Raw genomic sequence first — 227,921 nt, forward strand, 5'->3', positions numbered from 1 at the left:
CCGAAGACGCTGGAAGTGCTGGAAACCCGCGGCGTGCCCGTCGTCACCTATGACAGCACGGAATTCCCGGCCTTCTGGTCGCGCTCCTCCGGCCTGCCGAGCCCGCTGACACTGAACAGCCCCGCCGCAATCGCCAACTTCCAGACCACGCGCGAACAACTCGGCATCGATGGCGGCATGCTGATTGCCAATCCGGTGCCGGAAGCCGACGAGATTCCGCGCGAGGAAATGGAAATCTACATCCAGCGCGCCCTCGACAGCGCCGAACGCGACGAAATTACCGGCAAGGCGGTCACCCCGTACCTGCTCGGCACCATCTTCGACATCACCGACGGCCGCAGCTTGAAGACCAACATCGCGCTTGTCGAAAACAATGCGCGACTTGCCGCCGAAATCGCCGTCGCCCTGGCGGAATAACAAACGGAACCTCGCAGCCGCCCTAGGTCAATGTGAACAGGCCGAGGGCGGCTCGCAATTCAGCGAGGGTCGCCTCCGTCCGCTCTCTTGCCTTCAGCGTGCCCTCCCGCAATATCCCCATCACATAATCGGGTTCGGCAGCATATCGGGCGCGGCGCTTGCGGATCGGCGCAAGCAGCGCCTGCAGAATGTCTTCCAGATATCTCTTTACGGTGACGTCACCCAACCCACCCTGCCGATACCGCGCCTTCAGCTCCTCCACGAATTGCCGATCGTCGCAGAAGGCGTCGAGATAGGTAAAGACGACATTGCCCTCGATCTTTCCGGGATCGCTAACGCGTACATGGTCTGGATCGGTAAACATGCGCCGTACGGCGTCGCGAATATCGTCGGACGAAGCCGAGAGCGGGATGGCATTCCCCTGCGACTTGCTCATCTTTGCCGTTCCATCGACGCCCGGCAGGCGCCCAACGGCTGGCACCATGGCCTCTGCTTCGACAAGGATGTCGCGGCCGACCTGCCGGTTGAGGCGGCGAACGATCTCGTTGGTCTGTTCTATCAGAGGCGCCTGATCCTCGCCGACGGGTACGACCGTCGCCTTGAAGGCCGTGATATCGGCCGCCTGGGCCACGGGATAGCAGAGGAAGCCGGCGGGTATATCGCGCTCGAAGCCGCGAAGCTGGATTTCCGTCTTGATCGTCGGGTTGCGCTCCAAGCGACCGACCGTCACGAAGTTCATATAGAGCAGCGTCAGCTCCGCCAGTGCAGGCAGCGCGGATTGCACGCAGATCGTCGTTTCCGCCGGATCAATGCCGACAGCGAGATAATCGAAGGCAACTTCAAGAACGTTGCGTCGGACTTTTTCCGGATCGTGGGCATTGTCGGTCAGCGCCTGCGTATCCGCCAGCAGCAGGAACTGCCGATGGCCGCGCTGGAGCGCAACGCGGCTCTTCAGCGATCCGACATAATGGCCGAGATGGAGCGGCCCTGTGGTCCGGTCGCCCGTCAGGATGACAGGGCGGGTATCAGTAGAGGAAGACATTTTTTGCTCCGCAAAAGGAGCCGCCGCGATCGGGAAGGAAAACTGAAATGACCATGCTTGCCGGATCACGGCGGCAAAGGTCGATTTCAAGACATGACGACTGCCGCTCCTAGAGGGAGCGCCACCACATACGGAAAATGGGCTTGGCGGGATCGATCATGCGCGGTTGATATCACTCATGCGCCGGCATCGGCAATATCGGCCGAGAAAAATCGCCTTGAACGGAAAATACCCCCGCCTATCGGTCCAACGTTTCCCGCACGACAACCGCGAGCTGCTTCAGCGAGAACGGCTTCGGCAGGAAGCCAAACTGCGCGTCGGCTGGCAGATTGCGGGCGAAGGCATCCTCTGCATAACCCGAGACGAAGATGAACTTCATATCCGGATATTTCTTGCGCAACTCGCGCAGCAGCGTCGGACCGTCCATCTCAGGCATGACGACATCGGACACGACAACATCCACCTGGCCATCGAGCTCGTCCAGGATCTCCATTGCTTCGACGCCGGAGCCCGCCTCGTAGACGGTGTAGCCGCGCGTCTCCAGCATGCGCTTGCCGCCGCGACGCACCGCCTCCTCGTCCTCGACCAGCAACACGACAGCAGACTTGCCGGTGAGATCCGCCGGCTCTTCGCTCTGTCCCGCCGCCGCAACGCTCTGATCCATTGCCGTGACGCCCCGGCTTTCCGACGCCTTTTCTTCCGTCACGACCGACGGGTCGACCATATGACGCGGCAGGAAGATGCGGAAGGTCGTTCCCTTGCCGACTTCCGATTCCGGATGGATGTAGCCGCCGGATTGCTTGATGATACCATAGACCATCGCGAGGCCGAGGCCCGTGCCCTTGCCCACTTCCTTCGTCGTGAAGAAGGGCTCGAAAATCTTGTCCATGATTTCAGGCGCGATACCCGTGCCGGTATCGTTGACCTCGACGAGAACCATTTCCTCATGCGGCAGATAGGCGTAATTGAAGGCGCTCACATCCGCCGCCAAAAGATTGCGGGTGCGCAGCGTCAGCGTGCCGCCGCCCGGCATGGCGTCGCGCGCGTTGACACAGAGGTTGATGAGCACCTGCTCGAACTGCGACAGATCGGTCTTCACCGGCCAGAGGTCGCGGCCGTAATCGACGTCCAGCTTGACATGCGTGCCCGACAAGAGCCTGTCCACCAGCATGCGCAGGTCGCCGATCACATCGGTCAGGTTGAGGATCGTCGGCCGCATGGTCTGCTTGCGGGAGAAGGCAAGCAGCTGCCGGACCAGCACTGCCGCGCGATTGGCGTTGCGCTTGATTTCCATCAAATCCGCAAAGCTGGCGTCGGAGGGCCGCGCCTGCAGCAGCAGATGATCCGAAGACAGCAGGATCGCCGTCAGCACATTGTTGAAATCATGCGCGATGCCACCGGCAAGTGTTCCCACGGCATTGAGCTTCTGCGTCTGCGCCATTTGCGTCTCAAGCGCCTTCTGCTCGGTCACTTCGACGGCATAGACGATGGCGGCCTCTTCCGGCGCTTCGTCGGTCTGGTCGATCACGGCGTTGATATAGAAGCGGAAATGCCGCGTGTCGTCCTTTGGATTGCGGGAGTCGATCGGCGGAATGTCGCCCTGTCGGTCCTTGGCGGCGGCCAGCGCTCGATGCAGCTGAGCCCGATCGTTGTCGTTGACGACCGTCTCCAGTGCCGCGCCGCGCTCGATATCGTCGCGCGACACCAGATCCGAGAAGAGTTTCAGGAACGGCGCGTTGGTGCGCAAAATGCGACCCTCGCCATCGACCGAAGCGATTGCCATCGGGGTATTGTTGAAGAAGCGGCTGAAGCGCATTGCCGCCGCAGAAGCCGATTGCTCGGTGCCGCCGCCGCTCTGTCGCGTCAGCACGATCGTCCGGCTTTCGCCGGGGGCACCGTCGCGCATGGACGTGACGCTGTGGACGATCTGCACCGGCAGACTCTGGCCGTTGGCGCGGCGCAGATCGAGATCGAGCGTGACCGTCTTTTTCAACCCAGGCTCCGCCTGCACGGATTGGATCAGCGCCAATCCCTCGCCAGCCACGAGATCGCCTATCGTCGTCGAGCCCGGCACGAATTTCGTGAGATCGAAACCCAGCCATTCGGCGAGCGTCGCGTTGAGATAGAAGATCTCGCCCTTGCGTCCGGCCGAGAAGAAGCCGGCCGGCGCGTGGTCCAGATAGTCGATCGCGTTCTGCAGCTCTTTGAAGAAACGTTCCTGATCGTCGCGTTCGGAGGTGATGTCGGTGATCTGCCAGATATGCAGGGCCTTGCCGCGCCCCGGTTCCGGCGGCAGCACGCGCGCTTTCAGGCGATACCAATGCGCATCGTTGCCGCTTCCATCCCCTGGGCCGAGAGGCTTCATCAGACGGAACTCTTCCGATCCCTCCTTCGCCTCGCGCAGACCGTTCGCAAGGCGATACAGCGCCTCGTTGGATTCGCGGTTGCGCGACAGCAGCGTCTCGAGCGACTGCACCTCCGTCGCCTTGGCAGCGCCCGTCAGCCGTCCATAGGCGGCATTGGCGTAGATGATGCGGCCTTTTTCGTCGGTGATCAGCGTGCCGTCGGGCTGGCTGTTGAGGAATGAGCGCGCCAGACTATCGGACTGGGGCTGCGGCATGACCTCGACGAAACCGATGATCGACGACACCAGGAAGAAGATTCCGACCATGGCGAGGATGCCGAGCCCGCCGAGCACGGCCTCGTTATCGAGCTGGCTCTTGAAGACGACAAAGGCGGCCGCGGCCGCGACGAGGACGAGCGCAAGCAGGATGATGCGCAGCGCGGTGCCTGAACGAACCCCACGATCCACCAGCGGCACGCTATACTCGTCGGACGGACGCTGCTTCGTCATAGACCCCTCGTCTTCGCCTTCCCCTTGCGACATGTCGTGAACGTTACGGATCGCAGGAGTCGGACCTTTCGAATCCTTCTTTATCAACTTGCGTCACCCGCAAAAAGCTTTGTGGGGCCAGAAAGGCTTGAATTCACAGGCAAGAGCACGGAACATCAGGCAATGCCACCTTGTCTCCGGCACAATCCTGCTCATATGATCGCCTCATATGAAGGCCAAGGTCAAAGCGGCGGCCCTGCCGCAGCTGCGCAAAGGCCGCGCTACCGGGGATAAATACGGAGTATCTCGACATGTTGGACGAAATCGCCGGAGCCTATGGCAGCCGCTTCTTCCTCGCAGCCGGCGGAGTTGGCATCGCTCTTCTCCTGCTGATCGGCATTCTCTGGGTTCTGCGCCACCGAGCGCCCTCGCCTTTCGTGCGCGGTGGCAAGAACCGCCAACCGCGCCTGCAGGTGCTGGATGCCGCCGCTGTTGATGCCCGTCGCCGACTCGTTCTTATCCGTCGCGACGGCATTGAACACCTTATCATGATCGGTGGCCCGACCGATATCGTCATCGAATCCGGGATCTCCGATCCAACACGGACAGGAACGTCGACCCCGACCCCGACACCAACGCCCGTCGAAATCCCCTTCGTATTCGAAAGCCGACCGGAACCGTCACAGAAAGCCGCCGAACTCGAGACTCCCCCCGCCGCACTTTCGCAGCACCCTCGATCGACCGAGGACAAGCTCGAAGCCTATCTGCGCTCTGAACCGGCAGTCGCCGCCGCGCCGGAGCCCGCACCGCGTCAGATCGAACGGCCCCAGCCTATCGTCACACCGTCGCTGCGCACATCCCAGCCCGTGACCGCACTGACCGAAACCGAAGCCGCCGACATCTTGGAAGCCGCTCGCCATATGGTCCTGCCGCAACAACCGCCACGCGCGGCGGCCGTCGAGCCGACCGTCGCCGCACCGTCTCCCGCCGAACCTGCCAATGATTTTCAACGCGTGCTGGAAGCGGAAATGTCAAAGAATTTGACCGCCGAGCGGATCATTCCGAACGTGCAGCAGCCCCGCCAGGTTCAGCAACAGCCGGCCGCCGCATCCGCCCCAGTACAGGCTCCTGGTCCGGCACAGCGTATCGATCCTGAACTCGCCCCGATAACCGGAGCAGACAGCGCCCTCCAAAAAGAGGTAGCACGCATTTTCGGCGAGATGAGCGTCAGCCGCGACAAGTAGGACGCAGTCGCACGAATGCGTCGCGAAATGAAAAAGGCACGACGGAAATATTCGTCGTGCCTTTAGTTTTTCAGTATCGGCCGAAACCGGCTGTTCAATTACTCGTCACGATAGACCTTCTCGCGGCGCTCGTGACGCTCCTGCGCTTCGATCGACAGTGTGGCGATCGGACGGGCATCCAACCGCTTGAGGCCGATCGGTTCGCCGGTCTCTTCACAGTAGCCGTAAGTGCCGTCTTCGATGCGCTGCAATGCAGCGTCGATTTTGGAAATGAGCTTACGCTGGCGATCACGAGCCCGAAGTTCGATGGCTCTATCTGTTTCCGAGGAAGCCCGGTCGGCCAGATCGGGATGGTTTGCGCTTTCTTCTGCCAGATGATCCAGCGTCTCGCGCGCTTCTCTTAGAATATCATTTTTCCAGGCTACCAGCTTCGCTCTAAAATAGGCCCGCTGGTTTACATTCATGAACTCCTCGTCCTCCGAGGGCACATAACTGCTAAGATCGATCTTCTCACTCAACGCGATTCTCCTGAAGAACATCTCATATTGCGGGGTGTATATCCCAACCAATAGTACCGATTCAAGCCAAATAGATGCTGTCAACTGATTTTTAAATTTGTCATAAAATTCAGCTAAGGGTCTATTTTTTCATCATATATTTGCGACGGGCCGAATCCGACCTAAACGTAACCTTCGCGTGAATGAGCGCTAAACGCTGATCTGACGGATATGGGAGCAGTTGACTGCATGTGGGATCAGACGTTACCTCGTTGATGAAATCGAGCTCTGGAATTTCGCCATGACCAACATCTCGCCACCGCCTTCCCGGATCTATCTCTTGCGTCATGCGGCGGCTCAACAAGCCGCGCCGGGTCAGCGGGATTTCGATCGCCCTCTTAACGACGACGGCTATGCCGCGGCCGAGATTGTCGCGGACAAGGCGGCCGACAAGGACTACAAGCCGGACCTGATTATCTCCTCGACCGCCCTGCGGTGTCGACAGACTACTGACGCCATGCGCCGCGTCGTCAGCCCATCCACCGAATTCCGCTTTGTCGATGCTCTCTACAACGGCACGCTGGAAATCTACCTTTCGCTCATAGCATCGCAGAGCGACCAGGAATCCGTGATGCTGGTGGCGCACAATCCGATCATCGAGCAGACGCTGGAATCCCTGATCGGTCATGAGGCCTTGGTTAGCGCGCTTCCTCGCGGCTTTCCGACGGCCGGCCTTGCCGTTGTCGACTCGACATCGACAGGCTGGACACTTACGGACTTTGTCACCGAGTAGCGATATCTACCGGTGCGGGTCAGAGTTCCAGCCTGGCCGGAATGTCCGCCGATATCACGTTGCCTTTTCGGCTTGAGTTTCGCTTCCTATATTCACGGTCACGCTGTCATTCAGGGATCTCGCCTTGCCGCCAAGCCTGACCTCCTTCACCGACGATGCCCTGATCGCCTTCGATAATCTTGCTGATCGCGCGGCCGGCCTCGTCAACCCGACAATTCGCCTCGGCGTCACCGGTCTGTCCCGCTCGGGCAAGACCGTGTTCATCTCCTCCCTCGTGCACAATCTCTTGAATGGCGGCCGCCTACCGCTGTTCGAGGCGGTGCAATCGGGTCGCGTTTCCGCAGTGCGCCTCGAACCGCAGCCTGATGATGCCGTGCCGCGTTTTCAATATGAGGACCACATTCGCGCGCTCGTGAAAGAGCGGATATGGCCGGATTCGACTCGCGCGATCTCGGAGCTGCGCATTACCCTGGACTACCAAAGCGCCAGCGGCTGGAATCGACTGTTCTCTCCCGGGCGCCTTTCCATCGACATCGTCGACTATCCCGGCGAATGGCTGCTCGATCTGCCTTTGCTTGGCAAGGATTTCCGCACCTTCAGCGCGGAAACGCTGGCTTTGGCGGCAACGGGCGTTCGCGCCGAGCTGTCGCGCGCTTGGCTGGCGACGACTGAAAATGCTGATATTGCCGCGCCTGCGGACGAAATGAAGGCGCGCGACCTTGCAACGGCTTTTGCCGATTATCTCAAGGCCTGCAAATCCGACGAGCGTTCGCTGTCGACGCTGCCGCCGGGCCGGTTCCTGCTGCCCGGCGATCTGGACGGCTCGCCAGCGCTCACCTTCGCGCCGCTGAAGCTGCCGGCTGAAGGCAATGCCCCGAAAGGCTCGCTCTGGGCGATGATGGAGCGCCGCTACGAGGCCTACAAATCCGTGGTGGTCAAACCCTTCTTTCGCGAGCATTTTGCCCGTCTCGACCGCCAGATCGTTCTCGTCGATGCATTGCAAGCCATCAATCGCGGTCCGGAAGCGGTGCAGGATCTCGAGCGCGCGCTGACGGATGTACTGGCCTGCTTCCGTCCCGGCGCCAATTCCTTCTTTTCCGCGCTCATCGGCCGCCGCATCGATCGCGTGCTGGTCGCCGCCACCAAGGCCGATCATCTCCATCACGAAAGCCATGACCGATTGGAGGCATTGACCCGCCGCCTCGTGGAACGTGCCGTCGAACGCATCGGCATGGCCGGCGCCGGCATCGAGGTCATGGCCATCGCCTCCGTGCGCGCCACCCGCGAGGCGACCGTGACGCGCGACGGGCAAACGCTTCCCGTCATCGTCGGCACGCCGATGGACAAGGAAACGATCGCCGGCGAAATCTTCGACGGCAATCGCAAGACGGCGGTATTCCCGGGCGATCTGCCGGAAAATCCCCGCTGGCTGTTCGAAGCCCTTGAATCGGATGGCGCAAAGGTCCATTTGCCCGAGGTGAACGTCGTGCGCTTCCGCCCGCCGGAGCTTGATGAAACCGGCGGCGGCATCAAGCTTTCGGTGCCGCATATCCGTCTCGATCGCGCCATGCAGTTCCTGTTCGGAGACCGTCTCGCATGACGAAACCGACCGCAAACGAACCAAGCAGCACCGGCCGCCGTCCGGCCGCCTTTTCGCTGGAGCCGGACATTTCCAGAAGCGATGCGACTGCCGCGCCCGGTTCGGAAACACTGCGCCGCAAGCCGCAAAGCTTCGATACCAAAATCGTCCTGACGCCCGACGAGGAAGACCCTTTCATCAACCCTGCCCTCGACTCAGCCCTGGCCGAGAGCGCCGTTGCCAAGCCGCGCCGCCGTGGGTTTTCCTTCGGCAAGGTGGCGCTGAGCGCGCTCGGCATTCTGGTGTCGCTCGCCTTCGGCCTCTGGACGGATCAGCTCATCCGCGACCTGTTCAGCCGCGCCGACTGGCTCGGCTATACGGCGCTCGCAACGGTCGCCATCGGCATTCTCGCCGTCCTTGCCATCGTTGTCAGGGAAACCGCCGGCATGATGCGGCTGGCGGCCGTGCAGACCATCAAGGCGGAAGCGGAAGCCGCGATCGTCGAAACGCGCCCGGCGCGCGCCAAGGCGCTGGTAAAGCGTCTTTGCACTCTTCTCGAGGCCAATCCGGAAACAGCACGAGGCCGCGCCACGCTGAAAGCCGCCGAGGACGATATCATCGATGCGCCACATCTGATCGACCTTGCGGAGCGCGAGTTGCTCGGACCGCTCGACCGTCGTGCTAGGGCGCTGATTCTCGGCGCCTCGAAGCGGGTCTCGGTCGTGACAGCCGTCAGCCCACGCGCCCTCGTCGACATTCTCTTCGTTCTTTACGAGGCGGCAAAGCTGGTGCGGGCCATGGCCGAACTCTATGGCGGCAGGCCCGGTACGCTCGGCATGCTCAGGCTGATGCGCGATGTGCTTGCCCATCTGGCCGTCACCGGCTCGATCGCGGTCGGCGACAGCATCGTCCAACAGCTGATCGGCCACGGCCTGGCATCGAAGCTCTCGGCGCGGTTAGGCGAAGGTGTCGTCAACGGCATGATGACGGCCCGGATCGGAATTGCAGCCATGGATCTCTGCCGGCCATTGTCCTTCAAATCACTCAAACGGCCTGGCATTGCCGACTTCGCCGGCGATCTCACACCGAGCGTAACGGGCCGCAAGACGACATAAGCGCCCGCAAATCCGGCTTTACAAGGCGCGGGAAACCAAGCATTAACCATTCTCGGGCAAAAGTGGGAACCAGATTTACGGTTCCGCCTCGCTAAGGAATGTCCATGTTTTCGCGTCAATTTCTTCTTGTAAGCGGCCTTGCCGCCGCGACCCTCTCCACAGGTGCTTGGGTTCATTCGGCTGACGCGGCTCCCCGCGACAAGGCCTTTTTCCAGTCAGTCGCCGGCTCCTGGAGCGGTCCGGGCGAAATCGTCGCCGGTAAATACAAGGGAACGAAATTCACCTGCGCCCTCACGGGCAAGGCACTCGACGGCAGCAATGCCGGCGTCAAGCTCGATGGCACCTGCCGCGTCGGCGTCTTCCAGCAGCCGATGTCGGCCGAGATCACCCAGAGCGGCGGCAGCTACACAGGAAAATTCCTGGACGGAGCCGCCGGCAAGGGTCTGGATGTGACGTCCGGTACGGTCAATGACGGCACGGTCGTCCTCGGCCTGAACCGCCAGAAGCTCAATGGCGCCATGATCGCCCGCGTTACGAACGACAAGTTGATGAACGTCACGATTTCGGTGAAGGTTGGCGAGCAGATGGTGCCGGTCATCGGCGTCACGTTGAAGCGCGCCGACATCGACCAGATGGCAGTCGGATCGATCCAGTAATTCCAGGCATCAAGCCATAACGTAGCGGCCGGCATCCTCTGCCGGCCGTTTTGCATTCCCTGTCAGGCCGATTGCCACCAATCGCGGCTGTCGTCCGCAACCTCGATCTCCTCGACATCGACGTCACGCAGCCAATCCTTGATCACGCGCCCTTTGACCGTCAGATCAGCGGCGAAATCCGCAAGCGGCATCAGGACGAAGCCGCGCTCGGTCATGCGGGGATGAGGGATAGTCAGCAGCGGCTCGGCACGCTCCAGCTCGCCATAGGTCAGGATATCGATATCGATCGTCCGCGGCCCCCAGCGTTCGATCCGAACCCGTTTCATGTCGCGCTCTATATCCAGGCAGACCTCAAGCAGCGCTTCCGGCGTAAGCGTCGTATCGACGGCGGCGCAGGAATTGTAGAAGAAGGATTGATCCGTCTTGCCCCAAGGCGGTGTCCGGTAGAGCCGCGAGACCGAAACCACCTGGCAATCTGTTCGCGAATCAAGCGTCCGTAAGGCAAGCGCCATCGCGTGCTTGGGATTATCCAGATTGCCGCCTAAGCCGAGCGTTGCGCGCACGGCTCCGTTTTCAGGCAAAATGCTCAACGCTCACCTGTACATAATCGAGGACGCCCGGAACCGGAGCATTGGGTTTGCGCACCGTGATCTTCGCCCTTCGGATGCTCGGAAAACGCCGGCACAGCTCCTTCGCCACATCGAGCGCCAGCGCCTCGATCAGATAGCGCCGGCGTCCCGTGACGATTTCCTCGATGACGCTGAATGCGATGCCGTAGTTGACGGTATCGTTGATCGAATCGCGTTCCAGCGCGTCGCCGGCTTCCACGTCGAGCTCGGCGTCGACAAAGAAGCGCTGACCGAGGAACTCCTCCTCGTCATGCACGCCGTGGCGGGCAAAGAAAGCACAATTCTGAAGAGTGATGGTGTAGGTGATAACGCTCATGACGTCCCTCCGTTTCGAACAGGCACGACGGCGTCCGAAAACCGCTCCCTATGATCCGGGATCATGCTTTAAGTCTCGCGCGCGTCCTGAGGATAGCATCCGCAACCGCCAGCGCGTCCCTGTTGATTGCGACATTATGTACACGGAATAGGGCCGCTCCCTGCAAGCGCAATATCGCATTCGCCGCAGCCGTGCCGACATCCCGATCCGGCGCGTCGCGTCCGGTAATAGCGCCGACAAATCGCTTGCGCGAAGTGCCCACCAACAGCGGCAGCTCGAATCGAAGCAGCGCATTAAAACGCGCCATCAATTCCAGATTCTCCTCCGTGTGCTCCTTGGCAAAGCCAAAACCGGGATCCAGCACGATATTCTGCCGGCTCACGCCGGCTGCAGCTGCGATGTCGAGCGAGCGACTGAGGAACAACATCTGATCGTCGATCACGTCGGGCAGCTTCTGCCGGTCGCGACCGGTGTGCATGATGCAAAGCCCGGCGCCTGTCTGCGCCGCCAGAGCCGCGATCTCCGGCTCGCGTTGCAGGCCGAAAACATCGTTGACGATATGTGCGCCGGCTCCGACCGCCAGTCGCGCCGTGTCGGCCCGATAGGTGTCGACCGATATCAACGCATCCGTCTTGCCGCGGAGAGCCTCGATGACGGGCAGCACCCGCCCCTGCTCTTCGCTGGCGCTGACGGCATCCCCGCCGGGCTTCGTCGATTCGCCGCCGATATCGATAATCGCGGCGCCATCCTCGACGCAGGCGAGCGCATGCGCAACCGCGGTATCGACGGCCTCATAGTGCCCGCCATCGGAGAAGGAATCCGGTGTCACATTGACGATAGCCATGATGACGCTCTGTTTGCCGACATCGAGGCTGCGCCCGTGCGCGACATGCCAGCTTTGGCTGCGAAGCTCTGTCACCAACCATCCCATCCCATTGAAATGAAAAAACCTTGCGCTTGATATTGCGCTCACAGTGGCTATGCCGCAAGGTTCGCCGAAGTTCAACATGGTAGCAACATGAATGCCGTTTGCGTCCCAGAAGATCCGTGTTTCGCTAGCGCTGTTGCTTGCGTGCTGCGCGCCCGGCATAGCCGACGCGGAGGTGATCGCCCGCAAATCCGTCTCCTATTTTGATATCAAGGGAAAGAGCGCAGACGAACTTGACGCGGCGTTGAACGAGCGCGGACCGCTCGCGATGGGCTCGAGCAGTCATCATCCCGGCGCGACCAGGATTCGCTTCGGTGGCAGCGCGACCTATAGCGAGTCGAACGGCCGCTGTTATATTTCCGGCGTGAAAGTTACCGTCGATACTGAAATCATCCTGCCCCGCTGGCGTGACCGGCGCCATGCAAGCAAGCAGCTTTCCATGATCTGGGATACTCTGTCGGCCGATATTCGCCGTCATGAGGATCGGCATGTCGAGATCGCACGCGAGCACGCGCGCCAGATGGAGAGGGCGATCCTTTCCCTGCCGTCGGCAAGCAGCTGTGACGCGCTTCAGGAAAAGGCAAACGAGGCGACGTCGCGAGAAACCGACCGACACGACGCCGATCAGGCGCGATTCGACCGCATCGAAGCGATCAATTTCCAGAACCGCATACAGAGACTGCTGTATTATCGCGGTCGGCAAAGCGGTCAGTGACCGGACGGAACATGTTCATTTCGGATGAAATAGCGACCGGATCGCAGCCAACTGTGTGAAAACAGCCACTATATCTGTGAATCGTCCGCCCGCGCCGCTCTTTGAACTTTACGAGAATCTGAAATAGGTTTTTCCTATGGAACGTAGAGGTGATCGCACCGGATGATTCGAAAATTCTGGGCGGGGTCTCTGATGGATCGATTGGATTGCCTGCGCTGGCGGGTTCGTTCGCTCTCCTGCGCAGTCTGGGTTTGCCTTTTAAAACATGCGCTACGTGTTCTCCTGGCGCGTCCTCTAGCCGCAGGTGTTTCCTCCCTTGCCTGTCGGTGATGCGCCCGCCTCGCCTCGCTCGCTGAAACTAGCAGAGCGGGGCTTCTTTTTGGAGCGAACCCTTGGATTTTACATCCGACAGTCCAGCATGATCGCGGCAGTCAAAAACATCGGCTGCAGGACGTTCTAGGCCTGGCGTTCGGGAACGTGGACGACAAGCCCGTCAAGGGCGCTCTTCATCTTGATCTGACAGGAGAGGCGCGAATTGGGACGGACGTCGAAAGCAAAATCCAGCATGTCTTCTTCCATCGCCTCGGGACTGCCGACCCTTTCGGTCCATTCCTCGTCGACATAGACATGACAGGTGGCACAGGCACACGCACCGCCGCATTCCGCCTCGATGCCGGGCACCGAGTTGCGAACGGCATTTTCCATCACGGTGGAGCCCTCGTCGACATTGAGGTCAAAGCGCGTGCCGTCGAAGGCGACGATGGTCAATTTGGTCATTTAGGTGAATTCCGAAATCGTGAGTGAAGGATCGTTCGGAATTTTACTTCCAACAAATCGCTGGGGCAGTCAACATTTGCGCCGCCGAAACGGTTTTACCCGTTTGGCGGCGCAATGCCTGAATTTACCGATTTCAGGCGCGTCAGTTCAACGCGACAGCTTCAGAATGAAATTCTCAGCGTCGACGACACAGGTGGTAACCGCCGCCATGCGGGCGGCATCGCCTGCATCGCTCTCGAGCGCCGCTGCCGCATCCGCCACGCGGAAGGCACCGACGGCACTGGCCGCACCCTTCAACTTGTGCGATGCCGCCTGAACACGCTTGGCGTCGCCGCTGCCGATCTCCTGCAGACACGAGCGCGCCTGCCTGGCGAACATCTGCAGCACCTCGACCTCGAGGGCCTTGTCGCCCATCGTCTGCTTTGCCAGGTGAACCAGATCGATCGATCGCTCCCGCGACGGAGCCGGGCCCCGCGAATTGTCCGGAGATTCAAACGCGATATTCAGTGCTGCCATGTGCCAATGCTCCCGTCTTATAACTGTGACTGTTTATGGGACCTGCCGCATGCTTGCGGCCTGGGGATGGCCATCGAGTTAAATTTTGGCACATTCAGGGCGCAAATCTCCAGACATGGTTAACGTGCGTTAAACATGCTCAAAATATTGGCTTTTCATGATGTTGCACCGGCGAAGAAGGTTAATGGTCTCTTAATGATCCACTGCCTTTACGGTGGAGTTAATTGTCATGACTGGGGGAATGTGTCACTACGATACTGATAAATTGGGTCTTTGGCGCGTGCCTTTGCCCAAGGGGTGGATAGTGGTAATGTTTTCATAACATTCGTTTGAAAAAGCAGTTATCCACTCTGAATGTAATAGGAAATCCATCATCGATAGAGATCGACGACGGAGGACCCCACGGGAGGCAGGGTTCGTCTTTTCTGGACACGGCGGAATTTCCGGAAACGACACGGCAAGCCCGATTTGAGTTGTAACGAGGCGTAACCGCATGGCGAACAAAAAGTACATCGAGTCGGTCGAGGACAAAGCCTTCCAGGCATTGGACGAAGCTTTGCAGATCGATTTCAGTGACGAGGACTTGGAGTCTCGCAGCAGCCCTACACCCGATGCCCCGGAGCGAAAATTGTCTGAGCCGACCAAGCAGACTAGGGACGACGCAGCCCCTAAGACGACAGGCGCCGCACGCAACTCGACCACAACGGCCGCCACGCCACGCCCGGCTGAAGCGCCGAAGAGCCCGAACCTCGCAGCAGCCAACGATGCCAACCGGGCAAGCCCGGCCAGCATATTGAAGGCTCTGGACGGCGGCTCCCAGAGCCACGCGGTGCGCAACGCCACGATCTTTTCGTTGTTCTGGATCATCGGCGGCGTCGGCCTCGCCATGCTTCTCTATGGCACTCAGATCCGGAACATCCAGTCCGTCGCCGATCTCGCCGCCCTTCCCGGCGTCATTGCCTGCATCGTCGGCATCATCGTTCCCGTTCTCCTGTTCTATGCCTTCGGCATGATGATCTCCCGTGCGCATGACATGCGCAATGCGGCCCGCTCCATGGCGGAAGTGGCCTTGCGCCTCGTCGAGCCGGAGACCGTCGCCTCCGATCGCATCATGACGGTCGGCCAGGCCGTGCGTCGCGAAGTCTCCGCTATGAACGAAGGCATCGAGCGCACCATCGCGCGCGCCACCGAACTGGAGACCCTCGTTCACACCGAGGTCAATGCGCTGGAGCGCAGCTACGCCGACAATGAACTGCGCGTACGCGGCCTCGTCCACGAACTCGGCGCCGAGCGCGACGCGATCGTCAACCACGCCGAGCGGATTCGCTCGTCGATCGTCGGCGTGCATGATCAAATCAAGGAAGATCTGTCGCTGGCGACGGAAGAGATCGCCGTGCGTCTTTCGACCTCGGGCGAAGCCTTCGCCTCGATGATTGACACGCGTGCCGCAGCGCTGATGGAAAAGTCGGATTCCGCGGTCAACGCGATCGGCACCCTGCTCGCCGCCAAGACCGACAGCCTGCTGCAGAACCTCAACGCCTCCGGCTTCGCGCTCAGCCAGGAATTCGACACACGCCTGGAATCTCTGTCGTCGACGCTTTCCGAACGCGGCAAGGAATTGCTCGGCCAGTTCGAAACCCGCGCCTCGACGCTCGACGCAAACACCGAAAAGCTCAACACCGCACTCAACGAGCGCGCGCGCCAGCTGAATGAGACATTGGTGGCGCGAACCAAGGAGATCAGCGAGAGCCTCACCGGCGGCGAGCGTTCGATCACGGGCACGCTCGACGATGTGCTGACCAAGCTCAATACCGCGCTTGATGAAAAGGGCTCAAGCTTCCGCCAGAGCCTGCAGTCGACGGCTGACGATGCCATCATGGACATCGATCTTCGCTCAGGTTTCTTCGATGAGCGCTTCCAGTCGACGATCGCGCAGCTTTCGACGGCCTTCGACGAACGCGTATCCCAATTCCACTCCGCCTTCGACAAGCGCGCCGGCACGCTCGACAGCAAGCTTTCGGAAAGCCTTGCTCGCATCAATGAGACCTTGGGCGGCAACTCCGATGCTCTGGAAGGCATTCTGACCTCCAGCATCGAACGTCTGGGTTCCACTCTTACGGACCAGTCCTTTGCGCTGGCCACGACGCTGGCAACGGGCCAGGAAGTGCTGGAAAGCGCGATCGGCTCCAAGGCAGGCGAGATTACGTCCGCGCTCCAGAATGCCACCAGCGGCATTTCGTCGGCACTCACCTCGGGCACGGGCGAATTGAACACCACCCTCGCCTCGCACGCCGGTGCCTTTACGTCGGCGGTCCAGGGTGTCACACGCGATGTCACGACCGCCCTGCAAAGCGGCACGGAAGAACTGACGACAGCCTTTGCCGGCGGCGCCAACAACATCAACAACACGCTCTCCGCGCGTACCAGTGAGATCACGCAGGCGCTCGGCTCAGCCCACGAGCGCATCGACACCGTCATGGCCGCCCGCAGCAGCGCTCTGTTCGGCGCGCTCGCTGACAATCAGTCGCGCTTCGAGCAAACGCTCTCCGAACGTTCGGAAGGCATCGTCAATGCCGTCACCGGCTCTCACGAGCACCTGACCGCGGCTCTCGATGAGCGCACGTCGATGCTGGCGATTTCGCTGGCCGAGAACCAGCTTCGTCTCGAAAACACGCTGGCGAGCCGCACCGATGCCATCACCGGCATCATTGCCGACACGCACGGCAAAATCGCCGACACGCTCGACGACAAGACGATGGCCCTCGCCATTGCTCTTTCCGAGAGCCAGGCACGTCTCGAAGACACCGTCTCCGGACATGCCGAACATGTCGCAGGCACTTTGGACGAGAAGACAAAGGCGCTTGCGCGCGCACTTGCCGAGAGCCATGCTCGTCTGGAAAGCACCGTCTCCGGCCACGCGGAAAGCGTCACCAACGCGCTTGACGACAGGACGATGGCTCTCGCCATTGCGCTCTCCGAAAGCCAGGCACGGCTGGAAGATACCGTTTCCGGGCACGCCGAGCGGGTCGCCGACACCCTGGACGGCAAGACCAGTGCGCTCGCATCCGCGCTGACGAGCGGACAAGCGCATCTCGAGGAGACACTCGCCAATCGCGCCGAAGCGATCATCAAGGCATTTGCCGGCAATCATGCCGCATTGGCTGAAGCGCTGGATGACAGGACGATGGCGCTCGCCATCGCGCTTTCCGAAAGCCAGGTCCGTCTGGAGAGCACCGTCTCCGGCCATGCGGAAAGTGTTGCCAACACATTGGACGACAAGACGATGGCACTTGCCATCGCCCTTTCCGAAAGCCACGCGCGACTGGAAGACACCGTTTCCGGTCACGCCGAGCGCGTCGCCGATACGCTTGATGGTAGAACAAGGGCACTTTCCGACGTTCTGACGGGCGGTCAATCCCGCCTCGAGGCAACGCTGGCCAATCGCGCCGAAGCGATCACCAACGCATTCACCGGCAATCACGCTGCGCTGGCCGATGCCCTGGACGAGAAGGCTATGGCCCTGGCCATTTCGCTTTCCGACACCCAGTCTCGCCTCGAGGACACCCTTTCCGGCCGTCTGGACGCACTTTCCGACACGGTAGCCGGCACCCACGACAAGATCGTCAACAGCCTCGACGATCGGACGATGGCACTGGCGATCGCCCTTTCGGAGAATCAGGCAAAGCTTGAGGAAACTCTGACGAACAGTGCCCAGGCTATTGCCCACACCGTCTCCAGCGGCCACGAAGCGCTGACCAATACGCTCGACGACAAGAGCATGGCCTTTGCGATTTCTCTTGCCGAGAACCAGAGCCGCTTCGAAAACACCCTGGAATCGCGCGCCAATGCACTGCTCGACAGCGTCTCTGGCGCAGAGTCTCGCGTGACCGATGCCTTCGGCGACAAGGCGGATGCCATTCGCGCCGCCTATACCGAAAATCAGGCTCGCCTCGACCGTTCGCTTGCCGCCCATACCGAATCCCTGTCGGGACTGCTCGGCAGCAGCAGCGACCGGGTCGAGAATGTTCTCGGCACCACGACGCGCCAGCTCGAAAATACCCTCGGCGCCGGCCTGTCCCAGATGGACCAGAGCCTGGCCTCGGCCTATGAGCGCATGCGCTCGACGCTGGAGGATCGCAGCCACGAGATCAGCCTGACGCTCCGCGACGCACATGAGCAACTCGACAACACGCTGCTCGAACAGACGACCGCGATCGGCACGTCCATCGCCACCAGCGCCAGTATGCTGGAAATGTCGCTCGAGGATCGCGAGGCCTCGCTGCGCCAAAGCATTGATGCCAGCGCGAGGGCTTTGGAAGAACGCCTGAACAGCGGCGCCGGCGATATCGCGGGCCGCATACAGCTGGCCGCTGGCGACATTGCGCGCTCGGCCGAGACCTTCTCGTCCAACCTCAATCAGTCGATTGACGGCATGACCAACCGCTTCGCCGAAACCGGTTCCCGCGTCGAGGCCAGCCTGTCGACTCTCGAGAACCGCATCCACGAAGGCGTCGGCGGCGTTGCTGCCCAGGTCGACGCAGCCGGCAACCGTCTTTCCGAGACGCTGGCGAGCGGTGCAACTCAGATAGATCAGAGCGGCAGCACGGCTGCCGCACGCATCGAAGAGCGTCTGTCGACCATGGATCGCGCGCTCAATGTCGGCCTGGAAGCCGTCAACCGCACGATCGAAGGCAAGGCCGCAAATCTCGCCACGACACTGCGTACCGCCGTTGCCGACGCCGCTCAGGGCATGGACAGCGAGGCTACGCGCACAGCCGATCTGCTTGCTAGCACCGGTCAGCAGTTTGCCGACAATCTCGGCAGCCACAGCGATGCTTTCACCCGCGCCATGAGCGAGCGCTCCGATGATCTAGTCAACCGCGTCTCGGAAACGCAGAACCGGCTGGCGAGCCAGGCCGCAGCCGTTGCCCAGACCTTCTCGGAGGCCGGCAACGCGATCGTCGCCAAGGTTGCCGAAGCCGAAGGTCTCGTCAGCAATCAGGTCGACACGATTTCTCAGGCTCTGTCATCAGCCGAAGAGTCGCTGGAAGCCCGTGGCGCCTCCATCCGCAATACGCTGACCGGCGGCAGCGAGCAGATCGCTTCGACCATGGCGCAGGTCGAACGTGCCCTTGATGAGCGCGGAAACGCCATCCGCACCTCACTCGAAGACCGCGCCCGCCAGATCGACGCCACGCTCACCGATGTCGACAAGGCACTGGAAGCGCGCGGCGCATCGATCCGCACTTCGCTCGACGAGCGCACCCGCGAGCTGAACTCCATGCTGGCAGGCCGTTCCACAGAACTGTCGCGCCTCATCGACGAAAAGGCCCGCCCGATCGTCGACCGTTATGCGGCAACGGGCCAGGAAGCAGCGGCCCTCATCTCGGCGGCGGCTCAGGAAAGCAGTGATCGCCTGCGCGCCGAAAACACCGCCCTGATCAACGCCATCGCATCGCGCACCGAACACGCAGTCAACACCGTCAGCTCGCTCGAAAACAATCTGTTGGCAAGCGTCAACGGCATCATCGCCCGCCTGGCGGAAAACAACTCGACGATCGCCGGTCTGCTGACCAATGCCGCTACCGAGTTCGCGACCGTGGACGATCGCCTTAGCGCGACCTCGGTACGCTTCGCCGAATCCGCCGCGAAGGCCGGCGAGATGGTTTCGGCCTCCTCGCGCCTCCTCGAAGGCAAGGTCGACAAGCTCTCGGAAATCACCGGCCAGACCCTGTCGCAGGTCGGCAACATCGTCGGTCGCTTCGACGAGCATTCCAAAGTGCTGTCGCAGGCATCCCAGCTTCTGGGTGCTGCGCAATCCAACCTCGTGTCGACGCTTGAGGAACGCGAAACGGCATTGCAGAACCTGGCCGTCGGGCTCGTTCAGCGCTCGGAAGAGATCGAGAACACCATGCGCGCCCTCGGCTCGATGGTGGAAACTGCCTTCGACCGCGCCGAACAGCGCTCCAACCAGGTCACCGGCAATCTGCGCCAGAGCGTGCAGTCTTCCTTTGCAGATATCGGCCGCGTACTCTCCGAAACGGAAAAGCGGGCCGAGGACGCAGCGGAGAGCATGCGCGGCGTACTTCACAAGGCCAGCGAAGACGCGAGCCAGGCAGTGGAAAGCACCTTCGCGAGTGCCGAGCGTCGCTCCAACGACCTGAGCAACCGTCTTCGCGGCGGCCTCACGGCTTCCTTGTCCGAAGTCGAGCAGATGTTTGCCGAAGCCGGCAAGACGTCTGATGGCGCGGCTCAGCAGCTGCGCGAGACCCTGCGTGTTGCTGTCGATGACGCTGTCGGCCGCTTCGCCGGGGCAACCGACGAGATCCGCCGTTCGGCCGGCGATATCCGCAGGGAACTCGACCTGACCCGCAGCGAATTGAAGCGCGGCGCCTTCGATCTTCCCGAAGAGGCCAAGGAAAGCGCTGCCGCCATGCGTCGCGCCGTGGCCGAACAGATCAAGGCCCTGCAGGACATCTCGCAGATCGTCGGCCGCTCGACGCAGCAGCTGGAGATCTCCGAGCCCTCAGCTCGCGCGCTGGCAGACGCACAGCCGGCCCAGCGCCCGCGGCCGGCGGCACCTGCCCCGACCGCAGCCGCCGCTCCCAGGCCACAACAGCCTGCTCCGCAACAACCTGCTCCACAGCAGCCCGCTCCCCAGCAGAGCGTACAGCAACCGCCGCAGCCTTCGATCGAATCCTTGGGCCTGCGCGGCTCCATCCCGGCTGCTCAGCCGCAGCGACCGGCAGAGACGCCCGCTCCGGCCCGCCAGGAAACGGCAGGCGGCGGCTGGATCAGCGATCTGCTGCGCGGCGCATCTCGCGACGAGAACGCCGAGCTGCCGCCGGCCCGCCAGACCGCGCCGCGTCAGCAGACAGAAACGGCAGCGGCTCCCGTGGCCCGCAATCCGCGTCACGTCGTGGAATCGCTGAATTCACTGTCGGTCGATATCGCCCGCGCCATCGATCATGATGCGTCGGTCGATCTGTGGCGCCGCTACCAGCGCGGCGAACGGGATGTCTTCACTCGCCGTCTCTATACGCTGAAGGGCCAGCAGACCTTCGACGAAATCAAGCGCAAGTATGATCGCGAGCCGGAATTCCGCACCGCGGTCGATCGCTACATCGCCGATTTCGAAAAGCTGCTTACCGACGTTGCCCGCACCGACCGCGACCGCACCGTCACGCAATCCTACCTCACCTCGGATACCGGCAAGGTCTACACCATGCTGGCGCATGCCGCGGGCCGCCTGAGCTGAGATTGAGGTAAGACGAAATACGAGAAAATCCCCGGCTAAATGCCGGGGATTTTGATTCGCGCCGATATCGGAGGATGAACGGCAATAGATACAAAAAGGCGGCCTTGAAGGCCGCCTTTACGCTATAGCCGACAGCCGATCGGACTACCGGGCGTCATGCACCTTCGAAATGAGGCCGCTGGTAATGCCGACAAGCAGGAAACTTCCGTTGATGCGAACCCAATGATAGCCGCGCGGAGGCGCCGTCAGTCGGTAAGTACGATAGTCGATCTCGGCCGCGCGATGCCGGTCGGAGGCGGACAAGCGCCGGCCCTTAACCCAGCCGCCCTTGCGAACGACCACCTTCTTCTTCACCACTTCTTTCTCAACGACGACCTGTTTGCCGGTCGGCGCTGGCTTGACTTGCGCTGTCGCAGCCAGCGGCATCGCCAGGACCGACGCCGCAAGAAGGACGGTGAAGATTTTTCTCATTGGTTGTTTCCTCGTTTCAGAATCTGCGCGCGAACCTATCCCGCCGGACATGAAGCGAATCTGACGGTTGGATTACAATTTCGTAATGAAAATGATCAGCTTGTGTGAATTTCCTCAAATACCGTCACAAGCCGCTGACGACTTCAAAGCTCATCATAATTGAACCAGTCGAAATCCGCTATCTTCGCGCGTCCCGATGTATCGAAGGCAAACATGCCGGCAAAGGCGCCGGTGAACGAACCATGCTCGCCGCGACCGCCCTCATCCGAAATGAGCCCGGCATCAAGCACGGGACCGATGGCCTGCCACGCCCCCATGCCTTCCGCCTGCCAGAAGAACTGAAGGTCGTTGTCGCGCACTTCCATGGCAAGCTGGATCCGCCCGTCGGGCACGGCGACACCGGCATCGATCGGAAAGCTCAAACGGCCGTTCGGATAGTCGCCGGGGCAGGTCATGATGGTGACGCAGCGCCCGAGCTTCTCATGCAGGGTCACGGCAATCGCATGCAGCTTGAAGCGATTGTAGTAATGCGTCAGGCCCGCGACCTGCTGATAGGTGTCCGGCTCGAATTCGATGACTGTTTCGGCGCGAAAGCTGTGATGTTCCTGCCGCCGGGCGACGAGAGCCTGCTCGAACCAGGAGCCGATACTCTCGCGAGCGAAAAGCCTCAGATGGCCTGATCGCTCCGTCAGGCTGAAGATCCGCTCCGGCTGCGGGGTGCGCAGCCACTGGAAATCCATCGGCAATGTGCGCTCGTCAAAATTATAGCCGCTGCGGCGGGGCTTCTCGATGCGCTCGGCGCCATTCAGGCCCGGCACCTCGACATCTGGCACGCTGGTGCCGTTTTCCAGGTAAAGCCAGCCGTCGTCCTTCCAAACGCACTTCTGCAAGCCGGTCTCGCGGCCGAGTGTACAACGGCGATGCGGCGGCAGCGGCCGGCCGCACAGATGCGTGTGGTAGAACTGGCCGTCATGTGTCTCGACATACTGGCCATGCCCGGCTCTTTGCAGCGCTGCCTCCGGATGATCCTTGGACGTGATCAGATATTTGTTCGGATGCAGCTCATAGGGGCCGTCGATTTCGCGCGAGCGTGCCATGGTCACGGCATGATCGTAGCCGGTGCCGCCTTCTGCCGTGGTCAGATAATACCAGCCATCGCGCTTGAAGAGATGCGGTCCTTCGACCAGGCCGAGATCGGTGCCTGAGAAGATATTCCTGATCGGCCCTTTCAGGGATTTCGTCGCCGCATCCCATTCCTGCAGGAGAATGCCGTCGAAGGCGGGCGTCTTCGGTGAACCGCCATAGCTCTCCGTTCGGTGGTTCCACTGCATGTTGACGAACCACTTGCGCCCGTCATCATCATGAAACAGCGATGGGTCGAAGCCGGAGGAATTGACGTAGGACGGCTCGGACCATTCGCCTTCGATGGTCGGCGAGGTCACGATATAATTATGCGCGTCCTTGAAGTTGCCGTCATAGCGCTTGACGTCGGTATAGACGAGCCAGAACAGACCATCCGCATGGGAAAGGCACGGCGCCCAGATGCCGCAGCTGTCGGGTTCGCCGCGCATGTTGAGCTGCGACGCCCGCTCCAGCGGCCGGCGCACCAGCGTCCAGTTCACCAGATCGCGCGAATGATGGATCTGCACGCCCGGATACCATTCGAATGTCGATGTGGCGATATAGTAGTCCTCGCCGACGCGGCAGATGGACGGATCGGGATTGAAGCCCGGCAGGATCGGGTTGCGGATCATCGGACATCTCCTCCAGAGAACACATCAATATGCGCCGTTCGGACGGCAATAGAAACAATGACCGGCGACCCGCAGTCCGTTCCACCGGACAAAGCAAGACGCCCGGAACCAGGTTCCGGGCGTCTTGGGGTTATCAGTCCCGCTCGGCCGACTTGGCCCAGAGATTGACGTCAGCCTCACGGGCGTAGACATCGATTTCCTTCAGCTCTTCTGCCGTGAATTCGAGATTGTCGAGCGCCTTGACGCAATCGACGATCTGCGAGGAACGGCTCGCGCCGATCAGCGCCGAGGTGATGCGGTCGCCGCGCAGAACCCAGGCAATCGCCATCTGCGCCAAAGTCTGGCCGCGCTTCTCGGCGATCTCGTTGAGCTTGCGGATATTGTCGATGATCGACGGGCGAATGAAATCCCGCTTCAGGAAGTGGTTCTGTGCGGCACGGCTGTCTTCTGGAATGCCGCCCAGATATTTCGTCGTCAGCATGCCCTGGGCAAGCGGCGAGAAGACGATGGAACCGATGCCGAGCTCATCAAGCGTATCCACAAGGCCGTCATCCTCGACCCAGCGATTGAGCATGGAATAGCTCGGCTGGTGGATCAGGCATGGCGTGCCGAGTTCCTTAAGGATTGCGGCAGCCTCGCGCGTGCGCTGCGAACTATAGGAGGAGATACCGACATAGAGCGCCCTGCCCGAGCGAACGATATGGTCGAGCGCAGCACAGGTTTCTTCGAGCGGCGTATCCGGGTCGAAACGGTGGGAGTAGAAGATATCGACATAGTCGAGCCCCATGCGCTTCAGGCTCTGGTCGCAGGACGCGATCAAATACTTGCGGCTGCCCCATTCTCCGTAAGGACCCGGCCACATGTCGTAGCCTGCCTTGGACGATATGATCAGCTCGTCGCGCAGGCCGGCGAATTCGGTGCGCATGATCTCGCCGAAGGCGGTCTCGGCACTGCCGGGAGGCGGCCCGTAATTGTTGGCGAGATCGAAATGGGTGATGCCGAGATCGAAAGCCGTGCGGCACATGTCGATCTTGCGGTCATGTGGCGTGTCACCGCCGAAATTGTGCCAAAGCCCCAGCGAAACCGCCGGCAGCTTCAGACCGGAGCGACCGGTCCTGTTGTATTTCATTTTCGCATAACGGTCGGATGCCGGTTGCCAAGCCATGATTATAATTCCTTCGAGATGAAAAAACGCGCGGGTTGCCCACCCGCGCGCAAACTAGCTTTTCCTGTGCTCACTTCAAGAGCGCCTGCGCCTCTTCGATGCCGAGTGCGGCCGGCTGCGTGCAGGTGGTGGTCAGATCGACGAAGCGGTTTTCCGCACCCGATTTGAGGATCGACGTCATGACGTCGACACCGTGCAGCGTGCGGTCGAGCGAGCAACGCGCATCGCGCCCGTCGATCAGCGATGCCGCCATGTCGGCCAGACCGGCCGTGCGGTAGTTGGCGCGCGGGCCGCTCGGGCTTTCCTGGTTGGCGATGCCGAAGGGATGCGCCCAGTTCTCGAGCGGCTTGATGTCCTTGTCGCGGCCACTGGCCTCCACCGTACCGCCGAAGAAGTTCGGGTCGGGCACGTAGAGCGAACCCTCGGTACCGTAGAGTTCCATATTGGCGTGGCGATGCGACCAGACATCCCAGCTCGCTGTCAGCGTGATCGTCGCACCGCTGACGAATTCCAGCAGCGCCTGGATCGTCGTCGGCGTCTTCACCGGAATGGTCTCGCCGTTGCGCGGCTCGCTGGTGATGGTGCGGGTCGGCGATGCCATGGACGTCATGGCACCGACACGCTTCACCGGTCCGATCAGGTTGATCAGATTGGCGATATAATAGGGACCAAGGTCGAGGATCGGACCGCCGCCCGGCAGGAAGAAGAAATCCGGGTTCGGATGCCACATTTCCATGCCCGGGCTCATGACATGGCAGGAGCCCGAGGTGATGCGGCCGACGCCGCCGTCATCGATGAATTTGCGCGCCAGCTGATGCGCACCGCCGAGGAAGGTGTCGGGAGCGCAGCCGACGGCCAGCCCCTTCTCCTTGGCGATGCGGCGCAGCTCTTCGCCCTGCTCCAGCGTCAGCACCAGCGGCTTTTCGGAGTAGGCGTGCTTTCCCGCTTCGAGAATGCGCTTCGAAACCGGAAAATGCGCATCCGGGATGGTCAGGTTGACGATGACGTCAAGCTCGTCATTGGCGAGCAGTTCGTCGATGGTCTGGGCCTTGACCTTGTATTCCTCGGCGCGCAAGCGCGCCGCGTCCATGTTGATATCGGCGCAAGCCAGCACATTGAGCCCCTTGAAGAGCGGTGCGAGCTTGAAGTAAGTCGTTGAGATATTGCCGCATCCGATGATGCCGACGCCAAGTTCCTTAGCCATGTGGAAATGCCTCAAAAGCTCTTGAAGGATGCGATGGAGCGCGTGATCAGGCGATCGACATCGCTCGGATTGTCATGTTCGATAACGTAATGCTTGGTCTTGGTGCCGGCCAGCGCCTTGATCAGCTTGGCCCACGGAACCGTACCATATCCAAGGTCGGCCCAGCCGTCTTCATTCTTGTTTTCGCCGGCCGGCGCGATGTCCTTGACGTGGACGGCCGTGATGCGCGAGCCGAGCTTTTCGATCCAGGCGAAGGGATCGCCACCGCCGCGGATGACCCAGGCGATATCGGCTTCCCAGGAAATGTCCGGAGCGCCTTCGAAGATCTGTTCGATCGGCAGCGAGCCGTCAGCCTGCTTGACGAACTCGAAGTCATGATTGTGCCAGCCGAATTCGAAGCCTGCATCCTTGTAGGGCTTGCTCATCTCCTGCAGGCGCTTGCCGAAAGCAAGCCAGCCGGCTGCGTCCGTTGGGCGTTGATCGGCGGCCAGATGCGGCGCGTAGATCGAGTCCATGCCGAGGGTCTTGCCGATCGTCAGCGACTTCTGCACCTCACCGTCGAGGAAATCCGGGCTGAAATGGCCGCTTGCCATCGTCAGGCCGTTCTTGTCGAGTTCGGCGCGCAGGCTCTTCAGGCCCGCGTCGTCGAGGTCGGCATAAATGCCGCCGAAGCCCTCGACTTCCGCATAGCCGGCCTTGCCGAGCTTTACGAATATCTCGGAATAGGGCTGGGAATTGCGGGCACTATAAAGCTGAAATCCAAGTTTCGTCATCGATAGTCCTCCATGGCCTCATGGCCGTCTGTCATGGGCTTGTAGCCCGAAATCGCCGCCGTGGCGGCGGAATAGCTCAATCCACCGATTGGCTGGATTGCAGGTCGTAAATGCGGAATTCAGGGACGCCGCCTGCCAATGGCTTGGCCGGCGTAAAGACGATGCGGCGGCTTTCGCCGGCGGCAAGATCGAAGGCGTTGTCTGAATAGCGCCCCTCAACTTCACTCTCGATCATCACGAACAACGCAAGTCCCTTTGCGGAGACGGTAAGTTCCACCGCACCGTTCTCCTGCTTGTCCTCCCTCAGCACCGTCAGGCCTGCAGGCCGAAGCTCCAGAGCCTTGTAGGTGCCGTGAACATAATGCCCCTCGCCGCCCATGCCGTTCGATGCGGTGAAACGCCACGCCAGCAGGCAATCGGCAGGAACCTGTTCCGCATCGATCGATAGCGCGACCACTGCCGCGTCCGGCGTGCAGACCGCGTGGGCTGTCGTTAACGGCACACGTTCGCCGTCAAGCTTGAGCAGCGAAACCGAAATATCAGCGGTGATATCCGCATTGGTATCGTTGACCAGCGAGAAGCGGATGGTCTTGTTGTCTTCCGATGGGATCGCCGCGACCGATACCGGCTGGAAGAAGCGCCGCACCAGATAATGCATCGCCTTCCATCGGCCGCCGTAGTCCAGGCTCGACCAGGACGCCACCGGCCAGGTGTCGTTGAGCTGCCAGTAGATCGTGCCCATGCAATGTGGCTTCAGCGACCGCCAATATTCCACCGCCGTCTTGATGGCGAGACCCTGCTGCACCTGGCTCAGATAGACGAAATTCGGGAAATCCTTCGGGAAGCGGAAATAGCGGAACATCGTGCCGGCAATGCGCTCGTTGCCGCCGGCATTCTTCTGATGCAGCTCCATGACCGGAGAGGCGATGTTCATATCCTTCGCTTCGGCATAGGTCTTGATGACAGGCAGCGACGTGTAGGACTGGAAGCCGAATTCCGAGCAGAAGCGCGGACGGACGGTGCGATAATTGTCGAACGACTTGTTCTCGTGCCAAACCGACCAGTAATGCATGTCGCCGGAGCCATCGGCATGCCAGGCATCACCGAAGTTCAGATAACCCGACGCCGGGCTCGACGGCCACCAGATTGCGTCCGGCGCGGCCTTCTTCATCGCCTGCTCGATCGTCCTGTTCAGACGATCGTAGGAAACGAGGTAGCGGTCTCGATCCCTACGGGATTCCTCGAACCAGGTGAGCGCCCCGACGAGTTCGTTGTCGCCACACCACAGCACGATCGACGGATGCGTCGCCAGCCGGCGAACCTGATAATCCACTTCGGCCTCGACGTTCTCCAGGAAATCGCCGGTGGAGGGATAGAGATTGCAGGCGAACATGAAGTCCTGCCACACCATCAGGCCGAGGCGGTCGCAGATATCGTAGAACCAGTCGTGCTCGTAGAACCCGCCGCCCCACACACGGATGATGTTCATGTTGGCCGCCGCCGCCGATTGCAGCAGATCTTCGGTCAGCTCCGGCTTGGAGCGCGAGAACAGCGCGTCGGCGGGAATCCAGTTGGCGCCGCGAGCAAAGATCTCGCGGCCATTGACCTTCAGCGCAAAGCGGCTGCCGGCCTCGTCTTCGTCAGTGATCAATTCGACCGTGCGCAAGCCGATCTGCCGCGTAACGGTCTCGAAATTCGTCTCCACGGATAGGGCATAAAGCGCCTGCTCGCCGTTGCCGGCCGGCCACCAGAGCTGCGGCTTGTCGACATGGAAGAGATGGGTGATCGAGGTCTCGCCGGCATTGACGCCGACATCGAGGCGCACCCGCTCGTCATCCAGCGAGAAATAAAGCTGTGCAACGCCTGTTCCCTTGGCAAACAGCGCCACCGTCACCATGAGATCGACCGAACCGTCGTCATTGTGGATCTGACGGGTGACGACATTCTCGATGCGGGCAATCTCAAGCTTCTTCAGCGCAATCGTGCCGTAGAGGCCGAGAGGTGCGATCGCTATGTTCCAGTCCCAGCCGAAATGGCATTGCGGCTTGCGCAACATGTTGCCGTTCGGGATCGGCGAATTGCCCGTGCTGTACGGGATATAGAAAGGCTGCTTCGCCTGCAGCGCAGCACCTGTGGTAATGCTCGAATGCAGGACGATGCGAATGCTGTTCTCGCCCGCCTTCAACGCCTTCGAGACATCGGGGCGATAGCGCTGGAAGCAATTGTTGGCTTCCAGCACCAGCGCGTCATTGACATAGACGCTTGCGACCGTGTCGAGATAGTCGATATCGAGATACCAGTCGCCACCGGCGTCATCGAGGGTAAAGCTGCGCGTCAGCTCCCAATCCTGCTTGGCGACCCACTGCACGGCCTCTTCGTTCCGGCCGAAATAGGGATCGGGGATGAGGCCTTCCGCATTGAGCGCGGCGTGGACATCACCGGGCAGAGACATGGAAAGAGAATGATCGCTGTCGGGAGACGTGAGCTTCCACGAGCCAGCCAGATCGATGGCAAAATTATCGTTGATCGAAGACAACATCGGACCTCCCCGGACCGCTGTAAGGCGGAGGCGGCAGGGCCGCCCCCATGCATATGATCATATTCTGAGTTCTGTCTGCGCATCAAAGAGCGATGCGAGAGACATGTCAAAGCCAAGCTTCACACCCGTACCGGGGCTAAAACGCCTGGCGCCGTTAACGCGCACCGACATGGTATGGCCGGCATGCTTCAGCCAGAGCAGATTGTCGGCGCCCATCGGCTCTTCGATATCGACGGTCGCATTATGCGCCTCCGCACCCGGCGCCAATTCCTCGTTGACCTTGATGTGCTCGGGACGCACCCCAAGCACGACTTTGCGGCCGGCTTGCAATGCCTCGCCGGCCTTATAGCCATTGAGCGAGAACAGCACATCGTTGGTCGCAAACACGACCTTGCCTTCACGGCTCACCAATTCGCCCTTCAGGAAGTTCATCGAAGGCGATCCGATGAAGCCGGCGACGAAGAGATTGCGCGGCTCGTTGTAGATCGTCGTGGGGTCATCGAGCTGCATGATGACGCCGTTCTTCATGATGGCGATGCGGTCGGCGAGTGTCAGCGCCTCGATCTGGTCGTGGGTGACGTAGATCATCGTGTTCTTCAGCGACTGGTGCAGCCGCTTGATTTCGACACGCAGCTCCGAACGCAGCTTGGCGTCGAGGTTCGACAGCGGCTCGTCGAACAGGAACACGTCGACATCACGCACGAGCGCACGGCCGATCGCAACACGCTGACGCTGGCCGCCCGAAAGCTCGGCCGGCCTGCGCTTCAGCAGCGGTTCGATCTGCAGGATCTCCGCCGCACGCGCGATGCGCTTCTTGATCTCGTCGTTCGGCACCTTGGCGACGCGGAGACCAAAGGACAGATTCTTTTCGACCGACATCTGCGGATAGAGCGCGTAGGACTGGAACACCATGCCGATGCCGCGGTCCTTGGGCTCTTCCCAGGTGACGTTCTTGCCCTTGATGAAGATCTGGCCCTCGCTGATGTCGAGCAGGCCGGCTATGCAGTTGAGCAGGGTCGACTTGCCGCAGCCGGACGAGCCGAGAAGCACCAGGAATTCGCCGTCATTGATCTCGAGGTTGAGAGTTTTGAGGACGTTGACGGCGCCGAAATTCAGCGAAAGGTCTTTGATGGAAACGCTACTGGTCATGGATCACCCCTTCACTGCGCCGGCGGCGATGCCCCGGACGAAAAGCCGCCCGGACACGAAATAGACGATAAGCGGCACCGCGCCGGTCAGTAGCGTTGCGGCCATGTTGACGTTGTATTCCTTGACGCCCTGGACGGCGTTGACAACGTTGTTGAGCTGCACGGTCATCGGATAGTTCTGCGTGCCGGCGAAGATGACGCCGAACAGGAAGTCGTTCCAAATGCCTGTGATCTGGATGATCATGCCGACGACGAAGATTGGCAGCGACATGGGCAGCATGATGCGCAGGAAGATCTGCCAGAATCCCGCGCCGTCGACGCGCGCCGCCTTGAACAGCTCGGGCGGAAGCGAGGCGAAATAGTTGCGGAACAGCAGCGTGTTGATCGGCATGCCGAAGATCGTATGCACGAGCACGATACCGCCGAGCGTCGAAAACAGGTGGAGTTCGCGAAGCACCATGACAAGCGGATAGAGCATGACCTGATACGGAATGAAGGCGCCGAACAGCAGGATCGTGAAGAAGACCTCCGATCCCTTGAACCGCCAGTTGGCGAGCGCATAGCCGTTGACCGAGGCGATGGCGATAGAAACGATGACGCTCGGAACCAGGATCTTCACCGAATTCCAGAAGCCGACCTGGATGCCGTGGCAATAGAGGCCCGTGCAGGCCTGCGACCAGGCTTTCACCCAGGGCTCGAAGGTGATTTCCATCGGCGGCGCGAAAATGTTGCCCAGGCGGATTTCCGGCATGCCCTTGAGCGAGGTAACGATCATCACATAGAGCGGCAGCACGTAGTAGAGCGCGGCAAGGCTCAAGATGCCGTAGAGCATGATGGTGCGCGGCGCGAAGCGGCGCTTGGGTTTTGCGCCCGAAGGCTCGATGGTGGCGGCAAGTGCCATTTGGTGCCTCCCTTATCTGCGCTTCTGGCGGAACTCGTAGAGAGCCCACGGCACGACGAAGATGAACACGGTGACCAGCATGACCGTGGAGGCGGCAAGCGCCTGCCCAAGGTTGGAACGCTGGAACATGAAGTCATAGACATATTTTGCCGGCATCTCGGATGCGAAGCCCGGACCGCCGCTGGTCATGGCGACGACCAGATCGTAGACGCGCACGATGCCCGAAGCGACGATGACGAGCGTGGTGACGAAGACGCCGCGCATCATCGGAATGACGACGAAAATATAGGTCCGCCAGGCCGGGATACCGTCGACCCGCGAGGCCTTCCAGATCTCGCCGTCAATTCCGCGCAGACCCGCCAGCATCAGCACCATCACCAGACCGGTGCCTTGCCAGAGCCCGGCGATGACGAGCGCGTAGAGCACCGTCTTCTGATTGCCGAGCAGCGCGAAATTGAACCAAGTGAACCCCATGTCCTGCATCAGCTTTGGTAGCCCCAGCGCTGGATCGAGGATCCATTGCCAGACCAGGCCTGTAACGATGAAGGACAGCGCAAAGGGATAAAGGAAAATGGTCCGGAAGGTATTCTCGAAGCGGATCTTCTGATCCATCAACACGGCGAGAATGAAGCCGACGACGAAAGCAAAAACGAGACTGAGAACGCCGTAGGTGGCGAGATTGCCGATCGAGATGTTCCAGCGATCCGTGCCCCATAGGCGCTGATACTGCGCCAACCCGACAAAGTTGGAGCTGGGCAGCAATTTGGAGTCGGTGAACGAATAGATGACGGTCCAGAGCGTGCAACCCACGAAAACGACGATCACCGTCAACACCATCGGAATGGCGGCGATCTTCGCATTGAGGTTGCGGAACAGACCAAATGGCCGGACAGCGTTAGCCATCGATACCTCCGTTGGCGGTGCGCGGCAGGACAGGCGAGAGATCTCGCCCGCCCTGCTCGCTGGCAACCGCAATTGATAGGATGGTCGCCTGTCTTACTGCGCCTGCTTGAAGATGGCGGCCTGCTTTTCGATGGCCTCATCCACCGTCATCTTCGACGAGAAGAATTGCAGTCCGAGATCGGTCATCTGACCGCGGGTGTCGGGGTCGAGCAGCTGCGTTACGCCCGGCAGCACGTTTTCCGGGTTCTTCAGAATTTCCAGACCCTTCTTCATGCAGGCGTTGGCAGCGGTCAGATCGACATCACCACGAATCGGCAGGGATCCCTTGGCTAGGTTGAACTTGACCTGGGTTTCCTTGGATACCAGCATGCTGGCAAGCTCGAGCTGCGCCTTGGTGATATCAGCGTTGGTATTCTTCGGGAAATAGAAGCTATCGCCGCCGGTATCGAGCAATGCGTGGAAGCCGAGGCCCGGCAGGCAGTCGTAATCCTTGCCGGCGACCTGCTTGGCAACGCCGAACTCGCCCTGTGCCCAGTCGCCCATGATCTGGCCGGCAGCCTTGCCTGTTATCACCATGTTGGTGGCGACGTTCCAGTCACGGCCGGAATAGCTTTCGTCGACCATGCCGCGTGCCTGTGCGAAAGCTTCCCAGACCTTGCGGTTCTCGGGAGTGCGCACCGCGTCTGCGTTCTTCTTGTCGTAGATCGCCAGGTAGGTGTCCTTGCCGCCGATGCCGACCTGCATGACGTTGCGGATGCCATCGACCTGCCAGGGAGCGCCGGTCGCGAGCGGAACGATGCCCTTCTCTCTGAGCTTCGGGGCATCAGCCGCGAATTCATCCCAGTTGGCCGGAACCTTCATGCCGTTGTCTTCGAAGACGTGGCGGTTGACCCACATCCACTGCCAGGAGTGGATATTGACCGGCACGCAATAGATGCGTCCTTCATAGGTGCAGGAGGCCAGCAAGCTGGCCGGACGAATGATGTCCTTCCAGTGTTCCTTTTCAGCGAGATCGGTCAGATCGGTCATAAGGCCGGCCTTGACGAGCTCTTCGGCGTCGCGGCCGGTATTGAGCTGCGTGGCACCCATCGGATTGCCGCCCAGGATGCGGCTGACGATCAGCGGCGTCGCGGTCGATCCGGATCCGGCGATCGCGCCGTCGACCCAGCGATTGTCGCCAAGAGCATTGTACTGATCGGCCAGAACCTTCACCGCGGCCGCTTCGCCGCCCGATGTCCACCAATGCGTTACCTCGAGATCGGTCGCATTTGCTGAAAAGGCTGGAATCGCGACAGATGCGAGCAAAGCGGCAGCCATCAAACGAATATTCATGAGTTCTCCTCCCTCACTGAAACGTTGCCGGAAAAACCTAGTCGAATCATTTTCGCCGCGCAACCGCCAACTCGTGATTTTTTTGAAGATAGTTGAATATACAACCTATGAGTAAGTATTGTCGGTGGAATACGCGGTCTATACAGAGCTCATTTAACTGAAATCCCTTGAAGGATTTTTCACTAACTAACTGCTTTTATTTCATATTTTTAACGACTATCTCTGCAATTTTCCCAGATGCCGTCTTGCGGCTGCAAAGCTTTCGATGGGCAAACAGCGATGCAACCGTTAGGGATTTAGACAAAAGATGCATCTAAAATAATGCTCGACATTCGTACTGTATCGTTACAGTTTTGATCATTGGTGGAGGAGTAGTCGCATTGCGTCTATGCTTGCGATACGGGCATGAGCAATATAAGCGGATTGGCCGCGGGAGGCGGCCGGGAGGCGAGCTTGTACGAAATGGACAATAAGAAAACGTCAGGGGGCGGCATACAGCCCGCACCGGAGCGGCCGACACTGAAGACGATCGCCTTCATGACGGGGCTTGGAATTACCACCGTTTCGCGCGCATTGAAGGATGCCCCCGATATCGGCGCCGAGACCAAGGAACGGGTGCGGATGGTTGCCCGTCAATTGGGCTATCAGCCGAACCGCGCCGGCGTGCGCCTTAGGACCGGCAAGACCAACGTCATCGCCTTGGTGCTGAGCATCGACGAGGAAATCATGGGCTTCACCAGCCAGATGGTCTTCGGGATTTCAGAGGTTCTGGCCGGCACGCAATACCATCTGGTCATCACGCCGCACTCCCACAGCAAGGACCCCTTGGTTCCCGTACGCTATATCCTCGACACCGGCTCTGCGGATGGCGTCATCATATCGCGTACCGAGCCGGATGATCCGCGTGTTCGCTTGATGCACGAACGCGGCCTGCCCTTCGCCACGCACGGGCGGACGGATATGGGCATCGTTCACCCCTTCCACGACTTCGACAACGAGGCCTTCGCCCACGAGGCCGTTCGTGCACTGGTCGCCAAGGGGCGGCGTCGCCTGGCGCTGCTGCAGCCCGCCAGCAAGCTGACCTACTACTCGCATATCCGCATCGGCTTCCAGATCGGCTTGCACGAATATGGCGCCGAGGAAATCCCCCTAAGGGTAACGACCGATGCGCCGCTGGCCGATATCAGGGATAGCGTCGAGGCGCTGATGCGCTCATCGCATCCGCCTGATGGAATCGTCTGTTCAAGTGGCGGCGGCGCCATTGCCGTCAATGCCGGCATCGAGGCGGCTGGTTTCCGCCTCGGCCGTGATATCGATATGGTCGCCAAGCAATCGACCGACGTGCTGAACTGGATCCGCCCAGAGATCATCACGATCTATGAGGATGTCCGCCATGGCGGCCGGGAGCTGGCCAAATCAGTCATCGCCCGCATCGACGGGATAGAACCGGAGCTGCTGCAAAGCATCAGCTCGCCCGTCTGGCCAAAGAGCTGACAATAAAAAGGCCCGCCGGATTTCGCCGGCGGGCCTTTTCAGATTGGATTCTGCAGCTCACTCAGCCGTTTGCGCCACTGCCCCATGGGCCGTGATGGATATCCTTGCCATCGACGCGGTCGAAGCCGTGGGCGCCGAAGAAGTCGCGCTGGGCCTGGATCAGGTTGGCAGTGCCGCGAGCCTGGCGATAGGCGTCGAAATAGGTGAGCGCCGAAGCGAGCGCCGGAACCGGCAGGCCGGATGCCGTGGCGGCAGAAACGATGCGCCGAAGCGACGGGATCGATTCCTTGACCATATCAGCGAAGGCAGGGGTCACGATCAGGTTCGCCGCATCCGGGTTTTTGGTGAAGGCGCTGGTGATCTCGTCGAGGAACTGCGAACGGATGATGCAGCCGGCACGCCAGATCTTGGCGATGACGGGCATCGGCAGAGACCAGTTGAACTCCTTCGATGCTTCGGCCATGACGGCAAATCCCTGCGCATAGGCGCCGATCTTGGCGGCAAACAGCGCAAGCTCGAGATCCTTCAGCAGGTCGGGGCCGAAGGCGATCGGGAACTTGTAGTCCGGCGTGCCGAAGATCTTTTCAGCAGCTTCGCGCTGGGTCTTGATCGCCGACAGGCTGCGGGCAGCGACGGCGGCTTCGATGGCGGTCGCCGGAATGCCCATGTTCTGCGCTTCGATCGCAGACCACTTGCCGGTGCCCTTCTGGCCGGCCTTGTCGAGGATGACGTCGGGCATGGCGCTACCGGTCGCCGGGTCCTTGGCAGCCAGAACCTTTTCGGTGATCTCGATCAAATAGGAGTTGAGGCGACCCTTGTTCCAGTCGCCGAAGATACCGCTGATCTCGGCGGCGCTCTTGCCGAGGCCATCGCGCAGGATACCGTAGATTTCGGCGATCATCTGCATGTCGGCGTATTCGATGCCGTTGTGGATGGTCTTGACGAAATGACCGGCGCCGTCATTGCCGAGCCAGGCAACGCAGGGATCTTCGTTGTATTTGGCAGCGATCGAGGTCAGGACTTTCTCGACGCGCTTGTAGGAATCCTCGGTGCCGCCGACCATGATGGACGGGCCGTGGCGCGCGCCTTCCTCACCGCCGGACACGCCCATGCCGATGAATGTCAGGCCGGTGTCCTTCAGGCGGTCGAAGCGGGCGATGGTATCGCGGAAATTGGCGTTGCCGGCATCGATCATGATGTCGCCCTTGTCGAGATAGGGCTGAAGCGCCGCCATCTGCTGATCCACCGGCTCGCCGGCCTTGATCATGATGATGATCGGCCGCGGCGGACGGATCGCCTCGACGAACTCCTCGATCGTCTTGCAAGGAATGATCTTGTCCTTAAGCGCGCCCGCATTCGCATAGAATTCGTCCGTCACTTGCGGCGTCCGGTTGAACACCGCGATCTTGTTGCCTTTTTCGGCAATGTTGAGCGCCAGATTCGATCCCATCACAGCAAGACCGATCAGCCCGATTTCTGCCTTTTCCACGACAATCCTCCAATGAGTCGTTGACCACATCCGGCGCCGCGCTGGTGGCGCAGAGGACGCGGCAACATCCGATAGGACGCAATGCCTCCGTCAATCGATGCGAGTTGCGACGGCCCTGCGTTGGGCGTTGTTGTTGCATTCCGAGCGTGAAACGGCAAGCCTTCGACAGCCCCGAATCGCCCGCTTTGCAGGACTGTGCAAAAATGTTGCGGGAATCGCGGCCCATCCATTTCCCAGGCGCGCGAGCCCGCAGCCGATCGCCAGTCCGCCGAGAGAAAATATAGAGGAGGAGACCACTATGTCGACCATGATCGCGAAGATCGTGCATATCTCCATCCATCGTCACTGGAAGGAGGTCTACGGTTTTGCCAGCCGTCCGGAAAACATGCCGCTATGGGCTTCTGGCCTGGCATCGGGACTGAAGCAGGATGGAGAGGACTGGATCGCCGAGGGCATTCTTGGCACTGCCCGCATACGCTTCGCCGCCCGCAACGACTTCGGCGTCATCGACCACAGGGTGACCTTGGAATCCGGCCTGCAAGTTCACAACGCGCTGCGGATCGTGCCGAATGGCGACGGCTGCGAGGTCATGTTCACCTTGCTTCAGCTCCCCGGTATGACCGAAGAGCAGTTCGCAGCTGATGCCGCGCATGTGCTGAGAGATCTCGGGACCCTCAAAGAACTGATGGAGCGATAATGGCACTTAAAGCGAGCGCAACGTCCAATCGACAAGCTCGCTGGTCACGCCGGCAAACGCGGCGTCCAGCGCCCGCACGAAATCAGGATTGCTGCCGCCGCTGACAGGCACGACCTTCCGGAAGATATTCTGTGCCTTTACCGTACCCGTGCGGTCGTTCAGAATCTTTTCCGAGATTTCGACCGTCGCGGTTTTCTGGCCGCCTACGGTATTGATCTCGAAGGAACGGATGTCGGTGACGACTTGATAATCGATCGCCAGGCCCTGCCCCGGCACGCCAACGCCACCGAGCTTGCCGGTATTCTCGAAAGCCTCGACCAGCTTCGACTGTACCATCCTGCTCAGCTTGTCGCTCCATTGCGACTTGCCGAGATACTGGATTTCCGAAGATGAAACGCGGATGACGATCTGGTTGCTGTCCAGCGCCTGTAGCGCGGTCGGCGGCGGGATGAGGATCTGTCGGTTCTTGACCGAAGGTCCGTTCGCCTTCACCGACGCGGAAAGATCGTAGGTGTCGTTGTTGGAGGAGCTTCCGCAGCCCGCCAGCAAGGCTCCTAGCAATGGCAATGCGATCACAGCTTTCCACACCTGATGACGCTCACTCGACACGCAACCGACCATATTCCGCTTATCCCCTGGAGCCCAGATATCGCTATTCATCAATGCCGCGCGCGGCCGTCATATGTCTTGACCGTATCGCCACCGAAGATCAATCGCTGCGGATTGCGGTCGAAATTTGTGATTGTCGTGTTCAGATTGTCAACCGTGCCCCGCATGTCATTGATCAGAGTTTGGGCATCGCGCAGGCCGCCACTCGAAAACTTCTGCAGATTATCGGCGATCGGGCCGATGCGGGAATTGAGATTGTCAGCCATCTTCTTGAAGGATTCGAGCGTATCCTTGGCTTCGGCGAACAGCGATTGCGTGCTGTCGTTGCCGAGCAGGGAATCGACCTTCGTGAGAATACCGTCGACCTTGCCGGACGCCGAGTTCAGCTTGGTGGAAATGTCCCGCGCATTGGCGATCGTCTGGTCGATATCCTGCTGATGCGCCGCAACAGTATTGGCCACATCGCGAATAGAGGCGACAGCGGTCCGAGCCTGCTTCGTCACGTCGGCAATGTCATCCACCGATCCCTTGATCTTCGCCGGATCGATCTGTGCGACGATCGCGTCGACACGATCCAGCGTCTGCTGCGCCTTCTGTCCGAAGGTAGTATAGGTGTCGGCCGTCTGCTTGAAGCTTGCGATGGTCGCCTTCAGATCGGTCGTGGCATCAGCCACATTGGCGGTGATCCTGTCGGCATTGGCGATGACGTCGTTGACCTTCTGTGCATCAACGGCACGCACCAGCTTCTCGACTGCGTCGAGCGTCGAGTCAATTTTCGTCGAAACTGTCTTGAACGTATCGCCAAGCTGTCCGACGCTCGCCAGGAACTTGTCGATATTGTCAGAATTGTCGGCGATCGCCTTGGAGAATTTCTGCGCGTTGCGCACCGTATCGGTCAGCGGCCCGCGCGAATCCGAGACAAAGCCCTGGATGTCGCCGATCGTATCATTGGCGCGGTTGAGGATCTTGTCCGCCGTGGTCAACAGGTTCGTGACGCTCGACTGATCGGCAAGCAGCACGGCGCGTTTGCCGGTATCGATCGAACGTTTCAGGATATTCTCGTCGCCGTTGCGGCCGCCGGAGAGCTCGATATAGGCAGCGCCCGTCAGGCCCTGGATTTCAAGAATGGCCTTGGTGGAGGTATAGACCGGCGCATCGGCGCGCACCTGCGTGAATGCCAGCGAATAGTTCGGGTCGTCGGCATCGATCGAAAGGCCCTGCACCGAGCCGACCTGAATGCCGTTGAAGCGAACCGGTGAACCGACGCTCAAACCGTTCGCGGAACCGGGGATGCGCACCACGAGTTCGACCATCGGACCGCCGCGGCCATATTCCGCCATCCAGTAGACGAAGCCGAAAGCGGCCGCGATAACGAGCAGCGTGAAGAACCCGACGATCGTATAATTGGCTTTGGTTTCCATTGTCTCCAGTCACTTCTCGCGGCTGTGGGCGCCTGCGCCGTTGTCGTCATTGTGCTCCCTGATGTCTTCCCGCGGCACGATCGAACGTGCGCGCTTGCCCCTGAAATAGGCTTGCACCCAAGGGTCATCGCAGGCGAGCATGTCCTTAACTGTGCCTTCCACCAATACCCGCTTCTGTCCAAGAACAGCAATACGGTCGCAGACGGAAAACAGGCTGTCGAGGTCGTGAGTCACCATATAGACGGTCAGGCCGAGCGTGTCGCGTAGCCTGGCGATCAGCTCGTCGAACTCCGCCGCACCGATCGGATCGAGGCCGGACGTCGGTTCATCGAGGAAGACCAGGTCAGGATCGAGCGCCAGGGCTCTGGCAAGTGCTGCGCGCTTGATCATGCCGCCGGAAAGCTCGGAAGGATATTTGTCGGCGGCATCGGCAGCGAGACCCACCATGCGGATTTTCATCAGCGCGAGCTCGTCCATCATCTGTTGCGGCAGGTCCAGATATTCCCGCATCGGCACCTGAATATTTTCCTTGACCGTCAGCGAGGAGAACAGCGCGCCTTGCTGGAAGAGGACGCCGAGGCGCATGTCGAGCTGATTGCGCTCTGGCTCGGTGAGCGTGTCATAGTCTTCGCCGAGGATCTCGATCTTGCCCGAGCGGCGCGGCAGCAGCCGCAGTACCGTGCGCAGCAGCACAGACTTGCCCGCGCCGGAAGCGCCGACGAAACCAAGGATTTCGCCGCGATAGATATTGAGGTTCAATTTATCGAGCACAACTTTCGATCCGAAAGCGACGGTGACATCCCGCGCCGACAGCACGATATCCCTGCCGTGCTCATCTCTTTCCAACGGGATTTCCGAGTGAAGCGCGCTCATCGTCGTCATCCCTCAGAAGTCGATCGCTGCATAGAACATGGCAAAAAGCCCGTCCATCAGGATCACGACGAAAATCGACTTCACGACCGACGAAGTCACATGCTGACCCAGCGACTCGGCACTGCCGCCGACCTTCAATCCCTCGACCGCGGCAACGATGCCGATAACCAACGCCATGAACGGTGCCTTGATCATGCCCGAAATGACCGTGGAAAGGCTGATCGCCTCATGCAGACGAGAAATGAAGGTGGCGAAGGTAATGCCGGAATAGGCCCAGGTCACCGTCGCCGCGCCAAACAGCGACGCGAAGTTGGCAAGGATCGTCAGCAAAGGCAGAGCAACGGTCAGCGCCACCAGCCGCGGGAAGATCAACACGCCGATCGGGTTCAGGCCCATGACCTTCAGCGCGTCGACTTCCTCGCGCATCTTCATGGAGCCGATCTCGGCGGTGATCGCGCTGCCGGAGCGGCCGGCGATCATGATTGCCGTCAGAAGCACGCCGATTTCGCGCAATTGAAGGATGCCGACGAGATCGACGACAAAGACTTCGGCGCCGAAATAACGCAGCTGGAATGCGCCCTGCTGCGCGATGATCGCGCCGATCAGGTAGGACATCAGCAGAATGATTGGAACGGCCCTAACGCCCATGTGGTCGATCTGATTGATGATCGAAGCGGGCGAGACGCCGCTACCGCGTCCGAACTTGAGCTGCGCGCCGCGCACCGCCGAGCCCAATATGTACATGGCAGCAATGACATTGCCCCATACCTCGTACGCATTTTTGCCGATCGGCGCGAAGAGCCGCTCAGGCCAGGATATCTTCGGCTTCGCCCCCCCGCTTTCCGCGGCCGGATCCTCGTCGAAAGCGGTCAGCAATTCGTCGATATGAGGATTGGAGCCGTCGATTGTCACGGTGGCGCCGTGCGCCTCCTGGCTCACCTTCAATCGCCGGATCAGCAGCGCGCCGGCGGTATCCACATCGGAGAGATCGGAAAGATCGATGACGACTTCGCCGCCGGCGCTCCGTTTCGAAAGCTGCTCGATCTGCCGCAGCACGCCGTGCACATGGGCGCTACGCCAATTGCCTTCGAGCCGATAGCGATGCCCGTTGCCATCGGGCTCGTCATCAATCCTCGGTGCATCGGATTTCTGTTCGGCTGCTTTCAAACTCATGCATCTTTCAGATCTGGCATCACCAACGTCGACTCGCGGGGCCCGCACGACGCGATGTTTAATACACCGACTGCACGGGAAATTGCTATGCTGCGCCGCGGCCAACATATGTCACGGCATTTTGATATCCAAATGAATTTGTTGCATCCGCGTTATGAGACGCCGTGTGCGCCCCCGCCGATTGCCGAGCCTCTGGGCTGGAGGTTGCGCGCGAAGATGACCATACCGAGGCCGAACGCAGCCACCCCTGCCATCACATAGTAGCTGGAAAGGTCGAGCCAGGCATAGAGATAGCCGGATGCGAGGGTCATCAGGCCGAGGAACATGCCGTTGTAGAAATAATACGCGCCCTGGGCGGAGGCCTCCTGCGTTTCTTGAACGGATCCGACGATGCGGCGCTGGACGCCGGTGTGCACGCAGGCATAGGTGCAGGAATGGAAGCACTGCAGCAGAAAGTAGCCGAGGAAACCGAGATTGATGGGGAACAGGATCCAGCGCAGCACGCACATGGTCGAGCCGAAGAAAATTAGCGTCCATGCACTGAAACGGCGATTTAGCAGTCTCGAGAGGAAGAATACCATCACCTCCGCCGCCACGCCGATGCTCCAGAGAACGGCGATCTCGGTTCCGGAAAAGCCGAGCTTGCGCCAATAGATCGACGCGAATGTGTAAAGCATCGCGTGGCTCGACTGCTGCACCGATACCCCGATCATCGTGATCAGCAATTGCGGAGAGCGCAGCGAACTTCCGGTCGGCGACTGCAGGTTGATCGGCTGGTTACGACGGCGCGTCGGCCCGATGCGCGGCGTGATCAGCGCCGTGAGCATGGTCAGCACGAAACCAGCGACCATGACGGGCAGTACCATGGTGCCTCCCCACATCCCGATCATCTGGCCGCCGAGAAGGGTCGAAACGATGAAGATGATCGACCCCCAGACACGCATGGAGCCATAGTCGAACCCCCAGCGGCGCACCCCCGACATAGCGATCGATTCGACCACCGGCACATAGGGCGCGTAGGTCGCGCCCTGGACACCGTAAACGAGCAGCACCGGCCAGAATTCGCTCGTCCAACAAAGCGCGATCGCCGTCAGCAATGACAGTCCACCGGACCACAACAGCACATCGGCGCGTTCTTTCATGTGATCGGCAAACACCGCGATGACGGGCGTGACCAGAACGCGCACGACCATCGGCACGGCGATCACGAGACCGATCTCGTGGTCGCTGAAATTCAATCCCGCCAGCCAGACGGGGAAAAACGGCAAAGCGATCCCGTTGACGAACAACGGAGCGCAGTAGGACAAGGCGGTGCGCAGACGGAAATACGAAGGCGCGCCCTCGCCCTGCAAGGATTTTATCGCGGGAATCATGACAGACCTGAAGGGAACTGAATTTGTCCCTATCACGCTATCGAGAGTACGACTATGGCGAGAAATAGCCAAATCGTAACGTTTCGGAAAAAACCCGAATTACAAGCGCGTCATAACGATCAATAATTATGACAGCCTCTTATTGCATCCGTGAAGCGGCGCTAAAATTAGGCTGCCTGGGCGCCGACGCCGAGTGCCTTCGGCAACTCTTCGACAGATATGCCAGCCGGCTCCGTCTCGAGGATCGACCGCCAGGTGAGCAGCTCGAAAGTGCCGTCATCGTGCTCGGCGATCGCCGTGCAGCTTTCCACCCAGTCACCGGTATTGATATAGCGGATGCCGTCGAGATCCTCGATGACGGCATGATGGATATGGCCGCAGATCACGCCATCGGCATCGTTGCGCTTGGCTTCCTCGGCGACGACACGCTGGAACTCGCCGATGAAGTTGACGGCATGCTTCACCTGCAGCTTTGCCCAGGCCGAGAACGACCAATAGGGCATATTCAGGCGACGACGCACAGCGGCAAGGCCGATATTGATCAGAATGGCCATGTCGTAGGCCCAATCGCCGAGATAGGCGAGCAGGCGGGCGTTGCGAACGACGACATCGAATTCATCGCCATGAAGAACGAGATATTTCTTCCCGTCGGCGGTTTCATGCATGGCGCGTTGCGCCACCTCGATGCCACCAAAATGCGTGCCGGGGAAATCGCGCAGGAATTCATCGTGATTGCCGGGGATATAGACGATGCGCGTGCCTTTGCGCGCCTTGCGCAGAAGCTTCTGCACCACATCATTGCAATCCTGCGGCCAGTACCAGTTTCGCTTGAGACGCCACCCATCGATGATGTCGCCGACAAGGAAGATGGTGTCGGCATCGTGATGGCGCAGAAAATCGAGAAGGAAGTCCGCCTTGGCGGCCTTCGAACCGAGGTGCACGTCAGAAATGAACAGTGTACGGAATCGCCGGGTGTCCATGTTTTCATTCACGAACCAAATGTCCGTGCCCTATCCTACTTTGGCTATTCCAAAAACAGACTCGTGTTTCAGGAAGATGACAAACCCTGTGCCTCGCGGCTTATCAGGCCGCATCAGCCGCGTTTGGCCGCAATGGCGAGATCGGGGCGATCGGTTGTAAAACTGGCGACACCAAGGCGAAACATCGCTCTTGCCGCTTCGCTCGTATGCGCCGCCCAGCCGTGTACCGTCACACCGCTCCTCCGAAAGAGATCCATGACCCCCGCATCCAGGGCGTCGGCACGCACCGCTATCTCGCGCACGCCGCTGGTACGGAGCGCAGCGATGATCCCGTTCCAGCCAAGCTGCGCAGTCATTTGCGGCGAGCAAAGAAAGATGAAGCCGAGCAGATCGCCGACATTCAAACCACGCACGCCAAGCGCTGTACCAAAAGCTTCGAGACGCGGCAGGGCGAAACTGGTGATCATCGTCCGTGACAGCATGCCGGTCGCCGTCAACTCATCGACGATGCGGGCCTCCATCCCCTCATATGGTTTCCCGTCTGCTTTGGTCTTGATCTCCAGTCGGAGATCGACCGGGGACGGGCCGAAGATATCGATGGTCTCGGCAAGGGTCGGAATGGTCTCGCCGTCGCTGCCGATCACGACATGACGCATCAGCTCTTCATGGCTGAAATCGACGATAGCCCCTTTGCCGTCGGTCATCCGGTCGATCAGGGCATCGTGATGCACAACCAGCTTGCCGTCCCGCGTCTGGTGAACGTCGAATTCAACGAGATCGACATCAAGCTTGGCCGTCCTTGAAAAGGCAAGCCTGGTATTCTCTGGCCATAGATGTGCGCCGCCGCGATGAGAAGCGATCAATGTCATGGAGGATCCTCCGTCTGCCGTCCTCTTAGGCCCACGCGATGAACCCCTTATGACTGTTCGAGCGGCCGAGCGGGGAAGCATGGTCCTCACCAGCGCAAAGACGAACACCGGCGAATCCGCGACGACAAAAAAGCGGTCGGCGACGTCAATTGCATACTGTGAACGCGAAGCGATTGATGTATTCAGGGGACTCAAAGCATAGGCAGGAATGGAGAAGTGTGGTGGATACGCACGATACATCGAAGGCAGCCAAGAACATGGCGAGTGGCGATCTCGACGAACAGGCTCTCTACTTTCATCGTTATCCCCGCCCCGGCAAGCTTGAAATCCAGGCCACCAAGCCGCTCGGCAACCAGCGCGATCTGGCGCTGGCCTATTCTCCGGGTGTTGCCGCACCCTGCCTCGCCATCCGCGACAATCCCGAGACGGCAGCGTACTACACGTCCCGCGCCAATCTCGTTGCCGTGATTTCCAACGGTTCGGCCGTCCTCGGCCTCGGCAATATCGGCCCGCTCGCTTCCAAGCCCGTGATGGAAGGCAAGGCGGTTCTGTTCAAGAAATTCGCCGGCATCGACGTGTTCGACATCGAAGTGGCAGCGCCGACCGTCGACGAGATGGTCAACACGATTTCCGCACTGGAGCCGACCTTCGGTGGCATCAATCTGGAAGACATCAAGGCGCCGGAATGCTTCGACGTCGAACGGCGCCTGCGCGAAAAGATGGAAATCCCGGTTTTCCATGACGATCAGCACGGCACCGCCATCATCGTCGCCGCCGCCATCCTCAACGGACTGGAACTGGCCGGCAAGAAGATCGAGGACGTCAAGATCGTCGCCTCCGGCGCCGGTGCCGCGGCGCTTGCCTGCCTCAACCTGCTCGTCATCCTCGGCGCCAAGCGCGAAAACATCTGGGTCCACGACATCGAGGGCCTTGTCTACAAAGACCGCAACGTGCTGATGGACGAATGGAAGTCCGTCTACGCCCAGGATAGCGACAAGCGCGAGCTTGCCGAGTCGATCCCCGGCGCCGACGTCTTCCTCGGCCTTTCTGCCGCGGGCGTGCTGAAGCCCGAGCTGCTGGAAAAAATGGCGGAGAAGCCGCTGATCATGGCGCTGGCCAACCCGACGCCGGAAATCATGCCTGACCTCGCCCGCGCCGCCCGTCCCGATGCGATGATCTGCACCGGCCGTTCGGATTTCCCGAACCAGGTGAACAACGTTCTCTGCTTCCCCTATATCTTCCGTGGCGCGCTCGACTGCGGCGCCAAGACGATCAACGAGGAAATGAAGATGGCCGCCGTGCGCGCCATCGCCTCGCTCGCCCGCGAAGAGCCGTCCGACGTTGCCGCCCGCGCCTATACCGGCGAGACCCCGGTCTTCGGCCCGAATTATCTGATCCCCTCGCCCTTCGATCCGCGCCTGATCCTGCGCATCGCTCCGGCCGTGGCGAAAGCCGCCGCCGAAAGCGGTGTGGCGCTGCGCCCCATCGCCGATTTCGATGCCTACATGGACGAGCTCAACCGCTTCGTCTTCCGCTCCGGCTTCATCATGAAGCCGATCTTCGCCGCTGCGAAGATTGCCGAGCGCAAGCGCGTCGTCTTCTCCGAAGGCGAGGACGAGCGCGTGCTGCGCGCCGCTCAGGTCCTGCTCGAAGAAGGCACCGCAGTGCCGATCCTCATCGGCCGTCCCTCCGTCATCGAGACCCGCCTGAAGCGCTACGGCCTCAAGATCCGGCCGCATACCGATTTCGCCGTCATCAATCCGGACGACGATCCGCGCTTCCGCGAGTACGTCGAGCTCTATTTTTCGCTCGTCGGCCGCAGCGGCGTCATTCCCGAAGCTGCCCGGACGATCGTGCGCACCAACACGACGGTTATCGGCGCGCTTGCCCTGAAGCGTGGTGAAGCCGATGCGCTGATCTGCGGCCTCGAAGGCCGCTATGAGCGCCACCTGCGCATCGTCCGCCAGATCATCGGCAAGCGCCCAGATGTTCGGGACTTTTCGGCGCTGAGCCTGCTCATCTCGCAGCGCGGCGCTACCTTCTACACCGATACCTACGTGGCGTTTAATCCAGGCGCCCAGGAAATCGCGGAGTCGACGGTGCTGGCGGCGGAGGAAATCAAGCGCTTCGGCATCACGCCGCGTGCCGCCCTCGTCTCGCATTCCAACTTCGGCTCGCGGGAATCGGAAAGCGCCACCAAGATGCGCAATGCCTTGGCTCTCGTTCGCGAAGCCGCGCCGGAGCTGGAAGTCGATGGCGAGATGCACGGCGATAGCGCCATTTCCGAAAGCCTGCGCCGTCACGTCATGCCGGACAGCACGCTTTCCGGCGAAGCGAACCTGCTCGTCTTCCCCAATCTTGATGCCGCCAACATCACGCTTGGCGTGGTCAAGACCATGACCGACGGGTTGCATGTCGGGCCGATCCTGCTAGGCACGGCCCTTCCCGCTCATATTCTCTCGCCTTCGGTTACCTCACGCGGCGTCGTCAACATGGCGGCTCTGGCCGTGGTCGAAGCATCGCAACTGGCCTGACGAAGCATTTTTTTTGCGGCCGCCCGAGCACGGTGGCCGCAAATCACAATTCGCTAAAATCCTCTCGAAATCCGTGTGTTTTGATGGATACGTTGTTAAGCTCCAACGTGTAGCTTCCAACGAAATCAAACCGCTTTCGAGAACAGAATCGTGAACCGCGGCACAAACCTTGTTTCCATCACCCTGCTGTCCCTGTTGACGGCCACACCGAGCTTCGCCCAGGCCAACCTGTGCGACGAATTGCGCGGCCGTTATGCCGATACCACTGAAGTGGTCGGCGCGAGCCAGGAAACGCGCCAGCTTTCGCGCGCCATAGTCCAGCAGAACATGATGATCCGCCGCTTGATGAGCGATCTGCGCAATCAGGGCTGCGTCGAAGACAGCAGCATGGTGATCATCGGCGCGAACAACGAAGGCGTCTGCGACGACATGCGAACGTCGCTGGATGAAATGCGGCACGATCTCGGCCTCTTGACGGATCAGCGCGAAGAGAGCGTCGGCCGCATCGACGCGGCTGGCCTTCAGCGCCGGCAGTTGCTGGATACCATGCAGCGGAACGGCTGCAGCGCGCCGGCCTCGGCCACGCCGGATATCGTCATCGATACCCGCACCAAGCTTGACGCCTATGCGCCGCAGCAGCAGTCCCTCGCGCAGCCGGAAAGCTCGATTACCATAATCGAAACGCCTAAACCCCAGAAGAATTCCGGTCTGCCGCAAAAGCAGGCTCCGGCGGTGACGCAGGTCGAGCCGCAGCAATTCCCGCCGGACCGACCCTACGATCCATCAGCCAACAATGTCCGCCAAGTCGGGCCGCAATTCCTTGCGACCGACCAAGGCGGCATCGACCTCAAGCATCCGAAAGAGGCCGGGCCGCAGCCGACGCAATAGGCTGCCGCAACAGGGCAATGATGATTTCATCGCCCGCTTCCTGCGCGATGTCGCGATAGGATCGTCCTGAGGCATCCCTGACCGAGCGATCCGCGCCGCGCTCCAGCAGCAAGCGTACCGTCTCCGCACGCTGATTGCCGATGGCAAAGCCGAGAGGTGTCATCCAGTCATGATCGGAGCCCGGCCCTCCACGCGGGCGGAAATCGCCAAAGCGGATATTCGCCTGCTCCGGGTGCCTATCAAGAAGGTTTGCTAGCTGCTCGTTTTGTCCAAAGGCCGCCGCGGCAAAGACATCGAGCGGATAGGCTTTCAGAAACTCGACCATCTCCGGTTTGCCGTTGTACTCGGCCCAGCCGATCGCCGACGAATAGAAATAGGGGTCACGAATGGTGGTATCTGAACCATGCTCGATCAGCAGCTTCGCCATGTCGATATGGCCGTGGAGCGCCGCTTCATGCAGCGGGGTACGGCTGGTCATCGCGTTGACGTCGAGGCCGAGCGCCAACATGCGGCGGACCGGTACGAGCGCGTTTTCACCGGCCGCCTCATGCAGCATGGCCGGATGAGCGCGCCGCATCGCCTCGGGAATGTCGATATCACCTGCAACTCTTTTTATGTGCTCGACAAATACCGCTTGATCGGCAGATACATCGCCGGTTGTTAGCTGAATATAGACCCAATCTTCTCGCGTCAGACGGACGGCTATAGCTCCCTGCTGAACGAGATACAGCGCTAGATCCTTGTCATTACCCAGCCGCGCCCATTCGTAAGGCGTTCGCCCATTGACCGCCTTGTTGACGTCTGCCCCATGCTCCACCAGCAGCCTGACGCGCGCGCCCATGCGCTTCTCGCAAGCCCAGGCCAGCTGATAATCGAACACGGTCTTCGAGTTCGCCACCAGCTCGCCGTCCTCGCGCACCAGCCAGTTGTTCCTGTCTTTAGCGGAAAGCCCGTATTCCAACAGAAGCTCCAGGCAGGAATTATCGGGCTCGAACATCCGGTTATAAAGCGCCTGGCTGTCATTCGCTTCAGCACCTGCATCGAGCAGCAAACGCGCGAAAGCCTCGCATTCTGGATGCGGCGGCTGCCGGATCTTGCCGGCTTCGCCCTCGCCGAAAACGCCGGTCAGCGCCGTGAAGCGATACTGGCCACTGTCGAGAAAGAAGGCATTGGGATCGGCGCCACGCTCGATCAGGGCCTTTGCCACCGCCAGGCTGGACCGGCCGGGCACGCGGGCATAGGCGGCATAGAGCAAGGGCGGCCAGTCATGGGGGCCGCCCTTGCGCTCGAGAAGCTGAGGCTGGCGATCGAGCCAGCGCCTCACGCCGTCAGCGTCACCGAGAGCGGCAGCAATATGGATGCTATCCGCGGCAATGTCGGGATTGGCTCCCAGCAATTTTAATGCCTCGTCGAAGCGCGCCTGATCGGCAGCAATATGTGAAAAATAGGAAACCGTTGCCAGCGACAAGAATTGATTGTCAAGCTGATCTCGTGGAGGCTGTCCGCGATCGGCATTTTCCAGATGCGCCTTGAGTTTCGCCCAACTCGAGAAGCCATGTTCGCGTGCGAGGACAAGCTGGATGTCCTGAAGCCCGATATCGGTGACATCGGCAAAGTAAGGCGCGACGCGGCTTCGCGCGGATGCGTCGCCGGAATGAACGGCTTTCAGAAAAGCCTTGGCCTGCTTTTTCAGGGAATCGAGAGTGGCATTAACAGCCAGAGAGCGCGTGGTCACAAAGACCTCCTTTCATTCACGTCCGGTATCCGCGCCCACAGACTGAAAAGAGGTGTGGCAGTCTTTACGTTCTATGCATCAGGTGGGCCTTGCCCTTCCCGCGGATCGGATGCGCCCTGAGAACGACCAAAGATTTATAACGGAGCGCGCAGCCTGTCCAGAGCGCTCATGCTGGCTCGTAGCGGACATAGGCGAATTCATCGCCATTGGGCGACCAGTTCGGCACGTTGATCGAACCCTGTCCGCCGAAGAGTTCGAACAATGTCGTGAGATTGCCGCCATCCATGTCCATCAACCGCATCCGCACATTCAGATCGCGCGGATGGTCGAAGACATCGGGATCGTAGGAGATCAACACGACCTTGTCGTTCCTGGGCGACGGATGGGCAAACCAGTTGCCATAATTATCATCGGTCAACTGCTGCAGCCCCGTGCCATCGGGGTGAATGCGCCAGATCTGCATGAGACCGGTGCGGCTGGAGTTGAAATAGATCCACTCTCCATCGGCCGAAAAGTCCGGGCCATCGTTGCGGCCCTCGCCATGCGTCAATCGCGTCTCTTCACCGCCGTCGATCGAGATCGTGTAGATATCGAAGATGTTGTCGCGGATGCCGCAATAAGAGAAGCGCTGACCATCGGGTGACCAGCCGTGCCAATAGGACGGCAGGTTGGTCGTGACTTGCCTGGGCGTGCCGCCTTCGGCCGGCAGCACATAGATGCAGGATTTGCCATGCTCCGTCTTGTCGGAAATCGCGATCAGCGATCCGTCCGGAGAAATCCCGTGATCGTTATTGCACCGCGCGGCGAAGCCGGTATCGACGCGAACGATCTTGCCACCGCCATCCAACGGCAGCCGGTAAAGCAGCCCGTCGCCGTTCAGCAGCAGATATTGGCCGTCAGGCGAATAATTCGGCGCCTCGATCAGCTGGTCCGTCTGGAAGACCACCCGGTTCGCACCCGTGCGGATATTGTAGATCTCGACCGAGCTGCGCATACGTTCCCCTTTACCGCCGGCGTTGCGATCAGCGATCGCGGAACCGGTTGGTGATTGGATAGCGGCGATCGCGGCCGAAATTCTTCTTGGTGATCTTCACGCCCGGAGCGGACTGCCGACGCTTGTATTCGGCTAGGTAGAGCAGATGCTCGATGCGATGCACCGTCGCGACATCATGTCCACGCGCCACGATCTCCTCGACCGACATTTCCTTTTCCACCAGGCATTCGAGGATATCGTCGAGCGCCGGATAGGGCGGAAGCGAATCCTGGTCCGTCTGGTTTGGTCTCAGTTCAGCCGAAGGCGCCTTATCGATGATGTTATGGGGGATCACCTCGCCCGACGGACCGAGCGCGCCTGGCGGCACATGCAAATTGCGCCAGCGCGACAGCGCATAGACCTGCATCTTGTAGAGGTCCTTGATCGGGTTGAAGCCGCCATTCATGTCGCCATAGAGCGTGGCGTATCCAACGGACATTTCCGACTTGTTACCCGTCGTCACCACCATCGAGCCGAACTTGTTGGAGATCGCCATCAGGATGGTGCCACGGGCACGGCTCTGCAGGTTTTCCTCGGTGATACCGCTTTCGGTGCCTTCAAAAAGGTCCGACAAAGCCGAATTGAAGCCAGTCACCGGCTCCTCGATCGGCACGATATCGTAGCGGCAGCCGAGCGCCTTGGCGCAATCCGCCGCATCCTTCAAAGAATCCTCTGAGGTATAGCGATAGGGCAGCATCACGGTGCGCACCCGCTCCTCGCCAAGCGCATCCACCGCAATCGCCGCGCAGATCGCCGAGTCGATACCGCCGGACAGGCCGAGCACGACCGATTTGAAGCCGTTCTTGTTCACATAGTCGCGGAAGCCCAGCAGGCAGGCGCGGTAATCTGCCTCCTCGCCTTCCGGAATATGCGCCATCGGTCCTTCGGCGCAATGCCAGACGTCGCCGTTCTTCTTCCAGGTAGTGACTGCCAGCGCGGTCTCGAACTGGCTCATCTGAAATGCCAGCGTCTTGTCGGCATTGAAGCCGAAGCTCGCGCCATCAAAAACCAATTCGTCCTGCCCCCCGACCTGGGCGGCAAAAATAAGCGGCAAACCCGACTCGATCACCTGCCGCAAAGCGACCTGGTGACGGACATCGACCTTGCCGCGGTAATAGGGTGAACCGTTCGGAACCAGCAGGATTTCCGCACCGCTCTCGGCCAGCGTTTCACAGATGCCGAGATCGTTCCAGATCTCCTCGCAAATCGGTATGCCAAGGCGGACGCCGCGGAAATTGACCGGCCCCGCGATGGTCCCTTCGTCGAAAACCCGCTTCTCGTCGAACTCGCCGTAGTTCGGCAAATCGACCTTGTCCCTGATGAAGATCACCTTGCCGCCATCGAGCACGGCCACGGAATTGTAGCGGCCGGTGTCGTCCTGCCGTGGGACACCGACGACGACGCCCGGCCCGCCATCGGCGGTATCGGCAGCAAGACTTTCCACGGCTTTCCAGCAGGCGCGGATGAAGGCCGGCTTCAGCACCAGATCCTCCGGCGGATAGCCGGAAATGAACAATTCCGTCAGCATCAGGAGCTGCGCGCCTTCGCGCGCCGCCTCGGCCCGCGCCTCGCGCGCCTTGGCCAGGTTGCCGGAAACGTCGCCGACCGTCGGATTGAGCTGCGCGACGGCGATGCGGATGGTGTGAGTGATCGGGCTTTGCTCTGTCATGCCATACATTTAGCGATGGCATTCTTCTTCCGCAACCGCCTTCCTCCGCCTGCAGCCATCAAAGATCGCGCTACGCGCATAGGCGGTATTTTTACCCGGAAAAATACTAAGCCTACCTTGCGGTTCATCCGGCATTCATGACAGAAGCATGACAATTATATGAATATATTATAGCATTCGGAGAAATCCTTTGGTCGCTCTGGTCATTGGTTCCGCTTTGGCGGGCAGGCTCGTTCTTTTCCGGAAGATCGGCGCCGCAAGACAGAAATCAGCTGTCCTGCGCCAGATTCTGAGCCTTACCCTGACCTTGCTGCTCGCCCTGTCGCTCGTCGTTGGCGTCGAGTGGATTGCGCGCGGCGAATTCTCGACCGTGTTGCCCTACCTGTTTTCTCCATCTCGGCCCGGCTTCACCACCATCGGCATCGTCATGCTGGTCATGTTGATATTGGATGCGATTTTCGGCCGTGCGCATCTATCGGTATTGGTCGCCGCCCCGCTGCTGCTGGTTCCGGCGTTCATTTCCAGCGAGAAGCAGAACTATCTTTCCGATCCGCTTTATCCCTCCGATTTGCTGTTTACGCGACAGATCATGGAATTGATGCCCGTGATGGTGCGTGATCGGCCGTTGACCGCGGTGGCGCTCGCCATCGGCATCATTGCGTCCCTCGCCGCCCTAGCCTTTCTGTGGCGCTACGCCTGGCAACACGCCGCCGCGCTATCGCAAAAGGCGCGCATGATCAGGCTATCGGTATGCCTGCCGCTTGCGGCGCTGTTCGTTTCGCAGATGGACCCGACGCAATATTCCTTCATCCGCGAGAAACTGCGCATCATCCCGATCGTCTGGGATCAGAAGGAAAACTACGGCTATAACGGCTTCGTCATCGCCTTCTCGCTCAACCTGCCGATGGCCGACGTCAAATCCCCGGCGGGCTATGGACCGGACGCGATCGACGCCGTTCCGGCCAGAAACTACGGCTATCTCTCCGGTCCTCGCGAGAAGCCTGACGTCATCATGCTGATGAGCGAATCCCTCTGGGATCCGACCCGGCTTTCCAATATCGCCTTTACGCCCGATCCGATGCCGACGATCCGTGCCAGGCAATCCGGTTACGTCTTTTCGCCGGAATTCGGTGGCATGACCGCTAACGTGGAATTCGAGGCGCTGACGGGCTTTTCCAATGCCTTCCTGCCCTATGGCAGTATTCCCTATCAGCAATATGTGCGCCGGCCGATGCCGTCGCTTGCCACCTTCTTCCGAAGCGAAGGCTATGTGGCACGCGCGCTCCACCCCTTCAGCGGCTGGTTCTGGAATCGCAACGAAGTCTACAAGGCTTTCGGCTTCGAAGAATTCCACACCGAGGAAACCCTGCCGCCGATGGAGAAGCGCGGCATGTTCGCCTCCGACGATTCCCTGATGAAGGAGATCATGCGCGAGGGAGGCGGAGCCGATCAGCCATTCTTCTTCTTCGCTGTCACTCTTCAGGGACATGGCCCCTATGAACCCAATCGCTATGTCCAGAACACGGTAAATATTGCCGGCAATCTCGATGAAAGCGACCGCGAAACGCTTGCCACCTACGCACAGGGCGTCAGGGAAGCCGATGACAGCCTGAAGATGCTAATGGACTGGGCTGAAAAGCGTGACCGTGAAACCATCATCGTCCTCTGGGGCGATCACCTGCCGCCGCTCGGCAGCGTCTATCCGGACACCGGCTACATGCCTCAGCAGGTAGCGACGCGTAAGGCACCGCTCGACGTCATGAAACAGCAGCACGAAACGCCGCTGGTCATCTGGTCGAGCAAGAAAGGCGTGCGCAAGGATGTCGGTACGATCAGCCCGTCACAACTGCCCTATCACGTGCTGAAAACAGCCGGATATGAGCATCCCTTCTACACCGGCTTCCTCGGCCGCGTGCAGAAGAAATACACGATCATCGACCGCTACCAGCTCGCGACGCGCGACAACGAGGCTTTCCCGGACTGGGCGCGCAAGGAACAGGACCTCGACCCGATGGTGCGCGACTATCGCTACCTGCAGCACGACATCATGTTCGGACGGGAATATGGATTGGACCGCTTCTTCCCGTCGCATGGCTGGCTGGTCAGCCAGGGGAGCTAGCGGATCGAACGCAACGGTCGGGCCGAACACGCAATGTTGGATTCGATCCACCATGTCGCGACCCATTTCGCGTTGCATTTTCATTGAGCAGTCGAATACTTGGCGCTCAAAGGTGATCAAGCCCCCGGAGTGTCTCATGTACAATCTGCCCAATTTCGTCCACCAGCATTTCGACAAGACGGCCGAAGAGCTAGGCGAGACAGAAAAGCGCGTGCTCAAGAAAGCGCATGAGCGCAAGATCGTCTCGACCGATATCAATGCGGCCTTCTCCGCCAATGCGTCCTATGGCGAACGCCTCGCCGACGGCATCGCCCGTGTCGGCGGCTCGTGGTCCTTCATCGTCTGCTTCCTGCTGTTCCTGGTCTTCTGGTGCATCGTCAACACCATCGTTCTCCTCACCCGCGCCTTCGATCCCTACCCTTTCATCTTCCTCAACCTCGTCCTCTCCATGGTCGCCGCCATCCAGGCGCCGATCATCATGATGTCCCAGAACCGCCAAACCGAACGCGATCGCTTCGAAGCCGCCAAGGACTACGAGGTCAATCTCAAGGCTGAACTCGAAGTCCTCTCGCTGCACCAGAAGATCGACATGCAGGTGCTGACGGAGCTTTCGGTGGTCAAGGAGGAAATCGCCAAATTGAGCAAGCTGGTGGCAGAAAAGGGCGGCATCTGAGGATCAGTCTGACGGCCCTGCCGTGAGCAGCCCCGGCCGCCCCTGCCTGTATTGCGGCAGCCCGTCGGTGATCTCGTAATAATCGCCCTTGTCGGCGCAGTAGATATGACAGGCGACCTCAAGACCGCTTGGCTGGTCGAAAAGCCCGGCCATGATTGAGATTTCCTCGGCACCATCCGCCGCCCAGAATAGGGCCGAGCCGCAGGACTTGCAGAAGCCGCGGCGCGCAAATGAGCTGGCGCGATACCAGGTTATCGCCTCTTCCCCCTCGATGAAGAGGTTGCCGATCTGAACATTGGTGGCCGCATAATAGAGCCCGGTCTGCTTGCGGCATTGCGAACAATGGCAGGCGACCACCTCGCGCAACTCTCCGCGTGTTCTGAAACGCACGCTGCCGCAAAGGCAGGCCCCGGTATGTTCGTCGCTCATAGTCGTTCCCCTTTTTCAGGGAACCTTCCCGAGAACGACATGCCGGTCAATCTCAAAGAAATGAAGCGCATCTTCAGCCGGATTGATCTATCCGGCACAAATGCAAACGGGCCGGCTTTTCGCCGGCCCGTTTGATAAATCAGAGATCCGTTTTCACTCAGCCGTGGGCGCGCAGGCGCTTCTCGTCGCGGCCGCCCTTCATCCGCTCGGCGAGCAGGAAGGCAAGCTCGAGTGCCTGGTCGGCATTGAGGCGCGGGTCGCAATGGGTGTGGTAGCGATCCTGCAGATCCTCTGCGCCGACAGCGCGGGCGCCGCCTGTGCATTCGGTCACGTCCTTACCGGTCATCTCGATGTGGATGCCGCCCGGATGCGTGCCTTCGGCGCGATGGATCTGGAAGAAGCTTTCGACTTCCGACAGGATGCGCTCGAACGGACGCGTCTTGTAGTTGTTGAGCGTGATCGTATTGCCATGCATCGGATCGCAGGACCACACGACCTTGCGGCCTTCCTTCTCGACGGCGCGGATGAGCCGCGGCAGGTTGTCGGCAACCTTGTCGTGGCCGAAGCGGCAGATCAGCGTCAGACGGCCGGCCTCGTTCTGAGGGTTGAGGATATCGATCAGATTGAGCAGATCGTCTGCCTGCAGCGAAGGACCACACTTCAGACCGATCGGGTTCTTGATGCCGCGGAAATATTCGACATGTGCATGGTCGGCCTGGCGCGTACGATCGCCAATCCAGAGCATGTGACCCGAGGTTGCGTACCAATCGCCGGAGGTGGAATCGACGCGGGTGAACGCCTCTTCATAGCCGAGCAGCAGCGCCTCGTGGCTGGTGAAGAAATCGGTCTCGCGCAGGTTCGGATTGGTCTCGGCGGTGATGCCGATCGCTCTCATGAAATCCATGGTCTCGCCGATACGATCGGCAAGCTTGCGATAGCGTTCGCCCTGCGGGCTGTCCTTGACGAAGCCGAGCATCCACTTCTGCACGTTTTCGAGGTTGGCATAGCCACCCATGGCGAAAGCACGCAGCAGGTTGAGCGTTGCGGCAGACTGGCGATAAGCCATCATCTGACGCTCCGGATTGGGAATGCGTGACTCTTCGTTGAAGTCGATGCCGTTGACGATGTCACCGCGGTAGCTCGGCAGAGATATGCCGGCCTGTGTTTCGATACCCGAAGAACGCGGCTTGGCGAACTGGCCGGCAATACGGCCGACCTTGACGACCGGCAGCTGCGCACCAAAAGTCAGCACGACTGCCATCTGCAGGAATGCGCGGAAGAAGTCACGGATGTTGTCCGCGCCATGTTCCGCGAAGCTTTCGGCGCAATCGCCGCCCTGCAACAGGAAACCATTGCCTTCGGCGACATTGGCAAGATGCGCTTTCAGACGGCGGGCCTCACCGGCAAAAACAAGCGGTGGATAGCTTGCAAGCTGCGCTTCCGTTGCCGCCAGTGCCGCCGGATCCGGATATTCCGGCACCTGCTGGATCGGTTTCTGCCGCCAACTGCTGGGTGTCCAATTCTGTGCCATCTCACTCACCTGCTTGTGCGCCCGGTCTTTGCCGGGTGTCCCGTCGTAAATAACGCGCGCTTATAAACCTTTGCCGGTCGCTTGCAAAGGCAGGCGAACTACTGTGCGAATCTTTTATGGCGTTGGCGACGACTGCGCCGATCCAATCCGTTACACGCGCTCGCCATTGCGGATGCGATAGCTCGGCGAATACATCGTCACCAGTTCTTCCGACGCGGTCGGATGAACGGCCATGGTGTGGTCGAAATCATCCTTGGTGCAGCCTGCCTTGATCGGTATGCCGAGCAGTTGCGCCATCTCGCCGGCATCATGGCCGAGAATATGCGCGCCGATCACCTTGCGGTCGGCGGCATTGACGATCAGCTTCATGATCATCTTCTCGCTGCGGCCCGAAAGCGTCGCCTTCATCGGCCGGAATTGTGCTCGATAGACTTCGAGCTCCGGATAACGCTTGGCCGCGTCCTCTTCGGTCAGGCCGACCGTGCCGATCTCCGGCTGCGAGAAGACAGCCGTCGGGATCAGTTCATGATCCGGCCGCGTCGGATTGTTCTTGTAGACGGTTTCGATGAAGCACATGGCCTCGTGGATGGCCACGGGCGTCAGCTGTACCCGATCGGTGACGTCTCCAAGCGCATAGATGTTCGGCACGGAGGTGCGCGAATATGCGTCGACAACGATGGCGCCTTGCTCGTTGATTGCAACGCCGGCAGCTTCCAATCCGAGATTGGCGGTATTCGGGGTGCGACCGAGCGCAAGCATGACCGTATCGACCGTCAAGGCCTTGTCATTTTTCGTCCGGACGCTGAGCCCATTCTCCGTCTTCTCCACGCTCGTGATGATATCGTGGCAAAGAATGCGGATGCCCTTCTCCTCCATCGCCTCATGCAGGCCCTTGCGCAGGTCCTGGTCGAAGCGCGACAGGATCTCGGCGCCGCGATAGATCAGCGTCGTCTCGACGCCGAGCCCATGGAAGATATTGGCGAATTCGACGGCGATATAGCCGCCGCCGGCAATCAGGATCGACTTTGGCAGCTCTGCCAGATGGAAGGCTTCGTTCGAAGAGATGCAGAATTCATGACCGGGCAAGGCCGTATGCAGGTTGGGCCTGCCGCCGGTCGCGATGACGATGGTTTCCGCAGTCACCGTCTGGCCGGTCTTCAACAGGCGAACCGTATGAGCGTCCACGAGTTCGGCGCGCGTGTCGAATATGTCAGCCTTGGCATTGTCGAGCCCCTTGCGATAGAGCCCTTCCAGCCGGGCGATTTCCTTGTCCTTCGCCTCGATCAGCTTCTTCCAGTCGAAGCTGCTTTCGCCGACCGTCCAGCCGAAACCGGCCGCATCCTCGAAATGCTCACTGTACTGCGAAGCATAGACAAAAAGCTTCTTCGGCACGCAGCCGCGAATGACGCAGGTGCCGCCGTAGCGATACTCCTCGGCGATGCCGACCTTCTTGCCAAGCGACGCCGCCACGCGCGCGCCGCGCACGCCGCCGGAGCCGCCGCCAATCACGAAAAGGTCGAAATCAAACGAAGGCATCGATGGCTCCTGTAGACATGAAAAGGCGCGCAAAGCGCTGATGGGGATCGGCATTCATATAGGAAGCCGGGGCATAAAAAGAAAAGCCCGGAATGATCCGGGCTTTGAATTTGCAACTGCCAGCCGATTCCCGAAAACGTGAAACTCCCTCTCGAGAACGATCGCAGCAGAAATTACGGCTTACTGCTTCGGTGCCGGCTGTACGGCAGCGCCTGCGTCAGGCGCAGTGACCGGCTGCTTGACGACCTTCTGCAGAGCGTCATTGCTCTGGTTGGCGAGGTCACGCGAAATGCCCTGGCTCCAGATATCGGCCGCCTTGTAAAGTTCGCGGGTTGCCAGCGGACCGTCCTTCAGAAGCTTCTTGCCAGCTGCCGAACTGTAGAAATCAGCGATTGCCTTGAGCTCGTCGGACGAGAAGGCCTTGGCGTAGGTCACGGCAGCTTCGCGCTCCAGATCGGCGCGGCGCGGCGCGAGCGCCAGAGCGGTGGCGTCAACCGTCGAGTTGATCGCGTCGCCGAAATTCGGGTTGGCCTGAATCATCGTGCTCTTCAGCTGCTCGGCGAGATTCGGCAGAATATTGTCGAACTGATTGGTGATGCCGAGTGCATTGATCGCGGCGCGCGCCGCCTTGATCTGATCCTCGGAAACTTCCTGAGCGCTGACAGAGCCGAACGCGATGCCCGAAAGAAGAATGGTTGCAGCGGCAAAACGGCCAAGGCCCGCTAGTTTGATCATGAGATGAGTGCTCCTATGTATTGTTCGCCCGCAACGTACGCGCACCGGCAGGGCCGGCGATGATCGCTAATGTCGCCATATTGATAAAGAGCCCGTGTTCGACAACTCCGGGAATCGAGTTAAGCTCATTCGACAGCGCCTCTGCATCAGGAATGCGGCCGAAAGATGCATCAAGGATAAAATGTCCGCCGTCGGTAACAAAGCTATTGTCACCCGCGCGACGCAGGTTGAACGCGCCCGACAAGCCCAAGCGCGATGCAGCCTTTTCGATAAGGATACGGGTAGAAGCAAGGCCGAAGGGATTGACCTCGATCGGCAGCGGAAATGCGCCGAGCGTCTGAACGATCTTGCTTTCGTCAGCAATGACGATCATGCGGGCCGTTGAGGCCGCGACGATCTTTTCGCGCAACAGCGCGCCGCCGCCGCCCTTGATCAGCGTCAGCGCTCCATCCACTTCATCGGCACCATCAATGGCAAGATCAAGTTCGGGAAGCTCATCCAGCGACTTCAGCGGCACGCCAAGCTCGTTGCAGAGTTTTGCCGTCCGTTCCGAGGTCGGAACACCCTCAATCGAGAGACCGGATGCGACTTTTTCGGCGAGCAGCCGAACGAACTCCTCCGCCGTGCTGCCTGTGCCGATCCCCAGGCGCATGCCGCTCTCGACATAGGTCAGGGCCACCCTCGCAGCCTCAATCTTCATCTGGCGGGCGTCCATGCGCCACCTGCTCCCATTGTTACGTTGGTCTGCTGTTTACACGGCTCTCCAGCCAAACGAAAGCCAAAATAACGGCATAACCTAGAAATCCCGTGCCGCTTCGCCAAGGCTTCCCGGGGCCTTCGGTTGCAATTGCCCGCGCGATCTTCTAACTCGGGAAAGCGCTCTTTTTCTTCTTATGCAAAGGCCGATTCCTCGTGAAATCCCCCCTTGTCGTATTCGATCTCGATGGCACGCTGCTGGACACGCATGCAGATCTCATCGTCAGCCTGAACCACACGATCGCGGCACTCAAGCTGCCGCCGGTCAGCTATGACGACGTGACGCACCTCGTCGGCTATGGCGCGCAGGTGATGATCGAACGGGCTTGCAAGCTGCATGGCTATACGCTGACCTCCGCGGAACTACCAGCCCTGATGCAGCGCTTCATTACCCATTATTCAGAAACGATGCCGGGCGTCACGCAACCCTATCCCGGGCTCGTGGCTGCACTCAGCACGCTGAAGGGCAAGGGCTACAAGCTGGCCGTCTGCACGAACAAGATGGAATCCCTCGCACGCACGCTTCTCGATAGGCTCGATCTCACGCATTATTTCGAAGCTATCACCGGCGGCGATACGTTCGCCGTGCGCAAACCGAATGCCGAGCACCTGATCGGCACCGTCGAACGCGCCGGGGGCGATATCGCCCGCACCATCATGATCGGCGACAGCGTCAACGACATTCTCGTCGCCCGCAACGCCGGCGTCCCTTCGATCGCCGTCCCCTTCGGCTATTCCGATGTCGGCATCGAAACGCTCGGCCCGAACCGCATCATCTACCACTACGACGAACTCACGCCCGAACTCGTCGAGGGGTTGCTCGTCGCCTGAGATATTCACATTCCTAAATTGCAAAAGGGCGGCCGATCGGCCGCCCTTTATTGTCTCTCGACGTTACGCTGAAACTCAAATCTGAGCCGTGCGCGACTTGGTGGTCGTATCGAGCGCCTTCAGCGTCGCCGCGTCGCGGTCGTAGACGTCGTTGAAATATTGGATAACGCCGTCCTTGTTCGGCCAGGCGGTGAAGTAGGCGATATAGATCGGGAACTTCTGCGGCACGGCAACGGCCTTGTTCTGGCCGTCTGCGATCTGCTTGGCGACATCATCGACCGTGGTGTTCAGGACGGCCGCAGCCATTGCGCGCGGATCGGCAAGGCGGACGCAGCCGTGGCTGAGCGCGCGCATGTCCTTCTTGAAGAAGCTCTTCTGCGGCGTGTCATGCATGTAGATCGCATGCGAATTCGGGAAGAGGATCTTCAGTTCACCGAGAGCGTTGTCGCTGCTCGGCGGCTGGCGCACGGAGATGCTTTTGGTCGAGCCGTACCAGTCGACGCTGGACGATGCGACGGCGTGACCACCGACTTCGACCTGGTAGCCCATACGATCGAGATAGTTCGGATCGGCGCGCAGCTTCGGCAGCATCTCGTTGATGATGATCGACTGCGGAACACCCCAGAACGGATTGAACTCGACGGTCTGAACCTGATTTTCGAAGAAGAAGGTCTGATGCTGCTTGCCGCCGACAACGACGCGCATCGACAGCTGTTCCTGGTTATTGTTGTAATAATAGACCATGAACGCCGGCTGATTGATCAGGACGTAGCGCGGCCCGAGCTCGGGCGGCAACCACCGCAGCTGCTCCATGGCAATGATCAGCTTCTGGATCTTCGTATCGTTGTTCTCGCCGACCATGGCGCGAACGGAAGACGGGCCGATCACGCCGTCCGACGTCAGGCCCTTTTCCTTCTGGAAGTCTTCGACCAGTGACACGAGCTCGGGCGTATAATCCGGCGTGTCTTGATAGGACGCGAAGACATCCGCATGCGCCGTCTTCAGCGCATCAGATCCGCGATGCTGGATCGCCTTGACGATATTGGCCATTTCCGGCGAGCTGCCGCCCGGCTTCAGAGTGCCCGTCAAAGAGATCGAAATATGGCTCCCATCCGCGGAACTGGCCTCTGCTCGAAGCTTGGCAAGTTCGGCCTTGAGCAGCGCGAATTGCTGGTTGGAAGGGTTGCGGCTGTTGAGATAGGCGGCAACGTCCGGGCTTGCGCGCAGCACGTCGAGCGTAGCCGGCAGATTGACGTCCTTGCGCTTGAAATCGTGATAGCCGGAGATCCTGTTCGGGTCGAGACGGCCACGGATCGTATCCTGGACGAACATCAGCACCTTGCTGGAGAGCGTCAGCTCGAATTGCGTGAGGGCGCGGTCGCGCATCACCGGGTCGGCGGCGGGGTCGAAGCTCGGCGGCGTCACCGTATAATCCGAGGGATCGAGGCCGACGGAACCGGCGTCGGCGAGAACGGCCATCGCAGCCTTCGCCTTATCGCTGACGGCATGATCGGCGATCCAAAGCAGCGGCTTGTTCTGATCTGCGTAATAGGACTCGATTGCCTTGGCCACATCGTTGGTGGCCATGACGCGCGCGTCCGCAAGGTAGCGGCGCTGCGACGACTCAGTATCGACGGCAACCGGTGCGGGCGACGCATCGGCAACGGCTCCGGTCACTACCGGATCGGCAAAATGCGCCGTCGACACCAGACGCATCGCGTCTGCCTTGTAGGTATAATATTTCGGCGCGCTGACCGTGGGAAGCGGCAGCTTGGCCTGTCCGGGCTCATTGGGGTCCATCATCGTCTGCGCCGGATTGCCGGGAACCGGAGCCGAGACTTGCGTGCTCTGCTGGCGTCCCTGGCCACCGCGGATGAAATCCATGAGGGTCATGGCGTTCGCGGACGTCGCGCCGATGGCGGAAAGGCAACAGGAGAGAGCCAGGACGGATGCTGTGGCTTTGGTGACGAGTTTCATTCTGTAATCAGTCCCTTGTCGAGCGGTAACTTCGAGCTAGCGGTGCTGTTTTCAACCCGGCCGCGATGTCGGAAACATCGTATACCGACTATAATGAAAACGGCGAGACCCCGCATTTCGTTCAATGCCTCAACTTCGCGTTACAAAGCGAAGGCGCTTTCCACGATTTAATTCACACAAAATTATGAAATTATTGGTTAATCTTTTATTGAAATTTCCTGAGATTTTTGCGCGACGGAAAAAACGCCTTCAAGAATATCTGCGGAGCGTGTTAAAAAGAGCACGCCTGACGGGCGCGCAAAACATGATTACGACAATCATGAAATCGCGCCTTTGGTGTTTTCATAAGCGCCGTTCAGGCCTATATGGCTGCTATCTATTTCAATGGAAAGCAGGATCAGGAACATGACTTCCACCCGCACCGAAACCGATACCTTTGGCCCGATCGAAGTCGCCAGCGACCGCTATTGGGGCGCGCAGGCTCAGCGCTCGCTCGGCAACTTCAAGATCGGCTGGGAAAAGCAACCTTTGTCGGTCATACGGGCCCTCGGCATCGTCAAGCAGGCGGCCGCGCGGACCAACATGGAGCTTGGCCAGCTGGACCCTGCTCTCGGTAAAGTGATCGTCGCAGCCGCACAGGAAGTCATCGACGGCAAGCTCAACGACCATTTTCCGCTGGTTGTCTGGCAAACCGGTTCGGGCACGCAGTCGAACATGAACGCCAATGAGGTGATCTCTAACCGCGCGATCGAAATGCTCGGTGGCATCATGGGCTCGAAGAAGCCGGTGCATCCGAACGACCACGTCAACATGAGCCAGTCGTCGAACGACACCTATCCGACCGCCATGCACATCGCCTGCGCCGAAGAGATCGTCCACCATCTGCTGCCGGCCCTGCGACATCTGCACGCAGCGCTCGAAAAGAAGGTCGCCGAGTTCGCCCATATCATCAAGATCGGCCGTACCCATACTCAGGATGCGACGCCGCTGACGCTCGGCCAGGAGTTTTCCGGCTATGCCGCCCAGGTCGCCTCGGCCATCAAGCGCATAGAGCTGACATTGCCGGGCCTCTGCGAACTCGCCCAGGGCGGCACGGCCGTCGGTACCGGTCTCAACGCGCCGATCGGCTTTGCCCAGAAGGTGGCAAACGAAATCGCTGGAATCACCGGCCTGCCCTTCGTCACGGCCCCGAACAAGTTCGAGGCGCTTGCAGCGCATGATTCGATGGTGTTCAGCCACGGCGCCATCAATGCGGCAGCGGCCGCACTCTTCAAGATCGCCAATGACATCCGCCTGCTCGGATCAGGCCCGCGCTCCGGTCTCGGCGAACTGGCGCTGCCGGAAAACGAGCCGGGCTCGTCGATCATGCCGGGCAAGGTCAATCCGACTCAGTGTGAAGCGATGACGCAGGTCTGCATCCATATCTTCGGCAACAATGGCGCCCTGACATTTGCCGACAGCCAGGGTCACTTCGAACTCAACGTCTACAATCCGATGATGGCCTACAATTTCCTGCAGTCGGTGCAGCTGCTCGGCGACGCCGCCGTCTCCTTCACCGACAATTGCGTCGTCGGCATCGAGGCCCGCGAGGATAACATCAGGGCTGGCCTAGAACGATCGCTGATGCTGGTGACGGCGCTCGCACCGAAGATCGGCTACGACAATGCCGCCAAGATCGCCAAGACGGCGCACAAGAACGGCACGACGCTGAAGGAAGAAGCCTTGGCGAGCGGATTGGTGTCCTCGGAAGAGTATGATGCGATCGTGCGGCCGGAAACGATGATCGGGCCGAAGTAGGTTCGTCATTTGGTGAGGTCAGGCACACCCGCCGGTGACGCAATTGCCTGCCTGGCCCCTCACCCCAACCCTCTCCCCGCTCATACGGGGGAGAGGGAGTTTACCGCGTTAAATCACAGACCTTCATCCGTGTGGAGCGACCGTTGTCTTGCTTGGCCGTCCCTTCGCCCCGCTTTGCGGGGAGAGGGCTAGGGTGAGGAGCCAGGCAAAGGGTCTCGGCATGGGAGGACCTACCCGACCTGCGCATATTCCATCGACGATCTGCTGCTTTGAAATTCCATAGCGGCAGCCAAGCAATTGCTTTTGCCTCAAGCCGGATTTAGATCGTTTCCAAACATCTTCTTCCGCCATCCGGCTTGAAAGGTTTCCCAAATGGCTGACGATCTATTTCCACTCGGTGACGACGCCACCCCCTATCGCAAGATTTCCAGCGATTATGTCTCCGTCGAGACGTTCAAGGGCCAGGACATCCTGACTGTCGATCCGGAAGGCATTCGCCTGCTCGCCGAAACGGCCTTTGCCGATATCAACCACCTGCTGCGCCCCGGCCATCTGAAGCAACTGGCCTCCATTCTCGAAGACCCGGAAGCGACCGACAACGACCGCTTTGTGGCCTATGATTTGCTGAAGAATGCCAATATCGCCGCCGGCGGCGTGTTGCCCATGTGCCAGGATACAGGCACGGCCATCATCATGGGCAAGAAGGGCCGCCGCGTCTGGACAGAAGGCGGCGACAGCGGCGCCCTGGCCAAGGGCGTGCTGGACGCCTACGAGAAAAAGAACCTGCGCTATTCGCAGCTCGCCCCCATCAAGATGTTCGAGGAAAAGAACACCAAGAACAACCTTCCGGCCCAGATCGACATCTATGAGGAAGGCACCGACGCCTACGAATTCCTTTTCGTTGCCAAGGGCGGCGGTTCGGCCAACAAGACCTTCCTCTACCAGGGCACGCCATCGCTGCTGACGCACGACCGCATGCTCGACTTCCTCAAGGAAAAGATCCTGACGCTCGGCACGGCGGCCTGTCCTCCCTATCATCTCGCCATCGTCATCGGCGGCACATCGGCCGAGATGACTGTCAAGACGGTCAAGCTTGCCTCGACACGATATCTGGACTGTCTTCCCACGGAGGGCTCCGAAAGCGGGCATGCCTTCCGGGATATCGAAATGGAAAAGGAAATCCACAAGCTTACGCAGAGCCTCGGCGTCGGCGCGCAGTTCGGCGGCAAGTATTTCTGTCACGATGTCCGCGTCATCCGCCTGCCCCGCCACGGCGCCTCGCTGCCGATCGGCCTCGGCGTCTCCTGCTCCGCCGACCGCCAGGCCAAGGGCAAGATCACCCGCGACGGCATCTTCATCGAGCAGCTCGAAACCGATCCGTCGAAATACATGCCTGAGATCGACGAGGCGAAGCTTTCCGAATCGATGGTTCGCATCGATCTCAACAGGCCGATGGCCGATGTCCTTTCCGAGCTGTCGCAGCATCCGGTCAAGACGCGCCTGTCGTTGAGCGGCACCATCATCGTGGCGCGCGACCTGGCGCATGCGAAAATCCGCGAGCGCCTGGAAAAGGGTGAAGGCATGCCCGAATACCTGAAGAACCATCCGGTCTATTATGCCGGCCCGGCCAAGACGCCCGCCGGCTATGCATCCGGCTCCTTCGGTCCGACGACAGCGGGTCGCATGGACAGCTATGTCGATCAGTTCCAGTCGTTCGGCGGTTCGATGATCATGCTCGCCAAGGGCAATCGTTCGCGCGCCGTTCGCGAGGCTTGCAAGACATATCACGGCTTCTATCTCGGCTCGATCGGCGGTCCGGCAGCACGCCTGGCTCAGGATTGCATCAAGAAGGTCGAAGTACTCGAATATCCCGAACTCGGTATGGAAGCCGTGTGGAAAATCGAAGTGGAGAACTTCCCTGCCTTCATAGTCATCGACGACAAGGGCAATGACTTTTTCCAGGAACTCAACCTAGGGTGATGAAATCCAGGCAATCCGGGTCTAAAGAAGGCGCCGATGGCGCCTTCTTCTGTAAAACATGCTTTAACTGTAAAACTTTCGAATAAATCTATATTTGCCAATGAATTTCCACAGTCATCCTCTTAATATTTTTCAAAGAATCTTCGTATAAGTAAAAGTAGTGATTTAGTTGATACATAACGGAGCTCACCGATGAGTACGGCGATTGCGCCCAGGGCGCAAACTCCCGACGTGGCAGGGCAGATTACCTACGCCATGCGATCCATGGGGGTCGCACCTATTCCGCGCAATTACGAGCTGTTCTACGAAGCCTATATCGGATCCAATCCAACTCTGACCCGCGAACTGGCCGCTCTCGGGAGCAGCGCCACGCAGGAGGAATTGGACGCGATCGGGGCCAAGTACTTCTCTGTCCATGCGGGCCGCGTCTTCGATGACGCACATGCCCGCCTGACCACGGAGCTCGACGCCATCCTTCGCGCGTTGCGGCAGGAGCAGGCCACGCTCGAAAGCTACAACCGACTGCTCGGCGAAACCTCCGAATGCATAACGTCCAGGAGCAACAACAGCGCCGATCTGCTGCGCAGCGCCATCGATATGCTCACGGTCGCGACCGGTGACACCATGGCACAGGGCGAAAAAACCGTTGAGAACGTCGCCCAGCACAGCCAGGAAATGGATCAGGTTCGAAAGGAACTGGACGAATACAAGCGCATCGCCAATACCGACGCGCTGACGCGGCTTTCCAACCGCCGCGCCTTCGAGAATCGCCTGGCCTCCATCTTCGACAACCGGCTGACCCGTCCGACGACGGCGCTCGTGCTGGCCGATATCGATCATTTCAAGAAGGTCAACGATACCCACGGCCACCCGGTCGGCGACAAGATCCTTGCCACCGTCGCCTCCATTCTCCGCGCCAATGTCCAGCGTGATGTCTTCGTGGCTCGCGTCGGCGGCGAGGAGTTCGCGCTGATTCTGGAAGGCACCACGGTGGAAGAGGTCACGGCGATTTCCGAGCGGATCCGCCGCACCCTGGAAACGACGCCGTTCAAGAATTCACGGACCAAGATCGACTACGGTCCGATCACCATATCGCTCGGCATCTGCATGGGCTCCGATGCTTCGGATCCCGGCGAGCTCTACAACAAGGCGGATCTTGCGCTCTATTGCGCCAAGAATGCCGGCCGCAACTGCAGCAATGTCTACCAGGAAAGCATGCAGAAGGATTTCACCAAAAGTTGGCTCATCTACAAGAACTAGAAATGAAGCCAGCCAGCCGCCGGCGCTGCCTTCCCGGGCACGCCGGCGGTTTTGTTTGCCAGTGTGTCTTGACGGCGTGCACCGGCCATTCCCGATAGGTCCGGCGCGGCGCATCCTTTTGCTATGATAAGCGCCGTACCGGCGTTCGGTAAAACGACAGCACCGTTCCGTCGCCGTCCTCGTGCGAATTTTCCGTTTTGACAGTCTCCGAAAGAAAGTCACTTATCGCTTCGAGTACCGGAGCGGCGCTGACGATGCGCCGGTGCCCGAAACCATTGGCCCAGAAGAGGCGAACATTCCCTCCCCCGGCGGCATAGGCACGGGCATGGTCGGCACTCACTTCCTTGTCGTCCTCGGCATGGACGACGAGAACCGGCAGGCCTGGATCGAGAACGCCGCGCCGTTCGTCATAGGCGGCAAGCGCACGCCCCGTGACACGCCCGGCCTCCGCCTCCAACGCCATCTGCGTCGCAGGGCCAAGGCCCATCAACTCACCGAAATCCTTGAACAGCCATCCCATGGCGCTCGGCGCTCCGATCAGCACCAATCTCTCCGTCTGGAGCGGTTTGATCCCAGGCAGAAAGCCTGCGGAGGCAAGCGCCAGAGACGCGCCACCGAAGGAGTGCCCGATAGCAGCATCCAAGACACCGAAGCGGGTGGAGGCAGCCGCGATGGCGGAAACCGCGAGGCGCACATTGAGGAACCGTCCGGCCGACCGGCCGTGGCCTGGAAGGTCGAGCGAGATCACCTCCGCTCCCGTATTCGCCAGAAAAATTGTTAGCTCCGACATATACTCGCTACTGGAACCCCAGCCGTGCACAACGAGATAGCGCTTGCGCGGCCCCTTGGCTCCTCCGTTGAAGCGATACGCCGTCGCCCTGCCGCCCGGAAAGGACAGCATGACCTGTTCGGCCGTAACGAGACGTTGTCTGCCCTCCATATGTGCCGCCCTGGCCTTGGAGCCGCGAGGCCGCCGCGACGGCGTCAGGCAGAAAAGCCGGAAAGCTGCCTTGCCGGCGAGCCGCGGAGAAAGCCTGCCGAGGCCGAACAGGCCCGACCGGGTGACCTTGAGCGCAAAGGATGGCATAGTGAGAATCCAAAAAATGTTCAACTATGAACAATAAAGTACAACGATGAACAAAAATCAATCCCTTCCCTGGGACCATCCGCGTTTTCGAAGCTGGATCGCTGTGGCGCGCGCCTGCCAGCTGATGCAGCAATCGCTCGGCCGCGCGCTCGCGCATCTCGACATCAAGCCGCCGCACCTCGACATTCTCGTCAACCTGTTTCGCTTCGAGGGTATCTCCCAGCAGGAACTCGCCCGCAAGCTGCTGGTCGGCCGCTCCAACATGAGCATGCTACTGCCGCAGATGGAAAACCGCGGCCTGATCGAACGTCGTGGAGACAAACACGACAAGCGCGTTCTGCGCCTCTATCTGACCGAAGCGGGCCGGCGCGTCACGGAAGAGGCCATGACCATTCAAACCGCTCTCATCGACCGCATGCTGTCGCATGCACCCGTCGAAGAATGCGAAAGAATGACTGTGCATATGGAGCGTATCGTCAGCCTGCTGATGCAGGACGAGAGCGAACCTCTGGAGACAGTCGGCGATCAGTGATCGCCGGTCGAGCGCGCCGACGGGACAACCCGTGTCAAGGATGCAAACTCCCAGATCGCCACGACGACGAGCACGGCTGTTGCGAGAATGCCGAGTTGGTAGACCACGACCTCCGGCAAGGTGAAAAGCAGCAATCCCAATCCGACGAGGCCCACCAGATGCGACAGTGGCGGCCGGCCGGTCGTCACCCCCTTGAACCAGAGATTTCCGATCAGGAACACGGCCGGGCCACCGAGAATGGCCGCGGCGGCGTGCATATCGGCCTGATCGTGCGGATGCGCGAACAGGAATTCATCGCCAACGACGCTCAGGATGATGCCGGCGAGAATGGGAATATGCGCATAGGTGAAGGCCTGCCTTGCCAGGCTGCCGGGCATGTCGTCATGCTCTATGCGGTGGGCCGCACGCTCATGCCCGAACTGGAAATAGATCCACCACAAGGCAACGGTGCCGACGAAAGCCGTGACGAACACCATGACGATCAAAGGCGAGACCGGCTGTTCGGCAAAGGTCTGGCCGGCCTGAAGGACAGCTTCGCCGAGGCAGATGATGATGAACAACGCACAGCGTTCGGCGAGATGTGCGCCGGATACGTCCCAATCCGCAGCCGTCGACTTGCCGAGACCCGGAACCCGGAAGCCGAGCGCAGGCGCTGAATATTCGATTACGAGCGCCGCCAGCCAGAGACCTAACCTCATCTCGCCTTCCATCAGCGCACCGACGATCCATAAGACGCCGGACAGGACCAGCCAGGAGGTGATGCGAAGGAAATTGCGGTGGTTGGCGGGGCTGACATCCTTGAGGGCATAGACCGTAAACAGGGAACGGCCGACCTGCATGAAGACATAGGCGCCCGCAAAGAAAATCGCCTTCTCGCCAAAGGCGTCCGGAATAGCGGAAGACAGTATAAGCCCGGCAAACATCAGAACGAACAGCATGATGCGCACAGGCATACGGTCGGGATCAAGCCAGTTCGTCACCCAGGCCGTGAAGACCCATACCCACCATACCGCAAAGATCAGCATGACGGCTTCCAGGGCTCCCAGCGGCGTGAAGTGCTCCGCCAGGAAATGCGCAAGCTGGGAAATCGAGAAAACGAACACCAGATCGAAAAACAGCTCGACGAAAGAGACCTTGCTCTCGTTCTTGCCGCCCTTGGCGCGAAGCCAGCTTACCCTACCCCCAAGGACCATGCCTACCTACGTCCTTTTCCCATTGATGACGCCAATGCTAATGCGGCCTTGCAGCCGTGTCGCGACTGAGGCCTTTTTCCTTCAATTCGGCTTCGTAGGCCGCAAAGAGCTCTGCGCCCTTCTCGCCGAGTTCGCGCAGATAGGGCCAGGTGAAAATGCCGGTATCGTGCATATCGTCGAAGCCGATGCGCACGGCGTAATTGCCTGTTGGCGTCATCGACATGATGCCGACATTGCGCTTGCCCGGTACGGTGATCTTCTGCCCCGGTCCATGTCCCTGCACTTCGGCGGAAGGCGATAACACTCGCAGCATCTCGGCAGGCAAATCGAAGCTCGTCCCGTCGTTAAAGCTCACGACAAGGTGATGGCGGTCCTTCGATACCCTCAATTCGGTCGGCCAGACGTCGCTCATCGATTTTTCCATGCGTTTCAATAGGTGTTTCGAGAATTATGCCGCCACTCGTTCACGCGCAAGTGCAATCAAAATGCATTTTCCTTGACGCAACAATCGCCTATGCACACATTAGCAGTGTAACGGAGGTTTGTGTGAATAGCATTGTTGGTACGATAGGCAATGGATCGCCGCTTGTGGCGGATGCGTCCCCGATGGTTGACCCTTTCGGACGGGCGGTCACCTATCTGCGCGTCTCGGTCACCGACCGCTGCGACTTCCGCTGCACTTACTGCATGGCCGAGCACATGACCTTCCTGCCGAAGAAGGATCTGTTGACGCTCGAAGAGCTCAATCGCCTCTGTTCCGCCTTCATCGCCAAGGGCGTGCGCAAGATCAGGCTCACCGGCGGCGAGCCGCTGGTGCGCAAGAACATCATGTTTTTGGTCCGCGAGCTCGGAAGGCAAGTCGGGGATGGTGCGCTCGACGAATTGACCTTGACGACAAATGGCTCGCAGCTCGCCCGCCATGCCGATGAGCTCTACGACTGCGGTGTGCGGCGCATCAACGTCTCGCTCGACACGCTCGACCCCGACAAATTCCGAAGCATCACCCGCTGGGGCGATTTCGCCAAGGTGATGGAGGGTATCGACGCAGCACAAAGGGCCGGCCTGAAGATCAAGCTCAATACCGTCGCTCTCAAGGGCTTCAACGAGGCCGAAATTCCCGAGCTGCTGCGCTTCGCCCACGGCCGGGGCATGGACCTGACCGTTATCGAGACGATGCCGATGGGCGAGATCGATGAGGATCGCACCGATCAGTACCTGCCGCTGTCGAAGCTGCGCGCCGACCTTGAGCGTCAGTTCACGCTGGCCGATATTCCCTACAAGACAGGCGGCCCGGCCCGTTATGTCAAGGTGGCGGAAACTGATGGAAGGCTCGGCTTCATCACGCCGATGACGCATAATTTCTGCGAGAGCTGCAACCGCGTGCGGCTCACCTGCACGGGCACGCTCTACATGTGTCTCGGACAGAACGACGCGGCCGACCTGCGCACGGCGCTGCGTGCGACGGAAGATGATGCGCTCCTTTGTGCCGCGATCGACGAAGCGATCACCCGCAAGCCGAAAGGTCATGACTTCATCATCGACCGTACCCATAACCGGCCGGCTGTCGCGCGCCACATGAGCGTCACCGGCGGCTAGCCAACATCGAGAAAATCAAAATGCAGCTTGAGCTCATTCGCAACGCGACGCTGAAGATCAGCTATGGCGGCCATGTGCTGTTGATCGACCCCTATTTCGCGCCACGCCACAGCCTGCCGTCCTTTACCGGCCGCTCTCCCAACCCGATGACGGTACTGCCCCGCGCGATCGACGACATTCTCCAAGGTGTGGAGCTGGTGATCGTGTCGCATCTGCATACCGATCACTTCGATTCCGTGGCAAAGGAACGCGTCCCGAAGACCCTGCCGCTCCTCTGCCAGCCCGGCGACGAAGGCTCTATCAGGGAAACTGGATTCGCTGATGTCACACCCCTGTCCGAGACTACGGTCTGGCAAGGGATAACGATCACGCCGCGGCAAGGCAGCCACGGTCTCGGCCCGGTCGTGGAGAAAATGGGACATGTCATCGGCTTCACGCTGGAGGCTGCCGGCGAACCCACCGTCTATTGGGCAGGCGATACCGTGCTTTATCCGCCGGTTGCCGAGACGATCCGGCAGGTCTCGCCCGATATCGTCGTCACGCATTCCTGCGGCGCGCGCTGGGACGGCGATCTCATCGTCATGGATGCCGAGCAGACGGTCGCGCTCAGCCGCCTCGCCTCGCAAGCAATCGTCGTTGCAACCCATATGGAAGCGCTCGACCATGCGACGATCACGCGACAAGACCTTCGCCAGGCAGCGGATATAGCAGGTATCGATCCATCGCGCCTGCTGATCCCTGCCGATGGCGAAACACTCCACTTGGGCCGATGATCTGATCGCGCTTCGCCAAGCACGACTAGCGCGACGCGAAGCGCTTCTTCGCCGCATCGGTCGCCGGCATGTACAGCGAAACTGCAGTTCCCTCGGGGTCGCGGAATTGGAAGGTCTTGTTGCCCCAGGGCATCATCTTCAGCTCGTGCACAAGAGGAACCTTGTCCTTCAGGCGTTCGTATTCGGCGTCGATGTCTTCGACCTGGAATTCGATGCAGGCGGTGCGATTGGCGCCAGGCTCGGCGCTGCCCTCTCTCCAAAGGGCGACGGTTTCGACGGCGCCGATGGCCAACGTGCCCGCCGACGTCTCGATCTCAGCAAAAACGGGGGCAAGCCATTCGGCCTGGAGCCCGGTTACCATTTCATAGAAGGCAACCATGGCCTTTATGTCGGCCGCGATGAGACGGGTGGAAGCGAACTTCATAACTAGTCCTTTTGATTGGATGCAAAGCCCTTGCAGCTCCGCAGAACCTCTTGTCGCATAGCCCTGCTGCCACCATACTGTCAGCAGGAGTAAGTATGCGATGCGCCGCGGCGACCGACTGTTTCAGATCATTCAGATTCTGCGCCGATCGACCCGGCCGGTGACGGCGACCGCGCTGGCAGTGGAACTTGAGGTATCGAAACGCACGGTTTATCGCGACATGGCCGACCTGATAGGCCAGCGGGTTCCGATCGAAGGCGAGGCAGGGCTGGGCTACGTGCTCGCCGCTGGCTACGACATGCCGCCGCTGATGCTGGCGCCTGACGAGCTGGAAGCGGTGGTGCTGGGCGCGCAGTGGGTCTCGGGCCATTCCGACAAGGTGCTTGCCAATGCGGCGCGCGATGTGATTGCAAAGATCGCCGCTGTCGTCCCCGAGCACCTGCGCCCCTTCATCGTCGAGCCGAGCGTGGGCGCAAGACCGACTGGCGGGAGGCCTGAGGAGCGTGTCGATGCGTCGCTGCTCAGATCGGCAATCCGCAATGGTGTGAAACTGCGGCTGCGGTACAGCTCGGAAGCGAGCGACGAGACGGAGCGAACAGTGTGGCCGGTGATCCTCGGCTATGCCGAGACCAGCAGCCTGCTGGTCGCCTGGTGCGAGCTGCGACAGGGTTTCCGCCATTTCCGCACTGACCGGATTGTCGCGGCCGAGATACTCGAAGAACCTATCGGCTTGCGATCGGGCGAATTGCGCCGCCGCTGGCAGCGCTGGCGCGAAGAGCAAGTCCGGCTGTCCCCGGGCTTGCTGCAACCGCAGCCTTGATTAGGTTTTGGCCAAATTGAAAAGCACCGGCTCATTTGGCCGGCGCTTTTCAATTAATTATAATAATCTGCTAATGTGATACTTTAGGCTGCACGATAGCGCGCCACCTCTGCAGCGCTATGATGTTCGTAGCCCACATCGCCATCACCGGTGCGGAAGCGATCGATCTTCTCGGACAGCGTATCGACACGCTGGCGCAGACCGTGGATCTCGGCATTGTTCTCCTCGACCATGGCCGCATTCCGCTGCGTAATCAGCTCCACTTCGGCGACCGCCCGGGTTACTTCTTCGATGCCGGTCGATTGCTCGGTCGTTGCCGAAGAAATATCGGCCACGAGCCTCTGCACGCCGGTGACATGGCTGATGATCTCCGTCAGTGCCGCACCGGTCTGTTCGACCAGGCGAACGCCGTTCTGCACCTGGGTGGAACTTGCCGAGATCAAGCCTTTGATCTCCTTTGCCGCATTGGCGCAGCGCTGCGCCAGCTCGCGCACTTCCTGCGCCACGACAGCAAAACCGCGACCCGCCTCACCGGCACGCGCCGCCTCGACGCCGGCGTTCAGCGCCAGAAGATTGGTCTGGAAAGCGATTTCATCGATGACGCCGATGATGGTGGCGATTTTTTCAGACGAACGGTTGATCTCGCTCATCGCGCCGACAGCCTTGGCGACCACTTCACCGGACCGGCTGGCATAGGCCTGCGTCTCGTTGACCGATGTCGCCGTCTGCCGCGCGCGGTCCGCCGTTGAGCGCACGACGTCGCTCAGGCGGTGCAGCGCGCGCGAGCTTTCCTCGAGGGCTGCTGCCTGCTGTTCGGTGCGGCGCGCCAGATCATCGGCCGACATAGCAAGGTTGCCGGTGCCGCCCTTGATCTCTTCCGCCGTGTAGCGAACATCCGTCAAGGTTTCGCGCAGGGCTTCGATGGCATGATTGTAGGTGAAGGCCATTTCGACGAAGTCCGCTGAAAGGTCTTCGCGCATGCTCTCTTCCAGATTGCCGTCGGCAAGCTTGGCAAGAACATCCGCCAGCGCATTCAGGGCCTGCTTCTGCTCGGCTTCGATGCGGGCACGCTCGGCAGCACGACGGGTGGCGTCCTCCTCCGAAAGCGCCCGGGCGCTCTCCGCTTCCCGCTCCAATCGGACGTTCTCCAATGCGGCGTCCCGGAAGACGCTGACGGAACGCACCATGTCGCCGATCTCGTCGCCGCGATTGCGTCCGTCGATCGCCACCTCCAGATCGCCGCTCGCAAGCCGCGTCATGATCTCGGTCACGCGCTTCAGCGGTCCGCGCAGGGTTTCCACCAGCATCAGGCCGCCGACGATGGCAAGCAGAGTGCCGAGGATCATCGCAATCACGGAAACATTGGCGGAGCGCTCGCTGTCTTCCTTGCCGAGTTCCTGCGCCTGGGCCACGAAACTGCGAAGCGATGTCATCGCATCGGCCAGCAGTTGGTTGGACTGGATGCGTGTCGTCTTCCAGTCGGCTGCCGTCTGCAGCAAGTCGGCCGATCCGTTCGTCAGGCCGTCGATCAAGGGCTGCATGTGGGCCGCAAAATCGCGCATGGTGGCATTGGTCTGGCCGAGCGCGGAAATCTTCGCAGCCGCAACCTGCAGATCCTTGAGATCGGCCATCACGGGTTCGCGCGACGCGGCGTCGCGGACATTTTCCATGCGCGATGCGTGCAAGGTCAGGCGGTCGGTGATCCCAAGCGCTTCGTCGACATGATCCAGAAGCTCCTTCTGACCGTCGATGATCTTGTCGAGGCTGACGAAGCGACCAGCGGCAGTGTCGCTGTTCTTGGCTGACTGCAGCGTCATGTCGCCTTCGATCTTGACGAAGCTCTGCAGGATCGGTCCCATCGCCTCGACCTTCTGATCGGGCGTGTCGGAATTCTTCAATACGGCATCGAGCTTGTCGGCGGCATCGGAGGCGTTGTTGACAAGGCCGGCGCCGCGCTTGGAGACCAACGCCTTGGATACCGCCACCTGCTTCAAAATGGCGTCGGCATAGGTGCGCGCATCGGAAATCTCTTCCGTGGAGTCGGCCGCCATCTGCACCTGGATGCGCAGATTGCTCATCTTCTCCGACAAACCCTTATAGGCCGCGGCATCGTAAAGCAGCTCCTTGGCAAAGGTTTCCTTGTCACTGAAATCCTTGCGGATGATATCGATCTGCTTGGCAGCGGCCTTGCCGGTGGCTTCCACACCCTGCACTGCCTTGCGGATCGCCTCGACATCGCTGTCCTGCTTCTGCCTGATCGCCCAGAGCGTTGCTTCCTGGGTGCGCATCTTGTCGGCCAACTCGCTGACAGGAACGATCTTGGCGCGCTGATCGTCGCTGAGCAGGCCGCTCAGCCGGTGCACGCCCTGCTCCTGCGCATCGATCTTGTCGGCAAGCGCCTGACGCGTGTCGTCAGACGGCGCTGCCGTGAACTCCTGCAGCGCAGCCTGCAAATTCTCGAAATCGCTGATGTTTTCGATCGTCGCGCGCGTCACGGTCATGTGGCCATTCAGAATATTGGCCGTGTGATAGCCGACCAGACCGACGCCGGCGATGAGGACCACCAGCGGCACCACGAAGATGAGGACCTTGGTCACAATCCGGCGGCTCTGCAGAAGACGATCAATGAAAAACATGCGGCGCCCTAACTGGGTTATTTAAGTCTCCGGCGAAGGCGGGATCGTCATTCCTGCTGCGCTGCGGTAGGTGCTTCTGCCTCATGCAAAACCGCTGTGAGCCTCGGGAAATAAGATTGAATAAGAATTAATCGGACACCTAAAACCTTGCGGTATATGCAAAAAATATACAACCGGCGTATCATTTTACGACTGAGGCGCGAAAATACTCATCACTTCGGAGCTAACTGCGCTGCAGCGCACAATCGAATTCCGCCGCCATGAAAAGACAAGCGATTACAATTTGCTGAAAACGGCGCTAATCCAGACTGACAATCCGGAGACTCGTTTTTTCATGCGACTGACCAAGAATATGCAGGGCGCGCTCTTCATGGCCGCATCCATGGCCGGCTTCTGCTGCAGCGACGCTCTGTCCAAGACGGTCATCGCCTCGATGAACGCCGGCGAAATCATCTTCATCCGCGGCTTGTTTACGGCCTTCCTCGTCTATCTCCTCGCCCGCAGAATGGGCGCGCTGCGTTCCTGGAAAGTCGTTCTGCAGCCGATGATCGCTCTGCGCATCGCCTGCGAAGCCATAGCCGCGGCAACCTACATCACCGCGCTCGGGATGATGCCGATCGCCAATGCCTCGGCCATTCAGCAGGCCGTGCCTCTGGCGGTGACGCTCGGTGCAGTGGTGTTTCTGAAAGAACCTGTGGGATGGCGGCGATGGGCGGCGATTACGGTCGGCTTCATCGGCGTCCTGATCATCATCCGGCCTGGCCCTGAGGGTTTTACCACGGCTGCGTTGCTCGCTATCGCCTGCATGTTCGCGACCGCCGCCCGCGACCTGTCCACACGCTGCATCAGCAAGGACGTGCCGTCGCTGATGGTCACGGTATGTACCGCAATCTTTATTTCCATCTTCGGTGCCCTCTGCATCGTTCCGCTCGGCGGCTGGCAGCCCGTGAATATCACGTCTCTCCTCCAGATCCTGCTCGCGTCCGTTCTCGTGCTGATTGGCTATCAGGCTGTCATCCTGGCAATGCGCACGGGCGAAATCTCCTTCGTCGCGCCGTTTCGCTATCTGAGCCTCATCTGGTCAGCCTTGCTCGGCCTGATCGTCTTCGGCGAGAGGCCTGACAGTTGGGCCATCATCGGCGCCGCGATTGTCATCGCCTCCGGCATCTATACATTCTATCGGGAAAACAAACGGCGGGCCGCCGAGCGCGTCGCGCAGGAATCAGAGCCCCGCGTTCCCGCCTGAGGTCGCAATCATGTCCGGCTTCATCGCCAATGCCGACGATATCCCAGTCGTCCTGCTCGCAGGGGGGCGGTCGAGCCGCATGGGCGCGAACAAGGCATTTGTCATACTGGGCGGCGAAAGCCTTCTCGCCCGTATCTCAACACGAATCACGCAGCGACAAAGACAACCCGTCGCGCTCAACGCCGATCCCGATTGGCCCGACTCGCTGGGGTTGACGCTTGTCCCGGACGGGATTCCCGGCAAGCTCGGGCCGCTGGCAGGTGTGCTCACCGCCATGCGGGATACGGCGCTGCGCTATCCGCAGGTTTCGCATGTTGCCACTGTCCCCATAGACAGCCCCTTCTTCCCGCTCGATCTGATCGCGCGGCTGGCGGATGCCGTTCAAGGCCGTGATGAAATTGCAATCGCCGCGTCGTTCGACCGCGACCACCCGGTTTTCGGTCTCTGGCCCGTCTCCGCCGCCAGTGATCTCGAGACATGGATCGTCTCGGACCCGAAACGACGCGTCAGCGATTTTCTCGCACGCCACAACGTCCGAAGGGTGGAGTTTCCCGCGATCGGAACACCGATCGGTCCCCTCGACCCCTTCTTCAACGTCAACACTCCAGCCGATCTGATCGAGGCGGAGAAATGGCTCACCGAACTGGAGGGCATGTCATGACGACACCCCGACCGAAGATCTTCGGCATTGCAGGCTGGAAGAATTCCGGCAAGACCGGGCTCGCTGTGCGCCTCGTCACCGAATTCACCCGACGCGGCTACCGGATTTCAACGATCAAGCATGCGCATCATGACTTCGATATCGACAAGGTGGGCGCCGACAGCTTTCGCCATCGCGAGGCCGGAGCGCATGAAGTTACCATCGTCTCGGGCACGCGTTATGCCATCATGCACGAATTGCGCGGCGCGCCTGAACCCAGCTTCGAGGAAATACTGGCGCGCCTCGCTCCCTGCGACCTCGTCCTGATCGAAGGCTACAAGCGCGAGCCCATCCCGAAGATCGAGGCACGCCGCCTGGAGGCCGTCAACCGGGAGCCGCTTGCCGCACACGACCCGCATATCGTCGCCATCGCCGCCGACCATCCTGTCGAGGACGCCGGTTCGCTTAAAGTCTTCGACCTCGATAACACGCTGGCAATCGCCGATTTTATCGCCGCAACCGTCGGCCTTGATGAGCCGGCAAAATAAAAGGCCGCCGGTCTCCCGGCGGCCTCGCGACATGGCTCGAACCTGCCTTACTGGTTGGAAGCGACCGGTCGCACCAGCGGCGTGATGCGGCGGATGGTGACGCGGCGGTTCTCCTGCGAAGGCCCGAGCGTATTCACCTTGAGATACTGTTCGCCATAGCCCTGGGTCACCAGGTTTTCAGCCGGAATGCCATAGACATCGCTAAGCACATTGGCGACCGATTCCGCACGGCGGTCGGACAGGATCAGGTTGCTTTCCGCCGAGCCGACAGCATCCGTATGGCCTTCGATAAGGAAGGTTTCGGTCGGATCACGCTTGACGATCTGCGATATCCCGTCGGCAACACCCCGCAGCGAGCTGGCCTGCGACATCGGAATATCGGCGCTGCCCGTTGCGAAGGTGATCGTGTCGAGATCGATACGGCGGATCTTGTCGCGGATACGGGCGGAATACCGCACTTCGTTGACGGAATAGATCCGCTCGACCGGCTCGACCGGCGGTTCGCGCAGGAAGTCGTAGTAATCCGCGTTGCGGTTGGATGCCGTGTCGATGATGTACTGGCTCAGCGGAATGAGCAGGCGCATCGGCGGCAGATCGTCGCCCGGGTCGCGGAAATAATCGTCGTGATCAGGCTGCCGCTCGAGCTCGGGCGAGTAGAACAGAACATATTCCCGGCCGCTGCCATCGATGCGGGACCGCTGGATGATGTCGCCATAGCGGTTGCGGATGGTGATGACGCGATCGCCATCCGGCCGGTCGATCGTCTCGCGATAACGATCCCTCGGCAGCTGCTCGTAGGTGGGCCGCTCACCGCCGCGGACGAAGCGATCGGTATCGTCATGGCGAACGACGTAGTTGTTGTCGACATTCACGATGGTGCGATTGTCCTGATTGATGATGGTCTGGACCGCCGTTCCTTGCGGCGAGGCAAAGTCCGGCCGGCGATCGATCCGGCGGCCCTGCTCGCTGGTCACGGCTTCCATCTTGACGGGCGGTTGCGGCTGGCCGCCAGGTGCCGCGCGCTGCGCCTCGGCGTCAGAGGTCGGCGGTTTCGTATAGGCCGGCGACGGCTGCTGTGCCGGGGCATTTTGCGCCTGCCCGTTCTGGCCCTGCCCTTTCCGACCCTGACCGCCCTGGGCACCCGGAGTGCCGGGATTCTGCCCACCGTTCAGATGTTCGCCGCGGCGAACCGCATCCTTCTGGCTGTCCAGAACAGCGCTGCCGTTTTGAACAGGCAGGATGACAGGCCCCTTCGCGGAGGCTGGATCTTCCGCAATCTTCTTGCGGCGCTCCAGGTCCTGCGGCGAGATCTGTTCTGCCGGAGGCAGCTGGATCTCGGCACCCTGCTGTGCGTTGCCATTGGCCGGCGCGGGCGCAGCATTGCCAGTGGCAGGAGCAGGCGTTCCATTGCCGTTGGCCGGAGCAGGTGTTGCATTGCCCTGAGCCGGCGTCTCAGCGCCCTTACTCGGTTGCTGCTTGCCGGGCTGAGGTGCGGCCTGGTTTTGCTCCTGCCCCTGCGGCTCGGTCTTCTGAGCCGGCTGCTGCGGATTAGCCGCCGGCTGTTCGCCCTGCTGCTGATTCTGCGGCTGCTTGCCGTGCGTCTTGTCTCCGGCCGGCTTTTGCCCCTGCGCTGCGCCGGGCGCTACCTGCGTGCCAGGTTGGGTTTCAGGCTGCGCCTGTGTCTCCGGTTGAGCCTTATGACCCTTCGGAGGCTGGCCAGCAGGTGTTTGTGGCTGCTCGGCCGGCTGCTGCGCCGGAGCCTCCTTCTGGGCCGGGGCTGGCTGCTGCGCCTTCGGCGCGGGCTGGCCCTGCGGCTCTTCGGCGGCCGGCTGCTTATGCTCTGCCTTTGGCTGCGGCGCCGTCTCAGGCTGCTTTGCCTCGGGCTGCTTTGCTTCAGGCTGCTTTGCCGGTTGCTGGGTATTCTGCTTGTGCTGCTGTGTCTCGGGCGCCGGCTCCGGCGCTGCAGCCTTGGGCTGCGGCTTGGCTTCGGGCTGCGCCTGCGGCGCTTCGGCCGGCTGCTTGTGTTCCGCCTTGGGTTGTTCTTGCTGTGCGGGCTGCTGATGTTCCGCCTTCGGCGGCTGCGCTTCCGGCTGCTGCTTCGGCGGCTTCTGCTGCTGCTCCGCACCGCCTTCATGCTTCTGGCCTTGCGGCTCACCCTTGCCGGCCTCGCCAGGTTTCTTGTGCTTCAGCTGTTCTTCGTCCGTTTGACCTGCGGGCGCCTCTTGCTGCGCGACCTCGATGTTCGCATCGGCACCGCCCGCGACGCCGCCGGCAATGTCATTGGTCAATGGTGCGATGGGCTGCTCGCGCAGCGCCGCAGCTGCTGCCGGCTCGAATGCGAGCGATAGTGAAAGCAGCGGAAACGCGGCGCTGGCAAATAGTCTGGATCGCTTTCCCATATGGGGTCTCCTCTTATGATCTTTTCTTTGTCCGCCGAATTGCGAATCTCAGCGGGCAAGGCGATGCCTCACGAAGCCGGCCGATTTTCGGTTCTCGTGAGGCTGAATCGCGGCAGGCCGCTATATGTTCCGGAACTATTAGGATGCCGCAATTAACCCTGGCTGAATGCGCCGGACGGCTTCCATTCAGATTTCCCGCCCGCGCATTCGCATTGCCGCGGGATCGCGCGGCAAAAAATCGTCCTCGTAATTCCAGTTGCAATTTTCAAAAAAAAAGTACGAATATCGCCGCAAGGCGGATCACCCACCCGCTCCACTCGAGCCGGACGCCAATCAACAATAATGAGCTGCCGGCCGCCAACTGAGAGGATCAATATGCGCATCTCCACTCGTCTTCTTGCCGCTGCGTCCTTCGCCGCGATGTCGCTTCTGGCCGGCGCCGCGCTTGCTGACGGCGACGCGATCGTCATCGGCACGGACGCGACTTACCCGCCGTTCGAATCGCTCGATGCCGGTGGCAAGTTCGTCGGCTTCGACATCGATATAGCCAATGCGCTTTGCGATCAGATGAAGGTCAAGTGCACCTTCGTGAACCAGGATTTCGACGGCATCATTCCGGCCCTCCAGGCCAAGAAGTTCGACGCCATCGTCTCCTCCATGTCGATCACGCCGGAGCGCGAGAAGATCGTCGACTTCACCAACAAGTACTACAACACGCCGCCGGCGATCGCCGTGCCGAAGGATTCGACCATCAAGGAACCGACGGACGAAGCTCTGAAGGGCAAGTCCATTGGTGCCCAGTCCTCGACGACGCATGCCAACTACGCCTCCGCCCACCTCAAGGATGCCGAACTGAAGCTCTATCCGTCGGCTGACGAATACAAGCTCGACCTCGGCAACGGCCGTATCGACGCCGCCATCGACGATGTCGTCGTGCTGTCGGAATGGGTGAAGTCGGATGCGGGCGCCTGCTGCAAGATGCTCGGCACGCTGAAGATCGATCCGGTCATCAACGGCGCCGGTGCGGGTATCGCTGTTCGCAAGGGCGATACGGCTCTCAAGGACAAGTTCAACGCCGCCATCGTCGCGATCCGCGCTGACGGCACCTATAAGAAGATTCAGGACAAATACTTCGATTTCGACGTTTACGGCGACTGATCGCCCGTCGATTCCCTTGGAAAAGACGACGGCGGAAGCTTGCTCTTCCGCCGTTTTTGTTTGACAACGAGAACAATATAAGCAGAAACGCGGCAAAAGCCGCTAGGGGAAATACAGCATGAGCGGATTGTTTTCCGCGCTCGGTTCCTTGTGGACCTGGCTGAGTACGATTTTCGACCCTTTGTGTGGTCCGGCCGGTTTGTTCACTGTGTTCGGCCAGAATACGATGCTCGCCTGTGGCGATACGGGCTGGGGCGATGAACTCGCCGGCGGCCTGAAGGTCACCATTGCCGTTGCGGTCCTGACACTGCCGCTCGGCCTGGTCATCGGCTTCTTCGTCGCGCTGGCGCAGCAATCGGAGGAGAGGTCGCTACGGCTCGCGGCGGGTGTCTTCACGACGATTTTCCGCGGCCTGCCGGAGCTGCTGACGCTCTTCATCATTTATTACGGCATGCAGATCCTGCTGCAATCCGTCCTTGCCAGATTTGGCTATGACGGACCCATTGAGATCAATGCCTTCGCCGCCGGCATGTTCGCATTGGCGATCGTCTTCTCGGCCTATTGCTCGGAAGTGCTGGTATCTGCTTTCAAGGCGATCCCGAAGGGCCAATACGAGGCGGGCGACGCACTCGGCTTCCATCGCGTCCGTACGATGCGGCTGATCATTTTGCCGCAGCTTGTTCGCATCTCGCTGCCGAACCTCGGAAACCTCTGGATGAACCTGCTGAAGGACACGTCCTACGTCTCGATCATCGGTCTCGCCGACATCATCCGGCAGACGGGGATTGCCGTGCGCTCCACAAAGGCGCCCTTCACCTTCTATTCAATCGCCTGCTTGTTCTATCTGACGCTGGCCGTCACTTCCTCTGTCGGCCTCTTCTATCTCGATCGATGGGCCAAACGTGCGGAGGTTCGTCGATGAGCCATGCCGAAATTCTGATTGCGGCGCAACCAGCGCCGCCCAAGACAATCAGAAAGCTATCCAAGTCCCGCATTGCCGGCTATTTCTTCCTGACGCTCTGGAGCCTTCTCGGCATTTCGCTGCTGGCGATGATCGTGACCAACTGGGACGTCGAGAAGCTTCAGACCTATGGACCGCGGCTTCTCCACGGCCTCTGGATCACCGTCAAGCTGGTCGGCATGTCCTTCATACTCGGCGCGATCCTGTCGATACCGCTCGCCTTTGCACGCATGTCGAAAAACAAGATCCTGAGCACCCTCACCTACTGCTATGTCTATCTTTTCCGCGGCACGCCGCTGCTGGCGCAGATATTCATGGTCTATTACGGCTTCCCGAGCTTTCGCTGGCTCTTCGAGGATATCGGCCTCTGGTGGTTCTTCAAGGATCCGTTCTATTGCGGCGTCTTCGCCATGACGCTGAATACCGCAGCCTATCAGACGGAAATCGTCCGGGGCGCCATCCAGAGCGTGCCGAGCGGCCAGAGGGAGGCTGCAGACTCCCTGGGCATCCATACGTGGATCGCCCTGCGCAAGATCATCATCCCCCAGGCGCTTATCGTCGCTCTACGTCCCTACGGCAACGAGATCATCCTGCTGATCAAGAGTTCGGCCACGGTGTCGATCATCACCGTCTACGATCTGATGGGCGAGACGCGCTACGCTTTCTCGCGCACCTATGATTACCAGACCTATCTCTGGGCGGCGATCTTCTACCTGGCGATCGTTGAACTCATGCGTAACGGTTGGGCTCGGATGGAGGGGCAGCTGACCCGGCATCTTAAGCGCTAAGGCGGCGGCACTCATTTGCTTGGCAGCACTCGCCAACGCACGCTGCTAACACATTGATTTTTGTTAGGAAAATTTCTTTTACGACACTTTTGTAAAGCTTGGGTTTACTATGAGCTGCTTCCATATCCTTGTGACCCTGAGTCACGAACAAGAATGGGAACGGAAAGAGAGACCTCATGCACGAAGACATGCAAAAGCAGTTGCAAGGCTATGGGTTGACGACGGCGCAGATCCTGTACCGCCTGCCCGATCATCCTCAATTTCTCCAGACCTATATCTGGCAGGACTATGACCTCGCCCCGAACTTCCCGGAAATGCGCGGCTTCCTGAAATTCTGGCAGGAGAAGTTGGACGGCCCGCTGCATTCGGTGCGCTATGTTCATCGCAAGCTCATATCGGCAACCGAGTGGCGAGCATTGAAAGGCGAATTCATTCTGCACTAGACCGGCTGCGCCGATCGTTCAGACATGCGCTTCGCCATGGATGAAATCACTGTCATCCGGCCCGCGACTTAGCACGCCATAGAGAATGGCGGCATAAAAGACGACGACTATCGCAATCACCGGCCAGCCGGGGATTGGTCCGAGCGCTGCGTTGTCGGCAAGATAGCTCCACGAATGCGCAAGCTCCTGCGGCGCGCCCTCACTTTGCAGCTTCGGCGTCGAGATCTTCAAGATCCATGCAAGCAGAAGAATCGCATACAGCCAGCAATAATTCCGCCGCAACCGACGCTCCATCGCCTCGAAATAGCCGAGCAGAAACCGCGGTGCTCGCAGGCTCTTGGCAATGGACAGCGCCCAATCGGGATTGAGCTCCGCTTCCGGTGCGAGAATCTGCGCAAAATAGCTGCGCTCCAACTGCCGCACGCGTGCGCGATAGATATCGAAGAAACGATAGCGCCGTGCCTCGATCATCAGCAGCAGCGTGATCAGCATCATGCCGAACAGCAAAACGCCGTGATGCGATGTCGGCGAAGACAGCGATACCGACAGCAACGCGGCAACGACGGTGATCGCCCAGTTCGACGTCCGATCAATGCGGTCCCGCCAGCTGGTCATCCGGCCAAGCTCGCCGCGATAATAGTGGCTCAAGGTGCTGGTGATCTCCCCCGGCGTCGAAGGCATCGGCGGCCGTTTCTGATCCGCAGCGCCGTCGATGAGATGGGATGTAGTGAATTCCGTAGCCATCGTCTTATCCTCCCTTTTCTTTTTTTGAGCGACAGCCGCCTGGCTCGCCATTGCCGCAGGCCGCATTTTGCTCCTCCAAGGCAAGCATTGCAAAAGCCGATCAAGCGCCTTAATGCCTGCGGGACAAACGAAAGGCAGCTGATCCATGGCAAAGAAGAAGATCGACGAAGACGCGCTGGCCGAAGCCTATAATCGCGCCCTGGCGCTGGAAAAGGCCGGCGATATCGACGCCGCTGTGCGGGCCTATGAGCAAGTGCTGGCCATCGACCCCGAGGACCATGGCGGCGCGGCCGTCCGCATCGCCTCGATGGGGCGCGGCGAAACGCCCGTGAAGGCGCCGGATGCCTATGTCGAAACGCTGTTCGACCAGCATGCCGAGGTTTTCGAGGACGTGCTCGTCGAGCAGCTCGGCTATCATGTCCCCGCCCTCGTCCGCCAACGCCTGCAGGCGCTCGGCCTCGGCCCCTTCAAGCGCATGCTCGATCTCGGCTGCGGCACGGGCCTGACGGGGAGCACCTTGCGCGACATCGTCGAGGACATCACCGGCATCGACATCTCCGAAAACATGGTCGAGGTCGCCCATGAGAAGGACGTCTACGAAACCCTCTTCGTTGCCGAGGTCGAGGACTTTCTTGACGACAATGACGAAGAGCCTTTCGACCTGATCACCGCCACCGACGTCCTGCCCTATCTCGGCGCACTGGAGCCCCTGTTCTTCGGCGCCGCTGACAATATGACGCCTGGCGGCCTCTTCATCTTCTCTTCCGAAACCCTGCCGGATGCGATCATGGCCGGGCGCCCCTACATGGTCGGCGCGCACCAGCGTTTCGCCCACGCAGAGGCCTATGTGCGCGAGCGGCTGAAGGAGACCGGCTTCGAGCTGATCGAGATCACCGACATTAATGTCCGGATGCAGGAAGGCCAGCCGACGCCGGGCCATCTGGTCATCGCACGCCGCCTTGCAGACTGACATCGCCGAAACTGGGCAGTAGGAATAGTTATCCGAATGGATAACTATTCCTTGCAAGATGACATCTGAGCCGTTACTTAGCCATTTAGATAAGTTTCAGCTCGAACCTTGATGCAGGAAAGGTCGTCGCATGTCCCTTGTTCTCTACCAGCATCCCCTTGCCTCCTTTTGCCACAAGGTGCTGATGGCGCTTTACGAGAACGGCACGCCGTTCGAAAGCCGGATCATCGACCTCGGCAATGAGGAATCGCGGGCGTCTCTGGTGCGCCTCTGGCCCATCGGCAAGTTTCCCGTGATGCGCGACGAAGCCCTCGACAGCACCATTCCCGAAACCAGCATCATCATCGAATATCTCGACCGGCATTATCCGAGTGCGACACCGCTATTGCCGCTCGATCCGACGGATGCCTTGTGCGTCCGGCTCTGGGATCGCTTCTTCGATCTCTATGTGCAGGAGCCGATGCAGAAGATCGTTGCGGACAAACGCCGACCGGATGATGCACGCGACCCTCAGAGCGTCGCCGAAGCACAAGCGCTGCTGCGCACCGCCTATGGCATGATCGAACAGCAGCTCGGCGAGAAGACCTGGATCACCGGCGATACCTTGACCATGGCCGATTGCGCCGCAGCACCTGCTCTCTTCTACGCCGAAACGCTCGTGCCCTTCGATGAAACACAACCTCGGCTGAATGGATACTATCAACGCCTTCTCGACCGCCCGTCCTTCGCGCGCGTCCTCAAGGAAGCGATGCCCTATTTCCACTTTTATCCCTATCACGATAAACTGCCGGCACAGTTCCGCCCGGAACAACCGCATGCTTGAGGAACCGCAGGCACTGGACCGGATGTTTCAGGCGCTTTCCGATCAGAGCCGGCGCGGCATGATCGACCGGCTCGGCCAGGGGCCTGCTTCCGTAACGGAATTGGCGCAGCCCTTCGCCATGGCGCTGCCAACCGTGATGAAGCATCTGCATGTGCTGGAGGCGAGCGGCCTGGTATTGTCGGAAAAAGCCGGCCGGGTGCGGACCTATCATCTTCGCAAGGAGGCGCTGGCATCGGTCGAGCGCTGGGTTGCCGAACGCAAGGCATCATGGAACAAGACTTTCGACCGTCTCGATCTTTTTCTGGCGGATGCGTCCACGGAGACAACGACCGAATGAGCCTCAAATTGACGGAACATACGACGCTCACCATAGAGCGTCACTTCGCGGCACCGCTGTCACGGGTCTTCAATGCCTGGGCGATCGCCGAGCAGAAACGGCAATGGTTTGCCTGCCACGAGGATTGGGTCCCGTTGGAATTCCGGCTCGACTTTCGCGCCGGCGGCAGTGAAAGCAGCCGCGTCGCCTCAACGGACGGCGTCGTGCACGCCTATCAGGCCCGTTACATCGATGTCGTCGAGAACGAACGCATTATCTATGCCTTCGACATGATGCTCGACGACAAGCGCATTTCCGTATCGCTGGCAACCGTCACCTTCACACCGGAGCCTGCGAGCACGAAAATGTCCTTCGTCGAACAGGTGGTTTTCCTCGACGGCTACGGCGACAACGGATCGCGGCTGATGGGCACCGAAATCGGCTTCGATCGCCTTCGGCTCTACATCGAGGGCGACGAGACCAGGCCGAACTAGAGCGATTAAGCATTGCCTAATTGCTCCATTCCGTTGCTTTTACGCAATTCCGGACGGAAAACCGCTCTACACTTTTCCTGGAATTGCGCTAGCTGGCGCGCGCCTCGCCGAGGATCGCGGCCAGCAGCTGCCCTTCGAGTTCGGCCAGCGCCGGATTGCCGTGACGTCGCGGATGCGGATAGGGAACGGCAAGATCGAGTACGATCCGCCCTTCGTCCAGCACCACGACGCGATCCGCCAGGTGCACGGCTTCGCTGACATCATGCGTCACGAGCACTGCGGTAAAGCCAAGCTCACGCCAGACGCGGTTCAGCAGCTCCTGCATGCTGATGCGGGTCAGCGCATCCAGTGCGCCCAAGGGCTCATCAAGTGCAAGCACACCGGGCTTGCTGACGAGTGCCCGGGCGAGCGCCACGCGTTGCTTCTGGCCGCCGGAAAGCCTGGACGGCCATTCGCCGGTCTTCTCCGCAAGCTGCACTTCGGAGAGAACCGAAGCCGTTGCACCGCGCACTACATCGCGGGGTATACCCTCGCCCAGTCCGACAGCCACATTGTCCGCGACCGAAAGCCAGGGCAGCAAGCGCGGCTCCTGAAAGACGATGCGGGTATTGGGTTCCGTTTCACTCCCGCCTGCGGCCTCGAAGCGCAGATGACCTGCGCTCGGCTCGTCGAGCCCCATCAGGATGCGCAGCAGCGTGCTCTTGCCGCACCCGCTTTTCCCGATCACGGCAAGGAACTGGCCGGCCGGGACATCAAGGTCGATGCCGCGCAGGACCCGATTGTTCCCGAAGCTCTTTTCCAGCCCCCTGATATGTATGGCGGCAGCGCCTGTGGCTTGCGGAGCGGCACTTGCGGCTTGCGGTCGAAAACGATCCGGTGCGATCACGCTCATGGCACGCTCCTCAATTCTGATAGGCCGGGTTCCAGCGGAGCGTCCTGCGCTCGATTGTCCGTGCGACGACATCAGCAAGCTTGCCGAGGATGGCGTAGATGACCAGCGTCAGGACCACAACATCGGTCATGCCGAACTCACGGGCATTGTTGGCCATGTAGCCGATGCCCGACGATGCGGCGATCGACTCTGCGACGATCAGCGTCAGCCACATGATGCCGAGTGCAAAGCGCAGTCCGACCAGAATGGATGGCAGGGCGCCGGGAAAGATCACCTTCCTGAACAGGGTCCAGTTGCTCATGCCGTAGACCCTTCCCATCTCGACCAGACCACGATCGACATTGCGCACGCCGTGATAGGTGTTGAGATAGATCGGGAAAAGCACGCCGAGCGCCGTCAGAAACAGCTTCGATTCCTCACCAATCCCGAACCAGAGGATGACAAGCGGCACCATGGCAAGGTGCGGAATGGTGCGCAGCATCTGCAGCGTTGTGTCGGTCAACTGTTCCGACAGACGCGATACGCCGTTGGCGATGCCGAGCAGGAAGCCGATCGAGCCGCCGACCAGCAGGCCGGCAAAGGCGCGACCGGCGCTGACGAGAATATTGTTCGGCAGCTGACCGGAAATCGTCGTCTGCCAGAAGGCGGTCACGACAGCCGCTGGTGACGGCATGATCCGTGTGGAGATCCATCCGACCGACGAGCCGAGCTGCCATGCCGCTATGACGACGATGGGCAGCAGGAAGGGCAGAAACCGCTCGAGCGAGATGGTCTGCCTTGCAGCCTTGACCGGACGAGCCCGGCTTTCGGCGCCGACGCGTATGAAGGAAATATCGAATGCCGACATGGGGATCTCCTTGGAAGGATGGCTCACGAGCCGGAAACGACTTTCAGATTGCCGCCATGGCTGCCGCCGGCAAAAATCTGCTTCGCGCCGAATTCGTTGCGGAATCCGGCTCGCTGCTCCTCGCGGTTCAATCCGAGTTCGGGGAACAAGAGCTCCGCGACGCGATAGGCTTCCTCCAGATGCGGATAACCGGAGCCGATCACCGTTTCGATGCCGAGCTCCTGATATTCACGCAGCCTTGCCGCCACCGTCTTCGGCGATCCAACCAGGGCCGTGCCGGCGCCAGCGCGCACCAGGCCAACGCCGGCCCAGAGGTTCGGCGAAACTTCGAGCTTGTCGCGACGGCCGCCATGAAGAGCCGCCATGCGCTTCTGGCCGACGGAGTCGGATTGCTTGACGAATTGCTCCTGCGCTTCGCGGATCGTCTCGTCGTCGAGCTTGGAGATCAGCCGGTCAGCCGCCGCCCATGCCTCCTCATCCGTCTCGCGGACGATGAAGTGCAGGCGAATACCGAAGCTGACCTCGCGGCCCCGCTTGGCGGCAGCGGCCCGCACCTTCTCGATCTTCTCCGCCACCAGCGCCGGCGGCTCGCCCCAGGTCAGGTATTTGTCGACGCGGCCGACAGAGAATTCGATGCCGGCATCCGAAGAGCCGCCGAAATAGAGCGGCGGGCGCGGCGACTGCACCGGCGGCAGGCCAAGTCTTGCATTGGTGGCCTTGATATACTTGCCCTCGAACGTCGAGGATCCCTTCTCCAGCAATTCCTCCCACACATGGAAGAACTCATCGGCATGGGCATAGCGCTCGTCATGCTCCAGATGAATGCCGTCGCCCGCCAGTTCCGCCGGGCTCCCGCCCACGACGATGTTGAGCAGCACGCGACCGTTCGAAACGCGGTCGAGCGTCGAGGCGAGACGCGCGTAATAGGCTGGCGAAGCCGTACCGGGACGGATCGCGACCAGGAATTTCAGCTTCTGGGTATGCGCCGAAAGGGCGGCCGCCGTAACGAAGGACTCCTCGCAGGAGACGCCCGTCGGCAGCAGCACGCCGGAATAACCCAGCCGGTCGACCGCCTGCGCGATCTGCTGGAGATAGCCGATGTCCGGCCCACGATTAAGATCGGTCGAACCGAGATAGGTACCGTCGCCGGAGGTCGGAATGAACCACAGGAAGTCGATGGGTTTTGCGGTCGCGGTCATGAAGTGTTCCTGCCTTCTGGATGCGCGTGGTCGGGAGCCACTTCCCGATGCTTCGGACCGGATAGTGACATAGACTATGGATTATATCGACAATGCAGATTTTCTATTGCCGGGCGTTCGGCGGAATATTTTTTCTCATGCGGCCCCGTCCGCGATGTTTGAGACGCGGGCCGCATGGGGATCTGCAAGCAGGTCGTCAGTGCTCAGCTCGCCTTCGGCCGCCAGACGATATCAGTAACGGTCAGCTTTTTCGGAACAATCCCGAGATTGTAGAATTCGTCGGCCAGCCCCTGCTGATAGGCGACCGCCGCATCGGTGATGGTCGAAACACTGCCAAGATCCGAGCCGGGGCGCGTCAACGTTACCCGCGTCACGTCGGCCGGAACGCCGGTGATCTCAGACAAGGCCGTAACTGTGTCGTCGAGATTGGACTGTGCCGCCGCCCCAACCTTCGCGAGTTCGGCGATGACGTCGGTAACGACCTGCGGATTGTCCTTGGTAAAATCGCCGTTCGCCAGGAAATAGCTGAAGGAGTCGACGATGCCGCGCGCCGTCGCAAGGATGCGGGTATCCGGATCCGCTTCGGCAATGGCAAGATAGGGATCCCAGATCGACCAGGCATCGATGGCGCCTGTCTTGAAAGCAGCGGAGGCATCCGGCGGCGCGAGATCGAGCGCCTGGACGTCGTTGACCGTCAGTCCGCCCTTGCGCAACGCCTTGACGGTGACGTTGTGGGCGCTGGAGCCGCGCTTGAAGGCAACCTTCTTCCCCTTGAGATCGGCAAGCGTCTGGATCGGCGAATCCTTGCGCACGAGAATGGCGGAGCTTTCGGGGCTGCCCGTATAAAGACCGACATAGAGCAGGTTACCATTGGCGGCCTGGGCAAAGAGCGGCGGTACATCGCCGGTGGCGCCGAAATCAAGGGCGCCCGCACCGAGCGCTTCGAGCAGCGGCGGGCCGGAGGTGAATTCCGACCATTCGACGGAGATGCCGCGACCGGAGAGCAGTTTTTCCAATGCTCCCTTACGCTTTGCGAGTGCCAGGACACCGTTCTTCTGCCAGCCGATGCGAAGGCTCGTCGCCGCAGCGGCACGCGCCGGTCGGAGAGAGGGCAACGCGAAGGCAGCTGCCGTGGCGCCGAGGAGGCCGAGTGTCTGTCTGCGCGAAATCATCGAAGATCCTTTTCATGGCGCCTTGGCGCTTTCCGCAGCCGCCGGCTTGTTTGTCGATGCTTGAGCATCGCAAATCCATAGAATATATCGACAAAGGATATATTGAAGTTTCTTACCCGAGACGAAATTTGGTTTCGAGAAACATCGGAACTGAGAAATGAAATTCCAACTCCTATGGCACCGTGACAAGTTGGCCGATAAATCGGTCTTCCGTCCCTCTAGCCTTTCCGCTAAGCCTTCGAGTCAAAATCGGTCAGGGAGTAATGAAAATGGCAAAGGTCGCATTCATCGGCATGGGAGTCATGGGATATCCCATGGCGGGGCATCTGAAGGTCAAGGGCGGGCATGACGTCACCGTCTATAACCGGACCATTGCCAAGGCCGAGGCATGGGCCAAGCAGTTCGAGGGCAAATTCGCCCTTACCCCGGCTGAGGTCGCCGAAGGCGCCGACTTCGTTTTCACCTGCGTCGGCAATGACGATGACCTGCGCTCGGTCACAACAGGCGAGAACGGTGTCTTTTCAGGCATAAAAGCTGGCGCGGTACTCATCGACAATACGACCGCCAGCGCCGAAGTGGCGCGTGAACTCTATGCTGCCGCCAAGGAGAAAGGCGCCGACTTCATCGATGCCCCCGTCTCCGGCGGACAGGCCGGCGCGGAAAACGGTGTGTTGACCGTCATGTGCGGCGGCGATGAAGCCGTGTTCGAGAAAGCACGACCTGTTATCGACGCCTATGCCCGCATGGTCGGCCTGATGGGCTCGGTCGGCGCTGGCCAATTGACCAAGATGATCAACCAGATCTGCATCGCCGGCATCGTTCAGGGTCTTGCCGAAGGCATCCACTTCGGCAAACAGGCCGGCCTCGACATCGAAAAGGTGGTGGACGTCATATCCAAGGGCGCCGCCGGCTCCTGGCAGATGGAAAACCGCCACAAGACCATGAATGCCGGCAAATATGATTTCGGCTTTGCCGTCGACTGGATGCGCAAGGATCTCGGCATCGTGCTCGCCGAAGCCCGCCAGAACCAAGCCAAGCTGCCGCTGACGGCGCTCGTCGACCAATTCTACGGCGATGTTCAGGCGATGGGCGGCAACCGCTGGGATACGTCGTCCCTGCTCGCACGGCTGGACAGGAAATAACGAAAAGCGTCGCCGGCGTGACGGTATCGGCTGAGCGCCCTCGCGAAAGCGGCGCTCAGTCCTCGTTCGACTTCGCATTCTCCAGCAGCATGTAGTCCAGCGGCAGCTCCGTCGAATACTTGATCTTCTCCATCGCAAAAACCGACGATACGTCGCGGATTTCGATCTTGGCAATCATGCGCTTGTAGAAAGCATCATAGGCGGCGATATCGGGAACGACGACCCGCAGCAAATAGTCGACATCGCCGCTCATGCGATAGAATTCCACCACTTCCGGGAAATCGGCGATCACTTCGGAGAAGCGCTTCAGCCATTCGATGGAGTGGCTGTTGGTGCGGATGGAAACGAAAACGGTGACCTTGGTGTTGACCTTTTCAGGATCGAGGAGCGCCACGCGGCGGCGAATGACGCCGTCCTCTTCCATCTTCTGGATGCGGCGCCAGCACGGTGTCGTCGACAGCCCGACCTTCTTGGCAAGGTCGGCCACAGCCAGAGTGGAATCCTCCTGCAGAAGACGCAGGATTTTGCGGTCAAGACGGTCCATTTAAGCATCCCTTCGAATTATATTCTCTCTATAGCCTACTTTAAGCAGGAGAAAAGAAACTTTTTTCAAGAAATCAGGATTTTCACATGTTCTTGCAATGCCGGGAGCAGCTCCGCCTCAAACCAGGGATGACGCTTCAGCCAGCCGCTGTTGCGCCAGCTCGGATGCGGCAACGGCAGAACAGCCGGCGATCGGTGCGAGAGTAAATAGTGCCGCCATTCCGCGACCGTTTCCGTCATCGACGCCATGCGCTCAGCGCCGAGATGCCATGCCTGGGCATACTGACCGATCGTCAGGATCAGCTCGATCTGCGGCATGGCATCCATGGCCTTCTGTCGCCACAAAGGCGCGCATTCCTTGCGCGGCGGCAGGTCGCTACCGGCGGCATCATAGCCGGGGAAACAGAAGCCCATGGGCAACATGGCGAAATGATCGCGGTTATAGAAGCTCTCGCGATCCACACTCAACCATTGTCGCAGCCGATCGCCGGAGGCATCGTTGAACGGCAAGCCGCTCTCATGAACGCGCAAGCCAGGCGCCTGCCCCGCAATCAGGATACGCGCCGTCGATGAGAGCGTGGCAACCGGCCGTGGCTCATGCGGCAACCGACCCGCCTCGCCTTTCGCCGGCGCGTCCCGACAGAGGCGACAGGCGGCAATCGCCGAATGCAGGGCCTGCAATTCGTTCTCCCGCGTCATTGTGTCCTCCATCCGACGAGTTGCTGCAGATAGTCGATCAGGCCCGTGACCGGATTGCCTCGATCGGATTGCGCCACATGCTCCTCGCGCCGATAGTCCTTGGGCCGCTCGAAATCACTGCCCCAAACTCCGGCCTTCGCCTGCCGCGCCGCTTGCTCGTCGGCCGCATAGCCGCCGTAGGACAGCGCCATGCCGCTGCGAACCATTGCACCATTGATATCGAGCTTACCCGCCATGCAAGTTACGAGCAGCCGGCCATAGCGATCGCGGTCGCGTCCACGGCATTCCGGCGCGCCGGCGTTAATGAGTGTGTTCAGGGTTCGGCGCGCCTCTTCGCCGCAGGCCCAGTCTACGCCGTTGCGTCGACATTGTTGATGATACTCCGGCGCATCGATGCCAAGCAGTCGGAAGCGCTCGCCATTGGATGAGAGCGTATCACCATCGACAACGAAAAACCTGCCGGTTTGAATGAGTTCCGGGCGATTGTTCATCTTCAACGCCAGCAAACCGAGCACCGCGAGCAGAGCAAATGTGGTCACGCCGTCGCGAAACAGGCGGCTGGACCGCGTCACGCTGCTGCCTCCTTTAAGAATAAATCCTTGGCAAAGATGGCAAACAAATCATTTCATCGCAGCATCTTCTTAAGGTTTGACCGCTAGTCTGTAATCTCACGCAGGCCAAGTTTCAACGTGTCCATGAGAACCGGCGTCAGCACATCGACAGATAAAAACATCGTCGACCGATCGCGCAGTCACCGCAACCGGGCTGTGTCGAAGGCCGTGCGGCAGACCCGCGAGCGCCTGCAGACCGGCCACAGCCGCAACTTCGATCGCGAACTTATGGTCATGCATATCGACACCTTGCTGCAAGGTGCGGCGATCGTGCCGATCTTCGCCATCGTCGTCGCGGCGCTCGGTGTCTATCTGACGCGTGACGTAGAAATACTCTTCTGGACCATTCCGATCCTGACTGCGCATGCGATCAACATGCTGCTCGGCAGACGTGCAAAGAAGCAGGAAATAACCGCCGAGAGCGCCAGGAAATGGCGTCAGATCCTGTTGCTGGGGCAACTGCTCGTCGGCGTCTGCTGGGCAATCTTCGCGATGCAGAGCTGCACGACCTGCGGCGGCGACAGCTTCGCCCTCTACAAGGGCTCGACGCTGCTGGTGGCGATCTGCATCGCCGCGATGGCCAACTTCATGCTGCCGCGCGCCGTTCCCTTCTCCTTTGCACCAGTTGCGGTAGCGCTCGCCGTAACCGCGATCCTGACACGAAAGCCCTCCGACATCGCGCTGACTGCGGCGATCTCCGTCGCCGTGGTTTTCTTCACCCTCATCACCAACCGTATGTTTCAATCCAATCTGAAGATCCTCTCCTTCCAATCGGAAAAGGATGATCTGATCGCGGAGCTGGAAGTCGCAAAGTCGATGTCCGATGAGGCGCGCCGGCGCGCCGAGGAGGCAAACCTCGCCAAATCGCGCTTCCTCGCCTCCATGTCGCATGAGCTCAGAACGCCGCTGAACGCCATCCTCGGCTTTTCCGAGGTCATGTCGGCTGAGGTCATGGGACCGCTGAACAACGCGACCTATCGCGAGTACACCACCGATATCCATCGCTCCGGACAGCACCTGCTCAACCTGATCAACGAAATCCTCGATCTGTCGCGCATCGAAGCCGGCAAATACGAGCTGAATGAGGAAGCAATCTCGCTGCTCGATGTGGCGGAGGATTGCATCGGCATGGTGCAGCTGCGCGCCCGCGGCAAGAACATATCCATCTCGTCTCAGTTCGAGCCGCAGCTTCCCTCGGTCTGGGCCGACGAAAAGTCACTGCGCCAGGTGATCCTCAACCTTCTGTCGAACGCCGTGAAATTCACGCCGCAGGGCGGCGAGATCAGCGTCAAGGTGGGCTGGACGGCCGGAGGCGGACAGTATGTGGCAATCAAGGACAATGGGCCTGGTATTCCCGAGGAGGAAATCCCAGTGGTCCTCTCTGCCTTCGGGCAGGGCTCGATCGCCATCAAGAGCGCGGAGCAAGGGACCGGCCTGGGGCTGCCGATCGTGCAGGCCATCCTCGCCAAGCATGACGGTCAGTTCATGCTGAAATCCAAGCTGCGTGAAGGCACCGAGGTCATCGCCATCCTGCCGGCCAGGCGCGTGCTGCAAAGCCTGCCGGCCGTCGAAGACGCGCCGCTCGTCGAACGGCGCAAGAAGAGCTTCGCCTGAGGTTCGGTTTCCGGCGCCTAGCGGAAAAGCAAATGGCTGCCGATGACGTAAAGCACATAGAGACCGGAAGCGGCCAGCACGCAGAAGACGGCGAAGGAGCCGAGATCCTTGGCATGCTTGCCGACATTGGAAATCTCCGGCGAAATCCGGTCGATGACCTCCTCGACAGCCGTATTCATTGCTTCGACCGCGAAAACACCAAGGAAGAGGATGATGCCGATCATGATCTCGCCAACGCTCGCGCCGACGGCGATCAGCAGGATCAGCGACACCGCCGCAAACAGAAGTTCCTGCCGGAAGGCCGCTTCCTGCAGCAGCCGCTGAAAGCCGCCCCAGGAGTAGCCGGCGGCGGCAAAGAAATGCCTGATACCCGTTTCCTTGGTGACTGCTGATTTCGAAAACTCGGCCATTCCCGCTCCGCCCGCAATGTTCCGATTGCAAATTAGACGCTTTGCGAATACCGCCTCAGCTTCGATGAAGCAAGACGACACTTTCGAACGCCCTCGAAATTCATTACAGATTTATGACGCGAAACGATCGCTCCACAGGAAATTCAGCGGCGAAATGCTTTTCCGGCATCTCGCCACTATAGTCGATCAATGCTTGTTGGCGACACCGGCGCTTTCGAACGTCGCCATGCCGGAATGGCAGGCCGCGGCGGCCTTGACGATCCCCGCTGCAAGCGCGGCACCCGTGCCCTCGCCGAGCCGCATGCCGAGCGCCAGGAGCGGCGTCTTGCCGAGCTTCTCGATGGACCTCAAATGCCCCGGCTCCGCCGAAACGTGACCGATCAGGCAATGATCGAGCGCCGACGGATTGGCCGCCTTGAGGATGGAAGCGGCGGCTGTTGCGACATAGCCGTCGATGATAACCGGGATGCGCTCCATCCGTGCCGCAAGAATGGCGCCAGCCATGGCGGCGATCTCGCGCCCGCCGAGACGACGCAGGACCTCCAGCGGATCGGAAAGATGATCGCGGTGCAGCGCGACCGCCTTCTCGACGGCAGCGATCTTGCGCCTCAGCATCTCGCCCTCGGAGCCCGTTCCCGGACCCACCCAGTCCTCCGCCTTGCCGCCGTAAAGAGCATAGTGGATGGCGGCGGCGATGGTGGTGTTGCCGATGCCCATTTCGCCGATGCAGAGCAAGTCCGTGCCGCCGGCGATCGCCTCCATGCCGAAGGCCATGGTTGCGGCACAGTCGCGCTCGCTCAGCGCCGGCTCCTCGGTAATGTCGGCAGTCGGAAAATCGAGCGCCAGATCGAAGACCTTGAGGCCGAGATCATAGGTGACGCAGATCTGGTTGATCGCCGCGCCGCCGGCGGCGAAGTTCTCCACCATCTGCTGCGTGACGGAAGGCGGGAACGGCGTAATTCCCTGCTTGGTGACACCGTGATTGCCGGCGAAGATCGCGACCAGCGGCCGGGTCACTGCCGGCTGCCGGCCGGTCCAGGCCGCCAGCCAGAAGGCGATCTCCTCGAGCCGACCGAGCGCGCCGGGCGGCTTGGTGAGCTGCGCGTCGCGCTCGCGCGCCGCCACAAGAGCCCGTGCATCCGGCCCAGGAAGGTCGCGCAGCAGGGTGCGGAAATCGTCGAATGGCAAGCCGGTTACGCTCATGAATGCCGTTCCTTGTCTTTTGGTCTCAAATCAGGTTCTTTGCGTGCGACTCTATTAGTCTTCGGAATCGGCGCGAACAACTCCAAAAGCGCCCGATGCTGTCGCGCCAGTAGCGGGGAGAGGAAGAAATGCGGGAATACATGCGCGACATCGCGCGCGCTGTCGCCTTTTTAAGTCGCTTTCCCGTGCCGACCTCGTTTTTCACAGGCCATGACGGCAAGCTCGCGCGGGTTTCCCGCGCCTTTCCCTTTGCCGGATTGCTGATCGCCCTGCCCGCCGCTTTTGTCTTCGGTGTGCTGCTTGCCCTTCACACCGATCCGCTGATGGCAGCGCTGCTGGCTCTCACGGCGCAAACGGTCATGACAGGCGCGCTGCACGAAGACGGTCTCAGCGACACCGCTGACGGATTGGGCGGTGGCAAGGACCGAGAGCGCGCGCTTGCCATCATGAAGGACAGCCGCATCGGCACCTATGGCGCTTGCGCGCTGATCCTCTCCTTCGGACTGCGCACCGCGGCATTGGCGGCCATAGGCCGTGGCACCCTGCCCTACGATGCAGCGCTCGCTCTTCTGGCAACCGCCGCCCTCAGCCGCGGCGCGATGGTGTGGCACTGGTATGCGCTCCCTCCCGCCAAACCGGACGGAATCGCAGCTTCCGCCGGCAGACCGGATGGCGATGCCATGCAACTGGCGCTGATCGTGGCACTCGGCCTTGCGACGCTCCTGATCTGGCCGAGCCTGGGTCTTCTAGCGCTTGTTCCTTGCCTTCTCGTAACCGCCGCCGCGACATTTCTCGTCACCCGACGCGTGCGCCAGAGACTGTCCGGTCACACCGGCGACACCATCGGTGCGACGCAGCAGATTTGCGAGATCGCATCCCTCTGTACCCTTGCCATGTGCATTTGAAGCATCGATATATGATCTCATGCTGACACCCTGCATCCTTGTCTGTTCCATCGATATGAATACCGGCTATTGCTTCGGCTGCGGACGCACGCCCGAGGAAATCGGTGCCTGGATGACCTATAGCGACGACGAACGCCGCCAGATCATGCAGATCCTGCCCGAGCGCCTGACGAAGGTCGAACGCAAGCCTCGCAGGGAAACCCGCCGCCAACGGCTGGCGCGGGAGCGCAGCCCCGCATGAACCGCCTGAACATCGTTCTCGCCATTCTCGGGATCGGCCTTGCACTGCTCATCTTCAACAACAGCGGCGGCACGACCTTCGGCATGCATAATGACGACTTCGCCCGCGTCATCTATCTTTTGCCGATCGCCCTGATGATGAGCGCCGCCGTCTGGGCGAGCCGTCAGACCGTCAGCCAGTCGCTGCGCAATCTCCTGATCTGGCTGGTCATCATCATGGCGCTGGCGACGGTCTATATCTATCGCCGCGACGCCGAGCAGGTCGGAAACCGCGTCTTCGCCGGATTGATGCCCGGACATGCCGTCGTGGTTACGACGAGCGAAGGCGGACAGGAGGTCATCCTCCATAAGCGCTCGAACGGGCATTTCGAAGCGGAAGTGCTGATCAACGGACAGCCGATCGATATGCTCATCGATACCGGCGCGAGCACCATCGCGCTTTCGCAGGAAGACGCCGAGCGTGTCGGCATCATCCCGGAAAACCTCACCTATTCCATGACCGTGCTGACCGCCAATGGCCGCGCCAGGGCCGCTCCCGTCGAACTCGGCTCCGTCGCTATCGGCCCGATCAAGCGCCGCGACGTCGAGGCAACCGTCGCCGAGGCAGGCAGGCTCGACCAGAGCCTGCTTGGCATGAGCTTCCTTGAGACTTTGGGTTCATTGCAAATGCAGACCGACGAGCTTCGGCTCAGGGATTGAGCGAGACGAACGGCGGCAATCGATAGTTCGGCCGGGATCGAAGCATTCCTCAGTCCCGTCACTCTAAAAGGCGGCAGATCTGAACCGTACAAAGAGTGAAATACGCATGGCGCCCGCAAAGACCAACGTGACGACAGAGTTGCTGCTTCTCTTGATCCTGGCGACCTGCTGGGGCGCGTCCTACAGCTTTATCCGCGTCGGCGTGGCAACCATTCCGCCCATCACACTGATCGCCGCCCGCACCTTGATCGCCGGCCTCATTCTCCTTGCGATCATTCGCTGGCGCGGCCTCCGCCTGCCGAGGGATGCGGCGACCTGGAGGCGCTTTCTCGTCCAATCCTGCCTCAACAGCGCTGTTCCCTTCACGCTGATCGCCTGGGCCGAACAGACGCTCGACGCCGGCCTGGCGACGATACTGAATTCCACGACGCCGATCTTTGCATTCCTGCTCTCGGCAATCCTTCTTCGCAGCGAGCGACTGACGGGACGCAAGCTGTTCGGCGTGGTTGCAGGCATGGCGGGAATTTGCCTGATCATCGGCCTCGATGCATTGAATGGAGTAGGCCGGCAACTGCCCGCGCAGCTCGCCGTCATCGCCGCATCGGTCTGCTATGCCAGCGCCGCACTGTTCGGGCGCAATTTCAAAGGACTGGATCCGATGATGCCCGCCGCCGGTTCGTTGCTATGCGGCGCCGCTCTTCTTATCCCCGCCAGCTTATTCTTCGAACATCCTTGGCAGCTCGCTCCGTCAACGGCCTCGATCCTGTCCCTGCTCGGCTTGTCGATCGTTTCGACCGCCCTCGCCTTCAGCATCTATTTCCGGCTCATTCAAACCCTGGGTTCCGTCGCTACCACCGCGCAAGCCTACCTGCGTGTTCCCATCGGCGTCGGAATCGGCGTGATCTTCCTGGGCGAACCCGTATCGTCGACGGCAGCCGCGGGTCTTGTTTGCGTCGTAGCGGGTGTCATGGCCATGACCATTGCTCCGCGCAAAAAGATGGCAACCGGCTGAACGCGGCTTGGGGGCTGTCGAGAAATCAAGTCACAGCGCTTCGCAGCGCGCCAACCAAATAGAGAGAACCGGTCACAAGGATCCAGTCGCCGCCTTGCGATACCTTCTTCGCGGCTCGGTCCAACGCCTTTTTCGGGTCAGGCTCGGACTCGCAAGCCATCCCCATCGATATTGCCAGTGCTTCCAATTCACTCGCCGCATGAGCGCGACCGGACCCGGATGCTTCAGTAAAGACCGCATGGACAACGTATCGGGACAGGACGGTCAGGAAACCGTGCGCGTCCTTGTCGGACGCCAGCGCAACGATGGCCACACACCCACCGGAGACGTCAGGAGAGCGGGAGATATCCCGCAGCACAGCCTCGATATTGAACGGAACATGCGCGCCATCCATCACCATTGGCACCGTACGCTCCGTGCCATCCGACGCGGCTGGAAGCCGGAAGGCAAACCGCTCCATCCGCCCCGGCAGACGCGCACTGTCCACGACAGCCTGATCGAGCAGCCAGGCGCCGATCGGCGTGCCTGTTTCGGTTCCTTCGCGCACGCGTTCGCCCTGCTCCCCCAAACGATCCAGCACCAGGCCGACCAGCGCAGCGTTCCTGTCCGCGATTGTCGCATCTTCGGAAACGTCAGTTCTCAATACGCGGCAGCCGAGCTCATCGGCGCGTTGCTGCAAAACACGTCCGGCGGCGTCGGTGACGGCAAGTGTGGTGGCAAGCGTTGCGCCAGGCTTCAATATGCCGACCTTTTCGCCAGCGATCGCTTCACGCGTGTCCCCGAGAATTTCCGTATGTTCAAGCTCGATATTGGTGACGACGGCGATTTCACCGAAGACCACATTGGTCGAGTCCAGCCGACCGCCGAGCCCGACCTCGACGACGGCCCAGTCCAAACCGGCATCTCGGAAGACGATGAAGGCGGCGGCTGTTATCACATCGAACCAGGTGGCATCCTCACCCGGCGTTGCCTCCTGCTTTGCGATTTCGTAGCAGTCCAGCACCTGCCTTACGGCTTTCGCCAGCTTGTCGTCCTCGACCTCCTCACCCAAGACGCTGATGCGTTCATTCACGCGGTCTACATGCGGCGAGGCGTAACGGCCGACGCGCCATCCCGCCCGCAGCAAACCGGCTTCGACAAGTGCGCAGACGGACCCTTTGCCCTTGGTACCGGCGACATGGATGGCGCGAAAACTCTGGTGAGGATTACCCAGCCGCTGCATGAGATCGAGCATGGGCTCAAGACCGACACGCATCTCTCCGCGGGGTTTGCGCTCCCAATTGGTCAGCCGGTCGAGGCGGGAAAGGGCGTCGGACAGTGCTTGGCTAGGATAGGATGGAGGCATGGGACACCTTCAGCAAGATTCGAGTTTAGTGCCCGGGCGCACCGCATGCTTGTCATCTCGCGCCGCCCCCCGATGATTTCTTACCTTGCGTCGCCTGCTACGCGGGCGTCGCGTTTATGGGCCGCGGGTACAGCGATTTCAACCGTCAAGTTTGCGGAAAAATGCTCCGCCATCAGTTCCTCAACCGATATCCCGTCCTGAAAATCCATCCGAGAACACCCAGGCAGATGACCAGGAAAAGCGTGATCATGGCAAGGCTCAGCACCGGATTGACGTCGGCGATACCGTAGAAGCTCCAGCGAAAGCCGCTTACGAGATAGAGAACCGGATTGAGGTGGCTGACGGCCTGCCAGAAGGGCGGCAGCATGCTGATGGAATAGAAGCTGCCGCCAAGGAAGGTCAACGGGGGCACGACCAGCATGGGGATAAGGTTCAATTGCTCGAAATTCCCGGCCCATATGCCGATCATGAAGCCGAACAGACTGAAGGTCACCGCCGTCAGCACGAAGAAAAGGATCATCATGAACGGATGCTGGATGGTGATATCCACGAAGAAGTTCGCCGTCAGCAGGATGATCAGGCCGATCATCATGCCCTTGGTCGCCGCCGCGCCGACATAGCCGAGAACGATCTCGGTCATGGCGACCGGCGCGGACAGGACTTCATAAATCGTGCCCGTGAATTTCGGGAAGTAGATGCCGAAGGAGCCGTTGCTGATGCATTGGCCGAGCAACGTCAGCATGATCAGGCCCGGTGTGATGAAGGCGCCGTAGGAAATGCCTTCGACCATATGGATGCGCGAGCCGATGGCGGCACCGAAGACGATGAAGTAGAGCGAGGTGGAAATAACCGGCGAGACGACGCTCTGCAGCAGCGTGCGCCGCGTGCGGGCCATTTCGAAGGAATAGATTGACTTGATCGCCTCGAAGTTCATTTGTCTTCTCCCACCAGCGATACGAAGATGTCCTCGAGCGAGCTCTGGCGCGTCGAGAGGTCCTTGAAGTGGATCCCTTCGGCTGCCAACCGCGACAGGAGAGCCGCGATGCTCGACTGTTCGTGCTGGGCATCGAAATCGTAGATCAGCGTCAGGCCGTTCGGCCCGAGCGAAAGCCCATTCCCCTCCAGACAGTGCGGTATGGCATCCAGCGGCTCGCTGAGATCAAGGATCAGCTGCTTGCGGCCGAGCTTGGCCATGAGCGCCTTCTTCTCTTCCACGAGCAGCAATTGGCCGCCATTGATGACGCCGACGCGATCGGCGATTTCTTCGGCTTCCTCGATATAATGCGTCGTCAGGATGATCGTGACGCCGGAGCCCCGCAGGCGCTCGACCACGTGCCACATGTCCTTGCGCAGCGTGACGTCGACGCCCGCGGTCGGCTCGTCGAGGAACAGGATCTGCGGTTCGTGCGACAGCGCCTTGGCGATCAGGACGCGCCGCTTCATGCCGCCGGACAGCTCGCGAAGCGTGTTGTCCTTCTTATCCCACAGTGAGAGATCGCGCAGCACCTTCTCTATGTGTGCGGGGTTCCGTTTCTTGCCGTGCAGTCCGCGCGAAAAGCTCACCGTGTTCCACACGGTTTCGAACTGGTCGGTGGTCAACTCCTGCGGCACGAGGCCGATCATGCTGCGCGTGGCGCGAAAATCGCGCACGACGTCATGGCCGCCGACCATCACCGAGCCACCGCTCGGATTGGCAATCCCGCAGACGATGGAGATCAGTGTCGTCTTGCCAGCACCATTCGGCCCGAGCAAGGCAAGGATTTCTCCCTGCTCGATATCGAGATCGACACCTTTCAGCGCCTGGAATCCGTTAGCATATGTTTTCGTAAGACTGCGGATGGAAATGATCGGAGCCATGATGCAAGTAAAGTCCGGCCTATATGATTAATTTCGCGGCGTTTGCCCGCTATATAGCCCGTCTTACGCTTTTACCATCCCGCCGGGTTGAAACACAGCGTTCGCTTAAGTCAAATAAGCTGTCATCAAATCGTGACCTTCATCGGGCATATACATCCTTAGGTGAGCAACGTTTGTCGCAACTCCGCCCAACGCCTCTTGGCGACACCGTCAGCGCCGACAATACTCAATGATTTATTGCCGCCATATCCGTATTGCATCGCATCATTACAACATAAAGTTGTTTTTTGGAGCAGGCAAGGATCCCCGTCATTGCCATGCACCGCTCAAGCCGGCCCTCGCCGGCTTTTCTTTTTTCGTCAGCTTACGATCGATAACGTGACGATTACCAGCTGCCGTTTATGCCGCAACCGGCCGGCGGCAGTGTCTTGTGTTCAAAACGAGCCTTCAACATCTCGCAGCCCTTGTCGCGTATGGGTCCGGGCATCATCGTGTTGAGACCGATGCCGACTTCGTCGAAGGGATCGTCCGCGTAGGCGACATAGGCGTACCAGCGGCCGCCAATGACGACAACGATGGCAATCAGAGCAGCGACGAGCGCTCTTCCCAGACTTTTCTTTCTTCTCGGTGCTTCTTCCATGGAACCTCACTCGCCCTTGGTCGCCGCAATTAACCGTGATTCCCCTCTTAGGTAAATCAGCTTTCGTCGTCGGCAAGGGTGGATGCGTCTCCGGCGAACCACCAATCAAAGGCTGCAATAACGCCGGCCGCCGTTGCGTTCCCTGAGGTCGAAATGGAAATGATTCCAATGTTCGGGATTGCTGCCCGGCCCGAGCACGGTATCGAAATAACGGCAGCTGTCGATGCGAACAGCCTTGAGCAGCCGACCCTCTCGGAAGGAAAACAGGCCCTTCTTACGCACGTCGATCACATGGCCGTTCTTCAGGACGAAGGTGCCGACATCGATGGCGTTGCCATGGGCGTGCTCCGACATCGGATTATAACGTTGCCGGCTATTGTTCATGCGGCGGCAGGAATAGCCGCCGAGCGGCACGATGGTGCCGATGCCGGTCCAGTAGCGGGTGCGTGCCGCCGGCGCCAGTTCGTTCTTCACCCATTTGGCGAAGGCCAGCGTGACCTGACAATTCAGCGTGACGGCCGGCCTGACGGCGATATTGCCGGAAAGTCCGCTCAGCGAAACCGGATAAGGAACCTGGCAGGCAGGGCCGTTCGAAATCGCCGGCTTATCGACATAGACGACGCCCATGCGCCTTAGTTCCTGCCGACAAGCGATTTCGGAAGGCGGCATCATACCCGGAGGCGATTGCGGCGCCTCGAACTGATCGATGCGCGGCATCGGATTGTCAACGCGTGGCAGCATGGCCACCTGCGTGCCCGGCTGCTGCCGCGGTATGGGTGATTGATTGAGCTCGGCCTGGGCTGCCGGCCGCTGAAGGGTCGAACGATTGGTCTGCACCGGCGCGTCCGAGCCGATACCGTCGACGACCGGTTGGTCGGTTTCGCCCTCGGCGATGTTCTGCTCTTCCTCCTGCGCCAGTCCGACGACCGATGCGGATCGAGCCTCTTCGCTCGGTCCGACGCCAAGTTCCGCATCCATATTGACGCCCTGAGACGGAACATCCGATTGCTGAGCCAGGTCCGCCTCAACATCCGTCGTGGTCACGGCCTCTCCGGTTCCGGCGGCACGGCCATTACCATTATTATAATTGCTGGAGGCTGAAACGACGGGGTCCTGCGCCCCTGGATAGGCAAATTGCCGCTGCGCCACGCTGCGGTGCGGCTTGATCGAGCCGACGCGCGCGGTGCTGTCGACATTCGACGGCGGCACGAGGCTGTCTGCCGTACAGGCGACCAGCGCCGACGACAACAGCAATGGCAGCAGAGCCCGCCGTAGAATGGGTAAATAGGCCATATTCCTGATCCGTTGCCCCAGCCACGGTCGGTAACGATGACAAATCCTAAACGGGAACGGTGAACGAATACTTACCGCGGCAAATCGCAGTGTATCGGGACAACATCAGGAGCGGGCGGAGGGTCCGAAGAAGGTCGCGCACCCTGCGAGACCTTGGCAGGAAATGCCGACAAAGTCTTTCCCATCGCGGTCGGATTGCATAGGTTGGTCACGGGAATCGGTGTCCTGGCAATAGGAGCGAATGGATGAATGACAACGTCAAACCGAAAGGCGAGCTGACATTGCGCACGCTGGCCATGCCTGCAGACGCCAATCCTGCCGGCGACATTTTCGGCGGCTGGGTCATGGCGCAGATGGATTTGGCAAGCGGCATCCGCGCGGCTGAGCGGGCTCGTGGCCGCGTGGTCACCGCCGCCGTGAAGGAGATGGCTTTCGAGCTGCCGGTTAAGATCGGCGATACGCTGAGCGTCTTCACGGACATCGAACGCGTTGGCCGCACGTCGATCACGCTAAGCGTCGAAGCCTGGGCACACCGTTCGCGCTACAATGCAATGGAGAAGGTGACGGCTGGAACGTTCATCATGGTCGCTCTCGACGAAGACGGCGCGCCGAAGGTGGTGCCAGCGGAGAACTGATGTGATGGGAGCTACGCACGCACCGGAGATTTACGTCTATATCAGGACGGTCATGAGCATGGTCATCGGCCTTGCTCTTGCGCAGCTTCTGACGCGCCTTGCCGGCTTCGTCCAATCGCCCGGCAAGAACCGCGTCTATTTCGTCCACATCGGCTGGGTGCTTTCGATGTTCCTCTACATCATCCATTTCTGGTGGTGGGAATATCGGCTGCAGTCGCTGCAGGTGATCACTTTTGCGGTCTATCTCTTCCTGATCTGCTTCTGTTGCCTCTTCTACTTCCTCTGCGTCCTCCTCAATCCGCCGTCGATCGACGAGTATGGCGGCTTCGAAGAGTATTTCATTTCCCGCCGCGTTTGGTTCTTCGGGCTGCTTGCCGTCACCTACGCCGTCGATCTCATCGACACGCGGCTGAAGGGGGAAGCCTATTTCCATTCTCTCGGTTGGGAGTATCCGACGCGCAACGTCGTCTATATCATCCTTTGCATCGTCGCTGCCATGACAGCCAATCGGCGCTTCCAGGCGGCATTTGTGACGGTCGGGCTGATCTACCAGATCACATGGATCTTCCGTCTCTATGACGTGATGCCGGGATAGGGATTGAGACCTAAGTCGCCTTAAAACCACTGCCATCTCCATGCTCTACAATTCTTGACCAAGACATCGCCATATTGTTCAGATCGATTGCCCTCTGGAATATGGGTGGGAGACTCAAGCCTTGAAAACAAAGAGCTATGCATTGGGATTGGCGCTCGCTCTTTCGTTGCCCTGGCTTGCCCATGCCGAAGATCCCGCACCGGGGCCGGCAAATACCACCATCGACCTGAAATACTGGGTGGAGTTCGCAAAGCAAGGAAACGCCGCGGCACAATATGGCCTCGGCTATCGCTACGCCAACGGCCAAGGCGTGGAGCATGACGATGCACAGGCGGTCGAGTGGTACGAGAAGGCCGCCGCCCAGGGGAATGCCCAGGCCCAATACGCCCTCGCCTACATGTATTCGAACGGCCGCGGCACGGAAGCCGACCAGAAGCAGGCGAATGACTGGTATCTCAGGGCCGCGCAGCGCGGCAGCGCCGATGCCCAATATGCCATAGGCTATTCCCTTGCGAACGGTCGCGGCATGGATGTCGATAACGACCAGGCCGTCAATTGGTACCAGAAATCCGCCGCCCAGAACCAACCGCAGGCGCAATACGCCTTGGGTTACATGTATGCCAATGGTCTCGGCGTGCGCCAGGACGAGGCTATCGCGCTCGGCTGGTATCGCAAGTCGGCCGATCAAAGCCGTGCAGATGCTCAATACGCGCTTGGCTACATGTACGAGAACGGCCAGGGTACGGCAGCGGATCAGGCCCAGGCTATCGACTGGTACATGAAGGCGGCAGATCAGGGCGATACGCGGGCCCAATATGCTCTCGGCTACGCATATGCCAATGGCAGAGGCGTCGAGCAGAGCGACGCCAAGGCCTATCCCTGGTACAGGAAATCCGCGGACAAAGGCCGTGCCGACGCACAATACGCGGTTGGCTACAGCCTCGCGAACGGACTGGGTGTCTCGCGGGATTATAGACAAGCGCTCCAATGGTATCGAAAGTCAGCCGATCAAGGGCGTTCCGACGCGCAATATGCTCTCGGCTACCTCTATGCCAACGGTCAAGGGGTCAAGGTCGACGATGGCGCGGCGGTGAAATGGTACCGCAAGTCAGCCGATCAGGGCGACGCACAGGGCGAATACGCCCTCGCCTTCATGTATTCAGGCGGTCGCGGTGTTGCGAAGGACTACGGCAAGGCGCTCGAATGGTATGGAAAATCCGCCGCTCAAGACCACGCGGACGCGCAATATGCCCTTGGCTACATCTATCAGAACGGCCAGGGAACGGCACCGGACAAAACGGCCGCGGCAAGCTGGTATCGCAAGGCAGCCGACCAGAACAATTCCCAGGGCCAGTATGCGCTCGCCTATCTCTACTACCAAGGTGAAGGCGTTGCGAAAGACTATGGACAGGCCGCCGATCTGTTTCGCAAGGCCGCCGAACAAGGCGATGCCCGCGCCGAATATGGTCTGGGATATATGTATTATAACGGCTATGGGGTGCCGAAGGATTCCGGAATCGCTGCCGACTGGTTCAACAAGGCGGCCGCCAAGGGGTTGCCCGAAGCGCAGCACGGTCTCGGCTATATGGAAGCCAACGGGGAAGGCCCGATCAGGGACCTCGGACCGCTGGGTCAAGGGCGCGCCGCCGACGGCGGCACCGGCGATTCGACTGGCTGGATCGTCCTTCGCCTGCTGATGGCGCTTGTGCCGTAGCGTTCGCAAAAAGTTCGGCATTGATAATTTAACGGATCGTCGACTGAGGGGTAGATCGTGAATTGGAAGAAGGGGGCCATCGGATTGCTCTTCGCGCTGGCATCCATGGGCGTGGCACATGCCGATATCGGCCAGAACGCCTATGACCGCGGAGATTTCAAATCGGCATTGGACTATTGGCGCCCACTGGCAAACAAGGGAGATGTCGCGGCCCAGATCAAACTCGGCCAGATGTACGCGGAAGGTGACGGCGTCCCGAAAAATCTCACGCAAGCCCTCAGCTGGTACAAGAAAGCTGCCGAACAGGGCAGCGCCGAGGCACAATTCAATGTCGGCACCATGTATGACCAGGGCGAAGGCATCGCCACCGACAAGAGCCAGGCGGTCCTGTGGTACCGAAAGGCTGCCACACAGGGAAATGCCAATGCGCAATACAATCTCGGTGTGATGTACGACACGGGCGAAGGGCTACCGCAGGACAAGGCGCAAGCTTTCGCCTGGTACAGCAAAGCCGCCGAACAGGGTGACGCGGATGCAGAGTACAATGTTGGGGTCATGTACGATCAGGGGGACGGCACGGGCAAGGATAAGGGCCAAGCCGTCGCATGGTATCGAAAGGCCGCCGATCAGGGCAAGGTCGAGGCAGAATACAACCTGGGCATCATGTATCGCGATGGCGAAGGTGTCGCCAAGGATGGTGCCGAAGCCCTGTCCTGGTTCCGCAAGGCGGCCGATCAGGGAGATGCCGACGCCCAGTACAATATTGGCGCCATGTATGCCGATGGTGACGGGATCTCGCAGGACGATAATCAGGCGATCGCATGGTTCCTGAAAGCCGCGGCCCAAAATGACGTCGAAGCGGAATACAATCTCGGCGTCATGTTCCGCGACGGAGAAGGCGTTGCCAAGAACGCGGTTCAGGCCGTCTTCTGGTTTGAACGAGCTGCCTCGCATCGCTATGCCGACGCGGCGTATAACCTCGGCATCATGTACCGCGATGGCGATGGCGTTCCGGTCGATCCAGCCAAGGCCCTCGAATGGCTCCGCAAGGCCAAGAGCCTGGGTTATGATGGCGGCTCGGACGACGAGCAGGACGAGCCGTCGGACGGGAAAACCATCCCGATATGAGATGGAGATAACCGCGAAGGCCAGCGGTCAACCGTTCCATTTTGTCGGCCACGTGTCGTCCACCCCCAAAGCGAATCGCCACAAACCATGCTACCTCCTGCAACTCGAAGTACGTCATGCTGCGCCTGACAGCTGCAATACGCACTGAAAAGCGGGGGAACATATGAGTTTTGCAGCCTCGGATCGCCAGATGGCTTCTTTGCCGCCGCGCCATTTCTGGCGCCGGCTTGGTGCCTATCTGATCGACATCATCATTTTCCAGATCGTTTTCACGCTGCTGTTCCTCGCCCTGTCGAGCGTGACGCCCTGGGATCTGACACTGCCGTTTCTCCAGAAGCAGCAATGCAACGAAACGACGTCGGGACCGCTCATTCCGAAGATAGAGGCCGAATGGCCGCTGCAAACGGGTGACGTGAGAAGCAACCAGCTGTGCCGCATCTCCTGGCTCGGCAGCAAGGGATACACCGTCTTCGTTTCGAAAGTCGCTTCGCAGCAGGGAACGGCAACGTCCATACGTACCTTCTCCGTGCCGGTCGACGACAAAGGAGATCCGGTGAATCCGAGCGTGACGGCGAGGCCGAAGTCCAGTGTCGTCCTCCTCATCCTGCCGCTTGCTTTCGCCTATTGCTCAGCCCGTGCAAGACGAACGCCAGGCAAGCGATTGCTGTCACTGCGCGTGACGACGATTGAAGACGGCCCGCTGACCCTGGGGTTGGCGGTAAAGCGCGAAATATTCAAGTTTCTGCCCTTTGTGCTGATCGCGCTCTTCAATCTCGTCAGCCTGTTTATCTTGCGGCCGTTCCTGCCTCCGATCGACCAACTGATCCAGCAAGCCCGCGACACCAGCCTTCTCACCGCGGATGGCTTCCTCGCTCTGACAGGCGCATTGGCACCGATGCTGTTCGTCTTCACTCTGATCTGGTGGCTCTACCCGCTGATCGTGTGGCGCGGCCAGACCTTCTACGACCGCTTCTGTGACACCAAGGTCGTCAAGGGCTGAGCCGCTACCAGCAGTGCCGTGACGATGTGGGGGATTGCCTTGGCAGCGGAAGACATGAAAGACTGCCGCAAGCCGGGACATGTTTTGCTGCTTCTTCTCTTCAGAGGATAGATCGCCGTGAATCTGAAATATGCCGTACTTCCCTCATCATTTTTGCCATCTGTTCGCATGGCATTGCTCGCCTCAGCCATCATCCTGCCCCTGTCGCCGCTACCGATCGCAGCGACGCCCGCCGAGGCCGCTCCTGGATCGTGCTGGTCGCTGCTGCAGAGCAAGTTCGGCCCGCAGATCGAGAAGTCGGTGAACGAAGCCGACCCCTGCAAGAAGCTGCCGGGTGTCGATCACAAGGAAAAGTTCGAGGTCAAGTCGCTTGATGTCTGCAGCGCTCCCGGCGGCGTGCAGATCAACGCCCATGCCGACATGGCTTGCAAGTCGCACGGCGTGTTGCAAACGACGATCAAAGGTCAGCTGGAAGCCTCGATAACGGTCGATGTCGGCGCGTGCCGCATCACCGACTTGCATGTCGGCATCAATGGCCCGATCGGCGAGCTGATATCCTCCGTCGGCGGGCTGCAGGAACTTGCCCGCGGTTTCGCGCAGGCGAAGATTTCGGAAATCTGCGGCAAGTAGAGCTGAGGCCGGCACAATCGCCGGCCCCGCTTAGGTAGAACGGCGAGCCGACCTAGACCGGCATCGTACCACGAGGCTCGTCTGGGACCTTTTCGCCAAAGCGGACGCCCTTCTTTTCGAAGCCGAAGCCGGCAAACAAGGCCACCACGACGGCGACGATGCAGGCGACGATCAGCAGCGCAGTGGCATAGTCGCCATTCCATTGCTTTGCCAGCCCCGCCTGGATAGACGCATTGCCCGATGCCAGCAGATTGCCGAGCTGATAGGCGAATCCGGGGAATGTGCCGCGCACTTCATCCGGCGACAATTCGTTGAGATGCACGGGCACGATGCCCCAGGCGCCTTGCACGAAGAGCTGCATCAGGAAAGCGCCGATCGCAAGCATCACCGGCCCTTGGCCATAGACCCAAAGCGGCGCGACGGGGATCGCCACAAGCGCGGCGATGACAATGGCGCGGCGGCGCCCGATGCGCTGCGACAGCACACCGAAAGCCAGACCGCCGACGATCGCGCCGATATTATAGACGATCGCGATGGCGCCGACCGTGTAGGAATCATATTGGCGCTGAGTCTCCAGGAAGGTCGGGTAGAGATCCTGCGTGCCGTGACTGAAGAAGTTGAACGCGGTCATGAGAAGCACCGCCCAGATGAACAGTGGAATATTCTCGCGCAACACGGTGAGGAATGGCCGCTGCGGCTTGGATTGCCGCTGCAGGAAGGCCGGCGATTCCTGCACGTTGCGGCGGATATAGAGCACCAACAGCGCCGGCAGTGCTCCCACGATGAACATGCCGCGCCAGCCGATCACAGGAAACAGCAGGAAGAAGACGATCGAGGCAATCAGATAGCCTGAGGGGTAACCCGCCTGCAGGATACCCGACACGAGACCGCGTGAATCCTCCGGTATGGTCTCCATGACAAGCGATGCGCCTACCCCCCATTCGCCGCCCATGGCGACGCCGAAGAGGGCGCGAAGGACGAGGAACATCGTCAATCCCGTCGAAAACCCGGTCAGGAATTCGAAGACCGAGTAAAGCAGCACATCCACCATGAGCGTGACGCGCCGGCCGTAACGGTCGGCTGCGAGGCCGAAGATGAGCGCACCGATCGGTCGCATCGCCAGGGTGAGGAAGATGGCGACGGCAACCGCCGGAACATCCGTGTGAAACTCCTCGGCTATGTGCTTGAGAACGAAAACCAATATGAAGAAATCGAAAGCATCCAGCGTCCAGCCCAGATAGGCTGCGATGACGGTGTTTCGTTGCTGGGGGGACAAGGAACGTAAGCTATCCAATGCGGTCATCATGATCCTCCGACCGGATGGCGGCGGCGAGGCGGGCAATTCCGGATGCCGTCGAAGCTGGGGGAACCCGGCGCTGGCCGGGCATGTCGACGTTGCGGTGGTTCCTCCTCCGGCGCCAGTGAGGATTGCGCTGCGGACTTTCGGGTCAGCGATAACGCACCAGCCGCCTCTGGGTAGTAACACATTTGACATCATCGGCGAATGGAAAAATCCGCCGTTCTGTTTCCCTTTTGTACTCTTTACCCCTTCACATTGGCGCGTTCTGCCGCCATATTCGGCGCATGGCCAGATCACCGAAAAAATCCCCCGCCCCGTCCGGTTTCGAAGAGGCGCCACAGGCGCCATTTGAAGGTGCGCCGCTCAGCGGCGGCGTCGCCGATTGGGTAAAGCAGCTCGAAGCCGACGCCGAAATGTCCGGCATCGAGACGCAGCGGCAGATCGCCTCGAAGGCTGGCAAGCACCGCAAGAAGGTGGAAATCGCCGCCTCCAAATCGGCGCGCGGCACCTCCATGGGCGGCTCGACCGATCCGAAGACGCGCGCCGCCGCGGGTCTGAACCCGGTGTCCGGCATGGATACGTCGCTGGAAAACGCCGCCAATGCCGGAACTGCTGTCACGGCAACGGTCGAGGCGTTGTCGGCGCTGATCGAGAGCGGCAATCCGCTTTTCAAGGACGGCAAGCTCTGGACACCGCACCGCCCTGCCCGCCCGAACAAATCCGAAGGCGGCATCGCGATCCGCATGGTCTCCGACTACGAGCCCGCCGGCGACCAGCCGACCGCCATTCGCGATCTGGTCGAGGGTCTGGACAATGGCGACCGCAGCCAGGTGCTGCTCGGCGTCACCGGCTCGGGCAAGACCTTCACCATGGCAAAGGTGATCGAGGCGACGCAGCGCCCGGCCGTGATCCTCGCGCCGAACAAGACGCTGGCAGCCCAGCTCTATTCCGAGTTCAAGAATTTCTTCCCGGACAACGCGGTCGAGTATTTCGTCTCCTACTACGATTACTATCAGCCGGAAGCCTATGTGCCGCGCTCGGATACCTTCATCGAAAAGGAATCCTCGATCAACGAACAGATCGACCGCATGCGCCACTCGGCGACGCGCTCGCTGCTGGAGCGCGACGACTGCATCATCGTCGCCTCGGTCTCCTGCATCTACGGTATCGGCTCGGTCGAGACCTATACGGCGATGACCTTCCAGATGAATGTCGGCGACCGGCTGGACCAGCGCCAGCTTCTCGCCGACCTCGTGGCGCAGCAGTACAAGCGCCGCGACATGGATTTCATCCGCGGCTCCTTCCGCGTGCGCGGTGACACCATCGAGATCTTCCCGGCCCACTTGGAGGATGCCGCCTGGCGCATCTCCATGTTCGGCGACGAGATCGACGCCATCACCGAGTTCGACCCGCTGACCGGCCAGAAGACCGGCGACCTGAAATCGGTGAAGATCTACGCCAATTCGCACTATGTCACCCCGCGCCCGACGCTGAACGGCGCCATCAAGGCGATCAAGGAAGAGCTGAAAATCCGGCTCGCCGAGCTGGAAAAGGCCGGACGCCTGCTTGAGGCGCAGCGCCTGGAGCAGCGCACCCGCTATGACGTCGAAATGCTCGAGGCCACCGGCTCCTGCGCCGGCATCGAGAACTATTCGCGCTATTTGACCGGCCGCAATCCCGGCGAGCCGCCGCCGACGCTGTTCGAATATATCCCCGACAACGCGCTGCTGTTCATCGACGAAAGCCACGTCTCGGTCAGCCAGATCGGCGGCATGTATCGCGGCGACTTCCGGCGCAAGGCGACGCTGGCCGAATACGGCTTTCGCCTGCCCTCCTGCATGGACAACCGGCCGCTGCGCTTCGAGGAGTGGGACGCCATGCGCCCTGACACGATCGCGGTTTCGGCGACGCCGGGCGGCTGGGAGATGGAACAGTCCGGCGGCGTCTTTGCCGAACAGGTCATCCGCCCGACCGGCCTGATCGACCCGCCGGTCGAGGTCCGCTCGGCCCGCAGTCAGGTCGACGACGTGCTCGGCGAGATCCGAGAGACCGCCGCCAAGGGTTACCGCACCCTCTGCACCGTGCTGACCAAGCGCATGGCCGAGGACCTGACGGAATATCTGCACGAACAGGGCGTGCGCGTGCGCTACATGCACTCCGACATCGATACGCTGGAGCGCATCGAGATCATCCGCGACCTTCGTCTGGGTGCCTTCGACGTCCTCGTCGGCATCAACTTGCTGCGCGAAGGTCTCGACATCCCCGAATGCGCTCTCGTCGCCATTCTCGACGCCGACAAGGAAGGCTTCCTGCGCTCGGAAACATCGCTGGTCCAGACCATCGGCCGCGCCGCGCGTAACGTCGACGGCAAGGTCATCCTTTATGCCGACACCATCACCGGCTCGATGCAGCGGGCGATGGACGAGACCAGTCGCCGCCGCGAGAAGCAGATGGCCTACAACCTCGAAAACGGCATCACGCCGGAATCGGTGAAGGCGAAGATTTCCGACATTCTCGACAGCGTCTACGAGAGGGACCATGTCCGCGCCGATATCGGCGGCGCCTCCGGCAAGGGCTTTGCCGATGGCGGCCACCTCGTCGGCAACAACCTGCAGACCCATCTGAACGCGCTGGAAAAGGCCATGCGCGATGCCGCCGCCGACCTGGACTTCGAAAAGGCCGCGCGCCTGCGCGACGAGATCAAGCGCCTCAAGGCGGCGGAACTGGCCGTCATGGACGATCCGATGGCGAGAGAAGAGGCGAAGAGTCTCGAAAGCGGCAAGGGTGGCCGACCTAATCCTTCAAGGCTCCGGTCTCCTTCGACAAGCTCAGGACCCTCCGCACCTCAGGATGAGGGTGGAGCGAAAGGCTCAGCAGCTAGTCCTCATGGTGAGGTGGGAGCACAGCGACCCTCGAACCATCATGGTGAGGAAGCCCGCAGGGCTGTCTCGAACCACGAGGGCGGAACGCAGGGTTCATATTTCGCCAAACCCACCCTCGATGAAATGGGACCGGGCAGCGATGCCGGCACGCCACTTTTCCGAAAGAATACGCTCGACGAGATGACCGTCGGCCGCACTGAAAAGCCGGTAATTGGCAAGGTGCCGGACAAGCCGATCACCCGCGCGAAGCCGGGCGTGGGCTCCTATGAAGATCCGGTGGATGAGAAGCAGCGTAAGGGACGAACGAAGGGCAAGACGGGACGACCCGGACGATAGAGGCATTGGCCTCAACGGAAACCCGTTGCCTGAGACTGCCGTTTTATGAGGAGAGGCGCCATGTGAGCGTCGAGCCATGCCTTGCTGGCAAGGCGCCTGCTCCTACATGACATCATGTGAGGAGGACCCGCTGAAGGATGTGAGGCGCTCGACCGCAGCGCGTTCTGGCGGGGAAACGACAGAAATCATGGGAGAGACCGATGTCAGAGCCTCTAGTCGTCCGCCGCGAGACTCATGTCTCGGCGCCACCCGCCGCATTATTTGCACTGCTGACCGACCCCGAAAAGATCCTGCGCTGGATGGGCACGGAAGCGCAGATCGAGCCGCAGCCCGGCGGCCTCTATCTGGTCAACGTCACCGGCGCCCGCTTCGCGCGCGGCTCGTTCCGCGAGGTCGTGCCGGTCCATCGCCTGGCCTACAGCTTCGGCTGGGACGGCAGCGAGGAGGTTCCGCCAGGGTCTAGCCTGGTCGAAATCGACCTGATCGAGGAACCACCGAACGGAACACTGCTTCGCCTCACCCATACCGGCCTGCCGACAGCGGAGCAATGTGAAGGCCATGCGAAGGGCTGGGCCCATTATCTCGATCGTCTCGCCGAAGTCGCAGCCGGACGCGACCCCGGCCCGGATTGGTGGCACGGGCAAGACGGCCAGCGCTGACGGCGCTCGAGACGCAGTGCCGGCGCGCCCAGCGGGCTGATATACTGGAGTTGTAACCTCGAAAGCGCTCACCAGTGCATCGAGCCATTGCGCCTGTGCCAAGCAATCGCGGTTGCAGCGAGGCGGATGACAGCCCGCAACCGCCGTGGCATGATCGCGGCATGGATTTGTCCGCCCCTCTTGCCTGGCTGGTCGACGAAGCCGGCACCTCGCCCAGCCCCGAACGCTTCCTGGCCGATCTGGGCGGTCAACTGCTGTCGGCCGGCCTGCCGCTTGCCGGCGGCGCCCTGACGCTCGCCGTCCCGCATCCGATCGTCACGCAACGCACCTGGCTGTGGCAGGCCGAGACCGGCGCGGTCATCGAGGCCCTGGGCTTTGCCGGCACGTCCCTTGGCCAGGCCGGACACGACTGGCTTGGCGGGCTCGGCCCGACATACGAGGAGACGATCGGCACGGCGCCGGACAGCCCCGTGCTAGGCTGGGCCGGTACACGACCGTTCGATCCCACCGAGGTCGACCGCCTGCGCCAGGTCGCGCGCTTTGCCGCGGCCCCTCTCGCGGGCCTTGCCGCGCGCGCGGCGCTATCGGCCCTGCTCGAAGCCTATCTCGGACGAAGAAGTGCCGCCCGGGTGCAGGACGGCGCGCTGCGCCGCAGCACCGGCGAGACCATCCGCGCAGCCCTCCTCTGCGCCGACCTCAGGGATTTCACCGCCCTTTCCGAAGCGACCGAGCCGACGGTGGTGATTGCCGCCCTCGACGCCTGGTTCGACCGCGTCGCCGGCGCCGTGCACGCCTTCGGCGGCGAGGTGCTGAAATTCATCGGCGATGGCGTCCTGGCGATCTTCCCGGTCACCGGAACGCCGGCTGAGGCCTGCGAAGCCGCGCTGCGCGCCGTCGCCGCCATCCGCGCCGGCATGGCCCATCTCGACGCGACCCGCCTGACACAAGGGCTGCCGCCGCTCCCCTTCGGCGCGGCCCTGCATTTCGGCGACATGCTCTGGGGCAATATCGGCGCCGCCGACCGCCTGGATTTCACCGCCATCGGCCCCGCCGTCAATCTCGTCAGCCGGCTCGAGGGCCTGTGCAAGCCGCTTGGGCGCAATGTGCTGATCTCGGGCGCGGTTGCGGCGGAGACGAGCGTGGTGCTGCTTCCATTGGGAGAGCATGAATTGCGTGGGATTGTTGAGCCTTGCGCGGTGTTTACTTTGGTAGAGGGGTGAGAGACTGACGAGTATTCTTGAACCGAGAGATGCTAAGTCTCGTCGCGACTTTTCCTTACCAGCTCTTCCAAAGTCTCGTCGCCCGACACCGCATACGATTTAACTTGATCATAGAATTCTCTTAGCCGCTCTTTTGGCGTCGAATTCTTTCGGCGAGGCTCAGGTCGGTTCAATAGCGTTTCAACTAGCCTTGCGGAGAGAGTTTGAAGCAGCATTCTTTCACCTGCTTTACCGACACCCAACACCCTCGAATTTACCGATGTTGGTAGGCCAGCAAATACACCAAATAAATCACCCTGCCCGTCGATGAACGCGCGCGACTGCTTTGAATCCAAGTCATTCAAAAGCCGCTTAAGCGCGATGTCCTGAAGCTTGATACTATTATCGTCAATAAGCTTTGGATATTGCCGCCTAATTTCGGCTATTACACTATCGTGACTGTATGGACCCTTTAGACCAAGCTCTTGGGATATCTTTCTTAAAGCGTCATGCAGCCTCATATATTTTCTCCAGCGCATAACGGGATAAATGATCAGGATTGTTACAAAAACTGAATCGAATATGCATCGATTGAATTCGAAAGCTTCAATTCAACCAGAGCGAAAGTCAACATTACATTATCAAGATTTATATCAAGGCTGCAGCTAATCCACGGCAGATAGCAGGCCATCATTTCCAACCCTTTGAAATCCCCACCCTATCTCACCCCTTCCTCATCACGCCGTAATATTCCCCCTTGCCTTTTTCCCCAAACCCTGTCACCCATATGCATGCTCGGGCATTTGCATGCCGGTGACTGGACTGATTTGGTGATCCGCTTGCGGCAGGCAACGGTTGGGTCTTGCGACCCGCGCAGACGTTCTTTCCCCGTACGTGACTTCTCGACTGGCCTTCGCATGTCGCGGAGGCAAAGCCGTCCGGTTTCGTCCGGATAAACTAAGACTGATGGGTAAAGGACTATCCCCCATGGCCACCAAGGGCACCGTAAAATTCTTCAACCAGGACAAGGGTTTTGGTTTCATCACTCCTGACGGCGGCGCAAAGGACGTTTTCGTCCATATCTCCGCTCTCCAGGCTTCTGGCATCCAGTCGCTGCGCGAAGGCCAGCAGGTCACGTTCGACACCGAGCCGGATCGCATGGGCAAGGGCCCGAAGGCCGTCAACATCCAGGCTTCCTAAGCCTCTGGTGACAGCCTGATTGAGGTTTCTGACGGCGCGGTGCAAACCGTGCCGTTTTTCGTTCCCCCCTTCGACAAACTCAGCAGGCGGATGAGGGAGCACAGAGCGTGCGCGATCGGGCCCTGAGCGACCAGCTGGATGCGGGGTCTATCTCGCCCCTGGCGGGCGAGATAGCAATTTCATTGGTTTAGGAATTGCGATACCGGAACATCCGTTTGCGCGGGGGTCAGCGCAATTTCTAAGCCATTGAAATTGCAAGAGCGGGGGTCACGTTCTCAAGCAAGGTCACTCAGCGCTTCGTGCATCCCTGCCTACCCCCTCTCTTGCAAAATCTAGCACTTAGCTGAAGCTAAATGCTGATTTTGCTTTCTCGCCCGCCAGGGGCGAGAGAAGGCCACCACCCCCTCAAGCGCTCGCCCGCTCTCCCTCGCCGGCAAAATCCACCGCGGCAAAAGCCGCCGCGATCACCTCCGGCCCGGCGCCCGGCTTGTTGGCGTCGGTGGAAAGGATCTGGCGGTAGCGGCGCGCGCCCGGCAAGCCGGTGAAGAGGCCGACCATGTGGCGGGCGACATGATGCAGGCGGCCGCCACTTTCGATGTGGCGCTCTGCATAAGCCATCATCCGGTCGCGCAAATCGTTCCAATCGACCTCGACCGTCAGCTCGCCAAAGAAACGGTGGTCGACGTCTGCCAGGATGGCGGCATTCTGATAGGCGGCGCGGCCGAGCATGACACCGTCGACATGGGCGAGATGCGCCTCGGCCTGGTCCAGCGTCTGGATGCCGCCGTTGATGCCGACGAAGACATCCGGCCAACGCTGTTTCATGCGGTAGACGATGTCATAATCCAGCGGCGGGATCTCGCGGTTTTCCTTCGGCGACAGGCCCTTCAGCCAGGCCTTGCGCGCATGGACCCAGATCGCGTCCGCGCCGGCATCGAGAACGCGAGTCATCAGCTCCGGCAGCGCCTCTTCCGGCTCCTGCTCGTCGACGCCGATACGGCATTTCACTGTCACTGGCGCCTTCGATACCGCCTTCATTGCGGCGACGCAGGCTGCCACCGTCTCCGGCGTCAGCATCAGGCAGGCGCCGAAGGTGCCGGACTGCACGCGGTCCGACGGGCAGCCGACATTGAGGTTGATCTCGTCATAGCCGTAGGCCTCGGCGATCCGCAGCGCCTCTGTAAGCTTGGCCGGATCGGAGCCGCCGAGCTGCAAAGCGACGGGATGCTCGGTGACATCATGGCCGAGCAGCCGGTCGCGCGGGCCGTGAATGATCGCGTCGGCCACCACCATTTCAGTATAGAGCAGGGCATGGCGGCTGATCTGCCGGTGCAGATATCTGCAATGCCGGTCAGTCCAGTCGATCATCGGGGCCACAGCAAAGATCTTGCGGCCGTTTTTCAGCGCGTCGCTATACATGGGATACCTTTCTGCCCCGCGCTCTACACCAAAACCTTTCCGAAGGCCAGTTTTCCCGGCGGCAACAATGATGCTAGGTTGCCGCACGGAGTCGGAAGGCAGCGCGCCTTTCCGAGATCAATGAGAGTTTCGAAAAGCCCCTATGAACGCCTCGCTCACGACAGTCATTCCACTACCAGCCCCGGTCCTGCTGCCGATCGAGGGCGAAACCCAGCTCTTCCCGGTGCGCCGCGTCTATTGCGTCGGCCGCAACTATGCCGACCACGCCATCGAAATGGGGCATGATCCCAGCCGCGAACCACCCTTCTTCTTCCAGAAGAACCCGGACAATCTGCTTGTTTCCAGTGATTTCCCCTACCCGTCGCTGTCATCGGACGTGCATCACGAGGTGGAACTTGTCGTCGCTCTGCGCGGCGGCGGCGCCGACATCCCGGTCGAGCAGGCGCTCGACTGCGTTTATGGCTATGGCGTCGGCATCGACTTCACCCGCCGTGACCTGCAGGGCGAGGCCAAGAAGCTTGGCCGCCCCTGGGAAATCGGCAAGGCCTTCGAGCATTCCGCGCCCGTTTCCGCGCTCGTCCCGGCGACCCGCGTCGGCCACCCAGACAAGGGCGGCATCTGGCTGATGCGCAACGGCGAAGGGGCGCAAAGAGGCGACCTCTCGCAGATGATCTGGAAGATGCCTGAGATCATCGCGGAATTGTCCAAACTCTTCACGCTCGCGCCGGGAGACATCATCATGACCGGCACACCCGCCGGCGTCGGCCCCGTTGCGCGTGGCGACAGGATCAGCTGCGCCGTCGACGGCGTCGCGACGCTGATGCTGAACGTCGTTTGATCGAGGAGGACGAACCATGCCGCTCTACTCCCTTGCCGGCCATGCGCCGAAAACACCCGGTCCCGACCTCTATTGGATCGCACCGGATGCGAGCGTGATCGGCAAGGTCGAGATCGGCGAGGATGTCGGCATCTGGTTCGGCGCGGTGCTGCGTGGCGACAACGAGCCGATCGTCGTCGGCAAGTCCACGAATATACAGGAAGGCGCGATGGTCCACACGGATCCGGCCTTCCCGGTCACGATCGGCGAAGGCTGCACCATCGGCCACCACGCCATCATCCACGGCTGCACCATCGGCAACAACTCGCTGATCGGCATGGGCGCGACGGTGCTGAACGGCGCAAAGATCGGCAACAATTGCCTGGTCGGCGCCAATGCGCTGGTCACCGAAGGCAAGGAATTTCCGGACGGATCATTGATCGTCGGCGCGCCGGCAAGAGCGATCCGCACGCTGGACGAGGCCGCCATCGAAGGCCTACGCCGCTCGGCCCGCAACTATGTCGCCAACTGGCAGCGCTTCGCCCGCGATCTCAAGCGACTGGATTAGGCCGCGCATTTCGCGCAATGACCGCGGATTTCGATGGTCGACTTCTCGGCTTTGAATTTCTGCGACTTCAGCCAATCCATCAGCCGGTGGTCGACCTCATGATCGTGAAATTCGATCACCTGGCCGCAGCTTTCGCAGATAGCAAAGGCGACGAGGCCGTGGCTGTGGCAATTCTCATCCGGATGGGCGCAGGCGACGAAGGAGTTGATGCTTTCGAGCCGGTGTACGACGCCATATTCGAGCAGCTTGTCCAGCGCGCGGTAGACCTGCAGCGGCGCGCGAAAGCCCTGATCGCGCAGCTTGTCGAGAATGGTATAGGCGCTGAGCGGCGCTTCCGCCCTGGTCAGGACATCGAAAACCAGGGTCTGGTTCTTGGTGAGCATCGGAGTGGTCATGATGACTGTCCTCTCTGTTCCGCCGCCGGCGCGGCGCCCCTGCGAACCAGGGGCAGCAGACTGATGATAAACAGAATGAGCGCCGCGACCACGATGGACGGGCCGGAAGGCGTGTCGTAGCGCAGCGATCCGAACAGCCCGCCGACGACAGCGACGGCGCCGAGAAGCGAGGCGAAAACCGCCATCATCTCCGGCGTCGAAGCGAAGCGGCGCGCGGTGGCCGCAGGGATGATCAGCAGCGCGGTAATCAGCAGTATGCCGACGATCTTCATGGCGATGGCTATCACGACGGCCATCAGCAGCATGAAGAACAACTTCGCACGCTCCGGCCGCAGCCCTTCGGCCTCGGCCAGCTCGGGATTGACGGTCGAAGCCAGCAGCGGCCGCCACAGCCAGACAATCGCCGCCAGCACAAGGATGCCGCCGCCCCAGATCACCAGGATGTCGGACTGGCTGACGGCAAGGATGTCGCCGAAAAGGAAGGCGATGAGATCGATCCTGACCCAGCTCATGAAGGCGACGATGACCAGGCCGATCGCCAGGGTCGCATGCGAGAGAATCCCGAGCAGCGCATCCGCCGACAGCGCCTGCCGCCGCTGCAGGAAGAGAAGCAGGATCGAGACGAGTGCGGCGACCGCGAAGACGGAAAGCGTCAGGTTGAGCTGGAAGAGCAGCGACAACGCCACGCCGAGCAGCGCCGAATGCGAGATCGTATCGCCAAAATAGGCCATGCGCCGCCAGATGATGAAGCAGCCGAGCGGCCCGGTGGTCAGCGCCAGCCCGACACCGGCGAGAATGGCGCGCAGGAAGAAATCGTCAAACATGGCGTTCTCCCGCAGCGTGGTCATGACCGTGATGATGATCACTGTGATCGTGGTCATGATCGCCATGATCATCATGGTGATGGCCGTCGTCAGCATGGCAATGATCGGTGATCGAGCCGTCGGCATGCTGCACGCGGCCGTCAGGCAGATGCGTGTGATCATGATGATGGCTGTAGATTGCCAGGGATTGCGCCGCGCGCGTGCCGAAGAGTTTCACATATTCGGGGCTCTGGCTGACCGTCTGCGGCGTACCGCGGCAGCAGACATGACCGTTCAGGCAGACAACGGTATCCGTCGCGGCCATGACGACATGCAGGTCGTGCGAAATCAGCAGGATGCCGCAGCCTTCGGAATTGCGGATAGACTTGATGAGGTCGTAAAGTGCGATCTCGCCGTTGAAATCGACCCCCTGCACGGGCTCGTCAAGCACCAGAAGATCAGGTTTACGCGCAATCGCGCGCGCCAGCAGCGCCCGCTGGAATTCGCCGCCGGACAGATGCTGCACCTCGGCCTTGGCGAGATGGGCAATGCCCACCGCCTCCAGTGCCGCCCGCAGCTCGCCCTCCGCCAAAGGCCCCGTCAAGGTCATCAGTCGCTGCACACTGAGCGGCAGGGTCCAGTCGATCGCAAGCTTTTGCGGGACATAGCCGACCTTCAGGCCGGCGATGCGATCGACACGGCCCTCGTCCGGCTTCAGCACCCCGATCGCCGCTTTGGCGCTGGTCGACTTGCCGGAACCATTCGGGCCGATGAGGGTGACGATCTCACCTCGGCTCACGGAAAAATCAACGCCGCGCACCAGGCAGCGACCGTCGCGGCGGACGCCGACATCATGGAGCGACACCAGGGGCCGGCTCTTGCTGTCGATGGAAGAGAGCATGAAATTTCCAATTGCGCTATTGCGCCATGCTATCGCACACGTTATAGCATAACGCAATTGATGTAATAACATAACAGACCCATTCAAGGGCACTTATCGCATGAACGCAGCAAAAGCTTTCTTTCCCCTCGCCGCTTCTCTCCTGCTTTCAGGCCTGCTTGTCGGCACCGCTGCCACGGCAGCCGATGCCCCAAAGGTCGTCGTCTCCATCAAGCCGGTTCATTCGCTTGTCGCTGCCGTCATGCAAGGGGTCGGCACACCGGATCTCATCGTCGATGGCGCCGTGTCGCCGCATACCTATGCGCTCAAGCCCTCGAATGCCCGCAGCCTCCAGCAGGCGCAGGTGGTTTTCTGGGTCGGTCCGGGCATGGAAGCCTTCTTGCAGAAGCCGCTCGCCTCTCTCGGCTCCAATGCCACTGTCGTCGAACTCGATCAGGCGCCTGGCATCACCAAGTTCAAGTTCCGCGAGGGCGGCGCCTTCGAGCCGCATGACGACGGCGACGAACCGGCCGCCGGCGAAGATCACGCAGATGATCACGACCACGATCACGGAGAATTCGACACGCATCTTTGGCTCGATCCGCACAATGCCAAGGCGATGGTGGCCGAGATCACCACGTCGCTGGTCGCCGCCGATCCCGCCAATGCGCTGATCTATGAAGCGAACCAGAAGGCATTGAACGACAAGCTCGATGCCCTCGACACCGAAATTGCCTCGACACTCGCGCCGGTGAAGGACAAGCCTTTCATCGTTTTCCACGATGCCTATCAGTACTTCGAGCATCGCTACGGCGTGCACGTTTCAGGCTCCATCACAGTAAGCCCGGAAACCATTCCCGGTGCGCAGCGCGTATCGGAAATCCACAGCAAGGTCGCCGATCTCGGCGCAACCTGCGTTTTCGCCGAGCCGCAATTCGAACCGAAGCTGGTCAATGTCGTGCTGGAAGGCACATCCGCGAAGTCTGGCGTCCTCGATCCCGAAGCCGCGACGCTGCCGCAGGGGCCGGATCTCTATTTCGATCTGATGCGCGGCATCGCAAGTTCCCTGAAAGCCTGCCTCTCCTGAGCCAGGCTGAATATCGCCGAAGGAAGCGAGCCCATTGCTCGCTTTTTTCACGCCAACAAATGTAATGATATTACATTACGAAGAGGTTGCCATGAACAAGAAGCTCCCGGTCACCGTCCTCTCCGGTTTCCTCGGCGCCGGCAAGACGACGCTGCTCAACCACATTCTCAACAATCGTCAGGGCCTGCGCGTCGCTGTCATCGTCAACGACATGAGCGAGGTGAATATCGATGCCGCACTGGTGCGTGACGGCGGCGCCAATCTCTCACGCACGGAAGAACAGCTTGTCGAGATGACCAATGGCTGCATCTGTTGCACGCTGCGCGACGATCTGCTGAAGGAGGTGCGCCAGCTCGCCGAGCAGGATCGCTTCGACTATCTGCTGATCGAATCGACCGGCATCGCCGAGCCCCTGCCCGTCGCGACCACTTTCGAGTTTCGCGACGAGAATGGCAGCAGCCTCGCAGACGTCGCCCGGCTCGACACCATGGTAACTGTCGTCGACGCAGCCAATCTTCTGGCCGACTACGGCTCGACGGATTTCCTTGCCGATCGCGGCGAAACTGCCGGCGACGGCGACAACAGGACCATCGTCGATCTCCTGGTCGAGCAGATCGAATTTGCCGATGTCGTCATCCTCAACAAGATCGGTTCGGCGACTGCCGAGCAGCGCGACGCAGCCCGCAAGATCATTGTCGGTCTCAATCCCGATGCAAGTCTGATCGAAGCCAATTTCGGTACCGTGGCGCCCACGGAAGTTCTCGGCACCGGCCGGTTCGATATCGATCGCGCCGAAACCCACCCGCTGTGGTACAAGGAATTGCACGGCTTCAAGGGCCATGTTCCCGAAACGGAGGAATATGGCATACGCTCCTTCGTCTATCGCGCGAAGAAACCATTCGATCCCACGAAATTCCAAGCCTTTCTCAATCGTTCCTGGCCGGGTGTCGTTCGCGCCAAGGGCTTTTTCTGGCTTGCGACTCGGCCTTATCATGTCGGCGAAATGAGTCAGGCCGGCGCGCTGGTCCGTACGAGCAAAATGGGCCTGTGGTGGGCCGCCGTGCCACAGGACCAATGGCCTCTTGATCCCTCTTTTCAGCGGGCCTTAGCCCCCTATCTTGATCCGGTGTGGGGCGACCGCCGTCAGGAACTGGTCTTCATCGGCGCCGATCCCATGGACCAGCAGAAGATCACCGCGGAGCTGGATGCCTGCCTGGTCAAGGCGGACCGATTTACGCCGGAGCGCTGGCGAGACCTGCCGGATCCTTTCGCCAGTTGGAACGGGCCGACCGCATGAAGAAGCCGAAGGCGATCAAGTTTCGCTGCTACTGCATGGAATGCAGCAACGAGGATAAGCCCGAGGCCAACGCTCCGAAAACCAATCGAACAGCGCCGGATCAGGAATATAATAGGGAAAACGGATCAGATCTCCGCCTCGCGGCGGATTCGATCGAAAGATTGCTGTTCGGAGCCTGAACGCGAGTTCAGGCTACCATCATGTTGGCGGGAACCGCACTCACTTCATGCATGACGAGCAATGCACCGATCACCTCGCCCTTGGTGCGAAGCGGTGTCATGCTGCAGTGGAGGACCTTGCCGGGCTCTACCGGATGATAGCCCGGATAGAGGCACTCGACCGCCTCACCCGCGAAGCAGGAATCGAGCTTCGTCCTGACGCTGCTTTCGAAATATTCGCAACCGATGAATTCGGACATATGCCGTCCGACCAGTTCGATCGGCTTCGATTTCAGAAACTCCGAATTGGCAGCGTTGCTGTAGAGATAGCGGTAATCCCGCGTAATGACGGCAACGCGATCCGGCAGGCTGTTGAGAATGACATCGTTCAAGACGCTGCCTTCGTCATAGCCAAACAGATCGTCGCGTTCCTTTTTCTTGGTCGAAAACGCTATCAAGACCTCAGCCGCAGCATCGCTCGCGCCGCCGAAATAGCGGTCGATCAGCACAGACAGCGACGCTGAATTGCGTATAACCCGCGACCGATCGTCCGATTCTTCCCGGATGAGATTGTTCATGAACTGGAGCTGCATGTACATTTCAAGCAGGCTCGTGGCCCTACAGGCCAAAATAGCCGCTATAAGCGGCTCCAATTCGCGATCAAGTGACGCTACAAGCTCATCGTCGCCAAGTTTTATCGCACGCTGAATCTGGTTACATTTCGTGGAGAAGGCATGAAAGAGTGCCAGCAAAATTGCCCTCCTGTCCCTGACCATAGTCAAACACCGAGGCCTCGTTTCCCGACGCTGACATGCCCAAGGATAATCAGTCTGGTGTCCGCATTCTCACCAGACTTTCTATTATGTGAATTAACATGACTTACCCTCACTTTCAATCCAGATGAGTGGAAGTTCTCGGAAAAGGCGAACTTTCTGAAATGACAGGCTTACTGGGTCGAATGACTGTATAAAGACTGGATCTGGAGAGACACGTGGCCCGCTCTGGCACGAGCTTGGCAGAAGCCTAGAAGACAGTTTTCTTGATGTTCCAGCGATCATGATACCAGAGCCATTGCTCGGGATTCTCCCTCACCCAGCTCTCGACTTTGTCGTTCAACATCTGCGCCGTCGCCGGCAAATCGAGGTTGCCCAGCTCGTTGCGCGGCATCTCCAGCTTCGGCTCGATTTCCAACCTATAACGGTTGCCTGGCAGGCGGATGCAACGAGCCGGATAGACCTCGCAGTTGAACTGGCGCACGAGCTTCGGCAGAAGCGGATTGGTTTTCACGTCCCGGCCGAAGAACAAGGTCTTCAAACCCTTGCGGAATTTCTGATCGACCAGCACGCCGACACCGCCGCCCGCCTCCAACTCCCTGGCAAGGGCGAATGATGACCCCGCATGCGATGGTACGAGATTCCCCATGCGTTTTGCGCGGAAGTCGAAAACTTTCTTGGCGACATAGGGATTGTTCGGCGGGCGAAACAGCACTGTCACCTTGAGGCCGAAGGCAGCACCGGCGACGGGCAGCAACTCGAAATTGCCCGTATGGCCGGTAAAGACGATGAATGGCCGCGGGTTATCCCTGAGATCGAGAAAGATCGGAATACCCGAAACCTCGACGCGACCCGGTTTGTCGCTATGGGGATCGAAATCGAAAAGCCGGTCGAGAAAGACATACTCCGCCGCCAGCCGCCCCATATTGCCCCAGCTCGCGAGCGCGATCTCCTCGATCTCCGCCTCGCTCTTTTCCGGAAAGGCGTTGTGCAGGTTGGCCAGCATCAACGTGTGCCGGCGCATGCGCGGACCGATCTTGCGGGTCAACCAGTCGGCAAACCTGATGCCGCCATCCGCCGGAAACAGCTTCAGGAAATTGAGGAAACCGAAGATGACCTGCGCCACCAGCCATTGCCGGAAATCTCTGAGCGAAAGGACGATCCGGGTGATGACGAGCTTCACGCGGCTCAATCCATCTTCAGGATGATTTTGCCGAAGATCTGGCGCGATTCCATCCGTTCCAGCGCCCGGTCGATATCGCTGAAGCCCACTTCGGTATCGATCACCGGATGCACCAGGCCCCGTGCCATCTTCTGCATGGCGTTCGCCATGTTCTCCATGCGGCAGCCGAAGGAACCGAAAAGCTTCAGCTGCTGCTGGAACAGCATCATCAGGTTCATTTCGGCTGATACACCCGATGTCGAGCCGCAGGTCACGAGACGACCGCCGCGCTTCATGCAAAGCATGGAGCCGGCCCAGGTATCCTTGCCGACATGTTCGAAGACGACGTCAACGCCCTTCTTTTTGGTCAGCTTGCGTACCACGCCTTCAAAGCGGTCGGTGCGATAGTTGATGACGTGGTCGGCACCCAGCGCCTTGGCCTTCTCGATCTTGTCGTCGGAGCCGACTGTGGTGATGACAGTGCATCCGATCTTCTTGGCAAGCTGGATAGCCGCCGTGCCGATGCCCGAGCCGCCGGCATGGACGAGGATAGTCTCGCCAGGCTCCAGCTTGGCATTGTCGAACAGCATGTGCTCCACGGTGCCGAAGGTGACGGGGGCGAGTGCGGCGCCGATCGCATCGACGCCGGGAGGCGCCGGAACCAGCAGACGTGCCGGAAGATTGACCTTCTCCTGCGCAAAACCGTCGAGATGAAAGCCATGCACGCCGCTGACATTCTCACAGAGATTGTCGCGACCTTCGCGGCAATGACGGCAAAGGCCGCAGGTGCGCGCGCCATAGATCGACACGAGCTGCCCCGGCAGCACGTTGGCCACACCCGGCCCGATCGCCTCGATCACGCCGGCGGCCTCCGCGCCGATGACAAGCGGCATCTTGCGCTTTGCAAAGGCCATGCCACGCCAGCCCCAGACGTCGATGTGATTAAGGGCAACAGCCTTGACGCGCAGTGTCACCTCGCCCGCGCCTGGAGCTTCTGGCTCTGGCAGATCGGTGATCTCAAGTTTGCGGTCGTCGACCAGTTGCAAAGCACGCATGGCATAATCCCTCGCCTCTTGGGCGTCTTAAGGCATGATCCCGAAAAGTGTGAAGCGGTTTTCGGACAAGATCATGCCACATCCAATAGTCCTGGAGCGAGGCGACGATTCGAAGATACGTCGTCTCGCTCCAGTGTCTTGTTCTTCAAAGGTCCGATTAAGCTGGTTCAAGCGCCATGACAAGGCTGGCATTCTGGCCGCCGAACCCAAAGGAGTTCGAAAGGATCGCCTTCACCTGCTTTTCACGCTTCTTGTTCGGCACGACGTCAAGGATGATCGACGGATCCGGATTGTTGTAGTTGATGGTCGGCGGAAGTGTGCCGGTCAGCATGGTCTGCAGCGAGAACACTGCCTCGACCGCGCCCGCCGCCGTCAGGGTGTGCCCGATCATCGACTTGTTCGACGAAACTGGAATGGCCGAAAGCCGCTCGCCGAAGACAGCGGACATGGCACCATATTCCATCTTGTCGTTTTCCGGCGTCGAAGTGCCGTGCGCGTTGATATAGCCGATATCGCTCTCATCCATGCCGGCATCGGCCAGCGCCGCGCGGATCGTCGCGATCGCGGGGCCGCCGTCGGGCGAGGAACGCGTGCGATGGAAGGAGTCCGCCTTGTCGCCCGCACCCTTCATGATGCCGAGGATCTTGGCGCCGCGCGCAATCGCCGCCTCCAGCGATTCCAGCACCAGCGTCGCAGCACCTTCCGCGATGACGAAGCCGTCACGGTCCTTGCTGAACGGCTTGGACGCCTTGGTCGGCGGATCGTTCTGGGTCGAAAGTGCCGACAGCAGCGAGAAGCGGATCAGCGCCTCGGCGCTGAGCGACCCGTCGGTCGCAACCGTCAGAGCTCGCGTCGTGCGGCCCTGGCGAATCGCCTCGATGCCGAGCTGGATGGCGGTCACGCCCGAGGCACAGGCCGTCGACAGCGTTATCGGCAGGCCGCGCGTGCCGAAACGGTCGGCAAGCCGCTCGGAAATGGCGCCGAAGAGAGCCGCTTCGTGGAAGACAGGATCCGGGCGCTGGCGCATGGCGGCCAGGAAACGCTCATAGGCGTCGCCCTGATGATCCGCCGGCGGCGAACGATCGGCAAGCTCGAAGCGGGCGCTCCATTCCGGCTCGATCGGCGGCGCGGCAAGGAACAGCGGCGCATCGAAATCACCGGAAATGCCGGCCTGGGCCAAAGCCTCTATGGTTGTCTCGCGCGCAAAGGCAAAGGAGCGCTCGACGGCATTCGGCGCCGGAATATCGATGAAATCCACCGTGCCGGCGATACGCGTCGAAAGCCCGTCCGTCGGGAAGCGCGTGATATTGTGGATGCCGGACGTGCCGGACGAAAGCGCGTTCCAATTGTCCTGCAGGCCCTGACCGAGCGAAGTGATGATTCCCATGCCGGTGACGGCAACGATGGGGCGCCCCAGATGATCCTTGTAAGCGGATGCGGTCATGATCTTGTTCCTCACGCTTCGGCGGAAAGTACGGCGATGCCTTCGCCGCGCGCATGGCCGACGGTCGTTACCACAGCCTTGCGCGCACCGGCCGTCATCGGCTTTTCATTAGTGGCATCAAATGGCGGCACCTTGGCCTGATTGGCGAGGGCGAGCGCCGCGAAAGCAATTCCGAGTGGAAACTGGCTTTCGAGCCCATGGCCGGAAACTCCGCCGTAGCCGCGAATGGCCGAGGCTGGAAGTTGTGCCTCGAGCACGGCTTTCTCGCGCTGGGCAAGATCGGTAATTGCCGTCGTCCCGGAGAAGATGACGGTCGTATCGCCCTGGCTCTCTTTGGCTGGTGTGAGCATACGCTCCAATCGCGCCTCGAACTTGCCTCCGTCACGGCTACCGCGATCCCCCTCGATCGTTTCGATGCTCGCATAAATATGCGCGCCGCGGCCTTCGGCATGAGCGCGGGATTCGAGCACAAGGAACGCGCTGAGCGACCCCATGATCATGCCGCCGCCATTGTCCGGCGTGCGCGACCACAGCGGATGCCATTCGCCGAGGGCGTGTGCATTGATGGATTCGATCAACAGGATCATGTCGAGCCGCTCGGCCGAAAAGGCGCCGCCGACCAGCGCATGGCTCGATTCACCCGACTTGATGCGATGGAAGGCGGTCTCAACGGCGGAAATGCCGGCAGCTTCCTCGCCCATGAAGGTGCGCGACGAGCCGGTGACCTTGTGGACGATCGAGATATTGCCGGCGAGCAGGTTGGAAAGCTGTGCAAGGAACAGGGTCGGCCGCAGTTCGGTCGTCAGCTTCTCGTTCAAGAGCAATTCGCGATCGTTGCGGTTCAAGGCCTCATTGACGATCAGCGTATCGACATTGAGGTCGCGCTCGCCGCCGCCGGCCGCCACGATCATGTCCATGCTGCCGCAGGCTTCCAGATCTTCCTTGAAGCCGGCATCGTCCAGAGCCAGTCCGGCAGTGAAGACGCCGATACGCTGCCAGTTTTCCATCTGCCGCTGATCGCCGCGCTTCGGGATCTGCTGCGACCAGTCGATCTCAGGCAGCGGATGCACCGGGTAGGGCTTGAATTTCTCGGTTTCCACGATGGTCGGTGGCGTCTTGTCCGATGTCAGCAGGGCGACATGGGCATCCTTGCCGACACCCTGACAGGTGACGATGCCGATACCTGTGATCACCACATCATTCTGAGCCTTGCTCATTCATCAATCCTCTTAGAATGCGGCGCAATGCGAGCCGGCAGCATCAACCGTTGGCCGCGATGGCGTCGAGGAGACCGACCTCGCCTGCCCGCCTACGCACGATATCGGCAAGCGGAACCTCATTAAACGGCACGGTGCGAAGCTTCAACTGCGCATCGCAGATCTTCTTCCCCGCAATGGTGATACGCGCCTTGGTCACGGCGAAGCCGGAACCATCGTGCTCCAGCTCGGCCTCGATATCGAGCTCGGCCTCCGGCTCGACAAAAGTGCGCATCTTGGCGCCATCGACCGACATCAGGAACGGCATATAGGCGAACTTGGTTACCGCCAGCACCAGCATGCCCGAAGCCTGCGCCATGGTTTCGATCAGGAGAACGCCGGGAACGAGCGGCATGCCGGGAAAATGGCCTTCGAAAACTGGGCTTTTCGCCGGAACGACAGAATGAGCCTTCAACAGGCCCTTGGATAGATCGACGGACTCGACCCTGTCGATCATCTGGAAATATTCCAGCAGCATCAACGCCTCCGCTCCAACCCGACAACGCACGATGCTACGGGCGGGATACGCTATTTAAGAATGAAACCGCCCGGCCGCCATATTCAGGGGCGGCTGGGCGTCAAAAAATACAAGGATGTTGCTCAGCCCTTGGCGGCGCGCAACTCGTCAATCTTGGCGCAGAGGTTTTTCAGCACGAAATATTCCTCGGTCGAAACCTTGCCTTCATTGACTTCCTGCGTCCACTGTTCCAGCGGGATCTTGATGCCGAACTCCTTGTCGATGGCAAAGACGATGTCCAGGAAGTCCAGGCTGTCGATGCCGAGGTCGTCGATCGTGTGGCTTTCCGGAGTGATCGTCTCACGGTCGATTTCGCTGGTCTCAGCGATGATGTCGGCAACTTTGTCAAATGTAGCAGTCACTGCCCATACCTCTTGAAATAATAATTCAATCCCCCTCATAGGGAAATCCAGTCCAAAAGCCAATGGTTTCCAATAGAAACCCCGGCAATTTGGCGGATGACTGTTGCGCAAACAGCAAAGGCGGTCCTCACGCCACCATCGGCCGGATCGCGGCCGACATGCGTGCAAGATGCGGCAGCATTACGGCTATACCAGCCCTTGCGAACAAATTCGCACGGCAGGAGACGCTCACTCGCTGATGACAATCCGGGTATTGCTGAGGCCTACATCCGATGTCATGGAAAAGAAGGTGGCGGCATTGCGTGGCTCCAGCCGCACGCAGCCGTGCGACGCGGGCTGGCCGAGATGCCTCACCTCATAGGTGCCGTGGACCGCATAGCCGCCATTAAAGAACACAGCATAGGGCATCGGCGCATCGTCATATTTCTTTGAACGATGATCTTTCGAAAGCCATTTCGCCGTATAGGAGCCTGTCGGCGTGACATAACCCCTGCGCGCCGTCGAAACTTTCCAGCGATACTTGAAGACACCATCTTCCGAAACGGTCATTGTTTGCGACCGAAGATCGACTTTGGCCAGAACAGTTCCCGCCTGCACTGATCCGGCATGTAATTGCGTACATAGACATACGGCTGCGGCCACAACGCTATATTTCATATTATCCCCTCCGACCGTTTGCTTCCTTCCGAAGCAATTCAGACGATGGGAAAGCCTATCAGGGCGTCAATTATACCATATTAATACATATAGTGAGCAATTCATTAATATAGATAGTCGCTCACAGCAGCAGCAGGAAGCCCAAAAAGGCAAGAAACGTCAGCATCGAGCATGCCGAATAGAAGATCGAGATGCCGGCTTCGATGTCACTGACGGTGGCCGTGTCACGACCCGCGCCATTGATCATCGGTTCGCGCACGAGCTCGCCGCCATAGATTCGCGGTCCTGCAAGCTGGATGTCCAGGGCGCCGGCCATCGCCGCTTCCGGCCTGCCGGAATTCGGCGACCGATGCAGCCCGCCATCTCGGACCGCGACGCGGATCGCATTTCCGAGCGCCGAGATCCCGCGCTTGACGAGGGCGCCGACGGCGATCAGCAGGATCGACAGACGCGCAGCCGGCCAGTTGGCGATATCGTCCAGCCGGGCGGCCGCGCGCCCGAAATCGACATAGGTCTCCGATTTATGGCCGATCATCGAATCAGCCGTGTTGAGCATCTTGTAGAAAAACAGGCCCGGCAGGCCGAAAATGCCGTACCAGAGCGCCGGCGCCACGACGCCATCGGAGAAATTTTCGGCAAGGCTTTCGATCGCCGCCCGGCAGATGCCAGGCTCGTCCAGGGTCTCGGGGTCGCGGCCGACGATGCGCGACACCGCAAGGCGGCCGCCCTCCAGGCCGTTGGTCCGCAACGCCTGCGAGACCTCGCCGACATGATCGGCCAGGCTCTTCTGCGCCAGGAACACCGCCACGAGCGCCGCTTCGACCAATATTCCGAGCCAACCGAAGAAGGCGAGCAATCCGTGGACTGCCCAGCCGGCGATCACGGCTCCCATGAGCAACGCCACGATCGACATCACACCGTTGCGGCGACGAAGCACGCCGGGCAGATGTTTTGCATTGAACCGGTGGTCGAAGGACGAAATTGCCTTGCCGAACAGCACGACCGGATGCGGCAGGCGCTGCCAGAGCCAGTCGGGATCACCGACGATGCGGTCCAGCAGCAATGCAAGGACGAGAATGAGCAAATGTTCGTCGGCGGTCATGTCGAATAATCCTCTAGTGCCCCGGCGAGTCTGTCATCCGCTTCCTCATCCGGAGCAAGACCGAAGCGCAGCCAATTGCGCGCATAATCGAACTTGCGGACCAGAATATGGTGGCGGCAGAGATGCGTATATATGCCTTCTGCACGGTCGTCCGCAACCAGCGCGAACAACGCCGTGCCCCCCGCGATATGCAGATCGAACCGACGAAGAACCGTCTCCAGCGCAAGGCGCCGCTGAAGGACAAGGTCGCGGATGGCGCTCGTGTCGCGTTCCATCAGTGATGCCGCAATCGACAGCGCCGGACCGGACACTGCCCAGGGGCCGAGCCAATCCTCGAAACGAGCTATGATCGGAGCCTCGGCAATCACGAAACCGAGCCGCAAGCCGGCCAGGCCGAAGAATTTCCCGAATGAGCGGAAGATGATGAGGCTGGGCATGGAGGCAGCATGTGGCGCAAGGCTCGCCTCCGGCTCGATATCGCCGAAGGCCTCGTCGACCAGCAGGATACCATCCTGCCGGCGTTGCCTGTCGTGCAAATCGCGCAGCTGATCGACCGACAGCCTCCGCCCATCCGGATTGTTGGGATTGACGACGACGACGAGCCTGTCTTCGGCGGTAAGGTCAGCAATCGTCGAAACCTGGCGTACCTGCAGGCCCGCGAGCGTGAACGCCCGGGCATATTCGCCGTAGGTGGGTGACAGGATCGCAACGCTGCCATTGGGCACGAGCCTGGGAAGCAGCTGGATGACGGATTGCGTGCCGGGAACCGGCAATGGCAGGATATTGCCGCTGCGGTAATACCCCCTCGCCGCCTCCCGCGCCCGCTCCTGCAAATGCTGGTCCGGCAGCCGGTGCCAGGCCGAAACAGGCACCTCCGGCAGGGCAACCGGGTTGGGATTGATGCCCGTGGAGAGATCGAGCCAGTCTTCCGGCCGTCCGCCATATTGGCGAGCCGCCGCAGTGATGCCGCCGCCATGTACGATCCTGGCTGTCATGCCATATCACCGGCAAGATCGATCAGATGCATGTAGGAGCCCGCGACATTGGCGCGCTGCAGACCGGCCATACCCAGATCGGTGCCGAGCGCATCCCTGACCGCGAACAAACGATCCGCCTCGCCTTCCGAAACGATGGTCGAATAGTGAAACTCATGCGCGGTCATCGGCTTTTCGAAGAAGGAGCCGGCAAGCGGCGTCACGCGCCGGTAACCAAGATGGCGCTGTCGCTTCTCATAGCTGGTCACGACTGGCAGGAGACCGAGCATCTCGTGGCGAGCCCCCGCCGCATCCACCAGACCGTCGCCAAGCACCATATAGCCGCCGCACTCGCCGTAGATTCGCGCCCCGCGCGCCGCTGCATCCCTCATACCGGACTGGAAATGATGGGCGCTCGCAAGCTTTTCCGCATGCAGTTCGGGATAGCCGCCGGGCAGATAGACGGCGTCCGCGTCCGCCGCCGGCCCCTCGTCCGCCAGGGGAGAGAAGAAGGAAATCTCCGCGCCGCGTCGCCTCCAGCCGAGCAGCATATGCTCGTAGCAGAAGGCGAACGCTATATCGCGTGCCACCGCGATGCGCTGCCCGAACGGCATCAGGCGCGCAATGTTGGCTGTCGATGGACGCACGACATTCTGTTGCGCGGCCCGCAGCAACAGCTCGAAATCGCATGCCCTCGATACGATGCCAGCCGCAGCCTCGATAAAATGCTCCAATGCGGCATGCTCCCCGGCCTGCACCAGCCCGAGATGCCTTTCCGGGAGGGTCAGGCTCGCCTCGTTGCCGATGACGGCGAGAACCGGCATCCGCACCGCGTCCAGCGCCCGGCGCAGCATCGCCTCATGCCTTTCGCTGGCAACACGATTGAGCACGACGCCGGCGATGCGGATATCGGCACGGAAATTGGCAAAGCCGCTGACAAGAGCCGCGACCGATTGCGACATGCGCGAGGCGTCGACAACAAGCACGACGGAAAGACCCAGGAAGGCCGCAAGATCGGCTGGCGTGCCGGAGCCATCAGCGGCACCATCGAACAGACCCATCATGCCCTCGATTACGAGCATCCGCGCACCGGCCCGGTGAAGTGCCGAGTTGGCGGAAATGAGTTCGGCTCGCATGGCCCAGGGGTCAAAATTGAGACAAGGCGAACCCGCTGCCGCAGCATGAAAGGCGGGATCGATGTAGTCAGGACCGGCCTTGCCCGATGCGACTGCGATACCCCTCTGCCGCAACGCTCTCAATAGACCAAGCGTGAATGTGGTCTTGCCGGAGCCGGATGCCGGTGCGGCAATCAGCAGGCCGCTCATGCCGACACCTTATGTCCGTTTCCAGCCCGCACCTCCGTGACAGGCACGAGCTTGCGTCCGGAAAGAGCGCCGAGCCAATCGAGCGAGGGTCGCAATCTCACCACGTCGCCGACGACGACGATCGCAGGAGGTTCCAGACCGGAGGCTTCGATATCGGCAGGCGCGCGTCCGAGCGTCGTTTCCAGCACCTGCTGGGAGGAGGTGGCGGCATTGCAGACGAAAGCAACCGGCTCATCCACCGAACGGCCGGCCGCGATGAGATTGGCGCTGATCTGGGCAATATGTTTCATCGCCATATACATGACGATAACAGGCGATCCCTTGCCGATCGCCTCCCAGTTGATGGCGTCAGGCACGACTCCGGAAGAATCATGGCCCGTCAGGAAGGTAACGGCGTGGTTGACGTCGCGATGGGTGACGGGAATTCCCGCATAGGCAAGCCCACCGATGCCGGCCGTGATGCCGGGCACGATACGGAAGGGAATACCATGTTCCACCAGCATCAGCGCTTCCTCGCCGCCACGCCCGAAAACGAATGGATCGCCGCCCTTCAGGCGCAAAACGCGTTTGCCAGCGCGCGCCAGCTCGACGAGGCGCAGCGAAATGTCCCGCTGCTTGGCCGACGGTTTGCCGCCGCGCTTGCCTGCATATTCCAGCACCGCTCCCGGGCGGGCGAGCTTCAGGCAGTCTTCATTCACGAGCGCGTCATGCACGATGATGTCCGCCTCGGCCAGCCCCTTGGCCGCCAGCAGGGTCAACAGCCCTGCGTCTCCCGGCCCAGCGCCGACAAGCCAGACGGAGCCAGGCTCAAGCGCCGGCAGATTCGAAAATGCAGTATCGTTCATCCCATTTGTCCTATGCCCGGATAGCCGAAATTGCAATGTTGAGAACGGGATAAGACGGCGGCCGCCTGACGTCGTTTCCACCGCTGATACTAGGTGACGGAAACCCTCCGCAGGGGTGACGGCGCGCTATGGGCTTTTCCAACGGCGACAGGAACCGGAAAAACATGTCGATCGAACGCATGGTTTCCGGACTCAATCTGTCCGGAAACTCAAATAACCATATGATAAGCCGATGGAACGGCTGTTCCGCGGAAAGAGGGATAGCGAAGAGGCACGCAATCGCCCCTTCGCGTGAGGCTCAGTGCTTTACTTTGTCCAGGATCACGTCACGGATCAGATCGACAACCTGCTGCGACCGAATGCCCGTGCAGACGATCTGGCTCGGCAGGTTGTCCCAATCGCCCGGCGGGAAGTGACGACCGTTCGGCTTGATAATCGTTTGGCCATCGGCGATGCCGCCGCAGACGACGCGCACCGAACCCTCGATCGTGTCGAACAATTCGGGAGCCACGACATAGACGCAGGCGCAGCTGTCGTGAACCATCATGCCGTCTTCGACCGCATGGCTGTAGAAATCGATATAGGATTGCGACAGGTCGGACAGCAGCTGCACGGACGGCCCGCCCACCTTTGCCATGTCGGCCAGATAGTTGCGGCCCATCGTCGTCACCGCCGTTACATCGAGTCCTACAACGACGACCTTCCAGGATGCCGTCATGACCAGATCGGCGGCTTCCGGATCGCCATGGATATTGGCCTCCGCCACGGGCGACACATTGCCCGGCACATAGAAATTGCCGCCCATGATCACGACGCTCTTCACGAGCGAGGCGATCTCCGGATCATGTTTCAGGGCCAAGGCAAGATTGGTCATGCGGCCGACGGCGACCAGCGTCACCTCGCCCGGATTGGCGCGAACGGTATCGATGATGAACTGATAGGCCGGCCGCGGATCGGCCGGCAGATCGATCGTCTCCGGCACGGCAATGTCGCCGAGACCGTTGTGGCCATGAACCATCGTCGGCCAAGCCCGCTCCTGCCGCGAGGGATCGAAGGTGATGCTGGCGCCGCGGGCGACCGGGCATGGAATATTCCACTCGCGCTTGAGGAACAGCGCGTTGCGGGTCGTCGTATCAACCGAGGCGTTGCCGAAAACCGTCGTGACGCCGAGAAGGTCGATATCCGGGTGGCGGTGCAGGAAGAGAAGCGCCATGGCGTCGTCAACGCCTGGATCCGTATCGTAGATAACCTTATGCATGATTTTTCCTTACTAACATACTGATTAAGATGACCTAATAGAAATTGCATCGCACATCCATGGATCACGCTTGTGCTACCGGAATACACGAGAAGCGCGGCCGGCGAAATGCCGCCAAGATGTCGCACGGACCATTTGTGCGCTGTCAGCGGCAATTTGAGCCCTCAGCCGATCCTGGCGATCGCAGCCGTGGCAAAATCGGACTTTATCTTGGGGAGTACGAGCTCCGCATCGGCACCGGCAGCCGCCAACGCAGCTGCCTCGGCAACGCCATGACAACCGACATGAGCAAAAACAAGCTCGGACGGGTTCTTCAGGCGGGGCGTCTCCCGCTCCAGCGCGGCCACATTGAAAAAACGCACCGGCAGGCGAAAATGCGTGGCGACCTCGAGGATGGCGGGCTCATCCATGCGGGTATCAATCGAAACCACGGCTAGGACCTGACCGATCTCTATTCCGGCCTGCTGCAAGGCCCTTTCGGCAAGCATGCGCACGTCATTCCAGTCCGTGCCGCGCTCGCAGCCCAGACCAAGAACGTAGCGGCGGGTGGGTTCGGCATATGTCGTCATATTCACTCCCCGGCGGCGGCAACCAGGATCACACATGTACCCACCCATTCCCGACCCGTCAATTTCGTCTGGTGTGTCCCGCAGGCAATTGCCTTGGCGCGACCGGAGTGCAAGAAGGCGCCTTGGTTTCACGCCCTAGAGTCCCTGCCTTGCAAGACATGACATTTCAACTGCTGCTCCTGCTCTTTGCCGCCGCCTTCTTCGCCGGTTTTGTCGATTCCATCGCCGGCGGCGGCGGGCTGGTCACCGTGCCTGCCATGTTGCTGACCGGCATTCCACCACTGCAGACGCTCGGCACTAACAAGGTGCAGTCGATCTGCGGCTCCGCCTCGGCAACCATCGCCTACGCCCGCCAAGGACATGTGCAGCTTCGCGAACAGCTGCCGATGGCGCTGATGGCCGTGATCGGCGGCATGCTCGGCGCGATGCTGGCGACGATCATGCCGAGCGATGTCCTGCGCATCGTCCTGCCTTTCCTGCTGATCGCCATCGCGCTCTACTTCGCCGTCAAGCCCAACCTCGGCGATGTCGAGAAGCATCGCCGCATGAGCGCAGGACTTTTCGGCGTCACCCTCGTGCCGCTGATCGGCTTCTATGACGGTGCATTCGGCCCCGGCACCGGCTCGTTCCTGATGCTGGCCTTCGTGACCCTCGCCGGCTTCGGTCTTTTAAAGGCAACGGCGCATACGAAGCTGCTGAATTTCGGCTCCAATCTCGGCGGCCTGATCGTTTTCATCTTTTCCGGCGTCATTCTCTGGAAGGTGGGCCTCATCATGGGGCTTGGCCAATTCCTCGGCGCACAAGCGGGCTCGCGGCTGGCCATGCGCATCGGTGCCAAGCTGATCAAGCCATTGCTCGTCGTCGTCTGCATCGCCTTCGCGGTCAAGCTTCTTGCGGACCCGACCCATCCCGCGCGGGTCTGGCTCGGGCTGTAGCATTCGGCATCTTTGATTACCTCCGACGTAATTGATAGTGGTTTGGGGCTCGCCCATGATCGCCCTGCCTGAACGGTTCAGGCGATCCAAAGGAGTTGACCGATGACCGATGCCACCACCATTGCCGAACGTTATATTGCCATCTGGAACGAGGCCGATGCCGAGCGCCGGCGTGCGCTCATCGCTGAAGCATGGACTGAAACCTGCAGCTATATCGACCCGCTGATGCGTGCCGACGATCGCGAGCAGATCCACGCGCTGGTCACGGCAGCGCACGAGCGGTTCCCCGGCTTCTGTTTCACGCTGACGACAGACGGTGACCGCCATGGCGACAATCTCCGCTTCTCCTGGGGCTTTGGCCCGGTCGATGCCGAACCGCTGATCAAGGGCACGGATTTCGCCATTCTCGAGGGCGACCGGCTGAAGTCCGTTCACGGCTTCATCGATCAGCTGCCGGTGGCCGCATGATGACGACGGCCCGCTCTCTCGGCGACCATCTGCGCGAATGGCGGCAACGCCGCCGTTTGAGCCAGCTGGAATTCGCCCTCGAAGCCGATATATCGCAACGACATCTCAGCTTCATCGAGAGCGGGCGCTCGCTTCCCAGCCGTGAGATGCTGATGCATCTCGCCGAGCGGCTGGGCGTGCCATTGCGCGAACGCAACCCGATGCTTCTCTCGGCGGGATTTGCGCCCGTGTTTCCCGAACGCAAGCTGGACGATCCCGCCCTTGCGCCGGCGCGCCGCGCCATCGACCTGCTGTTGAAAGGGCACGAGCCCTTTCCGGCATTGGCGATTGACCGTCACTGGACGCTGGTCGCCGCCAACGCCGCGGTCGCACCGCTGCTGGCCGGCATCGCCGATATCTCGCTCGCCAACCCGCCCGTAAATGTCCTGAGGCTCAGTCTGCATCCGGATGGCCTCGCGCCCAGGATCGTCAATCTGCCCGAATGGCGCGGCCATCTGCTGGAGCATCTTCGCCAGCAGATCTCCGCAACGGGCGACCCCGTGCTTGTAAAATTGCTGCACGAGCTTTCTGCCTACCCCGCACCGCAAGGACAGAAAACGGGGCCCTCAGACGGTGATTTCGCCGGCATCGCGGTGCCGCTCGAACTCCTCACCGAGGCGGGCCGCCTCTCCCTCATCTCGACAACCACCATCTTCGGAACGCCGGTCGATGTGACATTGTCGGAGCTGGCGATCGAATCCTTCTTTCCCGCAGACCCGCATACCGCCGAACTGCTGAAGACGATGATTCCGATCGGCTGAGTGGCCTCGCCGCCGATCAGAATTCGACGCCCGGCTGCCCTTTGATGCCGGAGCGGAACGGATGCTTGATCAGCTCCATCTCGGTGACGAGATCGGCGATCTCGATCAGCTCTTCCTTGGCGTTACGGCCCGTCAGGACCACATGCGTCATATAAGGCTTTTCGGCCTTCAGGAATTCCAGCACTTCGTTGAGGTCGAGATAATCGTAGCGCAGGGCGATGTTGATTTCATCAAGCAACACCATTGAGTTACGCTCGTCGCGGATCAGATCCTTGGCCTTTTCCCAGGCCACCCCCGCCGCCGCCACGTCGCGGGCGCGATCCTGGGTCTCCCAGGTGAACCCCTCACCCATGGTATGAAACTGGCAGACATCGGAAAAATGCTTTTCGATCAGGTCACGCTCGCCCGTCCACATCGCCCCCTTGATGAACTGCACCACGGCACAAGGCTTTCCATGTGCGATATGGCGGAAGATCATGCCGAAAGCGGCTGACGATTTTCCCTTGCCCTTGCCGGTATGGACGATGATCAGGCCCTTCTCGTCCGTCTTGGTCGCCATGATCTTGTCGCGCGCCGCCTTCTTCTTGGCCATCTTGTCGGCATGGCGAGCATCATCGTTCTTCGGTGCGTCAGCGCCCGTTTCGGCCAATTCGTCGCTCATTGCGTTCTCCCTGATATGATCGATTTCTGTGCCAGCGGCCCGCTTCGCCAGAGGTAGAGCGCCACCAGCGGCATAGTTTCGGTCTGCATGGCGTGGCGGATGTTCGACGGGTGGTGGATCACCTCGCCCGACCAGCGCGGCAGGAAAGGCTGGGCATCCTTGCTCCACTGCGAACCGTCGGTCAGCGGAATATAGATTTCCTCGGCCTGATGATGGTGATCTGGATAGTGCACTCCCGGACCTAGCAGCAGGAAGCCGCCGGCCATGTCATCGCTCGAGAAATGGCCACGCGTGCCGAAGAGTTCGACCCAGCCGTATCTTTCCAAGAAATCCGCCCCGAAATCGGTGATGCTGTAGGTCTGGGCCCAATGCAGTATACCGGCGGCATCGCGAAGGCTATTAAACAGGCTCGCCTCGGCCTCACCGCCCGGCCTGCGCAGCTCACGAAGATAGGCAACCACAGGCAGATCGCACGGCGCAAGCGACCGCTCCTCCATCGGCCACTGGAAGCCCTCGATGAAATGCCTCAGCATCGGATCGCTGCGCGACAAGAGATAGTCGCGGAAGGCAGCCAGAAGGTCCTCGACCGCACTCACGCCGCAGCCTCCTTGCCCGGTTTCAGGCTTTCCAGATCGAAGCGCGCCGAGTTGCTTCTCGGCGTCCAGAGATTGCGATCGATCGCCTCAAGCAGACGCTCGTTCAAGTCGCGCAGGGCCGCCGGATTTTTCTCCGCCATGAAATCGCGCACTCGCTGATCGACCACGAAGGCCTGGTAGACCGCCTCGAAATGATGGTTGCGGACGGCCCCGGTCGTTGCCGCAAACGCGAAGAGATAATCGACGGTCGCCGCGATCTCGAAGGCGCCCTTGTAGCCATGGCGCATGACGCCATCGATCCATTTCGGATTGACGACACGCCCGCGCACCACCCGGCCGATCTCCTCTTCCAGCGAGCGGATGACAGGCTTTTCCGGCCGCGAATGATCATTGTGATAGATCGATGGGCGGGCGCCGGCGAGCTGTTCGGCAGCGGCGGCCATGCCGCCCTCGAATTGATAATAGTCATCGCTATCGAGCAGGTCATGCTCGCGATTGTCCTGGTTCTGCACGACCGCCTGGATCGAGCGCAATCGCTCCTCGAAGACACCGCGCTCCGCCCTTCCTTCCTCGCCGGCGCCATAGGCGTAGCTTCCCCAGACGAGATAGGCTTCGGCAAGATCCGCGCGCCGCTCCCATCCCTTCTCGTCGATGAGCGCCTGGAGGCCAGCTCCGTAAGCGCCGGGTTTCGAACCGAAGATGCGATAGCCGGCTCGGCGGCTTGCCGAGGCCGTGTCCAAACCGGCCGCTTCGAGCCGCGCGATCTCACCGCGCATGCGGGCTGCGATCGGATTATCCGTCGCATCCTCCTCGAGCGCCCCGACAGCCCGGATCGCCTTGTCGAACAAAGCGATCTGCTCGGGAAATGCATCGCGGAAGAAACCGGAGATGCGCAGCGTGACGTCGACGCGTGGCCGCCTGAGCATTGCGGGCGGGATGATCTCGTAGCCGGTGACGCGCCGCGAGGTCATGTCCCAGACCGGCTTGACGCCGATCAGCGCCAGCGCCTGCGCGATATCATCGCCGCCGGTGCGCATGTTCGACGTGCCCCAGGCGGTCAGACCAAAGGAAACGGGCCATTCGCCATGGTCCTGAACATAACGGCGGATCAGCAGCTCGGCGGATTTTTTGCCAAGTTCATAGGCCGCCGGCGTCGGCACGGCACGACTATCCACCGAATAGAAATTCCGCCCGGTCGGCAGCACATCCGGCCTGCCCCGCGTCGGCGCGCCGGACGGGCCCGGCGGCACGAAACGCCCGTCGAGACCCTTTAGCAAGGCAGCGATTTCCGCATCGCCGCAAGCGAGGATAGACGGCTTCAGTCGGGTTTCGATTTCGGCGAGAACCGCGCTTGTATGGGACCAGCTCTCGGGACATGCAATCTCGCCAGCAACGAATTTCGCCGCCAGAAGTTCGATGCGTTCGACAGTATCGCCTTGCGTGCGCCAGGGGTCCTCAGAAATGCTGGCAAGAATGCTGGAGTGCTTGCCGGTCCAATCAGCCGCCATATCGCAATCCAAGGGATCGAATGGCTTTTGCGGAGAGATACCCCCCTCTGTCAGCTCTGCTGACATCTCTCCCACGAGGGGGGAGATTATTGGGAGTATGCCGCTCCCCTCTCCCAAATTGTCGCCCACAATATCAACGGAAACGATGTCTACTTGAGGCGATGAAGCGCCGCGGGCAGACAATCTCCCCCCCTGTGAGGGAGATGTCGCGAGAGGTCCGAAGGACGAGGGGGGTATCGCACTCTCAGCGAATTCCACACCCTCCAACGCATCCCGCGCAATCGCCCGCTGCAGGCTCTGATCACCGCCCTCACCCAAACCTCTGGGAACCCGCGCCAGCGCCACCGTCAGATCCGTCAACAGCCGTCCGGACGGCGAAACACCGAAGATATGCAGGCCGTCGCGGATCTGCATCTCCTTGAGATCGCAGAGATAGGCGTCGAGTTTCTTCAACGCCTCATCCTCGCCCTCACCCTTGGCGATGCCGGCATCCTGATCGAGGCCGATATCAGCGACGAGGTGTAGGATTTGCTTGCGCAGCAGCCGGATACGGCGCGGGTCGCCGCCAGACGCCTCGTAATATTCATCGACAAGCGCTTCCAGATCCTTCAACGGACCGTAGCTTTCAGCGCGCGTCAGCGGCGGCGTCAGATGGTCGATGATCACAGCGCTCGTGCGGCGCTTGGCCTGCGTGCCTTCGCCGGGATCGTTGACGATGAACGGATAGAGATTGGGCGTCGGCCCGAGGATCGCCTCGGGATAGCAGTTTTCGGAGAGTGCCAGCGCCTTGCCCGGCAGCCATTCGAGATTGCCGTGCTTGCCCATATGGATGACGGCATGCGCATCGAAAGATCGGCGCAGGAAGGCATAGAAGGCAAGATAGCCATGCGGCGGTACCAGATCCGGAGAATGATAGCTCTCCTTCGGATCGATATTGTAGCCGCGCGCCGGTTGAATGCCGACGAGCACATTACCGAAACGGGCAAACGGCAGGGCAAAAGCGCCCTCCCGCGCATAAGGGTCCGTCTCCGGATCGCCCCAGCGCGTGGTGATCTCATCCTGAATCCGCTCGGGAAGAGATGAGAAGAAATCCTTGTATTCACTGAAGGAAAGCGTCTCGCGAACCAGCCTGCCGTCATGACCGGAATTTGTGGGACCATCCGTCAGGTGCCGGATCAGCGCGTCGCCATCAGCGGGTAGATCGGCAACGGGATAGCCTGCCGCCTGCATCGCTCTCAAGACCTCGATCGTGCCGGCGGGGGTATCCGACCCGACGCCATTGCCCAAGCGTCCGTCCCGATTCGGATAATTCGCCATGACAAGTGCCACGCGACGATCCCGCGGCCGCGCATTGCGCAATCGCGCCCAGCTCGCGGCCAGTCGCGCCGTATAGCGCATGCGATCATCAGACGGTTCGCTGGCAACGATGTTCGCCTCGACCCGCTCGTCGTACCGCGCCGCCGCCTTGAACGATACGGCGCGGGCGAGCACACGTCCGTCGACCTCCGGGAGCGCAACATTCATGCCGAGATCGCGCGCCGAAAGTCCCTGCGACGACGCCTCCCAGGCTTCCTTGGACGAAGCAGAGAAGATTGCCTGCAGGACGATTGCCTCGCCTGACTCGAGAACAGTCGCCTGTCGGTCCGCGCCCGGTGCAGAAACCGCAAAGCCCGTCGTGTTGACGACGACATCCGGCTTCAGCTCGGCAAAAACACTCTCCAGAATGCCGACGGATACCGCATCCTTCAAACTGTAAGCGAACACCGGCAACGGCCGCATGCCCTCTGCGATGAGCGCACGCATCATCGCTTCGACAGGCTTGGTTTCACCGCTCTGGACAAGCGCGCGATAGAAGGAAACGGCGACGGTCGGGGGTTCGATATCCGCTACCCGCTCCACTCCCTGTAACGCCCCCTCACCCGGCGCTCCTTCGATAAACTCAGGAGCGCCACCCTCTCCCCGCTGGGGCGAGGGTAAGTTCACCGCACTCTCAACACTCCCCTTCCCCCCCAGGGGAGAAGGTGCCCGAAGGGCGAATGAGGGGGTGCTTCCACACGACGCAGAAACACTCCTCCATTCCTCAATCCCGATCGCGCCCCTGCCCGGCCACCAGATCCCGGCCTTCATCAAGGGCGCGGCGGGCATCGGCTTTTCCGCCCCCGACAGCATCGCCTCGGCATAGGCGAGAAACGCCCTGGAGTTCGCCTCCCCGCCCTCGATCAGATAGGACCAGAGCGCATTGAGATCATCGAGCGCGACGTTGGAGAAAGGTGTCAGCCCGGGATCGGGTTTCGAATCTCCGGGCAGCACCGCAATCGATGCACCATGGCGCGCGGCGCAGGCATGCAACGCCTCCAACGCATAATGGAAATAGCTCGCACCTCCGAGCGCCCGCACGATGATCAGCTTCGCATGCCGTGCGGTGCGCTCGATATAGGTATCGACCGACATCGGATGCTTCAGCCTCATCAGGCTCGCAAGCCGCAGGGAACAGGCGGCCTCGCCTTGCCTGTGTGCAGCGGCAATCGCCGCAAGCTCGGTATCGGCCGCCGACAGGAAGAGGATATCGCCCGGCGACTGGCCGAGATCGATCGCCTCCTCGCCGTCGCTGATCGTTCCCTTCTGGGCTAGGAGGAGATGCATGGCTTTACCTTAGACCAGCGCTTCGATCGCCTTGCGCACGATCCCTTCGTCCATCTCGTGCAGGCCGATCACGACCAGACGCGTCGCGCGCTCCTCGCCGGGCACCCAGGCACGGTCGAAATAATTGTCGATGCGGCTGCCGACGGCCTGTACCTGCAGGCGCATCGGCTTGCCGGGCACATCCACGAAGCCCTTGAGACGCAGGACATCATGTTGCGAAATCACGCTCTTTAGGGCTTCGATGAAGGCGGCCGGGTCGGCAATAGGCCCAAGCTCGACGACGAAGCTGTCGAATTCGTCGTGATCGTGCGGCGTGCCGTCTTCGTGTTCCAGCTCATGATGCGATTTGCGGTTGGCGATATCGCCCTCGGTACCAATGCCGAGGCCGAGCAGGATGGCGGCCGGCACATCGCCGTTCTTCGCCTCGATGATCGTCGGCTTGCGGACGGTGCGTGACGCAACTTCGGCACGCACGCGGCCAAGGCCGGCGACGTCGATCAGGTCAGTCTTGTTAAGGACGATCAGATCGGCGCAGGTGAGCTGATCTTCGAACAGTTCCTCGATCGGGCTTTCATGATCGAGCGAATCGTCCTCGACACGGCGGGCTTCGACAGCATCATGATCGTCGGCGAAGCGGCCGGCGGCAACGGCGGCGCTATCGACCACGGTAATGACGCCGTCGACGGTAACGTGGGTGCGGATGTCAGGCCAGTTGAAGGCAGCGACCAGCGGCTGCGGCAGCGCCAGGCCCGAGGTCTCGATGACGATATGATCCGGGCGTACGTCACGCTCCAAAAGCTTCGTCATGGTCGGGATGAAATCATCAGCGACGGTGCAGCAGATGCAGCCGTTGGTCAGCTCGATGATATCGTCCTCTGTGCAGTTCTCCGCGCCGCAGCCCTTGAGCACGTCGCCGTCGACACCGAGATCGCCGAACTCGTTGATGATGAGGGCGATCTTCTTGCCGCCGGCATTCTGCAACAGGTTGCGGATCATCGTCGTTTTGCCGGCTCCCAGAAAGCCGGTGATGACGGTGGCGGGAATCTTTGCCTGGTTCATATGCATCAACCCTTCATTTTCAGCGGCAAACCCGCTGCGATAAAATAGACTTCGGCGCTTGCCGCCGCGATCATCTGGTGCAGCCGGCCGGCGTGATCGCGAAATTCGCGCGCCATGCGATTTTCCGGCACGATGCCGAGCCCGACCTCGTTGGAGACGAGCACGAGCCGCGATTGGGCTCTTGGCAGAAACTTTGTGAGAGCGGCAAACTCCGTACCGATGTTTCGTTCGGCCATCATCAGATTGGTGACCCAAAGCGTCAGGCAATCGACAAGAACAGCACGGCCATCACCGTCGATCGCCGCCAGCCGGGCGGTCAAATCGAGCGGCTCCTCGTGCGTCGTCCAGAGATCGCCGCGGTCGTTTCGATGCTGCGCAATACGTTCGCGCATCTCGTCGTCCCAGGCTCGTCCGGTCGCCACATAGTGGCGGTCAAGGCCCGTATCCGAGATCAGCGATTCGGCGAATCGGGATTTGCCGGAGCGCGCGCCGCCGAGAACGAAAACAGCGCGGGATTGTGAGGATGGCATGGGCTATCGTCGCCCCCATGCGAGGGCGCGGACCCGCGCAACGCGGCGAAGACCGAGAGGGGCACGCTTACGCGCGAGAAATTCGTTTGGCGCCATGACAACCTCCGTGCTGGCAGCGAGACAAGCGTCCCAAGATGGGCTTGTGCCCGGCACGTATGGCAGGTCTCCTGGCTCGCGGATAAAGCGCATGACGGGGGCAGACCGAAACCGGTCGCCCCCGATCGTACGCCAGCGGATCTTTCTCGCCTTCCCGGCAATGCATCATGAAAAGGCGGACGATTCGTAGATATTAGAGGCGTCCAGCCCTGGTAGATCATGATGCCACACCAGTGGCTTCTCCGGCTTGAAGTTGCTCCGCCTGTTCGCCCCATGCGAACTATCGGCGGGATACCTGTCAAACCGGACGAAAGACCCTGACCGCTCTACAGTCGCGGGGTCGGCTGTGATGAGAACGCCCGGATTGGGTCCGCCCTTTCACATTCCCTTTTCATCCCATGCGGCACATCGCCGCTCGGAAACCATTCGTTATTCCTGCAATGATTAGGCTTTCACTTAGTTCAAGTCAATCAAGGACATGGATGCGACATCGGCTGTCCCGGCCGCGAAATCGCTGCATATTCCCGAGAAGGCGTCGCACATTCACCGGAAGGCGCCAGTCTTTTTGCCGTATTTCTTTGATGTTAGGAGTTTATAGAGGCTAAGCCCCCACATTCGAGTAGAAACGTATCGTCCGCCCCCAATGTTGCAGAAATTCCAACCCCGTCGCCTTGGCGTCTTCTCAGCCCTATTCGATCTTGGTCGATTTAGAGCGTTACTGCGTCGCGGTGAACTAGGACTCGTCTTCGCCGGCGCCCTCGTGGGCGTCGCATCCGGCTGCGCCGTTACCGCCATGAGTTTCGTGTCGCGCAAGCTCCACAGCCTCATCTACGGGATTACGGACTACGAGCGCCTGAGCTCGGCGGCAGTGGCGATCCCGGACAAATCGGTGGTGCTGATAGCCCCGATAGCCGGCGGCATCATACTTGGCATCCTGCTCTATATTCTGTCACGCACCCGCAAGAAGCCGATGGTCGACCCGATCGAAGCGAATGCGCTGCATGGCGGACGCATGTCCTTGACCGACAGCATCATCGTCGCCGTGCAGAATCTGATCTCGAATGGGTTCGGCGCCTCCGTCGGGCTTGAAGCGGGCTACACGCAGCTTGCCGCCGGCATCGCTTCGAAATTCGGCTACAAGATGCAGATGCGGCGCGCGGATCTGCGCATGCTCGTGGGCTGCGGCGCAGCCGGCGCCATTGCCGCAGCGTTCAACGCGCCGCTAACCGGCGCCTTTTATGCCTTCGAGCTGATCATCGGCACCTATTCCATCCTGACCCTGACGCCCGTCGTCGTCTCGGCCCTGATATCGACGATGATAGCAAGGCTGCTCGCCGGCGACGACTTCGCCATCGATATCGGCCATTTCGGCGCAATCGTGCCGGCGGATTACCTTCCGGCTGTTTTGCTCGGCGCTTTTTGCGCCGGCATCGGCATCCTGATCATGCAGGGCGTCGCCTGGGTCGAGGAACTGGCGCGCAAAAGCTCGATTGCGCCACCTTTCCGCCCGGCGCTCGGCGGCCTGTTCGTCGGCCTGCTGGCCTTGATATCGCCCCAGGTTCTATCGGCCGGCCATGGCGCACTGCATCTCAATCTCTCCACCGACGTGACCTTGTGGGCGCTGGTCAGCCTTTTCGTTCTGAAATCCCTCGCCTCGGCTGTGTCGATCGGTTCCGGCTTCAGGGGTGGCCTGTTCTTCGCATCGCTGTTCATGGGCGCGCTGCTCGGCAAGATTTTCGCCTATTGCGCCCCCTATTTCGATCACGCCACATTGACGCCGGCCGTCTATGCCGTGGTCGGCATGAGCGCGCTTGCCGTTTCAATCATCGGCGGCCCGCTGACGATGACGTTCCTGGCGCTGGAAATCACCGGCGACTTTCCGATCACCGCGCTGGTGCTGGCTGCCGTCATCACCTCGTCGCTCGTCGTGCGCACAACCTTCGGCTATTCCTTCGCCACATGGCGCTTCCATCTGCGTGGCGAAAGCATCCGCAGCGCGCACGATGTCGGCTGGATCCGCAATCTCACTGTGGCACGCATGATGCGCCCCGACGTACACACGGCAAGCGTCGGCATGAGCATCGAGGAATTCCGCAAAGCCTTTCCGATCGGCTCGGCGCAGCGCGTCATTCTGATCGACAACAACGAGAAATATTCCGGCATGGTGCTGGTGCCGGATATCTATGCGAGCCCGGTCGAGAAGGATGACGAGGAACATGGTCTTGCCGATTTCATCCGCCATCGCAACGAATTCCTGCAGCCGCAGATGAACGCCAAGCAGGCCGCAGCCATGTTCGACCAGACCAAGAGCGAAGCGCTGGTGGTCATAAACGACCTCATCGAACGCAAGGTCGTGGGGCTGCTGACCGAAAGCTACACGCTGCGTCGCTACAGCGAAGAGCTCGACCGCCGCCGTCGCGAGGTGTCCGGCGAACTCTAGAGCCGTCAGGCATTTCGTGGAATCGCCTAACGGCTCTAGGTTATTGTTTTTACGCAATTCCGGACGGAAAACCGCTGCGTACTTTTCCTGGAATTGCCCTAGCTGACAAGGCTGTCGAGCCAGGCAGGATCGAGCACGCCTTCCAGCTCGGTCGCGATCTCATCCAGCGCCGCGTCGACGCCCGCGCGATAGCCCATTCGTTCGCCGGTCAGGCCGAAGCTTTCGAGCAGTCTTGCCCGGTAGGCATCGCTGCCGAAAAGCCCGTGCAGATACGTCCCCATGACGCGGCCGTCGGGCGACAGCGCTCCGTCCGGCCGGCCATCAATGACAGTCGAGGGGCGATCACAGTCCGGACCGCGCGTCACGCCGAGATGGATTTCATAGCCGGACAACGCCACGTCATATTCCTTCGAGACGGCGAGACTGTTGCGGACAGTCTTTTCAGGCGCCATTTCCGTGTCGACATCCAGCAGGCCAAGTCCGGGTGTCTCCGTCACCGATCCTTCGATGCTAAGCGGATCGAAGACCATGCGGCCGAGCATCTGATAGCCGCCGCAAATGCCGATGACGCGGCCGCCGCGGCGCACATGGGCGGCAATATCAAGATCCCATCCCTGCTCGCGTAGATCGAGGAGGTCACCGATTGTCGACTTCGACCCCGGCAAAACCACAAGCCCCGCATCATCAGGCAGCCGTTCACCGGCCCGGACGAAGACGAGATCGACATCGGGTTCGGCCCGCAGCGGATCGAAGTCGTCGAAATTCGCAATGCGCGACAGCATGGGCACGGCAATTTTCAATGCGCCGGAGGAGCCCCGTGTGAGCCGTTCCAGCACAACGGAATCCTCAGCAGGAAGCCGGCCGGCGGCTTTGAGCCACGGCACGATGCCATGGCACGGCCAGCCGGTGAAAGTGCCGATCGCGTCTATGCCCTCTCCAAACAGCGAGACATCGCCGCGAAACTTGTTGATGAGGTAGCCGCGGATCATGCGCCGGTCCTCCTCCAGCAGGATATGATAGGTGCCCACCAGCGACGCGATGACGCCGCCGCGGTCGATATCGCCGACCAGCACCACAGGCACGTTGGCGCGGGTGGCAAAGCCCATATTGGCGATATCACCCTGCCTGAGATTGATCTCGGCAGGCGAACCGGCACCCTCGACGATGACAAGGTCGGTTCCCGCGCGCATGGCCGCGAAGCTTTCCAGGACGGCGCCGAGCAGCTGCGGCTTGAGCGCCTGATAGTCCCTGCCCTTGGCATGCCCCCAGACCTTGCCTTGCACGATGATCTGGCTCCCCGTCTCCGATTGCGGCTTCAGGAGCACCGGGTTCATGTGCACGGATGACGGGACGCGCGCCGCCAGCGATTGCAGCCACTGGGCGCGGCCGATCTCACCGCCATCCTCGGCAACGGCGGCATTGTTGGACATGTTCTGCGGCTTGAAGGGACGGACCCTGACACCCCTGTTGGCGAACAGACGGCACAGCCCGGCGACCAATACCGTTTTTCCGACATCGGAGCCGGTTCCCTGCAGCATGATCGCCTTCGTCATTCTTCATCGCTCCGAGATGCTACAGCCCCTGAAAACACGGAATTTTGCCTTGATTCCGCCGCGATCCCTAACGGCCTGAAGCCGTCGGCACGATACAAAAATACATCACTTCGCACCATGCTCTATTTGCGACATCGGATGACGATTCCATCCATTGTTAGTTATACTGAAGAGGATTATCTCCACCGCGAAAACAAACAACGAAAACCGGCCGTTTCGGCCTGGAGGATACCCCGATGCTTTTCATCTTCAACAGACAGAATTCCATCCAGATCGCCTGGAATGGCAAACTGCCGGCAAGCCGCCCTGATACCCGCCTGCAGCAGCTCGATACGCGTTTCGGCACGGTCGGCTTCATCCGGACCTATAACGTCGGTTGATACCCCGTCAAGCCGCAGGTCCTGCGCACGACAAGCCGCCATGCGACCGCATCGGCGGCTTTATTTTTTTATTCCACATAAGGAACGAAAGTCCGGCATTGGCCAGACGCCGGCTATCTACCCCACATCCGCCTACCTGGAACGCGGCAGCCATAAAACGCGAAAACCGCGCGATCCGAGGATCAACGCGGTTTGCCAAAAACGCCGGCTCCCCTGCATAAACGCTGCAAGGTTCGCTTTCTCCGGTACGCTTTACCTAAGCCGGAGAAGCAGCGGTGTCCCCCGCCACACATCGATTGATAAACCGACATCGTTACCGGAGCGTTATTAAGTGCTTAAATAAGAATGAATCCGAAAATTTTTTGAAAATTTTCTCATTCACGTTGCGAAATCGCAAACGACGCAAATGGAATAGAAAACGTCTTTCAAGGACGCGATATTTTAGCGGCATTTAACTTCGCCTGTGCTTTAAGGCTTCGTTGGAGCCTTGCAATGCCCATTTTGCAGCCGCGAATAGTAGAAAATAGGCTAATTCAGGCGCTTATATAAGCTTCTCCAACAGGCGCGATAAGTTCAATCAGCCGACAGACTGTTGATTTCTTCATTCAAATCCTTACGCTACTCGCCGTCGATGTAGAAAATGCTCGGCCGCGACAGGGTTCCGCGGTCGCAAAAAGACCAGATGCACGACAGCAGCAAAGGGGACCGTGCGGGCGTCGTCAGCGGCGTATGAACGGTTGTGGTTGAACCGCGCTGACAGGGATCGACAGACATCATATCCGCTTGGAGTCGATTTCCGTAACGTAACGAAAAATTGGGAGACATTATCAATGAAGAAGCTTCTCGCTTCCGCCATCTTCGCATTCGGCGCCTATGCTTTGGCTGGCTCGGCGCACGCTGCGGAATGCGGCGACGTATCGATCGCCGAAATGAATTGGGCCTCTGCCGGCGTTGCCGCCCAGGTCGACAAGATCATCCTTCAGAATGGCTACGGCTGTAACGTCACACTGGTAACCGGCGACACGCAGCCGACCTTCACCTCCATGGACGAAAAGGGCCAGCCCGACGTCGCGCCCGAGCTTTGGGTCAACGCAGTGCGCACCGCGCTCGACAAGGCCGTGTCCGAAGGTCGTCTGATCGAGGCAGCGCCACTCCTGAGCGATGGCGGCGTCGAGGGCTGGTGGATTCCGAAATTCCTCGCCGACGCGCATCCCGACATCAAGACCGTTCAGGACGCGCTGAAGCATCCGGAACTCTTCCCCGCCCCCGAAGATCCCTCCAAGGGCGCGGTATACAATTGCCCGGCAGGCTGGAACTGCCAGATCTCGACCGCCAATCTCTACAAGGCGCTCGGTGCCGAGAAGCTCGGCTTTTCGTTGGTCGATACCGGCTCTGCCGCGGGTCTTGACGGTTCGATCGCCAACGCCTTCGAAAAGAAGACCGGCTGGTTCGGCTACTATTGGGCACCGACCGCCATCCTCGGCAAGTACGAAATGGTGCGTCTGAGCTTCGGCGTGCCGCACGACAAGAAGGAATGGGACGCCTGCACGGCGATCCAGGATTGCGCCAATCCGAAGGTGAATTCCTATCCGGTTTCGGACGTCTACACGGTCGTAACGAAGGCTTTCGCATCCAAGGCTGGCGTTGCCATGGATTACGTTAAGACCCGCAAATGGGACAACGGCACGGTTGGCAAGGTTCTGGCCTGGATGACGGACAATCAGGGCACGAACGAAGACGGTGCGAAGTACTTCCTGAAGACCTACCCCGATATGTGGACCAAGTGGGTTTCTCCGGACGTCGCCACCAAGGTCAAGGCTTCGCTCTAATCCGCACGAATGAATCGGCGGCAGGCCCGCGTCTGTCGCCGATTTTATATTCGCCGGATGCGACTGACACTCATACCGACAGACCGAAGCGGCCGCAGGTCGCAACGAGTGCAGATTGGCGGCGGCAAATGTAGTAAGAATTAAAAAGCAGCCTGAAGAACCGGTCGCAGCGCTGCAACACCGTCCGTACATGAAGGCCACATGCACTGACAGGGACAGAACCGGACAAAGAAGGGGAAATACATGGCTATTCAGTGTACGATCCTGCCGGATGTGCTTTGCAATTTTCCGGCAATAGACGAATCGCTCATACGCCTTGCACGCAAGAATATCGACGATGGGTTCAGGGCATCCGTGCGCGCCTACGGCAATCTCATCGACGCCATCGTTCAGCCGCTGCAATGGTTCCTGAACTATCTGGAATGGCTCTTCACCAACACGCCGTGGTTCATCGTGCTTCTCGTCATGATGCTCGTCGTCTACGCCGCCAGCCGCAACCTCAAGATCGTCATAGGCACTGCGATATCAATGACGCTCATCGGCGTCTGCGGCCTCTGGGGCGACACCATGATAACGCTTGCGATGGTGACGGTCTGTACGCTCATCGCCATCGTCATCGGCCTGCCGATCGGCATATTGATGGCCCGCTCTGACCGGCTGCAGTCGATCGTCAACCCGATCCTCGACGTGATGCAGACGATGCCGAGCTTCGTCTATCTTATTCCCGTCGTGGTGATTTTCGGCATTGGAAAGGTCCCTGGCCTCATCGCTGTCGTCATCTATGCCGTCCCACCGATGATCCGGTTGACCAATCTCGGCATCCGCCTGGTGGACAAGGAAGTGCTGGAAGCCGCCGATGCATTCGGCTCGTCGCATCGCCAGAAGCTTTTCAACGTGCAGATCCCGCTCGCGTTGCCCACCATCATGGCCGGCATCAATCAGACCATCATGATGTCACTTGCCATGGTCGTGGTCGCATCGATGGTCGGTGTCGGCGGTCTCGGCAAGAACACGCTCCAGGCGATCAACAACCAGTTCTTCACGGTCGGCTTCCTCAACGGATTCGCACTGGTCGCAATCGCCATCATTTTCGACCGCACGAGCCAGGCCTACGGCAGACGGCTCCAGAAGCACTCGGAGGTCATTCATGGCTAGTCACGCGATCCAGATCAAAAGCCTCTACAAAATCTTCGGTCCGCGCGGGCGTGACTTCGTGGACATGGTCAAGAACGGCACCGGCAAGACCGAACTCAACGAGACGCACGGTCACGTGCTCGGCTTGCAGGATATCAACATAGACATGCCGGCCGGCGCCATCACCGTCGTCATGGGCCTCTCCGGCTCCGGCAAGTCAACGCTGATCCGCCATATCAACAGGCTGATCGAGCCGACCGCCGGCGAAGTGCTCTATGACGGCATCGACGTCTGCAAAATGAATGAAAACGCCCTGCGTGAATTCCGCCGTCACAAGACGGCGATGGTGTTCCAGAAATTCGCTTTGCTGCCGCATCGCACAGTCATCGAGAACACCATTTACGGCCTGGACATTCAGGGTGTGCCCCGTGCTGAGGGCGAGAAGAAGGGACAATACTGGATCGAGCGTGTCGGCCTCAAAGGTTTCGAAAGGCACTATCCGAACCAGCTCTCCGGCGGCATGCAGCAGCGCGTGGGGCTTGCCCGCGCTCTGACCAATGACGCCGATATCCTGCTGATGGACGAAGCCTATTCGGCGCTCGATCCGCTGATCCGCGTGGACATGCAGAGCGTGCTGCTCGACCTGCAAAAGGAGCTGAAGAAGACCGTCGTCTTCATCACCCACGATCTCGACGAGGCACTCCGCCTGGGCGACAAGATCGCGATCCTGCGTGACGGCAAGGTCGTGCAGCAGGGAACCGGCCAAGAGATCGTGCTGAAACCCGCGGACGACTACATCACCGCCTTCGTTAAGGAAGTGAACCGCGGCCGCATCATCCAGGCTCAGACCATCATGAAGCCGCTTTCCGGTGAACCCGGCGGCAGCCGCGTACCCGGTGACATGACGCTGGAAATCGCCGCCAAACAGATGACCGACGCCGGACATACCGGAGCCGTCGTCACCGACGCCAGTGGCAAGCCCATCGGTGCGATAGACCTGCAAAGCATCATCTCCGCCATGGTGACGCCGACAACCCATGAAACGGCACAGATGGCGGCGGCTTAAAGACTTCCTTATCTGATAAAGGAGAGCGCCCAGCACAGGGCGCTCTCTTCCTCTTCATGCAAGATGAACATGCTTATCGCTGTTCGCTCGTTGCACTCATATAAAGAAATGTTTATATCTGCATTTCATAACCGAACATCCGCATATCCGGAGAAGACGCCATGACCGTCGCAGCCAATCCCTTGACCGATCTTCTTGCTGAAAAAGGCGTGCTCCTCGCTGACGGCGCGACGGGCACAAACCTCTTTGCCATGGGTCTGGAAGCCGGTGAAGCGCCGGAACTGTGGAACGAACAGCACCCCGAGCGGATTGCAAAACTGCATCAGGATTTCGTTGATGCCGGCGCCGACATCATCCTGACCAATACCTTCGGCGGAACGCGTCATCGCTTGAAGCTGCACCATGCGCAGGATCGCGTACACAGCCTGAACAAGGTTGCCGCCGAAATTGCCCGTGCCGTCGCCGACAAGACTGACCGCAAGATCATCGTCGCCGGCTCCGTCGGGCCGACAGGCGAGCTGCTGGTGCCGCTTGGCGCATTGACCTATGAAGATGCCGTTTCCGCCTTCATCGAACAGATCGAGGGCCTGCAGGCCGGTGGTGCCGACGTCGCCTGGATCGAGACCATGTCCTCGCCCGAGGAAATCCGCGCAGCTGCCGAAGCTGCCGTCAAGGTCGGCCTGCCCTATACCTATACGGGCTCGTTCGACACGGCCGGCAAGACCATGATGGGCCTGCATCCGAAGGATATTCATGGCATTGCCAAGGACGTCGGCGAAGGTCCGCTCGCCGTCGGCGCCAATTGCGGCGTCGGCGCATCGGATATCCTGTCGAGCCTGCTCGACATGACCGATTCCGATCCGGCGGCAACCGTGATCGTCAAGGGTAACTGCGGCATCCCCGAATATCGCGGCGCCGAGATCCATTATTCCGGCACGCCACCGCTGATGGCCGACTACGCGCGCCTTGCGCGCGACGCCGGCGCCAAGATCATCGGCGGCTGCTGCGGCACTTCCTGCGGCCACCTCGCCGCCATGCGCCAAGCACTCGACAACTATACGCCCGGCCCGCGTCCGACACTGGAAGTGATCGTCGAACGGATCGGCCCGATGCGCAACAAGACGGCCAATGAAGGCGGAACGGCGCCGGTGCGTGAGCGCAGACGCCGCAGCTAAACGGCGACTTGCTGCGTCAGGCCTCAAAACCTGACGCAAGCGACCATCATGACAATTGAATAATCAAGAAGGCGGTGGCGTTTCACTACTTCTCGCCACCGAGAGGGCGCCCCTCGGTAAAATGCGGCACGACGCGGCTGTCGAATGCCTTCAGGGCCGCGCCGATCGCCTGATGCATATCGAGGTAGCGATAGGTCCCAAGCCGTCCACCGAAATGGACGTTGGCCTCCGCCTCGGCACGCTCGCGGTACCGCAGGAAGACCGCCTTGTCCTGCCGTGTGTCGATCGGATAATAGGGCTCGTCCGCGCGTTTGGCCGAACGTGAATACTCCCGCACCACAACAGTCTTTTCAGTCTGATAGCTGCGCTCGGGATTGAAGTGGCGGAACTCCAGGATGCGGGTGTACGGAATAGTCTCGTCGGCATAGTTCATGACAGCCGTACCCTGGAAATCGCCGGTGTTCAGGGTCTCTTTCTCGAAATCGATCGTGCGCCAGCCCAATTCTCCCTCGGAATAATCGAAATAGCGATCGATGGGGCCGGTATAGACGATGGGGAGACCGGGCGGCAAAGCAGACTTCAGCGAAAAGAAATCGACACCGAGAGCAATGTCGATCCTCGGATGCTTCAGCATCCTCTCGAAGATGGCCGTATAGCCGTCGACCGGCAGGCCTTCATATTTGTCGTTGAAATACCGATTGTCGAACGTGTAGCGGACCGGCAGCCGCGTGATGATATGTTCCGGCAGGTCACGCGGGTCCGTCTGCCATTGCTTGGCGGTATAGCCGCGGATGAAGGCTTCGTATAGCGGCCGGCCGATCAGGGAAATCGCCTTCTCTTCGAGGTTCGCCGGGTGGCGCCCTGCCATTTCGGCCGCCTGCTCCGCGATCAAGGCTCGCGCTTCATCCGGCGAAAGGCGCCGACTGAAAAACTGCGAGATGGTACCGAGGTTGATCGGCATCGAGTAGACCTGGTTGCGGTAGCTCGAATAGACGCGATGCTTGTAGTCGGTAAATTCGGTGAACCTGTTGAGATAGGTCCAAACCATCTCGTTCGGCGTGTGGAAGAGATGGGCGCCGTAACGATGAACCTCGATGCCGGTCTCGCCGTCGAACTCGCTGTAGGCATTGCCGCCAATATGGCTGCGGCGATCGATCAGAAGCACGTTCTTCTGAAGCTCGTTTGCCACCCGCTCCGCAAGCGTCGCGCCATAGAAGCCGGCACCGACGATCAATAGGTCTACCTTCGAAAAATCGATCATGCTTTCAAACTTTCGGCGCCCTCAATGTCGGCGATGGTTTTAGTGGAGTGCGAAAATGATCATTGGGGAAGCTGACAAGGCATCGGCGCACGGGATTGCGCCGATGACATGAGGAAACTGCGGCCACATCGCCCGGACGAGGCGGCGCCAGCCACGACCTCACCACACGCCGGCATATTTCAGAGGCGTGTACTGGTATGTCTTGAACAGCGCCGCCTGCTCGTCGACCGCCGCCTTGACATTGTATGTTGCGCCGAGCGGGCGCGTATGGGCAACGGCGACGGCATCGATGATCGCCATTCGGGCCGTGGGACGCCCGAGGAACGATGGCCAGAGGTGATCGAGGCCATAGCCTGATTCGACATCCCTCATGGAGCCGATGCAGATCTGCAGCGCACGCTGCGAGAAGAGCGGGCACATGATTTCGACGAAACCTTCATAGCGCACCAGGCCATTGGGTATCTGAACCGTCAAGGGATGGTTAGGGTAGCAGCCCGGGCCTTTCTTGAGCGATGGCTGTGCGAGATCGAGGCCGTGTTTGTGTGACAGGTGGAACATTCTGTTGACGTCTTCACCGTTGCACAGCAGGTCGTCGTCCGGCAACCATATGCGCTCATAGTTCCAAAGCGGGCTGCCCTCGTAAAAGAGGTCGTAGAGAAGCTTGAACTTCTTGCGCTTTGGCAAATGCGCCAGATATTCGTAAGGACTACCGGAAACTTCCGGTTCCTCGGCGCCGTAATAACCGATGCAAAGATCCCAGTTGCGGGTCGCTTCGTCTATCTTTTCGAACCAGCGCGGGTGCAGAGACTTCGAATTGGCGGGCACGACGACAAGATTGGGACGCCGTATCCCCTGCTGGGGCTGCGCGCGGAACGTCGCGCGGCGTTCGACATCCGCAGGCGTCGGAAATAGCGGATGGGGAGGATGATCGGCTGGCACCAGCAGGTAGGTGGCGTCGACACCTCCGATCACGCCCCGCCCCGCAAGCGCCATGAGATTGTCGTCTTCGATATGTGCGGAATCGAAAATGACCGACGGCAATCCATCTCGGTCGATCAGGCAAAGCCGGCCGCCCATGACATGCCAGAAATCCACGTCAGGTTCAAAATAGTTGCCGATCAGCCCATCCGGCGCCAGCACCATGAAGGATGAGAACATCCCGCGGTTCACGTCGCCGAAGCCCCAGAATGTGCCGCTCAGCATCTCCTGGGTCAGAGGCGGCGCGTCGGACCACCGCATCTGGTTTGCCGGGCGCGCGGCATATTCGGACGTGTGCAGGCTGTTCGCTGCCAATGACATGTTGGACTGTCCCCTATTCCTGGACCCAAGCAACGGCGCGATCTGAGGAAGGCGGCTGCATAAACAGCTCCGGAATGTCCGCCCCCAATCGAACTCGTTTGGTCGACACCTTGGCGTTCATTCCTTTTGCGAAGCTTACGGCAGGAATCGACCGCGCCTCATCGCAAGGCGCAATCAATCCAGCCTCGCGAAAGTTGGTCGGCATAGTGTCTGAAGCGGAATTTCTACGCGGGGCAGTCACGCGTTCAGAATATTGCCAAGAATGTCGGCGCTCGGCGGACACGAAGGTCGGTCGTGTCGTCCGTCAAGTCGGGACAAACAACCACTCGTCTCTTTTTACGGTAGAAGAAGATGCATCAGAAGAAGAAGCTGGCCATACTCATCGAAGTCGATAGTTTCATCGGCGACATCTATCATCATCTTTCAAAAACTTACGAAGTCCTGGCGATACAGCCGAAGACTTACAAAGAGATCGAAACGGCAGTGGAATGGGCCGACATCGTCTGGTTCGAATTCTGCAACGAACTCTTCGCGCATGCGATCAATCAGAACATCCGCCGACTCGGCAAACGCGTCATTGCGCGCTGGCATCGTTTCGAAATCGTGGAATCGAATTTTCCGACGCGCATCAACTTTGGCTTCATCGACGACCTGATCCTCGTATCTCACGACATGCTTCGCGTCCTGAAGCTCAGGGTGCCGCAGCTCTCGCAAAAGACACGCACACACGTCGTCTGGAACGGCCTCAATCTCGAAAAGTTCAAGCCGATCCCGTCGCTTGACAAGAAGAAGATCGTTTGGGCAGCCAAGCCGTTCATGCGCAAGAACCAGCCAATGTTCCTGCAGATCATGCACGCCCTGGTGAAGAGGGACCCGTCCTACACCCTGCATGTCGCCGGCGAGCAGGAAGAGTTCGTCATGGCGCCTTACCTGCAGCGCACTACGGAGAAGCTCGGCCTCGCTCGCCACGTCTTCTTCCACGGCTGGCAGCGGGACATGCCTGCTTTTCTCGCCGACAAGGGCGTTATTCTGTCGACCTCCATCCACGAGAGTTTTGGATACAACATCGCCGAGGCGATGGCCGTCGGCGCCCTGCCCGTGGTTCACGACTATCCCGGCGCGGAGGAATTCTGGCCCGACGAAATCCGTTTCTCATCGGTGGACGAGGCTGTCGAGAAGATCATCTCCGGACAGATGCATCAGTGGTCGCAATATGTGCGCGAAAAGTTTCCTCTCGCCAAACAATTGCATGAAGTGGACATGGTCATGAACGGCCGGGTGGCCGAAGTCGCGCCGCCGCCTGTGGCTCCGATCGAGCAACATGCCGGTTCGCACCTCAAGCGGCCTGTTCCGCTTTGGCTGGTACAACAGCCGGCTCCCCCGCTGCAGGCGCAGCAGCCCGTGACCGTGCCGCAGGCCATATCGGTGCAGCAGGTTCAAGAGGCTGCTCTTCCGATCGGCGAGGTTTTTGCGCCGCAGATGCGGCAGCCCCTTCCGGTGCAGCCGCAGCCTATCTCCATGCCGCCGGCGCAGCGGCTCGCTCCCGTGCCGCCTCCGCAGCAACAGCCAAAGACGCCTGACGCGCCGCTTGCCTTTGATTCCAGCGGCTATTGGGAGACCCGCTACCGCACCGGCGGCAATTCGGGAGCCGGATCCTACGATGTCCTCGCCAACTACAAGGGCCTGTTTCTCAACTCCTTCGCCCGAAAGAAAGAGCTTTCCTCCTTTGCGGAAATGGGGTCCGGCGATGGCAATCAGCTGAAATATTTCGCATTCGATCGCTATACCGGCTTCGACGTCTCGAAGACCGTGATCGAGCGCACGCAGGCGATGTATCGGGATAAGCCGAACTACCAGTTCATCTGGCTGGGCGACCAGTCCCTGGATTGGGAAACCCAAGAGGACGCCTATGACTGCGCCTTGTCTCTCGATGTGCTTTACCACCTCATCGATGACGCGATCTACGTCAACTATCTCGACCAGCTGTTCTCCCTCTCAAGGCGCTACGTCGTCATATATGCCTCCAACTTCGACGGTCCCGACATCCGCGGCGCCGCCCATGTCCGGCATCGCAAGTTCACGAACGACATCGCCCGCAGGTTCCCCCAATGGACATTGCTGAAGCTCGTCGAGAATCCCTACAAGTTCAGGGAATCGACCGAGGCGGATTTTGCGATCTACAGCCGCGACGAGTTCGAAGATCCGTCGGGGCTCAACGAACTCAATAGCATCCGATAGAATTGAGCATACAAAAAGAGAGGCGCAACGGCTCTGCCAGTTGCGCCTCTCTTTTTTTGCACCGGTTGTTGCCGGCAACGAGTAGAATCGCCGGGCTAGTTCGACAAGCTGCCAAGCACCAGATACGGCGTCCGCTTCAGCTTCAGCGATACTTCGGCCATTTCGGGCGACTGCGCTCGGACGCAGTTGTATTCAGGCTGATCATATCCCGCATAGGACTGTGTGATCAGCATGAGAAACCGCTCCCTGAGATTGACTGGCAGACGCGGATATATCCATTCCAGCAGATCCAGCTTGCTGCGAAGGAACCACTGATAATAGGCCTGTTTCATGAGAGGCAGACGCGCGAACAACGCCTCCACCTCCTCGAATGCCGTGAAGATTTCGAAACGCTTTTCAGTGAACACGTTGGTAAGCTGCGCCCGCTCCTCATAGACGCGGTGACCGATGAGATAACGATTCATCATGCCGATCCTCTGTGCATGCATATAGATATGCCAGTGGGCGTAGATATCGTTATGGACGCGCGTCTCGGAGAAACGCAGGCCCGTTTCCCGGCAAAGCTTGGCGCTGACGATCTTGTTCCAGGGGAAATTGACGGTGAAGAGCAGCCTTCCGCACTGTTGAAGCGTGAAGACGCGGATGTCCGCATCACCAACCAGCTGGCGCCAGGCCTCGTCATCGATCGGCAGCATCGGATCCAGACGGTCGTTCTTTTCGGTGACATAGCGGTACCGAAACACCATCACGTCGCAGCCATGGGCTTCCATGTGATAGATGACCTCGTCGATCGAGCGATGGGCGATCATGTCATCAGCGTCGAGAAAATAGTAATAATCGCCGCGTGCCGCCGCCATGCCGGCATTGCGGCTGTATCCGGCACCGCGATTTTCCGGATTGCGCAGCAACCGTACGCGCTTGTCGCGTCGGGCATATTGTTCGACGATCATCGCGGTGGCATCGCGCGACGTGTCGTCAACGATGATCACTTCCAAAACCTCGCGATTTTCAAGAACAGCCGTAATGATGTCGCCGAGGGAGTCCTGCGCGTTGTAGGCTGGGATGATGACACTGACTTTGCTCACAAGGTCTCCTGATACTAAATGGGTGCCGGACCTGGGGGTATCGGCCATGCTATTCGCCTCAAGCTGCGTAGCCATCCTTCCGGCGGAACGACCTCGGCAAATTGCGATCGCGACCTATCAAAACTCACGGGACCGCTCCCTAAAAGCATAGGGGTCGGAACTTGCACTGAACTGGTGCGTGGATGCCCTACCCGATCGGAGGAAGGCCGAACTATCCAGCCCCGCGAAAGCAAACCGGCTTATGCAAAAGACAAAGTCCGCGCCCAGAATCGCGCCGATGCCGTGGAGAAATCGATGTCTTCTGCTGAAATCCCCGTCCTTTCGATTTGCGTTCCAACCTTCAATCGTCAGTTCTTGCTTGAGCGGAACATAAATTTCCACCTGGACGCTTTTCGTAAGCTCGATATCCCCTTTGAAATCGTCATTGTCGACGATTGCTCGACCGACGACACCGCCGCCTATATCCAGTCGATCTCTCATCATCCGGAAATCAGCGCCTATCGCCGGGCACGCAATTCCGGCTTCATCAGCAACTACGCCTTTGCCATGCAGCGGGCTCGCGGCCACTATGCGGTCTTCCTCGGCGACGACGATCTGCTGATTCCGGAAAAGGTCGTCGAATATCTCCACATTATGGTGGACGACAGGCGGATCGGCATGATCCAGGCGCCATGGCTTCTGGTCGACGGGCGGCCGGGCGGCGGAGACATGCAGCCTTTCTATCACCTCTCCTACCCCTCGCGGCATGCCAAGGGCGATTTCCATTCGATGCTGGAATTCATCCTGGAACGGCATGTCTTCCCAGAATTCATGATCATCCGGCGCGACATCCTGGCGAGATCCATATCCAGCCCGACGCCCTTTATTTTCTGGGCCTTTCTCTACACCACCCGCGCGCTGGATAAGGCCGATGTGCTGTTCATGCCGGAACCCTTCGCCCGCGTGACTGCGATTTCCGACGACCCCCGTCTGCAACAGGGCAACAAGGAATGCATGTTCCAGTGGGACAGCTACCGAGGCGGCCTCGAATATCTTGCATCGCAGGCGCTTCGCGACAACCGGCTGCCGCCGGAGTATCGCGGCTCGTTGATGCCGCGCATCACGGACTTCATGCTGCAGCGCCAGGCCGTGGCGATGCGCTTGCACGTCAATGCGCAGAACTGGGTCGAAGCCTACATCATGTACCACCGCATGGCGGCCTATCATCCCACGCCGCTGCCGGCCGAATCCTACGACCAGATCCGCAAGCTGGCGGGCATCGCAACAGCTGCGACGGAGGCAATCGCCTTCAACGGCGAGCCCGTCATCCTTGAACCGATCATCGACGACGCCACGATCAATCTTCTCTCGCCCTCGATCCGGGAGCATCTCATCCGGGAAGAACCGCAGGCCGGCGGCTATGACAGGAAGCCAAGAGCATATCTGCGCTTTACGGAAAATTTTCCTGCCAATCCGGGACCCAAGGACGGCATGTTCGACATTCTGACCTACATCGAACAGTTTGCCTGACGATCACTGCCGGGGACCGATACTGGATCCGCTGTCGGCGTCGCATTGCGAACGCCCGGTCCGAATCCCAGCTCGGTCGCCAGGCGTGCATTCAGCCGGGCAATAACTCGGTCACCGCGATGATCGGGCCGAGTGGAAACAGGCCGTCCCGCCTTTGCCATTCAGGAATGTCGAGGCTGGAAATGCTGCCGTCCAGAAACAGCGCATTCGCGCAGCTTAGCTCGTCGCGGAAAAGCGTCGCAAAGTCATGAAAGCGGACAGGGCCATCCGAAATCGCGAAAACGACCTTGCCGTCGTTGGTGACACCAACGCCGTTTCGCGTCTTGAAGCTGGTGCTGTCGGCAAGAAATGACGGATGGAGCTTGCCGTCGATGACGAGCATCGGGCCGGACTGGGTCGCGTAGAACGGCTTGATGTTGGACGCGGCGAAGGACTTGCTTTCCATCACACCGGCACGGCCCGGCAGGAGATAAAAGACGCCGTTCGGCAACAGGTGGAAATTGCCCCACCCCTTGTTGGTGTTGATCCTCTTCAGCTCGCGACCATTTTCGACGAAGAGGCCGACGGGGGACTGATCGTCGAGATACATGCCGCCGTTCATGGCGAAGCGAACATAGATGCGGTCCTGGCGTAGATCGTTTTCCAAAGCCCGGAACGAACCATAGGGCTTGCCGCTGCGATCATTCTGGAAAAGCTGGATATCGTCGGTCGCCGGATCGAAGGTGCAAACCGTATAGCCATCACCGAGATGCTCGACCTTGCGGCAGGCCTCGCCGGCCGATGCAGTGGCAGCGCACGCAAGAACCGCGAGGATGATCATCAATCGAATCAAGCTGACAACTCCGGATGGATGCCCGCTCTTACAATTGAAGGGCCGCCATGTGAAAGGCAAGCTGTGCGGCAGGATAACGATAGCTGGCCCCAACCGGACAGGCATTGCGCGCGAGACAACCTGCCGCCATGCAGCCCAATTGCCCTTCATCAGTCCGCAGATGCGTTCGACAGCGTTGAACGTCGAACCCGGCGGGCGCCACTGCATCGACGGGACAGGCATCGAGACAAGGCTTATCCAGGCAATGATCGCAAGGATGCGCGCCGCGCGCCGGCGCTCCGTCATCCACTAGAATATCCACAAAACCCAGGGCACCGCGATAGCCGTGCCAGAGGCCGTATTCCGGATGGATCAGGATGCCGAGCGGCGAGGCCTTCAGGCTCTCCGCCCGCATGGCCCACTGCTGGAAAGGCTGCCATGGAGGATCCGAGGGAAAATAGGCCGTCGCTCCGAGCTCGTCAGCAATCGGCCGGATGATCGCCTTCGACCAGTCGTCGAGCGGATCGCGGCGCAGGATATTCTCCGGCAACTGCCGCCAGCGTAGGAAGGGCTGCCAGATCGAGCCGCCGACATTGCCGAGCAGGACGACGCTGCGCGCAGCCGCCCCGTCGGCCAGCAGCGGCCCCTCGCCTGCGTCGAAAGACAGGCTACCGCGAACGAAAACTCCGTGGGCGTCGAGCGCCGCACGGAGCTGTTTCAATATGGCGGGATCGCGGTTCACCGTGGCCCCTTATATTGATAGTGCGGCCGCCAGACCTCCTTCTGGATCAGATCGGCAACGCGTATCGCTCCGCCTTGCTCCCTGGCGGCCTCGGGCTCCCTTCAAGTGAAGGCGTCCGGCATCGAATCCTTGCGCTTCTGGATATAGGCCAGCAGTGCCTCGTCGATATCAGGATCGAGCGGCGGCGCTTCGTAATGGTCGAGCCAGGAGCGGCAAAGCGCATTGGCGCGCTGCTCGACACGCTTCTGTCCCTCGATTTCCCACTGCTCGAAGGAATTGTTGTCGGCCAGCGCCGAGCGATAGAAGGCGCTCTGGAAATTCGCCTGCGTATGGGCGCAGCCGAGATAGTGGCTGCCGGGACCGACTTCGCGGATGGCATCCAGCGCCTGGCCGTTCTCCGAGAGATCGACGCCCTCGGCCATCTTCTGCATCATGCCGAGCTGGTCCTGGTCGATCATGAACTTCTCGTAGGAAGAAACGAGACCACCTTCCAGCCAGCCGGCCGCATGCAGCACGAAATTCGTGCCCGCCAGCAGCGTCATGTTCAAGGTATTGGCCGATTCATGCGCTGCCTGCGCATCCGGCACCTTCGAGGCGCAGAGCGAGCCGCCGGTACGGAACGGCAGGCCGAGACGGCGCGCGAGCTGGGCGGAGCCATAGGACACCAGCGACGGCTCCGGCGAGCCGAAAGTCGGGGCACCTGACTGCATGGAGATAGACGCCGCGAAGGTGCCGTAGAGCACGGGCGAACCCTTGCGGATCAACTGCGTGAACGAAGCGCCGGCAAGCACTTCGGCCAGGATCTGCGTCAGCGTACCCGCGACCGTCACAGGGCTCATGGCGCCCGAAAGGATGAAGGGGGAAACAACCGAAGCCTGGTTGTGCCGCGCATAGACCTTCAGCGCGCCGAGCATGGTCTCGTCGAAGACCATCGGCGAATTGGCGTTGATGAGGTTCAGCGTGACGCAGTTGTTCTCGACGAAATCGTCGCCGAAAACGATCTTCGCCATGGCGACCGTATCCTCGGCGCGCTCCGGCGCCGTCACCGAGCCCATGAACGGCTTGTCGGAATATTTGATATGGCTGTAGACCATATCGAGATGGCGCTTGTTAACCGGAATGTCGACCGGCTCGCAAACCGTGCCGCCGGACGAATGCATCGAGGGCGCCATATAGGCGAGCTTCACGAAATTACGGAAATCCTCGATCGTCGCATAACGGCGGTTGCCTTCGAGATCACGGACGAAAGGCGGCCCATAGACCGGCGCGAAGATCGTCGCCTTACCGCCGACATGGGCGTTGCGGGCGCTGTTGCGCGCATGCCAGGTGAATTCCTTCGGTGCCGTTTTCAGGAGTTCGCGGCAAAGCCCTTTCGGAAAGTGCACGCGCTGCCCGCGCACGTCGGCGCCGGCCTCCTTCCAGAGCGCCAGAGCTTCCGCGTCGTCGCGAAATTCGATGCCGATTTCCTCCAGAACCGTATCGGCATTGCGCTCGATGAGCTGCAGGCCCTCTTCATCAAGCACCTCGTAAACGCCGATCTTCCGGACGATGTAGGGAAGCGAAGGGCCAGGCCCACCGCCGCTGCGCGACGCGCGCCTTGCCGCGGCACCTCTGCCCTCCCCGCGCGAACGTCGTCCGCCGCCATCGCCGCCCGCAGCCGGTTGCTCGTTCATATCGTCCATGATGTTTCCTCGCTCCTGCGCATGAATGCGTCTATCCTCACACTATGCTAGCCGATTCCGTCGGCCGGACGTTCCTTAATGCGCCAGCAATTAGCATAGGACAGACATGGCCGCGACGATATCGCCTGATTTCCGTCCGTCGCGATTAATCCGCGCGACGTCGCTTTCGAAAAGAGTTTTGTCATCGTTGAGGTTTATCGGTTATTGAGGCAGTATTTTATACAAGCCTCTGATGCATTTGCACGAAAACGGGATGGAGCGCATGTCTGACGACGAAATCATTCTCTCGGAACTTTCGGACGAGGAACTCGTGCAGCAGATGCATGACGACCTGTATGACGGGTTGAAGGAGGAAATCGAGGAAGCGACTAATATCCTCCTCGCACGCGGCTGGACGCCCTATGATGTCCTGACGCAAGCGCTCGTGGAGGGCATGCGCATCGTCGGCATCGATTTCCGCGATGGCATTCTCTTCGTGCCTGAGGTGCTGCTATCAGCCAATGCGATGAAGGCCGGCATGTTTATCCTGCGGCCGCTGCTGGTGGAGACCGGTGCTCCGAAGCTCGGCAAGATGGTGATCGGCACCGTCAAGGGCGACATTCACGACATCGGCAAGAACCTCGTCGGCATGATGATGGAGGGCGCGGGCTTCGACGTCATCGACCTCGGGATCAACAATCCCGTCGAGAACTATCTCGACGCCATCGAGCGCGAACAGCCTGATATTCTCGGCATGTCGGCGCTGCTAACGACCACCATGCCCTACATGAAGGTCGTCATCGATACGCTTAAGGAAAAGGGCATGCGCGACGACTACGTCGTTCTCGTCGGCGGCGCGCCGCTGAACGAGGAGTTCGGCAAGGCTGTCGGCGCCGATGCCTATTGCCGCGATGCGGCCGTGGCGGTTGAGACCGCCAAGGACTTCATGAAGCGCAAGCACAATAGCCTGGCTGCACGAGCCTGATTGCAGCGGATTCCAAACTGGCGACAACCGAAAGGTTGTCGCCGACCCATTGGCATCCCAAATTGGTTATTGGGCAGCCTTCTTAACGGTATGACCGGCGTCTTCCGTCGCGTTGACGGCATTGGCCGTATCCCTGCCCACGCCGCGAATTGTATTGGCGCATGAAGCGAGTACCATAAGGACAGCGAGTGCGGCGGCGATTTTGCTGAATGTCGGTGCAGTCATGATTGGGAACCCCCTCTGAGTGGATATCGATCAACAAAAAGCGGAGACAAATCCTCCGCGGAATAAACGCATGACAACGCGAAAAGTTCATGTGATCGCGTGCGGCGCAATCGCGCGCGAGATACTGGCGGTCACCAGAATAAATCAGCTCGACCACATCGATCTGCACTGTCTTCCCGCGATCTATCACTCCTACCCTCAGAAGATCGCGCCCGCTTTGGAGGAGGCCATTGCGAATGCGCGCTCGCGGGGCTTCGAGAGGATCTTCATCGGCTATGCCGATTGCGGAACCGGCGGCATGATCGACAAGATCTGTGAGCGTGAGGGCATCGAGCGCCTTTCCGGCCCGCACTGCTACTCCTTCTTCAGCGGCAACGAAGCCTTTGCAGCCCGCGAGGATGACATCACATCGTTTTTCCTCACTGACTTTCTCGCCCGGCAGTTCGAGGCCTTCGTCGTCGTGCCGCTCGGCCTCGACCGGCATCCGGAACTGCGGGACATGTATTTCGGCAATTACCGCAAGGTCGTCTATCTCTCGCAGGAAGAAGATCCGACGCTGCAGGAAAAGGCAAAGGCGGCGGCCGCCTATCTCGGCTTGGACTACGAATACCGCTTCACCGCTTATGGCGATCTTGCCCGTGAATTGCTGACCGTCTGATTACGACATTCCACCCCGTATCCTTGCTTGCGGCCCACGTTGGACTCCGCCATGTTGCAACGCGTCGAAAGCGTTGAATCGCGGCGGAAAACCCGACTGTTCCGCAGGACGGTGACGTTTGCCGCTGGTTGCGGGATGTGCTTTCCGCGCCGCGTCGTTTTTTGGCATGGGCGGCGTCGTGGCGAGCGCAGTCTCCGGGTCGATGGACGTGCATTCTTGATTAAAGAGGAGAATTTTGCATGGCGGATCGCATTGTCGTCTATTGGCGGGACATTCCGGCTCAAGTGATCATCAAGAAGGGGCGGCAAACGGCAAAGCGCGAGCTCTCGCTGCGCTTCACCGAGGCGATCGACATGTGCGCGATGCGCACCGGCGCGGCCGAGACCGACGACTACTTGGCCGAATGGCGCAAGGCCGATCCCGTGCCTGTCTCCGACGATCTGGAAGCCGAGGCGGACAAGGCCGCAAGCGAACTCGAAGCGGCCTTTGACCGGGAGCGTCTGATTGCGCTGGTGAAGGCCGGAGGCCGCGACAATGGCTGACGCCATCCAGAAGCCGGGCAACGCGGCGCCCGGAGCGAAGGCCGCCAGCGGCGCCTATACGCCCGCCGGCGTCTCGCCCAACCGCCGCGCCCGCCGCAAATACACCGTCCGTCTCTGGGCCGTGCGCCATTCGCGCTTCCTCGAATGGTTCTACCATCGCTTCGCCGATGCTTTCCTCCTCCTTCATCCGCTCTGGAAGAAAATCGGCTATGAGCGCGTCGAACGGCCGATCACCTTCGTCGAGCGCAATGTGAAGGGCTTTCTGTTCGACTGTCGCATGTGCGGCCAGTGCGCGCTCTCGTCGACGGGCATGTCCTGCCCAATGAACTGTCCGAAGCAGCTGCGCAACGGCCCTTGCGGCGGGGTGCGCGCCAATGGCAATTGCGAGGTTGAGCCGGACATGCCCTGTGTCTGGGTGCAGGCCTGGAACGGTTCGCGAAACATGATCCAAGGCGATGCGATCCTGAAGGTGCAGAAACCGGTGAACCAGTCGCTGCGTGAAACCTCCTCCTGGCTGCGCGTCACGGCGGAAGCCGCCGCTGCCCGTGAAGCGGCCAAAAGGGAAGCCTGATCGATGGCGCATATCGATGAAAATCCGCTCGGCGTCCACCTGCCGCTCGATCCTCTGCCCGGCCATTCCTCGCTCGGGCGGCTGGAGCGGGTGCTCCGCCGCGGCGAATTCGCCGTCACCGCCGAATTGAACCCGCCCGACAGCTCCAACCCCGAAGACGTTTACGAACGTGCCGCGATCTTCTCCGGCTGGGTGGATGGCATCAACGCCGTCGATGCCTCCGGCGCCAATTGCCACATGTCGTCCGTCGGCATCTGCGCGCTGCTGACGCGCATGGGCTATGCGCCCATCATGCAGATCGCCTGCCGCGACAAGAACCGCATCGCCATCCAGGGCGATGTGCTGGGCGCTGCTGCCATGGGTGTCTGCAACATCATGTGCCTGACCGGCGACGGTGTGCAGGCGGGTGATCAACCGGGCGCCAAGCCGGTTTTCGATCTCGACTGCATGTCGCTGCTCGAAACCGTGCGCATCATGCGCGACAACGCGAAATTCCTCTCAGGGCGCAAGCTGACATCGCCGCCGAAGGTCTTTCTCGGCGCGGCCATCAATCCCTTCGCGCCGCCCCACGACTTCCGGCCCTATCGGCTGGCGAAGAAGATCGAGGCCGGCGCGCAATTCGTCCAGAGCCAATATTGCTACGACGTGCCGATGTTCCGGGAATACATGAAGAAGGTGCGCGACCTCGGCCTGAATGAGAAGTGCTTCATTCTCGTCGGCGTCGGGCCCCTCGCCTCCGCGAAAACCGCCCGCTGGATGCGCTCCAACGTGCCGGGCGTGCACATTCCCGATGCCGTCATCAAACGCATCGAAGGCGCGCAGGATCAGAAGAAGGAAGGCAAGCAGCTCTGCATCGACATCATCAACGAGGTGAAGGAGATCGAGGGCGTTTCCGGTGTCCATGTCATGGCCTACCGCCAGGAAGAATATGTCGCCGAGATGGTGCATGAATCCGGCGTCTTGAAGGGCCGTCAGCCATGGAAGCATGAGGCCAACCGCACCGACGCGCTCATCGCCGAGCGTCTGGAGCACATCCGTGGGGGCAAGGAAGAGAACCAGCAGGAAATGGCCGAAGCCGCCGCTCACCATCCGCCACCCAAGACGCATTGAAATCGAGCAGCGGGCGGAGGAGCCCGGCCGGCTTGTAACCCCCATCCCGGCACGATAGACCAGCTCTATCGGGCAACTGACCAGAGGATCAGACATGACGCGCACCATCGTTGCATCCGCCACTCGCGAAATCATCATCGGTTTCGACCAGCCCTTTTGCGTGATTGGCGAACGCATCAACCCGACGGGGCGCAAGAAGCTGGCCGCCGAGATGATCGAGGGCAATTTCGATACCGTTATCAAGGACGCGCTGGAACAGGTGGCCGCGGGCGCGACCATGCTCGACGTCAATGCCGGCGTCACCTCGGTCAACCCGAACGAGACAGAGCCGGGCCTCCTGGTGAAGACGCTTGAAATCGTCCAGGGCCTGGTCGACGTGCCGCTCTCGATCGACAGCTCGGTGACGGCCGCTATCGAAGCTGCGCTGAAGGTTGCCAAGGGCCGGCCGCTGGTCAATTCCGTGACCGGCGAAGAGGAAAAGCTCGAAGCCATTCTGCCGCTCATCAAGAAATACGACGTGCCGGTTGTTGCCATCTCCAACGACGAAACCGGCATTTCCATGGACCCGGATGTCCGCTTCGCCGTTGCCAAGAAGATCGTCCAACGCGCCATGGACTACGGCATCAAGCCCCATGACATCGTCGTCGATCCGCTCGTCATGCCGATCGGCGCTCTGGGCGATGCCGGCCGCCAGGTCTTCGCGCTGCTGCACCGCCTGCGCAACGAGCTGAAGGTCAACACCACCTGCGGCCTTTCCAATATCTCGTTCGGTCTTCCGCATCGCCATGGCATCAACGCCGGCTTTATCCCGATGGTGATCGGCGCCGGCATGACCTCGGCCATCATGAACCCCTGCCGCCCGCAGGAAATGGAGGCCGTGCGGGCCGCCAACGTGCTGAACGGCACCGACGCCAATTGCACCAACTGGATCATGACCTACCGCGACTACAAGCCGGCCGAAGGCGGAGCGAGCGCTCCGGCTTCTGCGGCCCCCTCGGCTGGCGGCGGCGGTCGACGTGGCGGGCGCGCGGCACGAGCCGGTGCCGGCGCGGCGAGGGAATAGCGATGACCTATCCGAGCCGAAAGCTTTCCGACGATCTCGCCACATTGTGGATCCAGGCGCCTATGGTGATTGGAATGCGCCTGTCGCAAATGTGGATGACAGCAATGACCGGCGGCGGCGTCAACATGACGGAATTCAACGAGATGGTCTCGGAAAAGATGATGGCGGCGGCCGAAAGCGCCGTTGCCACCAATATCGCCATGACCCAGCAGAATATTGCGGCAATGACAATGGGTAGCAGCACCCTATCGCATCGCGCCGTCGATGCGATCGCCCAGGCAGCGATCAAGCCCTACAGCAAGCGCATTCGTTCGAACATGCGCCGCCTTAGCAAACAGAAAGACTGATCCGTGGCCCAAGCCAGCGACAGCGCGAATCCTCTCGTGCTCTTCATGCCCTCCGGTAAGCGCGGCCACTTTCCGGTCGGGACTCCCGTGCTGGAAGCCGCACGGCAGCTCGGCGTCTATGTCGAGAGCGTCTGCGGCGGTCGCGCCACGTGCGGACGTTGCCAGGTGTCCGTGCAGGAAGGCAATTTCGCCAAGCACAAGATCGTCTCGGCCAACGACCATCTTTCGCCTATCGGCCCGAAGGAAAAGCGCTACGCGGAGGTCCGCGATCTGCCGGATGGACGCCGCCTCTCTTGCTCCGCACTGATCCAGGGCGATCTCGTCATCGATGTGCCGCAGGACACGGTGATCAATGCGCAGGTGGTACGCAAAGCCGTCGACGAGCGCGTCATCGCCCGCGATACCGCCGTGCATATGTGCTACGTCGAGGTCGAAGAACCAGACATGCACAAACCAACAGGCGATCTCGACCGGCTGAAGGCGGCATTGGCTGCTGATTGGAAATACGTCAATCTCGACGTGGATTTTCACATCATCCCGCAGGTGCAGTCGATCCTGCGCAAGGGGGAATGGAAAGTCACTGCCGCGATCCATCAGGATCATGCGGACGACCACCCTCGCCTGATCGCGCTTTACCCTGGCCTTAAGAACGAAGCCTATGGCATCGCCTGCGATATCGGCTCGACCACCATCGCCATGCATCTCTCCTCGCTGCTGTCGGGCCGGACGGTGGCATCTGCCGGCACCTCCAACCCGCAGATCCGCTTCGGCGAGGATCTGATGAGCCGCGTCTCCTATGTGATGATGAACCCGGATGGCCGGGGCGCCATGACCAATGCCGTGCGCGAGGCACTGAACGGGCTGATCGACAAGGTCTGCGCCGATGGCGGCGTGTCGCGCCAGGATATCCTCGATGCGGTCTTCGTCGGCAACCCCATCATGCATCACCTCTTCCTCGGCATCGACCCCACCGAGCTTGGCGGCGCACCCTTCGCGCTCGCCGTCTCAGGCGCGGTACACCTGAGGTCGGCCGAGATCGGCCTGCCGATGAATGCCGGCACGCGCGTCTACATGCTGCCGTGCATTGCCGGCCATGTCGGAGCCGACGCCGCTGCCGCCACCCTCGCTGAAGGGCCGCACCGTCAGGATGAGATGATGCTGCTGGTCGACATCGGCACCAATGCCGAAATCGTGCTCGGCAATCGTCAGCGCGTCGTCGCCGCCTCCTCGCCGACCGGCCCTGCCTTCGAAGGCGCCGAGATTTCCAGCGGCCAGCGCGCAGCACCAGGCGCCATCGAACGCGTTCGCATCGACCCCGTCACACTGGAACCGCGCTACCGCGTCATTGGCATCGAGCCTTGGTCGGACGAACCCGGTTTTGACGAAGGGGCCGCGACTATCGGCGTCACAGGCATCTGCGGCTCGGCGATCATCGAGGTGGTCGCCGAGATGTTCCTGACCGGTATCATTTCCGAGGACGGCGTGGTCGACGGCGGCATGACGGCGCGTTCTCCGCGTATCCTGCAGAACGGCCGCACCTATTCCTACCTGCTGCGCGATGGCGAACAGCGCATTACGGTGACGCAGAACGACGTCCGCGCCATCCAGCTTGCCAAGGCCGCCCTTTATGCCGGTGTCAAGCTGCTGATGGACAAGCAAGGTGTCGAGCATGTCGATCGCATCGGCCTTGCAGGCGCCTTCGGCACCTTCATCGATCCCAAATATGCCATGGTGCTCGGCCTCATCCCGGATTGCACCCTCGACAAGGTGAAGGCGGTCGGCAACGCGGCCGGCACCGGCGCGCGCATGGCACTGCTCAACCGCGGCCACCGCCGTGAAATCGAGGAAACTGTCAGCAAGATCGAGAAGATAGAGACGGCGCTTGAATCAAAATTTCAGGAGCATTTCGTCTATGCCATGGCACTGCCGAACAAGGTCGATGCCTTCCCGGAACTGTCCAAGGTCGTGACATTGCCGGAGCGCAAGCAGCTTTCCGACGGTGCCGGCGGTGAAGGCGGCGGCCGCAGACGGCGGCGCAGCCGCGAGTAACGCTCAACCGGTCGCGGCTCACGCGGCCATTTTTCGCCCGATCTCTATGAATGCCTGCCGGATGCTATCGGCCACGGCCTTCATCGGCCCCGTCATCTGCGATGCCGTCAGCAGACGAATGTCGAAGGAGGTGAGTTCCGGCAGCCCCTCATTTGGCCCGAGGATCTCCATATCCTCACCAATGTAGGACCGTGGGAACGGCGCGACCGCAAGATCGGAGACAATAGCGGCGCGCTGCGCCATCGTGTGGGCGCTGAGATAGGAGACGCGGTAAGGCCGCTTCTGCCGTTCCAGCTGCGCCAACGCTTCCGATCGCCAGATGCAACCGTCTTCCCAGATGGAGATTGGCAGCGGGTCGCGCCGATAGGCCGTGCCACACTTGGCGCCCGCCCAGACGAGACGCTCCGTATAGATCACCTCGCCTTCCGTCGGGAAAGGCCGCGTCGCGCAATTGATCAGCGCCAGATCCAGTCGCTGCTCCTCGATGCGCTTCTTCAGCTGGAGGCTCATATCCACGACGACATCCACCATGATGCCGGGATAGCTCTCCGAAAAGCTCTTCAGAATGGTCGGCAGCAGGCGCTCGCCGATATCATCAGGTGCGCCGAGCCGAACCACGCCGCTGAGCTCGGGCATGATGAAACGCGATACAGCTTCGTTCGACAAGGCCAGAATATTGCGCGCATAGGAGAGCAGCATCTCGCCATGCTGCGTCAGGCTGACCGAGCGCGCGTCGCGCAGGAACAGCGTCACGCCGAGCTGCTCTTCCAGCTTCTTGATTTGCATCGAAACAGCGGACGGCGTGCGGAAGACCGCATCGGCGGCGGTGGAGAAATTGCCGGTCTCGGCAATAGCCACAAAGGTGCGCAGAACCTCATTGTCAAGCAACGGTATGGGCCGGCGGAACGGTACGGTCATATCGGCAACCTTCAATTTTTCTGATCCTAAGCACCATATCATTTCATTTGTCTGATTGTCAACGAAGCACCATATTGGATGCAATGAGATTGATACAGACAGCCGCAAAGGAGCAAACACCATGGCTGGCACGGCACTCAACGAAGCCTCTCGCATCTTTACCCTTTTGCATATCCGAAAAATTCAACGGATGGCGCAGCATACGCTCGACGAGATTGCAGCGCGCTTTCCCGCTCACCTGATCGATGACGTCAATGCCCGCGGCCTACCCCCGGATCGGACGCTGTCTGCCCTCGAACGAAAGCCCGGCAAGGCACAATCGTTCAAGAATACTAATGGCAGCTATAAGATCTATTCGTTTGATTGATGAATAGGTCGGATCCATATTGTTGCTCAAGGATCGTGACTTTTTGAGCATCTGAAGCCGAAAGGAACCTGGAAATGACAACGATTAGCTATAGACATGTCGACAGAATGCAGAGCCCGTTCCCATCGGGTGGCAGCCACGTGCCCTTCTTCTCCCGGATCACAGATCGCTGGCAGCAGTGGCGTTCGCTACGCGAGCTTGAGTCCCTGTCCGATGACCTACGCAAGGACATGGGTTGGCCCGCCGCGAACGAAACCAACACTCCCAAGGCTATGCGATGATTGCAGATGATCGTAAAATCTGAAGGCGACACTCAACCCCAACGAGTGTCGCCTTTCGAACATTTGTGCATCTGAACGCGCATTCCAACTTAATCTTGATAATCAGCCCCATATATATTTGGTTGTTTCAGTAGATTGCTTGCCCTTCCTCATCTGCTTTCTTCACCGCGGCATTTTTTGTAGCAAACGCAAATATCCCTTTGCGGCCGCGATTATTCATGCCAATGTCGCTAATAGACCATCGAGCCGACGTATTTGACGCAAGGAATACGCAATGGTCCTGGAGCATGGATTTTCACGATATGAGCAAGACTCCGATTAAGACGCGTTCCCTGGTTTTCTTCCTCGTTCCGCATTTTACCATGCTGCCGTTTTCCGCCGCGGTAGAGACATTGCGTATCGCCAACCGCATGTTGGGCTACCCCGCCTATACATGGCGGCTCGCCTCCACCGACGGCCAGAAGGTCTATTCCTCCAGCGGCATCGGCCTCGAGGTCAACTCAGCGCTCGCCGACGAACGCCGCTATCTCGGCGGCGAAAACCGCCCGAACATGGTGCTGGTCTGTTCCGGCATCTATGTCGAGGAGTTCAACAACAAGTCGGTCAACGCCTGGCTGCGCGAGACCTACAATCGCGGCGTGGCTGTCGGCAGTCTCTGTACGGGGGCACATGTGCTTGCCCAGGCAGGCCTGCTGAATGGCAAGCGCTGCGCCATCCACTGGGAAAACCTCCCCGGCTTCTCCGAGACCTTCCCGCAGGCCGAAGTCTATGCCGATCTCTACGAGGTCGACAGCAATCTCTATACCTGTGCCGGCGGCACGGCTTCGCTCGACATGATGCTGAACCTGATCGGCCAGGATTTCGGCGAGAACCTCGTCAATCGCGTCTGCGAGCAGCAATTGACCGATCGCGTCCGCAGCCCGCATGACCGCCAGCGCCTGCCGCTGCGCGCGCGCCTCGGCGTACAGAACGCCAAGGTGCTGTCGATCATCGAACTGATGGAAAGCAACCTCGCCGAACCACTGTCATTGCTGGAAATCGCCGACGATGCCGGCCTGTCGCGCCGCCAGATCGAGCGTCTGTTCCGGCAGGAAATGGGCCGCTCGCCGGCCCGCTACTATCTCGAAATTCGGCTGGATCGCGCCCGGCACCTGCTCGTGCAATCGTCCATGCCTGTTGTCGAAGTGGCCGTCGCCTGCGGCTTCGTATCCGCCTCGCATTTCTCCAAGTGTTATCGGGAGCTCTACAACCGCTCTCCACAACAGGAGCGCGCGGAGCGCAAGCTGACCATGTCGACGAACCGCACCGGCATCGTCGTCTGAATATACGACATCAATCAGAAGCGATTATCGATGCAAGCGGCCTATTCGGCCGCTTCTTCCGTCATCTTGAAGTCGGAATAGACCTGATTGCGGCCGTTATGCTTGGCCATGTAGAGAAACTGGTCGGCGGCATTGAGATAGTTGTCGAAGGATTCGTAGCCGGCGATCTCAGCGACGCCGATCGATACGGTAACGGATAGTTCCTCATCATCCGCGTTGACCTTCAAGCCGGCGAGATCGATACGCACCTCGTCGCAAAGCATGGTCGCCGCGCGTGAATCCATTTCATTGAACAGAATGGCGAATTCCTCGCCGCCAAGGCGGGACAAAAGGCTAGTGGTGCCTTCGAACAGCGCGTGGAGCCGACGAGCGACAGCCTTCAGCACGAGATCGCCGATTTCGTGACCGTAAGTGTCGTTTAGCTTCTTGAAGTGGTCGATATCGAGAATGGCAACGGAACTCGGGCACTGCCGGCGCAGGCATTCATTCACCAGCCGCGGGGCGTGATCGTAAAAGTACCGCCTATTGTAAAGGCCTGTCAGATAGTCGCTCGCAGCCGCCGCCCGCAATTGCTTGAGCTGCGTCAGCGTCTCGACATTCAAAGCAATGCGACATTGCAGCTCTTCCGGAACGAAAGGGCGATAGATGAAGTCGCTGGCGCCGGCCTTGAGGAAGCTTGCCGACAACAAGCGGTCGTTTGAGGAAGAGATGCCGATGATCCGCATCCTATCGGATCCATAGCGATGGCGGATGCGGCGCGTCAGTTCATGGCCGTTCATGTCGGGCATGTTGTAATCGGTGATGACAACTTCGATATCGTCAAACTCTTCGAGCGCCGCTAGAGCCTCGACGCCTGTGCTGGCTTCGGTAACCCTGAATTGTTGTGCCTGCAGAAGGTCTATGAGCATCTGCCTGGCCGATGGCAGATCATCGACAACCAGTACGCGTGTCGTCCGATTGGTGATGGCGCGCCGAACGGCCGCGACGAGATTGTCGAGAGCGAACTCGCTGTCCTTCAAGACATAGTCGACGACACTGCGCTCCATGATGCGATTGCGCGTCGCCGTATCGAAAGATGCCGTAAAAACAATGCTCGGTATCTGATGTTTGACAGCGACGTCCAGCGCCTCGCCATAGGCAGCGTCGGGCAGGTTGAGATCAATCACCGCCATGGTGAAGCCCCGGTCGCCGTCCGCCAGCGCCTCGTTCAGCATTTTCAGCGAGGAACAATGCGTGACGGCAAGACCGAGCTCGGTTTCAAATCGATGCGACAGCACGGCGGAAAACATGCGCGAATCCTCGACCAGAAGTATCTTCTGGCTGCCATTGCGATAGCTGTTGCCATCGCTGAGGACTCCCACATGCAGTACCATTTCCCTTCAATTCCTCCCATGCCATTCGGCACATGAAATATTCAGTCAATCGCGCATCTACCAAAACCGCCTTTACACTCATCCTGAACAGGATTCGTGAAAAATTGGAACCTCAGATTGCAGACATTTGCATAAAAATGAATTTTCCTCACATTACGTCGACGCCGCCACGCCGGCCTTGTGGTATTTCATGCTGTTTCGCTGACACGCCGTGCCGATTGGATCTGAAGTAGCGTGTCGAGATTCTGGTTTACGCGGCAGTAAAACTCCTCGTCGATGAACGGCCGCAGAATGAAATCATTGCCGCCAGCCTTGAGGAAGCGTGCCGAAAGAAGCCGATTGGTTGATGATGAGACGCCGATGATGCGCAACTGGTGCGAACCGGTCGCCGCGCGAATACGCCGCGTCAGCTCGAAGCCATCCATGTCGGGCATGTTGTAATCCGTGACCATCAGGCCGATGTCACGATTGGCCTTCAGGATCTCCAACGCCTTCACGCCGCCTTCCGCGATACTGACGCGAAAATTGTAGCGTTTCAGCCGGCTGGACAACAGGGCTCGCGCCGTTGGACTATCATCGACGATCAGAACATGATGGCGCTGGTTGGTGAGAAAGCGGCAGATCGATTCGGCGAGCAAATCGACGGCAAAGACATTGTCCTTGAGGATATAGTCGACGACATTCTTGGCGATCAGCTCGTCGCGCATACCTTCGAGAAAGGTGCCGGTGAAAGCGATCGTCGGAATGGAGAGATCGAGCAGATAAGCCAGGGCCTCGCCCTTCTCGGCTCCCGGTAGGTTCATGTTTGAAATCGCCAACTGGATCGGCTCCGACGACTTGTCGTAAGCAAGCTGCAATTCCTCGAAATTGCGGCAGATTTCGACGTCGATGTCCAGAAGCTCTCTCAGCCTGGCGCGGATCATCGAAGTAAAGAGATTGGAATCCTCAACAAGAAGAATACGTGATCCAGCAAGCGACGCGCCGGAATATTGCATCCCCGAAACACCCAGAAATGACATAATAAAAACCTGCTTTTGAAATTGGCCCCTCTGTGATTGTTTCTAGAACAAAGCTTTTGAATATTTGTTAAGTCGACTGGTTTCCCAGAAATGAAGGAAACGGACGGATATCGACGAGCATTTAGCCGGACCGATAGGCGATATCCCAGTTTTCAAAAACTGGAATTGCAGCGTCATAAGCTTTGAAGTCTTTGACCGAGGCGGGTCTCTACTGCACTGAACGAGGGGCAAGCGAGTTGGGCCGCTTCGCATGGCGGCCGGCAAAGCGAACCCGCCGGCCCCAACCCATCCCCTTACTCAGCCGCCGTCTGGCCGCGGCGGCGGGCGGCGCTCTTTGCCTCCGGTACCTGCTCCTCGCGCTGAGAAACGACAGGTTCTGCAACATCCTCGCGTTCCACTTCAGGCCCATCCGCGGAATCGGTCAACTTGCTGCCGGCGGCATCCATCTGCCGGCTTCGCTTGCCATCGCGAACGATGTGCAATTCCTGGTGCGGATAGGGAATGGAGATTCCCTCCTCGCGAAAACGCCTCAGGATCTCGATGCGCAAAGCGTTGCGGATATCCATGCCGTCGGAAAGATCCGAAAGATAGAACCGCATCTCGAAATCAAGCGAGGACGGGCCGAAGCGCAGGAACTCCACATGCGGCTCCGGATTTCTCAACACCTTCGGGACACCGCGCACCAAGTCCAGCAGGATTTCCATCACCTTCTGCGGATCAGACTCGAAGCTGACGGATACCGGAATTTCCGAGCGCGCCAACCGGTTGCGGTGCGTCCAGTTGCCGACCGAGGCATTGATGAGCTCCGAATTCGGCACGATGATCGACTGCTTACGGAAGGTCTCGATCTCGGTAGCGCGCACCGAGATGCGCTTGACGATGCCTTCGGATGTGCCCGACACGATCCAGTCGCCGACCTTGAAAGGCCGCTCGACCAGGAGGATCAGGCCGGAGACGAAATTCGACACGATGTTCTGCAGGCCGAAACCGATGCCGACCGAAAGCGCGCTGGCAACGAGCGCCAGGCTGGACAGATCGATGCCCGCGGCCGAAATGGCGATGATCGCAGCCACGGCGACGCCAAGATAGCCAATACCGGTCCTCACGGAGTTGCGGACACCCAGATCCACCTGACCGCGCGCCATGACGTTGCTGTCGAGCCACCGCTGGAACCAGCGCGTGACCAGATAGCCGCCGGCAAACAAGAGGATGCCGGCGCAAATGCCGAGCAGCGATATCGAGATGTTGCCGATGCGGATCTCGGTGAACAGCCGATAGGCGATCAGTTCAAGATCCTGAATATGGAACCCCCAGGAGAGCAGGATCAGGGGAATGCCGGTCAAAAGTGCCACGGCATAGGTCGCAAGTCCGGCGATGAGGCCGCCTTGATCGAGCGCGACATCGCCAAGATTGAGCCGGTTTTCCAGAAGGCGCCCGACGATCGTCTCGGCGAAGACACCCTGCTTTGATACCGCCTTGCCGAGCTGGAAGCCGAGATACATGGTCGCGATGACGGCGCTTGTCACGATCATCTGCGTTGCCATGAAGCGGGCGAGACCGACATAGCCGATGAACGATATGAAGATCACCAATGCGCCGAGAGCGCGAAGGATGATCGCCATGCCGTGCGGCCAGCGCCGGCCGGGCGCATCGGGATCGCCGTTCTTGGCCAGCATCGGCGAGCCGAACGAGGCTGCAATCAGGATGAGGCCGATCAGCAGGGCGGCAAAGAAGCTTTTCACCACGGTTACGACGACGGGCGATCCCATGGACTCGCTGATGCGATCGAAGACATAATCCAGACCGTTGACCACGGCCATGGCCTGAAGGCACCAGGTCAGCGAGCGCGCGCCCTTGTTCGACAATTTGACGAGACGCCAATGCGGCCTGAACGGCGCAAAGACGGCATTGGTCAGCCGCCCGACGAAATAGACGAGGCCGATAAAACCGAAGAATGCCCCCAGTATGGGCGCGATATCCGGCCGCAGCACATTGAAGTTCGAGAGGAAGAAGAAGGATGTGACCAGAAACGCAACCAATGACAGCGTGCGGATCAAAGTCGACCAGAAGGCAACCGACAGGCGGCTGATATAGGGCGGGTTCTCGATAGCCTCGTCCTGCACATAGTAGCGGCGGAACAGCCGATAGCCGCCGACGAGGAAGATCAAGGCCGCGCCGATCGACAGGCAGACGGCGGCCAGGAATGAGGCAAACTTGGCCTTCAGGACGAAACCGATCCAGCTCGTCACCGCGTCACGGAATTCGACGCCCTCGTCGACGAGCGCCGATGCGGCATCCTGGAATGTCCCCGCGGAAACCTCCGTGCGCTTCAGCAATGTCTCGGTAAACAGCTTGCGCCGCATCTCCATGAGCTGCATCGAAAGCCGATTGGTCTCCGCGGTCAGATTGTCGGCGTCGAGACTTACGGCGCTGATCTGCTTGCGCTCGGCATTGAGGCGGTCTCGCTCCTGCGTGACGATCGCTGCCTCTGGCGGCTGCCCTTCCTTAGGCGCGGCGCCGAGCTGGGTCAGGCGCGCATCGATCTCGGCGGAACGGGGTTTCAACCTTCCCGAAATTGCCGCAACAGAGCGGCTGAGAACATCTACCTGGCCGGAAAGTGCCACCAGTGTTTCGTCGTCCGCCCCGGCCTGCTTGGCACTGTCTTGGATGGAGCCGTAGTCCTTCTTCGCCTTGTTAAGATCGGCAACGGCGGCATCCAGCAAACCATTGGCAAGCTGGGGCGACTGGTCGGCTTGCTGGGGCGACTGCTCGGCTGGCTGGGGCGCTTGCGACGGCTGCTGATCCTGCGCAAAGGCATCCCTACCCACCAGCGGAACGGCGGCCATGGCAAGGCTCAATCCCAGCAGCAAAAGAGGCAGAAGAAGCAGACGGAATTTCAGCGGGCGCAAGCAAAGCTCCTCGTCGCAAATAAAGTCATGGGCGACTCGACCAGAATCGCCATGGAGAATGAAGGACGGATTCGTCCTCTACTGTGATTGCAAATTTCATAGTCTCCACGCGTACGCCTTGTAAGACAAAGAAAGGCGACACAAAGGCATTCCACGCCTTATCCGGCCCGGACAGACCCAAGACCGAAGATCGCCGTCCTGACTTTCTCAAGGCTACACCCAAAGACAGGCCCGGAGATAGGCCGAAGAATGGTATGCGGTGTTTCGATCCCACCTTCCGGATCGCAGGTTGATCGGTGATGTTTCACGCCCACCGAGGGCTTCGACATATGACGATTATAGGGTTTGCGCATAGCACCGGTGCTCGATCCGGGGCGCGGCAAGACCAAGACGGGTCAGCTCTGGGCGTATGCTCGCGATGACAGGCCATGGCAGGGCATCGATCCGCCCGGTGTCGCATATGTCTATGCGCCGGATCACAAAGCCGAACGCCCGATGGCGCATCTCGAAGGCTTTATCGGTGTTCTCCAGGTGGACGGCTACAGCGGCTATCGCCCGTTGGCTGCCAAGAATACCGTGTCACTGGCTTTCTACTGGTCACATGTCCGTCAGCGCTTTTACGAACTGGCGGCCGCTGGTCCGGCACCCATTGCCACCGAGGCGCTCAGACGTATCGCCGAACTCTACAAGATCGAAGACGAGATACGTGGCCTTACGCAGGAAGAGCGCTGCGCCGCTCGTCAGGAAAAGAGCCGTCCGATCACCGATAGCCTCGCTCCTTGGCTACGTGAACAGCTTGGCCTCATCAGCCAGAAGACAAACCTTGCCGAGGCGATCCGGTACGCCCTGTCACGCTGGGATGGGTTGATCCGGTTCATCGACGACGGCCGGATCGAGATCGACTCAAACACCGTCGAGCGGTCAATCCGCCCAATTGCTCTCAATCGCGAAAATGCACTCTTTGCAGGTTCCGACGCCGGGGCGGGACATTGGGCGACGATCGCCTCGCTGATCGAAACCGCAAAACTCGATGGCGTCGAACCGCTTGCTTATCTCGCCGACGTCCCCACCAAAATCGTCAATGGACATTCAAACAGCCAGATAGAGGACCTTCTGCCATGGGCCTATGTCGTACCGCGCCAGACCAAGGCAGTCGCCTGGGAACGCCGCTTACGATGCTCCCCACGGGATAGGAGAAACGCGCTCTCAGATGCCAACCGGTCCGGCCCACGCGCATTCGAACGCAGGTATCGGCATAGAGAACCCCTTCAGTTGCAGTCGTGCGGTTTCCGTAAAGGTAGCGCTGCTGTAATGATTCCGGAACACACTCTCCGATACGAGAATCTGATCACTCGAGGCCGCCGAGCATAAGCGGGCAGCTAGCTGAACTGTCGTGCCAAAAAGATCGTTACTGTCCTCGACGGGTTCTCCGCAATCAATGCCGATCCGAATGTGTATAGGCTCGGCGTTGCCTCGGTTGTACCGGTGGAACCCCCGATGAATGGCGGTGGCGCAATCAACGGCCTGCGTAGTGGACACGAAGGACGCCATTATGCCGTCGCCAGTGTGTTTCACCTCGCTCCCGCTGTACTCCTTCAAGCACCTTCGGACTACGGAATCGTGTGCCCTGACCAGTTCCGTGCCCATGCGGTCGCCGAGGCGGGCGGTCATTTCCGTCGAGCCCACTATATCCGTGAACATGATCGCTCGGTGGGCGCAGTCTTCATTTTGTGATTTCCCCGCAAGAGGTTCGGGATCCTGGATCCGGCCAAGAAAAGCCTCCACGGCGGAAAGAGCTACCTCGACAACCTCGCCCGCTACATGGCCGTGCGCTACGCGATGGACGCACTGGGCGGTTTCTTTGTCTGGTGCTTCTATCAGGCAAAACGCAGTGCCGCGCTGATGGTCGAACCAGTAGGTCAGGAACTTCACTCCATACTCATCCTGGACTTCGAGATCCTTCCGATGTGCCTCGGCAACGTCTGCGGCGCTATATCCTTTGAGATCATGACGATCCATGAATATGCCCATCGTCTTCCCCTTCCCCGGTCTCCAAGAAGTGTATGCCCGATCGGAATTTTGGGCAATCGATCGATTCCCTTTCGGTTTGAGTGAATTGTGCTCGCCTTCTCTTCGTTGCTCCGGTCGCGATGACGTCCCGTTCCTGTGAAGACCTCGAACCGCAGCACGGGCTCCTCTTCCTTTGTTTCAAGCGTAAGCTCCGAAATCGTCATATGTCCAAGCCCCCGGTAGGCCTGGAACATCAACGATCAGAACGTGATCCGGTAGGTGGGGTCAGAACACCGCATAGGAAGAATGCAGCCGGCAATGGGGATGGCCCTGCTCCTACCTTTCCGGAGAATGAGGATGAAGGCTGCGACGCCGACCACAGTTGCGATCATGCCGATCAGCGTGTCCTAAGACAGCGACATTTATTCCGGGAGGACGAAGCGGCCGATCTGTTGGCGAAAAGTCTGAAAAGTCGGCTAGACCGCCTTGCATTGCGGATGGAAGCGCTCCGCCATAGTCTCCGCGGCCGCATAAGCCTGCGTGACGATTTCAGGCACGAGATCGATGTCCGGAAGGCTACCGAGCCCTAGCGGCCCAATCGCAAAAAGTCCGTCCGTCGTCCGTCCATCGACGGCAAGCGCGCCCGTTGCTTCAACGGCAAGGCCGAGGCCAAGTTCGTCCGGCACGGCAAGGCCGGCATCGACCAGTTTCCGCAGCAGCGGCGCATCGAGATCGGGCGCCTGGCACCGACAGTCGATCACCTCATCCGCATAGAGCTGTTCGACCTCCTGCTGTCCGGCGGGCCGCAGTGTCAATCCGGTCGGCGTCCGGCGGATAAAGTGACCTCGTCGCAGCAAGGTGTTGCCTTCTGCCAGTTCCTGTTTCAGGCGAACATGCAATGCCTCGGGCAATCGATTGCGGTGGCTGTCATAGAGCGCCCGCAGATGGCGATTGAACCGCTGCTTCTGACCGGCAGGCAACGCTCGCCAGAGCGACCGCGCATGCTTGCGCAGGCCGTTCATGACGGATTGCCAGCTCTGGCCGTTCGCCTCCGCATCTTCGCAAGCCTTGCGGATGAAACGAATGATTTCGCTCAGCTGATTGGGCATCCTGTCGGCGGGGAAGACGGGCTCGGCATTGTTGCGCGTATGGCTCTGGGGCAGGAAACCCCGCCTGGAAACGATGGTGATCTGACCCGCATAGCCGCTGTCGCGCATCTGCAGCAACCTGTCGACGACGCGCAAGCCGCTGCCGAGCAGCACCGTATGCGGCCGCGACACCAGGCGGCGAGCACGGACTGCCGTTGGGATATTCACGGGTTCACCGCTTTGCGATTCCTGGTCGGCAATGCCATAGCCAGTCGCCAGCACGACCATATCGAACGGTGCGTTGGCGGCGCCCTCGCTTTCCACCAGAAAGCAGCTGCCGCGCAGGCGGCGAAGGCCTGTGACCGCCTCGCCGCTGACCTGAACCGTCACGTCTCGCCGCGACGCAAAGGCTTCGGAAAAGCGCTGATAGACATAATCGCTGAAAATGCTCTTCGGAACGAAGATCTGCTGAAAACCCGGTATGGCGGCCGAGACGGCGCTGCGGAAGGGCGCATTGCCGCACAGCCATTCATTGAAGTCGTCAGGATCTCCGGCAGAAACGGAAAGGTCGCGAACGCGGCTGTTGAGGATTTCGCTGCTGTGCCCGGACGCCAGAGCCTGCCCGCCGCTGACGCTGGAATTCGGATCGAAAAGCTGCAGGTGGAAAGGGGTGCGCACCGTCTTCATCAGGGCGATCGCGATCATCATGCCCGAGAAGCCGCGGCCGATAACGGCGATACGGGGCATCGCGTAAGCCTGGGCCGCCGCATTTGCCTTGGCGGAAAAAAATCCCTGAACCGTCATATCAACTCCTGGGGCGAGAGGTGGTCGATCATGCCTTTCTCGGGCTTGCTCACTTTACGGCCTGCGAAACACAAAACTCTGATTTATGATGTTTGGCGGCCAGAGCGCTGCGGCTCATGGAACGCATGAAAGCCGCATTGGTTCTCAAAATTCAGCACATCGTCTTCAATCAGGAATACCATTCCCTCACGAAGCAAGATGCGACAGGCAGGCTCGAACCCGGATTCAAGAACCGGACACCTGCAACTGGCTACGCACACGGCTGCCCGTCAAAATAGTCAGGCAACGGAATTGTTCCCATTGTCTACTCATTTAGTCGTATATGAAAGCGTGAAAATGCGCCGTTAGCAAGCGCTTTCTTGCCGACCGAGCCCGCAAACGGATCAGAGCGATGATACCATGACGCAAGAGGCGGCCTGCGATCGCAGGCCCATTTGCGATCTACCTTCTGCGGTTTCGGCAAAGGAAGAGAATAGCCGATAGCCTTCCCGCCAACGGCCGAAGCCGCCTTCGATATTGATATGACCGGCCTGTCCGAGATCGTGAAGCTCGCTTCCCCAGCAGGCAGCATACCGGCGGAGCGCTGCGAAATCCATGTAACGATCGTCACGGCTGCCGACGACGAAACTTCTGACCGGCAAGGGCCTGGTCGGCATCGCACCGAATTCGATAGCGCCGGGATGAAGCCTCTCCGTCCTCTCAAGATCACAGGGCGCGACAAGAAAGGCGCCCTTCACACGCCTGGCAGCCGGCCGATCAGCCAGATGGGCGGCAAGCAGGCACCCGAGACTGTGCGTGACGAGCCATGCCTCCCCCACCCGCTCCAGCTCGTTTTCGAGTGCCTGCAGCCACTGGGACAATACCGGCCTGGACCACAAAACCTGTCACACAATGGTCGCGGAGGCATGATCACGTGTCCAATGGCGTTGCCAATGGCCCTCGGCGGAACCGTTCAAGCCGGGAAGGATCAAGATGGCGCCCATGGGGATCTCCTGGATGCAGGCGGCCACGCCTTCCGGCCGCGTGCTTACAATTTCTCCATTTGCCGCCTATTATGCCGAAAGGCAGGATCCGAATAAGCAAAGAAAATCCATTGTATACTAGATCCATAGAAATTAAGATCTTACGGATTTGCCTTGCCTGAAGAACCGATCTGGCGCTGGCTGATGGAGTGATGGATGGGGACTGTTTCGCAGTTGCACGAACGCGTCAGGCCACCCGCGCATCGTATTCAAAGCGAAGAGGAAGCGCTCGAAATCGCGCGGTCGCTGGCCGCCGGCTTCGCGCTGCAGGCCAGTGATCGTGATATCAACCGTGTCCTGCCCTATGATGAAATCGAAACCCTCTCCCAGTCAGGCCTGTTCGGGATCTCCGTGCCGTCGGAACATGGTGGCATCGATATTTCCAACTCCGTCCTTGCCGAAATCATCGCCATCCTGGCAGGAGCCGATCCCTCCATCGCACAGATTTTGCAGACCCATTTCCACGTGCTGGAAGCGGTGCGTACCGGCGGCAGTGAGGAGCAGAAGTCGTCCCTTTTTGCCAGGGTCATGGCCGGTGACCGTTTCGGCAGTGTTTCTTCGGATGCCGGCACCGGCGGAGCCGGCCAAAGTGATCTGCAACTGACACATGATGGACTAGGCTACCGCCTGAACGGCCGGAGCTTCCATTCAGCCAGCGTACTCTTCTCCGACTGGATCGTCATGTTCATTGCCGATGCCGTGGCCGTCGTGCCGAGGAATACCGAAGGCATCCAGATCATCGACGACTGGGATGGTTTCGGCCAGCGCACCTCCGGAAACGGAACAACCATCCTGCACAACATCTATCTCAACGTCGACGCGGTGCTTTCGCATCACGAAAAACTTGAGCAGCCTTCCGTCATCGATTCCGTCGGCCAGCTCACCCATGCCGGCATCAATCTCGGCATAGCCCGGTCGGCGCTGGCGACGACCATCGAGCTCATGCGCGCCCATCCCTCGACGGACAATAGCCTGAAGCATGCTGCGGATGATCCGCTTATTATCACCAGAGTGGGAGAGATTGCCGTTCGCATTGAAGCAGCAACGGCGATGGTGGAGCGCGCCGGCAGCAAGATCGATGCCGCCCAGATCAATCTCACCGAGGATCATGTGATTGATGCTGCACTCTCCGTGGCGGCAGCACAGACAGTGACGGCGGAGATCGCCATGGAGGCGTCCAATACGTTGTTTGATCTCGCGGGCGCATCCTCGGCACGCATCGGCCTCAATCTTGACCGCCACTGGCGCAACGCCCGCATTCATACGCTCCATGATCCGGCACGACGGACATACAACGCCGTCGGCAACTATCATCTGAACGGCATAAAGCCGCCAAAGAGCTCATCGCCCTGAACGTCGGCTGCGCTGGGTCCAGTAAAAAGGAAAACGGCCGAAGAGCTCAGCCGATATTCGAAGCGCGGTAGTCTTCCCGCTCCTGGATCTCGATCGGCGCACCGCCGGCGACGAACTGTTCCAATGTCATGTTATCGAGAATCTCGGCAATCGCGTCGCGGACCTCCGTCATCGAGCGACGCACCTGACAGCGCTCGGGATCCGAACAGTCGTCGCAAGCCTCATAAGCCGTGCGGCTGGCACAGCGGATCGGGGCAAGCGGACCGTCCAATGTGCGAATGACATGGCCGATGCGGATTTCCGCGGCCGAGCGCGACAGCGAATAACCGCCGCCTGGCCCCTTCTTCGAGCGAAGCACACCGGCATTGCGCAGTTCGAGCAGGATGGTATCGAGAAACTTCTTCGGAATGTTGTTGCGTAACGCGATATCGTTGATGAACGCTGTTTCGCCCGGCCCAAGACGAGCCAGATCCACCAGCGCCTTCAATCCATATTTTCCTTTTTTCGTAAGCATCGCTATCCGCTTTACTGCAAAGTCGATTGTTGGGAGCCCGGCTCGGTTCGATGGAGACTCAACCGGCCGATCTTGTCATCAGAGATTGCGGAAGTAACCCCGCCACCCCGGACAAACAAGACAATAACTCACAAATTGTATAGTTTATATGAGTAAATTTAGGCAAATGTATCGCCGAAGCAACGATTTTGCGGCTTTTCTTGGATTTAGGCGGCGCTACTATCCAAATGTGCTCCGCCATGCCCATGTTCGTGCTCAGCAATTGCCGAAGCCACCTGCTCCGCAACGAGGACAGCATGCTCCACCACTTCAGGCAAACCCATGAGCTCACCGAAGGTTCCGCGCGCCAATGGACCCGAGATGAACAACGCGGGCACGATCGCCCCGTTAGCACCGAGCGCCCGCGATTGCGTGTCGCAAGCAAGTCCGAGCCCTGTGGGGTCCATCGCTAGATATCCGGCCGTCGCAAGACCGTCGATCCAGCCTTGCGACTGCAGGATCCCGCGATGGCCGGGACCGGTGGTAACGACGACTGCATCGAATTGCCTTTCGACATCTAGGTCGGAGCGGCTGAGGCGGAGCCTGCAATCGATGCCGCCGTCTGCGACCTCGATGGAAGCAACCGAAGCCGCGAGCACCTCGAGCCGGCCGGCATCAATCGCCTGTTCGCTGACAGCCTCCACCTGCGGCGCGACGCGAAAACGGTGCACGTCCCAGAAGGGCCGCAAATGCCTGACGACACGCCTTCGCTCCTCGACGGATAGCGCCCGCCATAAATGCCGCCCCTGCGCCCGCACCTGATCGATGACCGCATGCCAGCTGCGCCCCTCGCCTTCCGCTTCCCGGATGGCCGCGCGCACATGCCGTAGGAGATCCAGCGCCGTCCGTGACGGGTGACTGACGAAATCGCCGAACAGGTCCTGTTTCACCTGCGCATGACCGCGTGAACGCAATCCGCGACGGGATATGGCGGTAATGGGTCCTTTGTGACCGCGCAGCTGGAGAGAGGCGATGACATCGGCCGAGGTCAGACCATTGCCAACCACCAGCACGCGATCATCAGCCCGGACGGCCGCAAGCGCATCCGGCCGCGTCGGATCCGGAACGAAGCGCGGATGATCGGCAAGCGCATCCTGTAGCAATTGCGGCGGCAGGGGCGACGGATGACTGGTAGCGATGACGAGAATATCCGCATCCACGCGCCGTCCTGCCTCGCCTGTGATCACCCACCGGCGACCCGACCGTGATATCCGTTCGACCCCTTGAGCGATATGGGTGAGGCGCCCCTCCTCGACGAAGGGACCTATCATGCTGGAGATATAGTTTCCGAAAACGGCACGACGAGGAAACAGGCTGCCATTCGCCGCAACCGCCGCCTCATCACCTGCCAGCGCGCCCTGCTCCTGCAGCCAGCGTTGAAAATGCTCGAGGTCGTCAGGCAGGAGGCTCATCTTGGCCGCCGGCACATTGATGCGGTGGGCGGGATCGCGCGTATCATAGGCAAGCCCCGCCCCCAGACGGTCACGTGGCTCGAAAATGAAAAGCTGGCTGGGCCGCAATAACCGGCGTTGCAGCAGATGGAAGGCAACCGCCGTTCCGGAAACCCCGCCGCCGATGATGGCGATGACTGGCAGATCACGCGCCTGATGATCAGAGCTAATGGTTATAGCCAACTCCTTCCGGATCAATCGGCCGCGCGAACTCGCCGCCTGCCGATCAATCGCAATTACCGTTGCAAGCGAAAATATACTCTATAAATTTTATTGACAATAGGATCCCGAGACGAGCGCGTGCTCCCCCTGCAACCCGGATAGTGAAATTGGCGCCGATAAGCCTTTGCAAACAAGCGCTTATTTGTGCCTTGCACAACATTGTTTTTGCACCGCAAGATGTAAAAAACTTGGCATGCACCAAATAAAAGAACATACTAATAGTTGTTCTGGTTCGTATTCTCTGTGGGAGGAGAAATATCATGGAACTACTTCGTCTGCTCACCCCCTTCGACTATACGTTGATGCTGCTGCTGGCAGTCATCTTTGTATTCAGCTTGATGGAAGGCGGACATAAAAAGCATTGAGCGCACGCCATTAAGGCGACCAGATTTGCCCCGAGGCAAGCGCATCCGGGTGATCGTGTTCGATATGGCTGAATGATGAATCTCATCGAGCGGAAGAGCTCCAGTCCCGCTGTCATATTCCATGCTGCACGACACCGGCGTCCCATTAGACGCAATCACTCCCCGATTTCCCGCCGTTGAAACCGGCCAAGCGCCCGGTTTCATTTCAACACTCCTCCCCAATACAGCCATGAGTAGCAGCGCACTGCTCTACTTTGGCTTGAAATTATTGTGTTGTAAAAAATAGGATTTCCCCTAGCAACGATCGGTTTTTGCGCCAGCCGACATGATGTTTTCGGCAAGCTTCACGCAAACGACTCTTGCGATACTCCACCTGCATCGGAATTTTTTTGAATCAGCGGGGGATATACTTATGGGATACGATTGGGACGGCGTAAAAACACGCAGGATGCGGAAGCTGAAATACGGGATTTCCTTTTTCCTCCTTACGATGTCTCTGACCGCGCCAACCATATTCCTGCTGCATTTCCGCTGACGCCGCCGCCTTCCCGCAAGCCGCCGAAACACCACAGAAATGCAGGCGGAGCTCAATCCCGCAGCGTTGCTCTTGAGCTTTCAATTACCCAATAAGATTCGCGTAAGCTGCTTGTTTTAAGAGTTTCGTTAACGCTTCCCACATTAGAGCATGCCAAATTAGTGAAGCATGGTACACGGGAGCCAATGCTATGACTACAGTCTCGCCTGACTCGCCTGAAGGCAGAGCATCAACGCGAAAACGGACGCTTTTTGGTGCCAAGATCATATTCAATGACGGACATTCGGTCTTCGATTGTACCGTAAGAAACCTGTCCGATACCGGTGCGATGATCCAGATCGAGAACCCGCTCTCCGCACCGAACGCCTTCCATTTGCAGCTCTCGGACAACAGGCTGTGGGCGTGCCAGGTGCGGTGGCGAAAAATCAACAGCATGGGCATTCAGTTCGTTTGAGGATATGCACTATTTTGTGCCATAACCGCCGCTCGGTTCCGCAGTCAAAGTCTCAACTTCGATCATATGTTGTGAGAGCATAGTCGGGTTCGACTTCAGCTCGACCATGGGCATGAGGACCGGTATTGGCGGACCCTCGCCGTTCTCACGCTTCATCGACTTGCAGCTCATCGGGCCGTGAAGAGGCGCATCGAACCGATTCACCCACCCGATCATCGCCGCAAGGACGAAATTCGTTCAACTGCGCACCACAATCGCCGCGACACTTGTCATTCTTTATTGCGGGCCTGTGGTCACAGGATTCTAAAATGCCCATCGCATAACTCCGGACGATGACGATGAGTGACAAACCGTGGCTTTTCCCTGTGTGTGTAATTTGCACACGTACCAATCAAACTCTGAAGGTCGGCACGACCCGGGAGGCGTGGAAGATGCTCCTCGATATGTGGCCCGTTGCGGATGGCCATAGGTTTCTTTCTGCCCTCAGGATCTGCATGGATGTCGAACACGGCATAGGAGAGCCGGCCGACGCACGCGATGCCTTCATCGCAGCAGCAGAAGAGGCCGGCGTGACCATCGAGGCATGAAGCGATGCGTCGTCCGTCGCAAGCCGGGCACGAAGCTGTTGGGAGAACGCTAGGAGATCGAGGCCGCCGCTTTTATGAACAGGAACCGAATCTGAATTGGAAACGAAGAAGCCGATGCCGGCTTCTTTCCAAGAATAAATCAGCGTTTCCAAGGAGATAATGGTGGGTGATGTAGGGCTCGAACCTACGACCCGCTGATTAAGAGTCAGCTGCTCTACCAACTGAGCTAATCACCCGTACCGCTTGTCGGCGGCGTGACCGGGCATATAAATAGGATCGGTTTGATTGTCCAGCGGCCAGACGAATTTTCTTTGATTATTTGTCAAAAAAATTTCAGAGACCGCCGAAAATCCAGCAAAATCAAAGCTCAAGAATTCCGGACGCGACGCACACGGCCTGGCCGCCGATGCGGGCGTTGGCGATCAGGCCGTCGTCGACATCGAGGTGGAGATGAATCAGCGAGGGCCGCCCCATCTCGATACCCTGCTCTATGATGATCGGATGATGGCCATCCGGCAGCCCGTCGAACTGATTGATCGCGCCGGATAGCGCCGCCACCGCCGAACCCGTCGCCGGATCCTCGACGATGCCCATTCCCACAGGAAACATGCGCGCATGGAACTTGGCGGCATGATTGACGCCGCCGCGACAATAGACGAAGGCCGAAGCGAGCGCGCCATCGACGAAGGGAACCGTCTTTTCCCAGAGCTGCAGATCAAATTCCAAACGCTCGGCCGCACCAACATCGTGCACCGGCACCAGCAGGAACGGCACGCCGGCGCTCCAGATGGACGGCACGTGATTCTCGAAGCCGATCTCGGTGATCTTCAGGCTGAGCGCGTTGGCAATGTCAGCCCTGTCGAGCGGCAGCAGGATCTGCTGCGATTTCCTCGGCAAGTCGAACTCGGCAAAGCTCGCCTTGTTCTGGCGCAGCCTGATCGCGCAGCGCACCGGCCCGACCCGTTCGTCCAGCACGGAAACGAGATCGATGTCGCCGCCATGCGTCGCATGGGCCTTCTCCGCGAGCGCAATGGCCGTACCCACGGTGGGGTGCCCGGCAAAGGGCAGTTCGCGACCCGGCGTGAATATTCGCAGATTGGCCGTATGCGCCGGGTTCTGCGGCGGCAGCACGAACACCGTCTCGGAAAGGTTCATCTCCCTGGCGATGGCCTGCATCGCCTCGTCACTCAAGCCCTCGGCATCGAAGATGATCGCAAGAGGATTGCCCGCCAGCTTCCTGTCGGTGAACACATCATAGACACTGTAGCTGCGCGCCAATCCGGCCTCCATCCAAGCTTCCAGACTTAACCATTCATACCGGCAAGCGACTCCAGCGCAAGCCCAAGCTATTTCGCTTCGCCGAAGAACCAGGCGAGAATAGGCAGCATCGCAACATTGTAACGCTGCGCCGTCGGATCGGCCGAGCGGATTGCGACCGCGCCGTCGATCTCATCCTCCTCGGCGACCAGCATGTGCGCCTCAATCCGCCGCAGCATCTCCTCGGCTGTCCAGGGGAAGCGGAAAACACGAAAAAGGGTTACGGAGCGGTTCGCATGCGTGGCGTAGTAGCCGGGCTCTGCGTCTGCCTCGTTCAGATCCAGGCCAGTTTCCTCCAGAACCTCGCGGCGCATATTGCCCTCAACATCGCAATGCCCGTCCACGATGTCGTTTTCATCCATTGATCCGGCGGCGCAATAGACCTGGCCCGGATTGGCCGTATGCGGCGCCATGCGGATCGCAATGACCGCGTCGTCGGACGAAACCGCCACCGCAAATGCAAAGACATGAAAGCCGCCCCGCTTCCTTTGCTTGCGCCACCAGAGGAATGTGGAAAACGGCGTCACGTAGCCTTCGCCCTTCACAACGCCGTCGGCAATCGACAGCCGATGCTGGAAGATCATGTTGCCATCATAAAGCGCCGGGTTGGCGGCAATCTCCTTTGCCCAGTTCCCCTGCGCCGCTTCCCATTCCTTCTGATGGAACGGATGGTTGCCGGAAAGCACGGCAAGATCGATCCTGGAGACCGGAAACACGGTATTTTCCGGCGGCCAGCCGGCCATATCGTCCTGCAATTCTGAAACTGTCATACGAGATCCAATGCGATAACGACGGGGCAATGGTCGGATGCCTTCGGCCGGTCCCAGCCGACGCGCGGATAGCGCTCCACCTCCTGCCCCGGAGGAAATATGGTCCGGAAAGGCTGGCCCGAGCGAACAATGTCGGGGACGCGCGTCGCGTTGGCGCCTGCCAGGGCCGGAGACAGCCAGATGTAATCAAGCTGGCAGAGCCGCTGCTCCTGCGGCCCGCGCGCATGATAAAGCGTCCAGCGGTCGAGCTCCTCCCGACGATGCATGACATTTTCGACGAAGCCGTCACGGCTGAAGACATCGAGCGCACTTTCTTTTTCTTCGGTGCGGTGCTCGAAGCTATAGCCGGTGCGGCGCGTGCCGATGACGTCGATCCACTCCTGATAGTCGTTCATATCGCCGCAGATGGCGAAGTTCTTCGTTGCCGTGTGACCAGCGCCGAACCGGTCTTCGATGATGCGGCGAACGGCCATCGTCTCGGCACGGCGTACCGGCATGGTCGCCTGGCGGCCATCGACGCCCTCCCGCGCCGGCCCCATCGATTTCAGATGCACGACATAGAGCGAGAACGGCACCCCGCCGATATGGAGATGGAGTTCCAGGCAATCACGCTTGAAGATCTTGTCTTCCGAATGAAGGCCGAGTGCTGCCAGCTCATCGTTGAAAAGGCCGAAATCGCCGTAAGTCACCATGGCGTGACTCTTGATGTCATTAAGCACGATCGGCTGCCCATCACGCGTTTCCTCGCGCATCATAACGGCCACATCGATGCCACGGCTGTCATTGCCTTCGATCAGGAATTTTTGACGATAGCCGTTGCCGACCATGCGGTAGAGATAGCCATATTCGAATGCCTGCAGCGCCGCCATGTTGTCGACCTCCTGCAGGCAGATGATGTCGGCATCCGCATCGGCGATCGCGAGCGCCGTCATCTGCCGGGTGTCGTCAGCCGCAGCGACCACGCGGGCAGCTTCCAGCTGCTGATAGACACTCTCGTTGCGAACATCGAAGAGCTGCAACACGCGATCCTGCCGCAACTGATTGCGAAAACCGGTGTAATCAAAACGGGTCAGCAGGTTCTCGACATTGAAGGTTGCAAGGCGCAGGGACATGAAGCATTCCAATTTCTGAAGAAGAATGTGAGCCGGCTTATCCTGCTCGCATTACCCGGTCTTGGCGGTGACCGTCGATTTGAACTTACCCATGAGATAGGGGCCGGAAAGAACAGGCGCATATTTCGGCTCCTCTCCCGGCTTGAGGCACGAAGGCAAGCAGGCGATTTCGGCAAACCAGTTCGGCTGATGAAAGAATGCCAGCGACTGCCGCCGCTGCATACCGCCCTCTTCCGGCGGCGGATTGACGACGCGATGCACGGTCGAAACCCAGCGATCATTGGTCCAAAGCGCCATCAGGTCGCCGATATTGATGACGAAAGCGCCCTCCACCGGCGGCACCGGCGTCCAGCGACCGTCAGGCGCAATGATCTCCAGCCCCTTGGAGCCCGGCTGCGGCAGCAGGATCGTCAGGCTGCCGTAATCAGTATGAGCGCCGGCACGCAGTTGGCCCGGCTGCGGCGGCACATGCTGCTCAGGATAGTTGAGAGCCCTCAGCGCGCTGATCGGCGCGTCCACGTAAGCATCGAAGAAATGCTCGTCGAGACCGAGCGCCGTCGCAAACACCCGCATGATCCGCGCGGCCAGATCCTCCATGGAGCGATAATAGGCCTTCCATGCCTCCATGAAACCCTCTGGCCCCTCGGGCCAGATCGTCGCCGCATAGCAGAAACCAAGTGCCTCCGGATCGCTCATGCCTGATGGCACGGCAAGCGGACCGCCATTGAAGCTTTCCTTGAGGTCGGGCGGCGTGTCGACATTGCGCGATTTCGCCAGCGCTTCGGTGCCGGGACCGAGATAGCCGTAGGGATAGCCCGGATAGAGCGTCTTGGCCCGCTGCTTCACCTCGGCGGGCAAATCGAAGAACGTGTGCGTCTTGTCCCAGACATTCGCAATCACGCCATCAACGACACCATGATTGGCAATCGCCAGGAAACCGGTCGAGCGGCATATCCGGTCCACCTCCGCTCCAAGCCGTCTCTTTTCCTCGAGATCTGCCGCCTCGAAGGCGCCGAGATCGAAAATCGGGAAGCTCTGATCGGACATGTGCGACTCCCATTCGTGACATCGGTCAAATCAAGCATAGGAGGCGGCGGCGAACAACCATCTTGTCTCCCGCCGCACAATCAGAGCCTCCAGGCCGAGCGGATGGCGACGGGATAGATGTCACCCGCCTTTACCGCCTCGCGGCTATAGGCCCTGAGCATCTGCCCGTCCGGCAACGAGAGCCGTATCGCGTAACGCTCGCCCTCATAAAGAACGGAAACGACCCGGCAGGAAATGCCCTGCGCGTCGGCGATCACATCCTCCGGCCGCACAAGAATATCGGCATGCTCGGAGGCGCCCTCCTGCTCGTTCCAGATCTTCTTCAAGGAGGGCCAGTCGATAAGACGCGGCCGGCCATCGGGAAGGGTAAGCGACAGGATGGCGCCCTGCCCCACCAGGCTGCCGACCATCCGCCCTTCGGGCCGGGCATAGATCTCCGCCGGAGGTGCCACCTGCAACAGCCGTCCCTCGGACATGACAGCGACATCGGTCGCCAGCGCCATGGCTTCGCTCTGATCATGCGTAACGTAGATCATGGTGGCGCCTGAGCGCTGGTGGAACTCTCGGAACGTCTCCTCCATCTCTTTCTTGAGATGACGATCGAGATTGGCAAGCGGCTCGTCGAGCAGCACGACATCAGGCGATGTCACCAGGCAGCGTGCCAGCGCCACGCGCTGGCGCTGGCCGCCGGAGAGATCAGCCGGCCGGCGCTCGGCATAATCGGCAAGCCGCACCGTCGCCAAGGCCTCGCGCACCTTCTCGCGGTAGCGTTCGCCGGAGATGCCGCGCACCTTCAGCGGATAGCCGACGTTGTCTGCGACGTTCATATGCGGCCAGAGCGCGTAGGACTGAAACACCATCGCCATGTTGCGCCGCTCCGGTGGCAACATGTTCGCTGCGTCCGCCAGCAATCGTTCGCCGAGATGGATGGAGCCATCTGTCGGCTGTTCGAAGCCGGCTATCATTCTGAGTACGGTCGTCTTGCCGCAGCCGGATGGCCCGAGCAGCGCCAGAAAGCCACCCTCGCGCACGTCGAGCGACAGTGCATTGACGGCGGCGCGGCCGCCCGTGCCGAAATCCTTGCAGAGGTGATTGAGGATCAGCTTCGCCACGGCACCACTCCTTTCGGCAGGCGCTTGGCCATGATTTCGAGCAGCACCATCATGATCACAACCATGGCGATGACGATGACAGACATGGCGGAGGCAAGATCGGCGCTGCCGCCATCGTCGAGATTATAGATCACCACTCCGAGCGTCTGCGTGCCCGCCGACCAGAGCAGCGCCGAAACCGTCAGCTCGTTGCAGGCGATGAGGAAAACCAGGATCACCGACGCGCCCGCCGCCGGCGCGATCAATGGGACGATGATGTCTGCAAGACGGCGAAAGAAGCCGGCGCCCGAAAGACGGGCCGCTTCTTCCAGGGCAGGATCGAGCTGCAGGAAGGCGCTCATGACCGGCTTGAGGCTGACGGCGAAGTAGGCGGAGAAATAGGCCAGCAGAATGATCCAGATCGTGCCGTAGAGCGTGACGTTGAGGATCGGCAATGGTGCTGCAAACACCAGGATGAAGCAGACGGCGATGATGATGCCGGGGAGCGCATAGGGTATCTCGATCAGGCCGCCGACGATGCGGCTCAGCATGTCCCTGCGCCGGGCTAGCGCATAGGCGGCAAGAATTGTCACCACTAGGAGACCCAAGGCCGTCGCCGTGGCGAGGAACAAGGAATTGGAAAAGGCCGTGCGCGTCACCGTCTGCCGAAACAGGATTTCCACGAAGGCGTTCAGCGACGCCGTCTTGAACGTCAGCGGCACGCCATAGGCCGGCACCAGCGCGCCGGCGACCAGCGCCAGGAAGGGTGCCACGAGCATAACGAATAGGATCGCCCAGAGCACCGGCACGGCAGCATAACGCCAGCGGCCGAGCGAAAGGGCAGCGGACGCGCCGGAAAGGCCGATGACGCGATAGTCCCGCCCTTTCAATGCCCTGCCCTGCACCGCAAGTCCCGCAACGGCGATGACGGCGATCATCGTCGAAAGCACGGCGATATCACCGAAAGTCCGTGGGCCGAAATTGGAGAATTTCGTGAAGATCAGGGTCGACAGCGTATAGATCGAGGCGGGAATACCAAGGATTGCCGGAATGCCGAAATTGCCGATCGAGGAGACGAAGGCAATTGCGGCGCCGGCGATGACACCGGGCAGCGACAGCGGCAGAATGATGTCTCGGAAGACGCGCAGGCCCGAGGCGCCCGAAAGCCTTGCCGTCTCGACGCCATCGCGCGGCAATGCCATCAACCCGGCCCTGAGCGCCAGATAGACCAGCGGCGCATGCTGCACGCCGTAAAGAAGAGCGATGCCGCCGATAGAATAGAGCGGCTGCGGCGATCCGAGCGGCGGCGCGATATGCAGCGCCTTCAACAGCGGGCTCGACGGACCGGACATCTGCACCCAGGCAAGCGCCGTCACCTGCGGCGGTATCATCATCGGCAGTACGAAGAGGAAGCCGAGAGGCCCCCTGCCCGGCATATCGGTCAATGTCAGCAGGAACGCGAAAAGGCAGCCGAGAGCCACGGAGATGATCGTGCCCAGCACGGCCGTTTCGATAGTGTACCAGGTGGAGCGCCACAGCGCTGGATCGGTGATGAGGTCATAGGTGCCGCCTCTGAGCAGCGCCTCGATACCGACCATCACCAGCCGCGCCAACGGCAAAACGCTGAGCAGCAGCACGACGGCAACAATAAAAGGAAACAGCCAGGCCGGCTGGCTGTTTCCCTTACGCACATATCCGTACATTTAAAATCCGGGCTGGATCACTTCCACTTGAAGTAGGTGGAGAAGGTCTTCAGGTCTTGATCCGTGTTCTTCAGGGCATCGGCGGCATTCAACGGCAAAAGCTTGATGCTGTCACGTGCCGGAAAACCTTCCGGCAGCGGCGTGCCGTTGCGGGCGGGAATATAGCCGAGCTTCAGGAAGCCTTCCTGACCTTTTTCGGACAGGACGTAATCGACGAACTTCTTGGCAGCCTCGGCATGCTGCGTGCTGGCGAGGATGCCGACCGGCTCGGTCACGGCCGAAACGCCTTCGGTCGGGAAAACAAATTCCAGGGGGGCGCCCTTGGCCTTTTCGCGGATCGGCATGTAATCGACGATCATGCCATAAGCCTTCTCGCCGGACGCGACGGCCTTGAGCACGGCGCCGTTGCCGCCCGAGGCGATCGCGCCGTTGTCGGCAAGATTCTTGTAGTAGTCCCAACCCAGGCTGCCGACGCCGGCGAGCGTCTGCGCATGAATGAGAGCGGCACCCGAAGCAAGCGGGCTCGGCATGGCAACGAGACCCTTGGCTTCCGGCTTGGCCAGATCCTGCCAGCTGGCCGGCTTCATCGAAGCGGCGGTGTTGTAGACGATGCCAGTCGTGATCAGCTTGGTGGAATAATAGTAGCCATCGGCATCGTAGAGCGACGAGTCGTAGTTCGCGGCTTCCGGCGACTTATAGGCCAGCAGCTTGCCCGCTTCCTTCAAGCGCTCCAGCGTCACGGTGTCGGCAATCAGCAGAACGTCAGCCGCGGGCGCGCCGGCCTGCATTTCCGCCTGCAACTTGGCGATGATCTGCGGCGTGCCGTCGCGAACCCAATCGACCTTGATGCCCGGATTGGCGGCCATGAAACCATCAACGGTGGCCTGCGCGTCGGCATTCGGCTGGCTCGTATAGAGAACGAGATCGGCGGCAACAGCAGTGCCGGAGAAAAGAGCGACGGCCAGCAGGCCGGCGAAGGCGGAAACAAAGGTCTTCATAAGACGTCCTCGGCTAGGTTGTAGGAAGGTTCCTTAGACGTGCGGCTTAACATGATTGTGACAGTTGAATTTGAAGAAGATGCGTTTCATATGATGATTAAACCTTGACCATCGGCGCTCCACGCTATTTCTTGGCGATCGAATTTCAGATGGGATCTAGGAGGACATATCCATGGAATATCGCCTGCTTGGCCGCTCCGGCCTCAAAGTTTCCACCATCACTATGGGCACCATGACCTTCGGCGGGGTCGGCTGGGCAAAAACCGTCGGCGATCTCGGCGTCAAGGATGCAAAGAAGCTGGTCGACATGTGCGTCGATGCCGGCGTCAACTTGCTCGATACGGCCGATGTCTACTCGCAGGGCGCCTCGGAGGAAATCCTTGGCGAGATCATCGGCGGCCCGCGCAAGGACGGCGTGCTCATCGCCACGAAGGCCCGTTTCCCCATGGGGCCTGGTGTCAACGATGTCGGCTCTTCCCGCCAGCATCTGATCCAGGCTTGCGAGGCAAGCTTGAAGCGCATGAAGACCGATGTCATCGACCTTTACCAGCTGCATGAATGGGACGGCCAGACGCCGCTGGAAGAGACGATGGAAGCGCTCGATACCTTGGTTCGCCAGGGCAAGGTCCGCTACATCGGCTGCTCGAACTTTTCCGGCTGGCACATCATGAAGGCGCTTGGCGTCAGCGAGCGTGACAAGCGCGAACGCTTCGTCAGCCAGCAGATCCACTATACGCTGGAAGCCCGCGACGCCGAAAACGAACTGGTGCCTGTTAGTATCGACCAAGGCCTTGGCATCCTCGTCTGGAGCCCGATTGCCGGCGGGCTGCTATCGGGCAAGCATCGCCGCAATCAGGCGACGCCTGAGGGCACGCGCCAGTTTGCCGGCTGGACGGAGCCGCCGATCCGCGACGAAAACCGACTGTGGAATATCGTCGATACGCTGGTGGAGGTTGCCGATGGCCGTGGCGTCTCGGCCGCGCAAGTGGCGCTCGCCTGGCTGATCGGCCGCAAGGGCGTGACCTCCGTCATCATCGGCGGCCGCACCAAAGCCCAGTTCAAGGACAACCTCGCCAGCGCCGAGCTGAAACTGACCGATGAAGAGCGCAAGCGTCTCGACGATGTCAGCCTGCCGCCGCTGATGTATCCCTACTGGCACCAGCGCAACACCGCTAGTGACCGCCTGAGCGAGGCCGACCTGTCACTGATCGGCCCGCATCTGGCGAAGTAAGAAACTCCTTCTCTCCCTCGGGGAGAAGGTGTCCAAAGGGCGGATGAGGGCGCGGCGCGGCACATTCAGTGTCCACCATAACGGTGCAACGCCCCCTCAACCAGCGCCCCTTCGACGAGCTCAGGAGCCATTCTTCTCCCCGCCGGGGAGAAGGTAAATCAAGCCGCCAACGCCCCGATCTCGCCTGATATCAACTTGCCGAGCCGCGAAATGCCCTCTTCGATCATCTCTTCGTTGGCGCAGGAAAAGCTGACGCGAAACGTATTCGCGCCGGTCCCGTCGGCGAAGAAGGCCTGACCGGGAACGAAGGCAACCTTTGCCGTTTCCAGAGACCGCGCCAGCAGCTTCGCCCCGTCCATGCCCTTCGGCAGGGTGATCCACACGAACATGCCGCCCTGCGGTTTCGTCCAGCTTACGCCGTCCGGCATGTATTTGGCGAGCGCGGCCAGCATACAGTCGCGGCGATGGCTATAGGTCATGCGGACCTTGGCAACCTGCGCGTCGAAACCGCGTTCGGCGACCTGATGTATAGCGATCTGGTTGATCGTCGAGGAATGCAGGTCAGCCGCCTGCTTCATCAGCACCAGCTTGCGGATGACGGGCGCATTGGCAACGACGAAACCGACGCGAAGACCCGGCGCCAAGGTCTTGGAAAAGCTGCCACAATAGATCGTCCGCGTATCGTTGATATGGCCCTTGCGCGCGATTTCCAGCGCCAGGATCGGCGGGATCGCCTCGCCGTCATAGCGCAGCGACTGATAGGCGGCGTCTTCGATGATGGCGATATCGAGCTCGTCGGCGAGATCGATGAGCTTCTCGCGAGCGTCAAGATCGACGGTTTCGCCGGTCGGATTGGCAAAATCGGCCGAGAGATAGGCGAACTTGACCCTGCCGCCTGCCTGCGCAGCGCCGGCACGATAAGAATCCGGCGTTCGGTTGCCGTTCAGCGTCAGCTGGTCATAGCTGGGCTCATAGGCGTTGAAGGCCTGCAGAGCGCCGAGATAGGTCGGCGCGGTGACCAAAGCCGTATCCTTCGGCGACAGGAAGAGCTTGCCGAGATAATCGAGGCCCTGCTGCGAGCCGGAGACGATGAAGACGTTGTCGAGTTCGCAGGGGACGCCAAGCGCCGCCATCTGCCCAACGAGCCATTCGCGCAGCGGCTTGTAGCCTTCGCTGACCGAATATTGCAGCGCTGCGTTGACGGTCGGGCCTGAGAAGATATCGGCATAGGCCTGCTTGAATTCCGCATCCGGAAACAATGCGGGATCGGGGATGCCACCGGCAAACGAGATGATATCCGGCCGCTCCAACAGCTTCAGCAACTCGCGGATTTCGGAGGCGCGCATACGGCTCGAACGCGTCGCAAAGATATTTTCCCAATTCAACATGGGGCTTCCTCGTAATTTTTGGTCTTTCCGACACAAGATCACGCAATAAAAGATAAGTCAATAATACTGACCTAATTTGTTTGTGATGGTGACAAGGAAAGGGATTGCTCGGGAGAAGGAGGTCGCTCTAGCAACGCGGCGCGTCGATTTAGACCCCTCTCGAAAGACCTACACATCCAAGTGCTAAAGTGTTACTCTTACATTGTATCAATCGATAGGGAAAACGTAAGAATGGCGATCGCGACGCTCTCATCGAAATTTCAGATATCGATTCCAAAAGAAGTGCGCGATCAACAACACTGGAGCGCGGGTCAGGAGTTCGTATTCATTCCGAAAGGCAAGGGGGTGCTCCTTATGCCTGTTCCGACTTTGGAAGACCTCAGGGGCATGGCGCGTGGCGCAAATCCGGAGACCTACCGCGTTCGGGACGACCGCTTCTAATGCGCGTGGTCGATAGTTCCGCGTGGATCGAGTGGATTCTTGATAGCCCGGTTGGAGGGCAACTGTCCGATAAAATTCCGGAACCTGACAACTGCATCGTTCCGACGATTGTCCAGCTTGAACTTTCCAAATGGCTTCTTCGAGAACAAGGTGAAGACGCCCTCAACAACTTCATTGCCTATACGATGCTATGCAATGTCGTGTCGTTGGACACAGCAATCGCTCGCCGCGCCGCCGAGATCTCCGCGCAACACAAACTTGCCACTGCCGACGCGATCATCTATGCGACCGCCCTCCAGCACGAGGCTGACATTCTGACCTGCGATGCGCATTTTGGGGGGCTGGAAAACGTAATCTATCTCCCGAAGGCAATGGATTAACATGACAAACGACGATCCCACCTCCTCCTTCTACAACGACAACGCCACCATCTACGCGGCACGCGAACGCAACCTGCCACAAAGCCGGCTTGATGCCTTCCTGGCTGCACTTCCCGCAGGCGCATCCATCCTGGAACTTGGCTGCGGCGCAGGACAGGATGCGGCCTATATGATCTCGCGGGGCTTCGACGTGATGCCGACCGATGGTTCGACCGAGCTTGCCAGGCAGGCCGAGGCCCTGATCGGTAAGCCCGTGCGGATACTGCGGTTCGAAACGCTCGATGCTCGTGAGGCCCATCATGGCATATGGGCGGAAGCCAGCCTACTGCATGTGTTCCGCGCCTCCCTGCCCGACGTTCTCAATCGGATCCGGCGCGCATTGAAAGACGGCGGTATCTTCCATGCCAGCTTCAAGGCCGGTGACGCGGAAGGGCATGATACGTTCGGTCGCTACTACAACTATCCCTCGGCCGCATGGCTGACAGCTCTGCTTGATAAAGGCGGCTGGAGAGATGTAACGATGACCGAAGCCGACGGCGGCGGCTTCGACGGCAAGCCGACGAAATGGCTTTATGTCAAAGCGCGGAAATAGAGGAGAGCAGGAGTTCTAGTCGCTACTATTAGTGGCATGCCGCCGACTTCCTCGATCTAGGCACGATGTGCACCGCAAACTACGTCCAATCCGGCTTAACGCCAGGATGATTTGCGCAGACCGGCCAAAGTCGCCTCAACGGCATCGATGCGCCACATATCTTTGTCAGCGATATGGTCGAGAACCGCCACGATAGCAGCTGGCAACTCGTCGCCGCAAAGCCAGCCGGCGATCGTCCGTCTGGTCGCCAAATCAAGATCTTCCCAAAAAGACTTACCGTAAGCCAGGCCGTCCGAACGATTGATGACATCAGCGAGTTGCAGGGCAGAATTCGGTGTCAGATTGGACAGCCAAGACTCCAGAACGGAATTGACATCCTTTTCGAGACGAATTGCGCAGATGAACCAATTCATCGCATCGAACTCGTCCGGATGTTGCAATCGTGCCCAGTGCCACGACGCGCGATAAACGTTCTCGATTGCAGAGCGCTCCGACGCTGGCCATCCACGCCAGTCAGCATATTCCAGCTTCGACAAGATTGTCAGCGGATCGAAGCCTGGCTCGCCCGGGGTGAAAAGCGCGTGCTGGAGAATGCGAGGAAGATAATGCTTATATTCCTCAATATTCCCGGCTGTGGTTAGCGCCCAATTGGCATAGGAGCTCAAGGCGTTACCGCTCAATTCCGACATCGGTGCGGAGCACAAATCGCGCAGAATCTTCTCCGGATCACGCAATCGCGATACATCTAGCGTTTCGAGAGGTGGATATTCAGCAAACGCGGCAAACAGCGCCTCCCAGCCTTTCTTGAGACTGGTGACAGTGCGTGCAAAATCGGTTTCAGCAGAAGTCATTGCAACCCTATAGCGAATTCGCAACTGTCTCGCCAGCAGGCCGTATTATCAAATAGCCGAAATAGAAAAAGGCCGGCGCTTTCGCCCCGGCCTTTCCCATTCCAGCAGTGCCGAAAATCTTAGTTGACGCTCTTGTCGACCAGCTTGTTCTTGCCGATCCAGGGCATCATGCCGCGCAGCTTGGCGCCGACTTCCTCGATCTGGTGGCTGTCGTTGTTGCGGCGAATACCCTTGAAGCGGGCAGCGCCCGAACGGTATTCCTGCATCCATTCGGAGGTGAACTTGCCGGTCTGGATGTCCTTTAGGATGCGCTTCATTTCAGCCTTGGTTTCGGCAGTGATGATGCGCGGGCCGGAGACGTATTCGCCCCATTCAGCGGTGTTCGAGATCGAGTAGTTCATGTTGGCGATGCCGCCTTCATAGATCAGGTCGACGATCAGCTTCACTTCGTGCAGGCACTCGAAATAGGCCATTTCCGGTGCGTAACCGGCTTCAACCAGGGTTTCGAAACCGGCGCGGATGAGCTCGACGAGACCGCCGCAAAGAACGACCTGTTCGCCGAAGAGGTCCGTTTCGCACTCTTCGCGGAAGTTGGTTTCGATGATGCCCGAACGGCCGCCGCCGACGCCGCAGGCGTAGGAGAGCGCGAGTTCAAGAGCGTTGCCGGAAGCGTTCTGGTGAACGGCAACAAGGCAGGGAACGCCGCCGCCCTTCTGGTATTCGCCGCGAACCGTGTGGCCCGGGCCCTTCGGGGCGATCATGACGACGTCGACCGAAGCCTTCGGCTCGATGAGGCCGAAGTGAACGTTGAGGCCGTGAGCGAAGGCGATCGCAGCGCCGTCACGGATGTTCGGAGCGATGTCGGCCTTGTAGATGTCGGACTGCAGTTCGTCCGGGGTCGCCATCATCATCAGGTCGGCCCAGGCAGCAGCTTCGGCGACGGTCATGACCTTGAAGCCGTCGGCTTCGGCCTTCTTGATGGTCGGCGAACCGGCCTTCAGCGCAATCACAAGGTTCTGTGCGCCGCTGTCCTTCAGGTTCAGCGCATGAGCGCGGCCCTGGGAACCGTAGCCGATGACGGCGACCTTCTTCGACTTGATGAGGTTGAGATCGGCATCACGATCGTAATAGACGCGCATTGTTTGTCCTTCCCTTTGCTTGTCTGGGTATAATTTCGATGTCTCAGACGGTCGCCGCTGCTTCCGCCAAAACCTTTTCCGTGCCGTAAAGCTTGAGGAAGGCGCTGACAGCCTTCTCCGCCTGACGGCTGGAATCCTTCAAACCTGGCTCGCCGAGCAGCATGCGGACATGCAGATCGGAAACGATGAGCCCGTAAAGCGTGTGATAGGCCTCGTCGGCATCCGTAAAGCGCAGCAGCCCTGCCCGCTTGCCGGCGTCGATCAAGCCGCTGGCGCGGCGGTCGATCTGCCGACGGCCGCGCTCCAAGAGAAGCTTGCCGAGCTTGGAGCCATCGCGGTTCGACTGGCCGATCGCCAGGCGGTTCAGCGCCAGCGAGACATCGCCCGCCAGAACTTCCAGCAGATCGCGGGCGAAGACGACAAGATGATCATGCAGGCTCGACACCGTCAGCCGCTCGCCGTTGCGCTCGAAGGTGCGCACCTTGCTCGCCTGATAGGCGATCATCGCCGACAGCAGACCGTCACGGTCGCCGAACCATTTATAGAGACTTTCCTTGGAGCAATTGGCGGCGCGCGCGACGCCCGAGGTCGTCAGCGCCTTTTCGCCGCCGTCGACGAGCAGACGCAGCGCCTGCTCCAGAACGGCGTTCTGGCGCGGCGAAAACTCGCTCGACTGTCCTACTTCGCTCAGCACGATGGCCACTCCCAAATGCGTACCGTACGGTACGGTTCGTGGCGCGTTATGCAGCACGCCGAAGCAGGCGTCAAGCGGAATTCGTTGCTGCACTGCGCCAAAAAAGCGGAGAGCGCTTGTCTTGGCGGGCGCATGGCGGATAGAGCTTGCCGGTACATCCGTTTCCTTTCGAGATCCTTTGATGAAAGCCGCATTCAACCTTCCTTGCGAGACATCACCTCCCCGCTTCCCGGCTGGCAGCGGTATGGGCGGAAGCGAGCAGCGGGCACTTACCCGCATTGTCGGGATCTGCCTTGTGCTCTGCCTGTTTCCCCTTCCGGTGTCGGCGCATACAACGGCAAAGCCGCTCACCGGATCCGCCGGACACTATTGCGGCAAGCTTCTATCTAGTGGGTTGCTGGTGGATGTCGAGACTTCACTACAGGCCGACCCAAAGGGTCACATATCGGGGACTTATCGCTTCGATGATGACGGCAATACAACGGCCGGCACCCTGTCGGAAATCGGGACGACTCACGGCACCGTACGAACGCTGCGTTGGTTCGACAAATATGGAATGGGTTCGCTGACGATCCGGTTCGATCACGACTATAGTCGTTTCGAAGGCCTATGGGGACCGGAAGACGCCGTTCCAAGCTACACCTGGAGCGGCGGTAATTGTGGCGTGCCCATCAGCTAAGCCTATTCGGCTGCGACTGCATTATTGCGCATAGCCTCGACATCCCTGAGCGGCGGCAGGCCGTAAAGGCGGCTGTATTCGCGGCTGAATTGCGACGGGCTTTGATAGCCGACGCGATGGCCGGCTGAGCCGACGTCGAGCTGCTCGACGATCATCAAGCGCCGCGCCTCATGCAGGCGAAGCTGCTTCTGATACTGCATCGGCGACATGGCCGTGACAGCCTTGAAATGGTGATGCAGCGAGGAAACGCTCATACCGACGCGCTCGGCCAGTTCCTCGATGCGCAGCGACTGGGCGAAATTGCTGCGAAGCCAGGTGACGGCACGCGCCACCCTGTTGCTCTGGCTCTCCGCCATGGCGACCTGCAGCAGCCGAGGCCCATTCGGACCGGTCAATAGACGGTAGAGGATCTCCTGCTCGATCAGCGGCGCCATGGCCGAAATATCCTCCGGCCGGTCGAGCAGCCTGAGCAGCCGCAACGAGGCGTCGAGCAATTCAGGCGATGCCGGATTGACCGCTAGCCCACGCATGCGTTCAGCCGTCATCGCCTGACGCGGAATGCTGATGCGCGACAACAGCTCATTCAGCCTTTCGCTGTCGAGCGTCATGGAGAAACAGAGATAGGGCGTATCGTTGCCGACGTTGGTGACCTGCGTTGACACGGGAAGGTCGAGAGCCATCAGGATATATTCGCCCACTCCATAATGGTATGTATCTGTGCCAACGGTCAGGGTCTTGCGCCCTTGGACCACGATTGCATAGGAAGGCCGATAGGCCGCATGCTGCCACACCGTCGCAGCCGATTGCCGGTACAGATTAAGACCCTCAATCGGCGTGGTATATTCTCCGTCCTGTATGGTGAAACGGGCAATGATGGATGCGAGTTCCTGATTGGGATTGAAGGGTAGTGTCATGCGCAACCAACTGTTTTCGAGTAGATATCAACACTTATCTAGGTAACCTCCCCCAACTGCGGAAGGGCAGCCGTGCATTTAGATTCGCAGGATCGTACATAAAGCTTGCAGGATCGCTCTAACGCTCCGGCCGGCTCCCGATGCATATTGCGCCATCCCAATTCCACTCCCAACCCATCCGAAAAACAAGGAAGTCTCCCATGCCTATCGCAAAGGGTTATGCAGCAACCGACGCGTCCAAACCGCTCGTTCCCTTCACCTTCGAACGCCGCGAGCCGAACGACGACGATGTCGCGATCTCCGTCAAATATTGCGGTGTCTGCCATTCCGACATCCACCAGGCCCGCAACGAGTGGGGCTTCTCTAAGTACCCGATGGTGCCAGGGCATGAAGTTGCCGGCATCGTGACTGCCGTCGGCTCCAAGGTGACGAAGTTCAAGGTCGGCGATCGCGTCGGCGTTGGCTGCTTCGTCGATTCCTGCACGACCTGCGCCACGCGCGACCTGGATTACGAACACTACATGCCGGGCCTCGTCCAGACCTATAACGACGTCGAAGCCGACGGCAAGACGCCGACTTTCGGCGGCTATTCCGACTCCATCGTCGTCAAGGAAGGCTATGTCCTCTCCTTCCCCGAAAACATTCCGCTGGATGCGGGCGCTCCGCTCCTTTGCGCCGGTATCACGCTCTATTCGCCGCTGCGTCATTGGAAGGCCGGCCCGGGCAAGAAAGTCGCCATCGTCGGCATGGGCGGCCTCGGCCACATGGGCGTCAAGCTGGCGCATGCCATGGGCGCCGAGGTGACGGTGCTCAGCCAAACGCTGTCGAAGAAGGAAGACGGCCTCAAGCTCGGCGCCGACCACTACTACGCCACCAGCGACGCCGAAACCTTCACCAAACTGGCCGGCAGCTTCGACCTTATCCTCAATACGGTCGGCACCGCCATCGACTGGAATGCCTACCTGAACCTCCTGAAATATGATGGCAGCATGGTGCTGCTCGGCGTTCCGGAACATGCCGTTCCGGTTCATGCCTTCTCGCTCATCCCGGGCCGCCGCAGCCTCTCCGGCTCGATGATCGGTTCGATCAAGGAAACCCAGGAAATGCTCGACTTCTGCGGCGAGCACAACATCGTCTCCGAGATCGAGAAGATCAGCATCCAGGAAATCAACGAGGCCTATGAACGCGTTCTGAAGAGCGACGTGCGCTACCGCTTCGTCATCGACATCGCCTCGTTGGCCTAAGCGTCACGGCGCAACGGCTTATAAGAAAAGGGCAGCCACTGTGGCTGCCCTTTTTCAATCCTCGTGCATGGTTTCCTTCTGCGTGATCAGCCGGGCGCTGTGCTGCCGGCTGATATAGATCCACAGCCAGCTCCAGGCGACGGCGATGCGCCAGCGGGTGCCGATCAGGAAATAGATGTGGGCAAGGCCCCATACCCACCAGGCGAGCCAGCCCCTGAGCTTGATCCAGCCGAAATCGATGATCGCAGCACTCTTGCCGATCGTCGCAAGACTGCCCTGATGCCGATAGCGGAACGGCCCGGGCGCCGGCTTGCCCGCCAGCTTCGCCTTGATGACCTTGGCGACATAGTCTCCCTGCTGTTTGGCGGCTGGAGCGATCCCCGGCACCGGACTGCCATCCTCACGCAGGACGGACGCTGTGTCCCCGATGATGAAGATATCCTCCTTGCCCGGCGCCCTCAGCTCCTTGTCAACAACGGCTCTACCGGCACGGTCGGCCGGGATATCAAGCCATTTCGCCGCCGGCGACGCCTCGACACCCGCCGCCCAGACGATGGTGCGGCACGGCACGAAGCTGTCGCCGATCGTTACGCCTTCAGCACTGCACAAGGTGACGGGCTTGCCAAAGCGGACGTCGACGCCGAGCGCCTCCAGCGCCTTGAGAGCATAGGCGGATAGATCTTCGGCGAAGGCCGCCAGCACCCGCGGCCCGGCTTCCACCAGGATGATCTTTGCCTTACTGGTATCGATATTGCGGAATTCCTTCGGCAGCGTCGTCCTTGCCAGTTCCGAGATGATACCGGCGAGCTCAACCCCGGTGGGACCCGCGCCGACGATGGTGAAGGTCAAGAGCGCGTCGCGCACCGCCGGATCGCTCTCCAGCTCGGCCTGCTCGAAGGCCAGCAGGACGCGGCGGCGAATGGTCGTCGCATCCTCCAGTGTCTTCAGGCCGGGCGCCACCGGTTCCCATTCGTCATGGCCGAAATAGGCGTGGGTCGCGCCGGTCGCCAGCACCAGCGTATCGTAGGCAATGGTCTGGCCGCCCTTCAGTTGCACCTGATGCGCCTCGCTGTCGACGCCGACGACCTCAGCCAGCAACGTCGTCACCTCGGGACGATCCCTGAAGAAGCTGCGGATCGGCCAGGCGATTTCGGATGTGGCGAGCAAGGTGGTCGCGACCTGATACAGGAGCGGCTGGAAAAGATGGTGGTTGCGCCGGTCGATCAGCGTGATGCGGACGGGCACGTCCTTCAGATCATTGGCGAGTTGCAACCCGCCAAAACCGCCCCCGACGATGACAACGTGATAATCCTGCATGGCGACCTCTCATGTCTACGTCTCTCCGAAAACGTAGAGTTGCGAAGGGTGAGCGGCAACCATCTTTTATGCATGGCACCCCTGCGGCCATCATGTTCCGATTGCCTACGGTGCATAGCTGACGGGAACGGAAGCACCGCTTTTCAGCTCCTCCATCGAGATCGACGCGGAAACGTCGAACAGTTCGACCCGGCGCACCAGCTGCTTGTAGACGACGTCGTAATGTTCGACTCGGGGCAGCACGATCTTCAGAATGTAGTCATAGTTGCCGGTCAGCCGATGCGCCTCGACGATCTCGGGAATATCGCCGATCACTTTGCGGAAGGTCTCTATCCATTCGTCGGCGTGATGCGCTGTTTTGATCATCGCATAGACCGTCGTCGGCACCCCCATCTTCTCGCGGTCGAGCACGACGATGCGCCTGGCGATATGGCCGCTCTCCTCCAGCCGCTGGATGCGGCGTGAACAGGCGGAGACCGATAGGGCCACGCGATCGGCAAGCTCCGTCACCGATATGCCGGCATCTGCCTGCAAAAATTCGAGAATCTTTCGGTCGCGCTCATCAAGCATGTGCAGAAATCCTTATCATCGCGCCGTTATTTTGCGCAGAATACGAAATATGTGCAAATCATTGCAGATTCAATTGCAGGCATCACAAAGTTTGCAAACACAAGGCGCATGAATTGCGGCACTATTCCTCCATTCACAGACAAGAGCGGAGAACAGCAATATGCGCACCATAGGCCTGATCGGCGGCATGAGTTTCGAGAGTTCGGCGGTCTATTATCGCCAGATCAACGAAATGGTCCGCGACCGGCTGGGTGGCCTCTCCTCCGCCGAACTGCTGATGTATTCCGTCAATTTCGAAGAGATCGTGGCCTTGCAGAAGGCCGGGCGCTGGGACGATGCCGCCGCCCGCCTCGGCGATGCCGCACATCGCCTGCAGACAGCCGGCGCCGAATGCGTACTCATCTGCACCAACACCATGCACCTGATCGCGCCGGAAGTTGCCGCCCGCATTTCCGTGCCCCTTATCCACATCATCGACGAGACCGCCGCCGCACTGAAGGCGGCGGGTCGGGTAAAGCCGCTGCTGCTCGCCACGCGCTACACCATGGAGCATGGCTTTTATGCCGAGCGCATGGCCCAGAACGATGTCTCCATCATGGTGCCCGGCCCCGAAGACCGGACCGCGACCCACGATATCATCTTCAACGAACTCTGCGCCGGCACCATCAAGGACGAGTCGCGCCTGAAGCTGAATGGCATCATTGAGCGCGCCAAAGCCGAGGGCGCCGATAGCGTCATTCTCGGCTGCACCGAGATCTGCCTGATCCTCGATCCGAAGGCGCTGATCCTGCCGGGCTTCGACACCACGACGATCCATGCTCAAGCAGCCGTCGACTTCGCTCTCTTGAGCGAAAGTGCCCGCAGCAGCCGCGCGGCATAGAGCCAGATCAATTTAGTTGACTTAGTCCAATAAATATTCGACATCGTCTCTCATGCCAGGGAGGCGATGTCCATGACCGTTGTTGACGAATTCGCGACCATAGATGCCGTCCGCAGCTTTAATCGCTTTTACACGAACCTTCTCGGCGTGCTGAACAAGGCCTATCTCGATAGCCCCTATACGCTGACGGATGCGCGCGTCCTGTTCGAAGTCGGCTTTCGCGGTGGCGTCGCCGCCTCGACACTGACGCGCGAGCTTCATCTCGATCCCGCCTATCTCAGCCGCATCGTGAAGCGCTTTCGTGAGGACGGGCTCATCGAGACGAAGCCCGATCCCGGCGATGCGCGCAGCCAGATCATGAATGTCACCGATAAGGGGCAGGCCCAGTTCGAGGAATTCGTCCGCCGCTCCCGCGCCCAGATCGCCGGATATTTCGACAGGCTCGCCATTGGGGAACCGGAGCGCATCGTCGAAGCGATGCGGACGATCCAGGACACGCTCGGCGCGGACCGGGCCAACGCCTCCCCGGCCATCATCCGCTCCCCCAGGCCCGGCGACATCGGCTGGATCGTGCAGAGTCAGGCACGTTTCTATACCGAGGAGTTCGGTTGGGATCATCGGTTCGAAGCGCTTGTCGCCGAAGTTGCGGGCAAGTTCCTGTCCAACTTCAATCCGGAAAAGGACCGGTGCTGGATCGCCGAACGGAGCGGCCTGAATGTCGGCTCCGCCATGGTCGCCGACGGCGGCGATGGTGCCGCGAAGCTCCGGCTGCTTTATGTCGACAAAACGGCGCGCGGCCTCGGCCTCGGCAAGCTTCTGGTCGACGAATGCATCCGCTTCTCGCGCGATGCCGGCTATGACAAACTTTCGCTCTGGACCAACGACATCCTCGATACGGCTCGCGGCATCTATGTCAAAGCCGGATTCAGGCTCGTCGCAGAGGAAAAACACCGTATGTTCGGCCCGGAATTGAACGGCCAGACATGGGAGCTCGATCTATGAGCAGCGACCGGATGCGGAGATAGACAGGGTAAAGGTTGAGCTCTATTCTCGATACATCCCTGATTTGCATCGAGATATCAACCCATGACTGCCAGTGCCGATATCACTATCCTGCCCATCGCCAGCGAGCACATCGAAGGCTTTCACAAGGCGCTCGATACTGTCGCGCGTGAGCGCGAATATCTGACGATGCTCGAAGCATTCCCGCTGGAGGAGACGCGTGCTTTCGTGCTCGGCATGATCGCGAAAGGCAATCCGCAATTCGTTGCCGTGGCAGGCAGCGACGTGGTCGGCTGGTGCGATATCAGCCGCCATACCTTCCCTTCGCATGCTCACGCAGGTCATCTTGGAATGGGAATCATCCCGACCTATCGCGGTATGGGCCTAGGCCGCCGGTTGATAGAAACGACGCTGCAGGCCGCACGCAACGTCGGCATCGAACGCGTGGAACTTAGCGTCCACGCCGACAACAGCCGGGCCATAGCGCTCTATGAGAGGGTCGGTTTTGTCCGGGAAGGCCTTGCGCGCAGATCCGTGTGCATAGACGGGCGCTACAAGGACGCGATCCATATGGCGCTTATCTATCAATAGCCGCACTGAGCCAGCGATTTTCCCCTCGTAAGATGCCCACCGTCAGCGACAATCTTGCTGCAACGCAAAAATTCACTTGATTTGGAAACGATCATTTCCTAAAAGAGTCGCATGACGATTGACACCATCGATATCACGCCCAGACTTCGCGGCCGCCCCAGGGAATTCGACATGAACGCAGCGCTCGACGAAGCGCTGCGGGTCTTTTCGGAGCGCGGCTATTATGCCGCCTCGATCAGCGAATTGACTGAGGCCATGGGCCTGACCGCAGGCAGCGTCTACAAGGCTTTCGGCGACAAACGCGGCGTCTTCCTCGCCGCTTTCGATCGCTACCGTCATGTGCGCCAGCAACTGATCGACGAGTCTCTGGCGAGCGTCGCAAACGGCTATGACAAGCTGCGCGCATTGGTGACATTCTTCGCCGAAGCCTCGTGCGGCGAGGTCGGCCGAAGAGGCTGCCTCGTTGTCGGCAGCGCGACCGAACTCGCACTCTTCGACCAGGAGGTCGCCGGCCGCGTCGGCGTGGCTTTCGATTTCGACGAGCGGCGTATCCTCGATCTGATCCGCCTTGGACAGACGGATGGTTCCATACCGCGGCATGTCGATGCTGAGGCCGCCGCCTGCGCGATGCTCTGCCTTACGAAAGGCATGCGCGTGATCGGAAAGACCGGCCGGAAGCATGAAACGATGCTCGCCGTTGCCGAAGTCACGATGAAGCTGCTGGATTGATTTTTCGCTAAAATTTGGGGGAGCCCGCTCTCCTGCCCGCCCCCATCAAGGAATAGAGCCATGACTGCAACCGCTGCCGCCAGGACCAAGAGCATGCCGCTCCCTGAGAAGACCATTTCGCCGCTGATGACCTTCATGTTCGCCGCCGCTTGCGGGCTGGTGGCTGCAAATCTTTATTACGGTCAGCCACTCGCCGGTCCCATCAGCCAGTCGCTCGGCTTCTCTCCGGCGGCAACCGGCCTGATCGTGACCCTGACCCAGATCGGCTATGGTCTCGGCCTGCTGCTGATCGTGCCGCTCGGCGATCTTCTGGAGAACCGCAAGCTGGTGCTGACGCTGGTCGCGCTTGCGGCGATTGCACTTGTCGGCGCCGCCTTCGCCTGGTCGCCGTCGCTGTTCCTGCTGGCCTCGCTCTGTATCGGCCTCGCATCTGTCGCCGTGCAGGTCCTGGTGCCGTTCGCAGCCCATATGGCGCCGGATGCCAGCCGCGGCGCGGTCGTCGGTAACGTCATGAGCGGCCTGCTGTGCGGCATCATGCTGGCTCGCCCGGCAGCAAGCTTCCTGTCCGAACTCCTTTCGTGGCACGCAGTCTATATCATCTCGGCTGCCATCATGATCGGTCTGGCCGTCATCCTGCGCGTCGTGCTGCCGACCCGCGTACCGCATACCAGGCTGCATTACGGTCAGCTGCTCTCCTCCATGGGTCACCTTGCCCTGCATACGCCAGTGTTGCAGCGGCGCGCGCTCTATCAGGCCTGCATGTTCGGCGCCTTCAGCCTGTTCTGGACGACGACGCCGCTCTTGCTGGCGAGCCCCGCTTTCGGCCTGACGCAGAACGGCATTGCCCTCTTCGCGCTTGCCGGCGCTGCAGGCGCAGTTGCCTCGCCGATTGCCGGCCGGGTCGCCGATCGCGGCTGGACGAAGCTTGCCACCGCCTTCGCCATGGTGCTCGCCATCGTCGCCTTCTTTATCGGCCATGTCTCAGGCGGCGGCTCGCTGCTGGCGCTAATCACGCTGACGCTCTCCGGCATCATGCTCGATTTCGGCGTGCAGACCAATCTTGTGCTCGGCCAACGCGCCATCTACGCGCTGAGCGCCGAACATCGCAGCCGCTTGAACGGCCTCTACATGGCCACCTTCTTTGCCGGCGGCGCCATCGGTTCGGCGCTCGGCGGCTGGGCCTATGCCGCCGGCGGCTGGAACCTCGCCTCATGGTTCGGCATCGCCTTCCCGGTGATTGCGCTCCTCGCCTTCCTGACCGAGCGGGAAAAGTGATCAGGACGGCTGCGGAACAGAAGCCCGCAGCCAGTCGCATTCGCTGAGACCGGCGGCCGCAAAAGGATCGACCAGAGTGCCGGAAACGATCGCCGCCAGGATCTGCGGCGCAGGCGGCACCTTGGCGATCGTGGCGACAAGCCGATCCCGGACCCAGGCCAAGGCGGCCGAGTCCGATTGGTAAAAGGGCGTGAATGCCAGCGACAGCAGCTGGAACAGCCGCACATGCATCCGCCGCGCCCGGGCATAGGCGGACAGAGCTGTCTCGATAGTCTCATGGCTCGCAAGCGCATGTGCCAGCGCCGCCACATCGAGCAGCGCCATATTGGCGCCCTGCCCGAGCTGCGGGCTGGTGGAATGAGCCGCATCGCCGACGAAGACCGTCCGCCCGCTATAGGGCACCTTCACCGTGCGATGCGCATAGCGCGCCAGCGTCAATTGCTCCCAATCGCTCACCTGCTCCAACAACGCCTCGCATTCAGGCCAGTAGCCACGAATTGTTTGCTTCCAGGCTTCGAGCCCGCGCCTGCACACCTCGTCGGCATCGGCGACCTTCAAGCTCCAGAACAAGGCCGCCTGCTTCGGCATACCAGGCTTTCTGCTGCCGATCGGCAAAACGCCGATCATCACGCTCGCCTTGTCGTAACGCTGCGTCAGCGCTGCGTGATCCACGAGCCCATCCGGACAATCGAGCGTCGCCCAGAAGGCGCCGTAGGCAAGATTACGGGTCCATGGCGCCACCGGCGAGGCTGCCACCAGTTCCGACCGCGCGCCGCTCGCATCAATGACAAGATCGTATGGTCCGAGACGCTCGCCACCCTCAACAGAGAGATAGTTGCGATCACCTTCCTCCGTCACGCCGACGATCCTCTGCCCTGTGAAGATCGGATGTCTCCGAGCGGCGACTTCATCATAAAGCGTGTCGAATAGGGCCGCGCGATGGACGCCGAGCCCATAGCGTCCGCCCGGCAGCGCGTTGTAGCGCACGTCGAGAACGGTGCGGCCATAGCTGGTTTCCGTGCCGAACAAACGATCGATGCGGTTGCCGGCCGCGTGGATGGCCGGGCCGAGCCCGAGCGATTCAAGCACGGTCAATCCGGTCGGCTGCAGCATCAGCGCCGAGCCGACCGGCGCCGGGCTGGCGAAGCGTTCGATGATGTCGGTCGTATGACCGGCGCGGGTGAGAAAGAGGGAGGCGGCAAGGCCGGCAGGCCCGGCGCCGACAATGGCGATCTTCAAAGGCTTCACTGCAAGGCTCAGTCCGGCGATTGATCGAAACGGGCGCGCGCTGCACGCACGGCCTCATGATTGGCCTCTGCCCAGTTCAAAAGCTGTGCCAACGGCTCGTATAGCGAACGGCCGAGATCGGTCATGCTGTATTCGACGCTCGGCGGTTTGGTGGGAAAAACCTCACGGTCGACATAGCCGTCGCGCTGCAGGTCGCGCAGCGTCTGCGTCAACATGCGCTGGGAAATATCGGGCACCAGACGGCGCAGTTCGCCGAAGCGATAAGGCCGCTTTGCCAATGTTTCGAGCAGCAGCACCGACCATTTGCCGCCGATCTGCGAGATCAGATCGCGCACCGGACAATTGCTGAAATCGAGATTGCTAAGGTCGACGTCGCGCAGCGGCGGATCTATGCTGCGTAAATTGACGACGGTGCTGGCGCTCATGCCGGTTCCCTTTTGGTAACTTGGAGCCGAAAAACTGCCTCCTTTACATCTAGAAGTCAATTCCTATTCTAGAGCTAGTCTCTTTTTGAGAGCAACCCGGACCCTTGCAATACGCGGCGGTCAAACAAGGATAAAGACATGAGCAGCACTCTTCTCGTTACCGGTGCCGCCGGCCAGCTCGGCCAGCGCGTCATTCATCACCTGCTGGAGACATACAAGGTAGCGCCTGGCCGCATCATCGCTGCTACGCGCAGCCCCGAGAAGCTTGCCGAGCTCGCCGCCAAGGGCGTCGTCACCCGCAAGGCCGATTTCGACGATGCCGCCACCCTTGTCGCCGCCTTCGCCGGTGTCGACCGCTTGCTCATCATCAGCACCGACGCACTCGCCGTTCCCGGCCTGCGCCTGAAGCAGCACACAGCTGCCGTCGAAGCCGCCAAGAAAGCCGGCGTGAAGCATATCCTCTACACCTCCATGCCGGCACCGGACGGTTCGCTCGTCAGCTTCGCGCCCGACCATCTCGGCACCGAAAACGCGATCAAGGCGAGCGGCCTCGGCTATACGATCCTGCGCGACGCCTGGTATTTCGACAACTATCTGATGGGCCTTCCGCACAGCCTGGAAGTCGGCAAGTGGTACACCGCGACCGGCGGCGGCCGCACCAGCAATATCAGCCGTGAAGATTGCGCGCTCGCCATCGCCGCAGCACTTGCCTCCGACACGACTGAGAACGCGACTTATACGCTGACCGGCTCGACATCCCTGACGATCGAAGATGTAGCATCCGTGGTCAGCAAGATCACCGGCCGCCCGCTGGAAGTCGTGCAGGTCAATGACGAACAATTCGCCGCCGGCCTGACCGGTGCCGGCCTGCCGAAATTCGTGGTCGACATGCTCGTCTCCGCCGACGCCAACACCCGCGCCGGCAAATTCGACATCCTCACGCATGACTTCAACAAGCTGACCGGCAAGGAGCCGCAGACGCTGCGCAGCTTCATCGAGGAACACAAGGCCGCATTGCTGGGCTGAGTTTTTGCGGCGTCAGGCAAGGTTATCTTTGCGGCACCTATGTGCCTGGCCCCTTTCCCCGCCATGCGGGGCGAGGGAGTTTTCACGCCTTATGCGCAAACCTTAGCCGAGTGGTAGGGGCCTGCAGGTCTGCTCCGTCGTCCCTTCTCCCCGCAATGCGGGGAGAAGGCTAGGATGAGGGGCCGGGCACTAAAGCGCGTCAGCGGCGCCCTCACCTGACCAATCCCAAACCCTTCCCCTCAAACCGCTTGCCCGCAAGCCCGGCGGAACCGCCGTACCGTTTCAGCCATGCCGTATTCCAGCGCATCGGCCGTCAATCCATGTCCGATGGAGGTTTCGGCGAGTGCCGGAATGCGCTTCAGGAGCGCAGGCAGGTTGGCGACCGTCAGATCGTGACCGGCGTTGACCGCAAGACCGTTGGCCAGCGCGGCATCGGCCGTCTTTCCGAGAGCCTCGAGAATGACGGCGGCCCGTTCCGGCGCATCGTAGCAGCCGCCGTAGGGACCGGTGTAAAGCTCGATGCGGTCGGCACCGACCTCCCTGGCGATCTTGACGGCTTCGGCATCGCCGTCGCCATCGGCGAACAATGAAACCCGGCAGCCGATCTTCTTGTATTGGGCAACCACATCGACCAGCAGATCGCGGTTCTTATAGAAATCCCAGCCGTGGTCCGACGTTGCCTGCGAGGGATCATCGGGCACCAGCGTCACCTGTTCCGGTTCGGCGGATGCGCAAAGATCGAAGAATTCGTCGCTCGGATAGCCCTCGATATTGAACTCCGCCTCCGGAAATTCGTCATCGATCAGTGCCCGGATCTCTGGCAGGTCGGAGAAGCGAACATGCCGCTGATCGGGCCGCGGATGCACCGTGAGACCGCTGGCGCCGGCAGCAAGCGCGATACGGCCGAGCCCCGTGACGCTCGGCCAGGGAAGGTCACGCCGGTTGCGCAGCATGGCTATGGCGTTGAGGTTCACGGAAAGCTTGGCAGGCATGATCGAAATCCCTGATTTTCGAAGAGGATAATACCGCCGTTTTATGCCATTGCGGACAGCAAGACCAACGAGATTCGAACATCGACCCATGCAAAAGATTGATGAGGCGCTCGGCGGTCCGTCACCGATCAGTGACGCCTTAGCAAAAAGCAGTATTTATCAGGATTTGCACGACAAAAATGGAGTTCTACCGGACGATGGTCAGCGTCTCGGCGGCGCGGGTGATGGCCGTATAGAGCCACCGCTCACGCGTGTCGCGGAACGCCCAGCTCTCGTCGAACAACACGACATTGTTCCATTGCGAGCCCTGCGCCTTGTGCACCGTCAGCGCATAGCCGTAGTCGAACTCGTCGTAGCGTTTGCGGGTCGACCACGGGATCTCGCCCTCGACATCCTCGAAGGCCTGCTTGAGCAGCTTGATCTTCGCCGCACCCCTGTCCATGTCGTCGTCTTCCGGGCGCACCAAAAGATTGATACCCGGTTTCGTCGTTTCCCTGGATGAGGTCATGACCTGCCAGAGCGAGCCGTTGAGCAGGCCCTTGGCGGGGTCGTTGCGCAGGCAGACGAGCTTGTCGCCGGATTGCGGATACTCGGCCGTAAAGCCCTTGAGTTCGCGCAGACGCTGATTGTAGCGTTTGCGGGTGCGGTTGGTGCCAACAAGCACTTGATCCGCTTCCATCACCAAAGGCTGCGTAACCTCGTTCTTCGAAATCACCTGCGCGGTACCGTAGTCGCCATGCATGATCTCCTTGCCCTCGCGCACATGCATGGCGAGCTGGATGATCGGATTGTCGCGGGCCTGACGGTGAATGTCCGTCAGCAGATAATCCGGCTCCTCATTGGTGAAGAAGCCGCCGCCCGAGATTGGCGGCAACTGACCGGGATCGCCGAGCACGAGGATCGGCGTGCCAAAGCTCATCAGATCCTTGCCGAGCGCCTCGTCCACCATCGAGCATTCGTCGACGATGATCAGCGCCGCCTTGGCGACCGGGCTTTGCCGGTTGATGGTGAACATTGGCGCGATAGAGGTCTTGCCGGTTTCCTCGTCCTCGACGGCTTCTTCACCGCGCGGACGATAGATCAGCGAATGGATTGTTTTGGCGTTGCTTGCCCCGCGCGAGCGCAGCACCTGCGCCGCCTTGCCGGTAAAGGCCGCAAACAGAACCTCGCCGTCGACATTCTCGGCAAAATGCCGCGCAAGCGTCGTCTTGCCCGTGCCGGCATAGCCGAACAGGCGAAACAGCGGTGAGCGCCCCTCCTTCAGCCATTTGGCCACGGCCTTGAGCGCTTCGTCTTGTTGCGGCGCGAGTTGCATGGGGCGACTTGGCAGGATTCGGCATCAGGAAGCAAGCCGTAAAAAACACCTGGCGGGCGGGAATAAAATCGGGGCGGAGCGTGTCTCACATCCGGCAGCGCAGAATGCGAGGCCTGGACGAACACGCGTCCATCACCCGAGGAGAGATATCATGAAGACCGTGACATTCCTGGCTGCGCTCGCCGCGGCATCGGCCCTTGCCACAGCCGCCTTCGCCGCGGCACCGGTGAAGACAGTCGAAAGCGCCAAGGGCAAGGTTCTTGCCGGCGAAAACGGCATGACGCTTTACACCTTCAAGAACGACAAGTCGGGCGAGTCCAATTGCAACGGCGATTGCGCGAAAGCCTGGCCGCCGCTCATGGCCGATGGCAAAGCCAAGGCGGAAGGTGCATATTCCATCATCACCCGTAAGGACGGGAAGAAACAATGGGCAAAGGACGGCATGCCGCTCTATTTCTTCGTCAAGGATGCAAAGTCCGGCGACGTCGCCGGCGACGGCGTTAAGGGCGTATGGGATGTCGCGAAGCCCTGACGGGAGCGGAAAGGGCGCGGCGGCAACGCCTCCCGCGCCCGATAGTTTCGAGGCGGAGGTGCTGGCGCTCCTCCCCTCGCTGCGACGCTATTCGCGCAGCCTCACCCGCTCCGACGCCGACGGCGAGGACCTGCTTCAGGACTGCGTGGAAAAGGTGCTGGTGCGGCGCGGCCAATGGCGCGGGCTGAACCTGCGCGGCTGGGTTCTCACCATCATGACCAATCTCTATCGCAACGGATTGCGCCAACAGGCCAACCGCAGCTTCGTCGACATCGACGACAACAGCCATTTGCCTGCGACCGAGACGGACAACGACCCGCTGCAACGGTCGCAGCTGGAAGCGGCCTTGAACAGCCTGGCCGAGGACTATCGCGCGGTACTGATGCTCGTCGTCGTTGAAGGCTACAGCTATCAGGATGTTGCCGACATGCTGGATATCCCGATCGGCACCGTCATGTCGCGTCTGTCGCGCGCGCGCCAGAAGATGACCAGCCTATTGAGCGCCGACAATGTCGTTACGCTTCGGAGACCAAAATGACCGAACGCAACCTGACCGTGACCGAAGCGGATCTCCACGCCTTTGCCGATGGCCTGATGCCGCCAGAGAGACACGCGCAGCTGGAGGCATGGCTTGCGGAAAATCCCGAAGACGCCGCTACCGTCGCCGTATGGCAGACCCAGAACGATGGCATCAAGGCCTTGTTCGCACCCTATGCAACCTCGAAGGAAGGCGATCGGGACCTGATCGCAAAAACCAAGGAAACTCCGCCGAAAGACGGGGCAGTGCAGCATCGGTTTCGCCGGTTGACGGCTCTTGCAGCCTCGCTGGCTCTTTTCCTTGCCGGCGCTGCGGCAGGCCATTTCGGTCCGGATCTGTTTGGGAGACCCGAATTGCAATTGACCGCCATGGAAGCATGGCCGCAGCAGGCGCATTCGGCCTTCATCGTCTATGCCAGCGAGGTGCGCCATCCCGTCGAAGTCGGCGCGGATCAGGAAGCGCATCTCGCCACATGGCTCGGCAAGCGCATGAATGTCGCCGGCCTCAAGGTGCCGAGCCTGCAAATGCTTGGCTTCCAGCTGGTCGGCGGCAGGCTCTTGCCGATCAACGGCACGCCGGGAGCCATGTTCATGTATCAAAATGCCGCCGGCCAACGCCTGACCGTGCTCGTCGGGCACAATACCGAAAACACCACGACCAGCTTCCGTTTCGCCAGCAACGGTGACGTCGAGACCTTCTACTGGATTGACGGCAGTCTCGGCTACACCGTGACCGGCGAAATCTCCCGCGAGATGCTTCAGCAGGTTGCCGACGAGTGCTACAAGCAGTTCTCGTCCTAGGCAGTTGTTTTTACGCAATTCCGGACGGAAAACCGCTGCGCACTTTTCCTGGAGTTGCTTTAGCGCTGCGGATCGTTTTCCAGAACGATCGGCTTGCCGTGCGGCGTTGCCTCCGCCGCCCGCTGCCAGCTTCTCTGCAAGTCGACGATCACATCCACATCCGCGACGCCTTTCGCCACCAGCAGGCCGGAGAGAGCCGCCACCCAGCAATCAAAATAATCGCTGCCGTCTGGTGCGCGACCCGGCTTATGCAGCTCGGCCGAAAGCCGTTCCGCCCATTCGCTCCAAGCAAACAGGCCTTTCTCATGCAGATGCACAGTCATGGCGAAGGCCTCGGCAGCCCAGGGCTCAGGAAAAACCGGCTCGCCATCATCAGACCTCGGCATGTCAGGCGATTGCGCCAGTGGCGGGGCGATCTCACAGGCGCTCAAGATAGCTCTCCCAGGCATCGATGGAGACCGTCAGCGAGGGATCGGCGCCCTCGCCCCAGATCTCCAGCGCGTCGAAGACAACGGTATAGACCCATTGCGGATTCTCGCCCCGGCCA

Annotated in this window: 209 protein-coding genes, 1 tRNA gene, 2 pseudogenes and 1 riboswitch (2 of these 213 running past the window's edge); of the genes and pseudogenes, 93 read left to right on the top strand and 119 right to left on the bottom strand. The window is 60.2% G+C overall.

What is annotated here, in order from left to right; genetic code table 11:
- Positions 1-417: the 3' end of a pseudouridine-5'-phosphate glycosidase gene (locus tag JTP94_RS22765; RefSeq protein WP_204852706.1), read on the top strand. Its footprint begins 510 nt before the window's first position; only the last 417 of its 927 coding nucleotides appear in the window; its start codon lies beyond the left edge, outside the window; its stop codon occupies positions 415-417.
- Between the two features lie 22 nt (positions 418-439).
- Here the strand turns inward: JTP94_RS22765 and trpS are convergent, their stop codons facing one another.
- Together trpS and cckA are read right to left on the bottom strand one after the other, a co-directional pair.
- Complete coding sequence (gene trpS, locus JTP94_RS22770; protein ID WP_204852707.1) at positions 440-1,459, bottom strand: tryptophan--tRNA ligase; 1,020 nt, start codon at positions 1,457-1,459, stop codon at positions 440-442.
- A 238-nt stretch (positions 1,460-1,697) separates the two neighbouring features.
- Positions 1,698-4,313: a cell cycle histidine kinase CckA gene (cckA, locus tag JTP94_RS22775; protein ID WP_204852708.1), complete on the bottom strand. Its 2,616-nt coding sequence runs from the start codon at positions 4,311-4,313 to the stop codon at positions 1,698-1,700.
- 290 nt (positions 4,314-4,603) lie between these two features.
- Between cckA and JTP94_RS22780 the strand changes: the two genes are divergently transcribed.
- Positions 4,604-5,536 (top strand): flagellar biosynthetic protein FliO, encoded by a 933-nt coding sequence (locus tag JTP94_RS22780; protein ID WP_204852709.1) that lies wholly within the window; start codon positions 4,604-4,606, stop codon positions 5,534-5,536.
- Positions 5,537-5,634: 98 nt separating this feature from the next.
- On the opposite strand, the gene dksA is transcribed toward JTP94_RS22780, so the two are convergent.
- On the bottom strand, positions 5,635-6,054 hold the full coding sequence (gene dksA, locus JTP94_RS22785; protein ID WP_034504792.1) for an RNA polymerase-binding protein DksA: 420 nt from the start codon (positions 6,052-6,054) through the stop codon (positions 5,635-5,637).
- A gap of 280 nt (positions 6,055-6,334) precedes the next feature.
- Here dksA and JTP94_RS22790 point away from each other — a divergent pair, with 280 nt between their 5' ends.
- The 4 genes from JTP94_RS22790 (at position 6,335) to JTP94_RS22805 (ending at position 10,176) form a co-directional block, all read left to right on the top strand.
- Positions 6,335-6,826: a histidine phosphatase family protein gene (locus tag JTP94_RS22790; protein WP_204852710.1), complete on the top strand. Its 492-nt coding sequence runs from the start codon at positions 6,335-6,337 to the stop codon at positions 6,824-6,826.
- A gap of 124 nt (positions 6,827-6,950) precedes the next feature.
- Entirely contained in the window at positions 6,951-8,426 is a 1,476-nt protein-coding gene (locus JTP94_RS22795; protein WP_204852711.1) for a YcjX family protein, read from the top strand.
- Positions 8,423-9,520, top strand: a complete 1,098-nt coding sequence (locus JTP94_RS22800) for a YcjF family protein (RefSeq protein ID WP_204852712.1) — start codon at positions 8,423-8,425, stop codon at positions 9,518-9,520. Before JTP94_RS22795 ends, JTP94_RS22800 begins: the two co-directional genes overlap by 4 nt.
- Before the next feature lie 104 nt (positions 9,521-9,624).
- Complete coding sequence (locus tag JTP94_RS22805; RefSeq protein ID WP_034504787.1) at positions 9,625-10,176, top strand: hypothetical protein; 552 nt, start codon at positions 9,625-9,627, stop codon at positions 10,174-10,176.
- A 62-nt stretch (positions 10,177-10,238) separates the two neighbouring features.
- On the opposite strand, the gene folK is transcribed toward JTP94_RS22805, so the two are convergent.
- The 3 genes from folK to folP all read right to left on the bottom strand — a co-directional run bounded on the left by folK (position 10,239) and on the right by folP (position 12,052).
- Positions 10,239-10,757: a 2-amino-4-hydroxy-6-hydroxymethyldihydropteridine diphosphokinase gene (gene folK, locus JTP94_RS22810; RefSeq protein ID WP_204853078.1), complete on the bottom strand. Its 519-nt coding sequence runs from the start codon at positions 10,755-10,757 to the stop codon at positions 10,239-10,241.
- Entirely contained in the window at positions 10,750-11,121 is a 372-nt protein-coding gene (folB, locus tag JTP94_RS22815; RefSeq protein WP_034504785.1) for a dihydroneopterin aldolase, read from the bottom strand. Before folB ends, folK begins: the two co-directional genes overlap by 8 nt.
- Positions 11,122-11,182: 61 nt before the next feature.
- Entirely contained in the window at positions 11,183-12,052 is an 870-nt protein-coding gene (gene folP / locus JTP94_RS22820; RefSeq protein ID WP_204852713.1) for a dihydropteroate synthase, read from the bottom strand.
- A 91-nt stretch (positions 12,053-12,143) separates the two neighbouring features.
- Between folP and JTP94_RS22825 the strand changes: the two genes are divergently transcribed.
- A complete protein-coding gene (locus tag JTP94_RS22825) occupies positions 12,144-12,764 on the top strand; it encodes a DUF922 domain-containing Zn-dependent protease (protein ID WP_204852714.1) in 621 nt (206 codons plus the stop codon).
- 456 nt (positions 12,765-13,220) lie between these two features.
- Here the strand turns inward: JTP94_RS22825 and JTP94_RS22830 are convergent, their stop codons facing one another.
- Together JTP94_RS22830 and JTP94_RS22835 are read right to left on the bottom strand one after the other, a co-directional pair.
- Positions 13,221-13,541 carry a 2Fe-2S iron-sulfur cluster-binding protein gene (locus JTP94_RS22830; protein ID WP_047633076.1) on the bottom strand — a complete coding sequence of 107 codons (321 nt, stop codon included), beginning with the start codon at positions 13,539-13,541 and terminating at the stop codon, positions 13,221-13,223.
- Positions 13,542-13,688: 147 nt separating this feature from the next.
- The gene (locus JTP94_RS22835) at positions 13,689-14,057 is read right to left on the bottom strand and encodes an Hpt domain-containing protein (RefSeq protein ID WP_034504779.1); all 369 of its coding nucleotides are present in this window, start codon (positions 14,055-14,057) and stop codon (positions 13,689-13,691) included.
- Between the two features lie 493 nt (positions 14,058-14,550).
- Here JTP94_RS22835 and JTP94_RS22840 point away from each other — a divergent pair, with 493 nt between their 5' ends.
- Positions 14,551-21,315, top strand: a complete 6,765-nt coding sequence (locus JTP94_RS22840) for a hypothetical protein (RefSeq protein ID WP_204852715.1) — start codon at positions 14,551-14,553, stop codon at positions 21,313-21,315.
- Between the two features lie 144 nt (positions 21,316-21,459).
- On the opposite strand, the gene JTP94_RS22845 is transcribed toward JTP94_RS22840, so the two are convergent.
- The 10 genes from JTP94_RS22845 to JTP94_RS22890 all read right to left on the bottom strand — a co-directional run bounded on the left by JTP94_RS22845 (position 21,460) and on the right by JTP94_RS22890 (position 33,505).
- Entirely contained in the window at positions 21,460-21,786 is a 327-nt protein-coding gene (locus JTP94_RS22845; RefSeq protein ID WP_204852716.1) for an RcnB family protein, read from the bottom strand.
- A gap of 143 nt (positions 21,787-21,929) precedes the next feature.
- Positions 21,930-23,540, bottom strand: coding sequence for a glycoside hydrolase family 43 protein (locus JTP94_RS22850; RefSeq protein ID WP_204852717.1), 1,611 nt, complete (start codon positions 23,538-23,540; stop codon positions 21,930-21,932).
- 133 nt (positions 23,541-23,673) lie between these two features.
- Positions 23,674-24,705, bottom strand: a complete 1,032-nt coding sequence (mgrA, locus tag JTP94_RS22855; protein ID WP_204852718.1) for an L-glyceraldehyde 3-phosphate reductase — start codon at positions 24,703-24,705, stop codon at positions 23,674-23,676.
- Between the two features lie 70 nt (positions 24,706-24,775).
- Positions 24,776-25,909 carry a Gfo/Idh/MocA family protein gene (locus JTP94_RS22860; RefSeq protein ID WP_204852719.1) on the bottom strand — a complete coding sequence of 378 codons (1,134 nt, stop codon included), beginning with the start codon at positions 25,907-25,909 and terminating at the stop codon, positions 24,776-24,778.
- Positions 25,910-25,920: 11 nt separating this feature from the next.
- Positions 25,921-26,682: a sugar phosphate isomerase/epimerase gene (locus JTP94_RS22865; protein WP_204852720.1), complete on the bottom strand. Its 762-nt coding sequence runs from the start codon at positions 26,680-26,682 to the stop codon at positions 25,921-25,923.
- A gap of 76 nt (positions 26,683-26,758) precedes the next feature.
- Complete coding sequence (locus tag JTP94_RS22870) at positions 26,759-29,221, bottom strand: glycosyl hydrolase 2 galactose-binding domain-containing protein (RefSeq protein ID WP_204852721.1); 2,463 nt, start codon at positions 29,219-29,221, stop codon at positions 26,759-26,761.
- 57 nt (positions 29,222-29,278) lie between these two features.
- Positions 29,279-30,370 carry an ABC transporter ATP-binding protein gene (locus JTP94_RS22875; protein WP_204852722.1) on the bottom strand — a complete coding sequence of 364 codons (1,092 nt, stop codon included), beginning with the start codon at positions 30,368-30,370 and terminating at the stop codon, positions 29,279-29,281.
- A gap of 3 nt (positions 30,371-30,373) precedes the next feature.
- Positions 30,374-31,270: a carbohydrate ABC transporter permease gene (locus JTP94_RS22880; RefSeq protein WP_034504767.1), complete on the bottom strand. Its 897-nt coding sequence runs from the start codon at positions 31,268-31,270 to the stop codon at positions 30,374-30,376.
- Between the two features lie 12 nt (positions 31,271-31,282).
- A complete protein-coding gene (locus tag JTP94_RS22885; protein ID WP_034504765.1) occupies positions 31,283-32,173 on the bottom strand; it encodes a carbohydrate ABC transporter permease in 891 nt (296 codons plus the stop codon).
- Between the two features lie 93 nt (positions 32,174-32,266).
- Positions 32,267-33,505 carry an ABC transporter substrate-binding protein gene (locus JTP94_RS22890; RefSeq protein ID WP_204852723.1) on the bottom strand — a complete coding sequence of 413 codons (1,239 nt, stop codon included), beginning with the start codon at positions 33,503-33,505 and terminating at the stop codon, positions 32,267-32,269.
- Positions 33,506-33,967: 462 nt separating this feature from the next.
- Between JTP94_RS22890 and JTP94_RS22895 the strand changes: the two genes are divergently transcribed.
- On the top strand, positions 33,968-34,999 hold the full coding sequence (locus JTP94_RS22895; protein ID WP_204852724.1) for a LacI family transcriptional regulator: 1,032 nt from the start codon (positions 33,968-33,970) through the stop codon (positions 34,997-34,999).
- 61 nt (positions 35,000-35,060) lie between these two features.
- Here JTP94_RS22895 and gndA read toward each other — a convergent pair whose 3' ends face one another.
- A complete protein-coding gene (gndA, locus tag JTP94_RS22900; RefSeq protein ID WP_034504763.1) occupies positions 35,061-36,488 on the bottom strand; it encodes an NADP-dependent phosphogluconate dehydrogenase in 1,428 nt (475 codons plus the stop codon).
- Positions 36,489-36,786: 298 nt separating this feature from the next.
- Between gndA and JTP94_RS22905 the strand changes: the two genes are divergently transcribed.
- Positions 36,787-37,185: an SRPBCC family protein gene (locus JTP94_RS22905; RefSeq protein WP_204852725.1), complete on the top strand. Its 399-nt coding sequence runs from the start codon at positions 36,787-36,789 to the stop codon at positions 37,183-37,185.
- 6 nt (positions 37,186-37,191) lie between these two features.
- Here JTP94_RS22905 and JTP94_RS22910 read toward each other — a convergent pair whose 3' ends face one another.
- The 7 genes from JTP94_RS22910 to JTP94_RS22940 all read right to left on the bottom strand — a co-directional run bounded on the left by JTP94_RS22910 (position 37,192) and on the right by JTP94_RS22940 (position 44,483).
- Positions 37,192-37,806, bottom strand: coding sequence for an ABC-type transport auxiliary lipoprotein family protein (locus JTP94_RS22910; protein ID WP_051964402.1), 615 nt, complete (start codon positions 37,804-37,806; stop codon positions 37,192-37,194).
- Between the two features lie 38 nt (positions 37,807-37,844).
- A complete protein-coding gene (locus tag JTP94_RS22915; RefSeq protein WP_204852726.1) occupies positions 37,845-39,215 on the bottom strand; it encodes an MlaD family protein in 1,371 nt (456 codons plus the stop codon).
- 9 nt (positions 39,216-39,224) lie between these two features.
- Complete coding sequence (locus JTP94_RS22920; RefSeq protein ID WP_204852727.1) at positions 39,225-40,088, bottom strand: ABC transporter ATP-binding protein; 864 nt, start codon at positions 40,086-40,088, stop codon at positions 39,225-39,227.
- Between the two features lie 12 nt (positions 40,089-40,100).
- On the bottom strand, positions 40,101-41,261 hold the full coding sequence (locus JTP94_RS22925; RefSeq protein WP_204852728.1) for an ABC transporter permease: 1,161 nt from the start codon (positions 41,259-41,261) through the stop codon (positions 40,101-40,103).
- Positions 41,262-41,413: 152 nt separating this feature from the next.
- Positions 41,414-42,634, bottom strand: a complete 1,221-nt coding sequence (locus JTP94_RS22930) for an MFS transporter (RefSeq protein ID WP_204852729.1) — start codon at positions 42,632-42,634, stop codon at positions 41,414-41,416.
- A gap of 167 nt (positions 42,635-42,801) precedes the next feature.
- On the bottom strand, positions 42,802-43,614 hold the full coding sequence (locus JTP94_RS22935; protein WP_204852730.1) for a UDP-2,3-diacylglucosamine diphosphatase: 813 nt from the start codon (positions 43,612-43,614) through the stop codon (positions 42,802-42,804).
- 113 nt (positions 43,615-43,727) lie between these two features.
- Positions 43,728-44,483 carry a glycerophosphodiester phosphodiesterase family protein gene (locus JTP94_RS22940; RefSeq protein WP_204852731.1) on the bottom strand — a complete coding sequence of 252 codons (756 nt, stop codon included), beginning with the start codon at positions 44,481-44,483 and terminating at the stop codon, positions 43,728-43,730.
- Positions 44,484-44,704: 221 nt separating this feature from the next.
- Between JTP94_RS22940 and JTP94_RS22945 the strand changes: the two genes are divergently transcribed.
- Positions 44,705-47,017 carry an NADP-dependent malic enzyme gene (locus JTP94_RS22945; RefSeq protein WP_204852732.1) on the top strand — a complete coding sequence of 771 codons (2,313 nt, stop codon included), beginning with the start codon at positions 44,705-44,707 and terminating at the stop codon, positions 47,015-47,017.
- 150 nt (positions 47,018-47,167) lie between these two features.
- Positions 47,168-47,905: a hypothetical protein gene (locus JTP94_RS22950; RefSeq protein ID WP_204852733.1), complete on the top strand. Its 738-nt coding sequence runs from the start codon at positions 47,168-47,170 to the stop codon at positions 47,903-47,905.
- Here JTP94_RS22950 and JTP94_RS22955 read toward each other — a convergent pair.
- From JTP94_RS22955 to JTP94_RS22965, 3 genes are all read right to left on the bottom strand, one after another.
- A complete protein-coding gene (locus tag JTP94_RS22955) occupies positions 47,865-49,640 on the bottom strand; it encodes an ankyrin repeat domain-containing protein (RefSeq protein ID WP_204852734.1) in 1,776 nt (591 codons plus the stop codon). The genes JTP94_RS22950 and JTP94_RS22955 overlap by 41 nt on opposite strands.
- Before the next feature lie 166 nt (positions 49,641-49,806).
- On the bottom strand, positions 49,807-50,634 hold the full coding sequence (locus tag JTP94_RS22960; protein ID WP_204852735.1) for a PD40 domain-containing protein: 828 nt from the start codon (positions 50,632-50,634) through the stop codon (positions 49,807-49,809).
- Positions 50,635-50,662: 28 nt separating this feature from the next.
- Positions 50,663-52,342, bottom strand: a complete 1,680-nt coding sequence (locus JTP94_RS22965) for an NAD+ synthase (RefSeq protein ID WP_204852736.1) — start codon at positions 52,340-52,342, stop codon at positions 50,663-50,665.
- Between the two features lie 190 nt (positions 52,343-52,532).
- On the opposite strand from JTP94_RS22965, the gene JTP94_RS22970 reads away from it, so the two are divergent.
- Together JTP94_RS22970 and JTP94_RS22975 are read left to right on the top strand one after the other, a co-directional pair.
- A complete protein-coding gene (locus JTP94_RS22970; RefSeq protein WP_204852737.1) occupies positions 52,533-54,461 on the top strand; it encodes an LTA synthase family protein in 1,929 nt (642 codons plus the stop codon).
- A 136-nt stretch (positions 54,462-54,597) separates the two neighbouring features.
- The gene (locus JTP94_RS22975; protein ID WP_204852738.1) at positions 54,598-55,134 is read left to right on the top strand and encodes a DUF1003 domain-containing protein; all 537 of its coding nucleotides are present in this window, start codon (positions 54,598-54,600) and stop codon (positions 55,132-55,134) included.
- Positions 55,135-55,137: 3 nt separating this feature from the next.
- On the opposite strand, the gene JTP94_RS22980 is transcribed toward JTP94_RS22975, so the two are convergent.
- The 5 genes from JTP94_RS22980 to rpiA form a co-directional block, all read right to left on the bottom strand.
- On the bottom strand, positions 55,138-55,563 hold the full coding sequence (locus JTP94_RS22980) for a GFA family protein (RefSeq protein ID WP_204852739.1): 426 nt from the start codon (positions 55,561-55,563) through the stop codon (positions 55,138-55,140).
- Between the two features lie 157 nt (positions 55,564-55,720).
- Positions 55,721-57,094: a class II 3-deoxy-7-phosphoheptulonate synthase gene (locus JTP94_RS22985; RefSeq protein WP_204852740.1), complete on the bottom strand. Its 1,374-nt coding sequence runs from the start codon at positions 57,092-57,094 to the stop codon at positions 55,721-55,723.
- Positions 57,095-57,244: 150 nt separating this feature from the next.
- Entirely contained in the window at positions 57,245-58,630 is a 1,386-nt protein-coding gene (gor, locus tag JTP94_RS22990; protein ID WP_204852741.1) for a glutathione-disulfide reductase, read from the bottom strand.
- Between the two features lie 180 nt (positions 58,631-58,810).
- Positions 58,811-59,365, bottom strand: coding sequence for a DUF2059 domain-containing protein (locus JTP94_RS22995; RefSeq protein WP_204852742.1), 555 nt, complete (start codon positions 59,363-59,365; stop codon positions 58,811-58,813).
- Positions 59,366-59,378: 13 nt separating this feature from the next.
- Positions 59,379-60,080 (bottom strand): ribose-5-phosphate isomerase RpiA, encoded by a 702-nt coding sequence (rpiA, locus tag JTP94_RS23000; protein ID WP_204852743.1) that lies wholly within the window; start codon positions 60,078-60,080, stop codon positions 59,379-59,381.
- A 197-nt stretch (positions 60,081-60,277) separates the two neighbouring features.
- Here rpiA and JTP94_RS23005 point away from each other — a divergent pair, with 197 nt between their 5' ends.
- Positions 60,278-60,952, top strand: coding sequence for an HAD family hydrolase (locus JTP94_RS23005; RefSeq protein WP_204852744.1), 675 nt, complete (start codon positions 60,278-60,280; stop codon positions 60,950-60,952).
- A gap of 75 nt (positions 60,953-61,027) precedes the next feature.
- Here JTP94_RS23005 and JTP94_RS23010 read toward each other — a convergent pair whose 3' ends face one another.
- Positions 61,028-62,929, bottom strand: coding sequence for a murein L,D-transpeptidase (locus JTP94_RS23010; RefSeq protein WP_204852745.1), 1,902 nt, complete (start codon positions 62,927-62,929; stop codon positions 61,028-61,030).
- A gap of 405 nt (positions 62,930-63,334) precedes the next feature.
- Between JTP94_RS23010 and fumC the strand changes: the two genes are divergently transcribed.
- The 3 genes from fumC (at position 63,335) to JTP94_RS23025 (ending at position 67,966) form a co-directional block, all read left to right on the top strand.
- On the top strand, positions 63,335-64,726 hold the full coding sequence (gene fumC, locus JTP94_RS23015) for a class II fumarate hydratase (protein ID WP_204852746.1): 1,392 nt from the start codon (positions 63,335-63,337) through the stop codon (positions 64,724-64,726).
- 372 nt (positions 64,727-65,098) lie between these two features.
- Positions 65,099-66,706 (top strand): fumarate hydratase, encoded by a 1,608-nt coding sequence (locus JTP94_RS23020; RefSeq protein ID WP_204852747.1) that lies wholly within the window; start codon positions 65,099-65,101, stop codon positions 66,704-66,706.
- Between the two features lie 192 nt (positions 66,707-66,898).
- Positions 66,899-67,966: a GGDEF domain-containing protein gene (locus tag JTP94_RS23025; RefSeq protein ID WP_204852748.1), complete on the top strand. Its 1,068-nt coding sequence runs from the start codon at positions 66,899-66,901 to the stop codon at positions 67,964-67,966.
- A 121-nt stretch (positions 67,967-68,087) separates the two neighbouring features.
- On the opposite strand, the gene JTP94_RS23030 is transcribed toward JTP94_RS23025, so the two are convergent.
- Complete coding sequence (locus JTP94_RS23030) at positions 68,088-69,053, bottom strand: alpha/beta hydrolase (protein WP_204852749.1); 966 nt, start codon at positions 69,051-69,053, stop codon at positions 68,088-68,090.
- A 46-nt stretch (positions 69,054-69,099) separates the two neighbouring features.
- Here JTP94_RS23030 and JTP94_RS23035 point away from each other — a divergent pair, with 46 nt between their 5' ends.
- Positions 69,100-69,585, top strand: a complete 486-nt coding sequence (locus JTP94_RS23035; protein WP_204852750.1) for a MarR family winged helix-turn-helix transcriptional regulator — start codon at positions 69,100-69,102, stop codon at positions 69,583-69,585.
- Here JTP94_RS23035 and JTP94_RS23040 read toward each other — a convergent pair.
- Together JTP94_RS23040 and JTP94_RS23045 are read right to left on the bottom strand one after the other, a co-directional pair.
- Positions 69,579-70,778 carry a low temperature requirement protein A gene (locus tag JTP94_RS23040; protein ID WP_204852751.1) on the bottom strand — a complete coding sequence of 400 codons (1,200 nt, stop codon included), beginning with the start codon at positions 70,776-70,778 and terminating at the stop codon, positions 69,579-69,581. The two genes, JTP94_RS23035 and JTP94_RS23040, sit on opposite strands and share 7 nt — an antisense overlap.
- Before the next feature lie 37 nt (positions 70,779-70,815).
- On the bottom strand, positions 70,816-71,190 hold the full coding sequence (locus JTP94_RS23045) for a gamma-butyrobetaine hydroxylase-like domain-containing protein (RefSeq protein ID WP_204852752.1): 375 nt from the start codon (positions 71,188-71,190) through the stop codon (positions 70,816-70,818).
- A 134-nt stretch (positions 71,191-71,324) separates the two neighbouring features.
- Here JTP94_RS23045 and moaA point away from each other — a divergent pair, with 134 nt between their 5' ends.
- Together moaA and JTP94_RS23055 are read left to right on the top strand one after the other, a co-directional pair.
- Positions 71,325-72,374, top strand: coding sequence for a GTP 3',8-cyclase MoaA (gene moaA / locus JTP94_RS23050; RefSeq protein ID WP_204852753.1), 1,050 nt, complete (start codon positions 71,325-71,327; stop codon positions 72,372-72,374).
- 20 nt (positions 72,375-72,394) lie between these two features.
- On the top strand, positions 72,395-73,147 hold the full coding sequence (locus tag JTP94_RS23055) for an MBL fold metallo-hydrolase (protein ID WP_204852754.1): 753 nt from the start codon (positions 72,395-72,397) through the stop codon (positions 73,145-73,147).
- Between the two features lie 25 nt (positions 73,148-73,172).
- Here the strand turns inward: JTP94_RS23055 and JTP94_RS23060 are convergent, their stop codons facing one another.
- Complete coding sequence (locus tag JTP94_RS23060) at positions 73,173-73,571, bottom strand: VOC family protein (RefSeq protein WP_204852755.1); 399 nt, start codon at positions 73,569-73,571, stop codon at positions 73,173-73,175.
- Positions 73,572-73,671: 100 nt separating this feature from the next.
- Here JTP94_RS23060 and JTP94_RS23065 point away from each other — a divergent pair, with 100 nt between their 5' ends.
- The gene (locus tag JTP94_RS23065) at positions 73,672-74,391 is read left to right on the top strand and encodes a YafY family protein (protein WP_204852756.1); all 720 of its coding nucleotides are present in this window, start codon (positions 73,672-73,674) and stop codon (positions 74,389-74,391) included.
- A gap of 83 nt (positions 74,392-74,474) precedes the next feature.
- Here JTP94_RS23065 and JTP94_RS23070 read toward each other — a convergent pair whose 3' ends face one another.
- Positions 74,475-77,027 carry a methyl-accepting chemotaxis protein gene (locus tag JTP94_RS23070; RefSeq protein ID WP_204852757.1) on the bottom strand — a complete coding sequence of 851 codons (2,553 nt, stop codon included), beginning with the start codon at positions 77,025-77,027 and terminating at the stop codon, positions 74,475-74,477.
- 334 nt (positions 77,028-77,361) lie between these two features.
- Here JTP94_RS23070 and JTP94_RS23075 point away from each other — a divergent pair, with 334 nt between their 5' ends.
- From JTP94_RS23075 to mobB, 3 genes are read left to right on the top strand one after another with little or no spacing between them, the layout of a single operon-like run.
- Positions 77,362-78,273 carry a DMT family transporter gene (locus JTP94_RS23075; protein ID WP_204852758.1) on the top strand — a complete coding sequence of 304 codons (912 nt, stop codon included), beginning with the start codon at positions 77,362-77,364 and terminating at the stop codon, positions 78,271-78,273.
- A gap of 10 nt (positions 78,274-78,283) precedes the next feature.
- Complete coding sequence (mobA, locus tag JTP94_RS23080; RefSeq protein WP_204852759.1) at positions 78,284-78,934, top strand: molybdenum cofactor guanylyltransferase MobA; 651 nt, start codon at positions 78,284-78,286, stop codon at positions 78,932-78,934.
- Positions 78,931-79,461: a molybdopterin-guanine dinucleotide biosynthesis protein B gene (gene mobB / locus JTP94_RS23085; protein WP_204852760.1), complete on the top strand. Its 531-nt coding sequence runs from the start codon at positions 78,931-78,933 to the stop codon at positions 79,459-79,461. Before mobA ends, mobB begins: the two co-directional genes overlap by 4 nt.
- Before the next feature lie 47 nt (positions 79,462-79,508).
- Here the strand turns inward: mobB and JTP94_RS23090 are convergent, their stop codons facing one another.
- Complete coding sequence (locus JTP94_RS23090; RefSeq protein WP_204852761.1) at positions 79,509-81,860, bottom strand: OmpA family protein; 2,352 nt, start codon at positions 81,858-81,860, stop codon at positions 79,509-79,511.
- Positions 81,861-82,235: 375 nt separating this feature from the next.
- Between JTP94_RS23090 and JTP94_RS23095 the strand changes: the two genes are divergently transcribed.
- From JTP94_RS23095 to JTP94_RS23110, 4 genes are all read left to right on the top strand, one after another.
- Complete coding sequence (locus JTP94_RS23095) at positions 82,236-83,018, top strand: ABC transporter substrate-binding protein (protein WP_204852762.1); 783 nt, start codon at positions 82,236-82,238, stop codon at positions 83,016-83,018.
- A gap of 118 nt (positions 83,019-83,136) precedes the next feature.
- Positions 83,137-83,940, top strand: coding sequence for an ABC transporter permease (locus JTP94_RS23100; protein WP_204852763.1), 804 nt, complete (start codon positions 83,137-83,139; stop codon positions 83,938-83,940).
- Positions 83,937-84,767, top strand: a complete 831-nt coding sequence (locus JTP94_RS23105; protein ID WP_204852764.1) for an ABC transporter permease — start codon at positions 83,937-83,939, stop codon at positions 84,765-84,767. Before JTP94_RS23100 ends, JTP94_RS23105 begins: the two co-directional genes overlap by 4 nt.
- 176 nt (positions 84,768-84,943) lie before the next feature.
- On the top strand, positions 84,944-85,210 hold the full coding sequence (locus JTP94_RS23110) for an usg protein (RefSeq protein ID WP_034504707.1): 267 nt from the start codon (positions 84,944-84,946) through the stop codon (positions 85,208-85,210).
- 18 nt (positions 85,211-85,228) lie between these two features.
- On the opposite strand, the gene JTP94_RS23115 is transcribed toward JTP94_RS23110, so the two are convergent.
- Positions 85,229-85,954, bottom strand: coding sequence for a DUF2270 domain-containing protein (locus JTP94_RS23115; protein ID WP_204852765.1), 726 nt, complete (start codon positions 85,952-85,954; stop codon positions 85,229-85,231).
- Positions 85,955-86,099: 145 nt separating this feature from the next.
- On the opposite strand from JTP94_RS23115, the gene JTP94_RS23120 reads away from it, so the two are divergent.
- From JTP94_RS23120 to JTP94_RS23135, 4 genes are all read left to right on the top strand, one after another.
- Positions 86,100-86,924, top strand: a complete 825-nt coding sequence (locus JTP94_RS23120; RefSeq protein WP_204852766.1) for a class I SAM-dependent methyltransferase — start codon at positions 86,100-86,102, stop codon at positions 86,922-86,924.
- 130 nt (positions 86,925-87,054) lie between these two features.
- Positions 87,055-87,747, top strand: a complete 693-nt coding sequence (locus JTP94_RS23125) for a glutathione S-transferase family protein (RefSeq protein WP_204852767.1) — start codon at positions 87,055-87,057, stop codon at positions 87,745-87,747.
- Positions 87,740-88,084, top strand: coding sequence for a helix-turn-helix transcriptional regulator (locus tag JTP94_RS23130; protein ID WP_204852768.1), 345 nt, complete (start codon positions 87,740-87,742; stop codon positions 88,082-88,084). Before JTP94_RS23125 ends, JTP94_RS23130 begins: the two co-directional genes overlap by 8 nt.
- On the top strand, positions 88,081-88,557 hold the full coding sequence (locus JTP94_RS23135) for an SRPBCC family protein (RefSeq protein ID WP_204852769.1): 477 nt from the start codon (positions 88,081-88,083) through the stop codon (positions 88,555-88,557). The genes JTP94_RS23130 and JTP94_RS23135 overlap by 4 nt, the downstream gene beginning before the upstream one ends.
- A gap of 88 nt (positions 88,558-88,645) precedes the next feature.
- Here the strand turns inward: JTP94_RS23135 and JTP94_RS23140 are convergent, their stop codons facing one another.
- The 4 genes from JTP94_RS23140 to JTP94_RS23155 form a co-directional block, all read right to left on the bottom strand.
- Positions 88,646-89,449, bottom strand: a complete 804-nt coding sequence (locus tag JTP94_RS23140; RefSeq protein WP_204852770.1) for an ABC transporter ATP-binding protein — start codon at positions 89,447-89,449, stop codon at positions 88,646-88,648.
- Positions 89,450-89,459: 10 nt separating this feature from the next.
- Complete coding sequence (gene ssuC, locus JTP94_RS23145) at positions 89,460-90,296, bottom strand: aliphatic sulfonate ABC transporter permease SsuC (RefSeq protein ID WP_204852771.1); 837 nt, start codon at positions 90,294-90,296, stop codon at positions 89,460-89,462.
- A 23-nt stretch (positions 90,297-90,319) separates the two neighbouring features.
- On the bottom strand, positions 90,320-91,495 hold the full coding sequence (gene ssuD, locus JTP94_RS23150) for an FMNH2-dependent alkanesulfonate monooxygenase (protein ID WP_204852772.1): 1,176 nt from the start codon (positions 91,493-91,495) through the stop codon (positions 90,320-90,322).
- Between the two features lie 203 nt (positions 91,496-91,698).
- The gene (locus JTP94_RS23155; protein WP_204852773.1) at positions 91,699-92,667 is read right to left on the bottom strand and encodes an aliphatic sulfonate ABC transporter substrate-binding protein; all 969 of its coding nucleotides are present in this window, start codon (positions 92,665-92,667) and stop codon (positions 91,699-91,701) included.
- A 269-nt stretch (positions 92,668-92,936) separates the two neighbouring features.
- Here JTP94_RS23155 and JTP94_RS23160 point away from each other — a divergent pair, with 269 nt between their 5' ends.
- Positions 92,937-93,809: an NAD(P)-dependent oxidoreductase gene (locus JTP94_RS23160; protein WP_204852774.1), complete on the top strand. Its 873-nt coding sequence runs from the start codon at positions 92,937-92,939 to the stop codon at positions 93,807-93,809.
- A gap of 55 nt (positions 93,810-93,864) precedes the next feature.
- On the opposite strand, the gene JTP94_RS23165 is transcribed toward JTP94_RS23160, so the two are convergent.
- The 3 genes from JTP94_RS23165 to JTP94_RS23175 form a co-directional block, all read right to left on the bottom strand.
- The gene (locus JTP94_RS23165) at positions 93,865-94,353 is read right to left on the bottom strand and encodes an Lrp/AsnC family transcriptional regulator (protein WP_034504695.1); all 489 of its coding nucleotides are present in this window, start codon (positions 94,351-94,353) and stop codon (positions 93,865-93,867) included.
- Between the two features lie 65 nt (positions 94,354-94,418).
- On the bottom strand, positions 94,419-95,051 hold the full coding sequence (locus JTP94_RS23170) for a uracil-DNA glycosylase family protein (RefSeq protein ID WP_204852775.1): 633 nt from the start codon (positions 95,049-95,051) through the stop codon (positions 94,419-94,421).
- The gene (locus tag JTP94_RS23175) at positions 95,048-95,623 is read right to left on the bottom strand and encodes a thermonuclease family protein (protein ID WP_204852776.1); all 576 of its coding nucleotides are present in this window, start codon (positions 95,621-95,623) and stop codon (positions 95,048-95,050) included. Before JTP94_RS23175 ends, JTP94_RS23170 begins: the two co-directional genes overlap by 4 nt.
- Positions 95,624-95,746: 123 nt before the next feature.
- On the opposite strand from JTP94_RS23175, the gene JTP94_RS23180 reads away from it, so the two are divergent.
- Positions 95,747-97,276 (top strand): sensor histidine kinase KdpD, encoded by a 1,530-nt coding sequence (locus JTP94_RS23180; RefSeq protein WP_204853079.1) that lies wholly within the window; start codon positions 95,747-95,749, stop codon positions 97,274-97,276.
- Positions 97,277-97,293: 17 nt separating this feature from the next.
- On the opposite strand, the gene JTP94_RS23185 is transcribed toward JTP94_RS23180, so the two are convergent.
- Positions 97,294-97,686 carry a diacylglycerol kinase gene (locus JTP94_RS23185; RefSeq protein WP_204852777.1) on the bottom strand — a complete coding sequence of 131 codons (393 nt, stop codon included), beginning with the start codon at positions 97,684-97,686 and terminating at the stop codon, positions 97,294-97,296.
- A gap of 186 nt (positions 97,687-97,872) precedes the next feature.
- On the bottom strand, positions 97,873-98,889 hold the full coding sequence (gene cobT, locus JTP94_RS23190; RefSeq protein WP_204852778.1) for a nicotinate-nucleotide--dimethylbenzimidazole phosphoribosyltransferase: 1,017 nt from the start codon (positions 98,887-98,889) through the stop codon (positions 97,873-97,875).
- Between the two features lie 128 nt (positions 98,890-99,017).
- Between cobT and JTP94_RS23195 the strand changes: the two genes are divergently transcribed.
- The 4 genes from JTP94_RS23195 to JTP94_RS23210 all read left to right on the top strand — a co-directional run bounded on the left by JTP94_RS23195 (position 99,018) and on the right by JTP94_RS23210 (position 101,745).
- A complete protein-coding gene (locus JTP94_RS23195) occupies positions 99,018-99,794 on the top strand; it encodes an adenosylcobinamide-GDP ribazoletransferase (RefSeq protein WP_204852779.1) in 777 nt (258 codons plus the stop codon).
- Between the two features lie 19 nt (positions 99,795-99,813).
- On the top strand, positions 99,814-100,035 hold the full coding sequence (locus JTP94_RS23200) for a DUF1289 domain-containing protein (protein WP_204852780.1): 222 nt from the start codon (positions 99,814-99,816) through the stop codon (positions 100,033-100,035).
- The gene (locus JTP94_RS23205) at positions 100,032-100,733 is read left to right on the top strand and encodes a TIGR02281 family clan AA aspartic protease (RefSeq protein ID WP_204852781.1); all 702 of its coding nucleotides are present in this window, start codon (positions 100,032-100,034) and stop codon (positions 100,731-100,733) included. Before JTP94_RS23200 ends, JTP94_RS23205 begins: the two co-directional genes overlap by 4 nt.
- Before the next feature lie 106 nt (positions 100,734-100,839).
- Complete coding sequence (locus tag JTP94_RS23210) at positions 100,840-101,745, top strand: DMT family transporter (protein WP_204852782.1); 906 nt, start codon at positions 100,840-100,842, stop codon at positions 101,743-101,745.
- 25 nt (positions 101,746-101,770) lie between these two features.
- Here the strand turns inward: JTP94_RS23210 and JTP94_RS23215 are convergent, their stop codons facing one another.
- The 5 genes from JTP94_RS23215 to JTP94_RS23235 form a co-directional block, all read right to left on the bottom strand.
- Positions 101,771-103,090 carry a folylpolyglutamate synthase/dihydrofolate synthase family protein gene (locus JTP94_RS23215; protein ID WP_204852783.1) on the bottom strand — a complete coding sequence of 440 codons (1,320 nt, stop codon included), beginning with the start codon at positions 103,088-103,090 and terminating at the stop codon, positions 101,771-101,773.
- A gap of 172 nt (positions 103,091-103,262) precedes the next feature.
- Positions 103,263-104,024 (bottom strand): ABC transporter permease, encoded by a 762-nt coding sequence (locus JTP94_RS23220; RefSeq protein ID WP_204852784.1) that lies wholly within the window; start codon positions 104,022-104,024, stop codon positions 103,263-103,265.
- Entirely contained in the window at positions 104,021-104,947 is a 927-nt protein-coding gene (locus tag JTP94_RS23225) for an ABC transporter ATP-binding protein (RefSeq protein ID WP_204852785.1), read from the bottom strand. Before JTP94_RS23225 ends, JTP94_RS23220 begins: the two co-directional genes overlap by 4 nt.
- 385 nt (positions 104,948-105,332) lie before the next feature.
- Positions 105,333-105,587 (bottom strand): hypothetical protein, encoded by a 255-nt coding sequence (locus tag JTP94_RS23230; RefSeq protein ID WP_204852786.1) that lies wholly within the window; start codon positions 105,585-105,587, stop codon positions 105,333-105,335.
- Positions 105,588-105,692: 105 nt separating this feature from the next.
- Positions 105,693-106,880, bottom strand: coding sequence for an extensin family protein (locus JTP94_RS23235; protein ID WP_204852787.1), 1,188 nt, complete (start codon positions 106,878-106,880; stop codon positions 105,693-105,695).
- Between the two features lie 245 nt (positions 106,881-107,125).
- Here JTP94_RS23235 and JTP94_RS23240 point away from each other — a divergent pair, with 245 nt between their 5' ends.
- From JTP94_RS23240 to JTP94_RS23265, 6 genes are all read left to right on the top strand, one after another.
- Positions 107,126-107,515, top strand: a complete 390-nt coding sequence (locus JTP94_RS23240; protein WP_204852788.1) for an acyl-CoA thioesterase — start codon at positions 107,126-107,128, stop codon at positions 107,513-107,515.
- Between the two features lie 4 nt (positions 107,516-107,519).
- A complete protein-coding gene (locus JTP94_RS23245) occupies positions 107,520-108,110 on the top strand; it encodes a hypothetical protein (protein ID WP_204852789.1) in 591 nt (196 codons plus the stop codon).
- A 121-nt stretch (positions 108,111-108,231) separates the two neighbouring features.
- Complete coding sequence (locus JTP94_RS23250; protein ID WP_204852790.1) at positions 108,232-109,824, top strand: tetratricopeptide repeat protein; 1,593 nt, start codon at positions 108,232-108,234, stop codon at positions 109,822-109,824.
- Positions 109,825-109,881: 57 nt separating this feature from the next.
- Positions 109,882-110,952, top strand: a complete 1,071-nt coding sequence (locus tag JTP94_RS23255; protein ID WP_204852791.1) for a tetratricopeptide repeat protein — start codon at positions 109,882-109,884, stop codon at positions 110,950-110,952.
- A 163-nt stretch (positions 110,953-111,115) separates the two neighbouring features.
- On the top strand, positions 111,116-111,952 hold the full coding sequence (locus tag JTP94_RS23260; protein ID WP_204852792.1) for an RDD family protein: 837 nt from the start codon (positions 111,116-111,118) through the stop codon (positions 111,950-111,952).
- A 117-nt stretch (positions 111,953-112,069) separates the two neighbouring features.
- The gene (locus JTP94_RS23265; RefSeq protein WP_204852793.1) at positions 112,070-112,582 is read left to right on the top strand and encodes a hypothetical protein; all 513 of its coding nucleotides are present in this window, start codon (positions 112,070-112,072) and stop codon (positions 112,580-112,582) included.
- 52 nt (positions 112,583-112,634) lie between these two features.
- Here JTP94_RS23265 and JTP94_RS23270 read toward each other — a convergent pair whose 3' ends face one another.
- Positions 112,635-113,885, bottom strand: coding sequence for an MFS transporter (locus tag JTP94_RS23270; protein ID WP_204852794.1), 1,251 nt, complete (start codon positions 113,883-113,885; stop codon positions 112,635-112,637).
- A 281-nt stretch (positions 113,886-114,166) separates the two neighbouring features.
- On the opposite strand from JTP94_RS23270, the gene uvrB reads away from it, so the two are divergent.
- From uvrB to JTP94_RS23285, 3 genes are all read left to right on the top strand, one after another.
- Complete coding sequence (uvrB, locus tag JTP94_RS23275; protein WP_204852795.1) at positions 114,167-117,100, top strand: excinuclease ABC subunit UvrB; 2,934 nt, start codon at positions 114,167-114,169, stop codon at positions 117,098-117,100.
- 200 nt (positions 117,101-117,300) lie between these two features.
- On the top strand, positions 117,301-117,759 hold the full coding sequence (locus JTP94_RS23280) for an SRPBCC family protein (RefSeq protein WP_034504667.1): 459 nt from the start codon (positions 117,301-117,303) through the stop codon (positions 117,757-117,759).
- A gap of 161 nt (positions 117,760-117,920) precedes the next feature.
- Entirely contained in the window at positions 117,921-118,979 is a 1,059-nt protein-coding gene (locus JTP94_RS23285; protein ID WP_204852796.1) for an adenylate/guanylate cyclase domain-containing protein, read from the top strand.
- A gap of 32 nt (positions 118,980-119,011) precedes the next feature.
- Here the strand turns inward: JTP94_RS23285 and JTP94_RS23290 are convergent, their stop codons facing one another.
- Positions 119,012-119,479 (bottom strand): hypothetical protein, encoded by a 468-nt coding sequence (locus JTP94_RS23290; protein ID WP_204852797.1) that lies wholly within the window; start codon positions 119,477-119,479, stop codon positions 119,012-119,014.
- Between the two features lie 466 nt (positions 119,480-119,945).
- On the opposite strand from JTP94_RS23290, the gene JTP94_RS23295 reads away from it, so the two are divergent.
- Positions 119,946-120,158 carry a cold-shock protein gene (locus tag JTP94_RS23295; RefSeq protein WP_034504664.1) on the top strand — a complete coding sequence of 71 codons (213 nt, stop codon included), beginning with the start codon at positions 119,946-119,948 and terminating at the stop codon, positions 120,156-120,158.
- 405 nt (positions 120,159-120,563) lie between these two features.
- Here the strand turns inward: JTP94_RS23295 and dusA are convergent, their stop codons facing one another.
- Positions 120,564-121,577: a tRNA dihydrouridine(20/20a) synthase DusA gene (gene dusA / locus JTP94_RS23300; RefSeq protein ID WP_204852798.1), complete on the bottom strand. Its 1,014-nt coding sequence runs from the start codon at positions 121,575-121,577 to the stop codon at positions 120,564-120,566.
- Between the two features lie 142 nt (positions 121,578-121,719).
- On the opposite strand from dusA, the gene JTP94_RS23305 reads away from it, so the two are divergent.
- Complete coding sequence (locus JTP94_RS23305; RefSeq protein ID WP_204852799.1) at positions 121,720-122,415, top strand: fumarylacetoacetate hydrolase family protein; 696 nt, start codon at positions 121,720-121,722, stop codon at positions 122,413-122,415.
- A gap of 16 nt (positions 122,416-122,431) precedes the next feature.
- Positions 122,432-122,962 carry a gamma carbonic anhydrase family protein gene (locus JTP94_RS23310; RefSeq protein WP_204852800.1) on the top strand — a complete coding sequence of 177 codons (531 nt, stop codon included), beginning with the start codon at positions 122,432-122,434 and terminating at the stop codon, positions 122,960-122,962.
- Here the strand turns inward: JTP94_RS23310 and JTP94_RS23315 are convergent.
- From JTP94_RS23315 to JTP94_RS23325, 3 genes are read right to left on the bottom strand one after another with little or no spacing between them, the layout of a single operon-like run.
- Positions 122,959-123,357 carry a Fur family transcriptional regulator gene (locus JTP94_RS23315; RefSeq protein ID WP_204852801.1) on the bottom strand — a complete coding sequence of 133 codons (399 nt, stop codon included), beginning with the start codon at positions 123,355-123,357 and terminating at the stop codon, positions 122,959-122,961. The genes JTP94_RS23310 and JTP94_RS23315 overlap by 4 nt on opposite strands.
- Positions 123,354-124,181, bottom strand: a complete 828-nt coding sequence (gene znuB, locus JTP94_RS23320; protein ID WP_204853080.1) for a zinc ABC transporter permease subunit ZnuB — start codon at positions 124,179-124,181, stop codon at positions 123,354-123,356. The genes JTP94_RS23315 and znuB overlap by 4 nt, the downstream gene beginning before the upstream one ends.
- A complete protein-coding gene (locus tag JTP94_RS23325) occupies positions 124,174-125,061 on the bottom strand; it encodes a metal ABC transporter ATP-binding protein (RefSeq protein ID WP_204852802.1) in 888 nt (295 codons plus the stop codon). Before JTP94_RS23325 ends, znuB begins: the two co-directional genes overlap by 8 nt.
- Before the next feature lie 100 nt (positions 125,062-125,161).
- On the opposite strand from JTP94_RS23325, the gene JTP94_RS23330 reads away from it, so the two are divergent.
- On the top strand, positions 125,162-126,127 hold the full coding sequence (locus JTP94_RS23330) for a zinc ABC transporter substrate-binding protein (RefSeq protein ID WP_246755205.1): 966 nt from the start codon (positions 125,162-125,164) through the stop codon (positions 126,125-126,127).
- A 91-nt stretch (positions 126,128-126,218) separates the two neighbouring features.
- Positions 126,219-127,424 carry a GTP-binding protein gene (locus JTP94_RS23335; protein WP_204852803.1) on the top strand — a complete coding sequence of 402 codons (1,206 nt, stop codon included), beginning with the start codon at positions 126,219-126,221 and terminating at the stop codon, positions 127,422-127,424.
- A gap of 187 nt (positions 127,425-127,611) precedes the next feature.
- Here JTP94_RS23335 and JTP94_RS23340 read toward each other — a convergent pair whose 3' ends face one another.
- The 14 genes from JTP94_RS23340 to JTP94_RS23405 form a co-directional block, all read right to left on the bottom strand.
- A complete protein-coding gene (locus JTP94_RS23340; RefSeq protein ID WP_204852804.1) occupies positions 127,612-128,334 on the bottom strand; it encodes a PAS domain-containing protein in 723 nt (240 codons plus the stop codon).
- A gap of 271 nt (positions 128,335-128,605) precedes the next feature.
- Positions 128,606-129,538, bottom strand: coding sequence for a lipid A biosynthesis lauroyl acyltransferase (locus tag JTP94_RS23345; RefSeq protein ID WP_204853082.1), 933 nt, complete (start codon positions 129,536-129,538; stop codon positions 128,606-128,608).
- A gap of 5 nt (positions 129,539-129,543) precedes the next feature.
- Positions 129,544-130,572, bottom strand: coding sequence for a zinc-binding dehydrogenase (locus JTP94_RS23350; protein WP_204852805.1), 1,029 nt, complete (start codon positions 130,570-130,572; stop codon positions 129,544-129,546).
- A gap of 157 nt (positions 130,573-130,729) precedes the next feature.
- Positions 130,730-132,016 carry a beta-ketoacyl-ACP synthase gene (locus JTP94_RS23355; RefSeq protein ID WP_204852806.1) on the bottom strand — a complete coding sequence of 429 codons (1,287 nt, stop codon included), beginning with the start codon at positions 132,014-132,016 and terminating at the stop codon, positions 130,730-130,732.
- Between the two features lie 11 nt (positions 132,017-132,027).
- Complete coding sequence (locus JTP94_RS23360) at positions 132,028-133,233, bottom strand: beta-ketoacyl-ACP synthase (protein WP_204852807.1); 1,206 nt, start codon at positions 133,231-133,233, stop codon at positions 132,028-132,030.
- 43 nt (positions 133,234-133,276) lie between these two features.
- A complete protein-coding gene (locus JTP94_RS23365; RefSeq protein WP_204852808.1) occupies positions 133,277-133,750 on the bottom strand; it encodes a 3-hydroxyacyl-ACP dehydratase FabZ family protein in 474 nt (157 codons plus the stop codon).
- A 122-nt stretch (positions 133,751-133,872) separates the two neighbouring features.
- The gene (locus tag JTP94_RS23370) at positions 133,873-134,151 is read right to left on the bottom strand and encodes an acyl carrier protein (protein WP_003502893.1); all 279 of its coding nucleotides are present in this window, start codon (positions 134,149-134,151) and stop codon (positions 133,873-133,875) included.
- A 228-nt stretch (positions 134,152-134,379) separates the two neighbouring features.
- Positions 134,380-134,808 (bottom strand): L,D-transpeptidase, encoded by a 429-nt coding sequence (locus JTP94_RS23375; protein ID WP_204852809.1) that lies wholly within the window; start codon positions 134,806-134,808, stop codon positions 134,380-134,382.
- Positions 134,809-134,929: 121 nt separating this feature from the next.
- Positions 134,930-135,910 carry an adenosylcobinamide-phosphate synthase CbiB gene (gene cbiB / locus JTP94_RS23380; protein ID WP_204852810.1) on the bottom strand — a complete coding sequence of 327 codons (981 nt, stop codon included), beginning with the start codon at positions 135,908-135,910 and terminating at the stop codon, positions 134,930-134,932.
- Positions 135,907-136,905, bottom strand: a complete 999-nt coding sequence (gene cobD, locus JTP94_RS23385; protein ID WP_204852811.1) for a threonine-phosphate decarboxylase CobD — start codon at positions 136,903-136,905, stop codon at positions 135,907-135,909. Before cobD ends, cbiB begins: the two co-directional genes overlap by 4 nt.
- Complete coding sequence (locus JTP94_RS23390) at positions 136,902-138,209, bottom strand: cobyrinate a,c-diamide synthase (RefSeq protein ID WP_204852812.1); 1,308 nt, start codon at positions 138,207-138,209, stop codon at positions 136,902-136,904. Before JTP94_RS23390 ends, cobD begins: the two co-directional genes overlap by 4 nt.
- Positions 138,206-139,054 carry a uroporphyrinogen-III C-methyltransferase gene (gene cobA, locus JTP94_RS23395; RefSeq protein WP_204852813.1) on the bottom strand — a complete coding sequence of 283 codons (849 nt, stop codon included), beginning with the start codon at positions 139,052-139,054 and terminating at the stop codon, positions 138,206-138,208. Before cobA ends, JTP94_RS23390 begins: the two co-directional genes overlap by 4 nt.
- Positions 139,055-139,352: 298 nt before the next feature.
- On the bottom strand, positions 139,353-140,312 hold the full coding sequence (locus JTP94_RS23400) for a nucleoside hydrolase (protein ID WP_204852814.1): 960 nt from the start codon (positions 140,310-140,312) through the stop codon (positions 139,353-139,355).
- Positions 140,313-140,476: 164 nt separating this feature from the next.
- Positions 140,477-140,881 (bottom strand): cobalamin biosynthesis protein, encoded by a 405-nt coding sequence (locus JTP94_RS23405; RefSeq protein WP_204852815.1) that lies wholly within the window; start codon positions 140,879-140,881, stop codon positions 140,477-140,479.
- A gap of 158 nt (positions 140,882-141,039) precedes the next feature.
- Between JTP94_RS23405 and JTP94_RS23410 the strand changes: the two genes are divergently transcribed.
- The 3 genes from JTP94_RS23410 to JTP94_RS23420 all read left to right on the top strand — a co-directional run bounded on the left by JTP94_RS23410 (position 141,040) and on the right by JTP94_RS23420 (position 143,084).
- Positions 141,040-141,816: a TSUP family transporter gene (locus JTP94_RS23410; RefSeq protein WP_204853083.1), complete on the top strand. Its 777-nt coding sequence runs from the start codon at positions 141,040-141,042 to the stop codon at positions 141,814-141,816.
- A 102-nt stretch (positions 141,817-141,918) separates the two neighbouring features.
- Complete coding sequence (locus JTP94_RS23415) at positions 141,919-142,284, top strand: nuclear transport factor 2 family protein (protein WP_204852816.1); 366 nt, start codon at positions 141,919-141,921, stop codon at positions 142,282-142,284.
- Positions 142,281-143,084: a helix-turn-helix domain-containing protein gene (locus JTP94_RS23420; protein ID WP_204852817.1), complete on the top strand. Its 804-nt coding sequence runs from the start codon at positions 142,281-142,283 to the stop codon at positions 143,082-143,084. The genes JTP94_RS23415 and JTP94_RS23420 overlap by 4 nt, the downstream gene beginning before the upstream one ends.
- Positions 143,085-143,100: 16 nt before the next feature.
- Here the strand turns inward: JTP94_RS23420 and cobO are convergent, their stop codons facing one another.
- The 5 genes from cobO to cobU are packed head-to-tail and all read right to left on the bottom strand — an operon-like array spanning position 143,101 to position 150,081.
- Positions 143,101-143,745: a cob(I)yrinic acid a,c-diamide adenosyltransferase gene (gene cobO / locus JTP94_RS23425; RefSeq protein WP_204852818.1), complete on the bottom strand. Its 645-nt coding sequence runs from the start codon at positions 143,743-143,745 to the stop codon at positions 143,101-143,103.
- Entirely contained in the window at positions 143,742-144,341 is a 600-nt protein-coding gene (locus tag JTP94_RS23430; protein WP_204852819.1) for a dimethylsulfonioproprionate lyase family protein, read from the bottom strand. The genes cobO and JTP94_RS23430 overlap by 4 nt, the downstream gene beginning before the upstream one ends.
- Entirely contained in the window at positions 144,338-148,492 is a 4,155-nt protein-coding gene (gene cobN, locus JTP94_RS23435; RefSeq protein WP_204852820.1) for a cobaltochelatase subunit CobN, read from the bottom strand. Before cobN ends, JTP94_RS23430 begins: the two co-directional genes overlap by 4 nt.
- A gap of 9 nt (positions 148,493-148,501) precedes the next feature.
- Positions 148,502-149,551, bottom strand: a complete 1,050-nt coding sequence (cobW, locus tag JTP94_RS23440) for a cobalamin biosynthesis protein CobW (RefSeq protein ID WP_204852821.1) — start codon at positions 149,549-149,551, stop codon at positions 148,502-148,504.
- 5 nt (positions 149,552-149,556) lie between these two features.
- On the bottom strand, positions 149,557-150,081 hold the full coding sequence (gene cobU, locus JTP94_RS23445; protein ID WP_204852822.1) for a bifunctional adenosylcobinamide kinase/adenosylcobinamide-phosphate guanylyltransferase: 525 nt from the start codon (positions 150,079-150,081) through the stop codon (positions 149,557-149,559).
- Positions 150,082-150,220: 139 nt separating this feature from the next.
- Positions 150,221-150,619, bottom strand: a riboswitch (cobalamin riboswitch).
- Between the two features lie 201 nt (positions 150,620-150,820).
- Here cobU and JTP94_RS23450 point away from each other — a divergent pair.
- Entirely contained in the window at positions 150,821-152,617 is a 1,797-nt protein-coding gene (locus JTP94_RS23450) for a chloride channel protein (protein WP_204852823.1), read from the top strand.
- A 98-nt stretch (positions 152,618-152,715) separates the two neighbouring features.
- Here the strand turns inward: JTP94_RS23450 and JTP94_RS23455 are convergent, their stop codons facing one another.
- Entirely contained in the window at positions 152,716-154,170 is a 1,455-nt protein-coding gene (locus JTP94_RS23455; RefSeq protein ID WP_204852824.1) for a cobyric acid synthase, read from the bottom strand.
- A gap of 236 nt (positions 154,171-154,406) precedes the next feature.
- On the opposite strand from JTP94_RS23455, the gene JTP94_RS23460 reads away from it, so the two are divergent.
- From JTP94_RS23460 to bmt, 5 genes are all read left to right on the top strand, one after another.
- Positions 154,407-154,550, top strand: a complete 144-nt coding sequence (locus JTP94_RS23460; RefSeq protein ID WP_204852825.1) for a hypothetical protein — start codon at positions 154,407-154,409, stop codon at positions 154,548-154,550.
- An 830-nt stretch (positions 154,551-155,380) separates the two neighbouring features.
- Positions 155,381-156,379: an ABC transporter substrate-binding protein gene (locus JTP94_RS23465; RefSeq protein WP_204852826.1), complete on the top strand. Its 999-nt coding sequence runs from the start codon at positions 155,381-155,383 to the stop codon at positions 156,377-156,379.
- A 243-nt stretch (positions 156,380-156,622) separates the two neighbouring features.
- Positions 156,623-157,534: a proline/glycine betaine ABC transporter permease gene (locus JTP94_RS23470; RefSeq protein WP_204852827.1), complete on the top strand. Its 912-nt coding sequence runs from the start codon at positions 156,623-156,625 to the stop codon at positions 157,532-157,534.
- Positions 157,527-158,579: a glycine betaine/L-proline ABC transporter ATP-binding protein gene (locus JTP94_RS23475; RefSeq protein ID WP_204852828.1), complete on the top strand. Its 1,053-nt coding sequence runs from the start codon at positions 157,527-157,529 to the stop codon at positions 158,577-158,579. Before JTP94_RS23470 ends, JTP94_RS23475 begins: the two co-directional genes overlap by 8 nt.
- A gap of 161 nt (positions 158,580-158,740) precedes the next feature.
- Positions 158,741-159,754: a betaine--homocysteine S-methyltransferase gene (gene bmt, locus JTP94_RS23480; RefSeq protein WP_204852829.1), complete on the top strand. Its 1,014-nt coding sequence runs from the start codon at positions 158,741-158,743 to the stop codon at positions 159,752-159,754.
- A gap of 85 nt (positions 159,755-159,839) precedes the next feature.
- Here bmt and glf read toward each other — a convergent pair whose 3' ends face one another.
- Together glf and JTP94_RS23490 are read right to left on the bottom strand one after the other, a co-directional pair.
- Complete coding sequence (gene glf / locus JTP94_RS23485) at positions 159,840-161,015, bottom strand: UDP-galactopyranose mutase (RefSeq protein WP_204852830.1); 1,176 nt, start codon at positions 161,013-161,015, stop codon at positions 159,840-159,842.
- Between the two features lie 159 nt (positions 161,016-161,174).
- Positions 161,175-162,314 carry a hypothetical protein gene (locus JTP94_RS23490; RefSeq protein WP_204852831.1) on the bottom strand — a complete coding sequence of 380 codons (1,140 nt, stop codon included), beginning with the start codon at positions 162,312-162,314 and terminating at the stop codon, positions 161,175-161,177.
- 351 nt (positions 162,315-162,665) lie between these two features.
- On the opposite strand from JTP94_RS23490, the gene JTP94_RS23495 reads away from it, so the two are divergent.
- Positions 162,666-164,552, top strand: coding sequence for a glycosyltransferase (locus JTP94_RS23495; protein WP_204852832.1), 1,887 nt, complete (start codon positions 162,666-162,668; stop codon positions 164,550-164,552).
- A gap of 95 nt (positions 164,553-164,647) precedes the next feature.
- Here the strand turns inward: JTP94_RS23495 and JTP94_RS23500 are convergent, their stop codons facing one another.
- Positions 164,648-165,685, bottom strand: coding sequence for a glycosyltransferase family 2 protein (locus tag JTP94_RS23500; RefSeq protein ID WP_204852833.1), 1,038 nt, complete (start codon positions 165,683-165,685; stop codon positions 164,648-164,650).
- Between the two features lie 246 nt (positions 165,686-165,931).
- On the opposite strand from JTP94_RS23500, the gene JTP94_RS23505 reads away from it, so the two are divergent.
- Positions 165,932-167,146, top strand: a complete 1,215-nt coding sequence (locus JTP94_RS23505; protein ID WP_204852834.1) for a glycosyltransferase family 2 protein — start codon at positions 165,932-165,934, stop codon at positions 167,144-167,146.
- 91 nt (positions 167,147-167,237) lie between these two features.
- Here the strand turns inward: JTP94_RS23505 and JTP94_RS23510 are convergent, their stop codons facing one another.
- From JTP94_RS23510 to JTP94_RS23520, 3 genes are all read right to left on the bottom strand, one after another.
- Entirely contained in the window at positions 167,238-167,966 is a 729-nt protein-coding gene (locus JTP94_RS23510; RefSeq protein WP_204853084.1) for a phosphodiester glycosidase family protein, read from the bottom strand.
- A gap of 40 nt (positions 167,967-168,006) precedes the next feature.
- Positions 168,007-168,699: a 4Fe-4S dicluster domain-containing protein gene (locus JTP94_RS23515; RefSeq protein ID WP_204852835.1), complete on the bottom strand. Its 693-nt coding sequence runs from the start codon at positions 168,697-168,699 to the stop codon at positions 168,007-168,009.
- A 101-nt stretch (positions 168,700-168,800) separates the two neighbouring features.
- On the bottom strand, positions 168,801-170,381 hold the full coding sequence (locus JTP94_RS23520) for a trimethylamine methyltransferase family protein (RefSeq protein ID WP_204852836.1): 1,581 nt from the start codon (positions 170,379-170,381) through the stop codon (positions 168,801-168,803).
- A gap of 262 nt (positions 170,382-170,643) precedes the next feature.
- Between JTP94_RS23520 and JTP94_RS23525 the strand changes: the two genes are divergently transcribed.
- Positions 170,644-171,345, top strand: coding sequence for a corrinoid protein (locus JTP94_RS23525; RefSeq protein WP_034505521.1), 702 nt, complete (start codon positions 170,644-170,646; stop codon positions 171,343-171,345).
- A 66-nt stretch (positions 171,346-171,411) separates the two neighbouring features.
- On the opposite strand, the gene JTP94_RS23530 is transcribed toward JTP94_RS23525, so the two are convergent.
- On the bottom strand, positions 171,412-171,570 hold the full coding sequence (locus tag JTP94_RS23530; protein ID WP_037202590.1) for an entericidin A/B family lipoprotein: 159 nt from the start codon (positions 171,568-171,570) through the stop codon (positions 171,412-171,414).
- A gap of 70 nt (positions 171,571-171,640) precedes the next feature.
- Here JTP94_RS23530 and JTP94_RS23535 point away from each other — a divergent pair, with 70 nt between their 5' ends.
- The 7 genes from JTP94_RS23535 (at position 171,641) to JTP94_RS23565 (ending at position 177,910) form a co-directional block, all read left to right on the top strand.
- Entirely contained in the window at positions 171,641-172,228 is a 588-nt protein-coding gene (locus tag JTP94_RS23535; protein WP_204852837.1) for a DUF1638 domain-containing protein, read from the top strand.
- A 239-nt stretch (positions 172,229-172,467) separates the two neighbouring features.
- Positions 172,468-172,770: a virulence factor gene (locus tag JTP94_RS23540; RefSeq protein ID WP_037202594.1), complete on the top strand. Its 303-nt coding sequence runs from the start codon at positions 172,468-172,470 to the stop codon at positions 172,768-172,770.
- Complete coding sequence (locus JTP94_RS23545) at positions 172,763-173,341, top strand: methylenetetrahydrofolate reductase C-terminal domain-containing protein (protein ID WP_204852838.1); 579 nt, start codon at positions 172,763-172,765, stop codon at positions 173,339-173,341. The genes JTP94_RS23540 and JTP94_RS23545 overlap by 8 nt, the downstream gene beginning before the upstream one ends.
- 3 nt (positions 173,342-173,344) lie before the next feature.
- Positions 173,345-174,451, top strand: a complete 1,107-nt coding sequence (locus JTP94_RS23550) for a methylenetetrahydrofolate reductase (RefSeq protein WP_204852839.1) — start codon at positions 173,345-173,347, stop codon at positions 174,449-174,451.
- 94 nt (positions 174,452-174,545) lie between these two features.
- Positions 174,546-175,514, top strand: coding sequence for a methyltetrahydrofolate cobalamin methyltransferase (locus JTP94_RS23555; protein ID WP_204852840.1), 969 nt, complete (start codon positions 174,546-174,548; stop codon positions 175,512-175,514).
- 2 nt (positions 175,515-175,516) lie between these two features.
- Positions 175,517-175,861 (top strand): hypothetical protein, encoded by a 345-nt coding sequence (locus JTP94_RS23560; protein ID WP_204852841.1) that lies wholly within the window; start codon positions 175,517-175,519, stop codon positions 175,859-175,861.
- Between the two features lie 45 nt (positions 175,862-175,906).
- A complete protein-coding gene (locus JTP94_RS23565; RefSeq protein WP_204853085.1) occupies positions 175,907-177,910 on the top strand; it encodes an ASKHA domain-containing protein in 2,004 nt (667 codons plus the stop codon).
- Between the two features lie 18 nt (positions 177,911-177,928).
- Here JTP94_RS23565 and JTP94_RS23570 read toward each other — a convergent pair whose 3' ends face one another.
- Positions 177,929-178,870, bottom strand: a complete 942-nt coding sequence (locus JTP94_RS23570) for a LysR family transcriptional regulator (protein WP_173410923.1) — start codon at positions 178,868-178,870, stop codon at positions 177,929-177,931.
- 79 nt (positions 178,871-178,949) lie between these two features.
- On the opposite strand from JTP94_RS23570, the gene JTP94_RS23575 reads away from it, so the two are divergent.
- Both JTP94_RS23575 and JTP94_RS23580 read left to right on the top strand, forming a co-directional pair.
- Positions 178,950-179,195 carry a hypothetical protein gene (locus JTP94_RS23575; protein WP_204852842.1) on the top strand — a complete coding sequence of 82 codons (246 nt, stop codon included), beginning with the start codon at positions 178,950-178,952 and terminating at the stop codon, positions 179,193-179,195.
- A gap of 583 nt (positions 179,196-179,778) precedes the next feature.
- The gene (locus JTP94_RS23580) at positions 179,779-180,798 is read left to right on the top strand and encodes a GlxA family transcriptional regulator (protein WP_348641761.1); all 1,020 of its coding nucleotides are present in this window, start codon (positions 179,779-179,781) and stop codon (positions 180,796-180,798) included.
- 41 nt (positions 180,799-180,839) lie between these two features.
- Here the strand turns inward: JTP94_RS23580 and JTP94_RS23585 are convergent, their stop codons facing one another.
- From JTP94_RS23585 to JTP94_RS23595, 3 genes are all read right to left on the bottom strand, one after another.
- Positions 180,840-182,171 carry a diguanylate cyclase gene (locus JTP94_RS23585; RefSeq protein WP_204852843.1) on the bottom strand — a complete coding sequence of 444 codons (1,332 nt, stop codon included), beginning with the start codon at positions 182,169-182,171 and terminating at the stop codon, positions 180,840-180,842.
- Positions 182,172-182,359: 188 nt separating this feature from the next.
- Positions 182,360-183,190, bottom strand: a complete 831-nt coding sequence (locus JTP94_RS23590) for a response regulator (protein ID WP_204852844.1) — start codon at positions 183,188-183,190, stop codon at positions 182,360-182,362.
- A 293-nt stretch (positions 183,191-183,483) separates the two neighbouring features.
- Entirely contained in the window at positions 183,484-186,099 is a 2,616-nt protein-coding gene (locus JTP94_RS23595) for a mechanosensitive ion channel family protein (RefSeq protein ID WP_204852845.1), read from the bottom strand.
- A 354-nt stretch (positions 186,100-186,453) separates the two neighbouring features.
- Between JTP94_RS23595 and tnpC the strand changes: the two are divergent.
- Positions 186,454-187,257 (top strand): annotated as a pseudogene (gene tnpC / locus JTP94_RS23600) (IS66 family transposase); the annotation flags it as partial.
- Between the two features lie 48 nt (positions 187,258-187,305).
- Here tnpC and JTP94_RS23605 read toward each other — a convergent pair.
- The 3 genes and pseudogenes from JTP94_RS23605 to JTP94_RS23615 all read right to left on the bottom strand — a co-directional run bounded on the left by JTP94_RS23605 (position 187,306) and on the right by JTP94_RS23615 (position 190,984).
- Positions 187,306-188,130: a nickel-binding protein gene (locus JTP94_RS23605; RefSeq protein WP_204852846.1), complete on the bottom strand. Its 825-nt coding sequence runs from the start codon at positions 188,128-188,130 to the stop codon at positions 187,306-187,308.
- Between the two features lie 455 nt (positions 188,131-188,585).
- Positions 188,586-190,001: an FAD/NAD(P)-binding protein gene (locus tag JTP94_RS23610; protein WP_204852847.1), complete on the bottom strand. Its 1,416-nt coding sequence runs from the start codon at positions 189,999-190,001 to the stop codon at positions 188,586-188,588.
- Between the two features lie 383 nt (positions 190,002-190,384).
- Positions 190,385-190,984, bottom strand: a pseudogene (locus tag JTP94_RS23615) (RBBP9/YdeN family alpha/beta hydrolase).
- 195 nt (positions 190,985-191,179) lie between these two features.
- On the opposite strand from JTP94_RS23615, the gene JTP94_RS23620 reads away from it, so the two are divergent.
- Positions 191,180-192,376, top strand: a complete 1,197-nt coding sequence (locus JTP94_RS23620; RefSeq protein ID WP_204852848.1) for an SfnB family sulfur acquisition oxidoreductase — start codon at positions 191,180-191,182, stop codon at positions 192,374-192,376.
- 46 nt (positions 192,377-192,422) lie between these two features.
- Here the strand turns inward: JTP94_RS23620 and JTP94_RS23625 are convergent, their stop codons facing one another.
- Complete coding sequence (locus JTP94_RS23625) at positions 192,423-192,890, bottom strand: Rrf2 family transcriptional regulator (protein WP_204852849.1); 468 nt, start codon at positions 192,888-192,890, stop codon at positions 192,423-192,425.
- 206 nt (positions 192,891-193,096) lie between these two features.
- On the bottom strand, positions 193,097-194,557 hold the full coding sequence (locus JTP94_RS23630; protein WP_204853086.1) for an FAD/NAD(P)-binding protein: 1,461 nt from the start codon (positions 194,555-194,557) through the stop codon (positions 193,097-193,099).
- A 1,135-nt stretch (positions 194,558-195,692) separates the two neighbouring features.
- Between JTP94_RS23630 and JTP94_RS23635 the strand changes: the two genes are divergently transcribed.
- Complete coding sequence (locus tag JTP94_RS23635; RefSeq protein WP_204852850.1) at positions 195,693-195,956, top strand: PilZ domain-containing protein; 264 nt, start codon at positions 195,693-195,695, stop codon at positions 195,954-195,956.
- A gap of 338 nt (positions 195,957-196,294) precedes the next feature.
- Positions 196,295-196,543 (top strand): DUF982 domain-containing protein, encoded by a 249-nt coding sequence (locus JTP94_RS23640; protein ID WP_204852851.1) that lies wholly within the window; start codon positions 196,295-196,297, stop codon positions 196,541-196,543.
- 160 nt (positions 196,544-196,703) lie between these two features.
- Here JTP94_RS23640 and JTP94_RS23645 read toward each other — a convergent pair.
- The 8 genes from JTP94_RS23645 to JTP94_RS23680 all read right to left on the bottom strand — a co-directional run bounded on the left by JTP94_RS23645 (position 196,704) and on the right by JTP94_RS23680 (position 204,581).
- Positions 196,704-196,779, bottom strand: a tRNA-Lys gene (locus tag JTP94_RS23645).
- A 124-nt stretch (positions 196,780-196,903) separates the two neighbouring features.
- Positions 196,904-197,821: a PhzF family phenazine biosynthesis protein gene (locus JTP94_RS23650; RefSeq protein ID WP_204853087.1), complete on the bottom strand. Its 918-nt coding sequence runs from the start codon at positions 197,819-197,821 to the stop codon at positions 196,904-196,906.
- A gap of 68 nt (positions 197,822-197,889) precedes the next feature.
- Positions 197,890-198,630: an NUDIX hydrolase gene (locus JTP94_RS23655; protein ID WP_204852852.1), complete on the bottom strand. Its 741-nt coding sequence runs from the start codon at positions 198,628-198,630 to the stop codon at positions 197,890-197,892.
- Entirely contained in the window at positions 198,627-199,742 is a 1,116-nt protein-coding gene (locus tag JTP94_RS23660) for an endonuclease/exonuclease/phosphatase family protein (protein WP_204852853.1), read from the bottom strand. The genes JTP94_RS23655 and JTP94_RS23660 overlap by 4 nt, the downstream gene beginning before the upstream one ends.
- Positions 199,743-199,793: 51 nt before the next feature.
- The gene (locus tag JTP94_RS23665; protein ID WP_204852854.1) at positions 199,794-200,789 is read right to left on the bottom strand and encodes an isopenicillin N synthase family oxygenase; all 996 of its coding nucleotides are present in this window, start codon (positions 200,787-200,789) and stop codon (positions 199,794-199,796) included.
- An 80-nt stretch (positions 200,790-200,869) separates the two neighbouring features.
- On the bottom strand, positions 200,870-201,901 hold the full coding sequence (locus tag JTP94_RS23670) for an ABC transporter ATP-binding protein (RefSeq protein WP_204852855.1): 1,032 nt from the start codon (positions 201,899-201,901) through the stop codon (positions 200,870-200,872).
- On the bottom strand, positions 201,889-203,583 hold the full coding sequence (locus JTP94_RS23675; RefSeq protein WP_204852856.1) for an iron ABC transporter permease: 1,695 nt from the start codon (positions 203,581-203,583) through the stop codon (positions 201,889-201,891). The genes JTP94_RS23670 and JTP94_RS23675 overlap by 13 nt, the downstream gene beginning before the upstream one ends.
- A gap of 17 nt (positions 203,584-203,600) precedes the next feature.
- Entirely contained in the window at positions 203,601-204,581 is a 981-nt protein-coding gene (locus JTP94_RS23680; protein ID WP_204852857.1) for an ABC transporter substrate-binding protein, read from the bottom strand.
- Positions 204,582-204,753: 172 nt separating this feature from the next.
- On the opposite strand from JTP94_RS23680, the gene JTP94_RS23685 reads away from it, so the two are divergent.
- The gene (locus JTP94_RS23685) at positions 204,754-205,812 is read left to right on the top strand and encodes an aldo/keto reductase (RefSeq protein ID WP_204852858.1); all 1,059 of its coding nucleotides are present in this window, start codon (positions 204,754-204,756) and stop codon (positions 205,810-205,812) included.
- A gap of 158 nt (positions 205,813-205,970) precedes the next feature.
- Here JTP94_RS23685 and JTP94_RS23690 read toward each other — a convergent pair whose 3' ends face one another.
- Entirely contained in the window at positions 205,971-207,200 is a 1,230-nt protein-coding gene (locus JTP94_RS23690) for a PLP-dependent aminotransferase family protein (protein WP_204852859.1), read from the bottom strand.
- Between the two features lie 231 nt (positions 207,201-207,431).
- Between JTP94_RS23690 and JTP94_RS23695 the strand changes: the two genes are divergently transcribed.
- The 3 genes from JTP94_RS23695 to JTP94_RS23705 are packed head-to-tail and all read left to right on the top strand — an operon-like array spanning position 207,432 to position 208,613.
- Entirely contained in the window at positions 207,432-207,641 is a 210-nt protein-coding gene (locus JTP94_RS23695) for an AbrB/MazE/SpoVT family DNA-binding domain-containing protein (protein WP_204852860.1), read from the top strand.
- Complete coding sequence (locus JTP94_RS23700) at positions 207,641-208,021, top strand: type II toxin-antitoxin system VapC family toxin (RefSeq protein ID WP_204852861.1); 381 nt, start codon at positions 207,641-207,643, stop codon at positions 208,019-208,021. The genes JTP94_RS23695 and JTP94_RS23700 overlap by 1 nt, the downstream gene beginning before the upstream one ends.
- A 1-nt stretch (position 208,022) precedes the next feature.
- Positions 208,023-208,613, top strand: coding sequence for a bifunctional 2-polyprenyl-6-hydroxyphenol methylase/3-demethylubiquinol 3-O-methyltransferase UbiG (locus tag JTP94_RS23705; RefSeq protein ID WP_204852862.1), 591 nt, complete (start codon positions 208,023-208,025; stop codon positions 208,611-208,613).
- Positions 208,614-208,708: 95 nt separating this feature from the next.
- Here JTP94_RS23705 and JTP94_RS23710 read toward each other — a convergent pair whose 3' ends face one another.
- From JTP94_RS23710 to JTP94_RS23720, 3 genes are all read right to left on the bottom strand, one after another.
- Entirely contained in the window at positions 208,709-209,464 is a 756-nt protein-coding gene (locus tag JTP94_RS23710; RefSeq protein ID WP_204852863.1) for a hypothetical protein, read from the bottom strand.
- Positions 209,465-209,583: 119 nt separating this feature from the next.
- Positions 209,584-210,603, bottom strand: coding sequence for a ketol-acid reductoisomerase (gene ilvC, locus JTP94_RS23715; RefSeq protein ID WP_204852864.1), 1,020 nt, complete (start codon positions 210,601-210,603; stop codon positions 209,584-209,586).
- A 43-nt stretch (positions 210,604-210,646) separates the two neighbouring features.
- Positions 210,647-211,297, bottom strand: coding sequence for a TetR/AcrR family transcriptional regulator (locus JTP94_RS23720; protein WP_204852865.1), 651 nt, complete (start codon positions 211,295-211,297; stop codon positions 210,647-210,649).
- A gap of 181 nt (positions 211,298-211,478) precedes the next feature.
- Between JTP94_RS23720 and JTP94_RS23725 the strand changes: the two genes are divergently transcribed.
- The gene (locus JTP94_RS23725) at positions 211,479-211,976 is read left to right on the top strand and encodes a hypothetical protein (RefSeq protein ID WP_246755207.1); all 498 of its coding nucleotides are present in this window, start codon (positions 211,479-211,481) and stop codon (positions 211,974-211,976) included.
- A gap of 2 nt (positions 211,977-211,978) precedes the next feature.
- Here JTP94_RS23725 and JTP94_RS23730 read toward each other — a convergent pair whose 3' ends face one another.
- Entirely contained in the window at positions 211,979-212,890 is a 912-nt protein-coding gene (locus tag JTP94_RS23730; RefSeq protein WP_204852866.1) for an AraC family transcriptional regulator, read from the bottom strand.
- A gap of 200 nt (positions 212,891-213,090) precedes the next feature.
- Between JTP94_RS23730 and JTP94_RS23735 the strand changes: the two genes are divergently transcribed.
- Entirely contained in the window at positions 213,091-214,134 is a 1,044-nt protein-coding gene (locus JTP94_RS23735; RefSeq protein ID WP_204852867.1) for an NAD(P)-dependent alcohol dehydrogenase, read from the top strand.
- A 54-nt stretch (positions 214,135-214,188) separates the two neighbouring features.
- On the opposite strand, the gene JTP94_RS23740 is transcribed toward JTP94_RS23735, so the two are convergent.
- Together JTP94_RS23740 and JTP94_RS23745 are read right to left on the bottom strand one after the other, a co-directional pair.
- Complete coding sequence (locus JTP94_RS23740; RefSeq protein WP_204852868.1) at positions 214,189-215,451, bottom strand: NAD(P)/FAD-dependent oxidoreductase; 1,263 nt, start codon at positions 215,449-215,451, stop codon at positions 214,189-214,191.
- Between the two features lie 105 nt (positions 215,452-215,556).
- Positions 215,557-216,021, bottom strand: coding sequence for an Lrp/AsnC family transcriptional regulator (locus tag JTP94_RS23745; protein WP_204852869.1), 465 nt, complete (start codon positions 216,019-216,021; stop codon positions 215,557-215,559).
- Between the two features lie 160 nt (positions 216,022-216,181).
- Here JTP94_RS23745 and JTP94_RS23750 point away from each other — a divergent pair, with 160 nt between their 5' ends.
- The 5 genes from JTP94_RS23750 (at position 216,182) to JTP94_RS23770 (ending at position 220,498) form a co-directional block, all read left to right on the top strand.
- A complete protein-coding gene (locus JTP94_RS23750; protein WP_204852870.1) occupies positions 216,182-216,901 on the top strand; it encodes an aspartate/glutamate racemase family protein in 720 nt (239 codons plus the stop codon).
- 72 nt (positions 216,902-216,973) lie between these two features.
- Complete coding sequence (locus tag JTP94_RS23755) at positions 216,974-217,903, top strand: bifunctional helix-turn-helix transcriptional regulator/GNAT family N-acetyltransferase (protein ID WP_204852871.1); 930 nt, start codon at positions 216,974-216,976, stop codon at positions 217,901-217,903.
- Positions 217,904-217,987: 84 nt separating this feature from the next.
- Entirely contained in the window at positions 217,988-218,494 is a 507-nt protein-coding gene (locus JTP94_RS23760; protein WP_204852872.1) for a GNAT family N-acetyltransferase, read from the top strand.
- 111 nt (positions 218,495-218,605) lie between these two features.
- Positions 218,606-219,223 (top strand): TetR/AcrR family transcriptional regulator, encoded by a 618-nt coding sequence (locus JTP94_RS23765; RefSeq protein WP_204852873.1) that lies wholly within the window; start codon positions 218,606-218,608, stop codon positions 219,221-219,223.
- A gap of 60 nt (positions 219,224-219,283) precedes the next feature.
- Positions 219,284-220,498 (top strand): MFS transporter, encoded by a 1,215-nt coding sequence (locus JTP94_RS23770; protein ID WP_204852874.1) that lies wholly within the window; start codon positions 219,284-219,286, stop codon positions 220,496-220,498.
- Here JTP94_RS23770 and JTP94_RS23775 read toward each other — a convergent pair whose 3' ends face one another.
- A complete protein-coding gene (locus tag JTP94_RS23775) occupies positions 220,499-221,746 on the bottom strand; it encodes an NAD(P)/FAD-dependent oxidoreductase (protein WP_204852875.1) in 1,248 nt (415 codons plus the stop codon).
- Positions 221,747-221,754: 8 nt separating this feature from the next.
- Entirely contained in the window at positions 221,755-222,171 is a 417-nt protein-coding gene (locus JTP94_RS23780; protein WP_204852876.1) for a helix-turn-helix domain-containing protein, read from the bottom strand.
- 138 nt (positions 222,172-222,309) lie between these two features.
- Here JTP94_RS23780 and JTP94_RS23785 point away from each other — a divergent pair, with 138 nt between their 5' ends.
- Positions 222,310-223,197 (top strand): SDR family oxidoreductase, encoded by an 888-nt coding sequence (locus JTP94_RS23785; RefSeq protein WP_204852877.1) that lies wholly within the window; start codon positions 222,310-222,312, stop codon positions 223,195-223,197.
- Between the two features lie 239 nt (positions 223,198-223,436).
- Here JTP94_RS23785 and JTP94_RS23790 read toward each other — a convergent pair whose 3' ends face one another.
- Together JTP94_RS23790 and JTP94_RS23795 are read right to left on the bottom strand one after the other, a co-directional pair.
- Positions 223,437-224,189: a pyridoxine 5'-phosphate synthase gene (locus JTP94_RS23790; RefSeq protein WP_204852878.1), complete on the bottom strand. Its 753-nt coding sequence runs from the start codon at positions 224,187-224,189 to the stop codon at positions 223,437-223,439.
- A 187-nt stretch (positions 224,190-224,376) separates the two neighbouring features.
- Positions 224,377-225,504: an ATP-dependent RecD-like DNA helicase gene (locus JTP94_RS23795; protein ID WP_204852879.1), complete on the bottom strand. Its 1,128-nt coding sequence runs from the start codon at positions 225,502-225,504 to the stop codon at positions 224,377-224,379.
- Positions 225,505-225,655: 151 nt separating this feature from the next.
- Here JTP94_RS23795 and JTP94_RS23800 point away from each other — a divergent pair, with 151 nt between their 5' ends.
- The 3 genes from JTP94_RS23800 to JTP94_RS23810 are packed head-to-tail and all read left to right on the top strand — an operon-like array spanning position 225,656 to position 227,374.
- On the top strand, positions 225,656-226,036 hold the full coding sequence (locus JTP94_RS23800; RefSeq protein ID WP_204852880.1) for a hypothetical protein: 381 nt from the start codon (positions 225,656-225,658) through the stop codon (positions 226,034-226,036).
- On the top strand, positions 226,020-226,574 hold the full coding sequence (locus JTP94_RS23805; protein WP_204852881.1) for an RNA polymerase sigma factor: 555 nt from the start codon (positions 226,020-226,022) through the stop codon (positions 226,572-226,574). The genes JTP94_RS23800 and JTP94_RS23805 overlap by 17 nt, the downstream gene beginning before the upstream one ends.
- Positions 226,571-227,374, top strand: coding sequence for an anti-sigma factor (locus JTP94_RS23810; RefSeq protein ID WP_204852882.1), 804 nt, complete (start codon positions 226,571-226,573; stop codon positions 227,372-227,374). The genes JTP94_RS23805 and JTP94_RS23810 overlap by 4 nt, the downstream gene beginning before the upstream one ends.
- A gap of 59 nt (positions 227,375-227,433) precedes the next feature.
- Here JTP94_RS23810 and JTP94_RS23815 read toward each other — a convergent pair whose 3' ends face one another.
- Positions 227,434-227,805 carry a nitrile hydratase accessory protein gene (locus JTP94_RS23815; protein ID WP_204852883.1) on the bottom strand — a complete coding sequence of 124 codons (372 nt, stop codon included), beginning with the start codon at positions 227,803-227,805 and terminating at the stop codon, positions 227,434-227,436.
- Positions 227,792-227,921, bottom strand: partial view of a nitrile hydratase subunit beta gene (gene nthB / locus JTP94_RS23820; RefSeq protein ID WP_204852884.1) — the 3' end only. The gene runs 530 nt beyond the window's last position; 130 of the gene's 660 nt are visible here — the last part of the coding sequence; the start codon falls outside the window, past its right edge; it ends in the stop codon at positions 227,792-227,794. Before nthB ends, JTP94_RS23815 begins: the two co-directional genes overlap by 14 nt.

This window comes from Martinezella lusitana, from assembly GCF_016901135.1.
In the GTDB taxonomy this organism is placed as follows: Bacteria; Pseudomonadota; Alphaproteobacteria; order Rhizobiales; family Rhizobiaceae; genus Rhizobium; species Rhizobium lusitanum_D.

What these genes read in the sequence shown, in the direction of transcription:
- trpS (WP_204852707.1), bottom strand. Translation starts at nt 1,459, where the DNA reads ATGTCTTCCTCTACTGATACCCGCCCTGTCATCCTGACGGGCGACCGG.
- cckA (WP_204852708.1), bottom strand. Translation starts at nt 4,313, where the DNA reads ATGACGAAGCAGCGTCCGTCCGACGAGTATAGCGTGCCGCTGGTGGAT.
- JTP94_RS22780 (WP_204852709.1), top strand. Translation starts at nt 4,604, where the DNA reads ATGTTGGACGAAATCGCCGGAGCCTATGGCAGCCGCTTCTTCCTCGCA.
- JTP94_RS22790 (WP_204852710.1), top strand. Translation starts at nt 6,335, where the DNA reads ATGACCAACATCTCGCCACCGCCTTCCCGGATCTATCTCTTGCGTCAT.
- JTP94_RS22800 (WP_204852712.1), top strand. Translation starts at nt 8,423, where the DNA reads ATGACGAAACCGACCGCAAACGAACCAAGCAGCACCGGCCGCCGTCCG.
- JTP94_RS22805 (WP_034504787.1), top strand. Translation starts at nt 9,625, where the DNA reads ATGTTTTCGCGTCAATTTCTTCTTGTAAGCGGCCTTGCCGCCGCGACC.
- folB (WP_034504785.1), bottom strand. Translation starts at nt 11,121, where the DNA reads ATGAGCGTTATCACCTACACCATCACTCTTCAGAATTGTGCTTTCTTT.
- folP (WP_204852713.1), bottom strand. Translation starts at nt 12,052, where the DNA reads ATGGGATGGTTGGTGACAGAGCTTCGCAGCCAAAGCTGGCATGTCGCG.
- JTP94_RS22825 (WP_204852714.1), top strand. Translation starts at nt 12,144, where the DNA reads ATGCCGTTTGCGTCCCAGAAGATCCGTGTTTCGCTAGCGCTGTTGCTT.
- JTP94_RS22830 (WP_047633076.1), bottom strand. Translation starts at nt 13,541, where the DNA reads ATGACCAAATTGACCATCGTCGCCTTCGACGGCACGCGCTTTGACCTC.
- JTP94_RS22835 (WP_034504779.1), bottom strand. Translation starts at nt 14,057, where the DNA reads ATGGCAGCACTGAATATCGCGTTTGAATCTCCGGACAATTCGCGGGGC.
- JTP94_RS22840 (WP_204852715.1), top strand. Translation starts at nt 14,551, where the DNA reads ATGGCGAACAAAAAGTACATCGAGTCGGTCGAGGACAAAGCCTTCCAG.
- JTP94_RS22845 (WP_204852716.1), bottom strand. Translation starts at nt 21,786, where the DNA reads ATGAGAAAAATCTTCACCGTCCTTCTTGCGGCGTCGGTCCTGGCGATG.
- JTP94_RS22850 (WP_204852717.1), bottom strand. Translation starts at nt 23,540, where the DNA reads ATGATCCGCAACCCGATCCTGCCGGGCTTCAATCCCGATCCGTCCATC.
- mgrA (WP_204852718.1), bottom strand. Translation starts at nt 24,705, where the DNA reads ATGGCTTGGCAACCGGCATCCGACCGTTATGCGAAAATGAAATACAAC.
- JTP94_RS22860 (WP_204852719.1), bottom strand. Translation starts at nt 25,909, where the DNA reads ATGGCTAAGGAACTTGGCGTCGGCATCATCGGATGCGGCAATATCTCA.
- JTP94_RS22865 (WP_204852720.1), bottom strand. Translation starts at nt 26,682, where the DNA reads ATGACGAAACTTGGATTTCAGCTTTATAGTGCCCGCAATTCCCAGCCC.
- JTP94_RS22870 (WP_204852721.1), bottom strand. Translation starts at nt 29,221, where the DNA reads ATGTTGTCTTCGATCAACGATAATTTTGCCATCGATCTGGCTGGCTCG.
- JTP94_RS22875 (WP_204852722.1), bottom strand. Translation starts at nt 30,370, where the DNA reads ATGACCAGTAGCGTTTCCATCAAAGACCTTTCGCTGAATTTCGGCGCC.
- JTP94_RS22880 (WP_034504767.1), bottom strand. Translation starts at nt 31,270, where the DNA reads ATGGCACTTGCCGCCACCATCGAGCCTTCGGGCGCAAAACCCAAGCGC.
- JTP94_RS22885 (WP_034504765.1), bottom strand. Translation starts at nt 32,173, where the DNA reads ATGGCTAACGCTGTCCGGCCATTTGGTCTGTTCCGCAACCTCAATGCG.
- JTP94_RS22890 (WP_204852723.1), bottom strand. Translation starts at nt 33,505, where the DNA reads ATGAATATTCGTTTGATGGCTGCCGCTTTGCTCGCATCTGTCGCGATT.
- JTP94_RS22895 (WP_204852724.1), top strand. Translation starts at nt 33,968, where the DNA reads ATGGACAATAAGAAAACGTCAGGGGGCGGCATACAGCCCGCACCGGAG.
- JTP94_RS22905 (WP_204852725.1), top strand. Translation starts at nt 36,787, where the DNA reads ATGTCGACCATGATCGCGAAGATCGTGCATATCTCCATCCATCGTCAC.
- JTP94_RS22910 (WP_051964402.1), bottom strand. Translation starts at nt 37,806, where the DNA reads ATGGTCGGTTGCGTGTCGAGTGAGCGTCATCAGGTGTGGAAAGCTGTG.
- JTP94_RS22915 (WP_204852726.1), bottom strand. Translation starts at nt 39,215, where the DNA reads ATGGAAACCAAAGCCAATTATACGATCGTCGGGTTCTTCACGCTGCTC.
- JTP94_RS22920 (WP_204852727.1), bottom strand. Translation starts at nt 40,088, where the DNA reads ATGAGCGCGCTTCACTCGGAAATCCCGTTGGAAAGAGATGAGCACGGC.
- JTP94_RS22925 (WP_204852728.1), bottom strand. Translation starts at nt 41,261, where the DNA reads ATGAGTTTGAAAGCAGCCGAACAGAAATCCGATGCACCGAGGATTGAT.
- JTP94_RS22930 (WP_204852729.1), bottom strand. Translation starts at nt 42,634, where the DNA reads ATGATTCCCGCGATAAAATCCTTGCAGGGCGAGGGCGCGCCTTCGTAT.
- JTP94_RS22935 (WP_204852730.1), bottom strand. Translation starts at nt 43,614, where the DNA reads ATGGACACCCGGCGATTCCGTACACTGTTCATTTCTGACGTGCACCTC.
- JTP94_RS22940 (WP_204852731.1), bottom strand. Translation starts at nt 44,483, where the DNA reads ATGACATTGATCGCTTCTCATCGCGGCGGCGCACATCTATGGCCAGAG.
- JTP94_RS22960 (WP_204852735.1), bottom strand. Translation starts at nt 50,634, where the DNA reads ATGCGCAGCTCGGTCGAGATCTACAATATCCGCACGGGTGCGAACCGG.
- JTP94_RS22965 (WP_204852736.1), bottom strand. Translation starts at nt 52,342, where the DNA reads ATGACAGAGCAAAGCCCGATCACTCACACCATCCGCATCGCCGTCGCG.
- JTP94_RS22975 (WP_204852738.1), top strand. Translation starts at nt 54,598, where the DNA reads ATGTACAATCTGCCCAATTTCGTCCACCAGCATTTCGACAAGACGGCC.
- JTP94_RS22980 (WP_204852739.1), bottom strand. Translation starts at nt 55,563, where the DNA reads ATGAGCGACGAACATACCGGGGCCTGCCTTTGCGGCAGCGTGCGTTTC.
- JTP94_RS22985 (WP_204852740.1), bottom strand. Translation starts at nt 57,094, where the DNA reads ATGGCACAGAATTGGACACCCAGCAGTTGGCGGCAGAAACCGATCCAG.
- gor (WP_204852741.1), bottom strand. Translation starts at nt 58,630, where the DNA reads ATGCCTTCGTTTGATTTCGACCTTTTCGTGATTGGCGGCGGCTCCGGC.
- JTP94_RS22995 (WP_204852742.1), bottom strand. Translation starts at nt 59,365, where the DNA reads ATGATCAAACTAGCGGGCCTTGGCCGTTTTGCCGCTGCAACCATTCTT.
- rpiA (WP_204852743.1), bottom strand. Translation starts at nt 60,080, where the DNA reads ATGGACGCCCGCCAGATGAAGATTGAGGCTGCGAGGGTGGCCCTGACC.
- JTP94_RS23010 (WP_204852745.1), bottom strand. Translation starts at nt 62,929, where the DNA reads ATGAAACTCGTCACCAAAGCCACAGCATCCGTCCTGGCTCTCTCCTGT.
- fumC (WP_204852746.1), top strand. Translation starts at nt 63,335, where the DNA reads ATGACTTCCACCCGCACCGAAACCGATACCTTTGGCCCGATCGAAGTC.
- JTP94_RS23020 (WP_204852747.1), top strand. Translation starts at nt 65,099, where the DNA reads ATGGCTGACGATCTATTTCCACTCGGTGACGACGCCACCCCCTATCGC.
- JTP94_RS23025 (WP_204852748.1), top strand. Translation starts at nt 66,899, where the DNA reads ATGAGTACGGCGATTGCGCCCAGGGCGCAAACTCCCGACGTGGCAGGG.
- JTP94_RS23030 (WP_204852749.1), bottom strand. Translation starts at nt 69,053, where the DNA reads ATGCCATCCTTTGCGCTCAAGGTCACCCGGTCGGGCCTGTTCGGCCTC.
- JTP94_RS23035 (WP_204852750.1), top strand. Translation starts at nt 69,100, where the DNA reads ATGAACAAAAATCAATCCCTTCCCTGGGACCATCCGCGTTTTCGAAGC.
- JTP94_RS23040 (WP_204852751.1), bottom strand. Translation starts at nt 70,778, where the DNA reads ATGGTCCTTGGGGGTAGGGTAAGCTGGCTTCGCGCCAAGGGCGGCAAG.
- JTP94_RS23045 (WP_204852752.1), bottom strand. Translation starts at nt 71,190, where the DNA reads ATGAGCGACGTCTGGCCGACCGAATTGAGGGTATCGAAGGACCGCCAT.
- JTP94_RS23055 (WP_204852754.1), top strand. Translation starts at nt 72,395, where the DNA reads ATGCAGCTTGAGCTCATTCGCAACGCGACGCTGAAGATCAGCTATGGC.
- JTP94_RS23060 (WP_204852755.1), bottom strand. Translation starts at nt 73,571, where the DNA reads ATGAAGTTCGCTTCCACCCGTCTCATCGCGGCCGACATAAAGGCCATG.
- JTP94_RS23065 (WP_204852756.1), top strand. Translation starts at nt 73,672, where the DNA reads ATGCGCCGCGGCGACCGACTGTTTCAGATCATTCAGATTCTGCGCCGA.
- JTP94_RS23070 (WP_204852757.1), bottom strand. Translation starts at nt 77,027, where the DNA reads ATGTTTTTCATTGATCGTCTTCTGCAGAGCCGCCGGATTGTGACCAAG.
- JTP94_RS23075 (WP_204852758.1), top strand. Translation starts at nt 77,362, where the DNA reads ATGCGACTGACCAAGAATATGCAGGGCGCGCTCTTCATGGCCGCATCC.
- mobA (WP_204852759.1), top strand. Translation starts at nt 78,284, where the DNA reads ATGTCCGGCTTCATCGCCAATGCCGACGATATCCCAGTCGTCCTGCTC.
- mobB (WP_204852760.1), top strand. Translation starts at nt 78,931, where the DNA reads ATGACGACACCCCGACCGAAGATCTTCGGCATTGCAGGCTGGAAGAAT.
- JTP94_RS23090 (WP_204852761.1), bottom strand. Translation starts at nt 81,860, where the DNA reads ATGGGAAAGCGATCCAGACTATTTGCCAGCGCCGCGTTTCCGCTGCTT.
- JTP94_RS23095 (WP_204852762.1), top strand. Translation starts at nt 82,236, where the DNA reads ATGCGCATCTCCACTCGTCTTCTTGCCGCTGCGTCCTTCGCCGCGATG.
- JTP94_RS23100 (WP_204852763.1), top strand. Translation starts at nt 83,137, where the DNA reads ATGAGCGGATTGTTTTCCGCGCTCGGTTCCTTGTGGACCTGGCTGAGT.
- JTP94_RS23105 (WP_204852764.1), top strand. Translation starts at nt 83,937, where the DNA reads ATGAGCCATGCCGAAATTCTGATTGCGGCGCAACCAGCGCCGCCCAAG.
- JTP94_RS23110 (WP_034504707.1), top strand. Translation starts at nt 84,944, where the DNA reads ATGCACGAAGACATGCAAAAGCAGTTGCAAGGCTATGGGTTGACGACG.
- JTP94_RS23115 (WP_204852765.1), bottom strand. Translation starts at nt 85,954, where the DNA reads ATGGCTACGGAATTCACTACATCCCATCTCATCGACGGCGCTGCGGAT.
- JTP94_RS23120 (WP_204852766.1), top strand. Translation starts at nt 86,100, where the DNA reads ATGGCAAAGAAGAAGATCGACGAAGACGCGCTGGCCGAAGCCTATAAT.
- JTP94_RS23125 (WP_204852767.1), top strand. Translation starts at nt 87,055, where the DNA reads ATGTCCCTTGTTCTCTACCAGCATCCCCTTGCCTCCTTTTGCCACAAG.
- JTP94_RS23130 (WP_204852768.1), top strand. Translation starts at nt 87,740, where the DNA reads ATGCTTGAGGAACCGCAGGCACTGGACCGGATGTTTCAGGCGCTTTCC.
- JTP94_RS23135 (WP_204852769.1), top strand. Translation starts at nt 88,081, where the DNA reads ATGAGCCTCAAATTGACGGAACATACGACGCTCACCATAGAGCGTCAC.
- JTP94_RS23140 (WP_204852770.1), bottom strand. Translation starts at nt 89,449, where the DNA reads ATGAGCGTGATCGCACCGGATCGTTTTCGACCGCAAGCCGCAAGTGCC.
- ssuC (WP_204852771.1), bottom strand. Translation starts at nt 90,296, where the DNA reads ATGTCGGCATTCGATATTTCCTTCATACGCGTCGGCGCCGAAAGCCGG.
- ssuD (WP_204852772.1), bottom strand. Translation starts at nt 91,495, where the DNA reads ATGACCGCGACCGCAAAACCCATCGACTTCCTGTGGTTCATTCCGACC.
- JTP94_RS23155 (WP_204852773.1), bottom strand. Translation starts at nt 92,667, where the DNA reads ATGATTTCGCGCAGACAGACACTCGGCCTCCTCGGCGCCACGGCAGCT.
- JTP94_RS23160 (WP_204852774.1), top strand. Translation starts at nt 92,937, where the DNA reads ATGGCAAAGGTCGCATTCATCGGCATGGGAGTCATGGGATATCCCATG.
- JTP94_RS23165 (WP_034504695.1), bottom strand. Translation starts at nt 94,353, where the DNA reads ATGGACCGTCTTGACCGCAAAATCCTGCGTCTTCTGCAGGAGGATTCC.
- JTP94_RS23170 (WP_204852775.1), bottom strand. Translation starts at nt 95,051, where the DNA reads ATGACGCGGGAGAACGAATTGCAGGCCCTGCATTCGGCGATTGCCGCC.
- JTP94_RS23180 (WP_204853079.1), top strand. Translation starts at nt 95,747, where the DNA reads ATGAGAACCGGCGTCAGCACATCGACAGATAAAAACATCGTCGACCGA.
- JTP94_RS23185 (WP_204852777.1), bottom strand. Translation starts at nt 97,686, where the DNA reads ATGGCCGAGTTTTCGAAATCAGCAGTCACCAAGGAAACGGGTATCAGG.
- cobT (WP_204852778.1), bottom strand. Translation starts at nt 98,889, where the DNA reads ATGAGCGTAACCGGCTTGCCATTCGACGATTTCCGCACCCTGCTGCGC.
- JTP94_RS23195 (WP_204852779.1), top strand. Translation starts at nt 99,018, where the DNA reads ATGCGGGAATACATGCGCGACATCGCGCGCGCTGTCGCCTTTTTAAGT.
- JTP94_RS23200 (WP_204852780.1), top strand. Translation starts at nt 99,814, where the DNA reads ATGCTGACACCCTGCATCCTTGTCTGTTCCATCGATATGAATACCGGC.
- JTP94_RS23205 (WP_204852781.1), top strand. Translation starts at nt 100,032, where the DNA reads ATGAACCGCCTGAACATCGTTCTCGCCATTCTCGGGATCGGCCTTGCA.
- JTP94_RS23210 (WP_204852782.1), top strand. Translation starts at nt 100,840, where the DNA reads ATGGCGCCCGCAAAGACCAACGTGACGACAGAGTTGCTGCTTCTCTTG.
- JTP94_RS23215 (WP_204852783.1), bottom strand. Translation starts at nt 103,090, where the DNA reads ATGCCTCCATCCTATCCTAGCCAAGCACTGTCCGACGCCCTTTCCCGC.
- JTP94_RS23220 (WP_204852784.1), bottom strand. Translation starts at nt 104,024, where the DNA reads ATGAACTTCGAGGCGATCAAGTCAATCTATTCCTTCGAAATGGCCCGC.
- JTP94_RS23225 (WP_204852785.1), bottom strand. Translation starts at nt 104,947, where the DNA reads ATGGCTCCGATCATTTCCATCCGCAGTCTTACGAAAACATATGCTAAC.
- JTP94_RS23230 (WP_204852786.1), bottom strand. Translation starts at nt 105,587, where the DNA reads ATGGAAGAAGCACCGAGAAGAAAGAAAAGTCTGGGAAGAGCGCTCGTC.
- JTP94_RS23235 (WP_204852787.1), bottom strand. Translation starts at nt 106,880, where the DNA reads ATGGCCTATTTACCCATTCTACGGCGGGCTCTGCTGCCATTGCTGTTG.
- JTP94_RS23240 (WP_204852788.1), top strand. Translation starts at nt 107,126, where the DNA reads ATGAATGACAACGTCAAACCGAAAGGCGAGCTGACATTGCGCACGCTG.
- JTP94_RS23245 (WP_204852789.1), top strand. Translation starts at nt 107,520, where the DNA reads ATGGGAGCTACGCACGCACCGGAGATTTACGTCTATATCAGGACGGTC.
- JTP94_RS23260 (WP_204852792.1), top strand. Translation starts at nt 111,116, where the DNA reads ATGAGTTTTGCAGCCTCGGATCGCCAGATGGCTTCTTTGCCGCCGCGC.
- JTP94_RS23270 (WP_204852794.1), bottom strand. Translation starts at nt 113,885, where the DNA reads ATGACCGCATTGGATAGCTTACGTTCCTTGTCCCCCCAGCAACGAAAC.
- uvrB (WP_204852795.1), top strand. Translation starts at nt 114,167, where the DNA reads ATGGCCAGATCACCGAAAAAATCCCCCGCCCCGTCCGGTTTCGAAGAG.
- JTP94_RS23280 (WP_034504667.1), top strand. Translation starts at nt 117,301, where the DNA reads ATGTCAGAGCCTCTAGTCGTCCGCCGCGAGACTCATGTCTCGGCGCCA.
- JTP94_RS23285 (WP_204852796.1), top strand. Translation starts at nt 117,921, where the DNA reads ATGGATTTGTCCGCCCCTCTTGCCTGGCTGGTCGACGAAGCCGGCACC.
- JTP94_RS23290 (WP_204852797.1), bottom strand. Translation starts at nt 119,479, where the DNA reads ATGAGGCTGCATGACGCTTTAAGAAAGATATCCCAAGAGCTTGGTCTA.
- JTP94_RS23295 (WP_034504664.1), top strand. Translation starts at nt 119,946, where the DNA reads ATGGCCACCAAGGGCACCGTAAAATTCTTCAACCAGGACAAGGGTTTT.
- dusA (WP_204852798.1), bottom strand. Translation starts at nt 121,577, where the DNA reads ATGTATAGCGACGCGCTGAAAAACGGCCGCAAGATCTTTGCTGTGGCC.
- JTP94_RS23305 (WP_204852799.1), top strand. Translation starts at nt 121,720, where the DNA reads ATGAACGCCTCGCTCACGACAGTCATTCCACTACCAGCCCCGGTCCTG.
- JTP94_RS23310 (WP_204852800.1), top strand. Translation starts at nt 122,432, where the DNA reads ATGCCGCTCTACTCCCTTGCCGGCCATGCGCCGAAAACACCCGGTCCC.
- JTP94_RS23315 (WP_204852801.1), bottom strand. Translation starts at nt 123,357, where the DNA reads ATGACCACTCCGATGCTCACCAAGAACCAGACCCTGGTTTTCGATGTC.
- znuB (WP_204853080.1), bottom strand. Translation starts at nt 124,181, where the DNA reads ATGTTTGACGATTTCTTCCTGCGCGCCATTCTCGCCGGTGTCGGGCTG.
- JTP94_RS23325 (WP_204852802.1), bottom strand. Translation starts at nt 125,061, where the DNA reads ATGCTCTCTTCCATCGACAGCAAGAGCCGGCCCCTGGTGTCGCTCCAT.
- JTP94_RS23330 (WP_246755205.1), top strand. Translation starts at nt 125,162, where the DNA reads ATGAACGCAGCAAAAGCTTTCTTTCCCCTCGCCGCTTCTCTCCTGCTT.
- JTP94_RS23335 (WP_204852803.1), top strand. Translation starts at nt 126,219, where the DNA reads ATGAACAAGAAGCTCCCGGTCACCGTCCTCTCCGGTTTCCTCGGCGCC.
- JTP94_RS23350 (WP_204852805.1), bottom strand. Translation starts at nt 130,572, where the DNA reads ATGCGTGCTTTGCAACTGGTCGACGACCGCAAACTTGAGATCACCGAT.
- JTP94_RS23355 (WP_204852806.1), bottom strand. Translation starts at nt 132,016, where the DNA reads ATGACCGCATCCGCTTACAAGGATCATCTGGGGCGCCCCATCGTTGCC.
- JTP94_RS23360 (WP_204852807.1), bottom strand. Translation starts at nt 133,233, where the DNA reads ATGAGCAAGGCTCAGAATGATGTGGTGATCACAGGTATCGGCATCGTC.
- JTP94_RS23365 (WP_204852808.1), bottom strand. Translation starts at nt 133,750, where the DNA reads ATGCTGCTGGAATATTTCCAGATGATCGACAGGGTCGAGTCCGTCGAT.
- JTP94_RS23375 (WP_204852809.1), bottom strand. Translation starts at nt 134,808, where the DNA reads ATGAAATATAGCGTTGTGGCCGCAGCCGTATGTCTATGTACGCAATTA.
- cbiB (WP_204852810.1), bottom strand. Translation starts at nt 135,910, where the DNA reads ATGACCGCCGACGAACATTTGCTCATTCTCGTCCTTGCATTGCTGCTG.
- cobD (WP_204852811.1), bottom strand. Translation starts at nt 136,905, where the DNA reads ATGACAGCCAGGATCGTACATGGCGGCGGCATCACTGCGGCGGCTCGC.
- JTP94_RS23390 (WP_204852812.1), bottom strand. Translation starts at nt 138,209, where the DNA reads ATGAGCGGCCTGCTGATTGCCGCACCGGCATCCGGCTCCGGCAAGACC.
- cobA (WP_204852813.1), bottom strand. Translation starts at nt 139,054, where the DNA reads ATGAACGATACTGCATTTTCGAATCTGCCGGCGCTTGAGCCTGGCTCC.
- JTP94_RS23400 (WP_204852814.1), bottom strand. Translation starts at nt 140,312, where the DNA reads ATGCATAAGGTTATCTACGATACGGATCCAGGCGTTGACGACGCCATG.
- JTP94_RS23405 (WP_204852815.1), bottom strand. Translation starts at nt 140,881, where the DNA reads ATGACGACATATGCCGAACCCACCCGCCGCTACGTTCTTGGTCTGGGC.
- JTP94_RS23410 (WP_204853083.1), top strand. Translation starts at nt 141,040, where the DNA reads ATGACATTTCAACTGCTGCTCCTGCTCTTTGCCGCCGCCTTCTTCGCC.
- JTP94_RS23415 (WP_204852816.1), top strand. Translation starts at nt 141,919, where the DNA reads ATGACCGATGCCACCACCATTGCCGAACGTTATATTGCCATCTGGAAC.
- JTP94_RS23420 (WP_204852817.1), top strand. Translation starts at nt 142,281, where the DNA reads ATGATGACGACGGCCCGCTCTCTCGGCGACCATCTGCGCGAATGGCGG.
- cobO (WP_204852818.1), bottom strand. Translation starts at nt 143,745, where the DNA reads ATGAGCGACGAATTGGCCGAAACGGGCGCTGACGCACCGAAGAACGAT.
- cobN (WP_204852820.1), bottom strand. Translation starts at nt 148,492, where the DNA reads ATGCATCTCCTCCTAGCCCAGAAGGGAACGATCAGCGACGGCGAGGAG.
- cobW (WP_204852821.1), bottom strand. Translation starts at nt 149,551, where the DNA reads ATGAACCAGGCAAAGATTCCCGCCACCGTCATCACCGGCTTTCTGGGA.
- cobU (WP_204852822.1), bottom strand. Translation starts at nt 150,081, where the DNA reads ATGCCATCCTCACAATCCCGCGCTGTTTTCGTTCTCGGCGGCGCGCGC.
- JTP94_RS23450 (WP_204852823.1), top strand. Translation starts at nt 150,821, where the DNA reads ATGTTGCAGAAATTCCAACCCCGTCGCCTTGGCGTCTTCTCAGCCCTA.
- JTP94_RS23455 (WP_204852824.1), bottom strand. Translation starts at nt 154,170, where the DNA reads ATGACGAAGGCGATCATGCTGCAGGGAACCGGCTCCGATGTCGGAAAA.
- JTP94_RS23460 (WP_204852825.1), top strand. Translation starts at nt 154,407, where the DNA reads ATGCTTTTCATCTTCAACAGACAGAATTCCATCCAGATCGCCTGGAAT.
- JTP94_RS23465 (WP_204852826.1), top strand. Translation starts at nt 155,381, where the DNA reads ATGAAGAAGCTTCTCGCTTCCGCCATCTTCGCATTCGGCGCCTATGCT.
- JTP94_RS23470 (WP_204852827.1), top strand. Translation starts at nt 156,623, where the DNA reads ATGGCTATTCAGTGTACGATCCTGCCGGATGTGCTTTGCAATTTTCCG.
- JTP94_RS23475 (WP_204852828.1), top strand. Translation starts at nt 157,527, where the DNA reads ATGGCTAGTCACGCGATCCAGATCAAAAGCCTCTACAAAATCTTCGGT.
- bmt (WP_204852829.1), top strand. Translation starts at nt 158,741, where the DNA reads ATGACCGTCGCAGCCAATCCCTTGACCGATCTTCTTGCTGAAAAAGGC.
- glf (WP_204852830.1), bottom strand. Translation starts at nt 161,015, where the DNA reads ATGATCGATTTTTCGAAGGTAGACCTATTGATCGTCGGTGCCGGCTTC.
- JTP94_RS23490 (WP_204852831.1), bottom strand. Translation starts at nt 162,314, where the DNA reads ATGTCATTGGCAGCGAACAGCCTGCACACGTCCGAATATGCCGCGCGC.
- JTP94_RS23495 (WP_204852832.1), top strand. Translation starts at nt 162,666, where the DNA reads ATGCATCAGAAGAAGAAGCTGGCCATACTCATCGAAGTCGATAGTTTC.
- JTP94_RS23500 (WP_204852833.1), bottom strand. Translation starts at nt 165,685, where the DNA reads ATGGCCGATACCCCCAGGTCCGGCACCCATTTAGTATCAGGAGACCTT.
- JTP94_RS23505 (WP_204852834.1), top strand. Translation starts at nt 165,932, where the DNA reads ATGTCTTCTGCTGAAATCCCCGTCCTTTCGATTTGCGTTCCAACCTTC.
- JTP94_RS23510 (WP_204853084.1), bottom strand. Translation starts at nt 167,966, where the DNA reads ATGATCATCCTCGCGGTTCTTGCGTGCGCTGCCACTGCATCGGCCGGC.
- JTP94_RS23520 (WP_204852836.1), bottom strand. Translation starts at nt 170,381, where the DNA reads ATGGACGATATGAACGAGCAACCGGCTGCGGGCGGCGATGGCGGCGGA.
- JTP94_RS23525 (WP_034505521.1), top strand. Translation starts at nt 170,644, where the DNA reads ATGTCTGACGACGAAATCATTCTCTCGGAACTTTCGGACGAGGAACTC.
- JTP94_RS23530 (WP_037202590.1), bottom strand. Translation starts at nt 171,570, where the DNA reads ATGACTGCACCGACATTCAGCAAAATCGCCGCCGCACTCGCTGTCCTT.
- JTP94_RS23535 (WP_204852837.1), top strand. Translation starts at nt 171,641, where the DNA reads ATGACAACGCGAAAAGTTCATGTGATCGCGTGCGGCGCAATCGCGCGC.
- JTP94_RS23540 (WP_037202594.1), top strand. Translation starts at nt 172,468, where the DNA reads ATGGCGGATCGCATTGTCGTCTATTGGCGGGACATTCCGGCTCAAGTG.
- JTP94_RS23545 (WP_204852838.1), top strand. Translation starts at nt 172,763, where the DNA reads ATGGCTGACGCCATCCAGAAGCCGGGCAACGCGGCGCCCGGAGCGAAG.
- JTP94_RS23550 (WP_204852839.1), top strand. Translation starts at nt 173,345, where the DNA reads ATGGCGCATATCGATGAAAATCCGCTCGGCGTCCACCTGCCGCTCGAT.
- JTP94_RS23555 (WP_204852840.1), top strand. Translation starts at nt 174,546, where the DNA reads ATGACGCGCACCATCGTTGCATCCGCCACTCGCGAAATCATCATCGGT.
- JTP94_RS23560 (WP_204852841.1), top strand. Translation starts at nt 175,517, where the DNA reads ATGACCTATCCGAGCCGAAAGCTTTCCGACGATCTCGCCACATTGTGG.
- JTP94_RS23565 (WP_204853085.1), top strand. Translation starts at nt 175,907, where the DNA reads ATGCCCTCCGGTAAGCGCGGCCACTTTCCGGTCGGGACTCCCGTGCTG.
- JTP94_RS23570 (WP_173410923.1), bottom strand. Translation starts at nt 178,870, where the DNA reads ATGATATGGTGCTTAGGATCAGAAAAATTGAAGGTTGCCGATATGACC.
- JTP94_RS23575 (WP_204852842.1), top strand. Translation starts at nt 178,950, where the DNA reads ATGGCTGGCACGGCACTCAACGAAGCCTCTCGCATCTTTACCCTTTTG.
- JTP94_RS23580 (WP_348641761.1), top strand. Translation starts at nt 179,779, where the DNA reads ATGAGCAAGACTCCGATTAAGACGCGTTCCCTGGTTTTCTTCCTCGTT.
- JTP94_RS23585 (WP_204852843.1), bottom strand. Translation starts at nt 182,171, where the DNA reads ATGGTACTGCATGTGGGAGTCCTCAGCGATGGCAACAGCTATCGCAAT.
- JTP94_RS23590 (WP_204852844.1), bottom strand. Translation starts at nt 183,190, where the DNA reads ATGTCATTTCTGGGTGTTTCGGGGATGCAATATTCCGGCGCGTCGCTT.
- JTP94_RS23605 (WP_204852846.1), bottom strand. Translation starts at nt 188,130, where the DNA reads ATGGGCATATTCATGGATCGTCATGATCTCAAAGGATATAGCGCCGCA.
- JTP94_RS23610 (WP_204852847.1), bottom strand. Translation starts at nt 190,001, where the DNA reads ATGACGGTTCAGGGATTTTTTTCCGCCAAGGCAAATGCGGCGGCCCAG.
- JTP94_RS23620 (WP_204852848.1), top strand. Translation starts at nt 191,180, where the DNA reads ATGGGGACTGTTTCGCAGTTGCACGAACGCGTCAGGCCACCCGCGCAT.
- JTP94_RS23625 (WP_204852849.1), bottom strand. Translation starts at nt 192,890, where the DNA reads ATGCTTACGAAAAAAGGAAAATATGGATTGAAGGCGCTGGTGGATCTG.
- JTP94_RS23635 (WP_204852850.1), top strand. Translation starts at nt 195,693, where the DNA reads ATGACTACAGTCTCGCCTGACTCGCCTGAAGGCAGAGCATCAACGCGA.
- JTP94_RS23640 (WP_204852851.1), top strand. Translation starts at nt 196,295, where the DNA reads ATGAGTGACAAACCGTGGCTTTTCCCTGTGTGTGTAATTTGCACACGT.
- JTP94_RS23655 (WP_204852852.1), bottom strand. Translation starts at nt 198,630, where the DNA reads ATGACAGTTTCAGAATTGCAGGACGATATGGCCGGCTGGCCGCCGGAA.
- JTP94_RS23660 (WP_204852853.1), bottom strand. Translation starts at nt 199,742, where the DNA reads ATGTCCCTGCGCCTTGCAACCTTCAATGTCGAGAACCTGCTGACCCGT.
- JTP94_RS23665 (WP_204852854.1), bottom strand. Translation starts at nt 200,789, where the DNA reads ATGTCCGATCAGAGCTTCCCGATTTTCGATCTCGGCGCCTTCGAGGCG.
- JTP94_RS23675 (WP_204852856.1), bottom strand. Translation starts at nt 203,583, where the DNA reads ATGTACGGATATGTGCGTAAGGGAAACAGCCAGCCGGCCTGGCTGTTT.
- JTP94_RS23680 (WP_204852857.1), bottom strand. Translation starts at nt 204,581, where the DNA reads ATGAAGACCTTTGTTTCCGCCTTCGCCGGCCTGCTGGCCGTCGCTCTT.
- JTP94_RS23685 (WP_204852858.1), top strand. Translation starts at nt 204,754, where the DNA reads ATGGAATATCGCCTGCTTGGCCGCTCCGGCCTCAAAGTTTCCACCATC.
- JTP94_RS23690 (WP_204852859.1), bottom strand. Translation starts at nt 207,200, where the DNA reads ATGTTGAATTGGGAAAATATCTTTGCGACGCGTTCGAGCCGTATGCGC.
- JTP94_RS23695 (WP_204852860.1), top strand. Translation starts at nt 207,432, where the DNA reads ATGGCGATCGCGACGCTCTCATCGAAATTTCAGATATCGATTCCAAAA.
- JTP94_RS23700 (WP_204852861.1), top strand. Translation starts at nt 207,641, where the DNA reads ATGCGCGTGGTCGATAGTTCCGCGTGGATCGAGTGGATTCTTGATAGC.
- JTP94_RS23705 (WP_204852862.1), top strand. Translation starts at nt 208,023, where the DNA reads ATGACAAACGACGATCCCACCTCCTCCTTCTACAACGACAACGCCACC.
- JTP94_RS23710 (WP_204852863.1), bottom strand. Translation starts at nt 209,464, where the DNA reads ATGACTTCTGCTGAAACCGATTTTGCACGCACTGTCACCAGTCTCAAG.
- ilvC (WP_204852864.1), bottom strand. Translation starts at nt 210,603, where the DNA reads ATGCGCGTCTATTACGATCGTGATGCCGATCTCAACCTCATCAAGTCG.
- JTP94_RS23725 (WP_246755207.1), top strand. Translation starts at nt 211,479, where the DNA reads ATGAAAGCCGCATTCAACCTTCCTTGCGAGACATCACCTCCCCGCTTC.
- JTP94_RS23730 (WP_204852866.1), bottom strand. Translation starts at nt 212,890, where the DNA reads ATGACACTACCCTTCAATCCCAATCAGGAACTCGCATCCATCATTGCC.
- JTP94_RS23735 (WP_204852867.1), top strand. Translation starts at nt 213,091, where the DNA reads ATGCCTATCGCAAAGGGTTATGCAGCAACCGACGCGTCCAAACCGCTC.
- JTP94_RS23740 (WP_204852868.1), bottom strand. Translation starts at nt 215,451, where the DNA reads ATGCAGGATTATCACGTTGTCATCGTCGGGGGCGGTTTTGGCGGGTTG.
- JTP94_RS23745 (WP_204852869.1), bottom strand. Translation starts at nt 216,021, where the DNA reads ATGCTTGATGAGCGCGACCGAAAGATTCTCGAATTTTTGCAGGCAGAT.
- JTP94_RS23750 (WP_204852870.1), top strand. Translation starts at nt 216,182, where the DNA reads ATGCGCACCATAGGCCTGATCGGCGGCATGAGTTTCGAGAGTTCGGCG.
- JTP94_RS23755 (WP_204852871.1), top strand. Translation starts at nt 216,974, where the DNA reads ATGACCGTTGTTGACGAATTCGCGACCATAGATGCCGTCCGCAGCTTT.
- JTP94_RS23760 (WP_204852872.1), top strand. Translation starts at nt 217,988, where the DNA reads ATGACTGCCAGTGCCGATATCACTATCCTGCCCATCGCCAGCGAGCAC.
- JTP94_RS23765 (WP_204852873.1), top strand. Translation starts at nt 218,606, where the DNA reads ATGACGATTGACACCATCGATATCACGCCCAGACTTCGCGGCCGCCCC.
- JTP94_RS23770 (WP_204852874.1), top strand. Translation starts at nt 219,284, where the DNA reads ATGACTGCAACCGCTGCCGCCAGGACCAAGAGCATGCCGCTCCCTGAG.
- JTP94_RS23780 (WP_204852876.1), bottom strand. Translation starts at nt 222,171, where the DNA reads ATGAGCGCCAGCACCGTCGTCAATTTACGCAGCATAGATCCGCCGCTG.
- JTP94_RS23785 (WP_204852877.1), top strand. Translation starts at nt 222,310, where the DNA reads ATGAGCAGCACTCTTCTCGTTACCGGTGCCGCCGGCCAGCTCGGCCAG.
- JTP94_RS23790 (WP_204852878.1), bottom strand. Translation starts at nt 224,189, where the DNA reads ATGCCTGCCAAGCTTTCCGTGAACCTCAACGCCATAGCCATGCTGCGC.
- JTP94_RS23795 (WP_204852879.1), bottom strand. Translation starts at nt 225,504, where the DNA reads ATGCAACTCGCGCCGCAACAAGACGAAGCGCTCAAGGCCGTGGCCAAA.
- JTP94_RS23800 (WP_204852880.1), top strand. Translation starts at nt 225,656, where the DNA reads ATGAAGACCGTGACATTCCTGGCTGCGCTCGCCGCGGCATCGGCCCTT.
- JTP94_RS23805 (WP_204852881.1), top strand. Translation starts at nt 226,020, where the DNA reads ATGTCGCGAAGCCCTGACGGGAGCGGAAAGGGCGCGGCGGCAACGCCT.
- JTP94_RS23810 (WP_204852882.1), top strand. Translation starts at nt 226,571, where the DNA reads ATGACCGAACGCAACCTGACCGTGACCGAAGCGGATCTCCACGCCTTT.